This is a genomic window from Methylobacterium oryzae (assembly GCF_021398735.1).
GTDB lineage: Bacteria > Pseudomonadota > Alphaproteobacteria > Rhizobiales > Beijerinckiaceae > Methylobacterium.
Window position 1 is genome coordinate 3,973,636 of the sequence record NZ_CP090349.1, and the last position, 220,957, is coordinate 4,194,592.

Here is a 220,957-nt window from a genome sequence, read left to right on the forward strand (position 1 = left end):
GACTGGCATCGGCTACAACGTCGCCGCGGTGCGCGAGCGCCTGGGCGCCGGCGCGGCGGTCAATTCGTGGTCCGTCGTCCTCAATCCCGCTTCGGCCAACAAGCTGAAGGAGTGCGGGATCATGGTGCTCGACAGCCCCGAGGACCTGATCCCCAGCATGCTCCCGGCCTTCGGCGCCAAGGCGGATTCCAAGCGCTGGGACGACATGACCCTGGTGACCGACGCCCTCTACAAGGTGCGCGGCGCCGTGCGGAAGTTCCACTCGTCGGAATACATCCAGGCGCTGGCCAACGGTGATATCTGCCTGGCCGTCGGCTATTCGGGCGACATCATGCAGGCCAAGCGCCGCGCCGAGGAGGCCAAGAACGGGATCGACATCGCCTACGTCGTGCCGAAGGAAGGCGCGCTCATGTGGTTCGACACCTTCGCGATCCCGAAGGATGCTGCCCACCCGGCCGAGGCGCTGGCCTTCATCGACTACATGATGCGGCCCGAGGTGGCGGCGGCCAACACCAACTTCGTCTCCTACGCCAGCGGCAACCTCGCGGCGAAGAAGTTCGTGAAGCCCGAGATCCTGAGCAATCCCGGCATCTACCCGGACGAGGCGACGATGCAGCGCCTGTCCATCAACACCGCCTGGGACGACCGCACCCAGCGCTTCGTCACCCGCCTCTGGACCCGGGTCCGCACCGGGCGCTGACGCGGATCGGCGTCGGAGAGGGCCGTCAGCCTTCCGGATCCGCCGGCACGCCGCTGCGGGCGAGCCACGCGCGGACCGCAGCGCGGGTCTCGCGCCCGGAATCGTTCAGCAGGCGCTCGGGGGTGGTGAAGAAGTACGGCTGGAAGGTCTTTCGCTGCGCGTTGCGCAGGGTCGGGTCGATCCCGGCCTCGAGCAGCCTCAGCACCCAGGGATTGGCCGCGCCGACCTGTGCCGCCACGTGGAGCAGCGAGTTGCCGGTGGCGTCGACCCGGTTCGGGTCCGCACCGGCCCGCAGCAGCAGCGCGATCTGCGCCTCGCGCCGGTTCTGTACGGCGCGGAACAGCGGCGTCCACTGACCGCGCGGGCTCACCGGGTCGACCGGCGCGCCGTGGCGCAGCAGGATCTCCAGGTAGGTCGGATCCTCGACCATCGCCGCCATGTGCAGCGCGGTCTCCTGATCGAGCCCCGGCACAGACGGGTCCGCCCCCGCGTCGAGCAGGGCCGACAGCGCGCGCGGCCGCGCGTTCCAGATCGCCCATTCGAGCAGGGTGAGGTTCCGGCCGCCGCGGACGGAGAGATCCAGGCCGGGCGCCAGCGCGGCGATGCGCGCGACTTCACCGCGGGCGACCGCCGCGGCGATCGTGGCGAGAGGGGACGCCTCAAAGGCGCCGCTGTGGTCCCCGGTCGGGGTCTCCATGACCGTTCGCTCCTCGGCGCCGCCTGATTCGGCGCTGCGTGACGCGGGTCATGTGATCGATAAACACGGAGGCGCCGCAAGGCCCTCTCCGCAAGTGTCGCCGCCGGTGCGCACCGCCGGCGCACCACGTGGTCAAGAAGCGATCTCGCCGCGGCGCCGGTCGAGACCGTCCGCGGCGAGCCTCGTCGATCCCGGACTCGATGACCTAGTGCTTCAGATCGTCCGGAACCTTGCCGCCGTTCTCGGCGAGCTTCTGCATGACCTGCTTGTGCAGCCAGATGTTCATGCTGGCCGAATCGTCCTTGTCGCCGGTGTAGTGGAGCTCGTCGGCGAGCTGCTTGCGCGCGGCGAGGCCGGAATCGAGGCCCAGCAGCTTCATCAGGTCGACGATCGAGTGCCGCCAGTCGAGCGTCTGCGGGTTCTTCTCGGCGAGGCCGGTGAGCACCGCCGCGACGTCCACGGGCTCGCTGCCGCCGGCCGAGCCGGGGGCCGACGTGGAGGGCGTGCTCGTGCCGGCCGAGCCGCCGGAGCCGGCGTTGGGCGCGGGGGCGGCGTCCGCGGCGCCGCCCCCGAACGGATGGAGGATCTTGCTGACGATGCTGCCGAGGAGGCTCATGGATCCGCTCCGATAATCGAGGCCCGATCTCCGCGCCGGGCGGCCATTCAACTGGCTGTGAGCCTTGGCGTTCCGCGATCCGGCAGGCTCGGGACGGTCGGCGCGGCGCGGCCCGGAGCGATCACGACCTCGGCCAGAGGGCGAGGACGAGCGCGGCCCGCTCCTCCGCGAGCGTGCCGTCCGGGACCGGGCGGCCCGCGCGGGCGTACCAGTAGCGCGCGTTGCCGTCGTCGCCCTCGACCCGGTGGAGATGGGCGTGGACCCAGGCCGCGTCGGACCCGCCGGCGTCCTGGACGAGGCGGTGCGCCCGCTCCCAGGCGGCGGAGGCCAGGCCGGACGCATCCCGGGCGAGCCACCAGAGCGCGGCGAGCGGGGCGTCCCAGACGCTCGGCGGCTCGGACGCGGCGAGTGTCGCGGCGAAGGCGGCGGGGAGGCTCTCGGTCACGGCTGTCTCCTTCCCGGGCGTTTCAGCGGCCGGCGGCGCGCTCCGGCTGCCAGCGCCCGCGGCGCTGCCGGGCCGACCACGCGTAGCGGGCATCGCCGTCGAGGCGGTCGAGATGGTCGGAGAGGCGGTTGCGCTCGAGCCACGACAGGGCCGCCTCCAGCTCCGGGAGGGTCATGGTCGCGCGGCCCTTGCCGAGCACGCGCTTGAGAACGGCGTTGTAGCGGTGGGCGAGATTGCCGCCGCGGGGCACGCGCAGCGAGGTCTCGTCCTCGACCGCCTGGGCGGCCACCGCGGCGGCGAGCCGCTGGCGCAGGGTCCGCTCGGTGACGGAGGGCGGTTCGGGCGCGGGCGCCGCGGCGACCGGTTCGGGGAGGCGCGGGCGCAGCAGGGCGTAGCGCATCCCGATCGCGTTGCTCTCCAGGGGCGTGATCCCGCCCGGCTCGTCGTCGCGCCAGCGGGTCCGCTCGGGCACGACGGCGCTCGCCGGCCGCTCGCGGGGCGGCCGGACGCTGCTGCCCTGCTCGGTCTCGAGTTCGAGGCGGAACCGCGCGAAGAGCGGGTCGTCGGGGTGGAAGATCAGCGCCTGCTGCCCGTCGTAGGGGCCGGCATGGGGATCGACCCGGGTGGCCCGGGCGAGCATCTGCTCGAGCCAGGGCCGGGAGCGGATATGGGTCAGGGCCGCGACCACCGCGACCTCCGGGGCGTCGAGCCCCTCGTACGCCATCGCCACCGTCACCAGCACGGCCGGTTCCGGCGTGAGCCGGAACGCTGCCAGAGCCGCGTGGGCGTCGCCCTGGCCGGAGGTCGCGAGACGGACATCGCGCGCGCCCTGCCCGGCCGGCATCCAGTCCCGCAGGGTCGCGAGATAGGCCCGCGCGCTCGCCTGATCGGGCGCCACCACGAGGAGCTTGCCGAGCCCCCGGGCGGGATCGCCGGGCGGGAGATCGCGCTCGGCCCGGCGCCGGGCGCGCAGGCGCTTGGTGGCGAAGAACGCCTCGCTCAGAAGGTCGCGGGCGAAGCCGGTCCGCAGGGCGGTGAACAGCGCGGGCCGGGTGGTGATCCGGACCGAGCCCGCGCCGAGCCGGTGCGGCCCGACGCGCGGGCTGTCGCCCGCGATCCGGCCGCCCTCCAGCCAACTCGCCTCGCCGTCGATGGCGCCGAACGTCACCGGCAGCACCGCCCGCTCGGCCAGCGCCTGCGCCCGCGAGTAGCCGATGACCGCGAGGCCGGGGGCGTCGAGATCGAGTTCCGGTCCGCGGCCGGGCGCGGCGGGCTGGTAGGGCAGTCCGAGAATCCGCCGCCCGTCCGCCCGCTCCAGCGTCCCGGACAGGTACAGGCGCACGGTCGCCGCCTCCATGACGGGCAGCATCGCGCGGGACCACGCCCCCGCCTCGGCATCCTCCGCGGAGGCTTCGTCGGCGCCCGGGCGACCGGGGACCGGCAGGTGATGAACCTCGTCGACCACCAGCAGGGTGCGGTGCGCCCGCGCCTCCGCGAGGTGGAGCGCCGGGGCGGCGGCGACCGCCTGATAGGTGGTGACGTAGCCGGCCAGACCCCGCGCCGGGTCGCGCTCGTTGTCGGCGGCCCGGACGCTGAGGGCGTGCCCGAAGGCCGCGCGCCACAGCGGGTCGGCGAAGGCTTCCTCGGCCTGCAGCCGCAGGGAATCCCGCGGCACCACCCAGACCACGCGCTCGACGAGCCCCGCCTCGATCAGCCGGTGCGCGGCGATGACCGGCAGCAGCGACTTGCCCCCGCCCGGCGTGACCGCCGCCAGGATCTTCCGGACATGGGCCGCCTCCCCGCTCGCCATGGCCGCGACCAGGGCCATCAGCGTGCGCTGGTGCGACCGCAGGGACGGGGCGGGACGGGTCAAGGGCCGGCGAAGCAGGGCGACATCGCCACACCGTGGCCGATCCGGATTCCTTTGTGAATCCCCGGAGTCGCGGAACGTTCGCGTTTTCGTCCCAATGGCGGAGCCGCGGGCACCGCGAGGCCGGAAGAGGGTCGACTCTGCAAGCGCGGCCGCCCGGATCGCGGCGACGCCGAGCGAAACCGCCCCGCTCTCCACGATTGTCGCGTCCGGCGAGGCGGATCGGTCCACCATAAGCGTTGACACCCGGCCCACCCCTCACCATAAGGGCGCCGCGGGCGATGCCCGCCTTGGGGGAATGTCCCGAGCGGCAAAGGGGGCGGACTGTAAATCCGCTGCGTAAGCTTCGTAGGTTCGAGTCCTACTTCCCCCACCAAGTTCTTCCCGATCCCGTCAGCCTTGTTTCGCCAGCGCGGCCTCGATACGCGCGGCCGCGGCGGCCGAGAAGCCCTTCCCCTCGAGCCCTTGTCCCGCGGCCGCCTGACCGGTGAGCGAGCGGCGCTTGCCCCCCGGCAGATGCGCCTGCCGCAGGGCGTGGGCGTCCCGGTGACTGGCATGGGTGATCGCGATGGCCAGCGCGTCGGCGGCGTCCGCGACGCGGAACTCGGCCTTCGGCAGAAGGAAGCGGACCATCGCCTGGATCTGCACCTTCTCGGCGTGGCCGGAGCCCGCGACGGTCTTCTTGATGAGGTTGGGGGCGTACTCGAACACCGGCAGTCCGGCGAGGGCCGGCACGAGCAGCGCCATCGCCCGCGCATGGCCCAGCTTGAGCGTCGCCTGGGCGTCCTTGTTGACGAAGGTCTCCTCCACGGCGACCTCGTCGGGCCGCACGGCCTCGACGACGCGGCCGATCCCCTCGAACAGTTCCCGCAGGCGCAGGGCCAGCGGAAGCTCCCCGTCCGAGGTCACGACCCCGCAATCGCCGTAGGTGAGCTTCGTGCCCTGCGCGGTGATCAGGCCCCAGCCGGTGCGGCGGAGTCCGGGGTCGATCCCGAGAATGCGGACGGCGCTGGTCATGGGGCTCCACGGCTCGGTGAACGGCCCGAGGCTGCCGTACGTATCGTGAACGCTTGGTTTCACCAAGGTTCCGAACGCGGAAGCGGTCGGCCGTGGCCGGCCCGGCACGGTGCCGGGTCGAACTCACCCCCGGCGACCGAGGAGGATCAGCGCCGTTCCGGCGAGGCAGACCGCGCTGCCCGCGAGGTCCCACCGGTCGGGCCGCTGACCCTCCGCGAGCCACAGCCACAGGACCGAGGCCGCGACGTAGACGCCGCCGTAGGCCGCGAAGGCGCGCCCCGCCGCGGGGCTGTCCACGAGGGTCAGGAGGGCCGCGAAGGCCGCCAGCGAGGCGAGGCCCGGCAGCGCCCACCAGGCCGACCGCCCGAGCCGCAGCCAGGCCCAGAATGCGAAGCAGCCGGCGATCTCGGCGAGGGCGGCGGCCGCGTAGGCGAGGAGGGTCATTGCGTCAGCTTGGCACGGCGCGCCGCGCGGGACGAGCCCGGCGCCGGGGACGGATTGCGACCGGCATTAAGCTCCCGGCAAGGAGGATTCGGTCGAGTGTCGCCATGAGCACGCATGCGAGCACCCGCGAGACCCAGGGCGACCGGCTGCTGTTTCCGGGGGACGCCCGCCTCCGCGACGCCGTCCTCGCCTGGATCGAGGCGCTGGCGCGGGAGCGGCGGATGTCGTCCAACACCGTCGAGGCGTACGGGCGCGACCTCCGGCAGTTCCTCCACCACCTCGCGTCCCGTCAGGGGACGCCGACGATCCCGATGCTGATCGGGCTCAAGGTGCGGGACATCCGCGGCTTCATGGCCGCGCGCCGGGCCGACGAGGTCTCCGGGCGCTCGCTGATGCGCATGCTGGCGGGTCTGCGCTCCTTCGCGCGCTTCCTCGAGCGGGAGGGCTTCGGCACCGTCTCGGCCCTGGGCGGTGTGCGCTCGCCCAAGGTCCCGCGGCGGCTTCCCCGTCCCCTGCCCGTCTCCGCCGCGGTGGCGCTGACCGATACCGCGATCCGCGCCGGCGAGGAGCGGGAGCCCTGGGTCCTCGCCCGGGACGCCGCCGTGCTGGCGCTGCTCTACGGCGCGGGGCTGCGCATCTCCGAGGCCCTGGGCCTGACCCGCCGTGACGCACCCCTGCCCGGGGTCGATCAGGTCACCGTGCTCGGCAAGGGCGGCAAGCAGCGCATGGTGCCGATCCTGCCCGTCGTGGCGCAGGCCGTGGCGGACTACGTCGCCGCCTGTCCCCTGCCGCTGCCGCCGGAGGGACCGCTGTTTCTCGGTGCCCGGGGCGGCCCGCTCTCGCCGCGCATCATCCAGTACACGGTCGCGCGCGCCCGCGGCGCCCTGGGCCTGCCCGAGAGCGCCACACCGCACGCCCTGCGGCATTCCTTCGCAACCCATCTCCTGGCGCGCCAGGGCGAACTCCGGGCGATCCAGGAACTCCTGGGCCACGCCTCGCTCTCCACGACGCAGCTCTACACGCAGGTCGACGCCGCCCGCCTCATGAGTGCCTACGCGGCGGCCCATCCGCGGGCTGGCCATTGAGCAAGATTGCTAAAAACTTCGACTTCGAGAGCCTTCATCATCGTCTATAGGCGCGTCTTCCGGTTCGCCCAGTGCAGAATCCCGCTCTTTAAGAGCTTCGTCACGATCTTCAGCCAATATGGGCAACGAACGGGATGGGGTTGGGCGGGCGTCATGGATCTTCAGGATGGGAGGGCGCCGGCACGTGTCGTAATCGCGGATTGCGATCCGGGCCGCCGCGTCTCCCTGAGAGAGATCGTCCTGCGATTCGATCCCAGCGCGGTGATCGATGAGGCGACCTCGGGTCAGGCGCTCTGCGACATCCTCCTCCGCCACCGTCCCACCCTGGCCTTCGTGGGAATGCAGCTCGACGATCTCAGCGGCCCCGAAGCCGTCGCCGTCGCGCGCCGGGCGGGTGCGGAGCCCCCCTGCCTGGTGCTGGTGGCGACCCGCGTGCTGCCGCACTGGCAGGAGATCGCCACGAGCCTCGGCGCCTACGAAGTCCTGAAGACGCCCCTCGACCCGAGCCATATCGAGCCGCTGCTCCACGCGGATGCCCGCCGTCGCGCACCGACCCGGGCCCTGCTCGCCTGCTCGACTCCGGCCGGGCGGTCGGCCATCAGCCGCGTCGTGGCGCGCAGCGGGTTCGCGATCGAGCTCGACGAGACGGATGACGGCCGCCACGCCCTCAAGCAGCTGAAGCTCGCCGCCTACGACTTCGCCTTCATCGACGTGAAGCTCGGCGGCATCGACGGGCTCGAACTGGCCTGCCAGATCCAGCCCCTCGGCCTCCCGACCCGGATCACCCTGCTGACCACGTCCGAGCTGGAGCCCGTCGCACAGGCCGGCCGCTACTTCGGCGTCGACGCCGTGCTGCGGATGCCGTTCTACGCCCGCGACATCGACCTCGCCCTGCACAACGCGCTGGGCCTGCGTCGGCCGTATCTGCTGAACGCCCTGACGGCCCCGCCCGCGCCGAGCGCGCTGCTGCGGATCGCCGACCTGCCGAATTCCAGGCGCAAGATCGCCTGACCCCGCGCCGGGCCGTCGCTCTGCGGGCCAGTCAGGTTCGAGGCGCGCGGTGTGTGACGGAACGCGAAGGCCCCCTTTCCCGCATGGGAGAGGGGGCCTTCGCGCAGGCGGTCGAGCCCGCCGAGGTAGCAATCCGCGCAGCCGTGGGCCTTGGCCCGTCAGACGTGGATGGCGCGCTTGTTGACCGCCAGCGCGGCTTCCTTGACGGCCTCGGTCAGCGTCGGGTGCGCGTGGCAAGTGCGGGCGATGTCCTCCGACGAGGCGCCGAACTCCATCGCGACCGCCACCTCGGCGATCAGGTTGCCGGCATCCGCGCCCACGATGTGCACGCCGAGTACCCGGTCGGTCTGGGCGTCGGCCAGCACCTTCACGAACCCGTCGGTGGTGCCGTTCGCCTTGGCCCGGCCATTGGCCGTGAAGGGGAATTTGCCGGCGTTGTAGGCCGCGCCGTCCTTCTTCAACTCCTCCTCGGTCTTGCCGACCGAGGCGACTTCCGGGAACGTGTAGACCACGTTCGGGATCACGCCGTAATTCACGTGGCCGGACTGGCCGGCCAGCATCTCGGCGATCGCCACGCCCTCGTCCTCGGCCTTGTGGGCGAGCATCGGGCCGGCAATCACGTCGCCGATGGCGTAGATGCCGGTGACGTTGGTGGCGTAGTGGGAATCGGTGAGGATCCGGCCCTTGTCGTCCCGCTGGACACCGACCGTGTCGAGGCCGAGGCCTTCCGTGTAGGGCGTCCGGCCGATGCAGACGAGGACCACGTCAGCCTGCAGCGTCTCCGCCGCGCCGCCCGCGGCCGGCTCGACCGTGACCGTCGCGCCGCCCTTCTTGCCGACCTCGACGCCCGTCACCTTGGTGGACAGCCTGAAGGCGATGCCCTGTTTCGTCAGGATCCGCTGGAACTGCTTGCCGACCTCGCCGTCCATGCCCGGCAGCACCCGGTCGAGATACTCGACCACGGTCACCTCGGAGCCGAGCCGGCGCCAGACGGAACCCAGCTCCAGCCCGATCACGCCGGCGCCGATGACGAGGAGCTTCTTCGGCACCCGGTCGAGTTCCAGGGCGCCGGTGGAGGAGACCACGACCTTCTCGTCGATGGTGACGCCGGGCAGGCGCGCCACGTCCGAGCCGGTCGCGATGACGATGCTCTTCGTCTCGAGCATCTGGTTGCCGCCGTCCTCGGCGATGACCTCGACGCGGCCGGCGCCGGCGATCCGGCCGGTGCCGTGGAAGGTGTCGACCTTGTTCTTCTTGAGCAGGAACTCGACGCCCTTGGTGTTGCCGGCGACGCCCTCCGCCTTGAAGGCCATCATCTTCTTGAGGTCGAGCTTCGGCGTGCCGACGTCGATGCCGAGATCGGCGAAGTGCGTGTTGGCCTCCTCGAAGGCCTCGGACGCGTGCAGCAGGGCCTTGGACGGGATGCAGCCGACATTGAGGCAGGTGCCGCCGTGCGTCGCGCGCTTCTCGACCACCGCGGTCCGCAGGCCGAGCTGCGCCGCGCGGATCGCGCAGACGTAGCCGCCGGGGCCGGTGCCGATGACGACGAGATCGTAGGACATGAGGCTTCGCTTCCGCTCGGTCGTGCCGCGTGCGAGACGGGCAGGGAATGTCAGGTGGGGCTTGGCCTCAGCGGCCGCCGCCGATGTCGAGGATGGCGCCCGTGGTGTAGGAGGCCTCGTCCGAGAGGAGCCACACGATCGGTGCGGCCACCTCCTCGGCGGTGCCGGCCCGCTTCATCGGGACGCCGGGGCCGAGACGCTCGACCCGGTCCGGCTCGCCGCCGCTGGCATGGATCTCGGTGGCGATGATGCCGGGCGCCACCGCGTTGACGCGGATGCCGTCGGCGGCGACCTCGCGGGAAAGCCCGATCGTCAGCGAGTCGATGGCGCCCTTGGAGGCCGCGTAGTCCACGAACTGGCCGGGGCCGCCGAGGCGCGCCGCCACCGAGGACAGGTTGACGATCGCGCCCCCTGCCCCTCCGCGCTTGATCGACATGCGCCGCACCGCCTCCCGCGCGCACAGGAAGCTGCCGACCACGTTGGTGGTCATCATGCGCTGCAAGCGGGCGACGCTCATGTCGGCGACGTCAGACTTCACGTCGACCACGCCGGCATTGTTGACGAGCGCCGCGAGGCGGCCGAGGCCGTCGGCCGCCTTGAACAGGGCGATGACGTCGGCCTCGTTGCCGACGTCGCCCTTCACGGCGAGCGCCCGTCCGCCCTTGGCCGCGATCGCGTCCACCACGCCCTGCGCGGCGGCGGCGTCCGACACGTAGCTCAGGCAGACGGCGTAGCCGCGCTCCGCCAGGAGGAGCGCCACCGCGCGGCCAATGCCGCGGCTGCCGCCCGTGACGATCGCGACCCTGTTCTCAGCGCTCGACATGGCTGCCTCAGAGGTCCAGCACGAGGCGCGCCGGATCCTCCAGCGCCTCCTTGACCCGCACCAGGAAGGTCACGGCCTCCTTACCGTCGACGATGCGATGGTCGTACGACAGGGCGAGGTACATCATCGGCCGCGCCTCGATCTTGCCGGCGCGGACCACCGGGCGCTCCTCGATGCGGTGCATGCCGAGGATGCCCGACTGCGGCGCGTTGAGGATCGGCGTCGACATCAGCGAGCCGTAGATGCCGCCGTTGGTGATCGTGAAGGTGCCGCCCTGCATCTCCTCGATGGAGAGCTTGCCGTCGCGGGCCTTCTTGCCGAAGCCGGCGATCTTCTTCTCAATGCCGGCGATCGACAGGTCGTCGGCGTCGCGCACCACCGGCACGACGAGACCCTTATCGGTGCCGACCGCGATGCCGATGTGGTAGTAGTTCTTGTAGACGAGGTCCTGCCCGTCGATCTCGGCGTTGACCGCCGGCACGTCCTTGAGGGCGCCGATCACCGCCTTGGTGAAAAAGCCCATGAAGCCGAGCTTCGTGCCGTGCTTCTTCTCGAAGATGTCCTTGTACTGGCTGCGCATCGCCATCACGGCCGACATGTCGACGTCGTTGAACGTCGTCAGCATCGCCGCGGTGTCCTGCGCGTCCTTCAGGCGGCGCGCGATGGTCTGGCGCAGCTTCGTCATGCGCACGCGCTCCTCGCGCGCGGCGTCGTCCGGCGCCGAGGGGGCGCGCGGCAGGGTCGGACGGGCCTCCTTGGCGGGCGCCGACGGGGCCGGCCCCTTGGCGATGGCGCCGAGCATGTCCCCCTTCGTGACGCGTCCGTCCTTGCCGGACCCGCTCACCGACGACGGGTCGACACCCGATTCCCGGGCGAGCTTGGCCACCGCCGGGCCGTTGTCTCCGACCGGGCGCTGCTGGGCCGCGGGGGCGGCGGCATCGCCGTGGTTGCCGTAGCCGGCGGACGATTCCTGGGCCGGGGCCTCGGCCTTCGCGGGCGCGGCGGCCTTCGGGGCCTCGCTCCGGCTCTCGGCCTTGGTCTCGGCGCTCTCCTTCGGGGCGGCCTTCTTGGCCGTGCCGCCGCCGGCTCCGGCCTCGACGATCGAGCCGAGCAGGGCACCGGGCTCCACGGTCTCGCCGTCCTTGACCAGGATCTCGCCGAGCTCGCCGGCCGCCGGGGCGTTCACCTCCAGGGTGACCTTGTCGGTCTCGAGCTCGACGATCGGCTCGTCGGCCGCGACCGTGTCGCCGGGCTTCTTGAACCAGCGGCCGATCGTGGCCTCGCTCACGGATTCGCCGAGGGTCGGGACGAGGATGTCGGTTGCCATGCTCTCTTCTGCCCCGCGGGGGGGCCTCCTCTGGATGTCGGGCCGCGACGTCAGCGCCGCAGGATCAGGGATGGAACGGGCGAGACGGTGTACCGGAAGCCTGCCTGCGCCATCAGGACGGGATCTGCTTCGCCGAGCGCCTCGGCCCGGGCCGCGTCGTCGGCCTCGACCAGGGCGAGGCCCCAGGTGCCGCCGGACTCGAAGACGGGTCCGACCGCGATGGCGATGCCGGCGGCCGCCTGCTCCATCCAGTAGCCGGAATGCGCCGAGAACAGCGCCTTCTCGGCCTCCGTCGCGTCGAACGGGAAGCTCGGGCGGGGCGGTTCCAGGCGGAGCAGGAAGTAGGCCATGGCCGGACGATCAGACCGCCAGGGCCTCGTTGAGGAAGGCCTGGAGCTGCGCTTGGTGCTTCGACATCTGGCCGACCGCCGTGGAGGCGGAGGCCGGACGGCCGACGTAGCGGGCGCGCTTCACCGCGGAGCCGGCCTGGCCGAGCACCCACTCGAGGTAGGGCTCGACGAAGGACCAGGCGCCCATGTTCTTGGGCTCCTCCTGGCACCAGATCACGTCGGCGTTGCGGAACCGGGCCATCTCGTTGGCCAGCGCCTTCAGGGGGAACGGGTAGAGCTGCTCGACGCGCATCAGGTAGATGTCGTTGAGGCCGCGCTTCTCCCGCTCCTCCAGCAGGTCGTAGTAGACCTTGCCGGAGCACAGCACGACGCGGCGGATCTTGTCGTCGCGCACGAGCTTGTTCTGCGCGCCCTCCTCCTCGGCGTCGTCCCAGAGGACGCGGTGGAAGGTCGAGCCCTCGGCGAGCGCGTCGAGGTTCGACACGGCGCGCTTGTGGCGCAGCAGCGACTTCGGCGTCATCAGCACCAGCGGCTTGCGGAAGTCGCGCTTCAGCTGCCGGCGCAGGATGTGGAAGTAGTTCGCCGGCGTCGTGACGTTGGCGACCTGCATGTTGTCCTCGGCGCAGGCCTGGAGGTAGCGCTCCAGGCGGGCCGAGGAGTGCTCGGGCCCCTGGCCCTCGTAGCCGTGCGGCAGCAGCAGCACGAGGCCCGACATGCGCAGCCACTTGCGCTCGCCGGACGCGATGAACTGGTCGATCACCACCTGGGCGCCGTTGGCGAAGTCGCCGAACTGGGCTTCCCAGAGGACCAGGGCGTTCGGCTCGGCGAGCGAGTAGCCGTACTCGAAGCCGAGCACCGCTTCCTCGGAGAGCATCGAGTTGATGATCTCGATCGCGGCCTGCCCCTCGCGGATGGCGTTGAGCGGCGTGAAGCGCTGCTCGTTCTCCTGGTCGATCACCACCGCGTGGCGCTGCGAGAACGTGCCGCGCTCCACGTCCTGACCCGACAGGCGGACCCGGTTGCCGTCGAGGAGCGTCGCCCCGAAGGCCAGGGCCTCGGCGGTCGCCCAGTCGATGCCGACCCCCGTCTCCACCGCCTTGGCGCGGTTGTCCATGAAGCGCTGGATCGTGCGGTGCAGGTGGAAGCCGGGCGGCGCCTGCGTGATCCTGCGCCCGATCTCCTGCAGGGTCCCGGCCGGCACGGCGGTGCGGCCGCGGCGCGGGTCGTCCACGTCCTCGTGCACGGCCTTCACGCCGGACCAGCGGCCGTCGAGCCAGTCGGCCTTGTTGGCCTTGTAGTTGTTGGCGACGTCGAGCTCGCTGTCGAGCATCCCGCGGAACTCGGCCTTGCGGGCGTCGAGCGCCTCCTGGGTGACCGAGCCGTTCTCGACGAGCTTGCGGCCGTAGCTCTCCAGCACCGAGGGATGCTTGCGGATCCGCTGGTACATCTTCGGCTGTGTGAAGGCCGGCTCGTCGCCCTCGTTGTGGCCGAAGCGGCGGTAGCACAGCATGTCGATCACGACCGGCTTGCCGAACTTCTGCCGGTACTCGACCGCGACCTTGGCGGCGAAGGTGACGGCTTCCGGATCGTCGCCGTTGCAGTGGAAGATCGGCGCCTCGACCATCTTGGCGACGTCGGACGGGTAGGGCGAGGAGCGCGAGAAGCGCGGATCGGTCGTGAAGCCGATCTGGTTGTTGATGATGAAGTGCACCGAGCCGCCGGTGCGGTGGCCCTTCAGGCCCGACAGGCCGAAGCACTCCGCCACCACGCCCTGGCCCGCGAAGGCGGCGTCGCCGTGGATCAGGAGCGGCAGCACCGTGCGGCGCTCGATGTTGGGCTTGGCCCATTGGTCCTGCTTGGCGCGGACCTTGCCGAGCACCACCGGGTCGACGATCTCGAGGTGGGACGGGTTGGCGGTGAGCGACAGGTGGACGTTGTTGCCGTCGAAGGCGCGGTCCGAGGACGCGCCCAGGTGGTACTTCACGTCGCCCGAGCCCTCGACCTCGGCCGGGGAGGCCGAGCCGCCCTTGAACTCGTGGAACACCGCCCGGAAGGGCTTGGCCATCACGTTGGTGAGCACGTTGAGCCGGCCGCGATGGGCCATGCCGAGCACGATCTCGCGCACGCCCAGCGCGCCGCCGCGCTTGATGATCTGCTCCAGCGCCGGGATCATCGCCTCGCTGCCGTCGAGGCCGAAGCGCTTGGTGCCGGTGTACTTGAGGTCGAGGAACTTCTCGAAGCCCTCGGCCTCGATCAGCTTGTTGAGGATCGCGCGGCGCCCCTCGGGGGTGAAGGAGATCTCCTTGTCCTTGCCCTCGATGCGCTCCTGGATCCACGCCTTCTCGGCCGGATCCGAGATGTGCATGAACTCGACGCCGAGCGTCTGGCAGTAGGTCCGCTCCAGGATGCCGACGATCTCGCGGATCGTGCCGAACTGCAGGCCGAGGACGTTGTCGAGGAAGATCGGACGGTCCCAGTCGGCCTCCTCGGTGAAGCCGTAATGCTGCGGGTGCAGCTCCTCGTGGTCGCCCCGCGGCGCGAGCCCCAGCGGGTCCAGCTTGGCGTGCAGGTGGCCGCGCATCCGGTAGGAGCGGATCAGCATGATCGCCCGCACCGAATCCTTGGTCGCCTGCTCCACCGACACGCCGGTGGTGGCGGTGACGCTGTCCTGCGGCTTGCCGGGCTTGGGCTCCTTGGCTTCCCGCGCGACGATCTTGTCGCCGATCGCCTTCTCCAGGGCGCCCCAGTTGCCGTCGAGCGCCGAGACCAGCTCGCCGTTGAGCGGCACCGGCCAGTGCGGCTTCTCCCAGGAGGCGCCGGCGGCGTTCTTCTCGACCAGGGTCTCGTCCTCGCCGAGCCCCTTGAAGAAGGTCTGCCACTCCGGATCCACCGAGGACGGGTTACGGGCGTAGGCCGCCTGCAATTCCTCGATGTAGGCGGCGTTGGCGCCGTACAGGAACGAGGTTTCGAGGAGCGCTTCGTTCACGTCCTGGCGTGCCATGGTGCGTCCATCCTGATCGCGCGGGCAGGCTCCCCTGCCCTCCGGGCTCCCCGTCAGCGCGGCGGAGCGCCCTCGAACCGAAACGGGGCGGGTGACCGCCCCGCTGAGATCGTCTGCACGCCCGATATGGGCGTCGCGGCCCTGCGATGGCCGCGACGCAGGCGCGCGGGCCTTTAGCCCTTCAGCACCTCGACGAGCGTCGAGCCCAGCCGGGCCGGCGACGGCGACACGCGGATGCCCGCGGCCTCCATGGCGGCGATCTTGTCCTCGGCGCCGCCCTTGCCGCCCGAGATGATCGCGCCGGCATGGCCCATGCGGCGGCCCGGAGGCGCCGTGCGGCCGGCGATGAAACCGACCATCGGCTTCTTGCGCCCGCGCTTGGCCTCGTCCTTGAGGAACTGCGCCGCCTCCTCCTCGGCCGAGCCGCCGATCTCGCCGATCATCACGATCGACTCGGTCTTCGGGTCGGCGAGGAACAGCTCCAGCACGTCGATGAACTCTGTGCCCTTCACCGGGTCGCCGCCGATGCCCACCGCCGTGGTCTGGCCGAGGCCGGCATTGGAGGTCTGGAACACCGCCTCGTAGGTCAGCGTGCCCGAGCGGGACACGATGCCGACCGAGCCGGGCCGGAAGATGTTGGCCGGCATGATGCCGATCTTCGACTCGCCGGCGGTGACGATGCCGGGGCAGTTCGGCCCGACGAGGCGCGACTTCGAGCCCGTCAGCGCCCGCTTCACCCGCACCATGTCGAGCACCGGGATGCCCTCCGTGATGCAGACGATCAGCGGCACCTCGGCGCTGATCGCCTCGCAGATCGCGTCGGCAGCGCCGGGCGGCGGCACGTAGACCACCGAGGCCTCGGCGCCGGTGGCCTCGCGCGCCTCCGCGACCGTGTCGAAGACCGGCAGGCCGAGATGGCTGGAGCCGCCCTTACCGGGGCTCGTGCCGCCGACCATCTTGGTGCCGTAGGCGATGGCCTGCTCGGAGTGGAAGGTCCCGTTCTTGCCGGTGAAGCCCTGGCAGATGACCTTGGTGTTGGCGTCGATCATCACCGACATGATCAGGCTCCCTTCACGGCGGCGACGATCTTCTGGGCGGCGTCGTCGAGGTCGTCCGCCGGGATGACGTTGAGGCCGGAATTGCGGATGATGGCCTTGCCCTGCTCGACGTTGGTGCCCTCGAGGCGCACCACCAGCGGCACCTGCAGGCCCACCGCCTTCACGGCCGCGATCACGCCGTTGGCGATCACGTCGCACTTCATGATCCCGCCGAAGATGTTGACGAGGATCCCCTTCACGTTCGGGTCGGCGGTGATGATCTTGAACGCCGCCGTGACCTTCTCCTCCGAGGCGCCGCCGCCGACATCGAGGAAGTTCGCCGGCTCCTCGCCGTAGAGCTTGATGATGTCGAGTGTCGCCATGGCGAGGCCGGCGCCGTTGACCATGCAGCCGATCGTGCCGTCGAGCGCGATGTAGGCGAGGTCGTACTTGGACGCCTCGATCTCCTTGGCGTCCTCCTCGGTCTCGTCGCGAAGCGCCATGATGTCCGCGTGCCGGTAGAGGGCGTTCGAATCGAAGGCCATCTTGGCGTCGAGGCACTTGAGGTGCCCGTCGGCGGTCAGCACCAGCGGGTTGATCTCCAGGAGGCTCATGTCCTTGGCCACGAAGGCCGCGTAGAGCTTCTCGGTCAGCGCGGCCGCTTCCTTGGCCTGGGCGCCCGACAGGCCCAGCGCCTTGGCGACGGCGCGGCCGTGGTGGGGCATCACGCCGGTGGCCAGGTCGACCGCGATCGTGTGGATCTTCTCGGGCGTGTCGTGGGCGACCGCCTCGATGTCCATGCCACCCTCGGTGGAGACCACGAAGGCGACGCCGCCCGTGGCGCGGTCGACCAGCATCGAGAGGTAGAACTCCTCGGCGATCTGGGCGCCTTCCTCGATGTAGAGGCGGTTGACCTGCTTGCCGGCCGGGCCGGTCTGGATGGTCACCAGCGTCTGGCCGAGCATCTCGCCGGCGAACTGCTTGACCTCGTCGATCGACTTGGTGACGCGCACGCCGCCCTTGGCGCCCTCGGGCGCGCCCTTGAAGGTGCCCTTGCCGCGGCCGCCCGCGTGGATCTGGCTCTTCACGACCCAGACGGGGCCGCCGAGCTCCTTGGCGGCGGCCTCGGCCTCCGACGGGTTGAAGATGGCCACGCCGCGGGAGACGGGCAGGCCGAACTCCTTCAGCACGGCCTTGGCCTGATATTCGTGGATATTCATCGGAGCCTCGTAAGGAGGAGCGAATAGGTGGCAGCGGGCGGCGCGTAGAGAAATCGAGTGATCGAGATTCGAATCTCCGACCCGCTACGCGCTGCCCGGTATCCGCTTACCGGTCAGGCGAGGCTGCTGTCGACGCCCTTGCAGGCCTCGATGAGTCCCGTCACCGAGGCGACCGACTTGTCGAACATGGTCTTCTCGGCCGCGTCGAAGGTCACCTCGAGCACGCGCTCCACGCCGTTGGCACCGATCACGATCGGCACGCCGATGAACATGCCCGTCACGCCGTACTGGCCGTCGAGGTAGGCGGCGCAGGGCAGGACCCGCTTCTTGTCGCGCAGGTAGCTCTCGGCCATGGCGATGGCGGAGGCGGCGGGCGCGTAGAAGGCCGAGCCGGTCTTGAGCAGGTTGACGATCTCGCCGCCGCCCTTGCGGGTGCGGTCGACCATGGCGTCGAGCTTCTCCTGGGTGGTCCAGCCGAGCTTGACGAGGTCGGTCAGCGGCACGCCCGCCACCGTCGAGTAGCGGGTCAGCGGCACCATGTCGTCGCCGTGGCCGCCGAGCACGAAGGCCGTGACGTCCTCCACCGACACCTTGAACTCCTCGGCGAGGAAGTGGCGGAAGCGCGCCGAATCCAGCACGCCGGCCATGCCGACGATCTTGTTGGTCGGGACGCCCGAGAACTTCTGCAGCGCCCACACCATGGCGTCGAGCGGGTTGGTGATGCAGATCACGAAGGCGTCCGGCGCGTGGGTCTTGATGCCCTCGCCGACGGCCTGCATGACCTTGAGGTTGATGCCGATCAGGTCGTCGCGGCTCATGCCGGGCTTGCGCGGCACGCCGGCGGTCACGATCACCACGTCGGCGCCCTTGATGGCGGCGTAGTCGCTGGCACCCGCGTAGGTCGCGTCGAAGCCCTCGACCGGGGCGGCCTCGGCGATGTCCAGCGCCTTGCCCTGCGGCACGCCGTCGACGATGTCGAACAGCACCACGTCCCCCAGATCCTTGAGGCCGGCCAGAAGGGCCAGGGTGCCGCCGATCTGGCCGGCGCCGATGAGCGCGATCTTGTTGCGAGCCATGTCGGATGTGTCTCCGCTGCGTTCGACTTCGGTGATGCGTTGCGCGAGGCCGGAGCCGCTCGTCCGTCAGGGTCCGAGGCCGGATTCGCCACTCTGAAATCTGCGCGGCTGTGTGGCCGAAAAGCACCGTGGCTTCAACCCGATGAGGGCCGCGCGGGCGGCGCGTCCGGGCCATCGGATCGCCCTCGAGCGTCCCGACGGTGCCTCCGAAACGTCAACGTCGCGAGTGTTTTAGGTGCAGTGCACCCTGGCGCGGGACGGCCGCGAAGCCGCGATGACAGATCTGGAATCCTGTCATTTCGGGTCGCGGCGGGCGGCGTGCGGCGCGGGAGGGCGCACGAAATACGAAGGCCCGGACGGTCTGTCCGGGCCTTCGAGAGAGCCTGTGGGTACGCGTAGGATCAGAGGATGCCGGAGCGCAGGACCCGCTGGATCGCGTGGATGACGGCCCCGAACCGGGCCTCGATCAGGTCGCGCGGCACCTCGGCATCGTGCTGGATCGCCAGCGGATGCGTGAAGCGGTAGCTCGCGTCGAAGATGTAGGCGATCGCCCGTTCCCGGTCCCGGGCCGAGAAGATCCCGGAGGTGATGCCCTCCTCGACCACGCGCTCGACGAGGCTGCGCAGCCGCACGCGGTGCCGCCGGGCGATCGGCCGTGCCGAGACGGTGGCGTCGAGATGGACCGCGAACAGGTTCGGCTCGTCGAACAGGGCGTCCCGCTGGACCGTCGCGAGGGCGGTCAGGAGGCGCTCGATCTTGTCGTCGGCGGGATCGGGCGCGTCGGCGATGCCGGCGAGCCGGGCTTCGACCTCGCGCAGCCAGCGGCCCGCCACCGCGTCGAGGAGCGCGTCCTTCGACGGGAAGTAGCGGTACACGTTCGCGTGCGTCATGCCGGCCTCGGCGGCGACGGCCACGACGGTCACGCGCTTGGGCCCGAGCCGCGAGAGGTGCTCGGTGGCGATCCCGAGGAGCCGCACGTCGGCCGCGACCGGCGCCCGCGGGCGGGCGGGACTGGCCGCCTCACCGCTCTCGCGGAGTGTGCCGGATTCGGCGTCGGCGACGGTGATCTTGGCCTTGGCGCTGAGCGCCTCCTCCTTGGACCCGTCGGACTCTGGCTTGAGGAAAGGAAGCGGAAGGCGGGAAGTGGACAGGTGGTAGGGCGAGACGGACCCCCATCATACCGGCTGAAGCGTCCCGGCGCTTCGCGTTGACGTTACGGCTTCCCCCCGGGAGCCCGGTTACCTGAGCGGATTAGGACCGCTTAAACACCCCTATGTGTCAGTTTGCCTTGAGAAGGCAACAAATTTTTCTCGTTATCACCTGCGTCAGAAGCGGTTCTTCCACGCCCGTAAGGCGACGAACACCGACTCGGGATCGCTTTCCGGCGGAAGGTCGACGGATCGCGCCAGGGCCGGCTGCCCGCTGCGCAGGAACGGGTTTGTCGCCCGCTCCGCACCCATGGTCGACGGGATGAGGAACCGCCCCTCCGCCTGGGCGCGCTCGGCCTCGGCGAGGCGCTTCCTCAGCTCCGGGTTGTCCGGATCGGCCGCCTGGGCGAAGCGCGCGTTGGAGAGTACGTAGTCGTGGCCGCTGAAGACCCGCGTCGCGTCGGGCAGGTCGTCGAAGCGCCGCAGGGAGCGGTAGAGGGTCTCGGGCGGGCTCTCCATCACGCGCCCGCAGCCGAGGGTGAACAGGGTGTCGCCGGCGCAGACGAGGCCGGCTTCCGCGAACCAGTAGGTCACGTGGTCGGCGCAGTGGCCCGGCGTCTCCCAGACCTGCGCCCCGAGGCTGCCGACCGTGACCGTGTCGCCCTCCCGCACGGTCACGTCCACCTGCGGGACCGCGTCGCCGGCCCTGGCGGGGGCGACCACACGGGCACCGGTCGCCCGCTTCACCTCCGGGATACCCTCGACATGGTCGGCGTGCCGGTGGGTCACGAGGATGTCGGTCAGCCGCCAGCCGGTCTCGTCGAGGGCCCGGAGGACCGGTCCGGCCTCCGGCACGTCGATCGCCGCGCAGGCGCCGGTCTGCGGATCGCGGATCAGCACGCCGATGTTGTCGCTGCGGCAGAGGAAGGTGCGAATCTCGGTCTCGGCGGCCATCGGACGGGGTCTCCCAAGAACGCGAACGGGCGCGAAGCGGCGCGAAATCTGTTGCCGTGAACAGGTGATGGTCCGGCGAGGTTCCTCCGGCGCTTGCCGCGCGGCGCGCGGCTCACCATTGGTTACGACGACCGTTCCGTCCGCGATCTCCTGTCCCTCCATGCGCCTCGACGTCAACGGCTTGCGGGCCTTCTACGCCAGCCCTCTGGGCCGCACGACGCACCGCGTGGTCGGCCGCGCGCTCCACGACTTCCTCGGCTCGGTCTCGGGGCTGCGCGTCCTCGGGATCGGCTACGCGACGCCGTATCTCGGGCCGGTCCACTGCATCGCCGAGCGCACCCTCGCCTTCATGCCGGCCTCGCAGGGCGTGGTGAACTGGCCGGGCACCGGGCGCTCCTGCGCGGCGCTCGCCGATCCCACCATGATGCCGCTGCCGGAGGCCGCCATCGACCGGGTCATCCTGGTCCACGCCCTCGAATCGGTGGAGAGCCCGACGGAGCTGCTGCAGGAGGTCTGGCGCACCCTGACACCGGGCGGTCGCATGATCCTCGTGGTGCCGAACCGCCGGGGCGTCTGGGCCCGCCGGGAGGCGACGCCCTTCGGCCACGGCCAGCCCTACAGCCGCTCGCAGCTCGGGCGGCTCATGCGCGACACGCTGTTCTCGCCGGTGAGCTGGGCCGAGACCCTGTACATGCCGCCGGCCCGCTCGCGCCTGATGCTGCGCACCGGGCCCGCCTGGGAGTGGATCGGCACCGGCCTGTCCCTGCCCTTCGCGGGCCTGCACGTGGTCGACGCGACGAAGCAGCTGTACCGGCCGGTGGCCGTCCAGCAGGTGCGGCGCGCCCGCCGCCTCGCGCCGGCCCGGGTGCTGGTGCCGGCCCCCTCCCCGGGTTGACCCCGATGAGCCTCGACTTCACCACCCAGCAGTTCCTGCTCGCCCTGTCCGCGCTGTTCTCGATCGTGAACCCGGTCGGGGGCGCCTTCATCTTCGCGCAGGTGGCGGGCGCCTTCAGCCACGCCGAGCGCGTGCTGCTGTCGCGCCGGATCGGCGTCTACGCCGCCCTGGTGATGCTCGGCGCCCTCTGGGCGGGCACGCCGATCCTGAACTTCTTCGGCGTCACCCTGGGTGCGCTGCGCATCGCCGGCGGCCTCGTGGTCATGTCGTCGGCCTGGACCCAGCTGAACCGGCCCGAGGCCCGGGAGGCGCGCAAGCAGGCCGAGGCCTCCGGGTCGGCGGGCCGCGGCCCGGCCCCCGCGGAGCCGCCGGGCGACCCGGCGCCCGGCCCCCTCTCCGACATCGCCTTCTTCCCCCTGACGCTCCCGTTCACCACCGGGCCGGGGACGATCGCGGTCGCCATCACCCTGGGGGCCAACCGGCCGGAGGCCTACGCGGAGCGCTTCGGTTTCTACATCGGCGTCACGCTGGCAGCCCTCGCGGTCGCCGCCACGGTCGCGGTTCTCTACGCCTCCGCCGACCGGGTCGTCGCCTTCATCGGCCCGGCCCGCGCCCGGGTGATGGGCCGCCTCTTCGCCTTCCTGCTCCTATGCGTCGGGACCCAGATCCTGGTGAACGGCATCATCGACGTGTTCGCGCCCCTCGCCGCGGCGCGGTGACGACCGGGTCACCGCCGACAGGGCCGGGCAAGGCCCGCATCCCAGGTGACCCGCGCGGATTCCGGCCGGCCGAATCGATCGAATTGCGGACGATGTCCGGGATGTTGTGTGTTCATCCAGATATAATAGTCGTACTTCGCTCATAATTGTATATTTTATAAATATAAATTTTCATTAACGATCTCATTCTAGAGCATTCGTCGAGAAGAGATCCGATTTTTCGAGGCTTGCGTCCTCCATAGGTCCGAGCATGATCATGCATGGCCCTCGGCCGCGGCGAGGAAGACTTGCGGCCGGAGCCGTCGGCGAAGCGGGTCCAGCAACGGAGTGCAGATCGTGGCGACGGACGTCATCGCGGAACCCGAGCGTCGGCCGTCCGCATCCGGGCCTCGAGCACGAGGCGGCCGCGCCTCTGGCGACCCGTGCACGACCGGATCCCGCGCGTGATGCGACCGGCATCCCGGGCGCGCCGTCGAGCCGGCGCGCGCCGCGTCCCGCCCACGCGGGCCGTGCGGCCCGGCCCGAGCCCGTGAACCCCCGAGATCCCGCAGCCCGGTGCCGCGCGCGGAGCGCGCGTCCGGCGGCCACCCCGCGCGTATCAGCAAGGAGACACCGCATGACCGACACGACGCAGAGCAAGGTTCCGGCCTGGTACAGCCCGGACGAGATCCAGGACATCCAGCGCGATCTCCTGGGCGCCGCCGCGAAGGTTCTCGTGCTCTGCCTCGGCGGCAAGGGCGGCGTCGGCAAGACGACCATCGCCCTCCAGGTGGCCGATCTCTGCGCGGAGGTCGGTCCGGTGCTGGCGATCGACACCGACCCGGCCAACCGGCACTTCCACACGGCGCTCATGCAGGAGACCACGCCCGGCAGCGACAACTTCGTCCCGCGCCGTCCCGGTATCACCGCCATCCGGCAGCGGCTGCGCGCCGAGGACAGCACGGGCCGCGTCGACCCGACCCTGTGCCAGGACCTGATCGAGCGCGTGACCGAGGCGGCCGAGCGCCTCGTCGTGGTCGACTTCCCGGCCGGCGACACCGAGACGACCCGTCGGTGCACCGAGATCATCGTGGAGAGCTGCCGGGAGGCGAATGTCCGCCTCGCCGTGGTCGTCGCGGCCGGCGCGGTGGATCCCACAGCATTGGAGGTCCTGCGCGAGCTCCGGCCCATGCTGATCGAGTGCGACCGGGCGATCCTGGCGAAGAACACCGCCCAGGCGACCAATTTCGACTATCTCGAATCGTCCGACCTCGTGCGATCCCTGCGGAAGCAGTCGAACTTTCGCGTCATCGAGATCGAGCGGATCGGCGAGCGGCTGATCGAGGCCCTGCGGGTGCAGAACACGACCTGGCAGGCCTTGGCGAACAGCGCGCCGATGCGCCTGCGGGTCGAGGGCCGCCGCCTGCGGCGCAACTTTCACGCGGCGTGGCGGGATGCCCTCCGGCCGTGACCAACCTCGAGCGGTTCTACCGGTCGGTCCACGGCCGCGATCTCCAGCCCTGGGAGCGTCAGCTCGCCGTGCGGATCGCGGCCGCTCTCAACACCACGACGGACGACGACTTCGTCGTCCACCTGCTGCTGGTGTACATGTCCACCAACGCCATCACGAACATGTACAACGAGCTGGTGGCGGCGCGGAACGGTCTCGCCGAACACAACCGGGACCTCATCCAGGCGCTCACGGCCGATCTGCGGCGCAACCGGCTGATCGCCGCCGTGCTGCTCGGCGCGGCCGCGCTCGGCGTGCTCGTGAGCGTCGGGATCCTCTCCACCGTCCTCAGCCTGTCTTACGGGTCCGCGGCCAGCGCGACGCGCCTCGCCGCGGCGCTGGAATCCTGCGAGGCGCGCGGCCCGGCCGGCGCCCAGCGCGGCCTCGGGATCGGCCGCTGAGCCGAGGAAACCCGCCGTCGGCTCACTCGAGGCGGACGGACACGCTGTCGCTGGCGCCGGTCGCGTCCAGGACCGAGATCCGCGCGAAGCCCGCGCCCCCCGGGGCCCACTCGGCCTTCCGCCGCGGCGTCTGCACGACCGGCTGACCGTCGACCAGCCAGGTGAGCGGCGGCACGCCGCCCAGGGCCTTGAGGGCGAGACCCGGGCCGCCCGCCGCGGCGCCGTGCCGGTCCACCGCGAGGCCGAGATCGATCCGCGCCCCGTCCGGCGGATAGGCGATCCGCAGCGCCGGTCCCGCCGCCTCGGCCGCCTCGCGCCGCAGGTGCCGCAGCGGCGGCGGCAGGCCCGCCGTCCCGACCACCAGCGCGTCCCGCGGCTGGGGGACCGGCTCGGGCTCGATCCCGAGGCGCGCGAAGGCGTCGAACAGGATCGGCGCCGCGACGGTGCGGCCCACGAGCCCCGGCACCGCGGCGCCGTCCGGGCGCCCGGCCCAGACGACGATCGTCGCGTGGCGGTCGAAGCCGGCGGCCCAGGCGTCGCGGTACCCGTAGGAGGTGCCGGTCTTGTAGGCGATGCGGTTCGGCAGTGCGTTCTCCGGTGGCGGTGTCCCGCGCAGGATGTCGGCGACGTACCAAGACGCCACGGGCTCGGCGACGCGGTGCCGGGATTCGGCCGCGACCCCGTCGGCGCGGCGCAGCAGGTCCGGAACCGCGCCGCCGCGGGCGAGCCCCGCGTAGAGCCGGGCGAGGTCGGTGACCGTGATGCCGAGGCCGCCCAGCGCGACCGGCAGCCCCGGGGCCGCCTCCCGCGGGAGCTGGATCCCGGCCCCGGCGGCGCGCAGCCGGGCGATGAAGCGGGCGGGACCGACCGCGTCCATCAGCTCGACCGCCGGCACGTTCAGCGAGAGCTGCAGGGCCCGCCGGGCCGTGACCGTGCCCTGGAAGGTCAGGTCGAAATTCTCCGGCGCGTAGCTCGCCGAGAAGCGCGCCGGGCGATCCTCCAGCAGGGTCTCGGGATGCGCGAGACCGTCCGCGAAGGCCATGGCGTAGACGAAGGGCTTCAGCGCGGAGCCGGGCGAGCGCACCGCCAGGGTCATGTCGATGGCGCCGCGCCGGGCGGGGTCCAAGTAGCCGGCGCTGCCGACCTGAGCGAGCACCCGGCCGTCGCGGTTGTCGAGGACGAGGATCGCGGCCGAGAGGTCCGGGCCGGCGGCGGCGGCGCGCTCGGCCGCCAGGGTTTCCAGCCGCTCCTGCAGGCGCCCGTCGATCGCGAGGCGGATCGTGGCGGCACCGGGATCGGCCGCCACCGCCTCCTCGGCGGCGTGCGCCGCGAGCATCGGGAACGGCTTGCGCGTCGTCGGCACCGGCTCGGCCCGGGCGGCCTCGGCCTCCGCCGTCGTGAGGATGCCCCGCGCGACGGCCACCGCCAGGACCCGGTCGCGGGCGGCGCGGGCGCGCTCGGGGAACCTGTCCGGACGGCGGGTCTCAGGCGATTGCGGCAGGGCGACGAGCAGGGCCGCCTGCGCGGCGGTCAGCCGGACCGGCTCGCGCCCGAAATACGCGACGCTCGCCGCGCGCACGCCCTCCAGCGGGCCGCCGTAGGGGGCCAGCGCCAGGTAGAGGTCGAGCAGCCCGGCCTTGCCGAGGCGCCGCTCCAGCGCGACCGCCCGCACCATCTGGCGGAGCTTGGCCTCGAGCGACCGCTCGCGCCGCGGCTCGACGAGGCGCGCCACCTGCATCGACAGGGTGGAGGCGCCGGACACGATGCGGCCGCGCGTCAGCCACTGGCCGGCGGCGCGCAGCACCGCGGCCGGGTCGATGCCGGGATGCGCGGCGAAGCGGCGATCCTCGTAGGCGAGCAGCATCGCCCGGTAGCGCGGATCGACCGCCTCCGCGGTGACCGGCAGGCGCCAGCGCCCGTCCGCGGTCGCGAAGGGGCGCAGCAGCGTGCCGGACCGATCCAGCACCACCGTCGAGCGTGATTCGGCCGCGGCCAGGTCGAGGGGCGGTAGCGCGTCGGCGTAGCGCCAGAGCGCGGCAGTGCCGGCCCCCAGGAGGCCGAGACCGAGCGCCGTCGCCCCGAGCGCCGCGCGCAGGCCCCTCGCCCGCTTCCGGGGAGGCGCCGACGCGCGCGGATCCGACCCGTCGTGCGGCACGCATCCTCCCGGTCTCGGCTCCGACGGCGCAGGATCCCGTGTTCCCGCGCGCCCGGCAAGCCCCCGGCGGAGCCGGCCTCTAGGCCGTGCCGACGCCCCGCAGGTCCTCGAAGGCGGGTCGATCCGGCCGATTCATCCGGATCGGGAACGGCACGACGTTGGAGGGCATCGCGGCTGCCGGTGTCTCAGGGGGCTGCGCCGCCTTGCGCGCCTTGCCGGGCTTCGCCCAGCGCTCGATCCGCTTGAAGTAGGTCCGCCTCGCCAGCCAAGCCGGAACTCGCCTGCCCTTCCGCATGATCTGTCCCTCGCCGTTGCGTACCGAGTCCCCCTCAGACCCGCGCCCCGAACGCGTCAAGCGGTTCGAATCACGGCTGTATTCACGATACGAGCGGATCCCGGGGAGCACCGCATCCCCCGTTTGGGTGACGCGGGAGGCCCGGCCGCGACCGTCAGGCCGCCGCGTTCTCCTTCGCCCGCTCCAGCGCGAGCTTCGTGACGGCCACTTGGTCGACCTTGCCGGTGCCGAGCATCGGGATCGCGTCCAGCACCACCACCTCGGCGGGGATCGCGACGTCGGAGGCGCCGCGGCCCTTGGCGAAGCTCTGGTAGGCGGCCCGGGTCGCGCCCTTCTCCTGCGTGAACAGGATCAGCCGCTCGCCCTTGCGGGCGTCCGGCACCGCCGCCACCGCGCTCGGACGGTCGGGCCACAGTTCGGCGGCCAGCGTCTCGATGCCGGCGAGCGACACCATCTCGCCGGCGATCTTCGCGAAGCGCTTGGCCCGACCCTTGATGGTGACGAAGCCCATCGGGTCGATCGCCACGATGTCGCCGGTGTCGTGCCAGCCGCCCGGCGGCGGCTCCAGCACGCCGGGCTTCTCGGCGCGCAGGTAGCCCAGCATGATGTTCGGCCCGCGCAGGGACAGGCGGCCGCCCTCGTCGATCCCCGGCACCGGCTCGAGGCGGGTCTCGATGCCGGGCAGGATCCGCCCGACCGTGCCGAACCGGTTGAACATCGGCGTGTTGAGGGCGACAACCGGCCCGCACTCGGTGACGCCGTAGCCCTCCAGGATGCGCAGCCCGAACTTCTCCGCCCAGGTCTTCCGGGTGGTCTCCTTCACGGCCTCGGCGCCGGCCACGACGTAGCGCAGGGAGCGCAGGTCGTAGGAATGGGCCGACCGGGCGTAGCCCGTGAGGAACGTGTCGGTCCCGAACAGGACGGTGCTGTTCGAGCCGTAGATCAGCTCCGGCACGATCCGGTAGTGCAGCGGCGACGGATAGAGGTAGACCGGCACCCCCGAGACCAGGGGCAGGACCAGCCCGGCGGTGAGCCCGAAGGCGTGGAACACCGGCAGGACGTTGAACACCTTGTCCATCGGGCCGAAATCGATCCGGGCCGCCACCTGCGCCACGTTGGCGAGCATGCAGCGGTTGGCGAGCACCACGCCCTTCGGCGTGCCCTCGCTGCCCGAGGTGAACAGCACCGCCCCCGGATCCTCGCCGGCGCGCGCCACCAGGGGGCGGCGCGGCGCCAGGAGGCCGCGGATCTTGTCCCCCGTCGTGATGCCGGCCCGCACGTCCTCCAGGTAGATCAACTCGACCGAGCCGCGGATCGCCTCCACGAGCGACCCCAGCCGCCCCTTCTCGATGAAGGCCCGGGAGGTCAGGATCTTGCTGACCTCCGCGGCCCGGCAGGCCGAGAGCACGTTGGCGGGGCCAGCGGAGAAATTGATCATCGCCGGCACCCGGCCCGCGGAGGCGAGGGCGAACAGCGTCACCGCGGCGCCGTTGGCGTTCGGCAGCATGACGCCGATCCGGCCGCCCACGGGCGCCAGCGGCATCAGCTTGCGGCCGAGGATGTTGGCGCCCATCACGAGCCGGCTGTAGCTGAGGCGGCCGCCGACCGGATCCTCCAGGGCGTTGCGGCCCCAGCCGTGGCGCTCGCCCGCCTCGATCAGCGCCGCCATCAGGCCGCGGTCGATATCGGCGGTGCGGAACACGAGGTCCGACATGATCCCGTAGAGGGCGGCGCCCGCCGCCTGCCGCCGCGCCTTGCCCTTGAGCGCGGGGTCCACGGTCAGCCGCACCGGCGGCATCACCGTCACGGTCACCTTGGGCCACCAGCGGCGGCGCACCTGCCCGCGCGACAGCCGCGAGAAGACGGTGCGCTCCAGGCCGTCGAGCTTCACCGGGACGACCATCGCGCCCGACTTGTCGGCGATCAGCCCGGCGCCGTCGTAGACCTTCATCAGGCTGCCGGTGACCGTGAGCCGGCCCTCGGGGAAGATGATCAGGGTCTCGCCGCTCTTGACCGCGTTGATCAGCGTCCGGGTGGCGAGCGGCCGGGTCGGGTCGAGCGGCATCGCCTTGGTGATGCGCAGGAACGGGCGCACCCACCAGCGCTGCGCGATCCCGCTATCGATGGCGAAGACCGGCTCCTGCTCGAGGAGCGACAGCGCGAGCGGCGCGTCGAGGAACGAGACGTGGTTGAGGGCGATGATGGCGTTCGGGCCGGCCGCCGCGAGGTTGTCGAAGCCTCGGACCTCCAGCCGGTAGAAGGCCCGGAACAGGATCGACAGGAAATCGCGGAACGGGCTCGTCGGCAGGGTCGCGAACACGAGCGCGCCGACGATCAGGTTCAGCACCGCCACCACCGCGAGGAGGCTCGCGATCGTGAGGCCCGCGCCCTGCAGCGCCGCGAGCGCCAGGGTGCCGGCGACCATGAAGGCTGCCGTCATGACGTTGACCGCGCCGATGATCCGGGCGCGCATCGCCTTCTCGGCCCAGGCCTGCACGGCCGCGAAGGACGGGACGATGTAGAGGCCGCCGGAGATCGCGAGACCGAGGAAGTCGATCCCGGTGCGCAGGCCGTGGCCGGTCTGCAGGAAGCCGAGGGGGCCGATCGGCTCCGCGGGCGGCGCCGGCAGGTGGCCGACCGTCCAGGCGAGGTCGAGGCCGAACAGGCCCATCAGCACCGCGCCGACCGGCGTCGGCAGCAGCACGATCCGGCCGCTGGCGAGCCACGAGGCGAGGCCGGAGCCGACCGCGATGCCGATCGAGAACAGCGCCAGCAGCAGCGTGATCACCGTCTCGGTGCCGTTGAAGGCGCCGCGCACCAGTACCGGCAGCAGCGACAGCACCACCACGCCGACCAGCCAGAACCAGCTCACCGTGAGCGAGCCGCGCCACAGCCGCGTGTCGGCCCAGAGGTCGCGCAGCAGCGCGTAGGTCGAGCGGGCGACGTTCGGGTCGACGCGCAGGTCCGGGGCGCCCTCGCCGGTCGCCGGGATCATCCGGGCCGAGAGCCAGCACAGGACGGCGAAGCCCATCACCAGGACGCCGAACACGAGTCCCGAGCCGCCCATCGCCGAGGCCGCGCCGGCCGCGATCGTGCCGAGCAGGATCGCCAGGAAGGTCGCCGCCTCCACGAGGGCGTTGCCGGCGGGCAGCTCCTCGCGCCGGAGATGGTCTGGCAGGATCCCGTACTTGATCGGGCCGAACAGCGCCGCGATCGTGCCGAACAGGCCGAGCGCCACGAACAGAACCGGGATCGAGTGCAGGAGGAAGCCGAGCACGGCGGTGCCGGCCGCGAAGATCTCGGCGAACTTGAGCCGCCGCGCCATCAGCGCCTTGTCGTAGCGGTCGGCCCACTGGCCGCCGAGACCCGACAGGATGAAGAACGGCCCGATGAACACGGCGCTCGCGAGCGTCACAAGGACGCCGGCATGGGCGTCCGCCTGGCCGCCGATCCCGAACAGGATCAGGAAGGCGAGCGCGTTCTTCAGGAAATTGTCGTTGAACGCCGAGAAGAACTGGCACCAGAACAGCGGCGCGAAGCGCCGCGCAGACATCAGGGTACGGAACATGGCGATCTCTCGGTTCCGAACCTGACTGGCCCACGAGAGACCGTCAGGTCAAATCGGACCGAGGCGAACGCACAGGGATCGCGGGGGCCGCGCGGCCGGGCTGTGTGGACCGGCACGGCTCAACGCCGCCCGGCCGTGGATCCGCTCCCGCGCGTCAGGCCTTGTGGACGAGCCGGCCGCGCCGCGCGACGGCGGCCCCGGCATGCCGGGCGATGAAAGCGTGGAGGGAGGCGCCGAGATCGTAGGACCAGTACACGTGGGCCGCGAGCGTCGTGAACACGAGGAGCGCGGCCCCGACCGCGCAGGCCGGCACGAGCAGCAGGCCGGTCAGGACCATCCCGACGGCGGTCCGCTCGGCCAGGGACGCCTGCGGCCAGGGATCGATCGGGAGCGAGAAGAGGGAGAAGCGTCGTCCAGTGCGCATGGCTGCGACCCTCGATGGTTCGGCATGACGCGGTACAGGCAGTCAACAGCGGCCGCGGTCGGACGTTGCGTCCCGGTCCGCGAAATCGGCGTCGCGATCGGTATCCCCGTGACGTTCCGGCCCAATCGGGCGGCGCAACCGAGCGCGCTGCACCGTGTTGCCGGTTCGGTCTGTCGCGGATGAGGTCGGTATGGCACGGGTTGCGGTCGTTACGGGGGGCACGGCCGGAATCGGGCTCGCCACCGCGCATGAATTCGCCGCGCGCGGCTGGTCGGTCGCAGTGATCGCGCGGGATCCCGGCCGTCTCTCCGCGGCCGAGCGGGCGCTCGCCGCCTACGGCCAGCCGGTGCTGGCGATCGGCGCCGACGTCGCCGACCCGGAGGCCGTGGACGCGGCCGCCGAGCGGGTCGAGCGCGAGCTCGGCCCGATCCGCGCGTGGGTGAACAATGCCATGTCGACGGTGGTGAACCCGGCCGACCGAATCACCCCGGACGAGTACCGGCGGGTGACCGAGACCACCTATCTCAGCCAGGTCTACGGGACGCTCGCCGCCCTGCGTTACATGAAGCGGCGCGACCGCGGCGCGATCATCCAGGTCTCGTCGGGCCTCGCGATCCGGGCGGCGCCCCTGCAGGCGCCCTACTGCGCGGCCAAGTTCGCGGTCTCGGGCTTCACCGACGCCCTGCGCTGCGAGCTGCTGCACGACCGGGTCAATGTCAGCCTCAGCGTGATCTACCTGCCGGCGGTCAACACGCCGCAGTTCAACTGGGCGCGCAACCGCACCGGCCACCGCCAGTACGCGCCGGACCCGGTCTTCGACCCGCGGCTCTGCGCCGACGCGATCCTGTACGCGGTCGAGCACCCGCGCCGGGAGGTCTGGGTCGGCCGGTCCTCGGTGATGATGGCGGCCGCCCAGGCGCTGGCGCCGGCGCTCGCCGACCGCAAGGCCGCCTCCATGTGGTCGGCCCAGCTCTCCGACGAGACCATCCCCGAGATGGCGGGCAATCTCGAGGCCCCCGTGCCCGGCCCGGCCGGGATCGACGGGCGCTTCTCCGGTCGGACCAAGGCGAGCCGCGCCGAGTTCGTCACGAGCCGCACCCGCGACGTCGTGGTCGGCGGCCTCGTCGGCTTGGCCCTCGTCGGCCTCGCCGGCACCGTCCACGCCGCCCGGTCGGCGCGCCGCCTGCCCGGGCGGACCTGACGGCTGTAACCGACCGCGCCGCCTGTTACACCCGTTCCGGTTGATAGGCGTGCCGCCGTCTTTGCGAGCGGAGCGAAGCAATCCAGCCGGCGCTACGCTCCCCGGTGTCGCGCTGCCCTGTGTCGCTTCGCTGCGCTCGCGATGACGGAGAGGGCGGCTGAACCGGGGCCATCTTATAGACACTGCCCCGAGGAAGGTCCCAGACGATGCCCGGCTATCTGCCCTTCGCGGGCGCCCTGAAGCTGCCCGCCTACACCTGCGACAATTGCGGGTTCTGGCAGCGGCACTTCGAGGTGCCGGCCGCCTGCCCGATGTGCCTCGACGCCCGCCACGTCGTGCCGCAGGACGGCTGGCGCTTCCGCACCGCCCGCGAGGCGCAGGAGGCCTTTCCCTGCCACTGGCAGGAACTCGAGCCGGGCGTCTGGCGCTTCTGGAACGAGCCGGTCTCCGGCATCGGGCCGTCGGCCTATCTGATCCGGACCGAGCACGGAAACATGGGCTTCGAGGGCTGCCCGGTCTTCAGCGAGGCCGCCCTCGACCAGATCGAGCGGCTCGGCGGGATGGCTGTGCTCTCGGCCTCGCACCCGCATTCCTACGGGGCGCTGACGCAGCTCCAGGACCGGTTCGACCCGGAGCTGTGCCTGCCGGCGGCCGACTTCACGTGGAGCGCGGCGCTGCAAGTGAGCTGGCCCTACGACGATTTCCTCGAGCCGCTGCCGGGGCTGGAGCTGCACCGCACCGCCGGCCATTTCGATGGCCACGCGATCCTGTACGACCGTGGGCGAAAGATCTGCTTCTGCGGCGACGCCCTGAAGTTCGAGCTCGACCCGGCGGATTTCCGACGCGCCACCACGATCTCGGCCCACAAGGCCTTCGTGCGCGGGGTGCCGCTCACGCCGAGCGAGCTGCGCCGCTACCGCGACGTGTTCGAGCGCCTCGACTTCACCCAGACCTGGACGCCGTTCGAGCCCGCCCGCAATTGCGGGCGGGCCGAGGTTCTGGCCCTGCTCGACCAGTTGATGAGCGGCCGATCGCACGCCGCGCCGGTGCCGCTCGACAGCCTGCGGGCTCAGGGCCGGTAGAGCGGGTCGTTCTCCAGGCGGATCGGCTGGCCGTGGGGCGTGGCCTCCGCGGCCCGCAGGAAGGCCTCGGTCCGCGCCGCGACGCTCTCTGGCCCCGCCACGCCCCGCTCGGCCAGGAGCGCTTCCAGCGTCGCGAGCCACGCGCCGTAATCGGCCGCCTGCTCGGGGGCCTCGGTGGGGCGGATCTGGCGGCCGAGGCGGTCCGTCCATTCCGACCACGTGAACAGCCCGGATTCGCGCAGGGAGACCACCAGGGCGAAGACCTGCGCCTCCCAGGGCGCCGCGAAGGGGCTGGGCGACGGCGCGGTCACGCGGGGTCCAGGTACGGTTCGAAGGCCGCCACCGTGACGACTCCGCCCGGGTCGCCGCTCTCGCCCCACAGCTCCTGCGCGGTGAAGGCGACCGTGTAGAGCCAGGTCGGGTTCTCACCCGACCCGTAGGCGTTGGTGTCGGGGAAGACGTAGACCCCGTCGACGCGCACGATCCGGCCGCGCTTGCCGCGCACGTAACGGGGCAGCCGCGTGTGGCCGGTCGGGTGGCTGTTGCGCGCCAGGACGGCGTCGCCGACCGCGAAGCGCGCCGGGGCATCGGCGGCGCGGCTACTCGGGAAGCCGGCCCGGAAGCGCTGCTCCAGGCCCTCGCGGGCCAGGACCCGCGCGACGGGCTTGGCCTTCTCCGCGGATCGGCCGCTCGCCAGTTCGGCCGGCGTCACCAGCCCGGTGCCGACGACCTGCTTCTCCAGCGCCCTGAGCCAGATCTCGTAGTAGCTCGACGCGAGATATTCCGCCGGCGGCAGGGATTCGCGGTTGGCCCGGCTGCCGTCGAGGTTCCAGGCGCCCGTGTAGCCCATGGCCATGGCCAGAGCGAAGACGCGGCGCTCCCACGCGGCGTGGAAGACCGGCTCGTCCGGCTCCGGCACCACCGGCCCGAAGCCGTGCGCCCCGCCGAGATCCTGGGCTCCGTTCATACCGGCATCTCCGCGGGCGCGACCGGGATCGCCCTGGGCAGGCCCGTACCGATCATGGAATCGCGGGTGACGAGGGCGGCCAGGGCCTCCTCGGAGAAGCCCTCGGTCTCGGTCGGGCGCATCGGCAGGACCATGTAGCGGGTCTCGGCCGTCGAGTCCCAGACGGTGATGCGGGTGGTTTCCGGCAGCGTCACGCCGAACTCGGCGAGCACGCCGCGCGGGTCGATCACCGCCCGCGCCCGGTAAGGCGGCGCCTTGTACCAGACCGGGGGCAGGCCGAGCACCGGCCACGGGTAGCAGGAGCACAGGGTGCAGACGACGAGGTTGTGGATCTCCGGCGTGTTCTCGACGACCACCATGTGCTCGCCGCCGCGGCCGCCGATATCCAACTCGGCGATGGCCGGCGTGGCGTCAGCCAGGAGCCGCGCCCGGAAGGCGGGGTCGGTCCAGGCCCGGGCCACGACCCGGGCCCCCGCGTGGGGGCCGACCTTGGTCTCGTAGAGCTCGACCAGGGCATCGAGGGCCGCCGGGTCGACGTAGCCCTTCTCGGTCAGCAGCGATTCCAGGGCGCGCACCCGGGCCTCGACCGGCGACAGGTCGCTGCCGTGGTGATGATCGTGGTGGTGATCGTCGTGGCCATGCGCGTGCTGCGCGTGATCGTGGGTCATCCCGCTCTCCTGACGCTGCGCACTCTGCATCGACCGGCCCGCCGCTGCCAGCCCGGGGGCCCGGATCCGGCCGCCGTTGTCACCCCGGTCACCATGCTTAAATTCCCTGTCACAATTGGGAGCGTTTGGCATCGGTTCAGGATTCCACCGCTACCGACGTTAGAGCTATTCCAGTATACCAGCGTTGGAGGCGGAAACGTTCATGACTGAGGACGCTGCGGACCGGCCAGACGGAGGCGCGGGCACCCGGGACGGGGCCGGCTACGCCGCTTCCATCGGCCAGCACCTCGCCCTGCCGATCCGGGAGTATTTCAAGGTCGTCGAACTGGAGCCCCTGCCGGCGCAGCTCGCGGCCCTGGTGTCCCGCTTCGAGGCGGCGATCACGGCGCACGGCGAGACGGTCCCCTTCGACTTCCGCGGCGACATCATCAAGGCCCTGCCGGCCCTGCGCACCTTCGCCCTGTCGCTCGTGGGCGACGTCAGCCGCGCCGACGACCTGGTGCAGGAGACCTTCGTGAAGGCCTGGGCGAACCAGCAGCGGTTCCGGCCCGGCACCAACTTCACCGCGTGGCTGTTCACCATCCTGCGCAACCAGTTCTACACCGACCTGCGCAAGACGCGGCGGGAGGTGGAGGACGTGGACGGGACGCATGCCGGCCAGATGACCAGCCCGTCCGACCAGGAGGATGCCAGCACGCTCAAGGTCGTCTGGGAGCGTCTCGGCGACCTGCCCTCCGCGCAGCGCCAGGCGCTGCTGCTGGTGGGTGCCGAGGGCCACACCTACGAGGAGGCCGCTGTCATGCTCGGCTGCCAGGTCGGCACCGTTAAGAGCCGGGTGAGCCGTGCCCGGTCGTCGCTCCTCGACACGCTCGGCGTCGTCGTGGCCGGGCAGGTTCCGGCCGCGTGATCGATCCGTCCCCGAACGGCGCAGCCTGACGCTGCCGCGCTCCGGCACCGCCGCATGCAGGATGTGGATCCGCCGCCGGGCTCGCGCCGATCCTGTGCGCGTCCTCACGAGGACCGGACGCCGCGGCCCGTATGATCGATGTCAGTCATCGATTCGGGGGCGCACATGCAGCACGTGTCCGCAGACAACGACCAGGTGGCGCGGTGGTGCGCGGCGCATCCCGTCCTTCTCGCCTTCGGCCTGTGCGCGTTCGGCCTCGCCGTCGTCGCCGCGGTCTGGGGATTCGGGATCCTCACGCCGGCCACGGCCACGGTCATCGCCTTTATCTATGTGGCCTGCCTGGGCGGCTTCCTCATGGAGTACCTCGGGATCAATGAACTCATCAGAGGTGTGAGATTCCTCTGGTTCGTTCTGACGGGCGTCTGGTGGCTGTTGACCTTCTGGCGGGCGTGACGGGGCCGTGGATCCCGTCTCCGCGTCACTGGATCGCCCGCGGTCTTCCGCAGGCTGGGGGCGTCGGCAGGTCCGCTGCCGAACGCCGGAAGCGCCGAGACTCCGCGGGTCTCACACCGGCGGCCGGCGCAGGTGCCAGTCGGTCGCGCGCTGGTAGGCCTGTCCGATCCGCAGCGCCGTCGTCTCCTCGTAGCCGCGGCAGACGATCTGCAGCGAGAGCGGCAGCCCGGACGCGGTGAAGCCGTTCGGCAGCGCCAGGGCGCAGAGATCGAGCAGGTTGCCGAAACGGGTGAAGCGCGACGGGAGGTGCGCCTCGTCGACGGCGTCGAGCGCGACGGCCGCGCTCTCCGTGGTCGGCGTCAGGAGGGCGTCGATGCCCGCGAGAGCGGCGTCGTACTGCTGCTTCATCGTGGCCCGGCGGTGGAGCGTGCCGAGATACTCCTGGGCCGAGACGTTCGCGCCGGCCAGGATCCGGGCCCGGACGGCGTCGCCGAGCTGGGCGGACGGATCCTCCGCCAGATCCCCGTTGACGAAGTAGGCCTCCGCGTTGGTGATCTGGCTCATGGCCACGCAGTCGCTGAACCGGAACGGCAGGACGACGTCGACGATCTCGGCGCCCTGCCGGGCCAGGAGGTCGAGGGCCGCGTCGTAGGCGGCCAGCATGTCGGGGGCGACCCCGTCCCGCTCCGAGGCCGGCATCCGGCCGAGGCGCAGGCCGCGGACCCCGCGGTTCAGCGCCGGCCAGGGCGCGTCCGGCGCGACCCCGCGGGTCGTCGGATCGCGGGGATCGGGGCCGGAGATCGCCTCGTAGAGCAGCGCCGTGTCCTCCACGGTGCGGGCCAGCGGTCCGGGCGTGTCGAGGGTCATCGAGAGGGGCACGATCCCCCAGGTCGAGACGCGCCCGACCGTCACCTTGAGGCCCGTCAGCCCGCAGAAGGAGGCCGGCAGGCGCACCGAGCCGCCGGTATCGGTGCCGATGCCCCAGGGCGCCATGCGGGCCGCCACCGACACGCCGGTGCCGCTGCTCGACCCGCCGGGGGTGCGCGGCGTCTCCGGATCCCAGGGATTCCACGGCGTGCCGAGATGCTGGTTCGTGCCCCAGCCGCCGTAGGCGAACTCCACCGTGTGGGTCTTGCCGAGCACGATCATGCCCTGGCCGATGAGGCGCCGGGCGATCGTCGCGGTGCGCGCGGCCCGGCGCGCCCGGTGGGCGGCCGAGCCGCCCATGGTGATCCGGCCCTCCAGGTCGATCAGGTCCTTGAGCACGACCGGGACGCCGTGGAGCGGCCCCACGGCGTGGCCGGACCGGATCGCCCGGTCGGCCCCCTCGGCGGCGAGGCGGGCATCGGCGGTGAAGACCTCCGTGAAGGCCTGGAGCTTCGGCTCCAGCCGGTCGATCCGGCCGAGGAGAGCGTCGACGGCGTCGACCGGCGAGAGGGTCCGCGCCTGGATCGCGCGGCCGAGCTCGGCCGCGGAGGCGTGTACGGGATCGATGTCGGGCATGGGGTCACTGCACGCTGACGAGGGTGAGGTCGACGAACCAGGATTGCGGCGAGACGAAACCCTGGACCTTCTTGGACATCCCGCGGGGGTTGAGGTCGTGGACGACGAACAGCCAGGGCGGATTGTCCACGAGGCGCTCGTGAGCGACCTTGGTCTGGGCGTCGATCACCTTCGCGTCGGTGGTCTCGGCGAGCGCCTTGAGGGCGGCGTCGAACGCGTCGTCCTTCCAGGTGGGGAAGTTGAAGCCGGCCGGCGGGAACCGGTCGCCCGCGAAGTAGCGCGCCATGACGGCCGGGTCCGACGAGGGCGACGAGACGTTGAGCGCCATCGCGCCCTGGAGGGTCGGCGCGTCGGGGAGCGCGCGGCCGGCATTCAGCAGCACCTGCCACTCGACCACGTTGAAGGTCAGGTCGACGTTGCAGGCCTGCTTCAGGTTCTCCTGCAGGTACTCGTTCATCGGCATCGGCAGCATCTGCCCCGAGCCGGAGGAGGAGATCATCACCTTGAGGCTCAGCGGCTTCTTGTCGGTGTAGCCGGCCTCGGCCAGCAGCGCCTTCCCCTTCGCGGCGTCGAAGGTGTAGCGGTTCTTCGGGCTGCCGAAATTCGGATCCCGGTCGTTCAGCCACCCGCTCGCGGGCTCGGCGGTGCCGTTGAGGAGCTCCACGATCCCGGCCCGGTCGATGCAGTAGTTCAGGCCCTGCCGGACGCGGACGTCCTTCAGCGGGCTGTCCTTGGCGCCCATGTTGAAGAAGTAGGGCCAGACATGCGGGTACGAGCCCGTGGTGATGGTGAAGCCCGCCTGCTTCATCGACGGGATCGCGTCGGGCGCCGGCACCTCGATCCAGTCGACCTGGCCGGCCCGCAAAGCGGCGACGCGGGCATTGGCCTCCGGGATCGGCAGCAGCCGGACCTTGTCGACCTTGGCCATCCGGTTTGGGTCCCAGTAGCCGTCGAACTTGGCGAGATCGACCGCCTCCCGCGGGGCGACGCGGGTGATCCTGAACGGGCCGGTGCCGGCCGCCGGCAGGGCCGCGACCTTGCTCCAGTCGCGCCCGGCCTTCTCGAAGGAGGCGGGCGAGGTGAAGAGCAGGTAGACCACCATGTAGGGGAAGTACGAGGCGACCTGGGTGGTGGTGATCTGCACGGTCGAATCGTCGACCTTCCTGTAGCTCCCGACCAGCGGCGCCCGCGCCCGGGAGATGCCCGCGCCCTGCGGCTCGAATTGCGGGCTGTCGTTCTTGAAGTAGCGGTCGAGGTTCCAGATCACCGCGTCGGCGTTGAACGGCGTCCCGTCGTGGAACTTCACGCCCTGGCGCAGGTGGAAGGTCCAGACCGTCTTGTCGTTCGGGTCCTGCTCCCAGCGCTCAGCCAGCGCCGGGACGATGCCGGCGAGCTTGGTGGTGCTCTTGAGGTCCCACTGCACCAGCCCCTCGAAGATCGGGTAGCCGAGGAAGCGCATCCCCTCGAAGCCGTTGTTGGGCATGCCCGTCGTGGTGGGAATGTCGCTCGCCGTCATGGCGATGCGCAGGACGCTCTCGGCGCTGGCCGATCCCGTCAGGGCCACGGTACCCGCCAGGGCGGCGGCAATCAGGCGGCGAGATGTCATCCGGATCCCAATCGTCGAAGTTGCGGCGCGCCGGGCGCAATTCTCGCGCCACGCTCAGGCTTAGGCCCTGCGTCCGGCGAACAGAAGATGCCGGACGTCGCCCCTTGCGCGTGGCGCCCGCTGCGCCACGATAATAAAAAATGCGAGTCGCCAGCCCGGACGGCCGGCCCCCGAAGGAGACGCCCGTGACCGACGAGACGCCGCGCGCCATGAACGGGGCCGAGAGCTTGGTCCGGACCCTCGTGGAGGGCGGGGTCGAGGTCTGCTTCACCAATCCCGGCACCTCCGAGATGCACTTCGTCGCCGCCCTCGACCGGGTCGAGGGCATGCGCTGCGTCCTGTTCCTGTTCGAGGGCGGGGCGACCGGCGCCGCCGACGGGTACGCCCGTATGGCCGACAAGCCGGCCTCGACCCTGCTCCATCTCGGGCCCGGGCTCGCCAACGGGCTGGCCAACCTCCACAACGCCAAGAAGGCGCGCACCCCCGTCGTCAACATCGTCGGTGAGCACGCCACCTACCACCGCGAGTACAACGCGCCGCTCACCTCGGACATCGAGGGGCTGGCCCATCCGATGTCCTCCTGGGTGCGGACCGGCATGAGCGCGACCGAGATCGGCTCCGACGGCGCCGCCGCCATCGCGGCAGCCCGGACCGCCCCGGGACAGGTCGCGACCCTGATCCTGCCGGCCAACACCGCCTGGGATCCCGGCGCCGGCCCCGCGCCGGTGCCGCCGATCCACGAGCGGGCGCGGGCCGGCGACGACGCAATCGCGGCGGCCGTGAAGGCTCTCCAGAGCGGCGAGCCGGTGCTCCTGCATCTCGGCGACCGGGCCGTGCGGGGCGAGGGCCGGGTCATCGCCGATCGGATCGCCCGCAAGACCGGCGCCCGGCTGATGGCGATGACCTCCAACGCCCGGATCGATCGCGGCGCCGGCACCGTGCCGATCGAGCGCCTCCCCTACCCGATCGACCAGGGCATCGACGCCCTGAAGGGCTTCCGCCACATCATCCTGATCGGCGCGACGCCGCCGGTGGGCTTCTTCGCCTACCCGGGCAAGCCGAGCCTCCTGGCGCCGGAGGGCAGCACCACGATCACGCTGGCCACGCCCGAGGAGGACCAGATCGACGCCCTCGAGCGGCTCGCCGAGGCCGTCGCGGCCCCGCCGGCCGAGCCGGTCGCCGTCGGGCCGCGGCCGAAGCTCCCGACCTCCGGTCCCCTCGACCAGGACACGATCGGGCAGGTGCTCGGCGCGCTGATCCCCGAGGGCGCGGTGATCTGCGACGAGTCGATCACCACGGGCCGCAACTTCTTCGCCCTGACCCGGGATGCCGCGCCCCACACCTGGCTCCAGCTCAGCGGCGGCTCGATCGGGCTGGGCATCCCGATGGCGACCGGCGCCGCGGTGGCCTGCCCCGACCGCAAGGTCATCAACCTGCAGGCCGACGGCAGCGGGCTCTACACGGTGCAGGCGCTCTGGACCCAGGCCCGCGAGCACCTCGACGTGGTGACGCTCGTCTGGTCGAACCGCTCCTACGCGATCCTGCGGGCGGAGCTCACCAATGTCGGCGCGCTCAATCCCGGTCCGAAGGCGCTGGGCATGCTCAGCCTCGACGATCCGGCCATCGACTGGGTGAGCCTCGCCCGCGGCTTCGGCGTCGCGGGGCGGCGGGTCGAGACCCTGCCGGACTTCATCGAGGCGTTCCAGAACGCGCTGGCCAGCAAGGGGCCGCACCTCATCGAAGTGGCTCTGTGAGCGGGACGGCCTACGCCCTCCCCGGCCTCGACGGGCCGGCGGAGATCCGCGTCGACCGCTGGGGGCTGGCGCATATCCGCGCCGGCACCGCGCTCGACGCGTTCCGCGCGCAGGGGTTCAACGCCGCCCGGGACCGGCTCTGGCAGCTCGACCTCTGGCGCAAGCGCGGCCTCGGCCTGCTGGCGGCGGATTTCGGACCCGGCTACCTAGCCCAGGACCGGGCCGCCCGGCTGTTCCTCTACCGCGGCGACATGGCGGCCGAGTGGGCGGCCTACGGGCCGCAGGACACGCGGGCGATCGTCACCGCCTTCGTGGCGGGGATCAACGCCTACGTCGCCCTCACCGAGTCGCGGCCCGACCTGCGCCCGCCGGAATTCGCCGTGACGGACACGCGCCCGGCCCCGTGGCAGCCGGAAGACGTGGTGCGCATCCGCAGCCACGCGCTGATCCGCAACGTCCTCTCCGAGGTCGCCCGCGCGCGGGTGCTCGCCCGGGGCCGGAGCCCGGCGGACGGGCTCGCCGTCGACGACCTGCGCAAGCGGATCAGCCCGCCGCACGAGCCTTTCGTCCCGGACGGGCTCGACGCCGTCGACTGGCCGGACGACCTCCTCGACGCCTTCAGGCTGGCCACGGCGACGGTGGGGTTCGACCCGGACCGGATGGCGGCGACGCGCGCCGAGGCCTGGGACTGGTCGAAGGTGGACGCGCACGGAACCGTCACGCGCGGCCCCCGCGGCGCGGCGAAGGAGCCGGCCGAGGGATCGAACAACTGGGTGGTCGGGCCGTCCCGCACCGCTACCGGCCGGCCGATCCTCGCGAGCGACCCGCACCGGGTCTACCTGCAGCCCTCGCTGCGCTACGCCGTCCACCTGACCGCGCCGGGGCTCGACGTCATCGGGGCCGGCGAGCCGGCCCTGCCCGGCATCTCCATCGGTCATAACGGCCACGCCGCCTTCAGCCTCACGATCGCGCCGATCGATCAGGAGGACCTGTTCGTCTGCGCGACCGACTCGGCCGATCCCGACCGCTACCGCTCCGGCGACGGCTGGGAGCGGATCGCGCGCGTCGCCGAGCGGATCCCGGTGCGCGGCGGCCCGGACGAGACCGTGATCCTCGGCTTCACCCGGCACGGGCCGGTCCTCCGCGAGGAGAGGGGCCGCGCCTTCGCGCTGCGGACCGTCTGGTCGGAGCCCGGCGCTGCCGCCTATCTCGGCAGCCTCGCCTATCTCGGCGCCACGACGCCCGAGGGCTTCGGCGAGGCCCTGCGCCACTGGTCGGCGCCCTCGGTGAACCAGCTCTACGCCGACGCGTCGGGGCGGATCGCGTGGTTCATGGCCGGCAAGGCGCCGGTGCGGCCCGGCCACGACGGGTTGCTGCCGGCGCCGGGCGACGGCCGCTACGACTGGGCCGGCTTCCACGATCCCGCCGCCCTGCCTCGAAGCGTCGATCCGGAAGCGGGCTGGCTCGCCACCGCCAACGAGATGAACCTGCCGCCGGACTATCCCGCGGAGGACCGGAGGGTCGGGTTCGAGTGGGCCGAGCCCTGGCGCGCCCGCCGCATCCGGGCGGTCCTCGGCGGGCAGGACCGGCACAGCCTCGCGGATTCGCGGGCGCTCCAGGGCGACGTGGTCTCCGAGCCGGCCCGGCGGCTGGCCGACCTGATGCGCGCCCTGCCGGCGGCGGACGATCCCGACGCCGCCGCGGCCCAGGCCCTGCTGGCCGCGTTCGACGGCGCGCTGCACCACGGCTCCGCGGCGGCCGCCCTCATCGAGGTGGTCTGGGTGCGGCACCTCCGCCCGGCCCTGGTCGCGGCGCTCGTGCCCGATGCCGGGACACGCCGCCTCCTCCCGCCCGGCGACACGCAGAGCCTGATCGAGCGGCTGGAGACCGGTCTCGACCCGGCGACCCGCGCGTCCCTGCTCACCGACGCCCTCGGCGCCGGCCTTCGCACCTGCCGGGAGCGGATGGGCGCCGATGCGGCGGGCTGGTCCTGGGGCCGCCTGCACCACGCGCTGTTCGCGCACCCGCTGACGGCCCTGGCGCCCGGATCCGGCTGGGACGTCGGCCCGCTGCCCGTGGGCGGTGCCGCGGCATCGGTCATGCACGCGGAGTACCGGACCGACACGTTCCGGCTCACCCACGGCGCCTCGTTCCGCATGGTCGTGGACGTGGGGGACTGGGACCGCTCGGTCTTCATCAACGTGCCGGGCCAGTCGGGGGACCCGGGCAGTCCGCACTACGCCGACCTGGCCCCGGTCTGGGGGCGCCAGGACTACGTGCCGATGCTCTACGGCCGCGCGGCCGTGGACGCGGCGACCGAGACGGTCATCACGCTGACCCCGAGCCCCGCCTGACCCGGCGGCCGGGACGGATTGGGACAGGACCTTGAAGATCTTCATCGCCGGCCTCGCCACCGAGACCAACACCTTCGCGCCGCTGCCCACCGGACGGTCGGCGTTCCACGCCGACTACGCCCGCCGGGACGGCAGCCGGAACACGCCGAGCCTCAGCAATATCGGCCTCAAGGCCTGGCGCGCGCTGGCCGAGGCGGACGGGCACACCGTCGTCGAGAGCCTCTCGACCTTCGCGCAGCCCGGCGGGATCACCCTGCGCGCCGTCTACGAGGAGCTGCGCGACGCCCTGCTGGCGGATCTGGAGGCCGCGATGCCGGTCGACGCGGTGCTGCTGTTCATGCACGGGGCCATGGTGGCCGAGGGGTACGACGACTGCGAGGGCGACACCCTGGAGCGGGTCCGCGCCATCGTGGGGCCGGAGGCCACGATCGGCGTCGAGCTCGACCTCCACTGCCACCTCACCGAGACGATGCGGGCCAGCGCAGACGTCATCGTGATCTACAAGGAATACCCCCACACCGACATCGTCGACCGCGCCCGCGACCTGTACCCCCTGGTCGTCCGGACCGTGGCGAAGGAGATCCGGCCGGTGATGGCCTACGCCGACTGCCGGATCGTCAACATGTGGCGCACCAGTCGCGAGCCGGTCGCGGGCTTCGTTCGCCGCATGGAGGCGCTGGAGGGGCGCGACGGCATCCTGTCGGTCTCCTTCGGGCACGGCTTCCCCTGGGGCGACGTGGCCGACGTCGGCGCCAAGATGCTGGTCGTGGCCGACGGCGATGCCGCCAGGGCGCAGGCGCTGGCCGACGAGCTGGCCGGCGCCGTCTGGGCGATGCGCGAGGAGGCGGCGAGCCACTGCGACACGATCGACGCGGCCATCGACCGGGCGCTCGCCTCCGGCGACCCGCGCCCGATGGTGCTCGCCGACTTCGCCGACAATGCCGGCGCGGGCGCACCCTCCGACAACACCGCGATCCTCGCCCGCCTCGCCGAGCGGGGCATCGCGGACGTGGCGCTCGGCCTGATCTGGGATCCCGGCGCGGTCGGCATCTGCCACGAGGCCGGCCTCGGGGCGACCTTCACCCTCCGGATCGGCGGCAAGTGCGGCGTGACCTCCGGGAACCCGGTGGACCTGCGCGTCACGGTCCGCGGCCTGTCGGACGACCACAGCCAGACCGGCCTCAGCGGCGGCCGGGCCCAACTCGGCCCCGCGGCCTGGGTGGAGGCGGACGGGATCCACGTGGTGCTGACCCACAAGCGCCAGCAGGCCTTCGCGCCCGACGCGTTCACGGGCCTCGGCCTGAGCCTCGACGACAAGCGGATCGTCGTGGTGAAGTCGATGCAGCACTTCTACGCCGCCTTCGCGCCGATCGCGAGCGAGGTCCGCTACGTCGCGGCGCCCGGCGCCGTCCCGCCGGATTACGGCGCGATCCCCTACACCAAGCGGTCCGGCCTCTACTGGCCGCGCGTCGCCGATCCGTTCGCCGAGGAGAACGCCCGATGATCCCGGACCTGTCCTTCGACGCGCGCGAGATCCTCGCGACCCTGCAGCCCTGGGTGCTGTGCGAGAGCCCCACCCACGACGCGGCGGCGGTCAATCGCATGATGGGCGTCGCCGCCCGCGACCTCGCGCTTCTCGGGGCGACCGTCGAGACGATCCCGGGCCGCATGGGCCTGAGCGACTGCGTCCGCGCCCGGTTCCCGCACCGGGAGCGCGACGCGCCCGGCATCCTGGTGCTCGGCCACCTCGACACGGTGCATCCGGTCGGCACCCTCGGCAGCCTGCCGTGGCGGATCGAGGGCGACCGCGCCTACGGTCCCGGCATCCTCGACATGAAGGGCGGCAACGTCATCGCGCTCGCGGCGATCCGCGCCCTGGCGGCGGCCGGGATCGAGACGCCGCTGCCGGTGACCGTCCTGTTCACCGGCGACGAGGAGGTCGGCAGCCCCTCCACCCGCGACCTGATCGAGGCGGAGGCCGCCCGCCACGCCGTCGTGCTGGTGCCCGAACCCGGCCAGCCCGAGAACGGGGTCGTCACCGGCCGCTACGCCATCGCCCGCTTCGACCTCGAGGCCCTGGGCCGCCCGAGCCACGCCGGCGCCTCGCCTCACGAGGGGCGCTCGGCGATCCGCGCGATGGCGCGGAAGATCCTCGCCATCGACGCGCTGTCGGATGCCGACTGCACCGTCTCGACCGGGATCGTCTCGGGCGGGCAGTGGGTGAACTGCGTTCCCACCGTCTGCCGCGGGCAGGCGCTCAGCATGGCCAAGCGCCAGGCCGACCTCGACCGCGGCGTCGAGCGGATGCTGGCCCTGTCGGGCGAGGAGGACGGCGTCCGCTTCACCGTGACCCGCGGCGTGACCCGGCCGGTCTGGGAGCCGGATGCCGGCTGCATGGCGCTCTACGAGCAGGCGCGTGCGCTGAGCGAGGCGCTCGGCCAGCCCCTGCCCCATCGCAGCGCCGGCGGCGGCTCGGACGGCAACTTCACCGGCGCCAACGGCGTCCCGACCCTCGACGGGCTCGGACCGCTGGGCCAGGGCTACCACACCCTGGAGGAGCACGTGCTGATCGAGACCCTGCCGCAGCGGGCCCGGCTCTTCGCGGCCCTGCTCGCCAACCTCGGCGCCGCCGGCCGGCCCTGAGGCCGGCCGCACCGCGATCAGGCGCGACCCCGGCCGAGGGCCGCGACCGCCAGTGCGCCCAGCAGGCCCCCGGCCGTGCCGCCGCCGAAGAAGCCCGCCAGGGCGAGGAGCGGTCCCGACGACGCGGTCAGGAGACAGAGCAGGGTCCTTCCGAGGCACCCGCCGGTGGCGATCATCGACATGCCGCGCCTTCTGCAACCAATGGTTGCAGAAGGCGCGGCGGCGACGGTTCGGTTCCGGCGGACGCGGTTGCGCCTCAGGCCGAGTCGACCGGCATCTCCGGCACGCCGCCGGCCTCGATCGCCGCGCCGGCCGCGAGGCAGAGGTCTTCCCGGTAGCGGGCGGCGACCAGCTGCACGCCGACGGGTGTCCGCCCGACGAGGCCCGTCGTCACCGTGAGCGCCGGGACGCCGATCGGCGCCAGCCCGACCTGCAGCAGGTTCGCCTCGAAGGCCCGGGCGATCCCGGCATCGCCGGTGCGGTCGAGCCCGTCCGGGAAGGGCAACTCCCCCGAGACCGGGACCAGCAGCACGGGGTTCTCGGCCAGGAACAGCGCCCAGTCCCGCGCCAGCGTCGCGCGCCGCGTCAGCGCCCGCGCGATGGCGTCGGGCGCCATCGCCTCGGCCCGCGGCCGGAAGCTCTCCAAGAGGCCGATCGCCGCCGGATCCCCCTCCCGCTCGGCCGCGGCCCGGACCGCCGCGTAGCCGTCGCCGAGCCAGAGCTGGAGCTGCAGCTCGCACGCCTCCCGGATCGGCGGGGTGTCGGCGATCTCCGTGACCGCCCACCCGGCCTCGCTCAGGCGCCGCGCGGCCTCGCGCAGGGCGGCCTCGACCTCCGGTGCGGTGGCGAGCCCCCCGGGCCGCACGCAGAGCGCGACCTCGCGCGCGACGGGCGGTCCCTCGAGCGGTGCCGGCACCCACCACGGGTCGCGCGGGTCGGGCGCCGCCATGACCTCGAGGCCGAGGCGCACGTCGGCGATGCTGCGGGCGAGCGGGCCGGAGACCGCCATCAGCTGGGGACCGATGCCGCGCTCGGGCGAGGACGCGTTCCAGGCCGGGATCCGGCCTAGGCTCGGGCGCAGCCCGTGCACCCCGCAGGCATAGGCCGGGTAGCGCACCGAGCCGGCGATGTCGGTGCCGTGCGCGATCGCCCCGATCCCGGCCGCCACCGCGGCGCCGGCGCCCCCGGAGGAGCCGCCGGGCGTCAGCGCCGGGTCGCGGGGATTCTTGGTGTCGCCGTGGAGCTGGTTCGTGGTGAACCAGCGCAGCGAGAAGGCCGGGGTGTTGGTCCGCCCGAGCAGCACGGCGCCGGCCCGGCGCAGGTTGGCGACGACGGGATTGTCGTCCGTGGCCACGAGATCGCGCTGGAGGCGCAGGCCGTTCGTCGTCGCGAAGCCGCGCTGGTCGGCGTTGACCTTGACGGTGACCGGCACGCCCGCCAGCGGACCGGGGGCCTCGCCGCGCGCCCGGGCGGCGTCCACCGCGTCCGCCTGCGCCAGCACGTCCTCGGGCCGGTGCTCGACCACGGCGTTGATCCGCCCGTTGACCGCGTCGAGCCGGTCGAGGGCGTCCCGCGCCACCTCCCGGGCCGAGACCTGGCCGGAGCGGATCAGGGCCGCGAGGTCGGTCGCCGTCAGACGCCAGAGCTGCATGGGGTGTCCTTTCGCGCCCGGACGGGCGGGATCCATCCTACGATTCGCACCGCCCGGGCGGCTCCCGGCCAGCCCGCGCAGCATATTCAAAATGCAAGACGGCGGCCGCTTTTTTGCGCACCCGCGGATCGCGAGGCCGGCCAAGGCTTTGCCGCATTGCAGCAGAAGGACCTAAGCATTTCGACGTATACGACCCTTGCCACCTTTGGAACGACTGATAACCTCGCCCTCGTTCGCGCGTTCGACCGGCCAATCCAGCGAGAAGGGACGATTTCCTCAGACAAAAGCAGGCAACCTCCAGCATAAGGCAGGCTCCCATGGCAGAGGTGATTCGCGTCAGGCCGACTCACGACGGCACCTATACCGTGTATCGCGGGACACTCGCGTTGATATGCGGTCTCACCCGCCTCCAGGCCGAGCGCTACGAAGCAAGTCTCAGCCGACAGCAGCGCGCCGACCTCGCGGTCGCCGGCATCTGAACCGCATCGTTGCCGATCATTGGGCCGGCGCCGCCGTCACGACGGCCGTGCCGGCTCACGCCCTCAGGCTCCGCCCGGCGCGCCGAGGTCGAGCGTGCCGAGATCGCCCACGGTGCCCGACGCGTCGAGGCCCCGCCGACGGGCCGTGACCGAGAACCCCTGGTCCGCCCGGCCGATCTCGAACAGCAGGTAGGAGGCCCGGCGCGACGCGATCGCGCCATGACCGTCCGCGCGCGCCGAGGCGGAGGGAGCTCCGATGACCGGGACGGTCCGCCCGTCCGGCCCCGCGATCCGGGCGGTGCTGGTGACGTGATTGTGACCGTGCAGGATCAGGTCCGCGCCGGCTCGCCCGATCATCGCGGTGAACGCCGCCGCGTCCTTGAGCTCGCGCCCCGGTGAGGCGCCGCCGGGCTGCGGCGGATGGTGGATCATCACCACACGGAACGGCCGACCGGGCTCGGTGGCCAGGGCGCGGAGCAGGGTCTCGGCCGCGGCGAGCTGCGCCGCGCCGAGGCGGCCGGTCGCCACGAAGGGCTTCGTCGGGATCGCGCTGGACAGGCCGACCAGGGCCAGCGGGCCGCGGCGCCGCAGGTACGGGAAGTGGCCCCAGGAGCCCGAATCGTCCCCCGTGTATCGGCCGCAGGCGGCGAGCAGGCCTTCCAGGGAGCCGCGGACATAGGCGTCGTGGTTGCCCGGCACGAAGCTCACCGCTTCGGGGGATCCGAGGGCTTCCAGGAAGGTGCGGGCGGTCTCCCACTCGCTGGGCAGGCCGATGTTGCACAGGTCGCCCGTGCAGGCGACGTGCGCGGCCTCCTGCGCCTTCAGATCGGTGACCAGGGCCTCCAGCACGGTCATATCGTGGCTGCGCGAGCGCCCCCGCCGCCAGTTGGCGTAGCCGGTGGCGCGCTTGCCGAGGAGCTGGCGGAGGCGCACCGGCCCGAGGGGCCCGACATGCGGATCGCTGAGATGGGCGAGGCGGAAGGTCAACGCCGGTGGTCACCCTCGACACGGGGAAAGGCGCCCCGCATCGCGGGCGCGGCGCGTCCCGTCAAGCGCTTCCGATCAGCATCCCGACCACCAGCACCAGCGCGCCGCCGAGCATGATCTGCAGGGCCGCGCGCCAGAACGGCGTCGCCATGAAGCGCGTGCGGATCGCCGCGATGACCGCGAGTTCCACGATCACCACCAGAACCGCGAGGCTCGTGGCCAGGACGAACGGGTTCGGCCAGCCGGCCGGCAGCGTGTCGGGGATCGCGTAGGGCAGCGTGTGGCCGAGGCCGCCCAGCGTGGTCATCGCCCCGCAGACTAGGCCGCGCAGCCACGGATCGCCGCGGCCGGTGACGGCGCCGTCGTCCGACAGGGCCTCGGTGAACCCCATGCTGATGCCGGCCCCGACCGAGGCCGCGAGCCCCACCAGGAAGGTCGCGCCGTTGTGACCGGTGGCGAAGGCCGCCGCGAAGATCGGCGCGAGGGTCGAGACCGAGCCGTCGATCAGGCCGGCGAGGCCGGGCTGCACGTAGCGCAGCACGAAGGCGCGGCGCGCCTCGGCGTGCAGGTCGGCGGCGCTGTCGAGGGCGGCGGCCATGCGAATCTCCTTCTTTGGATCCATTCCAATCTATAGTCTGGAATTGATCTAAACAAGGCCCGCTGCCGTGTTTTCGCCGCGCCGCGGGAGCATCCGCGGCGTCGGAACGCCCGCCGATCCCGGCGGCCTAACCGTGTGGTTGTGGACGAGGCCGATTGTCTCGTCTCCGGAGCGGGAGCTAGACCATGCGCGGTCGAATTCGATCCGGACCTGATCGGGCGGCGGCACGCCGGCCCGCCCCAAGCGTGACATGAGCCTCGGTAAGCGTCTCCTCCGTAAGCCCCCTGTGCAGCGCCTCCTCGGCCGTCTCGCGGCGGCCTATCTGCGGCTCGTGCGCCTCACCAATCGCTTCGAGATCCACGCGGGCGAGGCGTCCGCGGGCGCGGCGGACGGGTGGATCGACGCGCGCACGCCGCTGATCCTCGGCATGTGGCACGGCCAGCACATCATGATGCCGCTCCTGCGCCGACCGGGCGACCGCGTGGCGACGATCATCTCGCGGAACCCGGACGGGAACATCAACACCATCGCGCTGGAGCGCTTCGGCGTCCGCGTGATGCGCGCCTCCGGCGCCCGCGGCCGCGGCCGCGCCACCGATCAGCGCGCCAAGGGCGGCGCGGAGGGCTTGCGGGCGATGCTGCGGGCGCTGAAGGCCGGCGAATCCGTGGCCTTCAGCGCCGACGTGCCGAAGGTTTCCCGCCGGTGCGATGCCGGAATTCTCACCCTCGCGCGCTTCTCCGGCCGGCCGATCGTCCCGGCGGCCGTGGTGACGAGCCGGCACCTGCGCTTCAATTCGTGGGACCGGGCCTGCCTCGGGCTGCCCTTCGGCCGCGGCGCGATCGTGCTGGGCGACCCGATCTACGTCCCGCGGGACTGCGAGGGCGAGGCATTCGAGACGCTCCGCCGCTTCGTCGAGGCCGAGATGAACCGGGTCCACGCCCGTGCCTACGCGCTCGTCGGGCGCTCCGACCGGGCGGCGCTCTACCGCGACCAGGTCCCCGAGATCGGCCAGGCGCCGGTGGGAGACCTCGCGTGAGGCGCCCCTCCGTGACCCTGCCGCTACAGGCCTACCGAGCCGGCCTGCGCATCGGCGAGCCGGCGCTGACGGGCCTGCTCGCGTGGCGCGCGCAGCGCGGCAAGGAGGATCCGCGCCGGCTCCCGGAGCGGCGGGGCCTGCCGGGCCGGGCCCGGCCGGTCGGGCCGCTCGCCTGGATGCACGGCGCCAGCGTCGGCGAAGCCCTGTCGCTGATCGGGCTCGTCGAGGGCATGATCGCCCGCGGCTTCTCGGTCCTCGTCACCACCGGCACGCGCGCGGCCGCCGAGCTGGTCGGCGTCCGGCTGCCTCCGGGCGCGGTGCATCAGTACATGCCCCTGGACGCGCCGCGCTGGGTCGGACGGTTCCTCGCCCACTGGCAGCCGGACCTCGCGGTGATCGCCGAGTCGGAGATCTGGCCGAACACGATCCTGGCGCTCGACGAGCGCGAGATCCCGCTGATCCTGGTCAACGGGCGCATGTCGGAGCGCTCGTTCCGGGGCTGGGAGCGCTGCCCGCGCACCGCGAAGGCGCTCCTGGCGCGGATCGCGATCTGCCTCACGCAGACCCAGGAGGACGGCGAGCGCTTCGCCAAGCTCGGCGCGCCGCGGGTGAGCATCGCCGGCAACCTGAAATTCGACGCCTCGGTGCCGCCGGCCGACGCGCAGCAGCTCGCCTATCTGGGATCCATGGTGGCCGGCCGGCCGGTCTGGGTCGCGGCAAGCACGCATTCCGGCGAGGAGGCCATGGTCGCCTACGCGCACGCGATGCTCAAGGCGCAGTTCCCCCAGCTCCTGACCATCATCGCCCCGCGTCACCCGGCCCGGGGGGGCGAGGCCGTCGCCTGCGCGAACGCCGTCGGCCTGCGCAGCGCGCTGCGGTCCACCGGCGGGCGGCCCCATCCCTCGACCGAGGTCTACGTCGCCGACACGATCGGCGAGCTGGGCTTGTTCTACCGCCTCAGCCCCCTGGTGTTCCTCGGCGGCTCCCTGGTTCCGCGGGGCGGCCAGAACCCGATCGAGCCACTGCGGCTCGACTCGGCGGTGCTTCACGGGCCGCACACCGAGAATTTCGGCGTGATCTACCACGCCCTCGACCGCGCCGGCGGCGCCATGCCGGTGCGCGACGGCGTCGAGCTGGCGGCGGTCGCCGCCGAGCTCCTCGGCGACCGGGAGCGCCTCGCCGACATGGCCCGCGCCGGGCAGCGTGCCCTGGAGCCGTTCGAGGGGGCGGTGGCGCGCACGCTCGCGGTCCTCGACCCGTTCGTGGCGCAGATGAAGCTCCAGCGCCTCGATCGCGGCAGCCCCGCGCGCCCGCTCGCGCGGGCCTGATGCGACCGCCGGCCTTCTGGGCCGCGGGGCCGGATCATCCGGCCGCGCGCGTCCTGGCGCCGGTCGGCGCGGCCTACGGGGCGCTCGTGGCGCGGCGGATGGATCGCCCCGGCGCGCGGGCCGGCTGTCCGGTCCTGTGCCTGGGCAACTTCACCCTCGGCGGTGCCGGCAAGACGCCGGCCGCCCTGGCGGTCGCGGGCCTCGTCGCCGAACTCGGCGCCGCGCCGGCCTTCCTGTCGCGCGGCTACGGCGGCCGGCTCGCGGGTCCGGTGCGGGTCGATCCCGCGCACCACGCCGCCGCCGATGTCGGCGACGAGCCGCTGCTCCTCGCCCGCCTCGCGCCCGCGATCGTCGCCCGCGACCGCCCGGCCGGGGCCGCCCTGTGCCGGAGCCTCGGCGCCGACGTCGTCGTGATGGATGACGGCTTGCAGAACCCGAGCCTCGCGAAGGACCTCAGCCTCGCGGTGGTCGACGGTCCCGCCGGTCTCGGCAACGGCTTGCCGTTCCCGGCGGGGCCGCTGCGCGCGCCGCTCGCCCGGCAATGGCCGCATGTCGGCGGCCTGATCGTGATCGGCGACGGGGCCGGGGGCGCCGCGGTCGCCCGGGCGGCCGCGCGGCGCGGCCTGCCGGTCCACAGGGCGCGCCTCGTCCCGGAGACGGACGATCTGGCCGGCCGCCGTTGCCTCGCCTTCGCGGGGATCGGCCGCCCGGAGAAGTTCTTCGCGACCCTGGCCGAGGCGGGGGCGGTGATCGTCGGGACGCGCCCCTACCCCGACCATCATCCTTACCGGGCGCGCGAGCTGGCGGCGCTTTCCGAGGCGGCCCGGCGCCTCGACGCCGCGCTCGTCACCACCGAGAAGGACGCGGTACGCCTGCCGCCGGCTTTCGCGGCAGGCGTGCGGGTGCTGCGCGTCCGCCTCGCGCTCGACGACGCGGCCGCCCTGCGCCGGCAGATCCGCGGCGCGCTCGGCGCGCCGTGACCGTCAGGGGCGGCCGGTTTCCTTGAGCCGCCTGAGGATCGCCTCGGGGGAGACGTAGGCCTCCTGGCGGGCGGCGCTCCAGTAGCGCAGGGCGTCCAGCGGGATCGGCTCGCCGGTCACCGCGCAGCGCACGAAGCTGCCGGGCTTGACCACCCGCATGGTGCCGTCGCCGTACTCGACGACCGCCTCGCCGTTGTTCGCGCGCTCGTAACGACCCAGCACGTCCGCCTCCTGCTCGATGGTGCCTTCTACACGATCCGCGCGCGCCGCGATGCCCGCGGGGCTCAGGTCAGCATCGACGGGGTCTCATCCCGCGCCAGCATGGTCCGGGCCGCGGCCGCGTCGACATGCATCCGCTCGACCAGCGCCTCGGCGCTGGCGAACCGCTCCTCGCCGCGGATGTACCCGACGAACTCCACGGCGATGTCCTGCCCGTAGAGATCGCCGGAGAAGTCGAACAGGTAGGTCTCCAGCAACGGTGCGCCGTCGTCGAAGGTCGGGCGGCGGCCGTAGCTCGCCACGCCGTCGCGGAACGCGCCCGAGGCCAGGCGGACCCGCACCGCGTAGATGCCGTGCGCGAGCCCGCAATCGGGCAGCATCACGTTGGCGGTGGGGAAACCCAGCTGGCGGCCGCGCTTGTCGCCGTGGCGGACCGCGCCGAGGACGAACCAGCGGTAGCCGAGCAGCGCGTTGGCGCGGGCGACGTCGCCGGCCGCGAGGGCCGCGCGGATCGCGCTGGAGGAGACCGGCTCGGTCTCGCCGCCGAGGGCGACCGGCGCCACGATGCGGCAGCTCATCCCCGCCTCCCGGCAGAGGTCGGCCAGGATCGCGGGCGTGCCCTCGCGGCCGCGGCCGAAGTGGAAATCGTGTCCGACGACCACGCCGGACAGGCCCAGCGACCGCTTCAGGAAGTCGAGCACGAAGGCGCGGGCGCCGGTCTCCGCCAGAGCCCCGTCGAAGCGGCGCACGATCAGCCCGTCGAGGCCGAGATGCGCGAACACGATCTCCTTGGCGGCGAGGCCGGTCAGCCGGAACATCGGCGCGTCCGGCGTGAAGTAGGCCCGCGGGTGCGGCTCGAAGGTCAGGATCGCGGACGGCCGGCCGGCCGCGCGGGCGGCGGCGCGCACGCTGTCGACGAGCATCCGGTGCCCGAGATGGACGCCGTCGAAGTTGCCGATCGCCGCCACGGCCCCGGCCAGGGCCGGCGGGACGGGGGCGTCGGCGCGGCAGATCGTGAAGGGTCGCGCGGCCGTGTCGTCGCCTGTGGCCATCGGTTCGGGTCGAGTGCTCGGAAGGGTCGGATAGGGTCGCCTGACATGTCCGCGAGGGGCCCGACGCGGCCGGACCCTGCCGAAAGGCGCCCGGAGGGTCAAGCGAGGCGACGCCGCGCGGGCGGCCATGCGCCGCCCGCGCCGATTAACGGCTTCGCAATGCGCATGCCCTATTTGAAATGCTGTGCAGCGCAGCTAAATTGCAGCGTTAGCGAAGCGTTAATCTATCCGGGAGCCGCCGCGGCTTCCCGCCGGGCAATACGGAGCAGTTGTTCGATGGCTCTCGACCTGAGCATGCCGATCCTCGTTGTCGACGATTACCAGACGATGGTCCGCATTATTCGCAATCTACTGAAGCAGCTCGGCTTCGAGGAGGTCGACGACGCTTCCGACGGGACCGAGGCGCTCGCACGACTGAAAGGTCGCAAGTACGGGCTGGTTATCTCCGACTGGAACATGGAGCCGATGACCGGCTACGAGCTGCTGCGTCACGTGCGCGCCGACGAAAATCTTCGGACGACGCCGTTCATCATGGTGACGGCCGAATCGAAGACCGAGAACGTGATCGCGGCCAAGAAGGCCGGCGTGAACAACTACATCGTCAAGCCCTTCAACGCGGCCACGCTGAAGTCGAAGATCGAGGCGGTCTGCGGCAGCTGACCGGCCTCCCGTCTTCGACCACCGCGCGTCCGGACGGATCGCTCCCGCGCCGCCGGACGCCGAGTCGTGGCGCGGCCGGCGAGGACGGCCACAGATCCGAGGAGGAGAGCATGTCGTCAGCCGCCGCACGGCAGACCGATCTGCGGCTTCGCGAGCCGCAGACCGTGATCTCCGAGCTGATCGAGATCGCGGATTACATCGCCCATCTCCGCGAGGAGATCGGGGCGCTGCGCGCGAACGAGATGAGTCGCGACCGGATCCCCATGGCGCACGAGGAGCTCGGCAGCGTCGTGGAGGCGACCGCCGGCGCCACCAACACCATCATGGAGGCCGCCGAGGCGATGCTCGGCCTGCCCGACGGGCCGGGCTACCGCGACGCGGTCGAGGAGCGCATCAACACGATCTTCGAGGCCTGCGCGTTCCAGGACATCACCGGCCAGCGGATCGCCAAGGTGGTCGAATCGCTGCGCCTGTTCGAGCAGCGCCTCGCCCGCTTCGTCGGCGCCGTGAAGGCCCGCGACGCGGCCTCCATGGATCCCGCCGAGCGTGCCCGGCGGACCCGGGCCGAGGACCTCATGCTGAACGGCCCGCAGGCCGTGGACGCCACGCCTTCCCAGGACGACATCGACGCGCTGTTCGCCTGACGCGATCCGGGCCGGCGCGGGACCGGTTGCCTGAGGAAGGATCGCCGGCGCGACGGTCGACTCGGCGCCGGCCTGCCGGCTAGATCGCCTTCCGGACCCGCCGCATGCGGGGCGGGCGGAGGCCGCGGCAGAGATGACGGCGCAGTTCTGGTCCGAGCTGACCACCGAAGACTTCACCCAACGGGACATAGGTCGCGCGATCGCCGTCCTGCCGGTGGCCGCCGTCGAGCAGCACGGTCCCCACCTCCCCCTCGCGACCGACACCGTGATCGCCGAGGGCTACCTCGCCCGGGTGCGCGACGGCGTGCCGGCGGATCTCGACGTGCTGCTGCTGCCGGTCCAGCCGGTGGGCAAGTCCGACGAGCACGACGCGTTTCCCGGCACGCTCTCCCTGGAGACCGGAACGGCGCTGTCCGCCTGGACGGGCATCGGCGCGGCCGTCCACCGCGCCGGCTGCCGCAAGCTGGTGATCGTCACGAGCCACGGCGGCAACAGCGCGCTCATCGATCTCGTGGCGGGTGAGCTGCGCGCCCGGTTCGGCATGGTCGCGGTCACGACATCCTGGGCGCGGCTCGGCTATCCCGAGGGTCTGTTCCCGGCGGACGAGATCGCCCACGGCATCCACGCCGGCGGCATCGAGACGGCGCTGATGCTGGCCCTGCGGCCGGACCTCGTCCGGACGGACCGGGTCGCGGATTTCCCGCCGCGCACGCTGTCGATGATCCGCGACTTCACCCACCTGCGCGCCGGCCGCCCCGCCGCCTTCGCGTGGAAGGCCGGCGATCTCCAGGCTTCGGGCGCCATGGGCGACGCGCGGCTCGGCACGGCCGAGGCGGGCCGCGCGGCGCTCGACCACGGCGCCCGGGCCTTCGTCGCCCTGCTGCGCGACGTCGACGCCTTCGAGCTCGCGCCGCCGGTGTAACCGCCGCCGCGCCGCCGCCGAAGGAGCCGGTACGCCGGGTCCGAACCGCCGGCGTGCGGGAGTTCCGGCCATGCGCCCTGCCCTCTTGATCGCCGCCGCCCTGCTGTGCGGCAGCCTCTACCCGGCCGACGCGGCGGAGCGCCCCGTCGTCGTCGAGCTGTTCACCTCGCAGAGCTGCTCCTCCTGCCCGCCCGCGGAGGCGCTGATCGGCCGCCTCGCCCGCGAGCCGGCGGGGGCGCAGGGCGATGTCCTGCCGCTCGCGTTCCACGTCACCTACTGGAACCATCTCGACTGGCGCGATCGCTACGCCCTGCCGGCCGCCGCCGCCCGCCAGGAGGCCTACGCGGCCCGTCTCGGCGGACCCACCTACACGCCGCAGGCGGTGATCGACGGGCAGGTCGGGCTGGTCGGCTCCGACGAGGCCGGCCTGCGCGCCGCGATCGCGCGCGCCCGGCAGGCCGGGCCCGGCATTCCCGTGACGCTGGCCCGCGACGGCGAGCAGGTCGTCGCGCAGATCGGTGCCGGGGCCGGCGGCGCCGCGGGCCGCGTCCTCCTGATCGGGTACGATCCGAGCCACACCACCCGCGTGCTGCGCGGCGAGAATGCCGGGCGCACCATCGAGCAGGCCAACATCGTCCGGTCGGTGCGCGACCTCGGGCGCTGGTCCGGCTCCGCCGCGACCTTCGCGTCGGCGCGTCCCGAGGGCGAGACGGCGGCCCTGCTGCTCCAGTCCGAGGACGGGCGGATCCTGGGCGCCGCGCGCCTCGCCGCGTCTCCCGCAACGTCGCACGCCGCGACGGTCCGGGAGGCCGTGCGATGATCTTCGCCGTCCCGGGCGGGATGCCCGCGCGCGGCTGGGTGCTGGCGTCGGGATCGGACCGTGGGGTAGACACGCCGCGTGCCGGGGGACGGAACGACGGCGGAGCCCGGATGGCGCTCGAACAGGAACTGGCGACCCTGATGGCGGCGGCCCAGGGCGGCGACGCGGCCGCCTATCGCGCGCTGCTGAAGGCCTGTCTGCCCGTGGTCTCGGCGATCGCGCGGGCGCAGGGCGTGCGCGGCGAGGCGGTGGACGACGTCGTGCAGGACGCGCTGATGACCGTCCACCGGGCTCGGGCGAGCTACGATCCGGCCCGGCCGTTCCTGCCCTGGCTGCGCGCCATCACCCAGCGGCGGGCGATCGACCGGCTGCGCCGCGCCGGGCGGCGCCCGCGGGAGGTCAACGACCCGCTGGCCTACGAGGCGGAGGTCGATCCGGGGCCGGCCCCCGGCCACGGGCTGGAGGCGCGGGACCGGGCCGCCGCCCTGGCCAGGGCGGTGGCGGCCCTGCCCGACGGCCAGCGGCAGGCGGTCGAGCACCTGGGCCTGCGCGAGCTGTCGCTCGACGAGACCGCCGCCCTCACCGGCCGCAGCAAGGGGGCCCTCAAGGTGAACCTGCACCGGGCGCTGAAGGCGCTCCGGGCCAGCCTGACGCAGGAGCGGGAGTGATGCCCGGAGAGGGGAGCAACTGGGCCGGCGGCGACCTGTCCCGCCACGAGCGGCTGGTCGAGGAACTCGCGGTCGGGCTCGAACCCGTGCGGCCGCTGCCGGCCCCGGAGGCCCGCGCGGCCCTCTGGCTCGGCGTGACGCTTCTGATCGGCGTGGTCCTCGCCGCCTGGGTCGGGACCGGCGGCTTCATGCTGCGCATGCATGTGCCGGATCTGGCCCTCGCGGCGGTGGGCGCCGTACTGACGGCGATCACGGCCGCCTACGCGGCCTTCGCCACCAGCGTGCCGGGACGGTCCGGCCGCTGGGCGCTGCTGCCGCTGCCGCCCCTCGCCCTCTGGGTCGGGGCGAGCGGCCTGGGCTGCCTGCGCGACTGGATCGCGCCGGGGGCCGACCTGCCCGGCGAGCACGCGATCACGGGCTGCTTCAGCTTCCTGATCTGCGTCTCGGTGCCGCTGTCCCTGCTGATCGTCGTGATGCTGCGGCGCGCCTGCCCGCTGCGGCCGAACCTCACGGCCGCCCTCGGGGGGCTGGCGGTGGCGGCGGCGGCGGCGGCGCTGCTGATGCCGGTCCACCCGCACGACGCCACCGCCACGGACCTGCTGTTCCACGCGGCGGCGGTCGCCCTCGTGATCGCGGCGAACGGATTGGCCGGAGGCCGGCTGCTCGGCCGGCACGCCGGGGCCGGCTAGGGCGTACCGACCGAGGCTCGCGAACTCGGCCGATCGCTCGAGGGGACGTCCGGTGCGGTCGCTTCACACCGCGCCGGGATCGAGGCCCGGCCAAGCCACGATCCGGTCCGGCAACTCGTCCTCCGAGAATTCCTCCTCGTTGCCGGCGAGCCGGCCGCGGACCGAGATGCCCGCCTCGTGCACGCTCGCGGCCCGGCCGGAGACCAGGGGGTGCCACGGGTAGAGCGGCTGCCCGTCGCGCACGAGCCGGTACGCGCAGGTCGGCGGCAGCCAGGCGATCGACCGCACCGCCTCCGGCGTCAGGCGCACGCAGTCGGGCACCCGCTTCTGCCGCCGCGCGTAGTCGCGGCACCGGCAGGTGAGGCCGTCGAGCAGGGTGCACCCGATATCGGTGTGATGGACCTCGCCGGTATCCTCGTCCTCGAGCTTCATCAGGCAGCACCGGCCGCAGCCGTCGCACAGGCTCTCCCACTCGGACGGGGTCATGGCTTCGAGCGTCTTGGTCCGCCAGAACGGCTCGACCGCCCCGCGGCGCGGCGCCTCGGGCTTGGGCATCGGGAAAGTCTCTCGGATGGGAAGCCGCCTCTCTGCCCGAGGCGCAGCACCGCTGCAAGCGTGGCAGCCGAGTGTCGCCGACGGCCGCCCTGCGATTGCCATGCGACCGGATCGCCCCGTCGTGCGTTACGGCCAAGCTCGTCCGCGGCGAATCACGAGACTGCGCAGAGCCTCGCCGCCGGTTCCGGATCCTGCTATGGACGTCGGATGCCGTGCGGTGGCGCCGGCAGGGTTCGTGTCCGCGGCGCGGGCGCCCGACCATCCGCCGCCAGGTTCCGCCGCAGAGGCGCTCGACAAGCCGGGTTCGACATCGTGCGCCTGCCGACGTTCACCGAGATCAAGGTCCGCCTCGAACGCGCCGCCCTCGCCTTCGACGCCTGGGTCAACGCGAGCCTGTACGACGGCGGCCAGTCCACGGGTCAGGCCTACGAGCGCTTCCAGCGCGTCATGAGCCGCTTCGCGGTGCGCGGCTGGAAGCGCGTCGCCCTCGACCTGACGAGCGAGGGAGTGACGATCGGGACCGGCGGCGCCATCCTGATGCTCGCGCTGGCGCAGCCCGCCTTCCAGCTCACCAGCGAGAACTGGCTGAAGCAGCAGGATCTGGCCGTCACCTTCCTCGACCGCTACGGCACCGAGGTCGGGCGGCGCGGGATCAAGCACGACGACTCGCTGAAGCTCGACGACTTTCCCGACATCATGATCAAGGCGCTGGTCTCCACCGAGGACCGGCGCTTCTACGAGCACTGGGGCATCGACCCGATCGGCACGCTGCGGGCGCTGGTGAACAATTCCCGCGGCGGCAGCGGGACGCAGGGCGGGTCCTCGATCACCCAGCAGCTCGCCAAGAACCTGTTCCTGACGAACGAGCGCTCGCTGGAGCGGAAGGTCAACGAGGCCTTCCTGGCCCTGTGGCTCGAGAGCCATCTCACCAAGAACGAGATCCTGAAGCTCTACCTCGACCGCGCCTACATGGGCGGCGGCACCTTCGGCGCGGTGGCGGCGGCGGACTACTATTTCGGCAAGCCGCTCAAGGACATCAGCCTCGCGGAGGCCGCCATGCTGGCGGGCCTGTTCAAGGCGCCGACCAAGTACGCCCCGCACGTCAACCTGCCGGCGGCCCGCGCCCGGGCGGCGGACGTGTTGCACAACATGGTGGAGGCGGGCTTCGTCACCGAGGGCCAGATCCAGACGGCGCTCCGAAACCCGGCGACGCCGGTGACCCGCACCCGCGACATCACCGCCGACTACTACCTCGACTGGGCCTTCGGCGAGATCAAGGCGATGGCCGACGCGGGCAAGCTGCGCAACGACCGCGTGCTGACCGTGAAGACGCCGCTGGACCTCGCGATCCAGAAGCGGGCCGACGAGGCGGTGGCCGACATCCTGCGCAAATCCGGCGACGCCTACGACGTGGACGAGGCCGCCATGGTGATCCTCGATCCCGACGGGGCGCTGCGCGCCATGGTGGGCGGCGCGGATTACGGCGAGAGCCAGTTCAACCGCGCCACCGACGCGCTGCGCCAGCCCGGCTCCTCGTTCAAGCCCTACGTCTACTCGGCCGCGCTCGCCTCCGGGCTGTTCAAGCCCGACACGACGGTGGTCGACAGCCCCGTCTGCATCGGCAACTGGTGCCCGCAGAATTACGGCCGCTCCTATGCCGGCCGGGTTCCGATGTGGCTCGCGGTGGCGAAGTCGATCAACACGATCCCGATCAAGATCTCCATCGCCCTCGGCAAGGCGATGGGCATCAGCCATGAGGCCAAGGCCGCCAAGGCGGGCCGCGCGAAGATCACGGAACTCGCCCACAAGATGGGCATCACCTCGAACCTGATCGACACGGTCTCGATGCCGATCGGCTCGGACGAGGTGACGGTCATCGACCAGGCGGCGGGCTACGCGGTGTTCGCCAACGGCGGCTTCCGCGCCAAGCCCTACGCGGCCATCGAGGTGAAGAACTCGTCCGGCGAGGTGATCTACCGCCACGCCGACGAGGCGCCCGAGCGGGTTCTCTCGCCCCAGGTCGTGGCGGACATGAACTTCATGCTCAACAAGGTGGTCGAGGAGGGCACCGGCAAGCGGGCCCAGCTCGAGGGCGTGAAGGTGGCGGGCAAGTCCGGCACGACGAACGCCTACCGGGACGCGTGGTTCGTCGGCTACACCGGCAATTACGTCGGCGCCGTCTGGTTCGGCAACGACGACCACACCTCGACCAACAAGCTCACCGGCGGCTCCCTCCCGGCCCAGCTCTGGCACGACGTCATGGAGCCGGCCCACCAGGGCATCGAGATCAAGGGCCTGCCCGGCCTGAAGGAGAGCCCGCGCGCCGCCCAGCAGCAGGCCTCCGGCGGCCCGACCGCGCCGACCGATCCCAATGCCAGCGCCTACGGCAAGCTCTCGCGCCGCTCCTTCGAGGTGATCAGCGGCCTGAACGGCCTGTTCCGCACCGTCGAGCGCGCGCCCGGCTCGGCCGCGGACGCGCCTGCCGGCGCCGGAAGCGCGCCGAGGACCGGCCGGAAGCCCGGCGACCGGGCGGCGGCGCCGCCGTCGGGTCAGCTGCGCGAGGTCGCCGAGGGCGCCCGCCCGGTCGGCGGCTTCACCGAGGTGCGGTGAGCGCATGAAGCTCACGATCCCCGAGGCGCTCGGTCGGACCTCCGTGTTCGCCGGCGCCCCACGCAACGGCGCTGCGCGCTTCGTCCTGCGCCTCTGGCGCAAGAGCTCGATCGCCGGCCTCGCCGCCTACACCCTGGCGCTGGGCGCCGTCCTGGGACTCGCCAGCGCCGACTGGGCCACGAGCGGCGGCTACCCGTTCGGCGGCGTGCAGGTCGGAGCCTGGACCGCGTGGCCGCGGGCCGGCGCGGCGAATGCCGATCCCTACACCCGCGCCGTCAACGCGCGCCGCGGCGAGATCCCCCTGGCGGTCGGTGAGGGCCTGCTTCTGACCGCGGCGGTCGATGATTCCGGTCAGGCGCTCGACGCGACCTGCACGTACCGGATCGGCGGCGCGACGCCGCCCGCCCGCGCCTGGACCGTCACGGTCGCCGGGCGCGGCGCGCGCGAACCCGGCCGCGCGCCGCTGCGCGAGGGCTTCACCTCCACGGAAGTGCTGCGCACGGCCGACGGGCGCTTCACGATCACGCTCGCGCCGGATGTCCAGCCGGGCAACTGGCTCCCGAGCCCGCGGGCGAGCGGGCCGGTCCGCCTCGCCCTGCGCCTGTACGATACGCCGGTCGCCGCCAGCGTCGGGTCCCTCGACCGAAGTGCCGTGCCGGCCATCACCCGCGTGGGGTGCGCCCCGTGAGCCTGCGCTTCGTCTACGCCACGCTGATCGGCCTCGTGCTCGCCGGGATCGTCCACATCGCGGCGGTCCTGGCGATCCCCGCCCTGTCGGAGGCCGACGCGGTCTCGCGCGCCCGCACCAGCGAGAACTTGGACCATCCGCAATCGATCTACGCGGTCGCGACCGGCGACGACCCCTCCCCGCCCGAGGCGTGGCTGCCGATCCCGGATCCGGCGGTCGCCGTGGGCGTCTGCGCCTACAACCTCGCGGACGGGCCCATGCGCGTCTCGGCCCGCACTGGTCCGCTGTCGCTCTCGCTCGCCGCGCATGCCCGCCGCGGGGCGTTCTACGCGGTGACCGATCAGGCCGCGGTCCGCGGGGCTCTGGATCTCGTGATCCTGACCCGGGCGCAGTACGACGAGGCGCTGGCCGACGACGATGAGAACGATCCGAGCCGCGACGTGCGCATCGTCGCGCCCGACGCGCGCGGCTTCGTGGTGGTGCGGGTGATCGCCGGTCTCCCGAGCCAGAGGCCCGCCGCCAACGCCGCCGTCCAGGCCGTCTCCTGCACCACCGACACGCCGACGGACGATGCGTCCGCGGGCAAGGACACGCCCGGCAAGGACACGCCCGGCAAGGACGCGTCGGGCAAGGATGCGTCGGGCAAGGGAGCGGGACGCTGAGCGAGGACGCCGCACGGGTCCGCGGCGCCGGTCGACCGGTGCCGAGCCCCCGCGGCCCCGCGTTCTCCCGGATGACGGCGCCGGCCCCGCCGACGCGATGACTGCAGCCGCCGCGACGATGCCGTCCTCGGCCGCCGGGATCACGCGATCCGCCCTCGATCTGATCGGTAACACGCCGCGCGTCGCCCTCGACCGCGTCCATCCCGGTCCGGGCCGCATCCTCGCGAAGGCCGAGTTCATGCAGCCCGGCGGCAGCGTCAAGGACCGCGCCGCCCGCGCCATCCTGCTGTCCGCGCGCGCGGACGGCCGCCTCGCCGCGGGGGCGCCCGTGGTGGAGATGACCAGCGGCAACATGGGGGCCGGCCTCGCGGTGGCCTGCGCGGCCCTGGGGCACCCGCTCGTGGTCACGATGTCGGCCGGGAACAGTCTCCAGCGCGTGCGGATGCTCGAGGCGCTCGGTGCCGAGGTCGTGCGGGTGCCGCAGGTGGACGGCGTCCCGGGGCAGGTCACCGGCGCCGACGTGCGGGCGGCCGCGGATGCGGCGGAGCGCGTCGCGACCGAGCGGGGCGGCTTCTACATCGACCAGTTCCATGCGCCGGAGGGCGTGCGCGCGCATCGCGACACGACCGGACCGGAGATCTGGGCGCAATCGTCCGGCCGGGTCGATGCCTGGGTGGCGGCCGTGGGCACGGGCGCGACCTTCCTCGGCGTGGCCGCGGCCCTGCGCGCGCGCAACCCGTCCCTGATCTGCGCCGCGGTCGAGCCGGCGGGCTGTCAGCCCCTCGGCGGATTGCCGGTCACGAAGCACCGGCACCTGATCCAGGGCACCGGCTATGGCAGCGTCCCGCCGCACTGGACGGCCGGCCTGATGGACCTGTCCATCCCGGTGACCGACGCGGCGACCGAGGAGTGGCGGCGGGCCCTGGCGACGCGGGAGGGCCTGCACGTCGGCTACTCGGCGGCGGCCAACGTCGCGGCGACGGTCGCGCTGCTGTCGTCCGGGCGCCTCCCCAGCGACGCGACCGCCGTGACCGTCCTCTGCGACACCGGACTGAAGTACTAGGGCCGGCGGAGTCCGGCCTCCGGCCATCCGCGCGGCACGACCCTCATCCTCGGGCGGCCTCGAGCGCTCAGTATTTGACCACCAGCGGTTCCGCCTGCGCGACCGGTGGGGGCGGCAGCGGAAGCGGCCCGAGGCCGCACCGGGCCGCGGCGTCCGGCGGCAGGAGCGGGTCGAGCAGGTTGCGGCGCGCGGCCAGCATCAGGATGGACCGCTCGGCCGAGACCGATTCCGGCACCGGCGCGGCCGCGAACAGGTGCTCCAGCGCGAACCGGTAGCGGGCGAGCCGCAGGCCGGCCTCGAAGCGCACCCAGGCGATCAGGCAGCGGTTCTCGGCGACCCGCTGGACGGCATCCCGCACGGCGGCGTCGTCGAGGGTCTTGGCGAAGGGCAGGCTGCGCAGGCGAGCGGCATCCGCGTCGATGACGCGGGCGGCCAGCGCTACGAAGAGCGGGATCAGCCGCGCGTCGGCGGTCACGTCGTCGCTGAGCTTCCGGTAGCGGGAGACTGGGGAGCGGGACGGCTCCTCCGTCAGGGCCTCGTAATAGGCGCCGACTTCCTCGTAGCGCCACGTCGGCGGGAGCGCGTGGGCGCTGGCGAGGCCGAACACCGTGTCCTGGAAGGCCGTGAAGTTGCTGGCCGGCGCGACGAACCGCCACGCGCGGTCGCGCAGGGTCAGTTCGTCGTCGGTGAGGCCGGAATCGAGCAGGACGCGCCCGCGATCCCGGGTGCTGAAGCTGCCCGTCGTGTCGATGAGCCCGTTCCAGACCCCCGTGCGCGGCCGGCCGAAATCGCCGCTCTGGGTGCAGGCCGCGAGCAGGGCGAGCGCGGCGCCGGCGGGGGCGAGGCGCAGCGCGGTGCGCGCGCGGTCGGGCTGCCGGCGATCCGGGGCTGACATGGGAGAACCGTCGGTGGTGTCGCGCGGCCGGGGGGACATGCGCGGGGACGTCCTCAGGACGCGAGGCGCTCGTAGCGCACGCCGAGGAACAGGAGGATCTCGCCGCGCCGCTCGCCGGAGCGCGGGATCCGGCAGGTCCGCCGCACCTCCGCGCCCGGGAACGGGATCAGGGTGGCGGACGGGGCCTGCGCGGCTCTGCGCGCCGGATCGGCGACGGGCTTCGACGAACGGGCTTCGCCGGTCTCCAGCGGCTTGATGACGGTCATGGTCTCCGGCTCCTGTCGGCGGTCCGAGCATCTGGCCCGGGCCCTTCGGAGGGCGTCGGCAAGGGCTACCGAAACAATCCAGCACGACGTGGTTAACGGAGTCTTTCCGGGCCCCCGCCGGGAATCTCGGTGCTGGCAGGAGTTGGCGCGTGAATTGCGTGGGTGTTCGCGCCCATGGCGGGCGTTTCCTCCCTTCGACTTGAGGCCCTGTCCGATCCGGACGGGGCCTTCTTATGTGCGGACGGCCCGCCGGGCGGCGGCGCTGTGCGACCCGCGCGCCACACCGCGGCGAAGCGTGGCCGCGACGTTGCCGCGCGGAACCCGTCGGGACCCTCGGCGCTTGCCTACCGCCCGGCCCGACCGATATGCCGGGCACGGGCGATGGCGGGACCGCCGTGTCGGCTCTCCGCCCGATCGAGATTGAGGACACCGCTGAATGCGACTGGTTCCGGAACGATCCCTGCGCGCCTTCCGCCGCCGCGGCTTGGCTACTGCGGCGCTGGCGCTGTTCGCGCTGACCGCCGGCCCCGCCTACGCCCAGCGGGAGGATCAGGGCCTGCAGCTCGGCTGCGCGAACGACTATTTCCGCCTCTGCGCGGGCGTCGATCCGAACAGCCAGGACGCGGATCGCTGCATGATGCGCAACCGCAAGCGCCTGTCCCCGGAATGCCGGGCGGCGATCGGCGACTACGACAAGCGCACGGGCAGCAAGTCCCTGTCCGACGATTGAGACGGGACCCGGTCGAGTTGCCCGCCGTTGGCGAGAGGCGTTTGGTATGAGCCTGACCGTCGCGGTCCAGATGGACCCGATCCAGAATATCCGGATCGCGGGTGACACCACCTTCGCCCTGCTGCTGGAGGCCCAGCGGCGGGGGCACGCGCTCGTCTACTACACGCCCGACCGGCTCTCGATGCAGGGCCGGCGCGTGACGGCCCGCGTCGAGCGGCTGAGAGTGCAGGACGTCGAGGGCGCGCACTTCACCCTGGCGCCGCCGGAGCGGATCGACCTCGCCGAGGCGGACGTGGTGCTGATGCGCCAGGACCCGCCCTTCGACATGGCCTACATCACGGCCACCCACATGCTCGAGCGGATCCATCCGGAGACCCTTGTGGTCAACGATCCCTTCGAGGTGCGCAACGCGCCCGAGAAGCTGTTCGTCCTCGACTTCCCCGAGCTGATGCCGCCGACGCTGATCAGCCGCGACAAGGCGGAGATCGAGGCCTTCCGGCTGGAGCACGGGACCGTGGCGATGAAGCCGCTGCACGGGCACGGCGGCGCGGCCGTGTTCAAGGTCACCGAGAAGGACCCGAATTTCGGCTCGATGTTCGACCTGTTCGCCACGACCTTCCGGGAGGCCTGGGTCGTGCAGCGCTACCTCGACCGGGTCACCGAGGGCGACAAGCGCATCATCCTGGTCGACGGCGTCCCGATGGGGGCGGTCAACCGCGTCCCGGCCGCGAACGACATCCGCTCCAACATGGTCCGCGGTGGCGCCGCCTCCGCCTCCGAGCTCACCGACCGCGAGCGCGAGATCTGCGCCACGATCGGCCCGGAACTGGCGCGGCGGGGCCTGATCCTGGTGGGCATCGACGTGATCGACGGGCACCTCACCGAGATCAACGTCACCTCCCCCACCGGCATCCGGGCGATCCAGCGACTCGGGGGCCCCGACCTGTCGGTCGCGGTCTGGGACGCGATCGAGGCCCGGATCGCGGCGCGCAAGGGCGTCTGACGGGGCGCGCTCAGGTCTCCGCGCGCGGGGTCGCGCTGAGCTCGGCCCAATCGAATTCCTCCTCCAGCAGGTAGTAGGCGTCGTCGCCGATCCGCCCCTGGCGGCGCAGGGCGAGCACCGCGTCGCGGGCGGCCTCGACGGCGCGCCGCCGCGCGGCATCCGCCGGCAGGCTCTCCGGCGCCAAGCCCTCGTCGTGCGCCTCGGCCTCCGCGAGGGCCGCGCGGAACTCGGCGCGCAGGGCGTCGGTCGCCGGCTCGTTCTCGGCGTCGGCGAGGCTCTCAAGGGCGGCCTCGTAGGCCGCCGCGCGGGCCCGACCGGTCTCCCGGCCCACCGGATCATCGTCCTCCAGCCGCAGACGGGCGAGCAGCGGCCGCAGGGTCAGGCCCTGGATAATCAGGGTGCCGAGCACCGTGACGAAGGCGGTCACCACCACGAGATCCCGGTGCGGGAACTCGGCAGGCAGCGCCAGGGCGGCCGCCACGGTGACGATCCCGCGCATGCCAGCCCACGACAGGGCGATCCCCGGGCCCAGCCGCGCCGGGGCGCCGGCCTGCCGGAGGCCGAACCCGCGGATCCCTGTGGTCGGCATCACCCAGGCGAGGCGGGTCAGGACCACGGTGGCGAAGGTCGCGCCCGCGAGGATCAGCGCCTGCCACGCGTCCGCGCCGCTCAACCGATCCCGGATCGGGTCGATCTGGATGCCGATCAGCACGAAGGCCAGGACGTTGAGCACGAACACCGCCGTGTCCCAGACCGCGTAGGAGATCACCCGGGCGCGGGGCGCGGTGACGCCGGGTGCCCGGCGGGCGACCGTCACCGCGAAGGTCACGATGGTCAGGACCCCCGACAGCTCCAGCCGCTCCGCGGCGAGCCAGATCCCGAAGGCGGCGACGAACTGGAGCACGATCGCGCTCGCCGGATCGGTCACGCGCCGGGTCACGGCCACGAACAGCAGGCCGAGGCAGGGGCCGACGACGAGGCTCGCGACCACACCCAGGAGGAAGGCCGGCGCCACCTCCGCCGGGTGGAAGGTGCCGGCCATCGCGGCCGTCACGCCGAGCCTGTAGATCAGCAGCGAGGCCGCGTCGTTGAGCAGGCTCTCGCCGCGCAGGATCGTGGCGAGCCGGTGCGGCATCGGCGCGTGCTTGAGCACCGCCAGCGCCGCCACGGCGTCGGGCGGCGCGACCACGGCGCCGAGCACGATGCAGGCGGAGAGCGGCATGTCCGGCACGACGAGCCGCGCCACGACCGCGACCGCGACGGTCGTCACCGCCACGGCCCCGACCGCGAGCCCGAGCACCGCGCGCCAGTTCTCCTTCAGGTCCCGCACCGAGGCATCGAACCCGGCATCGAGCAGGACCGGGGCCAGGAACAGGGCGAGCGCCAGTTCGGGATCGAGCCGCAGGTTCGGGACGCCGGGCACGAAGGCGAGGCCGACGCCGCCCAGCGCCAGGAAGGCGGGATACGGCGCACCGAGCCGGCGCGCGACGCCGGCCAGGAGGACGGCGCCGAACAGGACGCCGACGACCCACTCGAAAATCAACATGCTGCTGAAAGAGGTGGAGGCCCGGGAGCGTTCCGGGTGCCGCGGTCGCAGGCCGGCTCAGTACTGCACGGTCGCGCGCAGGCCGAGCACCGCCGCGTTGCGCAGCCGGCGCCCGTCCGGACCTGCGACGCCGGCACCGGGCCGGATGACGTACTGCGCGTCGGGCTGCACCGTGAAGCCCGGCACGACCACCGCCTGATAGGTCGCCTCGATCACCGCCTCGGCGCGGCGGCGCGGCATCGGCATCCCGGTGTAGAGGATCGTGTCCCGGTCGGCCCGCTGGGCGTCGTCGCCGATGCGGGCGTAGGCGAAGCTGAGTCCGATCGTGTCGTCGTCGCGCCCCTCGAACAGGCCCTTGTAGGCGAGGCCGGTATCCACGTAGGCGTCGATCAGGCTTGAACGCGTGGGCGACCACGCCGCGCGCACGAAGAAGCCCAGGCCCTCGTCGTCCTTGCCGGATTCCCGGTAGAGGGTCTGGTCGTAGATCGCGTAGAGGCCGGCATTGCCGCGCACCGGCCGTCCGATCCCGGTGGCGTTCGGGTCGGCCAGCGGCACGCCGGTGATGTCGAAGCGCAGGCTGTCGAACCGGCCGAAATGCTGCCAGCCGCCGAGGGTGATGTCCCCGGGCAATCCCCGGGCGCCGGGCGCGATGTTGTACGCGTAGGTGGCCTCGGCGATGACCAGGGCCGGATCGCGCAGGCGGAAATTCGTGCCCGTCCGGTCGAGGCGCTGCGCCTCCGGATCCCGACCGGGGCGGTTCGCGCCGGCCGGATCGCCGTCGTAGAGGCCGACCTGCAGGGAGAAGCCGTTGCCCGGCACGTACTTGGCCCGGATCGCCGGCGCCGCGAGCGGGTAGGCCGGGCCGCCGCTCGGCAGGTCGAGCCCGGTGATGGCCGGCCAGCCGAAGGTCGAGTTCACGAACAGGGTCGCGGTCTGGCTGACGAAGAACTCGGTATCGGCGGCCTGCTGGCCGATCCGGATCCCGAGCTTTCCGTCCATCAGGCTCTGGTCGAGCCAGAGAACGTAGAGCCGCGTCGACGGCAGCGCCTCGATGACACTCGTCGTGAGCAGGTTGCCGACATAGTAGCGCGACAGGCCGGTGCCGTGGATGAAGTAGGTGTTGGCGTGGACCGTCGCGCCCTGCCAGCCCGCGAGCTTGTCGAGGTCAAGGTTGAGGCGCAGGTTGAGGCGGTCCTCGACGATCGCGCCCTGCCGCAGGCCGCCGACCGGGTTGCCGAGCACGTCGAGGATGTAGGTCAGGCTGTACTCGATGCCCCGCTCCTTCAGGACCGGGCGGATCCCCAGCGGATCGCCGAGCGGGCCGAGCGAGGGTTCGACCGAGCGGACGTAGCCGCCGGAGGCTTGGCTGGTGGTCTCCGGCTGGGAGACCGAGACGCGCGGATCGGCGCCCGCGCCCTCGAAGACCGAGGGCACGTGCTGCTGGGCCGCGGCGGGCACGGCCGACAGGGCCAGGGCAAACAGGGCTATGAGCTTCCGGACCATGGGCCGCTTGTCGGCGACAGTGCGGGCCGCAGGATAGCACGGCGTGCTGGTCGAGCACGCTCGACCTTTGCAGGAGCCGCGCGCTCGCCTAACCCTGCGGCCGGTACACCACAGGACCGTCGATGCCCGAGACCCCCGTCTTCACGTCCGCCGCCGTCGCCGCGCCCCACAGCCTCGCCGCCCAGGCGGGGCAGACCGTCCTGGCGCAGGGCGGCAACGCCATCGAGGCGATGGTGGCGATGGCCGCCTCCATCGCGGTGGTCTACCCGCACATGAACGGCATCGGCGGCGACGGCTTCTGGCTGGTGCGCGAGCGCGGCGGGCGGGTGCGCGGCATCGAGGCCTGCGGTCCGGCCGGGCGCCTCGCCACGATCCCGCGCTACCGCGAGAAGGGCTACGACGCGATCCCCGCCCGCGGCCCCGACGCGATGGTGACGGTCGCCGGCGCGGTGGGCGGCTGGCGCCTCGCCCTGGAGCTGGCGCGGGCGCTGGGCGGCCGCCTCCCGCTGGAGACCCTGCTGGCCGACGCGATCGCGCAGGCGCGGGCCGGCGTGCCCGTCTCCCCGTCGGAGGCGCGCTACGTGCCCCAGGAACTCGACACGCTCCACAACGCCCCGAACTTCGCGCGGACGTTCCTGAAGGATGGCAAGCCGTTCCCGGCCGGCGAGACCCGGAGCCTCCCGCTGCTCGCCGCCACCCTGGAGCAGCTCGCCCATGCGGGCCTCGGCGACTTCTACCGTGGCGATATCGGCCGGGAGATCGCCGCCGACCTGGAGCGCCTCGGCGCGCCGGTCACCCGGGCGGATCTGGAATCCTTCGCGGCGGTCGAGCGGGCGCCCCTGTCGATCCGCCGCCGCGACGCGACGCTCTACAACTTCCCGCCGCCGACCCAGGGGCTCGCGGCGCTCCTGATCCTCGGGATCTTCGACCGTCTCAACATCGCCGAGCCCGAGACCACGGCCCATTACCACGGGCTGATCGAGGCGACGAAGCGGGCCTTCGCGATCCGCGACCGGGTGGTCACCGATTTCGCCCGCCTGCGGCACGATCCCGCCACCTTCCTGACCCCGGACCGGCTCGCCCGCGAGGCCGCGCTCGTCGACATGGGCCGCGCCGCCGGGGTGCCCCTGCCCGATCCCGGTCACGGCGACACGGTCTGGATGGGCGCCATCGACAAGGACGGCCGCGCCGTCTCCTACATCCAGTCGGTCTACTGGGAGTACGGCTCCGGCACGGTCCTGCCCGCCACCGGCATCTGCTGGCAGAACCGGGGCATGTCGTTCTCCCTCGACCCGAAGGCCGTGAATCCCCTGGAGCCGGGCCGGCGCCCGTTCCACACGCTGATCCCGGCGCTCGCCGCCTTCGACGACGGGCGGGTGATGAGCTACGGCAGCATGGGCGGCGACGGGCAGCCGCAGTTCCAGGCCCAGATCTTCACCCGCTACGCCGATTACGGGATGTCGGTGGCGGACGCGGTCGACGCGCCGCGCCTGCTCTACGGGCGCACCTGGGGCGCGCCCTCCCTCAGCGTGAAGGTGGAGGATCGGTTCGATCCGGCCTGCATCGCGGCCCTCGGCCGACTCGGCCACGAGATCGAGGAACTCGGCGGCTCCTACATCGACTCGCTCGGCCATGCCGGCATGCTGGTCCGCCATCCCCGGAACGGGCGGATCGAGGCGACCCACGACCCGCGCTCGGACGGCGGCGCGCTGGGTCTCTGATACCGTTTCTGATCGACCCTTCGGCGGCCGTCGCGCCCTTCGTCATCACGCGCGCAGCGCAGTGACCCAGGGCAGCGGGACGCCCCGGATCGTCGCGCGGGCTGGATCGCTTCGCTCCGCTCGCGAAGACGGTGAGAGCGAGCAGCGGCGCGGAACCTATCCCGCCTGGACGAGCCAGCAGGCGGCGCGCAGGCGCACGGCGCCCCCCGCCGCGTGCCGCCGGAGGGCCTCCGCCACGGCTGCCTCGGCGCGCGCCCGGAGATCCGGCGCGGCCTCGCGGACGAGATGGGAGCTCGGCCCGAGGTTCAGGGCGACGTGGGTGGCCGCCGCGACCGCCGCCGCGTCGGTCTCGCCCTGCCCGAGGACGATGTCCCGGTCGAGGGCATCGCAGGTGACGGCGTCGAACCCGGTGCTGCGCAGGAGCGCGACGAGCGGGTCGGCGTCGGCGAAGCGGAACGGACCCGGCGTGTCGGGCTGCGGCGGCGGCGGCACCTCCGGCAGGAGCGGCAGCACCGCGTCACGCGGCACGCCGACCCACAGGTTCTCGGCGAGGGGTCGCCAGCACAGGAAGGTCATCCGGCCGCCCGGCCGAAGCATCCGGCGCACGTTGGCGAAGGCGCGGGCGGAATCCGCGAAGAACATCACGCCGAACCGCGACACGACGTGGTCGAACCGGCCGAGATCGGCCGTCTCGACATCGGCCTCGACGAACCGGAGCGACGCGCTCCCGGGGGCCTCCGCCTCGGCGCGCTCCCGCCCCACGGCGAGGAGCGGCGCCGAGATGTCGGCGCCCGTCACGCTCCCGGCGGGCCCGACCCGGCGCGCGGCCTCCAGGGTCGTGGCGCCCGCGCCGCAGCCGATGTCGAGTACCGTCTCGCCCGGGGCGAGCCCCGCGCGAGCGAAGAGCGCCTCCGTCAGCGGGACGAACATCGCGTCGAGGACGGCCTGATTGCGCGCCCAGCGCGTCCCGACCTCGCCGTTCCAGTACTCGGCCTGGGTGATGCCGCCCGCCATGGTGCGCCCCGTCAGGCCGTCGTCGCGGCGACCGACAGTTCCGGCTTGTGGTTGAGGGTCTGGAACACGACGCAGTAGCGCTCGGTCAGCTTCAGGAGCTGCGCGAGCTTGTCCTCCGGCGCGTCGGTGTCGAGCTCGAAGAACAGGCGGATGTTGCGGAAGCCCACCGGCGCCTCCTTGTCGACCCCGAGGGTGCCGCGGAAATCGAGGTCGCCCTCGGCGCTGACCGTGCCGGCGCGCAGCGGGATCTCCAGGGCGGTCGCCACCGCCTTGAGCGTCACGCCCGCGCAGGCGACCAGCGCCTCCAGCAGCATGTCGCCCGAGCACAGCTCCGCGCCCGAGCCGCCCGTGGCCGGATGCAGCCCGGCCTCCGCGATGGCGCGGCCCGTCTCGACCTTGCAGGCGATCTTGGTGTCGTCCAGCGTGCCCCTGGCCTTCAAGGTGATGACCGCCGCGTCCGGCGCGGTGCGGTACTTGTCCTTGATCGGAGCCTGGAGGGCTCGCAGCGCGGTGGCGTCCATGGCGTCGTCCTCTCGATGATGTCGCCCGACCTCGGGCAGCCGGATCGGGTTCTCGATGCGCGAAACGCCTTAGCAGGTTGTCGCGACGCCCTCACCGTCTTTGCGAGCGCAGCGAAGCAATCCAGTGTGGCGCCACGATCTCAGAAGTCGCGCTGCCCTGGCCAGCTTCGCTGCGCTCGCAGAGACGAACGGTGTCCGCAGCCGCGTGTTCGGCCCGCAGATATGAGAATCGGCGCGATCACCGAGAAGCGCCCGCGCTCAACCGATCAGGGCGGCCACGGCCTCCGCGAGGGCGTCGACCTGGGCCTCGTCGTGGGCGGCCGAGAAGGCAACCCGCAGCCGCGCGGTGCCGGCCGGCACGGTCGGCGGGCGGATTGCCACCACGAGGTAGCCCTGCGCCTCCAACGCCGCCGAGATGTCGAGCGCCGCCTGCGCCTCGCCGACCAGGACCGGCACGACCGCGCTCTCGGCCTCCGGCAGGCCCAGGCGGGCGGTGAAGCGCCGGGCGAGGGCGAGGGGACGGGCCCGGCGCTCGGGCTCCGCCTCCAGGATCGCCAGCGCCTCCAGGGCCGCGGCGGCCGAGGCCGGTGGCAAGCCGGTGGTGTAGACGAAGCTGCGGGCGCGGCTCGTCATCAGGTCGATGACCGGGCGCGAGGCGCAGAGATAGCCGCCGTACGAGCCGAGCGCCTTCGACAGGGTGCCCATCTCCAGGGGCGCCCGCGGTCCGTCCTCGACCACGCCGATGCCGTGGGCGTCGTCCACCAGCGTCCAGGCGCCGAAGGATTCGGCGATGCCCAGGATGTCGCCGAGGGGCGCCCGGTCGCCGTCCATGCTGAACACGCGCTCGGTCAGCACGAGGGCGCGCCCGTGGTGCGGCCGGTGCTCGGCGAGCCGCGCCGCGAGGTCGCCGGGATCGTTGTGGCGGAAGGTCAGGACCCGCGCGCCCGAGAGCCGCGCGCCCGCCCACATGCAGGCATGGGACAGCTCGTCGAGCAGGACGAGGTCGCCCCGCCCGGCGAGCGCCGGGGTGATGCCGAGATTGGCGAGGTAGCCGCTGCCGAAGACCAGGGCGGCCTCCGTGCCCTTGTGGCGCGCGAGGCCGGCTTCCAGGGCGCCGAGATAGGGGTGGTCGCCGGTCACGAGCCGCGACCCGCCCGCCCCCGCGCCGTGGCTCGCGACCGCGGCCTGGGCCGCCGCGATCACCCGCGGGTGATGCGAGAGGCCGAGATAGTCGTTGCACGAGAAGGAGACGAGCGCCCGTCCCCGCCGCGCCGCCGCGGCGCCGGCGCCGCGCTCCGTCGGCACCAGCTTGCGGCGCAGGCTGCCGGCCTCGAGGGCGTCGAGTTTCCCGGTGGCGAAAGCGTCGAGGCTGTCCATGGGGACGGGGATGGGCGGTGCCGCGCGGACAATGTCAAGCGGCGGGTGCCGGTCCTTGACCCCCGTCCGAGGCCACATCATGCCAGGCGCATGACCCTCGCAACGCCCGCAGGCCATCTCTGGCGGCCCTACACGCAGATGCGCCGCGCGGCGCCGCCCCTGGAGGCGGTCGCGACCCAGGGCACCCGCATCCGCCTCGCCGACGGGCGCGAGCTCGTGGACGGCATCGCCTCCTGGTGGACCGCGGTGCACGGCTACAATCACCCACACATAGCGGGCGCGGTGGCCGACCAGCTCGCGCGCATGCCCCACGTGATGTTCGGCGGCCTCACCCACGCGCCGGCGGAGGCCCTGGCCCGGCGGCTCGCCGCCCTGCTGCCGGGCGATCTCGACCACGTCTTCCTCAGCGATTCGGGCTCGGTCGCCGTGGAGGTCGCGCTCAAGATGGCGGCGCAGATGTGGATCAACCGCGGCGTGAGCGGGCGGACGAAGGTCCTCGCGTTCCGCGGCGGCTACCACGGCGACACGATGGGGGCGATGTCGGTCTGCGACCCCGAGGAGGGCATGCATCGCCGCTTCGGTGCCTACCTGCCGAGCCAGATCTTCTGCGACCTGCCGCGCAGCGCGGCCGAGACCGCGGCGCTCGACGCGGCCCTGGCGGCCCATCGCGACACCCTGGCGGCGGTGATCGTCGAGCCGCTGGTCCAGGGTGCCGGCGGGATGCGGACGCACCCGCCGGAGGTGCTGGCGACGGTCGCCGGGCTGGCGCGCCGCCACGGGCTGCCGCTCATCGCCGACGAGATCTTCACCGGCTTCGGGCGCACCGGCAGCCTGTTCGCCTGCGAGCAGGCGGGGCTCGTGCCCGACATCCTGTGCCTGTCGAAGGCGCTCACGGGCGGCACGATGGCGCTCGCCGCCACGGTCGCCCGCACGGAGGTGTTCGCGGCGTTCTGGTCCGAGGATCCGGCGGCGGCGCTGATGCACGGCCCGACCTTCATGGCCAACCCCCTCGCCTGCGCGGCGGCCAATGCCAGCCTCGACCTGTTCGAGACCGAGCCGCGCCTGAGCCAGGCCCGCGCCATCGCGGAGCGCCTCGCCGCGGGGCTGGAGCCGCTGCGGCGTGTGCCCGGCGTGGCCGATGTCCGGGTCCTCGGGGCCATCGGCGCGGTCCAGTTCGCGCGGGCGCCCGATCTGACCGTCCTGAAGGCGGAACTGCTCGCCCGCGGCGTCTGGGTGCGGCCCTTCGGCGACATCGTCTACCTCACCCCCGCGCTCACGATCGGTGCGGCCGATCTCGACCGGCTCGTCGAGGCCGTCGCCGGGGTGGTGACCGAGCTGGCGCCGGCATCGACATGAGGGCCGCGCGTTCCACTTTCCCGTGACGAGCCCCCGTGCCGGCCTGCAACCCGGGACCGTTTCTGCCGTTGGGCCTACGGCTGGAGATGCGTGCGGCGGCCCGCGCGGCCGGGTGCTGCCGAAGGGAGTACACAGTGGCGAGCGAGCAGACGGGTTCGAGCGGCGATCGGCCGGTAATCCTCCTCGTCGAGGACGAGGCGCTGACGATCATGGACCTCGGGGACGTGCTGGAGGAAGGCGGCTACGACACCGTCCAGTGTGCCTCGGCCGAGCGGGCGCTCAGCATCCTGCAGGCGCGCCCGGACATCTGCGGGCTGGTCACGGACGTGCAGCTCTCGGGCAAGACCGACGGCTTCGACCTCGCGAGCTCCGTGGCCGAGGCGCGGCCGCAACTGCCGATCCTGATCGTGTCCGGGCGCGCGGCCCCGGACCCGGCCCGCATGCCCGAGCATGCCGAGTTCATCGCCCGTCCCTGCACCGGCGAGGACATCCTGGACCGTCTCCAGCGTCTCATGCACTGCTGAGCGGGCCTCCGCGCCAGCCCCGTCATCGCACCGTCACCGGTCGGCGCCACAGGGACCTGGGCGGCCGCTTGATGGGGGTGGACGGTGCAGATTCAGGATCGTCCGGCGGCCGCCGGCTCTAATTCGGGCGCTCCGGTGGGCGACAAGCAGAAGCGCGATCATCAGGACGAGGCCGCGGTGCTCGGACTCCCGTCCAAGAAGCTGAGGCCGCCCGGCGTGCGCAGCGTCGGCTGGGCGCTGGTGCAGGCGGCGCGCCTGCACCGGGCACGGACCGGCGATCGTCTGGCGAAGCTCGGCCTGTTCGCCGGCCAGGAGCAGGTGGTGCAGGCGCTCGCAGCGGCCGGCACGATGACGATGGGCGATCTCGCCGCCCTGCTGCGTGTCCGGCCGCCCACCGCCTCCAAGACCGTCACGCGGCTCGCGGCCCTCGGCATCGTCGAGCGCCGGGCCGAATCGGGCGACGGCCGTGTGGTGCGGGTCCAGCTCACGGAGACCGGGAGGGCCAAGGCCGAGGCCATCGAGCGGATCCAGGAGGAGGTCGAGGCCGAGTTGCTCGACCACCTCGACAAGACCGACCGCCGCCGCCTCCGGAAGCTCCTGCGCAAGGCGGCCCGCGGCCTCGCGGAGGCGGCCGGCGCATCCGGTCAGACGACCGAGGCGGATGCCGAGATCGAGGCCGAGGACGAGGCAGAGGCGCTGGCCACCTGACCGTCGCCCTCAGGCCGCGCGGCGCCAGGCCGGGAACGGGTCCGGCAGGCCGCGATAGGGCGCGGGATCGAACGGCGCCCGGTCCGCGCCGGTCTCGATCAGGCAGGCGTCCAGCGCTGCCGTGAGCGCCGCGGCGTCCATGCCGGTGCCGATGAAGACCAGCTCCTGGCGCCGGTCGCCCCAGACCTCGCTCCAGACGTCCTGAAGGCGCGCCCGGAACTCGGGCGCCTCCGGCCAGCGCCGCCGCGGCACGGCCGACCACCAGAACCCCATCGCCGAGACCCGGGCCACGGCGCCCGCCAGGGAGAACTCGCCGACCCAGTCCGGCCGCGTCGCGAGCCAGAAGTGGCCCTTCGCGCGGATCAGGCCCGGCCACGTGGCGTTGACGAAGGCGTTGAAGCGCTCCGGGTCGAAGGGTCGCCGGGCCCGGTAGACGAAGGAGGCGATGCCGTACTCCTCGGTCTCCGGCACGTGCGCGTGGGCGCCGTAGAGTTCCTTGAACCAGAGCGGGTGTTGCTGGGCCTTCTCCTCGTCGAACAGGCCGGTATCGAGGATCGCGGCGAGCGGCGCGCGCCCGTGATCGGTCTCGAGGATGCGGGCGTCGGCGTTCAGGCCGCGCACGACGGAGCGGACCAGCGCGAGATGCTCGGCGGAGACGTCGTGCGCCTTGTTGATCACCACCACGTCGGCGAACTCGATCTGCTCCACGAGCAGGTCCACGAGCGTGCGCGTGTCCTCGGCGCCGGCGGTCTCGCCGCGCTCGCGCAGGAAGGCGGCCGAGCCGTAATCCTTCAGCAGGTTCACCGCGTCGACCACCGTGACCATCGTGTCGAGCCGGGCGAGATCCGACAGGGAGCGGCCGGCCTCGTCGCGGAACGAGAAGGTCGAGGCGACCGGCAGCGGCTCGGCGATGCCGGTCCCCTCGATCAGCAGGTAGTCGAACCGCCCCGTCTCCGACAGCCGCCGCACCTCCGCGAGCAGGTCGTCGCGCAGGGTGCAGCAGATGCAGCCGTTGGTCATCTCGACGAGCGTCTCGTCGGTCCGGGACAGGTCGGCGCCTCCGGCGCGGACCAGATCCGCGTCGATGTTCACCTCGCTCATGTCGTTGACGATCACCGCGACGCGGCGGCCGTCGCGATTGGTGAGCACGTGATTGAGAAGTGTCGTCTTCCCGGCCCCGAGGAAGCCGGACAGGACGGTGACGGGAAGGCGGGTGTCGCGCTGAGTCATGACGCGATCAAAATGTTATAACGTTTCAAAGTCAACCGGCGTCTTGAGCTTGGGCGGGCGCGCCGCCCGGATCGCTGTTGCAACGATGTAACGTTTCTCGGCCGTGTCCGACACCGGAGGGATTAACGCTTGCACCAGACCGAGGCACCGCAACAATGAAACGATATAACACTGTGTGAGTCTCGATGCTTCCCTCGCGCCGCTTCGGCTTCCTCACCAGCACGGTCCTGTCCTCGACCGTCTGCGCCGGCCTCCTCACGCCCTCCGCCGCGCGGGCGCAGCAGGCCGTCGCCCTCGACGAGATCAGCGTCACCAGCCCGAGCCCGATCCAGCCGTCGCGCGGCGCGGTCGCGGCGGATGCGGCGGTGCCGATCGGCGTCCTGCCGGTGGCGACCAACACGTTCTCGCCGGTCACCGTGGTGACCCAGGACCAGATCGCGCGCGACCAGCCGCGGACCCTGGGTGACGCCCTGTTCGACCGGCCGGGCATCTCGGGCACGACCTACGCGCCGGGCGCGGCGTCCCGGCCGATCATCCGCGGCCTCGACAATGCGCGGGTGCGGATCCAGGAGAACGGCATCGTCAACGGCGGCGTGTCCGACCTCGGCGAGGACCACGCCGTGCCGGTCAACCCGCTGGTCTCCGACCGGATCGAGGTGATCCGCGGTCCCGCGACCCTGCGCTACGGCTCGGGGGCCATCGGCGGCGTCGTCTCGGCCGACAACAACCGGGTGCCGACCTTCATCCCGGCGAACGGGGTGCAGGGCCAGGTCACCAGCGGCTTCTCCAGCGTGGATAACGGCCGGCTCGGGGCCGCCACGGTGGATGCCGGCGGCGACGGCATCGCGGTCCACGCCGACGGCTTCAAGACTGCCAACGACAGCTACGCGATCCCCGGCGGGATCCAGCGCAACTCCTACAACGAGTCGCAGGGCGGCGCGGTCGGCATCTCGGCGATCGGCGACCGCGGCTTCGTGGGCGTCTCCTTCAGCCACTACGACGCGGTCTACGCGATCCCCGGCGGCGTCGCCGAGCAGGACCGGACCCGCCTGACCCCGAACCAGGACCGGGTCCTGTCGCGGGGCGAGTACCGTCCGCTCGACGGGCCCTTCGAGGTGATCCGCTACTGGGCGGGCTACTCGGTCTACCGCCACAACGAGGTCGGGATCGGCGACGACGGGATCGAGGGCGTCCAGGCGATCTTCAAGAACCGCGAGGCCGAGGGACGCCTGGAACTCCAGCACGTCCCGGTCATCACGGAGTTCGGCAGGCTCACCGGCGCTCTGGGCTTCCAGTCGGACCGGCGTGTGATCAACACGCAACTCGAATCGTTCCTGCCGAAGACGGAGTCGCGCGCGAACGCGGTCTACCTCTTCGAGGAGCTGGAACTGCGCCCGGGCACGCGGCTGCAGGCGGCCGGGCGCTACGAGGTCGACCGGCTCTCGAGCACGGCGGCGCAGTTCCCCGCCGACTACGTGCCGGTCGACGGACAGGAGCCGTTCCAGTACGCGCGCACCCGGCGCTTCGCCCCGAAGAGCGCCAGCATCGGCGCCCTGCAGGACCTGCCCTACGGCTTCGTGGCGAGCCTCACCGGCTCCTACGTCGAGCGCGGGCCCACGGGCTATGAGCTGTTCTCGCAGGGCCCGCACGACGCCACCGCGACCTTCGAGATCGGCAACCCGAACCTCAAGAAGGAGCGCGCCCGGACCGTCGAGGCCAGCATCCGGCGGGCCGAGGGACCGTTCCGCCTGGACGCCACCGGCTACTTCACCCGCTACACCGGCTTCATCTACCGGAACTACACGGGTCTGACCTGCGACGACGACTTCGCTTCCTGCGGCGTCGGCACCGACAACCGGCAGATCGTCTACCAGCAGCAGAACGCGACCTTCTACGGCGCCGAGATCATCGGCCAGTACGACCTCGTGCCGGTGGGCAACGGCTTCGCCGGCGTCGAGGCGCAGTTCGACTTCGTCCGCGCCCAGTTCGACAACGGCGCGAACGTGCCGCGCATCCCGCCCTACCGGCTCGGCGGCGGCGTCTACCTGCGGGCCGACGGGTGGTTCGCGCGGGTGAACCTGCTCCATGCCTTCAGCCACGACGCCACGGCCGTGTACGAGACGCCGACCCCCGGCTACGACGACCTGCGCGCCGAACTGAGCTACACCAAGGCCGTCGATCCTGCGGTCTACGGGGCGAGCGCGATCACCCTCGGCCTCCAGGGCCGCAACCTCCTGAACGACGATATCCGCAACTCGACCTCGTTCAAGAAGGACGAGATCCTTCTGCCGGGGCGGAACGTGCGGCTGTTCCTGACGGCGCGGTTCTAGGGTCGGACATCAGGCCGCGTGATCGTGATGATGCTCGAGAGGGATGGATCATCGCCGGTCCGCTTCCGGACGGCGCTGTTTGGCCGGGCGCCGCTGCTCCGCCCCTTGTCCCCCGTCTCCCTGTTGTGAAGGTAGATTATATACAATAAACGCCGGGGTTTCCGATCTTCGCCACCGGGTGGCGACAGGGGTGCCCAGGCGGCGGATGCAACCGTTTTTCTCGACAGATGGGATTCATCCCAGAAACGCGGTCCGCCAATGGCGGGAACTGGTCTGCGAGCGGCTCGTGCCTGCCGAGATCGAGACGCCGGACGGTCTCCCGTTCCAGGGACGGCTGAACGTGACGTGTATCGGCGCGATGCCGATCTCGCATTTCTGGCACACAACCGTGCGGACCAGAATCACGGACGCCGAAGCGCGACGCCGCGGGAACCCCGATCGGGTTTTCGTGCTCCTGAAGCTGTCCGGACGGGATACAATCCAGCAGCTTGACCGGGAGGCGAAGACCAAGCCGGGCGACCTCATCTTGCTCGACTCGAGTTCATCCGTGATGGAGGCGGAGACCGGCGACTCCTTGGTCATCGATCTGCCGCGCCAGCGTTTCGAGACCGTTCTGGGCCCGTCCCGGCTCTACACCGCGCTCACGGCCGCAGCGGACCTCGCCTCGACGACCCTGACGGGCTCTTACCTTCAGGAACTCGTCCGGGTCAGCGATCGCCTCACCCCTGACGCGGCCGAGCGCATGGCATCGATCGGCGTCGACCTGATCGTGGCGAGCCTCGCCGAACGGATGGCGCAGGAGGTACCCCGTTCCGTCCACGGCAACGTCACGGTTCAGCGCGCCAAGGCCTATGTCGAGGCGAACCTGAGCGATCCGAACCTGGACGCGCCCCGGCTCGCCGCCGCGATGGGCGTGTCGTTGCGGCGGCTGCAGGAGCTGTTTCATGAGCGCGGCCGGCACATCTCCGACTACATCTGGGGACGCCGACTGGAGGTGGCCGCCAAACGCCTGACCGACCCGGCCTGCGCCGCCCTGTCGATCGGCCTGTTGGCTTATGGCTGCGGCTTCAGCAGCCAGGCGCATTTCGCGCGCCGCTTCAAGGATCGCTACGACGTGAGCCCCCGTGAATACCGACAGGCGCACAGGCCGGACGTGGAGGTATTTGCGTCCGCCTCCGGTCTGTCGTCCTGACGCGCAGCACGACCGGATCGGAAGTCACCGCCGGGCCGATCTCGACCGCTCGACAGCACACGCTGAAACCGACCTCAGGCGGACAGCGTCCGACGCAGCCTGCGCCAGCCCGCCACGATCCCGGTGACCGCGATGCCCGCCGCCAGGAGATTCAGGACCCACTGGGCCGTATCGTGCAGGGGGCGGTTGCCGGTGAGCCCCGGCAGGTCGAGCCGGTGCGCGGCGTTGAACAGCCAGCGGTTGATCCGGCCCGAGCGGTCCAGGCGCTGGAGGATCGTGCCGTCCCGGGGATCGACGTGGAGCCACGTGGCGGCCGCGTCGCCGAAGCGCAGGCGCAGCACCGGAAGCGGCCGTGGGTTGGCCCCGTGGGGATACCAGTAGGCGTCGTAGGCGTATAACGGGCGGATCGACCGGAGGGGACCGTCCGCGAGACCGTCTGCCGCGGCCGTCGCGATGCTGCGCGCGTCGAGGGCGGTCGCGCCGTCCGCTGCGACCGTCCGGAGGCCGTCCGCCGTCTCGGCGACGATCCACCAGCGTCCGCCGATGGCGGCGAAGCGCAGGGTGCGCGTATCCGGCACGGCGCCATCGCGGAGCCGGTGCGGATCGAGGCCGAGCGCCGGCGGGATTCCGGCATAGGCGGCGCGCAACGCTACCGGCGGGCTGGTCGCGCTGAACCAGCGGTTCGGGTTCATGGAGATCCAGCCGCTGACGATGAACGTGCTCAAGCCGAGGCCCCCCGCGAGGCCGAGCAGGTGGTGCCAGCGCGCCAGCCCGCGATAGGGCGTGACCGCCCCGGCCGCGTAGCGCCGCCGAAGGCGCAGGCGCCAGATCCCGATCGCGCCTCCACTCAGCGCGCCGAGGGCGGCGAAACCGGAGAGCCACAACAGGATCGTCCGCCACAGCTCCGGCCGGGCCCGCAGCGGCGTGAGGTAGATCCAGTGCGCCACCGAACCCACCCAGTTCCAGCCCCGCTCGAAGCGTGTCGTGTCGAGGGCGATCTCGCCGGTCACCGCAGACACGTAGAGCTCGGTCCCCGCGGCGTCGCCGAGGGCCACCTTCAGGAAGGGCCGGAGCGGGTCGTAGCGGGCCGTGACGGTCCACTGGTCGCGCGCGACCAGCTCGGCCTGCGCAGCCGGAGCACCACCGGCCGCGACACGCAGCGCGTCTGCGGGTGTCAGCGGGCCGAGCCGCGCGCCGGTCCGTGCCGAGACCGTCACCCGGGCGCCGTCGTGGCCGGCGATCCGGTAGACCGGCTCGTCGCCCCGCATCTCCAGGCCGAAGGCGGCCAGCACGCCGGCGAGCCCGCCGGCGCGGAGCGCGTCGTCCGGCGCGACCGCGACCTGATCCCAGACGATCGGGGTGAGCCGCGACAGCCGCTCGGCCTCGGTGAGCGCCGGGAACGGCACGTAGAGCATCACCAGCCCGGAGCCGATCCACAGCGCGAAGAACAGCCCCGCGGCGATCCCGGCCCAGCGGTGGAACAGGAGCAGCCAGCGCCGTCCCGCCTTGCCGAGCCGGCGCGGCAGGCTCACCACGTCACCGTGTAGGCGACCTCGACCGAGCGCGGGCGCCCGAGCAGCCAGTTGGTCCCGACCCCGTTCACGGCGTTGCCCGAGATCGCGTAGACCTTGTCGAACAGGTTGTAGACCCGCACGGACAGGCGCGAATCCGCCGTCACCTGATGGTCCAGGACCGCGTTGACGAGGTTGTAGGCGGGGCGCCGCGCTGTGTTGCCGAAGTCGCTGTAGACCTGCCCGACGTTCTGCAGTCCGACCCGCGCGGTCCAGTCGCGGGTGACGTCCCAGGTCAGCCAGAGATTGGCCACGCGCTCGGGCACGTCGATCGGCTGGTTGCCGGCATACGAGACGGTGGCGCCGTTCACCGTCTGGTCGAACCGGTCGTACTGCGCGTGGAGGAGCGCGAGGTTGCCGTCGAGCCGCCAGCCCGGCGCGAAGCGCCAGCCGAGCGCCAGCTCGAAGCCCTGCGAGGACTGGCTCCCCACCTGCGTGGACAGCGTCGGCTGGCCGGGGATCGCCGAGATCAGGTTGTCCTTGACGATCCGGTAGCCCGCGACGGTCCATTCGAGGGCGCCGTCGAAGGCCAGACCCTTGGCGCCGATCTCGACCTGATCGCCGGTCGCGAGCTTGAAGCCCGCCAGCGACTGCGACAGCGTGATCAGGCTGTTCACCGGGTCGGTGGCGAAGCTGTACTGGGCGTAGAGCGCGCTGTCCGGCGTCGGGTTGTAGACGAGGCCGAACCGGTAGCCGAGCGCCCGATAGGTCTTCTCGAACCGCGATCCCGTCTGCAGGTCCTCGCGGTTCAGCGTCGGCACGTCGAGGCGCACGCCGGTGAGGAACGACAGCTTGTCCGACAGGATCAGCCGGTCCTCGGCGAAGACCGAGGCCTGGCTCGTCTGTGTCGCGTAGGCCGGGCGCGCCCGGCCGTTCTGCGGGAAGAGGCTCGGATCGTAGCCGGTGAGCGGCACGCTCGTCGTCTGGTCGAAATAGAAGTTGTTGGTGTGGCGGAAGTCGATGTGATTCACGTCGAAGCCGGCCACGAACTGGTTCGGCAGCCCGAACAGGCTGCCCCGGAACGTCGCGTCGAGGCGGTCTCCGACCTGCTCCTGACTGTGGTAGATCTCCAGGTATTCGCCCCGGTCCACGAGCCCGGTGCCGCGGTTGTAGCTGTACTGCTCGACGTCGAGCCAGTGGCGCCGGCTGGTCAGCCGGTAGGCGGTGTTGCGGATCGTGATGTCGGCCGAGGGGGACCACTCGGTCTTGAGCTGGGTCCAGTTGTCGGCCCAGGTGATCTTCGCGTCGCGGACGTTGTAGTTGTTGAACCGGATGAGATCCGGGATCCGTCCCTCGACCAACGGGGTGCCCCAGTAGCGGGCGGGCTCCTGGTAGCCGAGATCGTGGCTCAGGGTGAAGGCGAGGTCGGCGCTCGGCCGGAACAGCAGGGCGGCGGAGACCGCGAGGTTGCGGAAATCGCCCTCCGGCCGCATCCAGCCGTCGGCGCGATTGCCGCTGACGTTGAGGCGGTACGCGAAGGTGTCGCCGTACTCCGCCTGCCCCAGCGGGCCACCGGAATCGAGGGCGAGCCGCGCGACCCCGTCGGTGCCGATCACCGCGCGGGCGGCGTTGATCGGCACGAAGACCGGCTTCTTGGGCACCACGTTGATGACGCCGCCGATGGCGCCGTCGCCGTAGAGCACCGAGGACGGCCCGCGCAGCACCTCGATCCGCTCGACGTTCCACGTGTCGAACGGGAAGGTCACGGTGTTGGCGCCGACGTAGAAGCGCGTGCCGTCGTAGAGCTGCTGGATCGAGTTCGGGCCGGCGAAGCCGCGGGACGTGAACGCGCCGTTGCCGTTGCCGGGCGCCGCGATGGTGGTGATGCCGGTCGCGTCCTGGGTCACGGCCTCGGCGATCGTGTCCTGGCCGCGCAGCCGCGCGGTCTCGCCCGACACGATGTCGAGGCTGGCCGGCGTCTCCAGCGGCGTCAGGCCGAGGCGGCTCGCGGTCCGGTCGGGGGTGCGCAGGTTGAGGCCATTCGGCGGCAGGCGGCCCGGGTCGCCGCCCGCGCCCGCGACCGACAGCTCATCCAGCGTGACCGCCTCCTGTGCGGCGGCCGGACTGGCGAGGAGCGCGAGGAGAACGCCGCAGAGCGGGGCCCGCCCGCCGAGGCAGGAGCGATGGGTCGATGAAGACATGGGGAAAGCGGTCCGTGCACGGCGCGCGCCGGCCCCCGCGTCCTACAGGCATTGTAATAACATTACAATGCGCGCGCTGTCCGGTAGCCTCTGCCCGTGCGGGCGCGCGACGGCGTCCTGCGACAGGGCTCGAGGGGTTCGGGACGGCGGAGACGGGCATGGGGAACGGCGTCGCGGGCGCGCTTGCTGTGGCACGTCACCGCGAACGAGGCCTCGGCGGCCGCCTCCCCTCGGGACTGGCGGCGCCTCGACACCCGCCAGGACACCCCGCCCGGCGCGTTTCGCGTGTGACCACGGCTGACGGCAGGTCTCCTGGCTCGCGGGTCGCCGCCCTCGCACCGTCTTCCCGGGGTGACCCAGTGACGTGGTGGTGAAGGGCTCGCCGCTTACAGTTGCGGGGGCAGCCGCGGCTTCGGGGCGAACCCCTCACCGCGTTCCCTTTTGATCCCCAAGGGGAACCGTCGAACACAGCTTGGCCGTAGCGGGGGCGGGCGTCAACCGTGTGTCCGGTTGTTGCCGTGGATCGGCGCGCTGTGCGCCGGTCCGTTGCGGCCTCGCCGACGACGGGCTAGCCCCTGCGGGATGACGGTCTGGCGGCCCCCTGCGGAGATTCGCGTGAAGGCACTGGGTCTGCCCCGGCGCGGCAACAGCCTGCTCGTGGCCGAGGTCCGCGCGGATGACGGGCGGCTGAAAGGCGTCCGGCCGCTCGGCGGCAGCGTCGCGTTCGGCGAGCGGGTCGAGGACGCCCTGATCCGGGAGTTCCGGGAGGAGCTCGGCGTCACCGTCTCGGTGCTCGGCGGCCCCCGCGTCATGGAGAACATCTTCACGCACGAGGGGCAGGTCGGGCACGAGGTGCTGTTCCTGTTCCCCGTCGCCCTGCCGCCGGGGCGGTTCGACGGGCAGGAGCGCTTCGTGTTCCACGAGGATTCCGGCACCGCCTGCGTGGCGCGGTGGTGCGATCTGGACGGGCTCGACGTGCCGGGCGGTCCCGACCTCTTCCCCGCCGGCCTGAAGGCCCGCCTCCGCGACGCGTGGCGCGCGGAGCCCTGACGGACCGGGCCGGCCCACCGCCTTTGCCGCTCGGCGCGGGCGATGCTACAGCCGGGCAATCCCATCGGTCCGGACGTCCGCGACGCCGCGGCCCATGCGCCCGGACGCTCCGTCCGACGCGGAGACGGGTGCCGGCGGAAGCATGACGATACGACCTCCCAGAAGCGGCGGGCCGACGGGGCGCAAGCCTCAGGCCGGCAAGTCCAGCGCCAGCAAGTTCAGGGGCGGCAAGGCCCAGGCCGACGGCCGCGCCCGCACGGGCCCGCGCACCAGCGCCCGCGACGCCGCCGAGCGCGCGGCCCGCAACCGCGGCGAGGATGCCGGCACCCGCGATCCCTGGGGCGCGCAGGCCGCTGCGGCCCCGACGCCGGCCCGGCCGCCGAAGCCGCGCCGCGACGCCGCCGCACCGCGCGACGCCGCGGCGGGCAAGCCCGGCGGCCAGCCGCCGGCCAGGCGCTCGGCGGCCCCCTCCCCGGCCCTCGCCTCTGCCCCCGCGCCCGGTCCGACCCGGCGCGAGCAGCGCGCCGCCGCCTCCGCGACCCTCGCCTCCGGCGTGCAGACCCTGACCGTCGAGCCGGACGAGGCCGGGATGCGGATCGACCGCTTCCTCACCGCCCGCTTCCCGCTGCTGCCCTTCACCCGCGTGCAGACCATCGTCCGCAAGGGCGAGTTGCGGGTCGACGGCAAGCGCGCCAAGCCGAACGACCGGCTGGAGCCGGGCATGAGCGTGCGCGTGCCGCCGCTGCGCCTCGACCAGCCCACCGAGCGGCCGCGCAGCGCCGCCCGCGAGCAGGACGACGCCGCCTTCATCCGGTCGCTGATCCTCTACGAGGATGCCGACATGATGATCCTCAACAAGCCCTTCGGCCTCGCGGTCCAGGGCGGTTCGGGGACGGTCCGGCACGTGGACGGCCTGCTCGCCGCCCTCACGGGTCCGGACGGCCAGAAGCCGCGCCTCGTCCACCGGCTGGACAAGGACACGGCCGGGTGCCTGATCATCGCCAAGACCCGGCTCGCCGCCGCGACGCTGGCCAAGAGCTTCCGGTCCCGGGCGGCGCGGAAGATCTACTGGGCGCTCACCGCGGGCGTGCCGCGGGTCCGGCAGGGGCGCGTCTCGACCTACCTCGCCAAGGAGGAGCCCACCGACGCCGATGCGCGGATGCGGGTCGCCAAGCACGGCGACGAGGGCGCGAGCCACGCGCTGACCTACTACGCGATGGTCGATCAGGCGGCCCAGAAGCTGTCCTGGCTGTCGTTCAAGCCGGTCACCGGCCGCACGCACCAGCTGCGCGCCCACGCGGCCCATATCGGCCACCCGATCGTGGGCGACCCGAAATACTTCTCCGTCGAGAACTGGGAGCTGCCGGGCGGCATCCAGAACCGCCTCCACCTGCTCGCCCGGCGGATCGTCATCCCGCACCCGCGGACCGGCAAGCCGGTCGACGTGAGCGCGCCGCTCCCGCCCCACATGGCGCAGAGCTGGAACCTCCTGGGCTTCGACGCCGCCCGCTACGACCCGATCGTCGAGGCTCCGGAGGCCTGAGCCCGCAGCCAGGGCACGATCGCGTCCGCCAGCGCGTCCGGGGCCTCGAGCGGCAGCATGTGGCCCGACCCGTCGATCACCCTCAGCGTCGCGCCCGGGATGCCGTCGCGGAGCTCCCGCGCCTCGTCGAGGCTGCGCAGGGCGTCCTGGGCCGCCGCCACGACCAGGGTCGGGCAGCCGATCGCGCCGAGGCGGTCGCCATCGGATTCGCGCGCCTGCCCGGCCTGGCGCAGGAAGACCTCTCCGCCGAGCCGGTCGCCCATCTGCCGGATCCGGCTCAGGAGGGCGCCGTCGCCGGCGCGGTCCGGGTGCACCGACTGGAGGATCGCCGACCGGCTGAGGCCCCGGTAGCCCTGCTGGCGGACATGGGCGACCGCGGCGGCCTTCCGGCGCGCCTGGGCCGGCATGTCGGCCCGCGACGAGGTGGCGACGAGGACCAGCGCCTCCACCTGGTCCGGCACGAGCCGGGCGACCGCGCGGGCGACGTAGCCGCCCATGGAGAAGCCCACGAGCCCGAAGCGCGGCGGCGCCTCCGCGGCGACGCGGCGCGCCATGTCGGCGATGGCGGCGTCCCGCGCGAGGTCGCCGTGCGTGATCGGACCCACCTCGGCGAGGCGCGCGACCACGTCCGACCAGAGGTCGGCATCGGTCATGAAGCCGGGCAGCAGCACGAGGTTCATCGCCGGATCACCCTTCCCGTCCCCCAGATAACCGTCACGCGAGCGCCCGTCAGCGCCCCGGCATCTCCGGTGAAAGTCGGGTGCGGTCCGGGCGTCCCGCGCGGCGCATGCCTTGGCAACCGGCCGCGCCGCCTCATATGCTGCCCCGCGCCCCGCCGATCCGCCGCGGGGCCTGTTCCCGGCGGTTCGAGACCCTGACACATGAAGCTCGCGATGCTGGCCTGCCTCGCCGCCCTGTGCCTCACCGGGCCGATCGCGCATGCCGCGCCGGGCGAGACGACCAGGGCGGCGCCGACGGCGAACGGCACCCACCCCCCCGAGACGGCGACCCCGCATCCGGCCCCGGCGCCCGCCCCGGGCGCGGCACCCGCGCAGGCCGCCCCGCGCACCGCCAACAGTGCCCGCGCGGAGCGCCGGCGGCGCTCCTACGCGGCCTGCAACCGCGCCTCACATCAGCGCGGGTTGCGCGGCGGCAAGCGCCGGCGCTTCCTGATCCGGTGCCGGCTCGGCTACGAGCGGACCCGGATCCCCGGCGGCCAGCCCGCCGCGGCCGCGCCGGCCCAGCCGGGCCGGAAGCCGTGACGGGGACACGCCTCCTTTCACCCGCGCCGGCGGGGCGGCTCGCGGCGCGACTTCCGGCGCGTCGGTCGCGATGAGGCTCGTCGTCTTCGACGTCGACGGCACCCTCGTCGACAGCCAGCACCTGATCGTGGCGGCCCAGGAGGTGGCGTTCGCGGAGAACGGCCTGCCGGCGCCCGGACGGCGGGAGGCCCTGTCGGTGGTCGGCCTGTCGCTGCCGCAGGCCTTCCGGCGCCTCGTCGGCGAGGACGGCCCGGTCGCGGAACTCTCGGAGAGCTACAAGCAGGCCTACAACCGCCTGCGGCTCGACCCCGCCCACGAGGAGCCCCTGTTCCCCGGCATGGCCGACCTGCTGACCCGGCTGCACGGGCGCTCCGACGTGCTGATCGGCCTCGCCACCGGGAAGTCGCGGCGCGGTGTCGACCGGCTGATCGCGCATTACGGCTGGGCGGACTGGTTCGCCACGACCCAGAGCGCCGACGACGCGCCGTCGAAGCCGGATCCGACCATGCTGCAGCAGGCGATCCGCGAGGCCGGCTGCGAGCCCGAGGCCACCGTGATGGTCGGCGACACCACCTTCGACATCGCCATGGGCGTGGCGGCCGGTGCGACGGCCGTCGGGGTCGCCTGGGGCTACCATCCGCCGGACGCGCTCTACGGGGCCGGGGCCGTGACAGTGGTCCCGAGTGCCGCCGCGCTGGAGGCGCTGCTCCTCGAGGGGCTCGCGACCGGCTCCTGATCGCGGGAGGCTCGCGCGCGGGGCCGGAAGCGCCTATCTCGCCTCCATGAGCGATCAGACGACAGACTGGCTCGGGCAACCGAGCGACGGTGACAGGCCCGACCCGGTCCGGGCCGCCCGCGGCCACGCCAAGCCGGCCCTGCCCCACCGCTTCTACAAGGAAGCCGGCTTCTCCGAGGATGACGACGGGTTCCGGCTGACCCTGGACGGACGTCCGGCCAACACGCCGGCCCGCAACCCGCTGCGTCTCCCCAGCCGGACCCTGGCCGAGCGCGTCGCGGCGGAGTGGCAGGCCCAGGACACGGCGATCGACCCCGCGCGGATGCCCCTGACCCGGCTGGCCAACACGGCGATCGACGGCGTCACGCCCCGCCTCGCCGAGGTCGCGGCGGATCTCTGCGCCTACGCGGGCACCGATCTCGTGGCCTACCGCGCCGGGGATCCGGAGCGCCTCGTGGCGGCCCAGGCGGAGGCCTGGGATCCGATCCTCGCCTGGGCCCGGGACGCGTTCGGTGCGCGGGTGATCCTGAGCGAGGGCGTCATGCACGTCGCGCAGCCGGCCGACACGATCCAGGCGCTCTCCGCGGCGGTGAACGCGGTGACCGACCCGTTCCGGCTGGCGGGCCTGCACACCCTGACGACGCTGACCGGCTCCCTGCTGATCGCCCTGGCTGTTCTCGAGGGCCGGCTGACACCGGCCGAGGCCTGGGCCGCGGCCCACGTGGACGAGACCTATCAGGCCGCCGTCTGGGGGCGCGACGCCGAGGCGGAGGCCCGCCTCGAGGCGCGCCGGACGGAGTTCGAGGCGGCCGCCGCGTTCGTCGCGGCCGGCGGCTGAGCCCGGGCCGCGGTCCGGCGCGGTCGCGCAGATGCAATTGCGCAACAATCCCGCATTCGCGGCGCCCGCCCCGCGTCGGCGGCTGACAAAGCGCGAACACTGTTTTAGGGTTCGACGCACATTGTGTTCGAGTCGACGATGCGTTCCGATCAGCCTGTCCGTTGCAGTTTTGAAGGCGAACTGGCCAATCTGATTGCGTCGAAACAGTTTTCCCGCGATCTCGACGGGCGCTACGCGCTGTTCGACGCCCTCTCGGACCTCGAGCGCCGAGCACAGGGCGCCGGAGCGCCCGATCTGACCTTGCGCAAGATTGCCGAGATCCGGTTCCTGGCGGGGATCCTGCGCGAGTCGGTGCGCCCGTTCCCGATCGCGCCCCTGCGGACGGTGCTGCGCGTGCGCGAACGGATCGACGCGCGCCGCGCGGTCTCCGCCGAGGCCGCGGATCTCGACGCGGTCTGACGCGGGCGCGGCTCAGGCTGGCTCGGCCAGGGCAGCCTGGATCTTAGCCTCCAGGGCCGCGGGCTTCGTCCCTGGGGCGAACCGGGCGATGACCCGGCCGTCGCGTCCGACCAGGAACTTGGTGAAGTTCCACTTGACCGCCCGCGTGCCGAACAGCCCTGTCCGGGCCCGGGTGAGATGGGCGTAGAGCGGATCGGCGCCCGACCCGTTCACCGCGACCTTGGCGAGCACCGGGAAGCTCACGTCGTAGCGCAGCGCGCAGAAGCTCGCGATCTCGGCGGCGTCGCCCGGCTCCTGCGCGCCGAACTGGTTGCAGGGGAATCCCAGGATCGTCAGGCCCGCATCCCGGTGCCGGCGCCAGAGCGCCTCGAGCCCCTCGTATTGCGGGGTGAAGCCGCAGCGGGAGGCCGTGTTCACGATGAGCAGCACCTGACCGCGGTGCTGCGCGAGCGGGTACGGCGTTCCGTCGGCCGCGGAGACGCTGAAATCGTGAACGGTCGTCATGGCCGATCACTCGGGCAAACCGGCCGGATCCGCAAGGCTCGCGCGTCGCGACATGGCGTCGGCGCCGCGACGCGGTCCCGAGATCCCGGCCGCGACTCTAACCCCGTATATGGCCGAGCCCGCGCGCGTGGGGTAACGGGTCCGTCAATCGCGGCGACGGGACTCGGCACGGCCGCGAGTGAGGGGTACCCGCATCCCCCGCCTGGACCCGACCGGGACGTGTGGATGCCGCGATATCACTTCAACATCCACGACGGATCCACGATCTTGGACGGCGCGGGAACGGAGCTGCCGGACTGGCAATCCGCCCGGCTCGAAGCCGTCCGGCGCGCCGGCGACATCCTGAGGCAGGACGCCCAGCGCATCGCCCTCGGCGAGGATTGGCGGATCGAGGTGACGGACCAGACGGGGCTGATCCTGTTCCAGATGACGTTCCTGGTGGTCGAATCCCCGGTCATGCGGCGGCATTCCGGCACCGAGCGCTGAGCCGGCCCCGGGTCCGGCCGGTCGCCCGGTTCAGGCCGGCACTTTCCGGACGTCGAAGCTCGGGCCCTGGGGCGTCATCCGGTCGGTGGTGACGATGCGCTCGCCGGCGCCGACGATCCCGAGGCTGACGTCGCGGTCCGGCAGGATGACGGTGGTGCTCTTGTCGACGTGGACCAGCACGTGCCGGCGCAGGGGCACCGAGGCCACGGCCCAGCGCCTGAGCTGCCCGTAATAGGGCTCGCGCCGCCAAGCGTTCGCCTGTCCGGGATCGACCTGCACGTTCATGTTGCGGGTGAGCGGATCGAGGCTCAGCACCATCTTGGCGCGGTCCGGCTTCCATTCCGGGCCGAGCCATCCCTCCGTCATCCAGAGGCAGTGGAAGGCCCGGCAATGGTCCGGGCGGGTGGCGTGGATGGCGCAGCCCTGGCCGGCCTTCGTATGGCGGCACCACTGGCCCGCGACGCTCTCGACCGCGGGCACGTCGTAGACCTTGCAGCACAACGTGCAGGCGCCGCAGGCGCGGCCGGGGGCGGGTTGGGCGACGTAGGCTTCTGGGTTGAGCATCGGTCGGGCGCGGCGAGGGGCGGAGCTGGAGTAGCGCTGGCGGCATGCGTCCGGCAACGGCCGGACGCGGATCCTCCGGGCTACCTGACGGGGCATCGGGTCGGTAGTGTGGCGGCGGTCACCCGCGCACGAGGACCTTGCGAACCATGCTCTCGAACCTCGCGACCCGCGACGTCGAAACCCTCCTCCATCCCTACACCAACCTGTCGACGCACCGACAGACCGGCCCGCTGGTGCTGGAACGGGGCGAGGGCGTGCATGTCTACGACACCGAGGGACGCTCCTACATCGAGGGCATGTCCGGCCTGTGGTGCACGGCGCTGGGCTACTCCAACGCGGAGCTCGTGGAGGCGGCCCGGGCGCAGATGGCGCGCATGCCCTTCACGCACCTGTTCTCCGGCCGCAGCCACGATCCGGGCATCGAGCTCGCCGAGACGCTGAAGGAGCTGATGCCGGTCCCGACCTCGAAGATCTTCTTCACCTCCTCGGGGTCGGAGGCCAACGACACGCAGGTCAAGCTGACTTGGTACTACAACAACGCCATGGGGCGGCCGCAGAAGAAGAAGATCATCGCCCGCCAGAAGGGCTACCACGGCGTCACGGTCGCGAGCGCCTCGATGACCGGGCTCGCCGCGAACCACGCCGACTGGGACCTGCCGCTGCCGGGCTTCCTGCACGTCTCGCCCGCGCACCACTACCGGGGCGCCGAGCCGGGCGAGACCGAGGAGGCCTACTCGGCGCGCCTTGCCGCCGAGCTGGAGGAGACGATCCTGCGCGAGGGGCCGGAGACGGTCGCGGCCTTCATCGCCGAGCCGGTGATGGGCGCGGGTGGCGCGATCGTGCCGCCGCGGGGGTACTTCGCGGCGATCCAGGCGGTGCTGGCCAAGTACGACGTCCGCTTCATCGCCGACGAGGTGATCTGCGGCTTCGGCCGGCTCGGCACGTGGTTCGGCAGCGAGGCGCTGGGGGCCCGGCCCGATTCGATCTCCTTCGCCAAGGCCCTGACCTCGGCCTACATGCCGCTCGGCGGCGTGAGCATCGACGAACCGCTCTACGAGGCGCTGATCGGCCAGAGCGAGAAGATCGGCACCTTCGGCCACGGCACCACCTATTCCGGGCACCCGGTGGCCGCCGCGGTGGCCCTGAAGGCGATCGAGATCTACCGCCGCGACCGGGTGATCGAGGGCGCGGCCGAGAAGGCGCCGCAGTTCCAGCGCCGCCTGGCGGCGCTCGCCGGGCACGACATCGTGGGCGAGGCCGGCGGCCTCGGGCTGATCGGCGGCCTGGAGATCGTCGCCGACAAGGCCAGCAAGCGGCAGTACGACCCGAAGAAGGGCGTGGCCGCCCGCTGCGTCGCCTTCGCGCAGGGCGAGGGGCTGATCGTGCGGGCGCTCGCCGGGGACCGCGTCGCCGTCTGCCCGCCGCTGATCATCGCGCCGGACGAGATCGACGCCCTGTTCGACCGGCTCGGGCGGGCCCTGGACCGGACCCGCGACTGGATCCGCGCCGAGGGGCTGGAGGCGATGCCGGGCTGAGGACCACTCCGCGCGCGTCGCGGCGCGGGCGCGGACCCTGGCCGCGGCGGTCGCCGTCACACCGCGTCGCGCGACGCGTCCGGCAGCGCGGCCGCCTGGAGCCCCGCCGCGGTCAGCGGCGTGATGCGGAGCGTGGTGATCCGGTTCTTGGCCTTCCGCAGCACCTGGAAGCGGAAGCCGTGGAAGTTGAAGGCGGTGCCCTGGTCCGGGATGGTCCGCGCCTCGTGGATGACGAGGCCGGCGATGGTGGTCGCCTCCTCGTCGGGCAGGTCCCAGTCCATGGCCCGGTTCAGGTCGCGGATCGGCACGCCGCCGTCCACGTTCACCGACCCGTCCCCCTGCGGGCGCACGCCCGAGACGGTGACGTCGTGCTCGTCGGCGATGTCGCCGACGATCTCCTCCAGGATGTCCTCCAGGGTCACGAGCCCCATCACCTCGCCGTACTCGTCGACCACGAGGGCGAAGTGGGTCTTCTTGGTCAGGAAGGCCTTGAGCTGGGCGCGCAGCGACGTCGTACCCGGCACGAACCACGTCTCCAGGGCCAGCGCCTCGACCTTGAGGCCGGAGGCGTCGCCGCCCGCGGCGTCGAGCGCCCGTAGCAGGTCCTTGGCGTGGAGGACGCCGACGATGTTCTCGGGCGTGCCGCGCCACAGCGGCATGCGGGTGTAGGGCGAGGCCAGCACCGCCCGGACGATGTCCTCGGAGGGCTGGTCGGCGTCGATCGCCCGCATCTTCGTGCGGTGGACCATCACGTCGGAGACCGACAGGTCCGACAGGTCGAGGAGGCCGCCCAGCATGTCGCGCTCGGCCTTGGCGACGCCGCCCTCCCGGTGCATCAGCGCCACCTGCCCGCGCAGCTCCTCGGCGGCGGTGAGGATCGACTGGTGCTCGCCGATGGTGACGCCGAACGGTTTTAGCATCACCCGCACGACGTGCTCGATGGCGATGGCCAGCGGGCCCATCAGCGCCACCGCGAAGGCCACCGGGCGGGCGGTGAGCAGGGCGGCCTTGTCAGGTTTGGAGATCGCCAGCGTCTTCGGCAGCACCTCGGCGAAGACGATGACCAGCACCGACATGCCGACCGTCGCGTAGATGACGCCGCTCTTGCCGAACAGCGCCGTGAGCACGCTGGTGGTGAAGGCCGAGGCGCCGATCGCCACGATGTTGTAGCCGATCAGCATCGCGCCGATGAAGCGCTCGCGGATCGCCAGGATGCGGTTGACGATCGCGGCGCGCGGGTCGCCCGCCTGCTCCAGGGCGTGCATTCGGGCTCGCGAGGCGGCCGTGAAGGCCGTCTCCGCGCCCGCGAAGAAGGCCGAGAGCAGCAGCGAGATCGCCACGATGCTCGCGGCGAACCACAGGTCGATATGGGTTTCCATCGGGTCCGTCAGGCACGCCTCGCGCGGCTTGTCGGCCGCCCATATAGCGCCTCCTGCGACTTATTGCGCGCCGATCGGGCGCACCGTCCACGTCCCCCAGTAGACGGGCCGCCCGTAGAGGCTCGACGCGTCGCGCCCGGAGGCGGTCGGGGCGAGCCGGTCGAGCCAGGTCAGGAAGCCCGCCTTGTTCGGGTAGATCGCCGGCGTGTCGAGGTTGCCCTCCGCGTCGGTCATCCAGAAATGCGCGCTCCGGTCGTACCGGCCGCTGCCGTCGCCCCCCGAGCGCAGCCCGAGATAGGCGGCGGAGCGGCCCGCCTCCACCGGATCGGCGTAGAGCTTGAGGGCGCCGATCCCGTCGAGGTTCATGTCGGCCGTGTATTGCAGGCAGATATCCGCCACCGGACCGCCCGGGGCGTTGGCGGGCCGCTGGCACGTGTAGGAGACCGCCCAGCGCGGCATGCCCTTGGCGCGGGCCACCCGCACGAGGGTTCCGGGCGGCAGCGGCCCGGCGAGCTTGCGCGCCGTCGACCAGACCTTCGGCCCCGACAGGTCCTGCGCGGTGCGCAGGAACAGCCCGGTGCGGCGCTTCTCGGGGGCGAGGCCGCAATCCTCGGGCAGCACGTCGGTGTAGACGTAGTGATAGGTGCGGTCGACGACGCTGATCGAGCCGGCGAGCCCGTGGGTCTCGAAGGCCGGCGCCGTGCAGGCCGACGTGACCGGCTTGCCCGCCTCGTCGACCACCGCAGCGGGGACGGGCGGGTCGGCGCGCCGGCCGCGGCCGGCGCCCGCCTCGAACGGCGTCCAGGCCAGCCCGTAGCCGTCGGCGGTGCGGGTCCGGATCTCGAAGGTCTGGAAGTCGAGGGTGCGCGCCTCGATCTGGACGCGGCGCCGGACGTCGGCCGGGCCCGTCGCCGGCGCGTCCGGTTCCGCCCGCCGGCGCCAACGCCGGCCGCGGCGCTCGGGCTCGGCCGCGTCGCCGCCGGTGACGCCCACGCGCTCCTGCCCGAGCAGGAAGACGTAGCTGTAGGCCTCGCCGGCCCAGGTCCGGCCCGTCACGGCGATGGGGTCGCGCGGGCCGATGCCCTCCGCGGACGGCGTCGGCTCGGACCAGCCGCGCGTCCGCGCGCGCTCCTCCGGCAGGTCGACCCAGAACCGGTCGGCCGAGGGCGGCAGCGTCGTGACCAGGGCCTCGAAGGTGCGGCCGGTGCGCAGGGCGCCGCCGTCGCGGCTGTCGGTGGCGCGCCGCTCCGGGCACGGCTCGTCCCGGCGGGACGCCACCGGTGTCTGGCCCTGGAACACGGCCTGGAGCGGGCCGGGCGCCTCGGAGCGGGCGAGCCGCAGGATCTGCACGCCGCGCACGAAGGCGCAGGGCGCCGGCGCGATGAGGACGCCCTCGGCCTCCGAGCCCTCGCGGCAGATCTCCAGCGCGCCGCCCCCGGTCAGGAAGCAGCTCGGCGCGCTGCCCTCGTAGCCCGCGGACCGGGCCTCGGCGGACCGCGTCCCGACCAGCGCCGATCCGGCCAGGGCCGACAGGCCCGCCAGGGCGACGAGGCGCCAGCGGCGCCCGCCCGGGCCGCGGGAGGCGCCGTCGCGTGCACAGGGAATGACGGTATCGGCAGGCGATGTCCGGGCAGTCTTTGTAGAAACCACGTCTATCGCCAATGTCGATCCAGATGTCGGAACAGTCTCGCAGCCTCTATCTCACGGTCGCGGAGCCGGAAAGTGGCGCGGACCACGCAACCCGCCTTCGATGGGGATGGGGCGAACCCGGCGCCCGCTCGCCCGTTGTCGCGGCTTGAGGGCCCCGCTTGCCCGACCCCGTCAGCGTCCGGAGATCAGCGCATGGATATCGCCGTCGAGACCGTCACCGACATCGTCATGCGGCTGCGCGCCATCGAGGTGAAAGAGGGCAACACCGACCCGGATTCGGGCTCGAACCCGATCGACGACGGCGCCACCGACGTCCTGGTCTCCGGCACCGACGACGCGACGGAATCCGAGGTCCGGGGCCTGATCGCCGGGCTCGACGACGATTCCCGGGCCGAGCTGCTCGCCCTCCTCTACGTCGGTCGCGGCGACATGGAGCCGGAGGAGTGGAGCGAGGCGGTGCGCTTCGCCCGCGAGCGCGAGGCCGCCGGCGAAGGGGCCGTGCGGGAGCTGCTCGGCAGCCCCGACGCCGGCGATCTCCTGGAGGAGGGCCTCGACGCGATGGGGCTCAGCCCCGAACTGCCGCAGGCCTGAGCGCCCGGACGGCGGCCGTTCGCCATGTCCTCGCGCGCGCGCAGGGGTGCCACGAAGGCGCTGCGGGTCCTCACCCGGCCGGTCCGCCGCGCGCAGGGGCGTGGCGGCAAGGGCCGGGGCGGGCTCGTGGTCGAGCCCTACCGTGGCTACGGGTCACGGGACGAGGTGTTCCTCATCGGCCGCGTCTTCCGGCAGTCGCCGGGGATTCCCGGCGAGGATCCCGAATCCCTTCGAGCGCAGTGGCGCGACCTGCGCCGCCGCATCGCCCGGCGGACGATCGCCGGCGCGGGCATCACCGCCCGGTTCGGCGACGATGCCGTGCGGGTCGAGACCGACCGGGACGGCTATTTCCGCGTGCACCTGCACCCGCGCTCGCCTCCGGCCGAGACGGGTGACTGGCACGCGGTCGAACTCCGCCTCGAGGCCGATCCGCCGATCCCCGCCGAGGGCGCGGTGTTCATCCCGCCCGACCGCTGCCGCTGCGTCGTGGTCAGCGACATCGACGACACGGTCATGCGCACCGGCGTCGCCAACAAGCTCAAGATGCTCTGGCGCCTGTTCGTGGAGGATGCCGAGAGCCGCGTCGCCTTCCCGGGCGTCGCCGCCCTCTACCGCGCCCTCCACGCGGGCGCCGGCGGCGATGAGGGCAACCCGATGCTCTACGTGTCCCGCGCGCCCTGGGGCCTCTACGAGATGCTCTCGGAGTTCTTCCAGCGCCACGGCATCCCGGCGGGGCCCGTGCTCTTCCTGCGGGAATGGGGCCTCTCCTGGACCCACCCGTTGCCGCGCCGGGCCACCGACCACAAGCACGCGCTGATCCGCCACATGCTCGCCCTCTACCGCGACCTGCCCTTCGTGCTGATCGGCGACAGCGGCCAGCATGACCCGGAGGTCTACGCGCAGATCGTCGAGGAGAATCCCGGGCGGGTGCTGGCGGTCTACATCCGCAACGTGTCCCGAGGCTCCGCACGGGTGGAGGAGATCGTCCGGCTCGCCGGCGCCGTCGCCCGGGCCGGATCGAGCCTCGTGCTCGCCGCCGACAGCGTCGCCATGGCCGAGCACGCGGCCGCCATCGGGCTGATCGCGCCCGGGGCGGTGACCGGCGTCGCCGACGAGCACGCGGCGGCGGCCGAGACCGGGCCGCGCCGGGAGACCGCCCGGATCACGCCGGAACCGTCGGGCGCCGCCGGCGCGGCCGAGGACCCGATCGGGCCGGAGGCGATCGCCGAGGCCCTCGCCGGCGACGGCGCCGTGCCGGCGACCCTGGTGGTCGAGCCGGAGACGCCGGCCGCGCTCCCGCGGCTCGGTGCGTGACCGCGCGGCCGCGATCGTCACCCGGGCGGCTGTCGCGGGCCGCCCGCTCCGATAGGTATCGGCCGAGCGCGGCCGGCACCCGCCGAGTCGGGTCGCGGAACGGGCTGCCGCGGGAGGAACCGCGATGCGCCTGAGCCTGTCCGCGCTGCTGATGATCGCCTGCGGCACCCAGGCCGCCTTCGGGCAGGCCGCGCCCGCGGAGCGGGCCGTGCCGCACTTCGCCCAGCTGGAGGCCGAGATGGGCGCGGCCAACGCCGCCCCGGGGCCGCGGACGGTGCCGGCCAAGGTCGTGCCGGTCCCCGACACGACGAGCCCGCAATTCCGCACCGCGGTGGCGGCGCCCTACCGGGTGCCGGCCTGGAACGCGAACCCGCCGGACGCCGCGGCCTGGAAGGCGCTGGTCGACAAGCTCGCTGCCGCCGGAGCCGCCACCCTGCCGGCGCTCCGCGAGAAGCTGGGCGTCACCAGCGAGGCCGCGGTGATCGGCGGCGTGAAGGCCTTCGTGATCCAGCCCCGGCAGATCCCCGAGGCCAACCGCGACCGGCTCCTCCTGCACATCCACGGGGGCGGCTACGTCTACAATCCCGGCGAGGCCGGAACGCTGGAGGCGATCCTGATGGCCGGCCTCGGCGGCTACAAGGTCATCTCGGTGGATTACCGCATGCCGCCGGACGCGCCCTACCCGGCCGCCATGGACGACGCGACCGCCGTGTGGCGGGCCATGCTGTCCATGCAGAAGCCGCGGAACATGGCGGTGTTCGGCACCTCAACGGGCGGCGGCATGACTCTGGCCCTGATGCTCCGCGCCAAGGCCGAGGGGCTCGCGCTGCCCGCGGCGATCGGTCTCGGAACGCCCTGGTCGGACATGACCGAGACCGGCGACAGCTACCGGACCAACGAGTGGCTCGACAACGTGCTCGTCAGCTATTCCGGCTACCTGACGCCGGCCGCCAAGCTCTACGCCGCCGGCCGCGACCTGAAGGACCCGCAGCTCTCGCCGATCTACGGCGACTTCGCCGGCCTCCCGCCCGCGATCCTGGTCACCGGCACCCGCGACCTGTTCCTGTCGAACACGGTGCGCACCCACCGGAAGCTGCGCGCCGCCGGGATCGAGGCGTCGCTGCAGGTGTTCGAGGGCATGTCCCACGCGCAGTACCTGTTCACGCCGGACGCGCCCGAAACCAGGGAGGTCTTCGGAGAAATGGCTCACTTCTTCGACGATCATCTGGGTCGCTGAGGCGCGGCGGCGCGGGCACGCGCGGAGCTCGTGCTCACGAAATGGTGCAATGCAGCATCTCGGTGGAGAGGGTTCACATCCCGGCCGCGATGCCTAGGTTCGGCCCCTCGCAGCCGGTCCACGCTCCTCGAGCCTCCTGGAGGCCATCCGTGCAAACCTACACCCTCGCCATCGCCGACGGCGTCCTGTTCGCCTGCCTGCCCGACGAGGCCGACATCTCGGCCGCGATCACCGACGCGACCGCGACCAATTACGGGTTCGGCCTCAGCCTCGACATCGTCCGTGGGGCGACCCTGACCGACGCGGCCCGTCCCGAGGACGAGGTCGTGTGGCAGGAAGGGCCGGACAGCGAGCTGCTCGACGCGCAGGGGCGGCGCTACCGCTACGCCGTCCGCCGACCCTGCTGACGAAAGCCCGGCGCGGACCTGACACCGGGACGCGCGCCGGTGCTACGCTCCGCCGATGGAGCGGCAGGCGACAGGGGCGGGACGGTGGGGCGGGCTCGCCCGATTCCTCGTCCTCTACGCGGCGCTCTACGGCGCCTACGGGGTGCTGTCGCCGGTCCTGCCGGGCTTCCTCGCCGCGCGCGGCCTGACGCCCGGCGAGATCGGCCTCCTCCTCGCCGCCGCCGGTGCCCTGCGCCTCGCGGTCGGTCCCCTGGCCGGCGCCTTCGCCGACCGCCACCGGGCCGGCCGATCCGTCCTGGCGGCGAGCCTCGCGCTGGCCGGGCTCAGCGCCCTGGCGCACCTGCCCGGCGCCGGGCTGGCGCAGCTGATCGGGCCGGCGCTCCTCTACGCGGCGGGCACCGCGGCCCCGGCGCCCCTCGCCGACGCGCTGGCCCTGGCCGCCGCGCGCGGCGGCGCGGCGTTCCAGTACGGCTGGGTCCGCGGCGCGGGCTCGGCCGCGTTCATCGTCGGCACCGCCGCGGCCGGCTGGCTGATCGGCCTCCACGGCCTCGCCGCCGCCCTCGTGGCGAGCGGCGGCCTGTTCCTGGCCGCCGGCGCGGCCGCCCTGGCCCTGCCCGCCGCTCCTCCGTGCGGCGCGGCCGAGGCCGGGGCGCGGTGGCGGGGCTTCGCCACCCTGGTGGCCCTGCCGCGCTTCCGCCGCACGGTGCTGGTCGCCGCCCTGGTGATCGGCGCGCACGCGATGCACGACGGCTTCGCCATGATCCTGTGGCGGTCCGCCGGGATCGCGGCGACCACCGCCGGCCTGCTCTGGTCGGTCTCGGTGGCCGCCGAGGTCCTGGTCTTCCTGCTGGTCGGACCGCCCCTGCTGGCGCGGATCGGCCCGGCGACCGGCGTCGCGGTTGCGGCCTGCGCGGGGGGCCTGCGCTGGGCGATGCTGGCATCCACGACCGCGCTTCCCTGGCTCGCCGCCGCCGAATCCCTGCACGGGCTGAGCTTCGCCCTCCTGCACCTCGCCTGCCTCAGCCTCATCGAGGCGTCGACGCCGGCCGATCTCCGGACGACCGCGCTGGCGCTCTACGGCACGCTGGGCCTCGGCCTGTCGGGCGTCGCCGCGACCCTCGCCTCCGGGGCGCTCTACGGGGCGCTCGGCGCTTCGGCCTTCTGGGCCATGGCGGCGCTGAGCCTAGCGGCCCTGCCGCTCGTGCCGGCGCTGCGGGATCGCTGAAGCGGCGGGTTCTTTTCCCGCGCCTATGGTACGGACCCGGAACGGACCCGCCCGAAAAGCCCCGCATGCCCGCCGTCGCCGAGATCCTGATCCCGCTCGCCCTCGATACGCCCTACAGCTACGTGGCGCCGGCCGGGCTCGACCTCGCCCCGGGCGACGTGGTGCAGGTGCCCCTCGGCCCGCGCGAGATCGTCGGGGTGGTCTGGGGCGTCGCCGAGACGCCCGGCGGCTCGAACCTGCGGCCCGTGACCGGCCGCCTCCCCTACCCGCCCCTGTCGGAGCCGCTGCGCAGCCTCGTCGACTGGATCGCCCGCTACACGCTGGCGCCGAAGGGCTCGGCGCTCGCCATGGTCCTGCGGCTGCCCGACGAGGCGGCCGCCGGCGAGACCGCCCGCGTCGCCGTGCGCCTCACCGACAAGCCCCCGTCCCGGCCGACCCCGGCCCGCACCAAGGTGCTCGCCGCGGCGGCCGACGGCGCCCTGCGCGGCAAGAGCGCGCTCGCCAAGGAGGCCGGCGTCTCGCTCTCGGTGGTCGACGGGCTGATCGACGACGGCGTCCTCGAGACCGTCGCGGTCGAGCCGGAGGCGGTCGCGCCGCGGCCCGACCCGGACTTCCCGCGGGCGCCGCTCTCGCCCGCGCAGGCCGAGGCGGTGGCGGCCCTCGTCGCCCCCTTCCCGTGGGACCGGCCGCAGCCGCGGGAATCCGACGATCTCCGCCCGGTCCTTCTGGAGGGCGTCACCGGCTCCGGCAAGACCGAGGTCTATTTCGAGGCGGTGGCCGCCTGCGTCCGGGCCGGGCGGCAGGCCCTGATCCTGATGCCCGAGATCGCCCTGACGGCGCAGTTCCTCGACCGGTTCGCCGCCCGGTTCGGGGTCCGGCCGGCGGCGTGGCATTCCGGGATCGGCGGCAAGCGGCGCGAGCGCCTGCGCGCCGCCGTAGCCGAGGGCGAGGCGCTCGTGGTGGTCGGCGCGCGCTCGGCCCTGTTCCTGCCCTTCGCGCGGCTCGGCCTGATCGTGGTCGATGAGGAGCACGAGACCGCCTACAAGCAGGAGGACGGCGTCCATTACCACGCCCGCGACATGGCGGTGGTGCGCGGGCGCCTCGAGGGCTGCCCGGTCGTCCTGACCTCGGCGACGCCCGCGATCGAGACCCGCGTCAACGCCGCGCGGGGGCGCTACCGGCACGTCCTGCTCCCCGAGCGCTTCGGCGGCCGGCGCCTGCCCGACATCGCCGCGATCGACATGCGCCTCGACCAGCCCGAGCGCGGCCGCTTCCTCAGCCCGCCGCTGGTCAACGCGGTGAAGGGCACCCTGGAGCGCGGCGAGCAGGCGCTGCTGTTCCTCAACCGCCGGGGCTACGCGCCGCTGACCCTCTGCCGCGCCTGCGGCCACCGCTACCAGTGCAAGAACTGCTCGACCTGGCTCGTGGAGCACCGGTTCCGCCGGGCGCTGGTCTGCCACCAGTGCGGCTACGCGGAGCGCCGGCCGGAGGCCTGCACCGAGTGCGGGACCTTCGACAATCTCACCGCCTGCGGGCCCGGCGTCGAGCGGATCGCCGAGGAGGCGGCCGAGATGTTCCCGGACCGGCGCATCGTCGTCCTGTCGAGCGACTTTCCCGGCGGCGCCGAGCGTCTGCGCCAGGAACTCGAGGCGGTGGCGGCCGGCGCGTGCGACGTCGTGATCGGCACACAGCTCGTGGCCAAGGGCCACAACTTCCCGTTCCTGACGCTGGTCGGCGTGCTCGACGCCGATATCGGCCTGACCTCGGGCGACCCGCGGGCGGCGGAGCGCACCTTCCAGTTGCTCCAGCAGGTCACCGGGCGCGCCGGACGCGGCGAGAAGCCCGGGCGCGCCCTGGTCCAGACCTACCAGCCAGACCACCCGGTGATCGCCGCCCTGCTGTCGGGCGACGCGGAGCGCTTCTACGCGGAGGAGATCCAGGCCCGCGAGGCGGCCGGCCTGCCGCCGTTCGGGCGGCTCGCGGCCCTGATCGTCTCGGCGAGCGAGCGCGAGGTCGCGGAGGCGCACGGGCAGGCGCTCGCCCGCGCCGCCGAGCCGCCGGAGGGCGTGATGGTCCTGGGCCCCGCCGAGGCGCCCCTCGCCCTGGTGCGCGGCCGCTACCGGTTCCGGCTGCTCGTGAAGACCGAGCGCAACGTCGATCTCCAGGCCTACCTGCGCGCCTGGATCGCCCGGGGACCGAAGGTGCGGGGCAACGTCCGGGTCGCCATCGATGTCGACCCGCAGAGCTTTTTGTAGGAGACTTCGCGGGCCTCCCGGTCTCGTGAACGCCGGTTCGCCGTCGGGAGGCACGTCAGAGCGAGGGTCCGGAGCCATACCGGTTCGTCCCGCGATCGGGTATGGCTCAGGTCACGGGCGGCGGACCCTGGTCGGAGACCGGCTACGGGACGCATGCGGTTCCCGGAGGAGCGATCAGTGCTGACCTACACCAAGACGCCGGATTCGAATGTCGCCGAGATCGTGGTCGACGGGAAGATCACCGACGAGGAGATGAACGCGGCGATGACCGCGATGAAGGCCGACCTCGACAAGGGCGGCAAGATCAAGCTGCTCGAGGATATCCGCGCCTTCGAGGGCATGGAGCCCGCGGCCTTCTTCAAGGACCCGCGCTTCGGCATCTCGATGATGAAGAGCATCAGCCACGTCGCCCTGGTGACGGACGCGCCCTGGCTGAAGGCGCTGGCCGAGACCTTCAACTTCGTGTCGCCGACCCAGATCAAGGTGTTCGAGCGCGCCCGCATCGACGAGGCGCGGAGCTGGCTCGCCGCGGCCGCCTGAGCGACCTCAGTCGGCCTGCGCGGTGCGGGTGTCGCTGCGCCGCGCGGTCCAGTGGCCCGAGCACAGGGACGAGACCTTCCAGGTGCCGGCGCCGCTGCCGGCCTGGAGTCGGCCGGTGCCGGTGCCGCTCGCCGTCCCGTTGCTGACCGTGATGCCGACGCTGCCGTCGGGCCGCACGTGGCCGTTGACCTGCGCCCCGGCGCTGCCGGAAATGAGCTGCACCTGCCCCTCGCGGATCGCGAGCGCGTAGGTGTAGCGGGCGCTGCACAGGCCGCTCTCCGTCACCAGCTCCACCGACCACCGCCCGTTATGCGCGCTCGGCCCCGCGCTGGCGGGCAGGCACGTCGGGAGGAGAAGGCCGGCGGCGAGGGCCGCGACCGCGGTCAGCTTGGTCATGCGATGCAATCTTTCAGCGAAGCGGACACCGCCGGAAGCGGCGTGCACGGTCAAAATCATCGATCGAGGATGACTCGACGCTGAACGATGGAAGCGGCAAGAGTATGGCTGCCTCCCGCTTGTTCAAGATAGATTACGGCCGACAGTCCCCCGGCCAATAGTCAAGCTCGTTGCGGACGATGCTGTGGACTGATCTGCCGACCGGAGCGTCCAAGTCTCCGCTCATCACGGAGGAGACGGAGGCGGCCAAGGTCCTGCTCGCGCATGTCGAGGATCGCCGGGCCCGCGGGAAAGCGCCCGCGAGACCGCGGCCGAACCTGCCCGCGCGGGAGAGCCTCGGGCGCCTCGGGGCGGGCCGGCGATTGAGCAACCGGCCTCGATCGGGCCGGGCGGGATCCATGATCGGATCCGTCGGCGGGCGCGGGCAGCCGACCAGCGCGCCGCGCCGCCCTCTCGGGTTGTGACGGGCCGCGCGGGACGGCCGGAGCGACTCGCGGTGCTCAGTCGGTGAGCGGCCGGGCTTCCTCGGGCAGCATGATCGGGATCCCGTCGCGGATCGGGTAGGCGAGCTTCGCCGAGCGGCTGATCAGCTCCTGCCGGGCCGAATCGTATTCCAGGGTGCCCTTGGTCAGCGGGCAGACCAGGATCTCCAGGAGCTTCGGGTCGACGCGGGTCGCCTCGACGGGGGCGGTGAGATCGTTGGACATCGGTGGGGCAACCTATTGCATCGGCGACTCGGGACCCGAGCCGCGAACCAGTTCCATCTGCGTGACCGCGATCAGGATCTCGGCCCGGGTCTTCAGGTCGGGAGCCTCCAGCATCGCCTGCTTCTCGCGCACGCCGAACGGGCTCATCATGCACAGGGCGTTGACCAGCGCCTCGTCGGGCGCCTCGTCGATCCCGGCCCAGTCCACCTTGAGGTCGTTCGACTCCACGAAATCGCGCAGCGCCTTGAGGACGCCCTCGCGGTCGACCTGCTCCTCGCCCGCCCGCGGCTCGAAGTCCACCGCGAACTCGTCGTAGGAGACGTGGCAGCGGCGATAGGGGCCGATCGAGGCCAGCTCGCTCTCGACCCGGAACCGGGTGACGCCGGTGAGCGAGATCAGGTACCGGCCGTCGCCGGTCTCGGCGTACTGGGTGACGCGGCCCGCGCAGCCGACGCGGTAGAGCTTCGGATTCGATCCGCCCGACCCTTCCGGGTCGGGCTGGATCATCCCGATGATCCGGTCCGTCCGCATGGCATCGTCGACCATCGCTAGATAGCGCGGCTCGAAGATGTTGAGCGGCATCTGTCCCCGCGGCAGCAGCAGCGCGCCGGACAGCGGGAAGACCGGGATCACGGCCGGGCAATCCGCGGGGCCCTTGTAGCTCGCATGGGTGCTCATGGCGCCTCCCAGAGGGGCCGATCGGTGGGCCGGCGCGCGAGCCGGTGCCTCACGAGAACAGAAGTGCCGAGAGCTTGCGCCGGCCGCGGATCGTGTCGGGGTCCATCACGCCCCAGGCCTCGAAGAATTGCAGCAGCTGCTTGCGCGCACCGTCCTCGTTCCAGTCCTTGTCGCGCTTGCGCAGCTCGATCAGGTGATCGACCGCCTGGCCGCGCTCGCCCCGGGCGGCGAGCCCGAGCGCGAGGTCGAACCGCGCCTGATGGGCGTCCGGGTTGGCCTCGACCTCGCGCTGCAGGCCCGCGAGGTCGCCCAGCGACGCCGCCTGCTCGGCGAGTTCCAGGGCGGCGCGGATGCCGACGAGCGCCGGGTCGCCGGCCTTCGCCTCCGGAACCATCGCCAGCACGCGCTTGGCGTTCTCGATCTCGCCCGCGTCGAGCTGCATCTTGGCGAGGCCGGCCAGAGCGGTGACGTTGTCGGGCTGCTGCTCCAGCACGGCCGCGTAGATCTCGGCGGCGCCGGCGAGGTCGCCTTCCTGGATCAGGGCCGCCGCGTCGGCGAGGGCCGCCTCCAGCGGGTCCTGCTGCGGACCGGCCACGCGCGCGATCAGCTCCTTGATCTGGCTCTCCGGGACCGCGCCCATGAAGCCGTCGACCGGCTGACCCTTTTGGAAGACGATGACCGCCGGGATCGACTGGATGCCGAGCTGACCGGCGATCGAGGGATGCTCGTCGATGTTCATCTTCGCCAGGACGACCGCGCCCGCGGCTTCCCGGACGACCTTCTCCAAGACCGGCGTGAGCTGCTTGCAGGGCCCGCACCAGGGTGCCCAGAAATCGACCAGGACCGGCCGGTTCATCGACTCGGCGATGACATCCTGACGGAAGCTCGCGGTGGTCGTGTCCTTGATGAGGGAGCCGGTGTCGCCGGCCGGGGTACCGCCCGCGGCGAGGGTGTCGTTGAGCATCGGTCTGGCTTCGGAACCTTTTTCGTGGAGCGCCTTAAATGGGGCTTCCGCCCCGGTCTGACCAGCCCGGAGGGACGGATCCTCAGCGCGGCGGCGCGGCGGCCGGCGCGCCCGCCGCCGCCTTGGCGGCGGTCACGAACGTGCCGGCGAAGGGACGCCCGTCGGCGGTGCTGGCCTCGCAGGTGATCGCGGTGCGCCCGGCTTCCGGGGTCGAGAAGCGGCAGGCGCCGATCGCGAGGATCGGGGCGCCGTCCTTGCCCGTGGTGACGACGTTGATCGGCTGCAGCGGATCGGTCTCCTCGGTGGCCTCCTGCTGGGCGCCGTTGCCGCTGAAGCTGAGGGTCTGGCCGTCGGAGGTCGTGAAGTCGAAGCTCGTGCGGTTCCGGCTCACCGCGTTCGTCAGGACGTTGCTGCAGGCCGCGCTCAGGTCCTGCGTGCCGATGACGAGCTTCTCGCAGGTCCCTTCCAGCCGCAACGCCGCCTGGGCGCGGGCCGCGGAGGGCAGACTGACGAGGGCGCAGAGCAGCGCGAGGCGCAGGCTGTTGGTCATGGCGTGTCGGGCATCCTCCGGTTGAGAGCCGAACTAGGCGCGCCGCGCACGCCGTCGAGGGGCACGGCCCCCGGACCGGCGCGACGGGAGGTGTGTCGCGGACGCGCCGAACGCCCTCAACCCAGCCGCACGGGCGCGGAAGGGACGCCGGGCGGGGCGGCCCGCTAGCCCGCGAACCGCAGGGCCCGGTCGTTCGGCGCGGCGAGGTCGAGGTCCGGCCCGAGGGGCACGATCCCCGTCGGATTGATGGTCGGATGGCTCTCGTAATAGTGCCGCTTGATGTGGGTGAGGTTCACGGTCGGCGCGACGCCCGGCAGCGCGTAGAGGTCGCGGAGGTAGTTCGACAGGTTCGCGTAGTCGGCGATCCGGCGCCTGTTGCACTTGAAGTGCCCGACATAGACCGCGTCGAACCGCACCAGCGTCGTGAACAGCCGGATGTCGGCCTCGGTCAGCCGGTCCCCGCAGAGGTAGCGGCTCCGGTCGAGGCGCGCCTCGAGCGCGTCGAGTTCCGCGAACAGGGCCTCGAAGGCCTGGGCGTAGGCCTCCTGCGTGGTCGCGAAGCCCGCCTTGTAGACGCCGTTGTTCACGCGGTCGTAGACGCGGCCGTTCACGGCGTCGATCTCGGCGCGCAGGTCCGGGGGATAGAGGTCGGGGCCGGTGCCCCCGAAGGCGTCGTTCAGCATCCGCAGGATCTCGGCGGATTCGTTCGACACGATGGTGGCGCGCTCCCGGTCCCAGAGGGTCGGCACGGTGACCCGGCCGCTGTAGGACGGGTCCGCCGCCAGGTAGACCTCGTAGAGGCGCCGGGCGCCGTGGATCGGGTCCGGCGTCGCGCCCGGCGTGTCGCCGAAGACCCAGCCCTCGGCGCCCATGTGCGGGTCGACCACCGAGACGGAGATCGCGTCCTCCAGCCCCTTGAGCGTCCGGCCGATGAGCGTGCGGTGCGCCCACGGACAGGCCAGGGACACGTAGAGATGGTAGCGCCCCGGCTCGCCGCGGAAGCCGCCCGCGCCGGAGGGGCCTGCCGACCCGTCGGCGGTGACCCAGTTGCGGAAGGCCGAGGCCTTGCGCTCGAAGCGGCCGCCCGTCGCGGCGGTGTCGTACCACTGGTCGCGCCAGATGCCGTCTACGAGGAGGCCCATCGTCGTCTCCGCCTGTCCGAGAGGTCCGACCGAGATGGGCCTCGCGCGGTCGGTGTGAAGGGACGCGTCCGCCCGCGAACGCCACGCAAGGCAGGCCTGCGCCCGCCTGTCTGTTGCGGTGCAGCAAAGTCCGCCATGTCTCGCGGCACCCACCCGTCGCCGTGCGCGTGCCGCAGCTGCCCGACCCGGTGGGGGATCGATGGAGGTGAAGTGATGTCGTTCGCGCTGGTGCCCGTCGCCGAGGCGGCCCTGTTCACGTTCGGGTGCCTGGTGATCCACGCCCTGCGGCGCCACGCCGACGTGGTCACCGCGACGCTCGCGTGCCTCGCGACGCTCCTCGTCCTGATGATCGGCATCGCCTACGCGCCGGAATCCTTCGCGAAGTATCAGGCGGCGAGCGTCGCCGACTTCGCCCGCCTGGATCAGGCCATCTACTGAGGCTTCGCCCCGCGGCCGACGGCGTCGAGGCCGCCGGTCCGGAGCTTCGCGAGGCGGCCGCCGGTCCCGCGCTGGCCGGCGACGGCCACGTCGAAATCGTCCTTCGGGAGTTTGGCGAGGAAGCGCTCGGCGATTTCGAACAGAAGGATGTCGGCGCGGACCCGCTCGATATAGGCCCAGTCGAGGCTCGACGACCAGACGAAGTGCACCTCGCTGAAGCTCTCGGCGAGTAGCCCGGTCAGCAGGAACGGGTCGAAATGGGCGCAGGAATCGCCGAACAGGACGAGCCGGCGCGGATCGGCCGCCGGTGACGCGTTCCGGTAGACGACATGCGCGCCGACATGCACCTCCCGGTCGCGCCCTTCCGCCTCGTAGGCGGCGAGCAGCGGCCCGGTCTCGACCCGCGACGCGTCGCGCTGCAGCATGAACCGTTCCAGGCGCTCGCGCGGCCGCTCCGGCAGCTTCTCGCCGAGATCCATGAGCTGGTCCGAGACGATGCCCGGACGCGCGCCGATGTCGGCCGGCGGGATCGCCCCGAGCGCCCGCATGATCGCGCGGTAGGCCAGCAGGCAGCCCTGCGCGGTCCAGTGCGTGTCGGTGCGCAGGTAGAGCGGCACCGGCCCGTTCCGGGCGGCGCGGAGCGGGGCGAGAAGGTCGAGATAGGCCGGATGCCGGGCGAGGCTGCGGGCCAGCCGCCGGGTCGAGGCCTTGCCGGGGGCGTAGCGCAGGCCGTCGGTCTTGTCGTCGTAGACCGACAGCTTCTCCGGCACGATCACGTGCAGGCAGCGGATGCCGAGGCTCTCGGCCCGCCGCGCGCGGGCCTTGATCAGCCGTGTCCAGCCGCGCAGCAGCAGCCAGTGCCGCAGGCCGCCGCGATACCGGTCCATGACCCGGTTGGTCCCCCCCGTGAGGAATAACCAGCCGTCGCGGCCGACATGTACGCTCTCCCTGCCTGCAGACATGACGGTGCTTTAGCCGCACCGCGAGCGGGCGACTAGGCCGGACCCGGCACCGGGACCGCGCGTTCGTCAGGCATGACGCCCTCGCCCGCACCGGCCGTCCAGACCCGCGATCGCCCGGAGCATGCCGGGGGCCCGGAGCCCATCCGCCCGGAGCCCGCCCGCCCGGCGCGGCTGTGGCGCCCGCGCCGCGTGCTGGTCATGCCCGCCGCCCTGGAGCACGCCCACGGGCGGGCCATGCTGGCCCGCGCCGAGGCGCTGGGCCTGCCGGTGGAGCGGCTGGCGTCCAACCGCCTGCCGAGCCCGCGCGAGCCGGATCCGCGCCGCGCCTACGCGGCCGCCAAGGCGACCCTCGCGCTGACGGTCGCCCCGCCGACCAAGCTGCGACTGCAGCCGATCCCGCCCTCGGCCGACTGGCGCTTCGACCTCGCCGAGGGCTGCCCGGCCCATTGCCAGTACTGCTACCTCGCGGGCTCTCTGTCCGGGCCGCCGGTGACCCGCGCCTACGCCAATCTGGCGGCGATCCTCGACAACCTCGCGGACTATGCGGGGCGCGGCGCGGTGACGTCGGCCTCCGCCGAGCGGGCGCGGGAGGGGACCACCTTCGAGGCGTCCTGCTACACCGATCCCCTCGGCATCGAGCACCTGACCGGCTCGCTCTCGGCGGCGATCCGACATTTCGGCGCCTGGGACGCGCCGGTGCAGCTGCGCTTCACCACCAAGTTCGCCGCGGTCGAGCCGCTCCTCGACCTGCCGCACAACCGGCGCACGCGCATCCGCTTCTCGGTCAATCCGCGGGCGGCCGCGCATTACGAGGGCGGCACCGATCCCCTCGACGCGCGGCTCGCCGCCCTGGCGGCGGCGGCGCGGGCCGGCTACCCGGTCGGCCTGACCGTCGCGCCGATCCTGCCGGTCCCGGACTGGGAGGACGCCTATGCCGGGCTGGTCCGCGCCGCCGCCGACGCGCTGGCCGGCGTGCCCGATCTCGACCTCACCGCCGAACTCATCACCCACCGGTTCACGCCGGGCTCGAAGGCGGTGCTGCGCGGCTGGTATCCCGGCTCGGACCTGCCGCTGGACGAGGCGGAGCGCGTCGAGAAGCGCACCAAGTTCGGCTCGGTGAAGCACGTCTTCCCGAAGCCCCTGATGCAGGCGATGCGCGCCCATCTCACCGCCTGCCTCGCCCGCGACCTGCCGGCCGCGCGGATCCTGTACTGGACCTGAGCGCCCGCGGGCGCCATCTGGCCCCGATGACCGACGCGGACCCCCTGATCCTGACGCTCGCCTTCGACGAACCGACTTTCGCGCGGTTCGACGGCGAGCGGCGCCGCCACTTCCCGGAAGCCCTGAACCGCATCCCGGCGCACGCGACCCTGTTCCACCACCTGCCGGGCGACCGGGAGCGGGGCGTGATCGAGGCGATCACCGCCCTCGCCCGCACGGTGCCGCCGCCGGAGGTCGCGGTGACCGGCCTGCGCTTCACCGGCCGCGGCGTCGCCTACGCGCTCGACTCCGACGCGCTGGCGCGCTTCCGGGGCCGCCTCGCGCAGGAATTCGCGGCCCACCTCACCGCCCAGGACCGGCAGGGCTGGCGCCCGCACGTCACGGTGCAGAACAAGGTGTCGCCGGACACGGCCCGGGCGCTGCAAGCCGACCTGTCGGCGGGGTTCGTGCCGTTCCGGTTCACCGCCCCCGGCACCCTGCTCTGGCGCTACCGCGGCGGCCCCTGGGACGCCGTCGCCCGCCTGCCCTTCGGAGAGAATGCCTGATGGATGTCGACGCGCACCGGGAGACCGCGCCATGAGGGCGCCGGGCAACCTGCGGCAGAACCGGCTGATCGAGCCCGCGATGGCGGTCTGGCTGCGGTTGCGCCTGAACGAGGTCGGTCCCCTCGTCGCCCTGCTCTGCCTGAGCATCCTCGGCTACGGATTCTTCTACCTCGCCCACGAGGTCGGCGAGGGCTCCACCGCGGCCCTCGACCGGCGGATCCTGCTCGCCCTGCGCAACCCCGCCGATCTCGCCGACCCGATCGGGCCGCCCTGGCTCGAGGAGGCGATGCGCGACATCACCGGGCTCGGCAGCGTCTTCACCGTGCTGTTCCTGACCTGCGCGGTGGCGGCCTATCTCGGCGTGTCCGGGCGCCGACGCATCGGTCTCTACGTCCTCGCCGCGGTGGGGAGCGGCGAGCTGGTCTCGACGGTGCTGAAGATCTTCTACCATCGGCCCCGGCCGGACCTCGTGCCCCACGGCATGGAGGTGTTCACGGCGAGCTTCCCGAGCGGCCACGCCACCATGTCGGCGATCGCCTACCTGACCCTGGCGACCCTGATCGCCCGGATCGAGCGCAACCGCCGCGCCAAGGCGCTGGTCCTGGCGCTCGGGGTGAGCGTGACGCTGCTCGTCGGCATCAGCCGCATCTATCTCGGCGTGCACTGGCCGAGCGACGTCCTGGCCGGCTGGTGCATCGGCGCCGCCTGGGCGTCCCTGTGCTGGTTCGTCGCCCTGCAGCTGCAGCGCCGCGGCGAGGTCGAGGCGCCCGACCCGCCGCCGCCCGCCTGAACCTGCTGTTAAGGTAAATAGACGGTTAAAGTGGACGGGCGGGGGCCGTTTGGGCTGGATGGCGGTTGTCCCCGCAACCGAAACCGTCAGGGTCAGACGATCGTGGTCGAGCGCCGCCGCACTGCCCGACGCCGCGTCTGCCTGGGCGGGCGGCTGCGCGTCGCGGCCTTCCTCCCGGAGATCGACTGCACGGTCCGCGACGTGTCCCTCGACGGGGCGCGGGTCCGGCTGCCGGCGGAGGCCGTGCTCCCCGACTGCGTCGAGCTGTTCATCCCCTGTCGCGGTGAGGCCAGGCGCGCCTTCGTGGCCTGGCGCGCGGGCGAGTCGGTCGGCCTCGGCTTCGCCGAGACCCGCGCGGCGACGGAGCCCGAGGCGGTCGCGCGCCGGCTCGCCGCCAGCGAGGCGGAGGTGGCGCGTCTGCGCGCCGCGCTCCTCGACGGAAACAGCCACGAGCCGGGTCGCGTTCACTGAGGGCGCGGTCCCGCCATCCGGCGGCTCCCGGCGCGGGCGGCGCCCCAGGCGCGGCCCTCCCGATCCGGCGACACGGCGAGGCACATGGCGGACGACACCCGGCTCTCACGACGCACTCTCCTCGCGGCCGGGGGCGCCCTGGCCGGCGCCGCGGCCGGCGGCGGCGCGCAGGCCGCGGCGCCGGCCGCCCCGCCGGCCCCTTCGGTCCCGGCCGATACCGGCGCCGTGCAGGGCGGAAAGGTGATGTTCCCGAACTGGCGCGGGCCGGGCGACCGGCCGCCCGCCCCGAGCCCGGCGCCGCAGCCGCCGGGCCAGCGCGTCGGCTACTGCGTGGTGGGTCTCGGGCGCCTGAGCCTCGACGAGATCCTGCCGGCGTTCGGCGAGAGCAAGCGCGCCCGTCTCGCGGCGGTGATGTCGGGCTCGCCCGACAAGGCGAAGCTCGTGGCGCGGCAGTACGGGCTGCCGGACGACGCCGTCTACGGCTACGACGCGTGGGATCGGCTGAAGGCCAACCCCGACGTCCAGGCGGTCTACATCGTCACGCCGAACGGCGTGCACCGGGACAACGTCGTGGCGGCCGCCGCGGCCGGCAAGCAGGTGCTCTGCGAGAAGCCGATGGCGGTGACCTCGGACGAGTGCCGGGAGATGATCGCGGCCTGCGCGAAGGCCGGCGTCAAGCTGATGATCGCCTACCGGTGCCAGTACGAGCCCCACAACCGGGCCGTGATCAAGCTCGCCCGCTCGGGCGAGTTCGGCCGGCCGCGGCTGATCCAGGCCTTCAACGGCCAGACCACGGGTCTTCCGGAGCAGTGGCGCCTGCGCAAGGCGCTGGCGGGCGGCGGCTCGCTGCCGGATATCGGGCTCTACTGCCTGAACACCGCCCGCGCGGTTCTCGGCGAGGAGCCGAACCTGATCCAGGCCCAGATCTACGCGCCGCCGGACGATCCCAAGTACCGCGAGGTCGAGGAGACGGCGAGCTTCACCCTCCACTTCCCGTCCGGCGTGATCGCCCAGTGCCTGACGAGTTACGGGGTCTACGAGGCGCGGAGCCTGACCCTGCACACCGGGACCGCCTCCGTCGATCTCCAGAACGCCTTCGCCTACCAGGGCCAGCGTCTCTACATCGGCCACCGCGACGGCAGGAACGCCGCCCGGGACGAGAAGGTCCTGAGCCCGAAGAACCAGTTCGCCCTGGAGCTGGACCACTTCGCGCGGTGCATCCAGGAGAACCTGCGGCCCCGCACCCCCGGCGAGGAGGGTCTGCAGGACCAGGTCCTGATGGAGGCGATCTACGAGGCCGCCCGCACCGGCGCGCCGGTCAAGGTCGGCCCGCCCCCCGGCGCGGGCTCCGGCCTCGACGTGACGCGCGGGCCGGAGCCGGAGGAGCCGTCCTGAGGTGCCTCAGAACGGCAGCAGGATGTCGACGAGCTGCTGGCCGTAGCGCGGCTGCTGCACGTCGGTGATCTGGCCCCGGCCGCCGTAGGCGATGCGCGCCTGGGCGATCTTGGCCGAGTCGATGGTGTTGTCGGACTCGATGTCCTCCGGCCGCACCACGCCGGCGACGATCATCTCGCGCACCTCGAAATTGACCCGGATCTCCTGCTTGCCCTCGACCACGAGGTTGCCGTTGGGCAGGACCTGGGTCACCACCGCGGCGACGTTCGTCAGGACGGACTCGGTGCGCTGGACGGAGCCGGCCCCGTCATTGGCCATGGCCGAGGTGGCGGAGAGCAGCGCGGTGCTTCCGACGCCGAAGGACTTGCCGACCGCGTTGTTCTCCAGGCCCAGGGCGTTGGGCAGGCCGAAGCTCTCGGTGTTGGCCCGGGAGCGCTTGGTCTCGTTGCTGATGTTGGCCTGGTCGGTGACCTTGACCTTCACGGTCAGGATGTCGCCGAGCTTGGCGGCGCGCTGGTCCTTGAAGAAGGCGCGGGAGCCAGTGCGCCACAGCGAGTTCGGCGCGTACGAGACCGGCTGCACGTCCGGCATTGGCATCCGCACCGGCTTGTAGCCCGGCTGCGCGGTCGGGTCCTCGATCGCCGACAGCGCCGGAGTCAGGCCGACCTGCGAGAGGCGGTCGGCGGTGTTGCAGGCGCCGAGCGCGCCGGCGATCAGGGCGGCGGCGAGCGGGTTCAGGACGGTGCGACGGGCCATCGGGCTATCACTCTTCGACGCGTGCAGGGCGGGCGGTCAGCGCAGGGAGGCGGTCGCCTGGACGGGGGCGGCGCCGGCGGCCTGCCGGGCCGCGGGGCTGGGGCTCACCGAGACCCGGCCGGGGCCGATCACGGTGGCCTGCAGGACCTTCTTGGAGGCAACGTTGACGACGTTGACGACGGCGCCCATGCGGCCGGAATCGTTCGACAGGCCGCGCATCGACAGGCTGATGCTCGGCGTCTCGTACACGATGGTCACGTTCTCGCCGCGGGCGACCAGGTCGGGCGGGGCCGTGTCGGTGACCCGCAGCACGGTGCCGGCCGTGAGGGTGTTCTGCGCGACCTCGCCGAGGATGGTCGTGGCGCTGCCCTGCGCGTCGGGGGCGACGGATTCGCGCGGGCGCCGCTCCAGGGCGACGTCGCCCTCTCTCACCGGCTCGCCGCGGTTGAGGTTCCGGGTGAGCACCGCCACCTCGCGCAGCTCCACGACCACGCCGGAGACGCGCAGCGAGACCTGCCGCTCGCCGAGGGTGACGAGGCCCGCGACGCGGCGCGACCGCGGATCGTAGGTCAGGTCCAGGGCCGCGGCCTGCCCTTCGAGGTCCAGCGGCGCCAGCAGGGTCGGCCCGTCGCCGTCGAGGCGGACCGCGATGTTCTGGGCGTTGAGCCCGTAGCCGGTCTCGAGGCCGCGCTTGAGCGCCGCCTCGATCTCCGGCGGCCCGAGGCGGCGGGCGGCGCGCTGCACGGCGATCTGCAGCCGGCCGCCGGTCTCCAGGCCGCTGAGGCCCAGGGCGGAGGCCGCGTCGAGGATGCGGCGGGTCTGGATCGTCCCGGTGGCGCCGAGGCTGGGCGCGCGGAACAGCGGGCGCGTGGCCAGGCGCTCGGGCGCGCCCTCGACGAGATCGGCGAGCGTCAGGACGTCGCCGCGGGCGGTGACGTCGCCGCGCAGCCGCAGGCCCTCCGCCCGCGCCATGGCGGGGATCGCCAGGGCGCCGAGGGCCGCGAAGGTGAGGAAGGCCAGCAGCGCGCGCAGGATGACGGCGGCGCCGAGAGGCATCACCCGCCGCGGGACGCGCCGCACGATCGGGCTGATGTCGTCCCCGGCCCCCGCGGCGATGCGGGGCAGGTCGAGGGTCCCGAAGTCGGGATCGAGCGGGTCGGGATGCATGCCGGCATACATGTTCAGGGACCTGAAGCGGGGTGCGGGTCGCGCGGTTAGCTGCGGAACATCTGCGTGGTGGTGGAGAGCATCTGGTCGGCGGCGGTGACGACCTTCGAGTTCATCTCGTAGGCGCGCTGCGCGGCGATCAGGGACGAGATCTCCGTGACGGCGTTCACGTTCGCCTCCTCCAGGTAGCTCTGCTGGAGGTTGCCGAAGCCGTCGGCGCCCGGCAGGCCGCTGATCGCCTGCCCGGAGGCTGCGGTCTCGACGAACAGGTTGTCGCCGATCGACTCGAGGCCGACCTTGTTGACGAAGCGCGAGAGCTGGAACTGGCCCAGCGCCTGCGGCGCCGTCTGGCCCGGGATGTTCGCCTGCACGACGCCCGTGGCGCTGATCGTCACGGACGTCGCGTTCTGCGGCACGGTGATCGCCGGATCGAGCAGGTAGCCGTCGCGGGTGACGAGCTGGCCCTGGGCCGAGAGGTCGAAGGAGCCGTCGCGGGAATAGGCGGTGCGGCCGTCCGGCAGCGTCACCCGGAAGAACCCGTCGCCGCGGATCGCGACGTCGTAATCCTTCTCGGTCGAGGACAGCGTCCCCTGCGACATCACCCGGGCCGTCGAGGTGGTCTTCACGCCCGAGCCGAGGCTGAGGCCCGCCGGGAGCTGGGTGTTCTGCTGCGAGGTCGAGGCGCCGGCCCGGCGCATGTTCTGGTAGAGCAGATCCTGGAAGTGCACCTGCTGGCGCTTGTAGCCGGTGGTGCGCAGGTTCGCGATGTTGTTGGAGATGACCTGGACGTTGAGTTCCTGGGCCGCCATGCCGGTGGCGGCGGAGTAGAGGGCGCGCATCGGTCAGGCCTCCTCAGGCGACGTCGGCGAGGCGGCGGATCGCCGTGCCCCGCAGGTCGTCGAGGCGCGAGATCATGCTCGACACCATGGCGTAGGTCCGGTTCACGTCCATGAGCCGGGTCATCTCGATCACCGGGCGGACGTTGGAGCGCTCCAGCGACTCGGGTTCCAGGCGCCCGTCGATCCCGGCGGGGCGGGCGGGCTCCGGCGAGGCGTAGAGGTTGGTCCCCTCGTTGGTCAGCCGCTGCGGGTTGGCGAAGGTGACGAGCTTGATCCGCCCGCGGATGCCGAGGTTGGTCGACACGGTGCCGTCGGGGCCGATGGCGAGGCCGGTCTCCTGCGGGTTGATGCTGATCGGGCCGCCCTCGCCCACGACCTTGTAGCCGTCGCTGGTGACGAGCGTGCCCTGCGCGTCGAGCTCGAAGGCGCCGTTCCGGGTGTAGCGCTCGCCCTGGGGCGACTGCACGGCGATGAAGGCCGAGCCCTTGACCGCCACGTTGAGCGGGTTGCCGGTCTGCTCGATCGGGCCCTGCCCGAGGTCGAGGCTGGTGCCCTGGTCGATGACGTAGGACAGGCGCCGGTCGGGCCGGGCGAACGAATCGGCGCTCGCCACCGGCATCAGGTATTCCTCGAAGCGTGTGTTCCGCGCCTTGAAGCCCGTGGTCGAGACGTTCGCCATGTTGTTGGCGATCACGTCCAGCTCCCGCTGGAGCGCCATCTGGCTCGACACGCCGACGAAGAGGGCATTCTGCATCGTGGACTCTGGGACTCGCGGGCCGCGGAGGCGGCAACGATCCATTCAGCATCCGCTGTGCCAAACCCGTCTGCGGCAAATTTTAGCGTTGTGACAGGGACTTGGTTAGCGACGCTCGCGTGTCGCGGCGGCGCGGGGGCTGCGCCGCGGCAAACCTGACCCGGCAGGAATTGCCTCCTTAACGGCGCGTTAACCGTGATGCTCCGATATCCAGGTGTACCTGGCGCGCGGTCTCCCGCGAGAGAGCATTATTCCATGGCCAAGACGCCGAAAAAGGCCTCCGCCGAGGACGGCGAGGCCAAAGCCGAGGGCGCCCCGAAGGGCAAGAAGAAGCTCATGATCATGGTGGCCCTCGCGGTCCTGATCGCGGGCGGCGGCGCGGGCGCCTTCCTGATGATGCGCGGCGGCGGCCAGGGCGACGGCAAGGAAGCCGCGCAGGGCGGCGGCCATGGCGGCGGGCACGGCGACGCCAAGGGCGCCGGCCCGGACGCCAAGAAGGCCGTGGTCTTCGTCGACGTGCGCGAGATGCTCCTCAACCTCTCTCCCGAGCTGCCCCAGGACAAGGCCAAGTACGCGAAGGTCCGGATCTCGCTGGAGCTGAAGGACGCCAAGGTCGAGGAGGAGGTGAAGCCCCTGATGCCGCGGGTGGAGGACGCGCTGCAGGTCTACATGCGCGAGCTGCGCGCCAGCGACATCACCAACTCGATGGGCCTGTTCCGGCTGCGCGAGGAGCTTCTGCGCCGGATCAACATCGCCCTGTACCCCGCCAAGGTCGACGCGGTGCTGTTCAAGGACGTGATCGTCCAGTGAGCGCGCCCGCGACCCTGCCCCGTCCTTCGCGCGCCGCGCCGCGCCGGGCCCCGATCGAGCACGCCTGATGGAACCCGAGGACGAACTCCCCGAGGACGACTGGTCGGCAGCCCTCCTGGAGCAGGGGGCCGAGGGCGGCGACACGTCGCTGGCCGAGGAGTGGGGCGCGGCGCTCGCCGAGCAGGGCACCACGCGCAACGCGGGCGACGTCGCCGCCGAATGGGCGACGATGATCGAGGACGGGGAGAGCGACAACCTCCCCGAGCTCGCCGGCAACGACCGGGTGCTCAACCAGGACGAGATCGACGGCGTCCTCGGCTTCTCCATGCGCGAGCTCTCGGCCTCCGGGGCCGGGGGCGTGCAGGCCATCGTCGATTCGGGCGTCGTCCAGTACGAACGCCTGCCGATGCTGGAGATCGTCTTCGACCGGATGATCCGGTTGCTGTCGACCTCCCTGCGCAACCTGTTCCAGGACAACGTCGAGGTGACCCTCGACAACATCACCTCGGTGCGCTTCGGCGACTACCTGAACGCGATCCCGCTGCCGACGCTGCTGGGCGTGTTCCGGGCCGAGCAGTGGGAGAATTCCGGCCTCGTCACGGTCGACTCGAACCTCGCCTACGCGACCTTCGACCTGCTGCTCGGCGGCAAGCGCGGCGGCTCGTCGAGCCGCCTCGACGGCCGGCCGTTCACCGCCATCGAGATGACGCTGGTGCGACGCCTCGTCGAGATCGTGCTGGGCGACCTCGAGATGTCGTTCCAGCCGCTCTCGCCCGTGAGCTTCGGCATCGACCGGATCGAGACCAACCCCCGCTTCGCCACCATCACGCGGCCCGGCAACGCCGCGATCCTGATCAGCCTGCGCCTCGATGTCGACGGGCGCGGCGGCATGCTGCAGATCCTGTTCCCCTACGCGACGATCGAGCCGATCCGGGAGCTGCTGACCCAGAGCTTCATGGGCGAGAAGCTCGGCCGCGACCACGTCTGGGAGGGCCATCTCGCCACCGAGATCTGGCAGGCCGACGTGACCATGGACGCGGTGCTGCACGAGATGATGCTGCCGCTGAAGCAGGTCATGAGCCTGAAGGTCGGCGAGACGCTGATGTTCGAGGCCAAGCCCTCGGACCTCATCACCGTGCGCTGCGGCGACTGGGCGCTGACGCAGGGGCGGATCGGCCGGGTCGACGGCCACATCGCCGTCCAGGTCACCCGGCCGCTGCGCCGCTCGCGCACGACGATCCAGGCCTACGAGGCCTCGATGAACAACCGCTCGGACAACTAGTGCCGATGAGGGTCCGGTCATGAGTCTCTTCGTCACCCTCGCGGCCGACATCCTGGTCGCCGTCCTCCTGGCGGCGACCATCGTCACGTCCCTCCGGCTCTCGCGCCGCATCGGCCAGATGAAGGGCGACGAGGCCGCCCTCCGCCAGACCATCGGCGACCTGATGGTGGCGACCGGCACGGCCGAGCGGGCCATCGCGGGCCTGCGGGCGGCGATCGACGAGGGCGACCGCACCCTGAACGCGAGCCTGGAGACCGCCACGATCCGCGCCGGCGAGCTGCGGCTGCAGGTCGAGGCCGGCGAGGGCGTGATCACCCGCATCGGGGCCATCGTGGCGCAGATGCGCGCCGTGCCGGTCCGTCCCGAGCCCGCGCCCGAACCGAGGCCCGCGCCGCAGGCGGTCCCCGAGCCGACGCGCGCGCCGGAGATCCCGGCCGAGCGCCGGCCGGAGCACGCCAGTCCGAACGGGGAGCGCCTCGGCGTGGCGGCCGCGGCGGCGCTGGCCATGAGCGAGCGCGCCCTCGCCCGCGTCCGGGCGCGCGCCGCGTGACCGGGGTCAAGGCCCCGAAGATCCCGCCGCCGAAGCCGGATCCCGAGGAGCGGATACGCCGCGCCGCGACGCCCGAGCGGCGCGCGCGCCGGAAGCCCGTCCGGCAGTTTCGGCTCCGCCTCATCGACGCCGTGGCGCTCGCGGCCGGTGGGCTGCTCGTGCTCAAGCTGCTCAGCCTGCTGCAGGCCGGCCTGCCGGAGAGCGCGGCGCTGCCGGATTACGGGCGCGCGGTCGCCCGGGCGCGCACCGGCTTCGAGCCCTTCGATCCGGTGACGACCGGTTCGGTGGGCGCCAAGGAGGCGCCGGCAGCCGCGCCCGAGCAGCCGTCGGCCCCTCCCCTGGCCCCGGCCCAGTCCGCACCGCCCGCGGCCGGGAGCTCAGCCTCGCCCACCGAGCGCCTGCTCCTGGAGAAGCTCGGTGCCCGGCGCGATGCCCTGCGTCAGAAGAGCGACGAGCTCGAGCTGCGCGAGAAGATGCTGGGCGAGGCCGAGCGCAAGCTCGAGACCGGGCTCGGCGACCTCAAGAAGGCCGAGGACAAGGTCGACGCCGTCGCGAAGGCGAAGGAGGACGCCGAGAAGCAGGCCCTGAAGAACATCGTCACGATGTACGAGGCGATGAAGCCCAAGGACGCCGCCCGGGTCTTCGACCGGCTCGGGCTCGACGTGCTGGTCCCGATCGTGCTGGCCATGAACCCCCGCAAGATGTCCGAGGTCCTGGCGGTGATGCAGCCCGAGACCGCCGAGCGCCTGACCGTCGCCCTCGCCAACCGCGCCCGCGGCGCCGCCGGACCGCAGGCCCAGGCGGGAACGGGGCTCCCGGCGAACGAGCTGCCGGCGATCGATCCCGGGGCGCCCCTGCGCTAGGTCCGGGCTCCGCAGGACGCGGGGCCGACCTCCCGGGACCGCGCGCCCGCCCGTCCGGCCGCGTCGTGCCGGCCCGCCCCGTGCGGCGTCCGCGCGGGCTAGGGTCCGGGGCCGGGCGCGCTATAAGGGGCTCATGTCAGAGGCCGATCCCCAGCCGCTCCTCGCCGTCGAGGACCTCTCCGTGGCGTTCCGCGCGCGGGAGGGCGAGACCGTGGCGGTCGACGGCGTCTCCTTCACCATCCGCCGCGGCGAGACCGTCGCGCTCGTGGGCGAATCGGGGTCCGGCAAGTCGGTGACCGCGCTGGCGATCCTGCGCCTCCTCGACCCCGCGGCCCGCCAGGACGGGCGGATCCTGTTCGCGGGCCGCGACCTCGCGCGGCTGCCCGAGCGGGCGATGCGGGACGTGCGCGGCGCCGACATCACCATGGTGTTCCAGGAGCCGATGACCTCGTTGAACCCGCTCCACACGATCGAGCGGCAGATCGGCGAGGTGCTCGGCCTGCACCGCGGCCTCGCCGGCAAGGCGGCCCGCCGCCGGATCCTGGAGCTTCTGGAACTCGTGGGCCTGCGCGACGCCGAGCGGCGCATGGGCGCCTACCCGCACGAGCTCTCCGGAGGCCAGCGCCAGCGCGTGATGATCGCCATGGCGCTCGCCTGCGAGCCGGACCTCCTGGTCGCCGACGAGCCGACCACGGCCCTCGACGTGACCGTGCAGGCGCAGATCCTGGCGCTGCTCGCCGACCTGCAGAAGCGCCTCGGCATGGCGATGCTGTTCATCACCCACGATCTCGGCATCGTCGAGCGGATCGCCGACCGCGTCTGCGTGATGCTGAAGGGCAAGATCGTGGAGGCCGGCGCCACCAAGGCCGTCTTCGCGGATCCGCAGCACGCCTACACGCGCCGCCTGATCGCCTCCGAGCCGAAGGGCCGGGCCAACCCCGTCCCGGCCGACGCCGCCCCGCTCCTGGAGGCCGGCCCCCTGAAGGTCTGGTTCCCGCTGAAGTCGGGCCTGCTCCGGCGCGTCACCGGCCACGTCAGGGCCGTGGACGGCGTCTCCCTGCGGGTCCGGACCGGCGAAACCATCGGCGTCGTGGGCGAGTCCGGGTCGGGCAAGACCACCCTCGGCCTCGCCCTCCTGCGGCTCACGGGCTCGGAGGGCCCGATCGTCTTCCTCGGCAAGGCGATCGACGGCTACGGCGCGGCGCAGATGCGCCCGCTGCGGAAGGACATGCAGGTCGTCTTCCAGGATCCCTACGGCTCCCTGTCGCCGCGCATGTCGGTGGCCGACATCGTCGCCGAGGGACTGGTGGTCCAGGGCACGGCGCGCTCCCGAGCGGAGCGCCGGGCCGTGGTCGCCAAGGCGCTCACCGATGTCGGGCTCGATCCGGCCGCCATGGACCGCTACCCGCACGAGTTCTCCGGCGGCCAGCGCCAGCGCATCGCCATCGCGCGGGCGATGGTGCTCAATCCCCGCTTCGTCGTCCTCGACGAGCCGACCTCGGCCCTCGACCGCTCAGTCCAGGCGCAGATCGTGACCCTGCTGCGCGACCTCCAGCGCGAGCGCGGCCTCGCCTACCTGTTCATCAGCCACGACCTGAAGGTGGTGCGGGCGCTCGCCAACTACGTGATCGTCATGCAGAACGGCCGCGTGGTCGAGGAGGGCGCCGCGGAGACGATCTTCGCGAACCCACAGACCCCCTACACCCGCGCCCTGTTCAAGGCCGCCTTCGCCCTCGAGAGCGACGCCCCCGCCGAGCTGGAGCCCGCCTGACCGTGGCGCGCGCGCTCATCATCGTCCTCGATTCCGTGGGCATCGGCGGGGCCCCGGACGCGGACACGTATGGCGATGCCGGGTCCGACACGCTGGGGCACATCGCCGAGCGCTGCACGGAGGGCCGCGGCGACCGGGCGGGGCTGCGCGCGGGCCCCCTGCGCCTGCCCCACCTCGCCGAACTCGGGCTCGGCCTGGCGGCCGCCGGGGCCTCGGGCCGGATCCCGCCGCACCTCGCCCCGGCCGGCCCGCCGCGCGGCGCCTACGGCCACGCGGTGGAGACGGCCGCCGGCAAGGACACGCCCTCCGGCCACTGGGAGATCGCCGGCCTGCCCCTGACCGAGCCCTGGGGGCATTTCCCCGAGACCCGGCCGGCCTTCCCGGCGGAGCTGATCCGCGCGCTCGTCGCCGAGGGCGGCCTCCCGGGCATCCTGGGCGACTGCCACGCGCCCGGGGTCGCGATCATCGACGCGCTGGGCGCCGAGCATCTCCGGACCGGCCGGCCGATCTGCTACACCTCGGCCGACAGCGTGTTCCAGATCGCCGCCCACGAGGAGGCGTTCGGGCTGGAGCGGCTCTACGACCTGTGCCGGGTGGCGCGCCGCCTGTGCGACCCCTACCGCGTCTGCCGGGTGATCGCCCGGCCGTTCGTGGGCTCGCCGGAGGCGGGCTTCCGCCGGACCGGCAACCGCAAGGATCTCGCCGTCGCCCCGCCCGGGCGCACGCTGCTCGACCGCGCCGAGGCGGCCGGCCGCGCGGTCGTGAGCGTCGGCAAAATCGGCGACATCTTCGCCCACCGCGCCACCGGGCGCGAGATCAGGCCGGGCCCGAACGCGGCCTGCGTGACGGCGGGGCTCGACGCGCTGGCGACGCTGCCGGAGGGCGGCCTGATCTTCGTCAACCTCGTCGATTTCGACACGGAGCACGGCCACCGCCGCGACGTGCCGGGCTACGCCGCGGAGCTGGAGGCGTTCGACGCGCGGATCCCCGAGATCCTGGCGGCGCTGGCGCCGGGCGACCTCGCGGTGATCACGGCCGACCACGGCAACGATCCGACCTGGACCGGGACCGACCACACCCGCGAGCAGGTCCCAGTGCTGGCCTTCGGCCCCGGCGTGGCCGGCCGGCCGATCGGCCGGCGGGAGACCTTCGCGGATATCGGCGCCACCGTGGCGGCCCATCTCGGCCTCGCCTGGGACGGGGCCGGAACACCGTTCCTGTAGGGAGGACACGACGTGCGGGACGACGACGACCGGCCGCGCAAGGCCGTGGCCCACGAGATCGGGCAGCCCCTCGACACGCTCTCGCTCGGGGATCTCGACGAGCGCGTCGCGCTCCTGCGCGCCGAGATCGCCCGGCTCGAGGCGGCGCGGGCCGCCAAGCAGGCGGCGCAGGGCGCGGCCGACGCGTTCTTCAAGCGGGGCTGAGGCTTGGACCGGCGCGAAACCCTCGCTGCCCTGCGGCGCGGCGATCTCGGCGGCGCGCGCGAGCTGCGGCTGCCCGACGGCCTGACGGAGGTGCCGCGCGAGGTCTTCGCCCTCGCCGACACCCTCGAGGTGCTCGATCTCGGCCGGGGCAGCCTCACCGACCTGCCGGACGATCTCGGCCGCCTGCACCGTCTGCGCGTGCTGTTCTGCTCCGGCAACCCGTTCGCGCGCCTGCCGCCGGTGCTCGGCGCCTGCCCGGCGCTGAGCCAGCTGGGCTTCCGCGGCTGCGGCATCCGCGAGGTACCGGGGGAGTCGCTGCCGCGCGACCTGCGCTGGCTGACCCTGACCGACAACGCGATCGCGGAGCTGCCCGCCGCCCTCGGCGAGCGGCCGCGCCTGCAGAAGCTGATGCTGGCGGGCAACCGGCTCTCCGCGCTGCCCGACAGCCTGTCGGGGGCGGGCAACCTCGAGCTGATCCGGCTCGCCTGCAATCGCCTCGCGGCGCTCCCGCCCTGGCTCGCGCGCCTGCCCCGCCTCGCCTGGATCGCCTATGCCGGCAACCCCGCCGAGCCGGCGACGGCGCCGGTCGCGGCCCCCGCGGTGCCGTGGGCCGACCTCGCCGTCGGCGACCTGCTCGGCGAGGGCGCCTCGGGGCGGGTCCACCGGGCGCGGTGGCGGGGGCCGGCCGGCGGGGAGGACGTGGCCCTGAAGCTGTTCAAGGGCGCGATGACCAGCGACGGCCTGCCCGAGCGGGAGATGGAGGCCTGCCTCGCCGCCGGGACGCACCCGGCCCTCACGGGCGCGCTCGGCCGGCTCGAGGGCCATCCCGACGGTGTCCGCGGCCTGCTGCTCCGGCTCCTGCCGGCGCACTGGCGCGCGCTCGCCGGGCCACCGAGCCTCGCGAGCTGCAGCCGCGACGTCTACGACCCGGACCTGCGCCTCGGCGCCGACACGGTCCTGCGGATCGCCCGCGCCGTGGCCGAGGCGGTGGCGCACCTGCACGGGCGGGGCCTGCTGCACGGCGACGTCTACGCCCACAACACGCTCTGGGATGCCGGGACCGGCGCGGCCGTGCTCAGCGACTTCGGCGCCGCCTCGGCCCTGCCGGACGGGCCGCTCGGCGCGGCCCTGGCGCGGGTCGAGGTCCGCGCCGTCGGCATCCTGATCGGCGAGCTGCTCGACCGATGCGCGGCGCTGCCGGACTCCCTGTGCGCCCTGGCGCAGGCCTGCACCGGGCCGGATCCCGACGGGCGGCCGGGCCTCGGGGCGGTGATCGCCGAGATCGGGCGGCTCCAGGCCTGATCGCGCGGCCTCGACCGGTGCCGGGAGCGGTCCGCCGTCTCAGTCGGGGATATCGCCCTGCCCGCGCGCGACCACGGCGAACAGGTCGCCGAGGGCCGCGAGGCTCGCGGCCTGGAGCTGGGCCGCCGGCACCACGGCGCCGTCCGGCCCGGGCAGGTCCCGCGTCGCCGTGGCGGCCGCCACGACGGTGGGGCGGAATCCGAGGTTGAAGGCGCTCCGGGCGGTGGAGTTGACGCACATATGCGTCATGAAGCCCGCCAGGACGACGTCCTTCACGCCGATCTGCTCGAGCCGCGCCTGGAGGTCGGTGCCCACGAAGGAACTCGGATAGGCCTTGGTGATCACCGGCTCGTCGCCCTGCGGCGCCACTTCCGGGCTGATCTGGCCGATCGGGGCGGTCACGTCGTAGGGCGAGCCCGGCCCGGCATCGTGGCGGACATGGATCACCGGGATGCCGGCGTCGCGCGCCCGTCGCAGGAGCGCCGCCGCCTCCCGGAGCGCGGGCTCGACGCCGTCGAGCCGCATCACGCCCTCCCGGTAGGTCTGCTGCAGGTCGATCATCACGAGCGCCGAGCCCCTGAGCGGGGCCGGCGCGGGGCTCAGGCCGGACAGGCCGCGCAGGGTTGCCGGATCGGACATCGGCGGTTCCTCCCGTGGGGCCGCGTCGGAGGCGGCTCTCTGAGCCCGGGACGCTACGACGGCGCGGCCCGGTCGCGCCAGTGTGCAAAGGTGCAACGCTCGTGCGCCGGGGCCGGATGTTCCCCCAGGAAGGTTGGCCGCGCGGATTGATCCTACCTCGCGCGTCGCTACATGCGCGGCGTGACCGCCCCGCCCCTGCGCCTCGGCGCGCTGCTCATCGCCCTCGCCTGCGCGCAGCCGGCCGCGGCCGCCCCGTCCGAGGGGGCGACCGAGACCGTCGAGCAGGCCCTGTGCCGCCTCATCGACGACTCGGCTAAGGCCCGCGGCCTGCCGGTACCGTTCCTGACGCGCCTGATCTGGCGCGAGAGCAGTTTTCGCGTCGGGGTGGTGAGTCCGGCCGGCGCGCAGGGCGTCGCGCAGTTCATGCCCGGGACCGCCCGGGAGCGCGGCCTCCTCGACCCGTTCGATCCCGAGCAGGCGATCCCGCACGCGGCCCACCTGCTCGCCGACCTGAGGACCCAGTTCGGCAATCTGGGCCTCGCCGCCGCGGCCTATAACGGCGGCGCCGCGCGGGTGAGCAAGTGGCTCGCCGGCGACGGCGGCCTGCCCGCCGAGACGCGGGCCTACGTGGCCAACATCACCGGCCAGCCGGTGGACGACTGGCGGACCGGCCCCGGCAAGGCGATCGAGTTCCCGGAGGGCGGCGCGCCCGCCAAGTCCGACGGCAGGTCCGACAACAAGTCCGAGGCGAAGGGTGAGAAGGACGCGACGGACCAGAAGGAGGCCAAGGGGGAGGCCAAGAGGGAGACCAAGCCGGAAGCGCCGCAGACCTGCCTGCAGGTCACCGCCAGCCTGCGCGTCCCGTCGCGCGGCGACCGCTTCGCCCTCGGCCTCAACGAGGGGCCGGCCGCCCCCTGGGGCATCCAGCTCGCCGGCAACTTCTCCAAGGCTCTGGCGCTGCAGAGCTTCAACCGCGCGCGGAGCGCCTACGCGGGGGTGATCGGCGAGGTGCGGCCGATGATCATCGGCACGCGCCTGCGCAACCGCGGGACCCGCGCCTTCTACCGGATCCGCATCCCGGCTCAGAGCCGGCAGGCGGCCGACGACCTGTGCGGCCGCATCCGCAAGGTCGGCGGCGCCTGCTTCGTGCTGCGGACCTGATTTTTCGTGATCCGCCCCGAGAGCGTCATCAATCCGCCCCGAGGGCGGTGCGGTATGGCCCGGTCGGGACAACCGGATGGGATATGACACGTCTCCTCACCGCGCTCGCTAGCCTCCTCTGCCTCGGGCTCGCCGCGTTCGGCTTCACCGCTGCCTCGCCGCTCGCGCTGTTCGACGCGATCGGCCCGCGCGATCCGGGGGGTCGGCTCGCCGCGAAGGACCAGCCCTTCGGCGAGGGTCCGCGGCGGCGGCTCGACGTCTACGTTCCCACCGCGGGCGCCGAGAACGCGCCGGTCCTGGTGTTCTTCTACGGCGGCTCCTGGCAGAGCGGCGCCAAGGACGACTACGCCTTCGTCGGGCACGCCCTCGCGGCGCAGGGTTTCGTCACGGTGCTGCCCGATTACCGGCTCTACCCGGAGGCGCCGTTCCCCGGCTTCCTCGAGGACGGCGCCGAGGCCATCGCGTGGGTGCGCGACAACATCGCCGGATACGGCGGCGACCCGCGCCGCATCGTGCTCGCCGGCCACTCGGCGGGCGCCTACAACGCCGTGATGCTCGGCCTCGACCCGCGCTACGTGATCGCCGCCGGGGTCGATCCCAAGGTGATCAAGGCCGTCGCCGGCCTGTCCGGCCCCTACGACTTCCTGCCGTTCGACCAGGACACCACCGTCAAGGTGTTCGGCAAGGCGCCCGATTCGGAGGCCACGCAGCCCGTCGCCTTCGTGGGCCCGCTCTCGCCCCCCGCCTTCCTGGCGACCGGCGACGCCGACACCGTGGTGAAGCCGCGGCACACGGTCAGCCTCGCCGCCAAGCTGCGGGCCGAGCACGTCCCGGTCCAGGAGCGGCTCTACCCGGGCCTCGACCACAAGGACACGCTGCTGGCGCTGTCCGTCACCTTCCGCTCGAAGGCGCCGGAACTGGCCGAGATGGCGTCCTTCCTGATGCGGCAATCCGCCGGCCGCTCGCAGTACACGATGCGGCGCTGACCCCGCCGGCATCGCGTCAAGGTTATCGCGCGATCGCGGGGTGCAACATCTGATTTTCCATCGCCCCGCACCTGCGGGCCGCTAGAATGGTCCTGGCCGCGCGGCGCGGCCTCGCGGTGGGACGGCATGGCTTCTGCGGACGCGGCGATCGGGATCCCGGCCGACGGGCGGCAGCGCGGCGTCGCGGGCCGCGACGTGCCGGACGTTCTGCGCGTGCTCCTGAACGGGGCCGTCTTCGTCCTGCTCTGGAACCACGTCTGGCTGAAGGACCTGTCCGACCGGTCGATGCTCGCGGCCTCCGAGGACGGCAGCCTGCTGACGCAGATCCTGTTCCTCAGCGCCGGCGCCGCCATGGCGGCGGCGATCCACCGGATCGGCGTGCGCCACCTCCGCCCCCTGGTGACCCGCCCCCTCGTGCTCTGCGCCCTCTGGCTCGGGGCGACGGCGCTGCTCTCCGTCGAGCCGAGCCTGTCGCTGCGGCGGCTCGCGCTCTTCGCCATCGCGGCGATGCTCTCGGCGGGCGTGCTGATCGTGGCCCGCTCGCCCCGCCAGCTGGCGCTGACCATGGCCGGGTCCGCCCTGGTCATCGTGCTCGCCTCCTACCTCGCGGTCGCCTTCGTGCCGAACCTCGCGATCCACTCGGCCTTCGACGTCAATTCCGATCCGAGCCACCCGGGCCTCTGGCGCGGGATCTTCCCGCAGAAGAACGAGGCCGGCGCCGCCATGGTGATCCTGGTGATCGTGGGCCTCTACGTCGCCAGGGTGGCGAGCCGCGTCCTCGGCTGGGCGATCGTGCTCCTGGCGGCCGGGTTCCTGGTGGCGAGCGGCTCCAAGACCGCGATCCTGCTCCTGCCGGTGATCCTCGCCGTGACCGGCCTGTGCCAGGTCCTGACCGGCGGGTTCCTGCGCCGCCTGCTGCTCCTCGGCCCGGTGATCGGGTTCTCGCTGATCTCGATCGGCTCGGTGCTGGCGCCGCCGATCCAGGAGGCGGTGGGGTCGCTGCTCACCGACGCGACCTTCACGGGCCGCAGCGAGATCTGGCAGTTCGCCATCGACAACATCATGATCCGGCCCTGGCGCGGCTGGGGGATCGGCGCCTTCTGGATGACTGAGCGGACCATGTATGCCGGCTCCGAGGCGCTGACCTGGGTCAACACCGTCGACCACGCCCACAACGCCTATCTCGACACCGCGCTGATCGGCGGACTGCCGTTCCTCGCCCTGACCGTGGTGGCCTTCGTGCTCGCCCCGGTGCGCGACCTGCAGCGCGTGGCCGGCGGGACGCGCCTCGACGCGGAGACCCTGCTGTTCCTGAGGCTGTGGTTCCTCGGGCTGGTCTCGGCCTCCTTCGAGACGGTGCTCTACAACGGCAACAACGCCACCTGCTGCATGTTCATGATGGCGGTGTTCGGCCTGCGCCTGCGCACCCGCTACGCCGTCGTGGCGGGCTGAGGCGGTCCGGGCGCCCGGACATCACGCGCCAGCCGCGTAAGGCCGCGCGTCGTGAGCGTACCCGTCCCGGCCTGCCTCCTCGAACGTCTCCGGCCACCGTCCGCGAGGCTTCTGTCCGGTAGCGGACGGCAACAACTTGTCCGGGAATTTGTTGGTCTGTATTCGCGCGGAGATTCTGCATGCCTGGCAGGGCTCGTTTCGCTTGGACCGACGTGACGTTCGCACTGGGCGCGAGTGCCCTGTGCGCGCTGTCCCTCTTCGTGGCCCACTAGCCAAGGGGCCGCGCCGGGGCGTCCCGTCCCGCCGCAGCGTCGAGAGTCCCGCGCGCCGCGACATTCGTCCGCGCTGTGGGCCGGTCGCGGTCAATCGGGCAGTGCGAAGACCAGCAGCGCGTCGCCGGTGCCGAAGCCCGACGCCCTGGTGAATGAGGCGCCGCCCGCCGCCACCGCGACGTACTGCTTGCCGTCCAGTGCGTAGGTCATCGCCGGCCCGCTGATGCCGGCCCCGCACTGGAAGCGCCAGAGAATCCGGCCATCCCGCGCGTCGTGGGCGTCGAGATGGCCGTCCTCCTCGCCCGAGAAGACGAGCCCGCCGGCGGTCGCCAGGGTGCCCCCGGAGAGGCGGCTCGCGCCGCGCACCGACCACGCGATCCGGCCGCCGTCCGCGAGATCGACGGCCGTGAGCGTGCTGAAGGACGGCTCGCCCCTGGCCTCCCCGGTCTCCGTGTAGCGGATCTCCGGACGCCCCGCGGCGGCCGGCACGGTCTTCACCGTGTAGGTCGTCGCCCCGTGGCGGACCTGCACGTAGGCGCGCGTCCCGTCATAGGCGGTGGGCGGCCACGAGACCGCGCCGAGCGGGCCGGGCGCCACCACTGTGCCCTGCGGGGTCGGCGGCGCGAACAGGTTCTTCTGCTCGATCAGCGGGGCCGAGCGCGCGAGCAGCTTCCCCGTGGCGCGGTCGTGGACGTAGATCCAGCCGGTCTTGCTCGCCGAGGCCACCGCCCTGGCGCCGCCCGGCATGTCCAGCAGGAAGGGCGGCGCGGCGACGTCGTAGCCCCACTCGTCGTGCGGCACCTGCTGGTAGTACCAGCGCAGCTTCCCGGTCTTCACGTCGAGGGCGACGAGGCACATCGTGTAGAGATTGTCCCCCGGGCGCGACAGGCCGAAATTCTGCGGCGCCGGGTTGCCGGTGCCGAGGAAGATCAGGCCGAGATCGGGGTCGTAGGCGGGCGTCATCCAGAGGGAGCCGCCGCCCACCCGCCAGGCGTCGCGGTTGGCGGGCGCCGCCGCCTTCTCGGCGGCGATGTCGCGGTGGAGCGGCGTGCCGTCGGCGGTCTTCTCCACGAAGCCGCCCTCCCAGCCCTCCGAGGGCGTGACGTACCAGCGCCATCGTTCCTCGCCGGTCCTCGCGTCGTAGGCCGCGAGCCAGCCGCGCCGCCCGTATCCGCCCTCGATGCCGACCACCGAGCCGCCGTCGAGGCCGCCCGCCTCGTCCTCGATGTGGAGGCCGTAGCCGGCGCCGGTGACGCCGACGATGACGAGCCCGTCGGCGACGAGCGGCGGCATCTTGAAGCCGAGGCGGCTCGAACCCTGGACGGGCTTGCCGCCGAGGGTCGCGGCCAGGCCCGAGGCGGTCTCGGTCTCACCCTCCTCCGGGCGCACCGCCTCCTTCTCCCAGACGATCCGGCCGGTCCTGGCGTCCAGGGCGATGAGCTGCCCGTCCATGGTCGCCTCGAAGACGAGGCCCCCCGACACCGCGACCCCGCGGTTGGAGGGCGGGCCGAAGATCTTCTCGGTGCGCGGCTTGTGGGTGTAGGTCCAGAGCGGCTTGCCGGTCTTCGCGTCGAGGGCGGCGACGTTGTTCTGCGTCGTGGAGACGTAGAGGGTGCCGTCCACCATCACCGGCTGGGCCTGGAAGTAGCCGGTGATCCCGGTCTGGAAGATCCAGGCGGGGCGCAGCCGGCCGACCGTGTCGCGGTTGATCTGGGTCAGCTCGGAGAAGTTGCGGTTGCTCGGGTCGTGCCCGAAGGCCGGCCAGGGCGTCTCGGCGGCGGAGGCCGTACTCAGGGCGGCGGTTCCGGCAAGGCAGGCCAGCAGGGCGGCCCCGATCCATCGCGACAAGGTTGTGCTCCCGTGTGCGGCGCCTGTCGCGCCCGAACAGGTCTTCTCGCGACGCGGCCTCACGCCTGCCGCCGGGGCGCCCCGTCGAGCTGCGCCGGCGTCGCCTGGGCGCCCATCGCCCGGGCCATGTCGGCGGCGCTCTGGCCGGAGGCGTCGCGGCGATCCGGGTCGGCGCCGTGCTGGAGGAGCAGGTCGACCATCTCGGTGCGGTCGAACATGGCGGCGGTCATCAGCGCCGTGCGGGTGCCGTCGCCGGTCCCGTCCACCGCGGCCCCGTGCCGGAGCAGGAGCTGCGCGACGGCGAGGTCGTTCTTGAAGGCCGCCCCGGCGAGCGGTGTCTGGCCGCGGTCGTTGGCGAGTTCCGGGTCGCCGCCGGCCTCCAGGATCACCCGGGCGGCCTCCGCCTGTCCGTTATACGCAGCGAGCATCAGCAGGCTGTCGCCCTTGTCGTTGCGCAGGTTCGCCGGCAGCCCCTGCCCGAACAGGTCGGCGAGCTCCTCGGCGTGACCCATCCGCGCGTACTGGAAGACCCGGCCCGCGAAGGCCAGGGTCTCGTCGTCGAGGGTCGGGGGCGGGTTCGTCTCTGAGGCCATCGCGTGCTCGTCACTCATCGCGGCTGATCTGGGCCGCTGCGGCATCGACGTCCAGCGGCCGGGGGAACAGTTTCGTCGCCCGGCTCGTTCCAGCCGCCTATCCGGGCCAGGCCCGGCGTCTCCGGAGCGCGACGATGCCCCGACCGTTTGAGCCCTACGCCGACGCGCTGCGCACCGCCCGCGAGATCGTGCGCGAGCAGGCGGGGACCGTCGTTGAGGCGGCGGTCCGCGCGGATTCCCACGCCTACGACGAGGCCTGCCACGTCCTCGTGGTCCGGATCGCGCAGGCCATCGTCGATGCCGGCGAGGCCGGGTCGGGACAAGGCCTCGGCCGCGGCAGCGAGGCCGCCTGAGGTCCCGGCGGCCGGGTCAGCCCCGCCGTCGCCCACCGCCGCCCTTGTACTTGGGCTTCTGACCGCCGAGCCCCTGCGTCGAGCGCGGCTTCGGCCGCTCCTGCCAGACCGGCGCCGCGCCGCCCACCGGCAGCTCCCGGTCCGTCCCCGGGCCCATATTGTCGAGGTCGGGCCTGGCGATGCGGCTGCCCCCGCGCGGCGGCTTCCGGCCGAACTTCCCCGCCTCGCGCTCCACGTCGCCCTGCCGGGCCATCGGGTCGTCGGAGACCAGCAGCTCGGTCGCCTGGAGACGCTTCAGCTCGTCGCGCAGCCGCGCCGCCTCCTCGAAGTCGAGGTCGGCGGCGGCCGCCCGCATGCGCTTCTCGAGGTCCGCCATCACGGCCTTGAGATTGTGGCCGACCGTGATGGCGTCCTTGGCGAGCCCGGTATCGACCTGCACGTGGTCGCGCTCGAACACGCTGCTCAGGATGTCGGCGATGCCGCGCTTCACGCTCTGCGGCGTGATCCCGTGCTCGGCGTTGTAGGCGAGCTGCTTGGCGCGGCGGCGCTCGGTTTCGGCCATCGCCCGCTCCATCGAGCCGGTGATGTTGTCCGCGTAGAGGATGCAGCGCGCGTCGGCGTTGCGGGCGGCGCGGCCGATGGTCTGGATCAGCGAGGTCTCCGAGCGGAGGAAACCTTCCTTGTCGGCGTCGAGGATCGCCACCAGGGCGCATTCCGGGATGTCGAGGCCCTCGCGCAGCAGGTTGATGCCGATCAGGACGTCGAAGGCCCCGAGCCGCAGGTCGCGGATGATCTCGATCCGCTCCAGCGTGTCGATGTCGGAGTGCATGTAGCGCACCCGCACGCTGTTCTCGTGCAGGTACTCGGTGAGGTCCTCGGCCATGCGCTTGGTGAGCGTGGTGACGAGGGTCCGGTAGCCGGCCTGCGCCACCTCCCGGACCTCGCCCAGCAGGTCGTCCACCTGGCTGCGGGCCGGGCGCACCTCGATCACCGGGTCGACGAGGCCGGTCGGGCGGATGACCTGCTCGGCGAAGACGCCGCCGGTCTGCTCCATCTCCCACTTGCCGGGCGTCGCCGAGACGTGGACCGTCATCGGCCGCATCGCGTCCCACTCCTCGAAGCGCAGCGGGCGGTTGTCGAGGCAGGACGGCAGCCGGAAGCCGTACTCGGCCAGCGTCGCCTTCCGGCGGAAGTCGCCCCGGTACATGCCGCCGATCTGCGGCACGGTGACGTGGCTCTCGTCGGTGAAGACCAGGGCGTTGTCGGGCAGGTACTCGAACAGGGTCGGCGGCGGCTCGCCCGGCTTCCGGCCGGTGAGGTAGCGCGAGTAGTTCTCGATGCCGTTGCAGGCGCCGGTCGCCTCGATCATCTCGATGTCGAAGGTGCAGCGCTGGTCGATGCGCTGCGCCTCGATCAGGCGGCCCATCTTGGTCAGCTCCTCGATCCGGCCCTTCAGCTCGTGCTTGATGCCCTTGATCGCCTGCTGCAGCGTCGGGCGCGGCGTGACGTAGTGCGAGTTGGCGTAGACCTTCACGAATTTCAGCTCGGAGATCGTCTTGCCGGTGAGCGGGTCGAACTCGACGATGCTCTCGACCTCGTCGCCGAACAGGCCGATCCGCCAGCCGCGATCCTCCAGGTGGGCCGGCCACAGCTCGATCGAATCGCCGCGCACCCGGAAGGTGCCGCGGGCGAAGTCGGACTGGATCCGCTTGTACTGCAGGGCCACGAGGTCGGCGATGAGCTGGCGCTGCTCGATCCGCTCCCCGAGCGAGACCGTGAACGACATCGCCGTGTAGGTCTCGACCGAGCCGATGCCGTAGATGCACGAGACCGAGGCGACGATGATCACGTCGTCCCGCTCCAGCAGGGCGCGGGTGGCAGCGTGGCGCATCCGGTCGATCTGCTCGTTGATCGAGGATTCCTTCTCGATGAACGTGTCGGAGCGCGGGACGTAGGCCTCGGGCTGGTAGTAGTCGTAGTAGGAGACGAAGTACTCGACCGCGTTGTCGGGGAAGAAAGCCTTGAACTCCCCGTAGAGCTGCGCGGCCAGCGTCTTGTTGGGCGCGAGGATCAGCGCCGGGCGCTGCGTCTCCTCGATGATCTTGGCCATCGTGAAGGTCTTGCCCGAGCCGGTGACGCCGAGCAGCACCTGGTCGCGCTCCAGCGCCTGCACGCCGCCGACGAGCTCGGCGATCGCCCGGGGCTGGTCGCCGGCCGGCGTGAATTCCGACTTGAGCGTGAACCGGACGCCGCCCTCGGATTTCTGCGGCCGCTCCGGCCGGTGGGGCGTCCAGGTCTTGCCGTCCTTGAACAGCGGGTTGCCCTCGGTGAGCAGCCGCTCGAGCGCGCTCACCGTCGCCGAGGCGCCGCCGTCGCCGCCGGGATCCGGCAGATCGGCGCCCTCCGGCGCGGGGCCGTCCTCGGGCGGCGTCAGGCCGAGCGCCTGCGCCAGACGGGGGTCGACATCGGCCGCGTCGCCGAGCGCGTAGCCGGCCTGGGGGGCCTCCGCGAAGCCGTCGCGGGCGATCTCGGCCCGCCGGGTCGCGGCCGCGGGCACCCCGTCCTTCGGGTTGCCCTTCCTGCCCCCCGCCTTGCGGCCCGGCCGTGCCGGCGCCTCGGGGGGCGGCTCGACGGTGGCCGGACGGTTCCGGTTGAGCGCCGGGTTCAGAAGCTCCGCCAGATAGGTGTCCAGGGGCTTCAGCTCGGGCTTCGACGCCTTGGCGGACGTGGCCGTCACGGAGGCGGCGCGCGGTTTCTTCGGTGCGGGCATGAGAACAATATGGGCCCGGATCGCGCTCCGAGAAACCCTGCGCGGGTGCGGTTTGACGGCTTTCGTCCGCCGCCGGCCATGCCGAGGACCTGCCGCGGAGCGCCGTGGCGTTCCACTAAAGACGGTGTGGCGAATACAACCGATAGGTAGAATTCACCCGGGGGCGAACTCGACCGCGGTCCCGGATGCTGAGAAGATCGGCATGCGCGCGCGGAAATCGGCTTGCGGTGGGCCGACCCCGTCGATACTTTGCGGTGCAAAGTGGGGAGTGCGGCATGCTGCGGCCGGGGGCTTGAGGCACATGCAGGACCTGGACAAGGCGCTGGCCGACATCGTGGCCATCCGCTCGCAGATCGCCCGCGATACGGCGTTCCGCGGCTTGGGCGCGGCGACGGTCGCCGGCACCGGCGGCCTCGCGCTCGCCTGCGCGGCGGGGCAGGCCCTGTGGCTCGGCGATCCCGCGGCGCGGCCGGGCCTGTTCTTCGGCCTCTGGATCGCGGCGGCCCTCGCGGCCTTCGCGATGATCGGCGTCGAGGCGGTCCGGCGCAGCCGGCGCCTGCATTCCGGCCTCGCCGACGCGATGGTGTGGAACGCCATCGAGGTGTTCCTGCCGGCCGCGGGCGCGGGGGCCTGCCTCGCCCTGGTCATCGCCCGCTTCGCGCCCGGCGAGGTCTGGATGCTGCCGGGTCTCTGGCAGGTGCTGGTCGGCCTCGGCCTCTTCGCCTCGGCCCGGATCCTGCCCCGGGCGGTCCAGGGCGTCGGGGCCTGGTACCTGCTCGCCGGCCTCGCCGTCCTGGCGGTCTCGGCCGAGACGCGGGCCCTGTCGCCCTGGACGATGGGCCTGCCCTTCCTGTTTGGCCAGGCGTGGCTGGCCGGGATCATCCATCACGGGGCCCGGGCCTTCGATGACGACCGCTGACCGTTCCGAGGGGCGCTTCTCCTACGAGGGGCTCGACAGGATCATCCACGAGCGGGCGCGCCTGAGCGTGCTGACCTCCCTGGTGGCGCACCCGAAGGGGCTGCCCTTCCCGGATCTCAAGCGGCTGTGCGGGCTCACCGACGGCAATCTCAGCCGCCACCTGGCCGTTCTGAGCGAGGCGGATCTGGTGAGCCTCGAGAAGCGCTTCGCGCAGAACCGGTCGCAGACGATCTGCCGCCTCACGGCGGTCGGGCGTCGGCGCTTCATCGGCTATCTCGGCGTGCTGGAGCAGGTGGTGCGCGACGCCGCGGAGGCGGCCGAGCGCGGCCCCGAATCCGGTGTCCGCGGCCTCGATCCGGCCACGAAAACGGCGTGAGACCGCCCGTCCCGCCGGGAATGTTAGTCCCGTTTCGATAGACCTCTACGCCACGCCCATGCCGGGAGACTTTACGATGCAAAGCGAAGCGGTGCCGGGAGCCCTGCACGCCGCGATCATCATGGACGGCAACGGGCGCTGGGCGACGCAGCGCGGCCTGCCGCGGCTGGCCGGCCACCACCGGGGCGTCGAGGCGATCCGCCGCACCGCCGAGGCGTGCCCGGATCACGGCATCGGCACGCTCACGCTGTACGCCTTCTCGGCGGACAACTGGCAGCGGCCGGCCGAGGAAGTCGGCGGCCTGATGCGGCTCCTGCGCTCGTACCTGCGCAACGAGACCCAGCGCCTCGCCCGCACCGGCACCCGTCTCAGCGTCGTCGGTCGGCGCGACCGTCTGCCCGACGGCATCCCACAGGCGATCGCGGCCGCCGAGGCCGCCACGGCGGCGGGGACCCGGCTGCATCTGCGGATCTGCGTCGACTACTCGGCCCGCGACGCGATCATCGCGGCGGCGCAGCGCCTCGCCGGCGAGGAGCCGACGCGCGAGAGCTTCGGCAAGCTGGTGGCCGGCCCGATGCACGGCTCCCCGGTGGATGTCGACCTGCTGATCCGCACCGGCGGCGAGCGCCGCCTCTCCGACTTCATGCTGTGGGAGGCGGCCTACGCCGAGCTGCTGTTCACCGAGCGGATGTGGCCCGATTTCGGGCCCGACGACCTCGCCGAGGCCGTGGCCGAGTTCGGTCGCCGCGAGCGCCGGTTCGGCGGCCTGAAGGCGCCGGCCGTCCCGGCCGCCGCCTGAGGCCGCTTGACGCGCGCGCACCGGCGCGCAGAGGGTCGGCGGCATGACCGAGACCCTCGCCCATCGCCGCGTCCTCCTCGTCATCGGCGGCGGCATCGCGGCCTACAAGGCCCTCGACCTGATCCGGCGGCTGCGCGAGCGGGGCGCCAGCGTCTGCCCGGTCCTGACCGCGGGGGCGCAGGAATTCGTGACGCCGCTGGCGGCGGCCGCGCTCGCCGGTGAGCGGGCGCATACCGACCTGTTCGACCGCGCCTCCGAGGCCGAGATCGGTCACATCAAGCTCGCCCGTCAGGCGGATGCCGTGGTGGTGGCGCCCGCGACCGCCAACCTGATGGCCCGCATGGCCGGCGGTCACGCGGCCGACCTCGCGACCACGGTCCTGCTGGCCACGACCCTGCCGATCCTGATCGCGCCGGCCATGAACGTCCAGATGTGGGCGCATCCCGCCACCCGCCGGAACCGCGCGGTCTTGGAGGGCGACGGCGTCCGGATCGTCGGGCCGAATGCCGGCCGGATGGCCGAGCCCGAATCCGGACCCGGCCGGATGGCCGAGCCCAACGAGATCGCCGACGCGCTGGAGCGGATGCTCGGCGCCCCGAGCGGGGACAGGCCCCTGGCCGGCCGGCGCGTGCTCGTGACCTCGGGCCCCACCCACGAGCCGATCGACCCCGTCCGCTACATCGCTAATCGCTCCTCGGGCCGCCAGGGCCACGCCATCGCGGCCGCCGCCGCCGCGGCCGGCGCCGCCGTGACCCTGGTCTCCGGGCCGGTGTCGCTGCCCGACCCGCCGGGCGTCGCCGTCGTGCGGGTCGAGACCGCCCGGCAGATGCTGGCCGCCGTCGAGGAAGCGCTGCCGGCCGACATCGCGGTCTTCGCCGCCGCGGTCGCCGACTGGCGCCCGGAGCAGGAGGCGGGCAGCAAGAAGATCAAGAAGGACGGAACCGGGCCGGCGCCGATGCCGCTGGTCGAGAACCCCGATATCCTCGCCACGATCGCGCGCCGGCCGGCCGGGCGCCCGCCCCTCGTGGTCGGGTTCGCGGCCGAGACCGACACGGTGGTCGAGCACGCCCGGGCGAAGATCGCCCGGAAGGGCTGCGACCTCATCGTGGCCAACGACGTGTCGGCCGAGGGCGGCGTCATGGGCGGCCTCGACAACACGGTGCACCTGATCCGGCGGGACGGCGCCGTGGAGACTTGGCCGCGCCTCGGCAAGGACGAGGTCGCCCGGCGGCTCGTCGCCCATTTCGCCGCGCTTCTGGCCGGCTGACGCGGCGCCCCCCGAGAGGGACGCGGGACCCCTCGGACGGCGCGCTGTTCCGAGCGTGAGTGTCGTTGCGCACAGGTAAATGGAAGTTTTTTTGCACCCTATCCGCGTCTGATCAAGTGGTGACCAAAAATATCCGCGCGGATGTCCGGTCATTATCGGGACGTATTACGGCATGATAGTGCGCAAGGTAGCGGTTGAAGGCAGGCGGGTGCCTGTGCCCGCTCTCGTTGTCACGGTTGTGCGGGGAAAAACTTGCTATGCTCCGGCATGCCCGATCGAACGGGCGACCGGAGCCGAGGCACGATGCGCGTAGGGGACCTGTCCATCCGGACGACCATGAGCCTCGTCCTCGTCGTCATGGCCACGATCATGCTCGGCTTCGCGACGGGCACCGTGCGGGAGGCGCGGCAGCACGCCGCCGAGGCCGAGCGGGTCATCGCGCTGGTGCGGGCGAGCCGCGCCCTCCTCCAGACGCTGAACGTGACCCGGTTCGAGCGGGGCGCGACGCTGCAGTTCCTCGCCGCCGCCGAGCCCGTCGAGGCCGAGACCCGCGCGTCGCTCTACGCCGACCGGCAGCGGGCCATCGCGGGGCTCGCCGCGGCCCGGCCGCTCCTCGACGGTCTGGAAATGCCCGCCGTGGCGGCGACCCTCGGCCGGCTGCACGAGGCGAGCGGCCGCCTCGATCGCCTCCGGCCGCGGGTCGACGCCGCCCTGGACGTGCCGGGCGCGCGTCGCGACGGCGCGGTGACGGCGGAGGCCAGGGCCGCCCTCCAGGCCATGCTCGATGCCCTGATCGCCACGAGCGACGCCGTGGACGCCGCGATCCCGCTGTCCGACGGGCTCCTCCGGCGCGACCTCGCCCTGAAGCGGGCGGCGTGGGCGACGCGCATGGCCAACGGCGCCGTCGCGCTGCGCGTGCAGACATCCCTGGCGGCCGGGGCGTCCTGGTCGCTGGACGAGACCGTCGCGGCCGCCGAGGAGCGGGGACGGCTCGACGCGGCCTGGAACGCGGCGATCGAGGCCGCGGCCGAGGCGTCCGGGACGGTCCAGGCCGCGTTCCGGCGAGCCCGGGAGAACAATTTCGAGGGCGCCCCCCTCGCCCGCCGGCGCGCCGTGGCGCAGGCCCTGGCTCGCGGCGCGCCGCCGGGCCTGACGCTCGCCCAGGCGCGCAAGCTCGACACGCCCGAGCAGGTGACCCTCGTCGACCTCGCCTTCGTCTGCCTCGACGAGATGGTTGCGCGGGCCGAGGCCCTGTCGGGGGCGGCGCGGAGCACCCTGTGGCGCGACGGGGCGGCCCTGGTCGCGACCCTGCTGCTCGTCGCCCTCGGGCTGCTCGCCCTGTTCCGCGGCGTGCTCCGGCCGATCCGGCGGATCACCGCGGCCATGGAGGCCCTCGCGGCCGGGGATTCCGCCGTTGCCGTCCCGGGCCTCCGGCGGCGCAACGAGATCGGCGCCATGGCCCGCGCCGTGCAGGTGTTCAAGGACAACCTGATCCGCACTCGGCAGCTCGAGGCCGAGGCCGAGGCGGCCCGGCAGGACGCGGCGCGTCAGCGCGGCCTCGCGATGCGGCAGGTCGCCGACCGCTTCGCCGACGCCGTCGGCGGGATCGTCGCGCAGGTCTCGACCGCGGCGGCCGGCCTGCAGGCCACGGCCCGCGGCATGACGGAGACCGCGGCCGAGACCGCGGGGCAGTCGACCACCGTCGCGGCCGCGGCCGAGGAGGCGGCCAGCAACGTCGGCACCGTGGCGGCGGCGGCCGAGGAACTCGGCGCCTCCGTGCAGGAGATCGGCCGGCAGGTCGACGGCTCGGCCGGCCTCGCGCGGGCGGCGGTCGCGGAGGCCGACCGGACCGGCGCGCTGGTCCGGGACCTGAGCGAGGCCGTGGCGCGGATCGGCGACGTGGTCGGGCTGATCTCGACCATCGCGGGCCAGACCAACCTGCTGGCGCTCAACGCCACGATCGAGGCGGCGCGCGCGGGCGCGGCCGGGCGCGGCTTCGCGGTGGTGGCCACGGAGGTGAAGGCGCTGGCCGAGCAGACCGCCCGGGCCACGGAAGAGATCGCGGGCCAGATCGGGCGGGTGCAGGCCTCGACCGGGCAGGCCGTCGCGGCGATCGGGACGATCACGGCCCGGATCCGGGACATCGACGGCGTGGCGACGACGATCGCGGCGGCGGTGGAGCAGCAGGGCGCGGCGACCCGCGAGATCGTCCGCAACGTCGGCCAGGCGGCGCAGGGCGCGGCTGCGGTCACCGGCCACGTCGCCGGCGTCGCCGCGGCCTCCGGCGCGACCGAGGCGGCGGCGGGCGAGGTTCTGGGTGCCGCCGCCGCCCTGTCGGCCCAGGCCGCGCACCTGACCGAAGAGGTCGGCCGCTTCCTCGACGGCGTCCGGGCCGCCTGAGCGCGCCCCCAAGCGCGCCTCCAAACGCGCCGTGGGGCGCCCTTTGGGGGGGCCGCCGGCCGCCTCCCTGGCCTGGACGGGTCCGAGGCGATAGAAGGCCTCCCGACGGCCGGCGCGCACGGCGCCGGCTCCAGGGAGAAACCATGCCTCGCCTGTCCCCCCTCTTCGGAGCCGCGTTGATCGCCATGACCACAGCCGCCAATGCCGAGACCGTGACCACCCCGTCGGGCCTCAAGTATCAGGACGAGGTCGTCGGCACCGGGCCCGAGCCGAAGGCCGGCCAGACGGTCACCGTCCAGTACACCGGCTGGCTCGACGAGGGCGGCAAGAAGGGCAAGAAGTTCGACTCGTCCCGCGACCGCAACCAGCCCTTCAGCTTCCCCCTCGGCGCCGGCCAGGTGATCAAGGGCTGGGACGAGGGCGTCGCCACCATGAAGACCGGCGGCAAGCGCACCCTGATCATCCCGCCGCAGCTCGGCTACGGCGCCCGCGGCGCCGGCGGCGTGATCCCGCCGAACGCCACGCTGATCTTCGACGTCGAGCTCCTCGGCGCGAAGTAAGCGGCACGGCTGCGCGACGGCAGGAATTTCGACACGATGCTGTTCGCGCAGCTGTCCGACGAGCTGTTCAAGCCGCTGGCCTCGCCGAGCCGCGGCTTCAACGCGGCCCTGCTCCTGCACCTGCACCGGCGCGTCCTCGGGGCCGAGCCGGTGCGCAAGGCCGAGCTCCTGGCCGAGATCGGCGACTTCGCCGCCGGCTGGAGCGACCCCGAGGTCAGCGGCGACGAGCCGATCTCGGCCGACCCGGCCGAGCGCCGCACGGCGCTCTACCGGCGCCTCCTCGACACCGGCTGGCTGATCGAGCGCCGCGAGCGCTACGTCCCGGTCGCGGAGTTCGACCCCGAGGCCCGCCTCCTCCTGGAGGAGCTGTCGCGGCTGGAACGGGGCGAGACCCGCTCCTACGGGGGCGCCGTCCTGGAGGTGCTGGGCGGGCTCGAGAGCGCCCTGTCGGACCCGGCGAACCGATCCGAGGCGCTGTCCAACGCCGCGCGGGGCGCGGCCGCCTTCCTGTCCCACGTGCGCGGCCTCGCGGCCGGCATGCGCAAGGTCGAGGAGCGCATCCTGCGCGAGCCCGACCGCGCCAAGACCTTCCGGCTGTTCTTCGAGGATTTCGTCGAGCGCCACCTGATCAGCGACTACCGGACGCTGCACACCCGCTTCAACCCGTTCCGCTTCCGCGCCAGCGTGGTGCGCGAGGCCGGCCGGGCGCTGCGCGACGCCCTCACGGTCCGGGCCCTGGCCGAGGGCCTGATCCGCGAGGGGCGGAGCGCCGATCTCGACACGGCGCAGCGGGCCGTCCGGGCGGATCTCGCCCAGATCCTCGCGGTCTTCGAGGGCCTCGACAACCACCTCGACGCCGTCGACGCCGTGGTGGCGCGCCTGGAGCGCCGGATCGCCTCCGCGCTGCACGTGATGGACCGCCCGGACCCGAGCGGCGTCGAGCGCGTCGCCGCGATGCTGCGCGCCGTCGGGGAAGCGGAGATCGCCCCCGAGGTGCCGGGCGACGTCTCGCTGCTGCGGCCGCCGATCGGGCACGCGCATCTCCAGGCGCCGCGCGCCCGCAAGTCGGCCATCGACATGGAGCCGCTGCCCGACATCGAGGACGACCCCGTGGTCGACGCCTTCGCGGCCGCCAAGGCGGAGTTCCGGCGCCGCACCACCGTGACGCCCGAGAGCATGAGCGCCTTCGTGGAGGCCCGGCTCGGCAAGGCGGTGCGGCTGCGCGGGTCGCAGATCGCCATCGCGGGCGTCGACGACTTCATCGTGTTCCAGCGCCTGCGCGAGATCGACGTGCTGTTCGACGCCAAGCTCGGCGCGCGCTACGCCCTGACCCGGCTGCCCGAGCGCGTGGTCAACGGCTGGCTGGACTGCCCGGATTTCCTGCTGGAGCGCCGTCCCCGTGCTTGAGGGCTTCCGCGCGATCATCGACGGCGACGAGCCGCCGCCGCCCGGCGCCCGGGCGCCGGACGCCGAGGAGCTGTGCCGCGCCCTCCAGGTGCTGCTGAAGGGGCAGGTGATCTACGCCGAGACGCAGGGCATCGGCCGCTCCTACGAGCTCGCCCGGCACTACGCGCCGTTCTTCACCGACTACTTCGCCTGCCTCGGCTACGCGCTGACCGTGTCGCACCGCGACCAGATGGTCTCGCTGAGCCCGGCCGCCGACGCCCCGCGCCACGACATCGTCTCGGAGCGCCTGCGCAAGGACGAGACCCTGGTGCTGCTGGCGCTCCGGCTCCTCTACGAGGAGGGCCTGCGCGACCACCGGGCCGGAACGGACGGGATCGTCGACTGCACCACCGACGAGATCGTCGAGAAGATCCGCGCCGTGGCGCGCAACGAGCCCCCCGAGGAGGGCCGGCTCGCCGACATCCTGCGCCTCTACGCCAAGCGCGGCGGCCTGCGCCTCGGCGAGCGCGACCGGGTCGAGCGGGTCACGCCGCTGTCGCTCCTGCCGGGGCTGACGGTGCTGGCCTCCGACGCCTGGATGGAGCGCCTGCGGGCGTGGTCCGAGGCCGGCGAGGCCTGATTCCGTCGTTCGGTCGACCAGTTCGGCGCCGTCTTTGCGAGCGGAGCGAAGCAATCCAGCCGGCGCCACGATTGCCGGCGTCGTGCTGCCCTGGGTCACTTCGCTGCGCTCGCGATGACGGGGTGAGATACGTCAACCGCGACGTGCGGCCGAACCCACGTGACCGCGCTCAGGCCGCCCGGACCGTCGCCAGGAAGTGCTCGACCTCGCTGCCGAGATGGGCCGCCTGGCGGGCCATCTCGGAGGCCGAGGCCAGGACCTGCGCGGCGGCCGCGCCGGTCTCCTCGGCGGCGCCGGCGACGCCGCTGACATTGACGGTCACCGACTCGGTCCCGGTCGCGGCCTCGGCGACGTTGCGGACGATCTCCTGCGTGGCCGCGCCCTGCTCCTCCACCGCCGCCGCGATGGAGTTGGCCATGCCGCTGATCTCGCGGATGCGGCCGGCGATGCCGTCGATGGCCTGGACGGCCTGGCCGGTCGAGCCCTGGATCTGCGCGATCTGGGCCGAGATCTCGGCCGTCGCCTTGGCGGTCTGGTCGGCCAGCGCCTTCACCTCGGTGGCGACGACCGCGAAGCCGCGGCCGGCGACGCCAGCCCGGGCCGCCTCGATCGTGGCGTTCAGCGCCAGCAGGTTGGTCTGGCTGGCGATCGCCGAGATGAGGTCGACCACCTCGCCGACCCGGCGCGCGCCGGTGCTCAGGGCCTGGACGAGGTCGGCCGTGGCGGCGGCCTCGCGGACGGCGGCCTGCGCCAGGTCCGCCGAGGAGCCGACCTGGCGGCCGATCTCGTTGACCGAGGAGCCGAGCTCCTCGGCCGCCGCCGCGACCGTGGTGACGTTGGAGGAGGCCTCCTCGGCCGCCGCCGCCGCGCTGGTGGACTGGCCGGCCGTCTGCGTCGCCGTCGCGGTGAGGCTCTGGGCCGTGGACTGGAGCTGCGTCGCCGCCGACGTCACCGAGCCGACGATGCCGCCGATGGCGGATTCGAACCGGTCGGCGAGTTCGCGCGTCGCCTGCCGGCGCTGCGCCTCGGCGCCGGCACGGGCCTGCGCGGTCTCGGCCTCGAGGGCGCGGGCGTGCAGCAGGTTCTCCCGGAACACCGCGACGGTCGCCGACATGGCGCCGATCTCGTCCCGCCGCGCCGCGTAGGGGATCTCGGCCTGGGTGTCGCCGTCGGCGAGCCGCCGCATGGACAGCGTCATCCCGGAAAGCGGCCGCGACACGCCCGTGAAGGCGTACAGCATGGCGCCGAGCGCGATGACGAGGCTGACGAGCAGGCTCACGACGGTCGTCCGGACCGCGTCGGCCTGGCTGTCGCGGGCCGCGCGTCCGGCCGCCTCGCCGTTCCGGATGTTCAGGTCGGCGAGGGCGCGGGTCGCGCTGGATGCCGCGAGGTAGTTGGCGTTCATCGGCCCGCGGAAATAGGCGAGCGCCTGATCGTGCTGGTCGGCCGGGAAGGCGCGCAGACGCGTCCAGTCGGCCTGCTGCACCGCCAGCTTGGCGAGCAGGTCGTCGTAGATCCCCTGCTCCTCCTTCGACGCCACCAGGCTGCGGTACGCCTCGGCCTTCGCCTGGCGGTTCCGCATCATCTCGTCGGCGTTCTTCAGGCTGGTCTCGCGCTCGGCGTCGGTATCCGCCGTCACGTAGCGGAACTGCCACAGTCGCGAGCGCATCACGAGGGCGTTGATCGCCTGGGCCTCGTTGATCGACGGCACGGCGTTGTCGATCAGCTCCGCGAGCCGCTGGTCGACCGCCTGCATCTTGTAGAGGGTCACGCCGCCCTGAACGATCGCCGCCAGGAGCAGGAGGGCGAAGAGGCCGCTGAGTTTTGCTTTGAGACTGAGACGCATCGGTCGGTTCCGGTCGTGCGGGCGAGACCCGCAGGACATGAACAGTTTGTGCTAACAGGGTTATAACCTGAGGTAGGATCAGGCTTCACGGGTTCGCGTGTGTCGGCTTGCATACGCGGCCGAGTCCGGCCAACTGGGCCGCTCATTCCTCGCCACCGACCCGACCCACCGACACCGTGTACGTCCTCACCGACATCGCCATCTCGAACTGGTACCTGATCCGCCGCGAGCAGATCCGCCTGCGCGGCGCCGCGGCGCTGGTCGGGCCGACCGGCGCCGGGAAGTCGACGATCTTCGACGCGGTCGGCACGGTGCTGGCCGGCAACAACGCCAGCCGCCTCGCCCTCAACGCCTCGGCCTCCGGCCGCAGCGCCCGCACCGTGCGCGACTACTGCCTGGGCTGGATCAGCGACCCGGCGGAGGGCGGCCGCCCGACGCGGGAATCCTGCGAGACCGTGCTGGTGCTGGTCTTCGAGAACCCCGATTCCGGCCGCGTGGTCTCGGTCGGCCTCGCCCTGGCGGCCCGGGCCGCCGAGCCGAAGGAGACCGTGCTGTCGCGCTTCATCGCGGTCGGGCACAGGTTCGAGGTCTCCGACTACGCCCGCACCGCCCCCGGCGGCACCTACACGGCGCCCTGGAGCGAGATCGCCGCGGAGCTGCGCGCCCGCGCGTCGAGCTTCACCGAGTACCGCACCTCCGGCGAGCGCTTCACGGCCGACGTGCTGGCGACCCTGCGCGAGGGCGCGCCGGCGCCGGAGCCGCGCCACTTCCTGCGCAGCTTCGCCAACGCGGTGGCGTTCAAGCCGATCTTCGACACCAGCGCCTTCGTGCGCGCCTTCGTGCTCGAGCCGGAGCCCCTCGACGTCGAGCGCGTGCGCCACTCCATCGCCAACTGGCGGCGCCTCCGGGAGACCATCGCCGAGCTGGAGACCCGGCTCGGGCGCCTGCGGCGCCTGCGCGACCGCTACGAGGCCTGGGGCGAGGCGGTCCTCGCCGCCGCGACGCACGAGCTGCGGGCGGCCAGCGCCGATCTGCGCCGCCGCAGCCTCGACCTCATCGCCGTCCGGGGCCGCCTCCGCGAGGGCGCCGACACCCTGCGCATCGCCCGCGAGCGCGTCGCGGCGAGCCGCGGCTACGTCCGCGAGATCGACGGCGAGATCGCCGAGAAGAAGGCGCTGGCCGCCGCGGGCGCCGCCGAGGGCCGGCTCGCGGCCTCGACGCTCGGCCTGTCCATGCTGGAGCGCGACCGCAAGGAGCTGATCGGCCGGATCGGCGACCTCGTCGCCCTCGTCGGGCAGATGGCCAAGCTCCAGCCGGTCACCCCGATCCTGCGGCAGAGCTGCCCGCAGGCGGCCCGCCTCGCCGAGGCCTGCGCCCGGGCTGGCCTGCGCCGGGACGCCTCGCCCGAGGAGATCCTGCGCCCCGACGGCCCGCTGGCCGAGCTGGCCGACGGGCTGGCGCGCCTGCCCGACTTCGACGAGGCCCTGGAGCGGGCCGCCGAGGACGCGGCGCTCAAGGCCCGCGCGCAGGAGAGCGAGGCCGAGCGCACGGCGCCGCGCACCGGCGGCGGCCCGGCGGCGCGGCTGTCCTCCGATACGGTGGCGTTCCGCGGCGAGCTGGAGCGACGCGGGATCGACGCGCTGCCGATCTGCGAATTGGCCGAGATCGTCGACCCGACCTGGGGGCCGGCCCTCGAAGGGCTGCTCGGGCGCGCCCGCGAGGCCCTGGTGGTCGCACCGGACCGGCTGAGCGAGGCGCTCGGCGTGCTGCAATCCGGCCGCGACCGCTACAGCCGCTGCATCCTGGTCAAGACCACCGACACCGCCAAGCAGCGCGCCCGCCGCTACGACGACGGTCCGCTCACCGTGATCGAGACCAGCGACCCCCACGCCGAGGCGTTCCTCGGCGTGCGGCTCGGCGGCTACGACCTCGCCCGGGACGATGCCGAACTGGCGCGCCTGTCCCGGGCCGTGGCGCCCAGCGGCCGGACCACGGCCGGCATGGCCTACACCGTCACCCGCAGCGTCGACCTGCTGATGACCCGCGGCCATCGCGGGCCGACCGCCGACAGCCGCCGCGCCCACGAGATCGCCGTCGCGGAGGCGCGGCGCCTGCGCGGCGAGGCCGCGGTCCTGCGCGAGGCCGCCCGGACGGCCGCCGCGATCCGGGCCCGCGTCGCCCGGGGCCTCGACGCGGTGGAGGCCCTGCGGGCCGAGCTCGACGGGCTGGAGGGGCGGCGGCGCACGCTCCAGACCGAGCGGGAAGGCATCGAGAAGCGCGACACGGCCGGGCTCGCCGCCGAGATCGCCGCGCTGACCACCGAGCGGGTCGGCTACCTGCGGGAATTGTCGGAGGAGCTGGAGCCGAAGCTCGACCGCCTGCTCGCCGACGAGGCGGCCCTGCGCGCCCGTCTGGGGCCGGTGCGCGAGGCCGTCCGCGCCGCCCTGTCGGCCCGCCGCGCGGCCCTGCGCCAGCTGAGCGCGGGCGACGCGGCGCGGGTGCGCCTCGCCCGCGCCGAGCCCTTCGACCTCGGCGCGGTCGCCGAGGCGCGGCGGGCGCTCGCCGGCCTCGACGCCAAGGCGGCCGGGGCGCGGGTGAGCGCCGAGCGCGGTCTCGCGCGGGATTCCGCTGAGGCCGCCCGCTCGCACGGGCGCATCGCCGAGCGCGAGCTGGCGGAGGCCTGCGCCGCCTGGCGGGTCGAGAACCCCCTCGCCTCGGGCGACGCCCCGGCGATCGACGGCTTCGCCTGGGTGCGCCGGGAATACGAGGCGGTCGAGGGGCACGAGCTGCGCCGCTACCGGGCGCAGGCCGAGCGGGCCGAGTCCGAGATGCGCCGCCTCATGACCGAGGACCTGCTGACGCGCCTCGCCGACCGGTTCGAGCGGGTCCATGCCCGGCTCGCGGCCCTGAACGAGCGGCTCTCGGCGCGCAGCTTCACCGGCCAGACCTACGCGTTCGAGGCGGCGGTGGACCGCCGCTACGCTGCCGTCCACGCGCTGGCCACCGAGACCGCTCGCTCGCCCGAGGCCGCGCAGGCGCTGCTCGCCGGCGAGGCGGAGGGGCCGATGGCGGCCGCGCTCGAGGAGATCACCGCGCTGATCGCCGGCGCGGACGACGCGGCGCGGCTCGCCGATTACCGCAACTACTTCGTCTACGAGATCGGCATGCGCGACCGGGCGGGCAACCGCACCACGATGTCGGCCCGGGCGCTGCGCGGCTCCGGCGGCGAGGCGCAGGCGCCGTTCTACGTGGCGATCGCCGCGTCGCTCGCCAGCGCCTACTACCCGGGCGACCGGCCGGGCGACGAGAATCCGGGGCTGGGCCTGTGCCTGCTCGACGAGGCGTTCTCGAAGCTCGACGTGCGCAATAGCCAGGCGCTGGTCGATCTCTACCGCGCCTGGGGGCTGCAGCTGCTGATCGCCGCCCCCGAGGACAAGCGCACGACGCTGACCGAGGTGATGGACACGATCGTGACGGTCTACAAGAGCCCGGATCTGACCTCGGTCCGGATCGAGGCCGAGCACCCGCTCGAGGCGGCCCGGCGGGCGCTGCACGCGATCAACCCCGATCAGGTCGGGATCGAGGGCTTCCGCCAGTCGGACGCCGCGGAGTGAGCCCGCGGGGCACCGGGGCGGGGCTTCGCGCCGCCGTCCCCGGTATCCCCGTTCTCCGGGAGATCGATCGTCAGTTCAGGTAGGTGCGGATCCAGTTCGGCGAGAGGATCTCGCCCTCTTCGGTGATGATCCAGGGCTGCTTGGCCGGGTCGGCCAGGGCGCCGGCCGCGGCGGCGATCGCCTCCCGCAGGGTCCGGTAGCGCTCGGGCTGCGCCAGCGGGGCGGTCGCCGGGGCGGTGCGCCAGATCGTCAGATCCGCGGGCCGTTCCAGAGCTTCGGTTTCCATGGGTACTCGTCCTTCCGAACCGTTTTGGACCGTTCAGATCGCCGCCGCCGGGCTCTGCCGAGGGGCTGCGGCGATCGATGGTCTGGGCGTCAATGCAAGCATCTCTGCGGCAGCTTTGCGATCAATTCGGGCGGTTCTCGAAACCAGCATCCGGTGCCGAGGCACGAGTTCGGGCGCGGTTCGGTGTTCCATGTCCGTATTGAGCGCGACTGAGCTGCCCTGGACTTGCGAGAATTGTGGCTCCTGAATGATGACCATTCCGTTAGCCAGTCTGCGCCGGTCGCCGACGTGCGCCAGAACACGTCAGGGGCCTGTCGGCGGCGGCGCCTCTCTGTGTTGACGCCCCGATCCTGAACGCGCACTTAAGGCTCGGCCTGTCGGGGCCTGCCTACGCTTCTCTCGGAGTCACCCGTGCCGGATCGTACCGTGCGCATCGTCCTCGCCGCGGTCCTGGTCCTGCTGGCGCTCTACGTCGCCCAGCCCTACCTGCAGCCGCTGCTCTACGCGGCCGACACGCCCCGGGCGATCACGGCCCGCGGCGATCTGGCGCCGGCCGAGTCCTCGACGGTCGCGCTGTTCGAGCGCGCGAGCCCGTCCGTCGTTCACGTTTTCGCGCAGGGCGCCGCGCAGAACCGCGACCTGCTCGACCTCGACGACCAGGGCGGCGAGCAGGGCGGGACGCAGACCGGCACCGGCTTCGTGTGGGACGGCGCCGGTCACATCGTCACCAACACCCACGTCGTGCAGAACGCCGCGCGGAGCGGCGGCTCGGTCTCGGTCCGGATGAGCGACGGCGAGGTCGTGCCCGCCACCCTCGTCGGGATGGCGCCGTCCTACGACCTCGCGGTCCTGCAATTGGGGCGGGTGCGGACCATGCCGCCGCCGCTGGCGATCGGCACCTCGGCCGATCTCAAGGTCGGGCAGTCGGCCTTCGCCATCGGCAACCCGTTCGGCCTCGACCACACGCTGACCACCGGGGTCATCAGCGCCGTGCGCCGCCGCATGCCGACGAGCGAGGGCCGCGAAGTGTCCGGCGTCATCCAGACGGACGCGGCGATCAACCCGGGCAATTCCGGCGGCCCGCTCCTCGATTCCGCCGGCCGGCTGATCGGCGTCAACACCGCCATCGTGTCACCGTCCGGCGCCAGCGCCGGCATCGGCTTCGCGATCCCCGTCGACGTGGTGAACCGGATCGTGCCGGAGCTGATCAAGGCCGGCCGCGTGCGCAATCCCGGCATCGGCATCATCGCCGCCCAGGAGGCGGCCACCGCGCGGCTCGGCATCGACGGCGTGGTCATCGTGCGGGTGCTGCCCGGCTCCCCGGCCGCGCAGGCCGGTCTGCGCGGCGTCGACCCGCAGACCGGCGACCTCGGCGACGTGATCGTCGAGGCCAACGATCGCCCGGTCCACCGCCTCGCGGACCTGACCGCGGCCATCGAGGAGGCCGGCCTCGGCGCCGGCGTGACCCTCAAGGTGGAGCGCGACGGCCGGATCCGGCAGGTCCGCGTCACCACCGCCGAGGTCGCGGAGAACCGGCGATGACGCGCGCGGCCCTCCTCCTGACCCTGATCCTCCTCGCCGCCGCCGCGCGGGCCGGCGAGGCGCCGACGCGCGCGCGCCTCTGCCCGGAGAACCTGCCCGAGGGCGTGCGTCTCCCGCCGCAGCCCGGCTGCGACGCGAGCGTGCGCCCGCCGACGCCGCGCCGGCCGGGCCACTTCGATCTCGGGGACGGGACGAGCATCCAGATCGGCGGGAGCGCGTCCGCCCTCTACGGCGTGCGGCGCTGAGCGATGGTGCTGTTCGCCGGCCTGCTCGCCTGCCTGACCCTGTGGTGGCTGTCGAAGAACTCGGGCGGCCTCGGCCGGAGGCTCCGCGGCGGTCTCCGGGCTGGCCTCGGTGCCGCCCTCGGGCGGGCGCGTCTGCCGACCTTCGGCGCCTTCGCGCTGCTCGCGGCCGGGTTCCTGCTCCTGCGCGGGAACTTCGTCCTCGCGGCACTGCTCGGGCTGAGCGGCGTCTGGATGATCGAGGGCCAGGCCGCCATGACCGCGCGGCTGCGCCGGCTGATCCGGCCGGGATCCGGCGAGCGCCCGCGCGACCCGGAGGACCGCCGCTTCCGCACGGTCCTGATCGACGCCCTCGTGCGCCCGGACGGCAGCCTGCGCACGGGCCGCGTCATCGCGGGGCCGGGCGCCGGCGCGTGGCTCGACAGCATGCCCACCGGGGCCGTGGTCGAGCTGCTGCGGCTCTGCCGGATCCGCGACGCCGCCGGCGCCGCCCTGCTAGAGCCGTATCTCGACCGCCGGTCGCCCGGATGGCGTGTAGACGCTGAGGGCGATCGCGACCCGCGGCCGCGCCGTCCGCCGCATCCAGGGGCGATGACGCAGGAGCAGGCGTACGAGATCCTGGGGCTTCAGCGCGGGGCGACCGCTGAGGAGATCCGGTCGGCCCACCGGTCTCTCATGAAGCGCGCCCACCCCGACCAGGGGGGCAGCGCCGAGGGCGCGGCGCGCGTCAACGCGGCCCGGGACAGGCTTCTGAACCGACATCGCTGAACTCCACGCGCGTTGTCAGAGAGTTACCGATCGTCGGCCGCGGACGAACTCGGTCGCGGCCGTTCCGTAACCGGCGCGCGGGCGCGCCGGTGGCTCGCGAAACGCGGCGCGCGGGCGCGCCGGCGGGTCTCGCGGGTCTCAGCTCCGGGTGGCGAAGCAGCTGAAGCCGCTTCGCTTCAGGGCCGAGCAGGCCTCCTGGGCGGAATCCTGCTCGGAGAAGCCCGAGAAGCGGGCGCGGAACAGCGTGGTGCCGCCGTGCTCGACCTTGACCGTGTAGGGCGCGGCCTTCGACAGGCTGCCGCCGACCTTGGCGCGCGCTTCCGAGAGCATCGTCCGGGCCTTGGACTCGTCGTCCATGGCGCCGAGCTGGATCACCCAGGCGGTCGGGACGACGCGGGCGCCGGAGACCGCCTTCGGCGGCTCGTCGCGCTCGAGGGAGGCCACCCGGGCCGTGGACTTGGACGCGCCCGGGAAGGGCGGCTGGGCGTTGCCGCCGCCGGCATAGGCCTGGGCCGCCTTCGGGATCCCCTGCGGGCCGGGCTTCCAGGTGCCGCCCGGCGTCGTCGTCTTGGCGGGGGACAGGTCGAGGGGCTCGCCGGTGGTGCCGGTTGTCTCGACGTCCTCGTCGTCCGCCGAGGCGACCTGCGTGCGGGTCCGCGAGACCGCGTCGGCGACGACCGCCGGGCGGGCGCGCTCGGCGACCTCGGTGACCGGCGCCGAGATCCGGGCGCCGGCATAGGCGCGCGGCAGGCTGGCGCGGACGAGGTCGGCCATGATCCGGTCGCGGCTCGCGCCGGACTTGCCGCCCAGCACGATCGCCACGATCTGGCGCCCCTCGGACTTCGCCGCGGTCATCAGGTTGAAGCCGGAATCCCGCGTGTAGCCGGTCTTGATCCCGTCGACGCCCTGGACGTTGCCCAGGAGGCGGTTGTGGTTGCCGATCACCCGGCCGCGGAACGCGAAGGACCGGGTCTGGAAGTAGCGGTAGTAGTGCGGGAACCGGTCCTGGATCGCCCGGGCCAGCACGGTCAGGTCACGCGCGGTGGTCAGCTGGTCCGGATCGGGCAGGCCCGAGGCGTTGGCGTAGTGCGTGCGGCTCATGCCGAGGGCGTGGGCCTTCGCGGTCATCATCTGGGCGAAGCGCTCCTCGGAGCCAGCGATGTTCTCGCCGATGGCGCAGGCCACGTCGTTCGCCGACTTCGTCACGATCGCCTTGATGGCGTCCTCGACCGAGATGGTCTGGCCGGGGCGCAGGCCGAGCTTGGACGGCGCCTGGGCGGCGGCGTGGGCCGAGATGGTCAGGTCGGAATCGAGGGCGAACTTGCCCCGCTCCATCTGCTCGAACAGCATGTAGAGCGTCATCACCTTGGTGATCGAGGCCGGGTGCCGCAGGGCGTCCTCGTTCACCGCGTGCAAGGTCTTGCCGCTCTTCACGTCCACGACCATCGCCGCGTAGGGCGGGTTGTAGCCGCCGCCGGCGCGGGCGTGGTGGTGCCGACCGCGCCGGGCGTCGGCCGGTGAGGCCATGGCCGTCAGGACGGCGGCGGCCAGGATCGCGGCCGGGAGCGCTGGAATCGTCCGGGAGCGGCCTACTACGCTACGCATCACGCCTGATTGCCTCGCGAGACCGGATCTGGCCGGTCGTATCCCCTGCAGAGCCTTCCGCCGATCACGTGGCCCCGCTGCATCAGTGGAGAGTTAGGCAAGTGCAGTTACAGGCCCGTTAATGCGATCGCGGCGAGTGCCGGATCGTGCCGGTCCGGCATCCGCTTACCGGCCGTTCCCGACCCGCTGTTGCCGGTCGGCCATGCCGTGCCGGTTGCGGCCGGCCGCTCTTACAGGCCCGAGCTTGACGCTGGCTGTCGTGCCGCACACTCTCCCGGCGATCCGAAACTGTCGGTCGCGGATGGCGGGCCGGCTCGGCGGCGGACCGGAGATCGGCGATGCAGAAACCCCCTGCCCTCCCCCTGAGCCCGGTCGCCTCCGGCTTCGGGACGCCCCTGCGGCGGTTCGGGATCGCGAGCCGCGCGGCCCAGACCCTCGGCATCGAGTATCTCGACTCGGTCAAGAAGGCCCTCGACGACCTCGGGGCGACCTGGGGGGCGCTGGCGGTGGCGCGCAGCCCGACCGAGATCCTGGCGGTGCAGGCCGCGTACCTGCAGCGGGCCGGGGAGCGCGCCGCGGCTCGCTCGGCCGCCGCCGGCGACGCGATGCTGGGCCTGACCGGCGCGTTCCTGCGGCCGAAGGCGCTGGCACCGGCCGCGGCCCGTCCCGGCCCGGCGCGCTAGCGGGTCGGCCATCATGCGCCGGGGACACGCGGTGCAGGGCGGACAAGTGCGCACAGGCGTCTGGCGAAGTCGGCTCACCGTCTGTAGATTAAACGGCGTGGAGCTGAGCGCTGCTCCCGGCAGGCCAGGATCAGGATCGGCCGTGAGGGCCGGCGGCGCCCGCTCCGAGCAAGGGATCGGTTCGACGCACATGAGACAGGTCCCCATGCAGGGCACCGCGAGTTCGACCAGGGAGCACCGGCCGGCGCGTATCGCGGTCACGGCATCCGGTTCGCGCACGCCCGGGGGCGACGACCGGTCCAACACCGCGATCATCACGCGCACGAAGCCGCGGACCAAGCGGCCGAGTCTGTACCGGGTACTCCTTCTGAACGACGACTATACGCCGATGGAGTTCGTGGTCCTGGTGGTCGAGCGGTTCTTCAACAAGAGCCACGAGGACGCCTACCAGATCATGATGCACGTGCATCAGAACGGGGTCGGCGAGTGCGGGGTCTTCACCTACGAGGTGGCGGAGACCAAGGTGACGCAGGTCATGGACTTCGCACGCAAACACCAACATCCTCTCCAGTGCGTTATGGAAAAGAAATAGGCGCCGCTCGCGGTAGGCACGAAGGACAGAGGCCAGCTTTGCCAAGCTTCTCACGCAGCCTAGAACAAGCCCTCCACCGCGCCCTGGCGCTCGCCGGGGAGCGCCGGCACGAATACGCGACGCTGGAGCATCTCCTGCTCGCCCTGGTGGATGACCAAGATGCGGCCGCGGTCATGCGCGCCTGCAACGTCGAGATCGACACGCTCAAGCGCAGCTTGGTCGACTACGTCGACACCGAGCTCTCCAACCTCACCGGCGATGGCCGGCAGGACGCCAAGCCCACGGCCGGGTTCCAGCGCGTGATCCAGCGCGCCGTGATCCACGTCCAGTCGTCGGGCCGCGAGGAGGTGACCGGCGCCAACGTGCTGGTGGCGATCTTCGCCGAGCGCGAGAGCCACGCCGCCTACTTCCTGCAGGAGCAGGACATGACCCGCTACGACGCGGTCAACTACATCAGCCACGGCATCGCCAAGCGGCCCGGCGCCTCCGAGGCGAAGCCCGTGCGCGGCGCCGACGAGGAGGGCGCGTCCGAGCGTCCGAGCGACGAGGGCGATCCCCGCGGCGCCAAGAAGAAGGGCGACGCGCTCGACGCCTACTGCGTCAACCTCAACAAGAAGGCCCGCGACGGCAAGATCGACCCGCTGATCGGCCGCGAGAGCGAGGTCCAGCGGACGATCCAGGTCCTCTGCCGCCGGCAGAAGAACAACCCGCTGCTGGTCGGCGATCCCGGCGTCGGCAAGACCGCGATCGCCGAAGGTCTGGCGCGCAAGATCATCCAGCACGAGGTGCCGGAGGTGCTCGCCGACGCGACCGTCTTCTCCCTCGACATGGGCACGCTGCTCGCCGGCACCCGCTACCGGGGCGACTTCGAGGAGCGCCTCAAGCAGGTCATGAAGGAGATCGAGGCGCACCCGAACGCGATCATGTTCATCGACGAGATCCACACGGTGATCGGCGCCGGCGCGACCTCGGGCGGGGCCATGGACGCGTCGAACCTGCTCAAGCCGGCGCTCGCCTCCGGCACGCTGCGCTGCATCGGCTCGACCACCTACAAGGAGTACCGCCAGTACTTCGAGAAGGACCGCGCCCTGGTGCGGCGCTTCCAGAAGATCGACGTCAACGAGCCGTCGATCCCCGACACGATCGAGATCGTGAAGGGCCTGCGGCCGTACTTCGAGGAGTTCCACAAGCTCAAGTACACGACCGAGGCCGTGAAGGCCGCGGTGGAGCTGTCGGCCCGCTACATCAACGACCGCAAGCTGCCCGACAAGGCGATCGACGTGATCGACGAGACCGGCGCCTCGCAGATGCTGGTGCCGGAGGCGCGCCGCAAGCGCACCATCGGCATCAAGGAGATAGAGGCGACCATCGCCACGATGGCCCGGATCCCGCCGAAGACGGTCTCCAAGGACGACGCGGTGGTGCTCCAGCACCTGACCGAGAACCTGAAGCGCGTGGTCTACGGACAGCCGAACGCCATCGAGGCCCTAACCTCGGCGATCAAGCTGGCCCGGGCCGGCCTGCGCGACCCGGACAAGCCGATCGGCTCGTACCTGTTCGCGGGCCCGACCGGCGTCGGCAAGACCGAGGCCGCCAAGCAGCTCGCCGCCTCGCTCGGCGTCGAGATGCTGCGCTTCGACATGTCGGAGTACATGGAGCGCCACACGGTGAGCCGCCTGATCGGCGCGCCCCCCGGCTACGTGGGCTTCGACCAGGGCGGCCTGCTCACCGACGGGATCGACCAGCACCCGCACTGCGTGCTCCTCCTCGACGAGATCGAGAAGGCGCATCCGGACCTGTTCAACATCCTGCTGCAGGTGATGGATCACGGGAAGCTGACCGACCACAACGGCAAGCAGGTCGATTTCCGCAACGTCATCATCATCATGACGTCGAACGCGGGCGCCTCGGACCTGGCCAAGGCGGCCTACGGCTTCACCCAGTCGAAGCGCTCCGGCGACGACGTCGAGGCGATCAACCGGCTGTTCGCGCCGGAATTCCGCAACCGGCTCGACGCGATCATCTCGTTCGGCCACCTGCCGAAGGACGTGGTGGCGAAGGTGGTGGACAAGTTCGTCCTCCAGCTCGAGGCGCAGCTCGCCGACCGCAACGTCACGATCGAGCTCTCCGACGAGGCCCGGGACTGGCTGGTGGAGCACGGCTACGACGACGCGATGGGCGCGCGCCCGATGGCCCGGCTGATCCAGTCGACCATCAAGACGCCGCTCGCCGACGAGGTCCTGTTCGGCAAGCTCAAGGACGGCGGCGCGGTCCGCGTGGTCGTCCGCAAGCCGGAGGACGGCGAGGCCAAGGCCGGCGCCAAGGACAGCCTGGGCTTCGACTTCCCGGCGGGTCCCGTGACGCCCAAGCCCGAGAAGGACGTGACCAACGCCGCCAAGCGCCACAAGCGCGCCAAGCCCCGCACCGCGGCCCGGAAGAAGACGCCGAAGGACAACAAGGGCGGCGGCGGCAGCTCGGGCGGCGGCGTCCGGACCGTGCCGAAGGTGCCACTCGTGCGCGCCTAATGGTGTGCAGGCCGGCTGGCGGCCTTCCGGACTCGGGGGCCGCCGGTCTATGACCGCCGCGACGCGCATGCGCCGCGGCGAGGAGGCGCCCGATGACTGACAACCTGCACGAGGGACCTCTGTCCCCCGTCGCGCAGCCGGCGCCCCCCAAGAAGCTCACCCGGCGCGAGGAGCGGCGCCGGCGTCGCCAGCGGCGCCGCCGCGGCGAGGAGGTGCTGGCCTGGGTGCTCGTGCCGTTCATCTGCTTCGGCATCTACTGGGGCATCGCCGCCGGCTTCGACTTCTTCGGCACCTCGCCGGGCCAGGTCTGGGACCAGCTGATGCAGGTCAAGGCCATGATGGAGAAGCGTTCGGGTCCCCAGGGCGCGCGCGGCTAGCGCGCCGCCGCGGGTCCCGGCGCGGGGGAGGCGACGCCTCCGGACGGTTCCGAGCGGGCGCGCCCATGACACCGACCCGTCGATCGCTGCTCGCCGCCCCCCTCCTGGCGATGCCGGCCCTCCGGGCCCGCGCCGGCGGCGGATCCGTGGTCGTCGTCGGCGCCGGGGCCGCGGGGCTCGCGGCCGCCGCCCTCCTGCGGGCGGCAGGGCAGAGTTTCACCCTCGTCGAGGCCCGGGACCGGATCGGCGGCCGCGCCTTCACCGACCGGGCGCTCGGCGACGCGTGCCGGTTCGACGCCGGCGCCGAGTACATCCACTGGGCCGAACGCAATCCCTGGGCGCCCATCGCCCGGGCGGCCGGGGCGCACGTCGCCCGCGAGGACGGCTGGGCGCGCCGGCTCGTCGTCGACGGCCGTCCCGCCACCGTCGCCGAGGCGGCGCGGCGGCGTGCCGGCTTCTCCGGCCTCGACGCGCTGCTCGCCCCGAAGGGCGGCGACCCGTCCCTGGCGGAGGCGGCCGGGGCCGGCGGCCCCGACGCCGCCCTGGCGGCGGCCGGCCTGAGCCGGCTCTCCCTCGGCGAGGATCCCGAGCGGGTCTCGGCCGTGGACTACGACCGGCTCTGGTCCGGCTCCGACCTCTGGATCGACGGCTACGGCGACCTCGTGGCGCGGCACTTCGCCGACCTGCCGGTCAGCCTCGGCTGCCCCGTGCGGGCGATCGACTGGTCGGGCCGCGGGGTCCGGGTCGAGACGGCGCGGGGCACGATCGCGGCCGCCGCCGCCATCGTCACGGTGCCGGTCGGCGTGCTGAAGGCCGGGGCCGTGGCGTTCGCGCCGGACCTGCCGGACGCCGCCCGGACGGCGCTCGACGGCCTGTCGATGGGCGCCTACACCAAGATCGGCCTGCGCCTCGACCCCGCGCGCCTCGACGGTGCCGACCTCGGCGACGCGGTCTCGGTGGCGACGGGCGGCCCGACGATCTACTTCGAGATGCAGCCCTTCGGCAGGTCCCTGGCGGTGGCCAATCTCGGCGGCGACCTCGCGCGCGACCTGTGCCGGGCCGGTGAGGCGGAGGCGGTGGCGCTCGCCACCGAGCGCCTGGTCGCGGTCCTCGGCGGCGGCGCCCGCAGCGCCGTCCAGGCCGGGCGCCTCGCCGGCTGGTGGACGGACCCGCACGCCCGGGGCTCCTACTCGATCGCCGCCCCCGGCCACGCGGAGGCCCGCGACCGCCTGCGCGCGCCGGTCGGCGGGCGCGTGTTCTTCGCCGGGGAGGCGCTGGCGGGCGGCGGCGCCATGACGGTGGGCGGGGCGACCCTCGACGGCGAGCGCGCCGCCCGGGCGGTGCTGAAGGCGCTCGGCGCCTGACGGGCTCGTCGCCGCGGCGGTTCACGCGGTCGCGGCGCGGCTCGGCAGCGGTCGCGCGGGTGCCGCGACGGCGGTCCGGCGCCGGATCGCCGCCACCGCCAGGGGCTCGGCGCGGCCGCGCAGGGCGTGGGCTCCGAGATCCTCCGCCACGAGGTCGTCCGGCAGCGGGCCGAGCCGGGCGAGGAGGTCGGCCGAGACGAGGACGTCGACGCCCAAGGTCTTCGACAGGGCCTCCAGCCGGGCCGTCGTGTTCACGACGTCGCCGAAATACGCGATCTTGTGCCGCTCCAGCCCGATCTCGGCGGTCACGACCGGGCCGCAATGCAGCGCGGCGCGGAACTGCGGCACCTGCCCGAAGCGATCCCGCCAGCTCTCCGCCTCGGCGGCGAGCCGCTCCTGGAACGCGAAGACGCAGCGCAGGCAGGCGGCGTCGCGCAGGCCCCGCTCCATCGTCCAGGTCACCAGCGCGAGGTCGCCGACGTAGTCGTCGATCGAGCCGCGGGCGCGCGCCACCGGCAGCGCCAGGGCGTTGAAGACCTGCCCGAGATAGGCCTGCGCCGCCCGGTCGCCGTGGCGGTCGGCGAAGCGCGTCGACCCGGTCACGTCGAGGAAGAGGAAGATCCGCTCCTCGCTGATCGGCCGGTGGTAGCGCCCGATCAGCAGGTTCGCGAAGACGCCAGGGCCGATCAGGTCGCGGACCCGGAACACGAACACCACCAGGGCCGAGATGCCGAGCGCGTAGAGCAGGCCGGACTGCGACATCAGCATCGCGTTCCGCTCGCTGTACATGAAGCGGAACAGCTGGTTCAGCACCGTGCTGGCGACCGCGTTCCCGACCACGATCAGCGCGATGTAGAGCGCCACGGTGGCGAGCAGGAACAGCGGCGTCGCGAGGCCGCGGATGCGGTCGCGCAGCCGCGGCGCCAGCAACTGCCGCTCGTAGAGCAGGATCGGCGTGCCGATGATCGCGCCGCGGATCGCCGTCCCGGTCAGCGGGGCGATCCCGAAGATCACCCCGTAGAGGAGCCCCGCCAGGGCCCCCAGGGCGGGCGCCACCAGCAGGAACCAGCGCGGGCCGAAGCGCATGGATCCGCGTGCCCCGCCCGGCCCCGCTCAGTCCAGCCGGAGCGCGTGGACCGAGAACAGCTGGTCCGGGTCGGTCCAGACCGTCAGCCACGTCCAGCCCGCCCGCTCGGTCAGCGCGCGGAACGTGGCCGGCGTGTACTTGTAGCTGCTCTCGGTGTGGATCGTCTCGCCCGCCGCGAACGCGAAGGTGTCGGCGCCGACCCGCACCGCCTGGGCGTCGCGGGCGACGAGATGCATCTCGATCCGCGAGGCGTCGGTGTTGAACACCGCCCGGTGGCCGAAGGCGTCGGGCTCGAAGCGCCCGGCGAGTTCCCGGTTGATCCGGGTCAGGAGGTTGAGGTTGAAGGCGGCGGTGACGCCCTGCGCGTCGTCGTAGGCGGCCTCCAGCACCGCCGCGTCCTTCACGAGGTCGACGCCGACGATCATGTGGGCGCCCGGCCCCAGGATCCGGCCGAACCGGCGCAGCAGATCCTCGGCCTCGTGCGGGTCGAAGTTGCCGATGGTCGAGCCCGGGAAGAACCCGGCGCGCGGCAGGCCGTTCAGGCTCTCCGGCAGGTCGAAGTCGCGGGTGAAGTCGGCCACGACCGGCTCGACCCGCAGGTCCGGGAAATCGCCCCGCAGGACCTCCGCCTGCCCGCGCAGGAACTCGCCGGAGACGTCCACCGGCACGTAGGCCGCGAGGGTGTCGAGGTGGCGCAGGAGTCGGCGCAGCTTCACGGTCGAGCCGCTGCCGAACTCCACCAGCGCCGCGTGGGCCGGCAGCAGCGCGGCGATCTCGGGCCCGCAGGCGTCGAGGATGCCGATCTCGGTCCGGGTCGGGTAGTATTCCGGGAGCCGGGTGATCGCCTCGAACAGCGCGGACCCGGCCTCGTCGTAGAAGTATTTCGGCGACAGGGCCTTCTGGGGCTTGGACAGGCCCGCGCGGACGTCGTCGAGGAAGCTCAGCGGCGGCGCGTCCAGCGTGACCGGCGTCGCGTCGGCGAAGGTGGGCTTGATGGTCAAGGGCGGCTCCGGGGCGCGTCAGGCGGCGTCGGCGAGGCGCAGGCCGGTGAACTGCCAGCGCTGGTGCGGATAGAAGAAGTTGCGGTACGGCAGCCGGGCATGGCCCTCGGGGGTCGCCACCGACGAGCCCCGCAGCACGAACTGGTTGGCCATGAACTTGCCGTTGTACTCGCCGAGAGCCCCCGGGAGCGGCCGGTACCCCGGGTAGGGGACGTAGGCGCTGCGGGTCCATTGCCAGACGAGGCCGAAGGCGTCCGGCAGGCCGCCGTCGCGGGCCGCGACCTCCCACTCGAACTCGGTCGGCAGGAAGCGGCCGGCCCAGCGGGCGTAGGCGTCGGCCTCGTAATAGCTGACGTGGGTGACGGGGGCGTCGAGGTCCACCGGGCGCTCGCTGCCCAGCGTCATGGTCGCCCACCCCTCCCCGTCCCGGCGCCAGTAGCCGGGGGCCTCCCAGCCCTCCGCCGGTCCGGCATACCAGCCGTCCGAGAGCCACAGCTCCGGCTTGGCGTAGCCGCCATCCTCCATGAAGGCGAGCCACTGGCGGTTCGTCACCAGCGCCCGGTCGAGGCGGCCGGCCGGGATCAGCGTCTCGTGCCGGGGCGACTCGTTGTCGAACGAGAACCCCTCGCCCGCATGCCCGATCCACGCGATCGCGCGGTCGAGGGTGACCTGGCCGGCCTGCGCCGCCGCCTTCGGGAAGCGCCAGTCCGGGTCGTAGGCCGGGTTCAGCGGGTTCTGCGCGAAGGCGTGCAGGATGTCGGTGAGGAGGAGCTCCTGGTGCTGCTGCTCGTGGTAGAGGCCGATTTCCAGGATCGGCAGCACCGCCTCGAGCGCGCGCTCGGAGGCCTGGCCCAGCAGAGCCTCGACCGCCCGGTCGATATGGGCGCGGTAGGCCGCGACCTCCGCCATGGTCGGGCGGGTGATCATGCCGCGCTGGATGCGCGGCTGACGGGGACCGGCCGCCACGTAGTACGAGTTGAACAGGTAGTGCAGCCGCGCGTCGTAGATCGCGTAGCCCGGCAGGTGCTCCCGTAGCAGGAACTGCTCGAAGAACCACGTGACGTGCGCCCGGTGCCACTTGGTCGGGCTGGCATCGGCCATCGACTGGACCTGCTGGTCTTCCGGCGAGAGCGGCGCGGCGCGGCGCTCGGTCTCGCTCCGGACCTGCCGGTAGGCGGCGATCCAGGCGGCCCGGTCGATCGGCCGGGCCGTGACGTGCGGCGGCGGGAAGGCCGGTGTCGCGGGGTCGCGTCTCTCGTCCGGGCGCAGTGCGGCTGTCGCTGCCATGACGATGATCCCTTTTTTCGGGCCTGACCGAGAACCGTCTTCTCGACCCCGGCCGGCGCGCAGAAGATATGTTCCGGCCGTGTTCCGACAACCTCTGCAAGAGCGGACGCGGCGGCTTCGCGTGCGCCTGGTCGGCGCGCGGTCGCCGCTCGGCCCACCGGGCCTCTTCGCCGCGTCGGCGCGCCGGTTAACGGAACGGGTTGGGGATCACGGGTCTTTCTCTCGCCGCAGTGACACCGCCTTAACCCTCGCTGCCGAGATTTTGGGACGCTCTTCGAGGAGTCCGGGGTTCTCATGCGGATCGATCTGATGGCCGGGGCCAGCCTGTCCGCCGCCGCTCTGCGCTGCGCCGCAGAGCCGACCATCCTGGTGTTCGATTCCGGCCTCGGCGGCCTGACCGTCCTCGACGCTGTGCGGCGCGCCCGCCCGGATGCCCGCTACGTCTATGTCGGCGACGACGCCGCCTTCCCGTACGGCCGGCTCTCGGAGGCGACCCTCGTCGCCCGCGTCCTCACCGTGATGGAGCGGCTGGTCGCGACCCACCGGCCCGACCTCGTGGTCATCGCCTGCAACACCGCCTCGACGCTGGTGCTCCCGGCGCTGCGCCAGCGCTTCACGACGCCCTTCGTGGGGGTGGTCCCACCGATCAAGCCCGCCGCCGAGGCGACGCGCTCGCGGCTCGTGACCCTGCTGGCGACGCCCGGCACGGTGGCGCGCTCCTACACCCACGACCTGATCGCGACCTACGCGGGCTCCTGCGCGGTGACGCTGGTCGGCTCGCAGAACCTCGCCGGCTTCGCGGAGACCGAGCTCGCGGGCGCGCCGGTGGACGACGCCACCCTCGCCGCCGAGATCGCCCCCTGCTTCGTCACCGAGGCGGACGGGCGGCGCACCGACGTGGTCTGCCTCGCCTGCACCCACTATCCGCTGCTGCTGCCGCGCCTCCAGGCGGTCGCGCCCTGGCCGGTGACCTGGATCGACCCGGCGCCCGCCATCGCCCGGCGCGTCGTGCAGCTGATCGGCCCCCTCCCCCGCGAGGCGGACCGGCACGGCTCGGCGCTCGGCGCCTTCACGGCCGGCACCTGCCTGACCGACGCCCTGCGCGCGGCCCTCGCCGCCCGGGGCATCGGCGACGTCGCCGTGGAGGCGGTGCCGCTGCCGATGCAGTGAGGCAGTGCGGCGTCTCTCGCCCTGTCATCCCTTGTTCGGGTGATGACCGGTTCAGGCTGACAGGTCTCTCATTCCACCGGTTCGACACGTCATGTTGAAAGCGGGAGAGGCCGATGGCGTCCAGGGCTTCGAGACTGGCGATCCTCGCGCTGCTCGGACTGGGACCGGTCGCGCCGGCCCGGGCCTGCGGTGACGGTGAGGCTCCGGTATCCTGCGACGATCCGAGCCCGAATGGCTTCGCCTCCTGGATGCTCGGCCGCGTCGATCGGGCCCTGAAAGCCGACCGGACCCGGGCGCTCCAGGACTTCACCGACGGCACGCGCGGGTTCCGCACCACCGACACCTACGTGTTCTGTATCGATGCGGACGGCGTCATGACCGCCCACCCGAACCCGATCTTGAAGGGGCACGACGTCCGCGACCTGCACGACCGGACCGGCCACCACTTCATCCGCACGATGCTGGACACGGCCAGGCCCGGCCAGATCTCGGTGATCCGCTACCTGTTCCCCAAGCCGGGCAGCACCGTCGAGGAGCCCAAGACCACCTACTACACCCGGGCCGGGGACCAGACCTGCGCGGTCGGCGTGTACGACGCCGACGTCGCGGCCCCGACGGTCGCGACGCCCGAGGGCCGCGTCGCCCTGCTGCGCCAGAAGCTCGACGGCCAGATCCCGAGCAGTGCCCGCGCGGACTGGACCGCCTTCCTGGAGGCCCTGAACGCGCAGGGCGACGAGAAGGCGACGGCGATCGCCGAAGCCCGGCGCGAGCTGAGGGCGGCCGCGAGTGCGCTGGATCAGGCCGGGCTCGGCGCGGCGCGCGGCGAGTAGGCGGGGCGGCCGGGGGCGGCTCGGGCGCCGCGTCGGGGTCGCCTTTCAGGCCGTGCCCGTCACCGCAGGATCTGGGCGCCCGCGATCTGCGCCGTGGCGACCGGGGCCGCGTCGGCCTCGGCGGGCACGACCAGATGGACGAACAGCATGCCGGCCGCGACGATGAGCGCCAGGGCGAGGATGCGCCACAGTTCCAGGATCGGCTCCTGCGCCGGGGCATCCTGAATCGCTCGGTTCGTCTCGCTCGGCATCGCTTCCGCTTTCCCGCCTGTGACCCTCCGGATCGGACACCCGGAGGATGAACGCTTGGTAAAATCCGCCCCGATCGGCCCGGCCCGCCGAGGCGGGCTCGGCGGGGAGCGGGGGGCCGGCGTCGGGATCGTCGCCGCCACCGCGAGGCAGAGGGAGCGGGCGCTGGCGATCGCCTCGCCGACCGGGGCCGTGTCGCAGCGGAATGGGGCCGCAGCGGGACGGGCCCGGTCCCGCGGCGTGCGGTGCCGCACCCGCTGACGTTGCGGCCGGGGCGCGGTCCCGGTCACGAGGCCGAGCGCGGAGGCCGCACCCCGTCGTCTCGGATTCACCCGCACGTCCCGGAAGCGAGAGGGACGGGCTCGGGTGAGACGTCGATGGCCGGCGCGGATCCGGGCCGGTCCCGGCGCCGGCAGGTCCGGTCGACCTACGCGGCGGCCGGCAGGGCGGCGACCTCGCAGCTGTCGGCGCGCAGGCGCCAGTCGACCACCCGGGCCCCCGCGCAGAGCAGCGCCTTGGCCTGCCAGACGGCCGACACCTCCGATGGCGCCCGGACCAGGATCGCGCGCTGCCGCACCCGGTGCTCGTGGCCGGTATCGTCCGCGACGGTCTTGTAGAAGGTGACGCGATAGAGGCGCATGGTCCGGGCTCCGGTTGGGCGCGGGGATCGTGGGAGACCGGGGCGGCGCGCGCATTGATCCCGCGCAAGGACGGGACGCCCGCCACGCGCGCGGGCGTCGCGGGTGGGCGCAATCAGTTGTCGACAGTTGAATACGGGGCGATACAGGGCGTTGATTACATTCGCGGGAATGGTCTAGCTTCATCAGCAATCGTCCGCAGTCCGGAACGGTCCGCGGCGGGGCTCCAGACCGGGAGTGCCTGATGTTCGAGAGCGTGTTCTGGGGTGCGGTACTCGTCGCGCTGATCGGTTCGGCCGCGCTGGTGGCGATCGGCGCCAGCGTCCAGCCGCGGTTGGGTCGCAAGATGGAGATGGACGCGCGCCTCGCCGATCCGCGCCGCACCTTCGGGCGCAAGCGGCGCTGGGCGCGTCCGCCGCGGACGATGCGGCGCCCCGGCCTGCTCCCCATGCGGTGACGGCCGCTGCACCAAAGACGTACATCTCCCGCCGCCGGCTCGCGTGATAGCTACCTGTTCACTGCGGGAATGCAGTGTTCACGCCGGGCTGGAGGGATCGGTACTGATGAGCGTGCGTCAGATTTGTGATCAGGTTCGGATCGCCGAGCAGGCCTTCACCGCCGCGCTCGGCAACATGAAGGCCGCAGGCCTGCGCGAGTCGCTGACCCGCGAGCTCCAGGAGATGGAGAGCGCCGAGATCGACGCCGGGCAGGACGCGGCCGCGGCGCGGTCGGCCTCCTGGAAGCGGGTCAAGATGCTGCACGGGCTCGGCTACCCGGTGGATTTCGGCTGGCTCCACGCCGCCGCCATCCCGGTCCGCTGAGCGGCGCCGGCCGGCGCCGCCCCGCTGGCAGATTGTTTGCCGGCTCCCGGATCGGGTCGGCGCTCTCGCCCGTTGTGCCTGCCGGGTGCCGTCGCACCCGGCCGCCGCGCCGACCTCTCGATCCGGACACGCCATGCTGGCTTGGTTTCGCGCCCTGATGCCGCGGGAGGACCGGTTCTTCGATCTCTTCGAGCGTCACGCGCGGACGCTCGAGGACGGCGCGGCCGCCCTGCGAGGACTTCTCGACGGGACTCAGGCCGTCCCGTCGGCCTACGCGGCGATCGCGGCCCACGAGGACGCGGCCGACGGGATCACCCGCGAGGCGCTGCTGGCGGTCCGCCGGACCTTCATCACGCCGTTCGACCGCGGCGACATCCAGGCCCTGGTCGGCTCCCTCGACGACGCCATCGACCAGATGCTCAAGACCGCCAAGGCGGTCCAGCTCTTCGAGGTGACCACCTTCGAGCCGGCGATGCGCGAGATGGGCGCGGTCATCCAGGAGGCCGCGCAGGTCACCGCCGAGGCGCTGCCGAAGCTGCGGGCCCTCGGCGAGAACGCCGCCGCGCTGAACAGCCTGACCGAGCGCGTCATCGAGCTGGAGGGGCGGGCCGACGACCTGCACAATGACGGGCTGAAAGCCCTGTTCAAGGCCTCGGGGCGGGACCCCATGGCCTTCCTCGTCGGGTCCGAGCTGTACGGCCACCTGGAGAAGGTCATGGACCGGTTCGAGGACGTGGCGAACCAGATCAGCAGCATCGTCGTCGAACATGTCTGAGCCGCAGGTCGCCGCGTGACGCTCCTCGTCGTCCTCATCGTCCTCGCCCTGGTCTTCGACTTCCTGAACGGGCTGCACGACGCCGCGAACTCCATCGCCACGATCGTGTCGACGCGGGTGCTGGCGCCCCGCTACGCCGTGTTCTGGGCGGCGTTCTTCAACTTCGTGGCCTTCCTGGTCTTCGGCCTGCACGTCGCCGGCACGGTCGGCTCGGGCATTATCGACGTCGCGACGGTGGACGACCGGGTCATCATGGGCGCGCTCGGCGGCGCTATCACGTGGAATCTGGTCACGTGGTACGCCGGCATCCCGTCCTCCAGCTCCCACGCCCTGATCGGGGGCCTGCTCGGCGCCGGCATCGCCAAGGCGGGGGTCGGCGTGATCGTCTGGCCTGGCGTCATCGCCACCAGCGCCGCCATCGTCCTCTCGCCCGCCCTGGGCTTCGCCCTCGGGCTGCTGCTGATGCTGGCCGTCTCGTGGATCTTCGTCCGCTCGACGCCGCACGCCGTGGACCGCGTGTTCCGGGGCCTCCAGTTCGTCTCGGCCTCGCTCTACTCCCTCGGCCACGGCGGCAACGACGCCCAGAAGACCATGGGCATCATCGCGGCCCTGCTCTACGCCCACGGCGAGAGCGGGGCTTTCCACGTGCCCCTCTGGGTGGTGCTGTCCTGCCAGACCGCCATGGCCCTCGGCACCCTGATGGGCGGCTGGCGCATCGTCCACACGATGGGGTCGAAGATCACGCGGCTGTCGCCCATGCAGGGGTTCTGCGCCGAGACCGGCGGCGCCGCGACGCTGTTCGCCGCGACGGCCTTCGGCATCCCGGTCTCGACCACCCACACGATCACGGGCGCCATCGTCGGCGTCGGCGCCGCCCGCCGGGTCTCGGCGGTCCGCTGGAACGTCGCGCAGGGCATCGTGATCGCCTGGGTGATCACGATGCCGGCCGCGGCCCTGGTCGCGGCCCTGACCTACGCGGCGTCGGGCCTCGTCCTGCCGTAGCGGACGGGCGCGGCCGGATCCGGCACGGGGTCACCAGCGATGGTGCCAGCCGCCGTGGTGCCAGCCACCGTGCCAGCCCCGATGCCAGCCGCCGCGCCATCCCGCATGCCATCCCCCATGCCAGCCGGCATGGCGGAAGCCGCCCCAGCGATAGCCGCCGCCCCACGCGAAGCGTCGGTGCCAGCGGTAGCCGTAGTGCCACCGGTCGCCGACGCGCGGATAGACCGGAACGTAGACGAACGGCCTGTAGCCCAGATTCGGCCGGCACCAGCCGTAGACGTTGCGGTGGAAGCCGGGCCCGCAGCCGTCGCGCGCCTCGGCGCTCGAGCCGGCCAACAGAACCCCCGCGGCGAGCGCCACGGGCAGGACGAGAGTGCGGATCATGATTCAACTCCGGGAGTGTCTCCACGGGAACCCGGCCGCGGGGCCGGACGCGGAACGGGGGACGCGATCGAGCGTCCCGGCGTCTCAGTTCGGCCAGCAGCGGCGGCCGTAGGGGCCGATGTGGAAGCCCGCCGGGCACGAGCGGCCGCGGATGTAGCCGCCCCACTGGCCGCCGGTGCGGCAGCCGCCGTACGGGCCGCGATGGCCGTAGGGACCGCAGCCGCCGTAGACCTGGATGATCCGGGCGCCGTCGGCGCCGTCGGAGACGGCGTCCTGCACCAGCGGCAGCGCCGAGGCGGGCACCGCGAGGCTCACGACGAGGGCGGCGGGAGCGAGAACCTTCAACATCGGTGATCTCCTTCTGCTCGATCGGTCAGCGCGGCCCGGGGCCGGCTGCCGCCGCCGGGACGGAGGATCCGCCGCGGCGTGTGAGCGAAGGTTCGTCCGCGCGCGCTGCCCGGATGTGACCGGGGAGCGCCGTCCTGTAACGATGTGTAACGGCCGGTTGCGGGCCCGTTGCGGCCCGCCGTCAGGACAGGCTCGGCAGGGTCACGACGAGCCGCGCGCCGCCGTCCGCGCCGGCCTCCGCCACCACCGTGCCGCCGTGGGCCTCGGCGATCTGCCGGCTGATGGCGAGGCCCAGGCCTGTCCCGCCGGTCTGTCGGCTGCGCGAGCGCTCGACCCGGTAGTACGGGCTGAACACCGCCGTCCGCTCCGCCTCGGGAATGCCCGGCCCGTCATCCTCGACGACGATCCGGCACACCGTCCCGGCCCGGCTCACCCCCACCGCCACCGAGGAGCGTCCGAACTTGACGGCGTTCCCGATCAGGTTGGCCACGACCCGGCGCAGGGCGACCGCGTCACCGGCCACGGTGGCGTCCCGCACCTCCTCGCCGGTCAGGCTGATCGTGGCGCCCTGGGCGGCGTGCTCGGCCACCTCGACGGCGACGAGATCGGCGAGATCCACCGGCGCCCGGGTCGCCTCGACGGCGGTGCCGCGGGCGAACCCCAGGGACGCCTCGATCAGCTCGGTCATGGCGTCGAGATCCGCCACGAGCTTGTCCCGGAGCATCGGCTCCGCCACCACTTCGGCGCGGAGGCGCAGCCGCGTCAGGTAGGTCTTGAGGTCGTGCGAGATGGCGCCGATCAGCAGCGAGCGCTCGGCCATGAGGCCGGCGATCCGCTCCTGCATGCCCTGCACTGCCTGGGCGAGACGCCGGATCTCGGGCGCCCCCCGGGGCGCGCTCACCCGCTCCGGGGCGCGGCCGTCGAACCGGGAGACCGCGTCGGTGAGGCGGCGCAGCGGTGCGAGTTCGTGGCGCGTGCCGACCAGGACGAGACCGGCCGCCGCGGCGCCGAGCACCGCCACCCAGAGGCTCAGCGGCTGGCCGAACAGCCACGGCATGAGCGAGCGATGATGCTCGGCCGCGCTGATCACGGCGTACCGGCCGTCGGGCAGCCGGTAGGTCGCCAGCGCGAGGCGTCCGATCGGCCCGGCGCGCTCGGCCTGCGCGATGTTGGCCGGATCGACGCCGCGGCGCAGCAGGGCGGCGTCGGTGTAGGCCTGGACGCGGTCGGCCGGCTCGGCCGTCATCCGCCGGATCCGGGTTTCCAGGCGGGGCTCGCGGATCAGGTCGACGGTGTCGGGCGGCGCGTCGACGATCTCGGCCCGCAGCACCTCGCCGCTGACCGCCTTCAGGATGGCCGGCCTCTGGGCGGGATCCGCGTCGCGCAGCAGCGTCATGATGCCGGCGGCCTGGTCGACCCGCGGGAAGCGCGAGCCCGAGGGCAGCCGCTCCTCCCGGCGCTGCCAGTGATCCAGGGCCACGGTGGCGAGGACGAGCAGGGAGAGGGCGCCGAGCAGGAGCAGCATGATGCGCCCGAGGAGCCCGACGCGGCCCATCACGGCGTTCCGGAGCGGACCGGAGCGGCCAGGATGTAGCCGGCATTGCGCACGGTCTTGAGCAGGGACGCGGCCTGACTGCCCGAGGCGTCGAGCTTGTGCCGCAGGCGGCTGACCTGGACGTCGATGGTGCGGTCGAAGGCGTCAGCGGTCCGGCCCCGGGTCCAGTCGAGGAGCTGGTCGCGCGAGAGCACCCGCTGCGGCCGAGTGACGAAGCAGTGGAGCAGGTCGTACTCGGCGCTGGTCAGCGGGATCTCGGCGGCGGGATCGCCGGTGATCACGGTGCGGGCCGCGAGATCGACGACGAGGTCGGCGACACTGAGACGCTCGGAGGCGGCCGCGGCGGGATGGCCGCCGGCGCCATGGGCCCGTCGCAGGACCGCGCGGATCCGGGCCAGCAGGACCCGCGGGTTGAACGGCTTCGAGACGTAGTCGTCGGCGCCCATCTCCAGGCCGAGGACCCGGTCGATGTCCTCGTCCTTGGCGGTCAGCATCACGACGGGCGGCCCACCGGCGTCGCGGAGGCGGCGGCAGATGGAGAGGCCGTCCTCGCCGGGCAGCATCCAGTCGAGGACGACGAGGTCGGGCGCGGGGCCCGCCGCGATCAGGCGGTCGAGGGCCGCGCCGCCGTCGAGGGCGACGGCGCGGAACCCCTCGCCCTCCAGGTAGCCGGCGAGAAGGGCGCGGATGTCGGGATCGTCCTCGACGATGGCGATGGTGGTGCCCTCGTGCATGCGGCGAGCATAGGGGCGGCCGGTGGCACGGCAACGCGAAACTGCACAGTGTCACAAAACGTTACACGTCCCGATCCGGACACCGAGCCCGCGCCCACCGTCACGCGCTCGCTTTCTCGTCTCGCCCCCGAAGACACACGAGAAGACACCCATGACGAAGACCTACACCATCGCGGCCATCCCCGCGGACGGCATCGGCGTCGAGGTCATCGCCGCCGGCATCGAGGTGCTCGACGCGCTGGCCGAGAAGACCGGCTCCTTCGCCTTCCAGTTCGACCATTTCGATTGGGGATCGGACTACTACAAGAGGCACGGCGCGATGATGCCGGCCGACGGCCGTGACCAGATCCGGAACCACGACGCGATCTTCTTCGGCGCGGTCGGGGCGCCGGACGTGCCCGACCACATCACCCTCTGGGGCCTGCGGCTCGCGATCTGCCAGCCCTTCGACCAGTACGCCAACGTCCGCCCGACCCGGATCCTGCCGGGCATTACCAGCCCGCTGCGCCACGTCTCGGGTCCGGAGCTCGACTGGGTGATCGTGCGGGAGAACTCGGAGGGCGAGTACGCCGGCGTCGGCGGACGGGTCCACCAGGGCCATCCCAACGAGGTCGCCACCGACGTCTCGATGATGACCCGCTCGGGGGTCGACCGGATCATCCGCTACGCGTTCGAGCTCGCCCGCTCCCGCCCGCGCAAGCTCCTGACCGTCGTCACCAAGTCGAACGCCCAGCGCCACGCAATGGTGATGTGGGACGAGATCGCCGCCGCGGTCGCGAAGGACTTCCCGGACGTGACCTGGGACAAGATGCTGGTCGACGCCATGACGATGCGCATGGTGACGAAGCCCGAGACCCTCGACACGATCGTGGCGACGAACCTGCACGCGGACATCCTGTCGGACCTCGCGGCGGCGCTCGCCGGGTCGCTCGGCATCGCGCCGACCGCCAACATCAACCCGGAGCGGACCTACCCGTCGATGTTCGAGCCGATCCACGGCTCGGCCTTCGACATCGCCGGCAAGGGCATCGCCAACCCGGTCGCGACCTTCTGGACGGCGTGCCAGATGCTGGAGCACCTCGGAGAGAAGCCGGCGGCCGACAGGCTGATGCGCGCGGTCGAGCGGGTCACCGCGGATCCGAACCTGCACACGCCGGACCTCGGTGGCACGGCGACGACCCGTCAGGTCACCGACGCGGTCATCGCGGCGATCCGGGGCGACAACGCCTGAGGCGTGCCCGGGTGCCCGGGCGGCGTCAGGGCGCCTCGCTCGCGAGATCCGGGCTCCGGGTGCCGCAGGCCCGGCAGAAGCGCTCGAAGGTGCTCTTGCGCTGCGCGCAGGACGGGCAGTGCGCGAAGATGCCGAGCCCGCAATGGGGGCAGAAATTCGTGCTCGCGTCGTCGAGGGCGATCGGCCGCTCGCAGCCCGGGCACGCCTTCTTGGCGAGGCGCGCCAGGGCCTGGTCGGTGGCGATCTCGGTCCGCCGCTCGGCGTCCGGGCGCGCCTCCACCACGGCCTGCCGGGCGCGGTGAGCGTGCAGCGCGTTGATCGCCGCCCGGCCCGCGACCAGGGTGACGATCACGCCGACGCCGTACTGCACGTAGCCGCCGTAGCTCGGCATGTAGGGCACGAGCTCGACGAAGAACGCGAAGGCCGCCGCGAAGGCGAAGCCCCACACGAAGGGCCAGTTGCGGGTGCGGCGGCGCTTGAGCAGGAGCCATCCGGCGAGGGCCAGCAGCGGCAGCGTCAGGGCGAGGCGATAGCCGAAGACGCGCAGCTCCTGGCCGCGCTCGGCCGCGTCGAGGCGCGTCTGCGCGGCGGCCCGCAGATCGGTGTCCACGCGCAGCTGCGCCGCCTCGCTCTCCGACAGGTCGAGCCCCGTCCGCGCCAGGGCCGCGAGCCGCTCCTCGATGGTGCGCTCGGCGGCCTTCAGCGCGTCGAGCTGCTGCGTGCGCGCGATGAGCCCGGGATCCTGGTCGACCCGCTGCGTGGCGTCGCGGGTCTTCAGCCAGTTGGCGAAGGTCTCGCGCGCGCCCTCGGAGGCGGCCTGCGCAGCCTCGAGGGCGAGCTGGTCCTGCTCGACCGTCCGGCGGTTGTCGTCCTGCTCCCGGCGGATCTGCTTGAGGGCCTCGGCCGACGCCGTGCCCTGGTCGGTGTCGAGGAACTGGTCGAGGGTGTAGCGGTGCTCCACCTGCGGCAGATCGCCGACGACCAGCGATCCGAGTCCGATCAGGAACCACGCGAAGACCAGCGCGACGAGCCAGAGCGCCAGCGTGAACCAGCGCTCGGAGAGCCTTGAACCGGACCGCACGCGAATCGACCTCACTCAAAACCGAAGCGGGTCCTTATACCGCGTGACGCCCCCGGGATATGCCGGCTGATCCGGCGGCGGGACCCGCGGGCGCGATCGCTGGCATCCGCCCGGGTGCGGCGTTGCGCCCGGGAACGTCGCTGACCGCGCCGCCTTTCCCGGCGGTGTGCTCGGCGGAGCGCGCTGCCCCTCCAATCCGGACGTATCGACATGCTGACACTCGCGCGCGGATCGGCGACGCTCCTGGCACTCTCTGCTGTCCTGGCCGCAGGGCCGGCCCTGGCTCAGGGCAAGCCCCTGCCGCCGCCCGCCACTGACGCGATGCCGCCCGTGGAGCTGACGATCAGCCTGAAGGACGGCAAGCCGGTCTGCGACCCGGCCGAGCTCAAGCTTCCGGCCGACACCAACGTCGCGCTGAAGATCGTGAGCAGCGCCGACGCGCCGGTGACGATCACCGCGCCCGGGCAGTTCGAGAACGGCCTCGTGCTGCACGCCGACGGAGACCTCGTGCATGTCGCCAGCGAGAAGGGCTACACGGTCAAGCAGAACGGCAAGGGCACGCTGCGCCTGCGGACGATGAAGGCCGGGCAGGAGGAGTACGCCTGCACCAGCACGCGCAACGCCGACGCGCCCTTCAAGGGCAAGCTCGTCCTGAGCCCGCCCGCGAACTGAGCCCCTGAGCACCGGCGCGGCCATGGCCGAGGATCGCTCCGACGGGCGGCTCAGCATCTACTACGACGGCGGCTGCCCACTGTGCCGGGCCGAGATCGACCAGTATCGCCGGTGCGCCGGCGCGGACCGGCTCGCCTTCGTCGATGTCGGCTCCGGGGCGCCCGAGCCGGCGCTCGGCGCGGATCTCGACCGAGCCCGGGCCCTGCGCCGTTTCCATGTCCGGACCGCGGACGGGCAGCTGATCTCCGGCGCCGCCGCGTTCGTGCGCCTCTGGCAGACAATGCCCGGCTGGCGCTGGCTCGGCCGCCTGGTTGACCTGCGCGTCCTCGGTGTCCGGCCGATTCTGCCGGTCGCCGAGCTGGCCTACCGGCTGTCGCTGCCGCTGCGGCCGCGCCTGGCCCGGCTGATGGCCCGCCGCCGGTGAGCCGATGGCGACCCGCTGCGTCCACTATGTCGGCTTCCGGGACGACCGGTACTGGAACGCCTACCGGATCTTCGGCGGCCCGCGCGTGATCCACCGGCGCTGGGATTTCTACGCGACCCGCGACGTCGGGCCGGACGACGTGGTGGTGTTCGCCGAGGGTGACGAGACGCAGCCCGTCGCGGACAGGAACGCCACGGACCTCGACGAGCGCTGGCTGTAGCGGTCACGCGGGGCGTGCCCCTGCCGGGAAATGGGCTCCCGCGGATGCCGCCGCGTCTCCGTGCCGGAGGAAACCCCAGCACCTTAAGAGGTATTGCGTCCCCACAACAATTCGCGAGAGTAGCGGTGAGCTTCCACTCGCAATCGAGGAGGTCCGCGGTGGTCGAGATCCGTATATCGGAGGACAACGACGGCCGCTGGACGGTCTACGCGCCGGGGCTGGTGGTCACCGATCTAACGCACGAGGAAGCCCAGGCGTTCGCGGCGAGCTACCGGCGCGTCACCGCAGCGTGATCGGGAGAAGCCGGCGCGGCCGTGCCGGCGGGTTTGCGTGGATCCCCGGAGGGATGTCACGCCGCCGCGAGCACGGCGCTGTCGCAGCGCGGGGCACGAAAAAACCGCCACGGCCGGAGCCGGGCGGTTCGAGGTGATCTCGCTGGGGGAATGTCGAGACCTCGTCTACGCGCGGGATGGCAGCGCGGTTCCGGTCTCCAGGTCGAACGGTGCCCCCTGAGGCCCGGACGACCACTCCTACCGCCGTGCCTCCTCGCCGCTCCGTGATCGCATGGCTCGCCACAGCCGAGGAAACGGCGGCACAGCGCCGGGGCCGGTCGGTCGAACGGGGCGACCGATACGCGGACAGTGGGTCGGGCTTTGACGGCCCGAGAGGCGGGACGGGCGCCCGCATCCTCGGTCCGCAGATCCCGCACCCCAGAAACAACAAAGCCCGCCAATGCGTTGGCGGGCTGCTGTCAGGCATTTGGTGCCCAGGAAAGGACTCGAACCTTCACCTCTCGCGAGACTGGTACCTGAAACCAGCGCGTCTACCAATTCCGCCACCTGGGCTCGCCGTCGGCCATCGGCCGGCGACGGCTCCGTTTAGGCAACGGAGCCGCCGGCGTCAATCGCGATTTCAGCCCTGCGGCCACTCCCGGATGTCGACGAAGTGTCCGGTGACCGCCGCGGCCGCCGCCATGGCTGGGGACACGAGGTGCGTGCGTCCGCGGGGACCCTGGCGGCCCTCGAAGTTGCGGTTCGACGTCGAGGCGCAGCGCTCGCCCGGACGCAGCTTGTCCGGGTTCATGCCGAGACACATCGAGCAGCCCGGCTCGCGCCAGTCGAAGCCCGCCGCCTTCAGGATCTTGTCGAGACCCTCGGCCTCGGCCTGCGCCTTCACGAGGCCGGAGCCCGGCACGATCATCGCCGAGACGCCCTCGTGCACCTTCCGGTCGCCGACGACCCGCGCGACCTCGCGCAGATCCTCGATGCGGCCGTTGGTGCAGGAGCCGATGAAGATCCGGTCCAGGGTGATGTCGGTGATCCGGGTGCCCGGCGTCAGGCCCATGTAGGCGAGCGCCTTCTCCTTCGACTGCCGCTTGTTCTCGTCGGCGATCTCGGACGGGTCCGGGATGCGGCCCTGGATCGAGATCACGTCCTCGGGGCTCGTGCCCCAGCTGACGATCGGCGGCAGGTTGGCCGCGTCGAGACGCACCTCGCGGTCGAAATGCGCGCCGGCGTCGGTGACGAGGCTCTCCCAGTAGCGGCGGGCCGCGTCGAAGGCCGCGCCCTTCGGCGCCTTCGGGCGGTCCTTCACGTAGGCGAAGGTCGTCGCGTCGGGGGCGACCATGCCGGCGCGGGCACCGCCCTCGATCGACATGTTGCAGATCGTCATCCGGCCCTCCATCGAGAGCGCGCGGATCGCCTCGCCGGCATACTCGATGACGTGGCCGGTGCCGCCGGCGGTCCCGATCTCGCCGATGATCGCCAGGATGATGTCCTTCGCGGTCACGCCGGGCGGCAGCGTGCCATCGACGGAGACGCGCATGTTCCGGGCCTTGCGCTGCACCAGGGTCTGAGTGGCGAGCACGTGCTCGACCTCCGAGGTGCCGATGCCGTGGGCCAGCGCGCCGAAGGCGCCGTGCGTCGAGGTGTGCGAATCGCCGCACACGATCGTCTGGCCGGGCAGCGTGAAGCCCTGCTCCGGGCCGATGATGTGGACGATGCCCTGGCGGCGGTCGAGGGCGTCGTAGAACTCGATGCCGAAGTCTCGCACGTTCTCGGCGAGCGCCTCGAGCTGCGTGCGGCTCTCGGGATCCTCGATGCCCTGCGAGCGGTCCGAGGTCTGGACGTTGTGGTCCACGACGGCCAGCGTCTTCTCCGGATGGCGCACCTTGCGGCCGGCCACGCGAAGACCCTCGAAGGCCTGCGGGCTCGTCACTTCGTGGACGAGGTGCCGGTCGATGTAGAGGAGGCTGGAGCCGTCCGGCTGGACATCGACGACGTGGTCGTCCCAGATCTTGTCGTAGAGGGTGCGCGGGCTGGTCATCGGTCTTCGTCTTCGGCGATTGGGGTCGGTGCAGAACTCTCGCGATGATGCGTGGTCCTTAGTAGGCATCGCGCGCGGTTTTCGAAAGAGGCGAGCCCTGTGCCGGCCGAACGGCCGCCCGGCTGATCGGCGCGGTTGTCACCGCCGGCCGCTCCTGCGCGCTGGCGCCCCACCCCGCACAGGCTCTATGGCGGGACGGGGGAGGCGGCCGACACCGACGCGCGGCCGAACGAGGGAGTGAACGATGGCTGAGGCCCCGGTCGAGATCCTGTTGCTCCGGAAGATGCACCCGTTGGTGGAGAAGGCCTTCGCGGGGCGGTACGGGGTCCACCGGCTGGCGGAGGCCGCGAACCCGGAGGCCCTGCTCGCCGAGATCGGCCCGCGGATCCGGGCGCTCTGCGTCGGCGGCGGGGTGGACGGGGCGCTGATGGACCGGCTGCCGAACCTCGAGCTGATCGCGAATTTCGGCGTGGGCTACGACGCCGTCGACGCCGCTGGGGCGCAGCGGCGCGGCATCGTCGTCACCAACACGCCGGACGTCCTCACCGACGAGGTCGCCGACCTCGCCCTCGGCCTCACCCTCGCCACCCTGCGGCGGATCCCCCAGGCCGACCGCTACCTGCGAGACGGCCACTGGCCCAAGGCGCCCTTCCCGCTCACGGCATCGCTGCGCGGGCGGCGGGTCGGCATCCTCGGTCTCGGCCGGATCGGGCGGGCGATCGCCCACCGCCTGGAGAGCTTCGGCGTCGCGATCGACTATCACGGCCGCAGCCGGCAGGCCGACATACCCTACACATATCACGATACGCTGATCGGCCTCGCCCGTGCGGTCCACATCCTGATCATGGTGGCGCCCGGCGGTGCCGACACGCGCAACCTCGTGGACGCGGCCGTGCTGGAGGCGCTCGGTCCCGAGGGCATCCTGATCAACGTCGCCCGGGGCACCCTCGTCGACGAGGCGGCGCTGACCGCGGCGCTGAAGGCGGGCACGATCCTCGGCGCCGGCCTCGACGTCTTCGAGAACGAGCCGCACGTGCCCGCGGACCTCGCCGCCCTCGACAACACGGTGCTGCTGCCGCATGTCGGGTCGGCCTCCGAGCACACCCGCGCGGCGATGGCCCAGCTCGTCGTCGACAACGTCGTCTCGTGGTTCGAGGGACGGGGTCCGCTGACGCCCGTCGCCGAGACACCCTGGAGACCGACCGCGTGAGACAGGCTAAGGCCGCCCTGCTGGCCGCATCGGCGCTGATCGCGACCGCCGCGATCGTCCGGCCGGCCGCCGCCCAGGACGTGCCCGCCGCCACCGAGGAGGCCGCACCGCCGTCCCCTCCTCCGGCCGCGGAGACGCTCGCGGCGCCCCCGGCTCCGACCGCGCCGCCGAGCCTCCCCGAGAAGCTCGGGCAGGTGCCTGGAACCTGGGACCTGTCGCGGGACGGCACCAACCGCCGCTGCGTCATGACGCTGGTGCTCGACAGCGGCGAGGCGGGGCAGCGGCTGCGCTTCCCGGCCGGATGCCGACGGGCCCTGCCGGTCCTGAACGGGGTCGCCGGCTGGCTCTTCGTCGACGGGGCCGTCCGCCTCGTCGACCGCAACGTCCGCCCGGTCCTCGATTTCGCCAAGCGGCCGGACCAGCGCAGCCTCGTCGCCCAGGCCGAGGGCGGCGAGCGCTACAGTCTCGTTCCCCTCGACATCGTCGCGATGCGGCCGGCCGACGCGGCGGCGGCGCCCGAGACCGCGCCGACGGATCCGGCGAGCCCGGCACCCTCCCCGCTCCAGACCGCGGCCCCGGTGCCGGCCGAGCTGCAGCCGCCGCCGACCGCCTCGACCGCCTCGGCGGGGCCGGCGCCGGGGCTCTACGCCCTCGACCGCTTCCAGCAGCGCGATACCTGCCGGATCAACCTCGACGGGGTCGGCGGCGGCGTGCACATCGTCCCCGGCTGCCACGACAGCGGCCTGGAGGTGTTCGATCCGGTGCGCTGGCGCTACGCGAAGGGCCGGATGACGCTGACCGCCAAGCGGGGCCACAGCATCGACCTCGTGCCGAGCGGCGACGGCCGGTGGCGGCGCGATCCCGAGGTCGGCACCACCTTCGTCCTGCGCCGCGTCGATTGAGCGCACCGCGCGACGGCGGCCGCGCGCTCGATGACGGGCGCGTCAGCGCGACGAGCCGCGCCCGTCCTGGACCGGCAGCATCCGCTCCAGCAGACCGTCGCGGCGGATCACCAAGTGCCACGCCGTGCCGGCGATGTGCAGCAGGACCAGGGCGTAGACGAGCCACTGGCCGAACACGTGGATCGACTCGAAGATCTTCTGCGTCGCGTCGTCCTTCGGCAGTCCCGGGATCGTGAACAGCCAGAAGTACGGCGTGTCGCGCCCGGACAGCGCGCTCAGCAGGTAGCCGCTGATCGGCATGATTAGGAAGATCGCGTAGAGCAGGAAGTGGTTGACGCGCCCGATCAGCGTCAGGAGCCGGGGCGCATGCGGGTCCGGCGGCGCCGGCCGGATCATCCGCCAGAGGATCCGCACAACCACGATCGCGAGGATCGTCAGGCCGACCGACTTGTGCAGCACGAACATGCTGCCCTTGGCGGGTGTCGGCGGCAGGCTGATCGCGACCCAGGCGAGCGGCAGCACCGCCAGGACGAGGGCGGCGTTCAGCCAGTGCAGCGCCTGCGAGACCGGATGGTAGCGTGGCAGTCCGGATGCCGTGACGTAGGTGGCGGGCAGCGCGGTCGGCGCCTTGCCGGCCGTGAGCGGAGAGCCTGACATGATCCCTCGCGGAAGAGCGTGGTCCCCCTCCGATCTAGGGCCCGCCTCAGGCCGGGGGAGTCTTCCGTCAGCCGGATGCGCCGGACGAGGCCGTCCGCGACACGTCGAGCAGGGCTGCGAGTTCCGCGGCCGCGGCGCGCAGCCGGATCGCCACGGTCTCGTCGACGATGCGGCCGTCCACCAAGTCGTCCGACCCGGCATAGACCGAGGTCGGCGCGACGTGGGCCGCGAAGAAGCCGAACAGGGGTCGGAGCCCGTGCTCGACCACCAGGGCGTGGCGCAGGCCCCCGCCCGTCGCGGTCAGCGCCACCGGCATGCCGATCATCCGGGCCGGGTCGACGAAGTCGAAGACGTGTTTGAACAGCCCGGCATAGCCGCCCTGGTAGACAGGCGTCCCGACGATCAGCGCGTCCGCCGCCTCGATCGCCTCGACGAGGCGCGCGGCGGGCGCCGAGAGATCGTCGCGCTGCGTCGCGCCGAGGCCCGGGCCGGCATCCATCAGGTCGTACACGGCGAGGTCGATCCCGCGCAGGCGACCGAGTTCGGCGCCGAGGGCCTCGACCAGGATGCGGGTGCGCGAGGGTCGCTTGGCGCTGCCCGAGAAGGCGACGACGCGGGCACGGCTGGGCTTCACACTCGACTCGACACTCACCACGAAACCTTCCGCCGCAGCACGCCCTGATCCGGGACTCCGAACACCCTGGCGCATGCGCGGCACGCGACGCGGGTCGATTCGACGGTAACGCATTCCCGCGCCGGATAAAGCCTCGGCGCGGCCGCGCGGGCGGCGGTTCGGCGGGACCATCTCGGCGGATCCGTCATCCGCGGAGCCGCCAGACGTGGCTGCGCTTGATCTCGGAATCCTCCAGCGCGCGCGAGACCGGAACCTCGTAGGTCGCGAGGCAGTCGAGGCGGTCCCGCGGAAGGTAGGTGCGGCCCGGATCGCCGATCAGCACGGTGACGCCGCGCGCCTGCAGGCGAACGAGCCAGGCGGTCACGGCCTCGGCGAGGTCGCGCTCGTAGAACACGTCGGCCGCCAGTACGAGGTCGGCCCGGGGATCCGTGGCGAGGAGATCGTCGGCGATCGCGGCGACGCGGTCGCCGACGCCGTTGGCCGCGGCGTTGAGCCCGATCGCCGCGACGGCGAAGGGGTCGAGGTCGCTGGCGACGACGTGGCGCGCCCCGGCGCGGGCCGCCGCGATCGCGACGAGGCCGGACCCCGAGGCGAAATCCACCGCGCGCGCGCCGTCCGCGACGTCCGGGTTGTCGAGGACGTAGCGGGCGAGCGCCTGGCCGCCCGCCCAGGCGAACGCCCAGAACGGCGGCGGCAGCCCGATCGCCTGCAACTCCTCCTCGGTCCGCTGCCAGAGATCGGTCGCCTCGTCGGCGACGTGCAGGCGGATCTCGGGCGCGTGGGGGACGGGCAGCAGGCGGGTGTTGGCGCGGATGAAGCCGGCGGGATCGTCCGGTGCGCGCACGGTCAGGCCTCCAGCAGGTCGCGCCACACGGCGCGGACCTGGTCGGTCACCGCGGTCTCGGTGAAGCCCCCGGTCTCGATCCGCGCTCGCGCGGCCGCGCCCAGGCCGGCGACGAGACCGGCATCGCCGCTCAGGCGCGCCAGGGCGGCGGCCAGAGCCGGCGCGTCGTCCGGGGGAACGAGCAGGCCCTCGACGCCGTCGCGCACGAGGCTGCGGCAGCCCGGGACGTCGGACGCGACCAGCGTCCGGCCGCAGGCGGCGGCCTCCAGCAGCGTCCGCGGCAGGCCCTCCCCCCCGCGCGAGGGCAGGCAGGCGACGTGGTGGCCGGCCCAGACCCCCGCGACGTCGGTCGTCGGCCCGTGCCAGACGATGCCGTCGCGGCTCCAGGCGCGCAGGGTGTCGGCGCCGATCGCCCGCCGGTTCGACGGGTCCGGCGCGCCGTACAGCGCCAGCTCCACCGGCGCGCCCTGGCTCCGAGCGAGGCGGACGGCCTCGACGGCGACGTCGATCCCCTTCGACCACAGCATCCGGGCGACGACGGCCACCCGCAGCGGCGGCATCGGCGGCAGCGGCTGCGGGACGAGGATTGCGGGATCGACGCCGGCGCCGCCCACCACGGTCACCGACCGGTCGAGCGGGTCCAGGCCCAGGGCCAGGGCGTCGTCGGGGTTCTCGAAGAGGAAGCGCGTCCGCGACGAGGCCAGCGGCCCCCGGATCAGCGCCCGCAGGGCGAGGCGCGCCGCCCGGCCGAGGCGGTCGCTCCGGGCGCCGACGAGGCCGAGGCCGGTCAGGGCGAAGACGCGGGACGGGATGCCCGCCATGGCGGCGGCCGTGCCGCCGACCAGGATGCCGCGCAGGGCGATGCAGTGGACGATGTCGGTCTTCAGCGCCTTCAGGATCGCGGCGAGCTGCCCGGCCGCGTAGCCCGCGGCCATCGGGTTGAGGCTCGCCCGCTCGGCCTCCAGGTTGACGACCTGCGCGCCGGTCGCCTCGATGGCGGCCCGGTGGAGGCGGACCCGCGTCACCACCGCGACCGAGAGACCCATGCCGACGGCGGCGCGGGCCATCGGAAGGAAATGCGAGGCGAAGAACCAGTCCTCGGTCACCACGAAGACCAGGCGGCGCATCGGAACGGGCAGGTTCCCGGGTTCGGCATCGGACTGCATCCGTCCCCTCTAGCACGGCGGCGGGGCCCGTCCTGCGACGGATGTGCAGGCCCGGAACGGCGATCCCGTGCCGCCGGTTGTCCAAGGCCTTCTCGCCGGGCGAGGCAGCCCGGCGGCGTCGATGGGAGGGGCTGTTCATGGCGTGCGTCGAGACGGCGGAGAGCGGCGGAGACCTCCGCGCCGCGGCCGAGGAGGCCGGGCTCGTCTACGTCGATGACGGCCGGCCCGGGCTGACCCGCCGCCGCAGCGGCACCGGCTTCCGCTACTGCGACGCGAAGGGCGCGCCGGTGCGCGACAGGGCCGTGCTGGCCCGCATCCGCGGCCTCGCGATCCCGCCGGCCTACACGGATGTCTGGATCTGCCCCCGCCGCAACGGCCACATCCAGGCGACGGGCCGCGACGCCAAGGGGCGCAAGCAGTACCGCTACCACCCGGACTTCCGGCAGGCGCGGGAGGCCAACAAGTTCTCGCGGATCATGGCCTTCGCGGACGCGTTGCCGGGCATCCGCCGGCGCGTCGACGCCGACATGAGGCGGCCGGGCCTGCCCCGCGACAAGGTGCTGGCCACCGTGGTCCACCTGCTGGAGACCACGCTGATCCGCGTCGGCAACGACGATTACGCGCGGACCAACAAGAGCTACGGCCTGACGACCCTGCGCGACCCCCACGTCCGGATCGAGGGTTCGGCCCTGTCGTTCCGCTTCAAGGGCAAGAGCGGCAAGACCTGGGACGTGTCGCTGAAGGACCGGCGGGTCGCCCGGATCGTCAAGGCGTGCCAGGACCTGCCGGGCCAGGAGCTGTTCCAGTATCTCGACCCGGACGGCACCCAGCGCGACGTCACCTCCTCGGACGTGAACGCGTACCTGCGCGAGATCACCGGCGAGGATTTCACCGCCAAGGATTTTCGGACCTGGGCCGGCACGGTGCTGGCGGCGCTGGCGCTGCGGGAGTTCGAGAGCTTCGACAGCGAGGCCGGAGCCAAGCGCAACATCCGCGCGGCCATCGAGAACGTCGCGGGCCGCCTCGGCAACACGCCGACGATCTGCCGCAAGTGCTACATCCACCCGCAGATCCTCGACTGCTACCTGGAGGGCGGCCTGCTCCTGCAGGTGAAGGACGCGGTCGAATCGGAGCTGAGCGAGGACCTGTCGAGCCTGCGGCCCGAGGAGGCGGCGGTGCTGGGACTCCTGCAGGCGCGCCTCTCTGCCGCCGAGGACGCCGTCAAGGCCGGAGGTCGGGTCAAGCCGGCGGGCGCGCGGAAACGCGGGGCGAAGACGCCAGAGCGGTCCAAGAGCGGGACGGCGGCCAAGCGCGCGTCCGGAGCCCGGAAGGCGGCCGCGGCCGCTTAGGGGGGCGGTCTCGCCGAGATCGCCCGATCCCCCTCTCAGTGCCGGGACTGGTTGTCGTTGCCCGAGGACCGGTTGTCGGTGCCGCGCCGAACCTGATCGCTGGAATCGACCACGGGGGCCAGGCCGAGCTGGCGGGCCAGCGAGACGAGGTCCTTGAGCCGGCCGGTCTGGGTCTTGCGCCGCAGGTTGAGCCGGTGGGTCTCCACCGTGCGCACGCTGAGCGCCAGCCGCCGCGCGACCTCCTTGTTGCTGAACCCGGAACTCAGAAAGCGCAGCACCTCGGCCTCGCGGGGCGTCAGCCCGAGGCTCTCGCCGGCCTCCGGCGGCATCGCCACCGGCTGCTCCGGCGGGACCAGCACGTCCGAGCCCTCCGCCAGCGCCAGCAGCGCCGCGCCGAGGTCCCGCGGCGACTTGGAGCGCGCCACGAAAGCGTCGGCGCCGGCGGCCAGCAGGGCGCGCAGGTCGTCCGCCGTCAGCGCGCCGAAGGCGACCAGCGTGCGCAGCGCCGGCTGGCGCTCCTTCAAGGCGACGATGCGGGCGATCCCGTCGGCCAGCCGGATCTCGTCGAGGAAGACCAGGGCGACGCTGCTGCCGGCGTCGGCGCGATCGAGATCGGCCTCGCCGATGGTGTGGAATTCGGGCATGTGCTCGAGGGTGGCGCGAACCGTCGCGCTCAGGTCCTCCGGCTCATCCAGGATCAGGACGCCAACGGCCGTACTCATGACCTCGCACCTCTCTCTCCCGGCTTGATACAGGCGGCCGGGATCGAAGGCGAAGTTCCAAGATCCGTTCCAGCAACAACTCGCGAATATTAAGCTTTATATTGGCCGAATCGCTCCCCAGAAACGGATACTCGGCGAATCAATGCGCCGATCTGGGACGACGGTGGGACACCGCTCGACGGACTGTGCCGATCCGGGACGGGCGGTCCGGCTCAGCCCGCGACGGCGCGGATACCCTCGCTGTGATCCGGCACCACCCGGTTCCGGCCGCCGCCCTTCGCCGCGTAGAGCGCGACATCGGCCCGCTTGACCAGGGCCTCGACGCTGTCGCCGTCGCGCCACGTGCTGACGCCGAAGCTGCAGCTCAGCGCGATCGGACCCCGCGTCCCGCTGATCCGCAGGGCCTGGACGTCGGCGCGCAGGCGCTCGGCCTGCGCCACGGCCTCCGCGAGCCCGCGGCCGGGCAGGATGACCGCGAATTCCTCGCCGCCGAGGCGTCCCGCGATCCCCGCACCGGCGATCAGCTCGGCCACGGCCTTGATCGCCACGTCGCCGACATCGTGCCCGTGCTCGTCGTTGATGCGCTTGAAGTGATCGATGTCGAGGAGGATCGCCGAGACGGCGCCCGGCCTCGGGTCCCGTGCCGCGGCGGCCCGCGCGCGCTTGAAGAAGGCGCGCCGGTTGTAGGAGCCGGTCAGCGGGTCCGTCTCGGCGAGGCGGATCAGCTCCTCCTGCATGGTGGTCAGGCGCTCGGCCGCGCGCAGGCGCGCGTTCAGCTCCTCGGCGCTCGGCGGCTTCTCGATGAAGTCGTCGGCGCCGCTGTCGAGGGCCTCGGCCAGGCTGCGGACGTTGCGGGCCGACGACATGGTGATGACGTGCAGCGGCCCGCGGGATTCGGCGAGGAGCCGGGCCGACCAGCAGAGTTCGAGCCCGCAGAGCGGCCGCACCTCCAGGCTGGTGATGAGGACCCGGACCGCGGGCGTCGCCGCCAGGAACTCCAGCGCCCGCTCCGAATCCGTGAACGGGTGCACCGCGTGGCCGCGCGGCTCGATCAGGGACGCGATGATCTGCAGCACGACGCGGCTCGAGTCGACGATGACGATCTGCATGGCCTGACCCGCACCCGATATCCGCGGTGTAAGCTGGAAGGCTTAACCGCCCCCCAACGGAGCTGAACCCCGGTATGAGCGTGGCCATTACCACTCCGGATCGGCGCTATATCGTTGTCCGGGCGCGTCTGTGGCGCCGCGCGAATCCCGACCTGTCGGAAACTTGTCGGGCCGCGCTGGTGCAGCGCCTGATGGCGGCGCGCCGGGGCGTGAAGGAGGCCAAGCGGGCCGAGCGCGCGGGCGAGCCGGGCGCCGCGGAGGCGCTCGCCGCCGCCAGGGCCGAGGTCGATGCGGCGAAGGTCGGACTCGGCGAGCGCGGGCCGGTCTGGTGGACGGACGGCGCGCCCGACCTCAACCGGCACCTCGTCCGCAACACGCCCTACGCGGCGTGGTTCGCGACGCTCAGCGCCGGGGAACCTGAACCGCGATGACCCGGGCCCCGGCGACCGGGTCGGCCCCGACGGCGCGCGCGCCGCGGCGGCCGTAGGGGGCAGCGTTGATCACCGTCAGGGTCGGCTCGGCCGCCGGAGCGGCCTGGATGCCGGTCACCGTCGGGACGCCGTAGGTGCCGTAGCTCCAGGGCGTAGGCACGATCTGGGTCGGGCGCGGCACGCGGGTCAGCGGGGCGCCGATATAGGTGCCCCGCACGAACTCGCCGGCAAAGCCCGGATCGGCGGCGTAACCGGGCGCGTAGGCGACCGGAGCGTAGGGATCGGCGCTCCGGAAGGTCTGCGCCGACGCGGGCGCCGCCGCCGCCAGAGCGAGCAGGGTCACGATCGTCCGGTTGGCCATGGGTCCGGCTCCGAGGGGTGTCGGCGGGCGCGGTGCGCGCCGGGTGCGGGGCCAACAGACCGGATCACCGGCCGTTCCGCGTCTCCAGTCGCGCAGAGTGCGTAACGGTCCCGTCATGCCCAGCAGATCGGCCCCCGGGTGCGCACCGGTCAGCGGCAGGTGGTGATCCGCCGGACCACCCAGCCCTCGCCCTCGATCCACAGACGGCGGCGGGCCCGGCTGCAGGTGACGTCGTCCTCCCGCTCCGCCGATACGGGATGAACCTGCGGGTTGGCCTCGGCGACTTTGGTCTCGGCCGGGCCGTTAGCGGCCTGGGCCGCGAGCGGAACGGCGAGCATGACGGTGCCGGCTGCGGCGGCAGCGATCGTACGGAGTTTCATCGGGGAGAAGCGCCCTGCGGCCATGCTTGGAGGTTTGGTCCAGGAATGCGCGGGCCGGCGGTTCGGTTGCATCCCGGTTGTGTCGATCGCGACGGCCCGTGCGCTCGCTCACATCGCCGGTGGCGCCACACGGGCTGACGCCCGGCCACGACACCTGGCCACGACACTTGGCCACCTTGCCCGGCCGCGGCGCTTAGACTTCCCGGCTTTCACGGGTAAGGAAGAACAAAACCGGACGCGCCGGTGCCCAGCCGTCCTGCGATACCGCCCATCGCGGGCCGCGGCACGGTCCACGAAGCAGGGTTCATGAGCAAGTCGAAGCCTCCGACCAACGCGCTCCTGACACCGGAGAAGCGCACCGAGGACGTCGATCAGACGATCCGCCCCCTGAGCCTGTCCGAGTTCATCGGTCAGCGCGCGGCGCGGGCGAACATGCAGGTGTTCATCGAGGCGGCGAGGAAGACCGGGCAGGCGCTCGACCACGTGCTGTTCGTCGGGCCGCCGGGCCTGGGCAAGACCACGCTGGCGCAGATCGTGGCGCGCGAGCTCGGCGTGAACTTCCGCTCGACCTCCGGGCCGGTGATCGCCAAGGCCGGGGATCTGGCCGCCCAGCTCACCAACCTGGAGGAGCGCGACGTCCTGTTCATCGACGAGATCCACCGGCTCAACCCGGCGGTCGAGGAGATCCTCTACCCGGCCATGGAGGATTACCAGCTCGACCTGATCATCGGCGAGGGCCCGGCGGCGCGCTCGGTCAAGATCGAGCTGCCGAAGTTCACGCTCGTTGGCGCCACGACGCGGGCGGGGCTGCTGACGACGCCGCTGCGCGACCGGTTCGGCATCCCGATCCGCCTGGAGTTCTACGAGATCGACGAGCTGGAGCAGATCGTGGCGCGCGGCGCGCGGGTGCTGGGTCTGGGCATGTCGGCGGAGGGCGCCAACGAGATCGCCCGTCGGGCGCGGGGCACGCCGCGGATCGCGGGGCGGCTCTTGCGGCGGGTGCGGGACTTCGCGGTGGTGGCGGAGGCCGAGACGGTGACGCGGGCGATCGCCGACCGGGCGCTGCAGCTCTTGGACGTGGACGGGGCGGGTCTCGACGTGATGGACCGCAAGTACCTGAGCCTGATCGCGCGCTCGTTCGGGGGCGGGCCCGTGGGGATCGAGACGATCGGGGCGGCGCTGTCGGAGCCGCGGGACGCGATCGAGGACATCATCGAGCCCTACCTGATCCAGCGCGGCTTCGTGCAGCGCACACCCCGCGGACGCGTCCTCACCCGACACGCCTACCGGCACATGCAGATGCCGGAACCGAAGCGCGAGACGCCCGGGCAGTTCGGCTTCTTCGGTGACGGAGAGCCCTGAGGACCGATCAACGCGTCTCCATGCATTGAATTCGGACCAGCATTTCACCGGGCACATGCGCGGGACGCACAGTGCTGCGCGCGGCAGCCGGGTGAGTTCCGCGTCGCGATCTCGGCAAGTCGCTGCGGTAACAGCCGTTTTGTCGATCGTCTCGGAACAATATTGCCAAGCTTAGGCGGGGATCTTGTCGATCACGTAAGTGTAAAAACTGCCGGATCGCGTGGAACAGCGCCGAAACGCGACAGTTGGGGAGGCGACCGCGCCGGGTCCGCTCGGCGCCGGCAAGGCTGTCCCGATCAGGGTCCTGCCCTCCGATCGCGGCAGATCTTCGCGATCTCAAGAACAACGTCAGGGATAAACTTCCGCCATGAAGAAACTCACGCTCGCCGTGCTCGGCCTGTCCGTCGCCGCCATCTCGGCGCCCGCCTTCGCGCAGGACGCCCTGCCGATCCGCGTGCTGCCCTTCGCCAATCAGGACGGCGTCGGCGTCGCCGCGACCGAGACGCCCGCTTTCCGGGCCGAGGCGCTGCGTTCGGACGCCGCCAGCATCGAGGCGAGCCGGATCGCCCTCCAGCGGTCGCGCAACCCCCGGGTCCGCAACTACGCCAACCGCGTCCTCGTCGAGCGCAAGGCGACCACCGACGCGCTGCTGCCGCCGAACACCTCCCTCACCCGCAACGGCTCGGTGGTCTCCGACAACCAGGGCATCCGCACCGACCTGAGCAACCCGGTCGGCCTGGTGCTCGCGCCGGTGACGGTGGCCGCCAACATCGGCACCGGCATCGTCGGCGGCGCCCTCGGCGCGGTCGGCATCGTCGACAACAGCCCGGCCGAGCCGGGCCGCCGCGTGGCCCTCGGCGAGCGCGGCCAGGCGCGTCTGGCGCAGCTCCAGGCGGCCCCGAACGGCCGGGCCTTCGACCGGACCTACATCGACCAGCAGGCCCGCTCGGACGCCCGCACCCTGGCGCTCTACGACGCCTACGCCAAGCAGGGCGACAACGCCCAGGGCCGCAAGTTCGCCACCGAGGCCCTGCCCTACATCGCCGACGAGCACGCCCACTCGGCGAGCCTCGCGGCCCGCATCGGCGGCTGAGCGCCGCGCATGGCGTGATCTGCACGAGGGCCGCCCCAGGGCGGCCCTCGTCGTGTTGCGCCGTCGCACCGCCCGTCGCTAAAGGGGCGCATGAGCGCGATCGAGCCCGCCAGTGACGGACCCGCGGAGGACGGTGCCCCGCCCCACCGGATGGGCGTGCGCGTCTACTACGAGGACACAGATTTCTCCGGCTTCGTCTACCACGCCAGCTACCTGCGCTTCCTCGAGCGCGGCCGCACCGAATTGCTGCGGGAACTCGCCGGCGACCAGTCGGACCTGCACCGCGATGCACGCGGCCTCGTCTTCGTGGTGCGGCGCATGAGCCTCGATTTCCTCCGGCCGGCCCGGATGGACGACCTGCTCACCGTCGTGACCCGCACGCGCGCCCTGCGCGGCGCGTCGATGCAGCTCGCCCAGGACGTCCGACGGGGCGACGAAGTGCTGGTCTCCGCGGAGGTCACGGTCGCCTGCGTGCGGGACGGCCGCGCCGTCCGCCTCCCGGACGCGCTGCGGCGGCGGCTCGCGCCCGGCGAGACCGCCTAGACCTCAGCCGGCCCGCGCCGGGTCGGCCTCGCAGAGCACCCGCGCGAAGGCGTTGACGATGGTCAGCGCGTCGTACTCGACCGAGACCAGCTGGTAGCCCATCCCGACCATCTCCCGGGCGCGCGCCGGCGACGGCGCGAAGGCGCAGGGAATCTTGCCCGCCGCCCGGGTCTTGCGCGCGATCTCCCCGAGGGCCGCCGTGACCGCCGATCCCAGCGGGTCGATGGCCGCCCCCTTGGACAGGGCGATCGACAGGTCGGCGGGGCCGACAAGGACGCCGTCGATGCCCGGCACGGCGAGGATCGCCTCCAGGTCGGCGATCCCCGCCTCGGTCTCGCACATGGCGATCGTGAGCGCCCGATCGTTGGCGCCCGCGAGGTAGTCCGCGCCGTTCCGGAGCCCCGAGAGCCACATGGCCCGGTCCGGTCCCCAGCTCCGCTGGCCGACCGGCGGGAATTTCGCGGCCGCCGCCAGGGCCTCGGCATCCGCGACGGTGTTGATCATCGGCGCCACGACGCCGGCGGCGCCCGCGTCGAGCATCCGCGAGACCATGGCGAAGTCGCCCACCGGCACGCGCACCAGGGTCGATTTGCCGGCCAGGGCGACCTCGGTGATGGCCGCACACGACGTCTTGTAGTCGTAGGTGCCGTGCTGCTGATCCAGCAGGACGGCGTCGAATCCGGCGCGCGCCAGGAAGCCGGCCAGCATCGGGTCGGCGATCATGGACCAGCCCAGGAACCGGGCCGGGCCGGTGGGCAGCAGATCGGGCAGGCTGGGAACGGGGAGGGTCATGCGCGTCCTGCGTATCTCAGGGCTGTCGACTCGGCGCCGTGGGCCGCGACCATACGGGAGGCGCTTTCGGCAGGTCCAGCCCGGACGGCCCGTCGGACGGCGGCACATGCCTCAGGATCGCCCGGATCGAAACCGATCCTTAACCCTGCCGCGCCCTTAACGGAGGCGATGCCACGGCGGGGCGCGGGGGCCGTCGACGGCCCTTACTTTCGACAGATTCGCGGGCGACAGCGTTGATATCGCTCACGGATCCGGCGGACGCGGGCCTCGCCCGGCGCATCGCGATCCGGAGCAGGAGACCTCGACGGATGAACCCAGCCGACGCGATGCAGGCCGCGCCTGTCGCCGACATGACGCTGCTCGGCCTGTTCCTGCAGGCCCACTTCGTCGTGAAGATCGTGATGATCGGGCTGCTCAGCGCCTCGATCTGGTGCTGGTCGATCATCGTCGACAAGACGCTGCTGTTCCGCCGGACCAAGGCCGAGATGGACGCGTTCGAGGACGCCTTCTGGTCCGGCCGCTCCCTGGAGGAGCTGTTCCGCTCGTTCAACGACCGGCCGGCCACGGGCCTCGCCGCCGTCTTCGTCGCCGCCATGCGCGAGTGGAAGCGCTCGTTCGAGGGCTCCGGCCGGCAGATCCAGTCGCTGTCGCAGCGCATCGAGAAGCAGCTCGACGTCACCATCCACCGCGAGGTCGAGCGGCTGGAGTCGCGCCTGCTGTTCCTCGCCTCGATCGGCTCGGCCGGCCCGTATATCGGCCTGTTCGGCACCGTCTGGGGCATCATGACCGCGTTCACCTCGATCGCGGCCTCGAAGAACACCTCGCTCGCGGTCGTCGCCCCCGGCATCGCCGAGGCGCTGTTCGCCACCGCCATCGGCCTGTTCGCCGCGATCCCGGCGGTGCTCGCCTACAACAAGCTCCAGGCCGAGGTCTCCAAGGCGCAGTCGCGGCTGGAGAGCTTCGCCGACGAGTTCTCCGCCATCCTCTCCCGCCAGATCGACGAGCGCCTGCCGCTCGCCGCCTGAACCGGCTGATCCAGAGGAGACCGATCCATGGGCATGGCAGCGGGCGCATCGCAGGGCGGCAAGCGCCGCCGGCGCCGGGGCCGCCGCGGCGGACCCATCAACGAGATCAACATGACGCCGTTCATCGACGTCGTGCTCGTGCTCCTGATCATCTTCATGGTCGCGGCGCCGATGATGACCGTTGGCGTCCCCCTCGACCTGCCGCAATCCAAGGCCTCGCCGCTCAATTCCGACGTGAAGCCGATCACCCTGTCGATCCGCCAGACCGGCCAGGTCTTCCTCGGCGAGGACGAGCTCACCGACGACTCGATCGTGCCGAAGCTCATGGAGACCGCCAAGACCGGGACCGAGGAGCGCGTCTTCGTGCGCGGCGACAAGCGGGTCGATTACGGCCGCGTGGCGCAGGTGATGGCGATCGTGACCGGCGGCGGCTTCAAGAAGGTCGCCCTCGTCACCGAGCCTGAGCATCAGTAGGGCCGTCCCGTGGAGTTCCGCTTCGACCGCAAGGAACCGGGTGTCTGGATCTCCGCCGGCACCCACGTCGCGCTCCTCGCGCTGGCGCTGGTCAGCGTCGCGGCCCCGGCCCTGCCGGAGGCCCAGGAGGGCGTGCCCGTCGAGGTGATCACCGAGAACCAGTTCTCCGAGATCACCAAGGGCGAGCGGCAGGCCGACAAGCCGATGCCGAACGCCACGTCGCGGGCCGACCGCAAGGCCGAGAAGTTCGAGGACCGCGAGCCCGAGAATTCCAAGCAGGACGCGCCCACCGCGCCGACGCGCACGGCCGAGATGAAGCTCGCCAACGCGGACGAGATGCCGCTGCGCGGCGAGCCCGACCCGCAGGAGGCCGCCCAGGCAGCCAAGGCGGCGGAGAAGGCCGCGCAGGAGAAGCGCGACGCCGAGAAGGCGGCCGAGAAGGCAGCAGAGAAGGCGGCCGAGAAGGCCGCCGCGGAGAAGGCTGCCGCCAAGGCCGAGGCGAAGGCCAAGGCCGAGGCGGTCGCGAAGGCCGAGGCCGAGAAGCGCGAGCAGCTCGAGAAGCTGATCGAGAAGCAGGAAGCCGAGGCCGCGGCGGCCGCCCAGAAGGCCGCCGCGAAGAAGGCCGAAGCCGCCAAGGAGGCGGCCAAGGAAGCGGCCAAGAAGGCCGCCGACGCGAAGGCCAAGGCCGAGGCCGAAGCCGAGCGTCAGAAGGAGATCGCCGAGGCCAAGGCCGAAGCCGAGCGCGAGAAGGCGGAGGCCGCCGCCAAGGCGAAAGCCGAGGCCGCGAAGGCCGAGGCGGCCGCCAAAGCCGAGGCCGCCGCCAAGGCGAAGGCGAAGGCCATGGCGGACGCGAAGGCCAAGGCCGATGCCGAGGCCAAGGCGCGCAAGCAGGCCGAGCTCGCCGACAAGTTCAACGCCGGCGACATCCGCTCGATGCTCGCCTCGAAGGCGCCGTCGCAGTCGACCGGCGCCACAGGCCACGCGGTGCAGAAGGTGGCGGCGCTCGGCGCCGCGACCGGCAACGCGCAGCGCCTCTCGCCGTCGCTGCGCGACGCCCTGGTCGGCCTGCTCCAGCAGCAGATCGAGCGGTGCTACTCGGCGCCGCCCGGCGCGGCCCAGGGCGTGGTCCTGCCGGTGCTCGACATCCGCCTGAACCCGAACGGCTCGCTCAGCACGGAGCCGCGGATCATGCGCGGCGGGGCTAGCGCGGTCGACCAGTCGATCGCGCAGGCCGCGCTCCGGGCGGTCCGCCGCTGCGCGCCGTACAACATTCCGGCCACCTACGCGCCGTACTACAACGACTGGAAGGCCATCAACGCGGAGTTCGAGTTCACGGCGACCTGAGGTCTTCCAGCCAGTGTCCCGCCGTCCCCGCGTTCCCGTCTGATCGTCACTCGGATCCGACCCACCATGCTGCACCTCCCCTCCGTCGGGCGCCTCCCGACGTCCTATGCCGCGCGCCTGCTCGCGCTCCTCGTGATGCTGACGGGCTTCCTGGCGGGGCCGGCCCAGGCGCAGCTGCAGCTGCGCATCGGCGGCGGCAACTTCCAGCCGATGCCCATCGCCATCGCGGATTTCGGCGGCGACCCGAGCCTCGCGGGCCTCGTCTCCGGCGTGGTCACCAACGACCTGCGTCGCTCCGGCTACTTCACGCCGCTCGACCACGCCCGCTTCCCCGAGCAGCCGAACTTCGACGCCGCGCCGAACTTCGAGAAGTGGCGCGCCACCGGCGTGCAGGGCCTCGTCACCGGCCGAGTCGTCCGCGAGGGCGGCCGGGTCAAGGTCGAGTTCCGGCTCTGGGACGTGACCAACGGCCAGCAGATGACCGGCCAGCAATACGGCACCGACGCCGCCAACGTCCGGCGCACCGGCCACCTGATCGCCGACGGGGTCTACACCAAGATCACCGGCCTCGGACCCTGGTTCGATAGCCGCATCGCCTTCGTGGACGAGACCGGCCCCAAGGAGAACCGCCGCAAGCGCCTGATGGTCATGGACCAGGACGGCGCCAATGTCCGGGCGATCACCACCGGCGAGATGTCGATCGTGGCGCCGCGCTACTCGCCGGCCACGCAGGACATCGCCTTCATGGCCCAGGCCACCGGCCACCAGCCGCGGGTGCAGATGATCAACCTGGAGACCGGATCCCGCCAAGCGCTCGGCAACGTCGATTCGATGAGCGCGAGCCCGCGCTTCTCGCCGGACGGCCGGAAGATCGTGATGAGCGTCCAGCAGGGCGGCAACGCCGACATCGTCACGATGGACCTCGCCTCGAAGGCCCAGCGCTCGATCACCAACGGCATGGCGATCGACACCTCGCCGACCTACTCGCCGGACGGATCACAGATCGCCTTCGAGTCCGACCGCGGCGGCTCCCAGCAGGTCTACGTGATGGGGGCGGACGGCTCGAACCCGCACCGGATCACCTTCGGCCCTGGCTCGGCCTCGCAGCCGGCCTTCTCGCCCCGAGGCGACCTGATCGCCTACACCCGCCAGCGCAACGGCGGCTTCGCCATCTGCGTCTCGAAGCCCGATGGCTCCGGCGAGCGCGTGCTCACCGAGGGCTTCCACAACGAGGGCCCGACCTTCGCGCCGAACGGCCAGTACGTGCTGTTCTTCCGCGATCCGGGCGGCCAGGGCGGCGGCAAGCTGTTCATGGTCGACATCACCGGCAAGGTGGAGCAGCCGGTCCCGACGCCCGCCTACGCGTCCGACCCGACCTGGTCTCCGCTGCTGTCGGGCCGCTGAGCGCGTCGCGGAGCCCGGCTCACGGGGCGGGCTCCGGGGCCGTTCCCGATTCTGGTGCAACGGTTCGGCAGGACGGCAGCTCCGGTCGAGAGAGCTGCGCCTTACCCCTCTCCCCCACACGGGAGAGGGCACCCGCGTTTCGTGCGGCGCCGGCTCGCGGGGCCACGATCGCCACGGCCGTCATCCGGGACGCGTCGCGTCCCGAGCCGCGCGATGGCGCGCTATCCCTGCACCATCAGCCGGTCGCGGGCCCTCAGCGCCGGGAAGAGCCTGCCCCAGAGCAGTGCGACCCCGACCGTCGCGGCGCCGCCGACCACCACCGCCGGGACCGCGCCGATCGCGGCGGCGAGCAGCCCCGATTCGAACTCGCCGAGCTCGTTCGAGGCGCCGATGAACACCGTGTTCACCGCCGAGACGCGGCCGCGCATCGCGTCCGGCGTCTCGCCCTGCACGAAGGTCTGGCGCACGTAGACCGAGATCATGTCGGCGGCGCCCGTGACGAACAGGCAGGCCATCGATAGCGGCAGCGACGTCGACAGCCCGAACGCGACCGTGGCGGCACCGAACACCGCGGCGGCGCGGAGCATGCGAACGCCCGCGTGGCGCCGCAGGGGGTAGTTCGCCAGCAGCACCGCCATGGCGACAGCTCCGAAGGCCGGCATGCTCCGGAGCGCGCCGAGGCCGAGCGGGCCGACGTGCAAGACCTCCGCGGCGTAGATCGGCAGCAGCGCCGTGGCGCCGCCGAGCAGCACCGTGAACAGGTCGAGGCTGATCGCCCCGAGCACCACCGGCTGGGAGCGGATGTAGTCGATCCCGGCCGAGAGCGCCGCCCAGGTGATCGGCGGCCGCTCGCTCACCGCCGCCGGCCGGTAGCGGATCAGCAGGGTCAGGGCGCTGGCCAGGGCGAAGCTGCCCCCTGCCCCGCCGAACACGACGGCGGGTCCGAGGGCGTAGAGGAAGCCGCCGAGCGCCGGCCCCATCACCGACGCGCTCTGCCAGAGGGACGCGTTCCACGCGATCGCCGAGCCGAAGAGCGGCCCGGGCACCAGGGTCGGGAGCAGCGCCTGCAGGGCCGGGTTGGCGAAGGCCCGGGCCGTGCCGACGACGATGACCAGGGCGTAGATCGGCCAGACGGAGTGCACGCCCGCGAGGGCGCAGGCGAGGAGGCCGAGGCTCGCCGCGCTCTGGAGCGCGAAGGCGGCGGCGCCGACGAGGCGCCGGTCGTAGGCGTCGGCGACGTGGCCGGTGATCAGCGCGCACAGCACCGCCGGCAGGAAGCCCGCGAGGCCCACGAGGCCCAGTGCCAGGGCGGAATGGGTCAGGTCGTAGACGTACCAGCCGATCGCCACCGCCTGCATCTGGTAGGCGAGGCCCGTGAGGAACCGGGCCGAGCCGAACAGGCGGAAGTCGCCGATGCCGAAGACGGCCCAGCCGGAACGATCATGCGCGGACATGCCTCCTGCTGCGCGGGACCGGCCGCGGAATCAAGCGCTACGGTGACGTTCGCCGGTCGGATGTCGGCGGCTCCGGCCTGCTCGACTGCAGTGTCAGGGTCGGCTTGCGCGGCGGCGGCGGCGGCGGAGGAGGAGGCGGCGACAGGACGGGCGGCTCGGGTTCGAGCGGCGGCGCGCGCCGGCCCTCGCCCGCGAGGTCGGTGGGAAACGTGCAGGTGACGCGGGTGCCGCTGCCCGGCGCGGTCTCCAGCTGCACCCGTCCCCCGTGCAGCTCGACGAAGGAGCGCACGATCGACAGGCCGAGGCCGACGCCCCGGTGGCGGGTTCCGAGGGTGTGGCTCTCGAAGCGGTTGAACACCGAATCGGCGATCTCGGGGGGCATGCCCCGGCCGTGGTCGCGCACGCTGAGGAGAAGCTCCTGCGCGGTCCGGCGGGCATGGACCTCCACGCGCTGGCCGGCATCCGAGAAGCCGACGGCGTTCGAGAGCAGGTTGAACAGGATCTGGCGCACCCGCTTCCCGTCGGCGTGGACGCTGCCGATATCCTCCGGCACGTCGAGGGCGAGGGTGATGTGCGATTCGGCGAGCCGGTCCTCGATGCCGCGGACGGCGGCCTCGATGGTGGCCTGGACGTCAACCTCCTCCCGCTGCAGCTCCAGCGAGCCGGCGTCGATCGAGGCAAGGTCGAGGATGTCATTGATGATGACGAGCAGCGCCGCCGAGGAGCGCATGATGTGGTCGGAATACTCGCGCTGGCGCTCGTTGAGCGCGCCGACGGTCTCGTCGCCGAGAAGCTGGGTGAAGCCGATGATGTTGGTGAGCGGGGAGCGCAGCTCGTAGGAGACGTGGTGCACGAAGGTGTCGCGCAGCTGCGCGGCCTTCTCCAGGGCATCATTCTTCTCGGTGAGCGCCCGCTCGACGTTCACACTCGCCGTGACGTCGATCAGGGTCAGGAGCGTCGCGCCCTCCGGGAGCGGCTGCGCGGCGCAGTCGAGCACGGTGCCGTCGACCACCTCGAGACGGCACGTCCGGGCCGTGCGCGATTCGAGGCCGACCACCGCGTCGCGGATGTCGAGCCACGGCTCCTCGACGGGGGCGAGCGCCCGGCAGGCGGCGATCACCGCGTCCACGTGCGGGCGCTCCTCGATCATCTCCGGGTCGAGCCGCCACACGGTGAAGAAGGCGCGGTTGGCGAGGGACAGGCGCCCGTCCGCGCCGAACACGGCCACCGGCTCGGCCAGCGTGTCCAGGGTCTCGGCCTGCAGGCGGCGCAGGGCGTTGTAGCGGGACTCGGCGTTCAGGCGGTCGGAGACGTCGTCGAACAGGTAGGTCAGGCCGCCCTGCGGGTTCGGGTCCGCGACCACGCGCAGGGTCCGGCCGTCGGGCAGGTACCACCAGGTCTGGTTCGCCTCCGCGGCCCGGTAGGCGGACAGCACGCCCTGCTTCCAGCCGCGGAAATCCGCGTGCTCCTCGAGCTTCCGCTCCGCCCGCAGGTGGTCGAGGATCTCGCCGTCGGAGGGCCGGCCGTCGAGGAAGGCCTGATCGAGGTCCCAGAGCTGCCGGTAGGCGGCGTTGTGGAAGATCAGCCGCTGCGACACGTCGAACATCGCGACCGCGGTCGGCAGCTGGTCCAGGGTCCGCACGTTGGCGTTCATCTGCCGCTGCAGGTCGGCGCGGACGCTCTCGAGTTCCGACACGTCGATGGCGATGCCGACGCGGCCGGTCTCCAGCCCGGTCTCGAACACGTCGAGCATCCGCCGGTTCCCGGCCACGATGGCGGAGAGGCGCGGGACGCTCCGGGTCAGGCCGGCGAACCGGGCCGCCTCCTCGCGGGCGATCGTCTCGCGGGCCGGCCGGTCGAACAGCTCCAGGCCGGCATCGAGGGCGGCCTCGCGGCTCTCCGCCTCGACCGCCGCCACGTAGGCGGCGTTGATCCAGCTCAGGCCACCGTCGCGGTTGCGCCGCCAGACCGGCTGGGGGATCGCGTCGAGGAGCCCCGACAGGGCCGAGAGTCCCCGGCGGGTCTCGTCCAGGGTCGCGCGCAGGTCGGCGATCTCGCAGCGCTCCTGGCTGGTCTCGCGCAGGCGCAGGAGCGCCCGCCCCGCCACGGCCTGCCCGTGGGCCTCGATGTTGCGGCCGGTCTGGGTCCGCAGGCTCAGCGCGAAGCTGGTGCCGCGCGCCCGCAGGGTCTCCACGGCGGTCTCGACGGCGGCCGCGTCCGCGGCGACGAGCCACGTGCCGAAGGCCAAGACGCGGCGGGCATAGCCGGAGGTCGGCCGCTCGCCGTGGATCGCGAGGCTGATGTCGCCCTCGACCACCGGCTCGCTGCGATGATCCCAGGTGACGATGATCTGCCGCTCGGCGTTGAGGAGCATCTCGGCCCGGTCATGGGCGCCGCGCAGGACGTCGAGGGTCGCGGCGAGCTCGCGCTCGCGGCGGGTCCACCGGCCGCGCTCGTAGAGGTGCAGGAGCGACAGGATCACCGCGAAGGCGACGAGGCCGCCGAAGATCGCCAGGGCGGCCACGCTGTGGATCTCCCGCGCGGGATGCGCGGCGGCAGCCTCCGGCAGCTCGGCGAAGGCCGCGCTCGCCGTCGTCAGCGCGAGCGCGCCCACGCCGATCCGAACGTGTGTCGCACGACCGACACCCATGGTTTGCCCCGCCCCCGTACCCGATGGCTGTCCGACCGGCGCGCGTCGCCGCGCGGCGCAGAAGGCACCGTTCCCGCGGCGATTCTCCCGAACCGCCGCAGCCCCATCGATCTAAGATTCGCCCGCACTCTAGGTGCGGCGGAATCGCCCCGGAAGGGGAACGAAGCGTGGCTTTGGGCAAAGTCGGCATAATCAGCCGTTAACGACACACAGAAGACACAGTTCGATTCGGCCGTCTGCGCTTGACAAACGAGAAGGCCCGGCGCAGCGCGCCGGGCCTCCAAATCTCTCCACCGGGCCGCGTCGCCGGATCGCGGCGGCGCGGTGCCGGCCCCGGGAACGAGGCCGTCCGCGCCAGCGATGATGCAGGCTCAGTAGCGGTAGTGCTCGGGCTTGAACGGGCCGCTCTCGGAGACGCCGATATAGGCGGCCTGATCGGGGCGGAGCTTCGAGAGCTTCACGCCGATCTTCTCCAGATGCAGGGCGGCGACCTTCTCGTCGAGGGTCTTCGGCAGGGTGTAGACCTGCTTCTGGTACTTGCCCGGGTTGGACCAGAGCTCGATCTGGGCCAGCGTCTGGTTGGTGAACGAGGCCGACATCACGAAGGACGGGTGACCGGTGGCGTTGCCGAGGTTCACCAGGCGGCCCTCCGACAGGAGGATGATGCGGTGGCCGTCCGCGAAGGTGATCTCGTCCACCTGCGGCTTGATGTTCGACCACTTGAGGTTCTTCAGGCCGGCGACCTGGATCTCATTGTCGAAGTGGCCGATGTTGCAGACGATCGCCCGGTCCTTCATCGCCCGCATGTGGTCGATGGTGATGATGTCCTTGTTGCCCGTGGCGGTGACGAAGATGTCGGCGCGCGGGGCCGCATCCTCCATGGTCACGACCTCGTAGCCCTCCATCGCGGCCTGGAGCGCGCAGATCGGGTCGATCTCCGACACGAGCACGCGGCAGCCGGCGTTGCGCAGAGACGCGGCCGAACCCTTGCCCACGTCGCCGAAGCCCGCGACCATCGCGACCTTGCCGGCCATCATCACGTCGGTGCCGCGGCGGATGCCGTCGACCAGCGACTCCTTGCAGCCGTACAGGTTGTCGAACTTCGACTTGGTGACCGAGTCGTTCACGTTGATCGCCGGGAAGAGCAGCTTGCCCTCCTTGGCCAGCACGTAGAGGCGGTGGACGCCCGTGGTGGTCTCCTCGGAGACGCCCTTGATGCTGTCGGCGAGGCCGGCGAACCATCCCTTCGGCTTCTCGGCGAGCTTGCGCTTGAGGAGCGCGAAGAAGACTTCCTCCTCCTCGCTGGCCGGCTTGTCGAGGAACGCGGTGTCGCCGTTCTCGGCGCGCAGGCCGAGATGGACGAACATGGTCGCGTCGCCGCCGTCGTCGAGGATCATGTTCGGCATGCCGCCGTCGTGCCAGTCGAACAGGCGCGAGGTGTAGTCCCAGTACTCCTCCAGGGTCTCGCCCTTCACGGCGAAGACCGGGATGCCGGCAGCCGCGATGGCGGCGGCGGCGTGGTCCTGGGTCGAGTAGATGTTGCACGAGACCCAGCGGATGTCGGCGCCGAGCGCCTTCAGGGTCTCGATCAGCACGGCGGTCTGGATCGTCATGTGGAGCGAGCCGGCGATCTTCGCGCCCTTCAGGGGCTGCGCCGCGCCGTACTCCTCGCGGACCGCCATCAGGCCCGGCATCTCCGTCTCGGCGATCGAGATCTCCTTCCGGCCGTAATCGGCCAGCCCGATATCCTTGACGATGTAATCCTTGGCCATGAGTCGATGGCTCCGTGTTCGCGTTGCGGGTCGGGGCAACCCCCTACCACCGCGCGGCCTACGAAGCAATCAAGACATAAAGATGTCTTTATGCGTTCTGATCGGCGGGGCGGCCGCGCGAACGCCCGCCCCGCTCCGGATCAGGTCCCGCCCGCCGCTCAGCGGGTCGGCCGCGCCAGCCACCCGAGGCCGAACGCGACGGCGGCCACCAGGGCGAGGGTCGTGCCGCGGTTCTCGTCCGCGCGCGCCGCGAGGGTGCGCCCGTGGCGCACGGCGCGGTCGCGGTAGTGCTGGCCGCGCTCGAGCGCCTCGTCCGCCAGGGCGTGCCCGCGCTCGCTGGCGTCGCGGAACCGGGCGCGCCCCTCCTCGACGAGGTGCTCGCCGCCGTGGCGCAGGTCGCGGACCGTATCCCGGGCCTCGCCGTAGGCGTACTGGGCAGCGCCGGCGGCCTGATCGTAGGCGCCGTCGAGCTGGTCGACGGCCCGGCCGCGCACCGCGCCCGCCGCCGTCTTGATCCGGCCGCGCAGATGGCGGACGCCGCCCTCGAGATGATCCCTGTTCATGCTGTCTCTCCATTCCGGCGCGCGCCCCGGGGGCCACGACGCCTGCGTCGGGGCGGAACGACGGCGGAAGGCTACGGTTCCCTGAGGGGCGGCGGAACGGCCTCAAGTTTCCGTGCATCGGCGAGCCGGCGCTGGAAACAGGTCCGGACCGGCGCAGCGTCCAGGGGCGCCGCGGCGCCAATCGCCGGGACCAGATCGAGGCACATCGCGGCCGGGCGGGTGCTCCGATCTCTGCGCACGACTCGGCCTGTTCTGGACCGCGCCGCCGCGGTGACTTGCCGGGCGGCGGGAATGTCTCGGGCCGAGGCCTAGATCTCGATCTCGGTGCCGACCTCGACGACCTGCCGCGTCGGTACCCCGAAGAAGGCGCCGGTGCGCTCGGCGTTGCGCTGCATGAAGGCGAACAGGTTCTCCCGCCAGGGGGCCATGCCGCGCTTGTCCCGTCGCGGGATGATCGTCTCGTGCCCGACGAAGACGGTCATGTCGTCGAGGACGTGCGGCGGCAGGTGGCGCGATTCCACCGCGCAGGCCAGCCCCTCGGGGATCGAGGCCTCCTCCATGAAGCCGTAGCGGAGGATCACCCGGTAGAAATCCGGCGCCAGGATCGTCACGTGGGCGCGCCGGTCCCGCGGGACGTTGGGTGTCTCCTCGTAGAGCGCCGTGATGATCAGGATCCGCTCCATCAGGGCGTGGTTGCGCTCCACGAAGCGCGAGAGATGCAGCGGGATGCCGTGCTCGGCCGCCGAGAGGAACGCGGCCGTGCCCGGCAGCCGCAGCAGGTCACGGTGCTGGAGACCGCCGAGGAAGACGTCCTCCGGCAGGCGCAGGGCGGCCCTCGCCTCCTCGACCAGCTCGTTTCCCTTCTTCCAGGTCAGCATCATCGCGGCGACGAGCCCGGCGAGCACCAGGGGAAACCAGCCGCCCTCGAGGATCTTCACGCTGTTGGCGGCGAAGAACACGAGGTCGATGGCGAGGAAGAAGCCGTTGACCGCGAAGACCAGGATCGGGTTGTAGCCCCAGCGGAGCGCGATCAGCGCGGCGAGCAGCGTGGTGATGCCCATCAGCATCGAGACCGCGATGCCGTAGGCGCCGGCCAGGGCGTCGGAGGAGCCGAACACCACCACGGCCGTCAGGGTCGCCACGGCGAGCAGCCAGTTCACCGCCGGCACGTAGATCTGGCCGCGCTCCTCGTGCGCCGTCTGGACGATGCGCATGGCCGGCAGGAAGCCGAGCTGGACCGATTGCTGGGTCAGGGAGAACACGCCCGAGATGATCGCCTGCGAGGCGATGATGGTCGCCATCGTGGCGAGCGCGACCAGGGGCAGATGGCCCCAGTCGGGGCTGAGGCGGAAGAACGGGTTCTCCAGGGCGTCGGGCGCGGCGATCAGCAGGGCGCCCTGGCCGAAATAGTTGAGCACCAGCGCCGGCAGGACCAGCGCGAACCACGCGATGCGGATCGGCAGGGCGCCGAAATGGCCGAGATCGGCGTACATCGCCTCGCCGCCGGTCACCGCCAGGAAGGCCGCGCCGAGCATCGCGAAGCTGACGTGCCAGCCGGCATGGAGCATGAAATCGACGGCCCGGAACGGGTTGGCCGCCGCCAGGATCTCGGGCTTGGCGACGATCCCGGCGATCCCGAGGAGCCCGAGGACGACGAACCAGACGAGCATGACCGGTCCGAACACCCGGCCGATGGCGGCGACGCCCTTGTGCTGGACCAGGAACAGACCGACCAGGATCACCAGCGTGATCGGCACGACGTACGGCCCGAGTGACGGCGCGTCGACCTTCAGGCCCTCGATCGCCGACAGCACCGAGATCGCCGGCGTGATCGCGCCGTCACCGTAGAGCAGCGCCGCGCCCACCAGCCCGACCACCAGGAGCAGCGCCTTCCACGTGCCAGGCCGGGCCTGACGGGCGCCGAGCAGCGCCAGCATGGCGACGATGCCGCCCTCACCCCGGTTGTCGGCGCGCAGGATCAGCACCGCGTATTTCAGCGACACGATCAGGATCAGCGACCACAGGATCAGCGACACCGCGCCGGTGGCCGCCGCAGCAACCGAGGCGCCGCCGGCGGTCGCGGCCTTCACCGCCTCCTTGAACGCGTAGAGCGGGCTCGTGCCGATGTCGCCGTACACGACGCCCAGCGCGCCGAACACGAGGGCCGGCCGGAGCCTGTCGCGCGCCGCTTCCGCGTCGACCGCGCCGGTCTCGGATCGGGGACTCGCCGCCGGGGCAAGGGTCTGGCTCACCGCAGGATTCCCCCACGGCGCCACCCGGCCTCGACCATCCGGGCGCCGGGCGCGACGCCGTGGCGGTAAAGCTAGGGGCCACGGCCGCGCCGTCCAGCGACGCTGTCGCGGCGCTCAGATCGAGCCGGTCAGCTCCTCCGGGCAGGCGTCGCCACGGCGCAGACAGAATACGGGCGCGCCGGCATGACGGGCGATGGCCGCGGCCACGGTCGCGGCGGGCGCCGGCGCGCCCAGGCTCTCGCTGATTACCACCGCGCGCAGCGGCACATCGTGGAGCCGCAGGGTCTCGCAGGCCGTGAGCGCGTGGCTGATCGCCCCGAGATAGCTCCCCGAGACGAGGAGCGCCGGGACGCCGAGCGCGCGGAGCCAGTCCAGGCCGGTGGCGGCCTCCGTGACCGGGCTCATGAGCCCGCCGACACCCTCGATCAGCAGCGTGTCCTGGGTGCAGGCGATCTCAGCCCGGCACCAGCCGACAAGGTCGGCGAGGTCCAGGGTGCGCCCCTCCAGCACGGCGGCCTGATCCGGCGAGAGCGGTGCCGAGAACCGCCAGGGCGAGCAGGCCTCCACGGCCTCCTCGTCCAGGGCGAGCCCCTGCGCGTCCAGCAGCCGGGCGGTGTCGCTCTCGACGAAGCCGGGATCGCTCAGCGGCGGGACGCCGCTCGCGAGCGGCTTCACCGTCCGCACCGTCCGGCCCTGAGCCCGCAGGCGGCGCGTCAGGGCGGCGGTGACGTAGGTCTTGCCGATCTCGGTCCCGGCCCCGGCGATGAACAGCGCCCGCGCGGGCATCCCCGCCTCAGGCCTGGAGGCTGCCGTGGCAGTGCTTGTACTTCTTGCCCGAGCCGCACGGGCACGGCTCGTTGCGGCCGACGCGGCCCCAGGTGGCGGCGTCGGTCGGGTCGCGCTCCAGCACGGCGCCGTCCGCCGCGAGGCCCTGCGCCGCGAAGCCGTAGGCCGGTCCCCCGCCGCCGTCGCTGCCAGAGCCGAGACCGGCGTAGTCCATCTCGTTCTCGCCGGTGACCGGGTCGAGATGCTGGGCGAACATCGGCGGCAGCGCCGGACCGCCGGGCGGGTACTCCTCCTGCGGCTCCTGCATCATGATCTCGACCCGCGAGAGCTGCGCGGTCACCTGCTCGCGCAGGGCGGTCACGAGACCGTTGAACAGGTCGAAGGCCTCGGACTTGTACTCGTTCAGCGGGTCTCGCTGGGCGAAGCCGCGCCAGCCGATCACCTGCCGGAGGTGGTCCAGCGTCACGAGGTGCTCGCGCCAGAGATGGTCGAGCGTCTGCAGGAGGACCTGCTTCTCGATATAGGCCGTGACCTCGGCGCCGTTCTTCTCGGTCCGCTCGGCGTAGGCGGTCTCGGCCGCCTTGAGCAGGCGCTCGCGCATCTCCTCGTCGGCGATGCCCTCTTCCTTGGCCCAGTCCTCGACCGGCACGTCGAGGTTGAGGATCTCCTTCACCTGCTCGCGCAGACCGGCGACGTCCCACTGCTCGGCGTAGGCGTTTTCCGGGATGTGGCGGGCGACGAGGTCGTCGATCACGCCCTCGCGCATCTCGTCCACGGTCTCGCGGACGCTGTCCTGGCCCATGAAGTCGCGGCGCTGCTCGAACACGACCTTGCGCTGGTCGTTCATGACGTTGTCGTACTTGAGCACGTTCTTGCGCATGTCGAAGTTGCGCGCCTCGACCTTCTGCTGCGCCTTCTCGATCGCCTTGTTGATCCAGGGGTGGATGATCGCCTCGCCCTGCTCCAGGCCGAGCTTCTGCAGCATCCCGTCCATGCGGTCGGAGCCGAAGATGCGCATCAGGTCGTCCTGAAGCGACAGGTAGAACTTCGAGCGGCCGGGATCGCCCTGGCGGCCGGAGCGGCCGCGGAGCTGGTTGTCGATGCGCCGCGATTCGTGGCGCTCGGTGCCGATGATGTAGAGGCCGCCGGGCAGCGCCTTCTTGCGGCCCGCCTCCGGATCGGCCGGCTCGCCCGAGGCCAGCACCTTGGTGCGGTTCTCGGCGATCTCCGCCTTGATCGCCGCGATGGCGGCGTCGCGCTCCGGACCGTCGGCGAGGTGGCCCAGCTCCTTCTCGATCCGCATCTCGAGGTTGCCGCCGAGTTTGATGTCGGTGCCGCGGCCGGCCATGTTGGTGGCGATGGTGATCGCGCCCGGCACGCCGGCCTCGGCCACGATGTAGGCCTCCTGCTCGTGGAAGCGGGCGTTGAGCACGGCGAAGCGCTTGGTCACCCGGCCCTCGCGGGCGGCGGCGTAGACGTCGGTCAGCGCGTTCGGGTCGGAGTAGTCGAGCAGGCTGTAGCCGGCCTTCTTGAGCATCTCGGCGAGGTGCTCCGACTTCTCGATCGAGCCGGTGCCGACCAGGATCGGCTGGTGGCGCGCATGCGCCTTGTCGATCTCGGCGATGATGCCCTCGTACTTCTCGCCGACGGTCCGGTAGACCTCGTCGTCCTCGTCGACGCGCTCGACCTCCTTGTTGGTCGGGATGTCGACCACGTCGAGTTTGTAGATCTCGGCGAACTCGTCGGCCTCGGTCGAGGCGGTTCCGGTCATGCCGGCGAGCTTCTTGTAGAGGCGGAAGTAGTTCTGGAAGGTGATCGAGGCGAGCGTCTGGTTCTCGGGCTGGATCGTGACCCGCTCCTTGGCCTCGAGCGCCTGGTGCAGGCCTTCCGAGTAGCGCCGGCCCTGCATCATGCGGCCGGTGAACTCGTCGATGATCACCACCTCGTCGTTCTTGACGATGTAGTCCTTGTCGCGGGTGAACAGCGTGTGGGCGCGCAGGGCCTGGTTCACGTGGTGGACCAGCGTGACGTTGTGGGCGTCGTAGAGGTCGCCCTCCTTCAGGAGGCCCGCCTCGCGCATCGCCTCCTCGATGAATTCGTTGCCCTCCTCGGTCAGCGAGACGGTGCGCTGCTTCTCGTCGAGGTCGTAGAACTCCTTGCGCAGGCGCGGCATCAGCGCGTCGACCGCCACGTAGAGTTCCGACCGGTCATCCACCGGCCCTGAGATGATCAGCGGCGTGCGCGCCTCGTCGATCAGGATCGAATCGACCTCGTCGACGATCGCGAAGTTGTGCCCGCGCTGTGCCAGCTGGGACAGCTCGTACTTCATGTTGTCGCGCAGGTAGTCGAAGCCGTACTCGTTGTTGGTGCCGTAGGTGATGTCGCAGGCGTAGGCCTCCTTGCGCTGCGCGTCGTCGAGCCCGTGCACGATCGTGCCGACGGAGAGGCCCAGGAACCGGTAGACCTGACCCATCCACTCGGCGTCGCGCGAGGCGAGGTAGTCGTTCACGGTGACGACGTGGACGCCCTTGCCCTCCAGGGCGTTGAGGTAGACCGGCAGCGTCGCCACCAGGGTCTTGCCCTCGCCGGTCTTCATCTCGGCGATGCCGCCCTCGTGGAGCACCATGCCGCCGATGAGCTGCACGTCGAAGTGGCGCTGGCCGAAGACGCGCTTGGCCGCCTCGCGCACCGTAGCGAAGGCCGGCACGAGGATGTCGTCGAGGCTCTTGCCGTTGGCGAGTTCGGCCTTCAGCATGTCGGTGCGGGCGCGCAGGGCCTCGTCCGAGAGGGCCTGGATCTCCGGTTCCAGCGCGTTGATCTGCGCGACGCGCGGGCGGTAGCCCTTGACGCGGCGGTCGTTCGAGGAGCCGAAAATCTTCTTGGCGATGGAGCCGAGCATCATAGACCTGCGGACGCGCGAGCCCGCCCACGGGTGAGCGTGGCGGGCCGGCCTGGACGGAGTTGGCCGGGCTTATAGAGGTAAACATCGCCCGGCGCACCTGGAAGGGGCAGCCCTCAACGCATGCCGGTACGGTCACGGTTCCGGCACCGGTGAAATGGCCGCGCTTGCCTTCTCGCCCGACGCGGGCCACCTGTGCCGCGGCGCGACGCCCGGCCGATCCGGCGCGGCGCCGAGACGTGAGCCGAGGACTTCGCCCGTATGCCGAACACCGCCCTTCTCCGGCGCGTCAGCGCGCTCGCCGTCATGGTCGCGATGCCGGGACTGGCGCTGGCCCAGGCACCCCAGAAGGCCCCCACGCCGGCCGCCAACACGCCGGCCGCCGCCTCGCCCGCCGCGCCGGCCGCGGCGCCGAGCGCCGACGCGGTCGTGGCGAGCGTGAACGGCAAGCCGATCACGCAGGGCGACCTCGCCATCGCGGCCGATGACCCGGCCCTGTCACTGCCCGGCGTCGACGAGGCCCAGAAGAAGAGCCTGCTCGTCGACTACATGGTCGACCTCCGCGTCGGCGCGCAGGCCGCCGAGGCCGCCAAGGTCGGCGACACGCCCGAGTTCAAGCGCAAGCTCGCCTACTTCCGCGACAAGCTCCTGCTCGACGACTACCTGGAGCAGGAGGCCAAGCGCGCGGTCACGCCCGAGGCGGAGCACGCGATCTACGATCAGACCGTCAAGCTGATGAAGCCCGAGGAGGAGGTGCACGCGCGCCACATCCTGGTCGACAACGAGGCCGAGGCGAAGAAGATCGCCGCGCGCATCAAGGGCGGCGAGGACTTCGCCAAGGTCGCCGCCGAGGCGTCCAAGGACCCGGGCTCGAAGGCCGAGGGCGGCGATCTCGGCTGGTTCACCAAGGAGCGGATGGTGCCCGACTTCGCCAACGCCGCCTTCGCGATGAAGCCCGGCCAGGTCTCCGACCCGATCAAGACCCAGTTCGGCTGGCACGTGATCAAGGTCGAGGAGAAGCGGACCAAGCCGCAGCCGACCTTCGACGAGCTCAAGGAGCAGATCGACCAGCACCTGATCCGCAAGGCGCAGCAGGACATGATCCTGAAGCTCCGCTCGGAGGCCAAGATCGACCGCGCCGACGCGCCGCCGGCGGCTCAGACCGCGCCCGAACCGAAGAAGTGACGGTTCAAGGCTGACAGGCGCGGCCCCGCGGGGCCGCGCCCCGTCGTCAGTACGGCCGATCCGGGACGAGGTAGCTGGATCGCGCCGGGGCCGGCTGGGGCGTGATGCCGAGGGCCGAGAGTTCGGCGCCGCGGCGCCCCTCGGCGATCCTGTCGAGCACCGCGATCAGCAGCCACGGACACGCGATGCCGATGAAGAACGCCATGTGATCCTCCCGCGCCGAACCGATGGGCCCGTTCGGCTTAGGAAAATAATAGGCGGGCCGGGCCGCGCCGCAAGCGGCATCCCGGCCGGGATCTCAGATCCAGCCCTGGAGCTCGCGGCGCACGACGTGCTCGATCACCCGCATGCCGAGGTCGCTGTCGTTCAGGCAGGGGATGTAGGCGAAGCGCTCGCCGCCGTTCTCCTCGAAATAGTGCCGGTTCTCGCCGTCGAGCTCCTCGAGGGTTTCCAGGCAGTCCGCCGTGAAGCCCGGGGCGACGATCGCCATCCGCTTCACGCCCGACTTCGCGAGTTCCATCACCGTCTCGTCGGTGTAGGGCTTCAGCCACTCCTCGTTGCCGAAGCGCGACTGGAAGGTGACCCGCATCTTCTCCGGAGACAGGCCGAGCGCCTCGCGGATCAGGCGCCCGGTCTTGTGGCACTGACAATGGTACGGGTCGCCCTTGAGCAGGTAGCTCCGCGGCACGCCGTGGAACGAGGTGAGGATCACCTCCGGCTCGAAGTCGAGCTTGGCCAGGCCCTCGCGGATCGAATCGGCCATGGCGGCGATGTAGACCGGGTCGTCGTGATAGGGCGGCGAGACCCGCACCGTGGGCTGCCAGCGCATGTCCATCAGCGCCCGGAAGGCCTGATCGCAGGCCGTGGCCGAGGTCGCGGCGGCGTATTGCGGGTAGAGCGGCACCAGCAGGATCCGGTCGCAGCCCTGGTCGAGCAGCGCCTGGATCCGGCCGGCGACCTCGGGCTTGCCGTAGCGCATCGCCCAGTCGACGACCACCGACTCGCCCATGGCCGCCTGGAGGCGCTCGCTCTGGCCGCGCGTGATCGTCTTCAGCGGCCCCTCGTTGAGCGCGTTGTTCCAGACGCTGGCGTAGTCGCGGCCCTTCGGCCCGGGGCGCTTCGTCAGGATGATCAGGTTGAGGAGCGGCCACCAGATCAGCCGCGGCACCTCGATCACCCGGCGGTCCGACAGGAACTCCTTGAGATACCGGCGCATCGGCCAGTAGGACGTGCCCTCGGGTGTCCCGAGATTCATCAGGAGCACGCCGACGCGGCCCCAGGCCACCTTCGGGTGGTCGGCCGGAAGGGTGTTCGCCGCGGGCTGCAGCGGTGCGAGGGGCCGGCCATTCGCCAGCGCGGCGGGTTCGACGCGTTCGTTCATGGCAGCGTTCCGGCGCCGCGCGCCGAGATCCTTCCTCTGGCTTCCGATATCCGGCGGCCGGCGCGTACGCCCTGGTACGCCTCGGCTTGGCCGGCGCTTAAACCCCGTCGGGTGCGCTTCCATGTAGGGTGCGAAGCCGCCCGGCGAAGGGCGGACGCGACATGCCGCACCGCGACAGGCCGCGCGCTCGACCCCCGTCCCTAAACACGGGCGGCTCCCGGCCGCAACCGCCGCGCCGATGACGGTGCGCGTCCGCCTCCTATCTCGGCGTGGAAACCGATCGCGAGAGACCATGGCCACCACACCCGTCGCCGACGCCCTCACGGCCTTCCGCGCCTCCGGTTCGCCCTGGCTGAGCCTGCCGTTCTTCGCCGGCGGGGAGGCCGACGCCGTGGCGGCGCGGGTCGATGCCCGAATCGCCGCGGGCGCCCGCGTCCTGCCGGCACCGGACCGGATCTTCCGCGCCTTGGCCGAGACCCCGCTGCAGGACGTGCGGGCCGTGATTCTCGGGCAGGACCCCTACCCGACACCGGGCGACGCCAACGGCCTCGCCTTCTCGTTCGTCGGCTCCGGTCGCCTGCCCGCCTCGCTGAAGGTGATCCTGGCGGAGGCGGGATCCGACCGCGCCGCCGGCGGCGACCTGACGCCCTGGGCGCGGCAGGGCGTGCTCCTGCTCAATAGCGCGCTCACCGTCGAGTCCGGCAAGGCCGGGGCGCACCTGCGCTACGGCTGGGCCGCGCTGACCGATCAGGCCGTGAGCGCCGTCTCAGCCCGCGCGGAGCCCGCCGTGTTCCTGCTCTGGGGCGCCCAGGCGCGGGCCAGGGCCGCGCTCATCGACGCGACCCGCCACGGCGTGTTCGAGAGCGGACACCCGTCGCCGCTCAACCGGGCGCGAGATTTCCCCGGCTCCGACCCGTTCGGCCGGGCCAACCGGTGGCTCGCCGCGCACGGGCGCCCGCCGATCGACTGGCGCCTCGGCTGAGGCCGGCGGCGATCCCGCGAATGGGCTATTGCGGCTTGGCGGGCTCGGCGGGCTTCGCCGGCGCGGCGGGGTCCTGGCCGGCGGGCAGGAGCACGTTCTTGGCCACCGTGCCCTCGGGCCCGTACTCGCCGGCCACCGCGAGGCAGGCCTGGTCGCGGTTCTGCGCCATCTGGTTCGACATCAGCGTGAACATGGTCTGCACCCGGTTGCCGAACGGTCCGCGCGGCTGGACGTCGCCGATCTGCACGTTCTGCTTCGCCAGCAGGGCCTCGAACTGGTCGCTGCCGATCCGGTAGCCGCAGACGTTCGAGGCCGCGAAGATGTAGGCGGCGAATTCCAGGGCCCGCGGCGACGGGGCGTTCCGGATCTGCGCCTGCGCCGGCAGGGCCGCGAGCGTGACGGCGGCGAGGAGTGTGATCCGGGTCGTAGTGGGGCGCATGCGCGGCGGTTCCTCGATCGGGGGCGGCCTCTCGCGGGCCGCCTCTGGCGGGCGGGACATAGGCCGGATCCGCGCGCGCGCCAATGCGACCGAAGATGCGACCCGAGATGTCGGCAATTCACCCGTCCCGGTTCACGGCCCGTTCGCCATAGGTCCAGTCGCCGGCCCGCGCGCCGACGAAAAGACGGTCGTTTTTCGACGGAACGCCCGGGTGAGAGAGAGTGTTAACCTGCTCGCGTCACGCCAGGACCTGCAGTGTGTCCAGATTCAGGCGGTCCGCATCGCATGTACGGCGTCCATCACCCGGCGGCCTCCATCCCACTCCCGGCTCGCGACGCCGACCGGCGCGCCCGGCCGGGTGCGCAAGGAGCCGCCAGCGCGGAGCGGCGCGGCGCGCCGGCGATGCCGGTCGCGGCGGTCTGTCCGCACCGCGTCTCGCGCTGGGCCTGGGGCGAGGGGCTGCGGGCCGGGCAGGCCGTGGCGCTCCTGGTGCAGGATCTCGGGCAGGTCGAGGCCATGCGCCTCGGCCTCACCCGCCTCGGCCTGCGCGTCGTCTGCCTCGACTGCGCCGGCCGCGACGCGGCGCTGGCGGAAAGCCTCGCGCAGTCGGGCGCCGTGCTGGTCGTCGTCGATACCGCGCTCGCCGACGCCTATGCCGGCGTGATGGGCCGGCTCACCGCCTATCCGGCGGTGTGGTGGAACGGTCCGGGCGCCGACTACGCGAGCCTCGACCTCGCCCTGGCCGAGCACGCCTGACAACCGCCGCATCGCGGATCGCGAGTCGCGGCACCGTCGCGGACCTGAACCCTGCGTGCTACCGTCCGGCGACGCGACCGGCCCCGTGCCAGGGAGGCCGGCGCCGGGAGACGCCGCCATGACCGCAGCCCTTGCCACGGCCCACGCCGCCAGCCCGGAGGCGCCGGTGCTGTTGCGCAGCGATGCCGACGGGGTCGCGACGCTGACGCTGAACCGGCCGCAGGCCCGCAACGCCCTGTCGATGGCCCTGATGGGCGCGCTCCAGGAGCAGCTCGACGCGATCCGCGCGGATCCGTCCGTGCGGGTGGTGATCCTGGAGGGGGCCGGCCCCGCCTTCTGCGCCGGGCACGATCTCAAGGAGATGCGCGCCGATCCGTCCCGCGAGGCGACCGAGGCGGTGTTCCGCACCTGCGCCCGGCTGATGCTGAGCCTCACGCGCCTGCCGCAGCCGGTGATCGCTCGCGTCCACGGGATCGCCACCGCCGCCGGCTGCCAGCTCGTGGCCACATGCGATCTCGCCGTGTGCGCCGAGACCGCCCGCTTCGCCACGCCGGGGGTGCAGATCGGCCTGTTCTGCTCGACCCCGATGGTCGCCCTGTCGCGCGCCGTATCGCGCAAGGCCGCCCTGGAGATGCTGCTGGTCGGTGAGCCGATCGACGCCGCGGAGGCCCTGCGGATCGGGCTGGTCAACCGCGTGGTGCCGGAGGCGGAGCTCGACGCGGCGGCGGGCGCCCTGGCGGCCCGGATCGCCGGGAAGGCCCGGCGCGTCCTGGCGATCGGCAAGGAGGCGTTCGGCCGGCAGATCGAGATGGGCCTGGAGGACGCCTACGGCTACACCGCCGAGGTCATGACCCGGAACATGATGATGGCCGACGCGCAGGAGGGGATCGACGCGTTCCTGGGCAAGCGGCCGCCCCGCTGGGAGCCGTGAGCCGGCGTCCCGGTCCGCGCACTGGCGCGATACGACGCAGGCCCTCCGGCGCGACGCGCATAGGTGATGGCGCCGCCCTGCCCTAGGATGAGGGGCCTGTCCGACCCTGCCGGACTCGGCGCCGCCACGCGGAACGGCTGATGAGCACCCTCGACCTGCTCGGTCTGACGCTGTCCTTCTACGGCACGATGCCGCCGCCGCGGCCCCCGCGGCCCAATCGCAACGGCGCGACCTGGGCGGCCGCCGTGATTTTCGGCGGCGTCTGCCTCGCGACGATCGGGCCGATGATCACCATCTGGAGCTTCCACCGGCCCTATGCCGAGGCCAAGGCGCGCTGCATCGCCTCCGGCGGCCGGGTCCTGTACGGGGCCCTCGACGGCAGCGGACCCTATCGCTGCGAGCGGCCCGCGGCCGCCGCGGCCGCCGCGCCCATTGCGCATCCGGCCAAGCCGGCGGATTAATCCGCCCGCCGCATGCGCTTCAGGTCGATCCGGCGCCTCCCGACGCGAACCCGGATAGCCTCACCTTGGAAAACGCGATCACCCGCTGGGTCCAGTCGACCGCCCTGATGCGGTCGGATGTCGAGGCCCTGATCGGCTTCGCGCTGGCGATCGGCGTCACCCTGCACGCCCTGCTGCGCAAGCGCCGGGTCAGCGTGGCGGTGGGCTGGATCGGGCTCGCGTGGCTGTCGCCGATCTTCGGCACCGCCCTGTACCTGACCTTCGGCATCAACCGGGTCTCGCGCCGCGCGCGGCGGCTGCGGACCAAGCCGTCCGACGCGACGCAGCTGCCCGACACCGACGACGCCGTGGTGCCGGAGGCGCTCTGGCCCCTCGACCGGGCGATCCGGCGGATCACGAGCCTGCCGGCCTTCGCGGGCAACACCGTGCAGATGTTCCGCAACGGCGACGCCGGCTATCCGCAGATGCTGGCGGCGATTCGCGAGGCGCGGTCCAGCATCGGCCTGTCGAGCTACATCTTCCGGGACGACGCCACCGGCCGCGAATTCTGCGACGCCCTCGTGGAGGCGAAGGCCCGGGGCGTGCAGGTCCGCGTCATCATCGACGGGATCGGCGGCGGCTATTTCCGCGCGCCGGTCTACCACCGCCTGACGGCCGCCGGGGTGCCGGCCGCCCTGTTCATGCACTCCGCCCTCCCCTGGCGGATGCCGTTCCTCAATCTGCGCTCGCACAAGAAGCTGCTGATCGTCGACGGGCGGATCGCCTTCACGGGCGGTCTCAACATCTCGCACCCGAACCGCGTCGCCCTGAAGCCCGAGCACCCGATCCGGGACACACATTTCCGCCTGACCGGCCCCGTGGTCGAGCAGCTCGCCGCCGCGTTCGCGGCCGACTGGGCCTTCGTGGACGGCGAGATCCTCGACGGCCCCCCGTGGTTCGTCGACCTCGAGCCCTGCGGACCGAGCGTCGCCCGGGCGGTGACCTCCGGCCCGGACGCGGACGTCGAGAAGATCGAGCAGGTCATCCTCCAGGCGCTCGCCTGCGCGCGCCGGTCGGTGCGCTTCGTGACGCCCTACTTCCTTCCCGACGAGCTGGTGACCGGCGCGCTCGCCCAGGCCGCGACCCGGGGCATCACCGTCGACGTGATCATCCCGCGGGTCAGCGACCATCCCTACATCGACTGGGCGACCCGGGCGCATCTCGACCCGCTGCTGCGGGCCGGCGTGAACGTCTGGCTCGACGAGCCGCCCTTCGACCATTCCAAGGCGATGGTGGTCGACGACATCTGGTGCTTCGTCGGCAGCGCCAACTGGGACATGCGCAGCTTCCGACTCAATTTCGAGCTGAACGTCGAGATCATCGACGCCGACCTCGCCGCCGACCTCGACCGGTTCATGCGCGGCAAGATGGAGGCGCGGCTCAGCCGGGAGGATCTCGCCGCGCGCGGCCTGCCGATCCGTCTGCGCGACGCAGGCGTGCGACTGCTGCTGCCATACCTTTGAACCGGGCGGGGGCGTGCGCCTCCGGCGCCGGGCCGAGATGGACGACGATCGGCCGGTGATCGGAGCGTCCCCGCGGCAGCACCGCGTGCGCGTGGCAGACGAGCCCGCGGGCGAGGCAGCGGTCGAGCCGCAGCGGCAGCACCTCGACCATCGCGTGGGTCGATTGCCGCGGTCCGACGTCGCGGAAGCCCGGGATCAGCGCCGGGCCGACGATATTGTAGTCGCCGAGCACGGCCGCCCGCGGCGGCAGCTCGCTGACGATGCGCCGCAGCTGGCGCCGGTTCAGCATCTGTCCGTGCGACAGGTGGACGTTGGCCACGCCGAACTCGCCGAGATCGAGGATCTGGCAGACCCGGTGCACGAGGGCGCCGGAGGGGAGCGCGATGACCCGGGGCGGCGCCGCCCAGGGCTTCGGGCTCCACATGGCGAGCCCGTGGATCCGGCCCGGCAGGGGCGCCCAGGCGTAGTGGCCGCCGATCCGGTCCAGCAGGAAGCCGATGGCGCGGGTCGCCTCCTGCATCAGCAGCAGGTCGGGCTTCTCCTGCGCGACGAGGGCGGCGACGTCGTCCACCGCCGCGCCGGTGCGCCGCAGCAGGTTCCAGCTCACGATCTTGAAGGGCTGGTGCGGCCGCTCGGCGGGGCGGATCGGCGTGACGGGCAACGGTGCGGGGGTGGAGCGGGCCGGGCGTGCAGCAGGATTCATCGGGCCGGTCTCGTACCTCAACGCGCGGCGCTCCCGCCACCGCCACGCTCTAACGCGCCCGGAGCCGGGACGTTCGACCGCTTTCGCGCCGGGCCCGGGCGCGGTCCGACCTGGGCGCCCCACAGCCCATCGCCGGGCGCCGCTTGAGGCGGACCCGGTCGGCGGCCTAAGAGCCGGCATGGCGACGCCGGCCGCTCCGCGGATCGCCGCGCACCGCCATCCCACCGATCCCGTCCGGAGGCCATGACGGCGTTCAGCTTCATCCATGCCGCCGACCTGCATCTCGGCAGCCCGTTGTCGGGCCTCGCCGCGCGCGACGCGGAACTGGCCCGGCGCCTCGCCGCGGCGAGCCGGCAGGCCTTCGAGGATCTGGTGAGCCAGGCGATCGAGCGGTCGGTCGCCTTCGTCGTTGTCGCGGGCGACGTCTACGACGGCGACTGGGCCGACACCACGATCGGCCTGTTCTTCGCCCGGCAGGTCGCGCGCCTCGACCGCGCCGGCATCCGGACGATCCTCGTGCGCGGCAACCACGACGCCGAGAGCGTCATCACGCGCTCGATCACGCTGCCGGCCTCCGTCCACGTCTTCCCGACCGCCCGCGCCGGCACCCTGCGCCTCGACGCGCTCCGCGTCGCGGTCCACGGCCGCAGCTTCCAGGGCCGGGCGGTGGAGGAGAACCTCTCGCTCACTTACCCGGCCGCCGTGCCGGGCTGGTTCAACCTCGGGGTCCTACACACCTCCTGCACCGGCCACGCTGCCCACGAGACCTACGCCCCCTGCTCGGTCGCCGACCTCGCGGCCCGGGGCTACGAGTACTGGGCGCTGGGCCACATCCACGAGTACGCGGAGCTGTCCCGGGATCCCTGGATCGTGTTCCCCGGCAATCTCCAGGGCCGGAGCGTGCGCGAGTGCGGCGAGAAGGGCGCCGTCGTGGTCGACGTCTCCGACGGTCGGGTGACCGGCGTCAGCCGCCTGCCCCTCGACCGGGCGCGATTCGAGCAGATCACGGTCGACCTCGCGGCGGTGGCCGACGCGCGCGGCGCCGTCGAGGCCGTCGAGGCGGCGCTGAGGCCCCTGGCCGGGATCGCGGCGCGCCGGCTGCTCTTGGTCCGCGTCCACCTCGCCGGGACGACCCGGGCCCACGACGCCCTCGCGGCCGATCGCGAGTCCCTGACGGCCGAGATCCAGGCGGCCGCGCACCGGCTGCACGAGGACATCTGGCTGGAGCGCCTGAAGATCGAGACCCGCCGCCCGCGCGCCGCGGCGGAGCCGACCGGCGCCGCCATCGACCCCGCGGCCCTGCTCGCCGACCTCGACCGCGACCCCGAGTTCCGCGCCCGGGCGAAGGCGGCGCTGGCCGAGATCGGCGGCCGGATGCCGGGGACGGCCGCCGCCGAGGCCGACCTCGACGCGGAGTTCGACGCGCTCTGCGCCGAGGCCGAGGCCCTCGTCCTCGGACGCCTCGGCGGCCGGCACTGCTGAGGCGCGCGCCCATGGACCCCCGATGCGCCTGATCCGCCTCGCCTTGGAGCGCTACGGCGCCTTCACGGACCGCACCGTCGCGTTCCGGCCAGACGCGCGCCTGCACGTCGTGCTGGGCGCCAACGAGGCCGGCAAGAGCACCGCGCTGGCGGCGGTCACCGACCTGTTGTTCGGCTTCGGGAAGACGACGCCCTACGCCTTCCTGCACGACATGCCGCAGCTGCGCCTCGGCGCGGAGATCGCCGCCGCCGACGGCCGCCGGCTGTCCTTCCGCCGCCGGAAGGGCAACAGCCGCACCCTCATCGACGCCGACGACGCGCCGCTCGCCGACGACGCGCTAGCCCCGTTCCTCGGCGGCCTGTCCCGGACGGTGTTCTGCCGGGCCTTCGGACTCGACGCGGCGAGCCTCCGGGCCGGGGGCCGCGAGATGGTCGACGTGGAGGGCGAGGTCGGCGCGAGCCTGTTCGCGGCGGGCTCGGGCCTGCGCGGCCTCACGGAGCTGCAGACGACGCTCGACGCGGAGGCCGACGCCATCTTCGCCCCGCGCCAGGCCAAGCACCGGACCTTCTACCAGGCGCTGGAGCGCCACGAGACGGCCCGGCGGGCGATCCGCGAGCGGGGCCTGCGCGCCGGCGACTGGCGCGCCCTGAACGACGAGATCGCCGCGGCGGCCGCGCAGCTCGAGGCGCTCCGGTCCGAGCAGAAGGCCGGGGCGGTCGCGCGCGCCCGGCTGGAACGGTTCAAGCGCGTCCGCCCGATCATCGCCGAGATCGACGCGCTGGAGCGGCGCATCGCCGCCGAGACCGACCTCGTCGACGCGGATCCCGCCTGGATCGCCCGCCTCGGGGCGGCCCTGGACGCGTGCCGCGCCGCGGACGCCGAGGCGGAGCGGGCCGAAACCGCGCGCGACCGGGCCCGCGGCGAGGCCGAATCGGTGCCGGTCGAGCCGGGGCTGACCCATCGGGCGGACGAGATCCTGGCGGCGTTCAGCGGCACAAGGGAGTTCGAGAAGGGCGGCACCGACCTGCCCCGCATCGAGGGCGACGCCCACAAGGTCGGGCTGGATCTGGAGCGGCTGCGCGCCCGGATCGGCGTGCCCGACCTCGCCGCGCTCGAGGCCCGACAGCCCCCGGACGCCGCGCGGGCGCGGACCGAGCGGCTGATCCGCGACGGTCGGACCCTGGCGGCCGCCGAGGAGCAGATCGCCCGCGAACTCGCCGCCGCCCGCGCCGAGCGGGAACGCCTCGCCCGCGAGGTGGAGGCGGCCGACGCGGCCCGGGACCCGACCCCGCTCCGGGAGGCGCTGAAGCCCCTCGCCCGACTGCACGAGTGGATCGCCGCCCGCGACACCCTCGACGGCGCGATCCGCCGGGAGGCGGCGCTGCTGCGCAACCAGGCCGAGCGGCTGTCGCCGCCGGTGCCCGACCTCGCCGCCCTCGTGCGGACGCCCCTGCCCGCCCCCGACACGGTGGCGCGCTACCGTCAGGGCCTCGAGGCGAAGACCCGCGAGCACGAACGGGCCGCCGACCGGTGCGACGCGGCCCGCCGGCAGGTCGCGGTCACCCGGGCACGGCTGCGCGAGCGCGAGGCCGGCCGGCCCGTCGCCACCCGGGAGCGGCTCGACGCCCTGCGGTCAACCCGCGACGCGGCGTTCGCGCCGCTGCGCGACGCCCTCGCGGCCGGCCGGGCGGCCGCCGTCGCCGAGGTCGCGGCCTTCGAGCGCGCGCTCCTCGAGGCCGACCGCGTCGCGGACGAGCGCGCCTCCGACGCCGCCCGGGTCGCCGCCCACGCGGCCGACCTGGAACGGCTCGCCGCCGAGGAGGCGGAGGCCGCGCGAGCCGACGACGTCCTCGCCGGTCTCGCCGCGGAGATCGCGGCGGGCGAGGCGGCGTGGCGCGAGGCGTGGCGGCCCGCCGGGCTCGTGCCCGGTCCTCCGGCCGAGATGGCGGCCTGGCTCGCCGAGGTGGAGAGCCTGATCGAGGCCGAGCAGCGCCTCGCCGCGCAGCGGATCGAGGCCGACCGGCTCCTGGCACGGATCGAGGCCGCGCGGGGGCCCATGGCCGACCTGCGCAGCCGCGCCGGCCTCGACGCCGCGCCGGACCTCGAGATCGCCGCCGCGCTGGACGGTCTCGAAGTGCGGATCGCCGCCCTGGCGAGCCGCTGGGAGGCCAACCTGCAGACCGCCGGCCTGCTGCGCGCGGCCGGACTGTCCGTCGCGCGGCTGGAGGCGAGCCTCGCGGAGACCGCCGCCCGCCGGGCCGCCTGGCGGGCCGACTGGGAGGCGGCGCTGCTGCCCCTCGGCCTCGACGGCACGGCCGGTCCGGAGGAGGCCGAGGGCGCGCTGGAGGCGTGGCGCAGCGTGCCCGACCGGCTGGCGGAGCGGGCCGCCCTACAGCGCCGCTCGGCGGGGATCCGCCGGGACATGGATGCGTTCCGAGCCAACGCCGCCGCCCTGGTCGAGGCCCTGGCGCCCGACCTCGCGGAGGTGTCGCCCGCC

General features: G+C 72.6%; 212 protein-coding genes, 2 tRNA genes, 1 pseudogene and 1 riboswitch (2 of these 216 running past the window's edge). Of the genes and pseudogenes, 118 read left to right on the forward strand and 97 right to left on the reverse strand.

Annotated features, from left to right (window positions below):
• On the forward strand, positions 1-700 hold the 3' portion of the coding sequence (locus tag LXM90_RS18930; RefSeq protein WP_020093740.1) for a polyamine ABC transporter substrate-binding protein. Its footprint begins 428 nt before the window's first position; 700 of the gene's 1,128 nt are visible here — the last part of the coding sequence; the start codon falls outside the window, past its left edge; it ends in the stop codon at positions 698-700.
• Positions 701-725: 25 nt separating this feature from the next.
• On the opposite strand, the gene LXM90_RS18935 is transcribed toward LXM90_RS18930, so the two are convergent.
• From LXM90_RS18935 to LXM90_RS18950, 4 genes are all read right to left on the reverse strand, one after another.
• A complete protein-coding gene (locus LXM90_RS18935; protein ID WP_020093739.1) occupies positions 726-1,397 on the reverse strand; it encodes an ankyrin repeat domain-containing protein in 672 nt (223 codons plus the stop codon).
• A gap of 205 nt (positions 1,398-1,602) precedes the next feature.
• Positions 1,603-2,013: a DUF3597 domain-containing protein gene (locus tag LXM90_RS18940; RefSeq protein ID WP_020093738.1), complete on the reverse strand. Its 411-nt coding sequence runs from the start codon at positions 2,011-2,013 to the stop codon at positions 1,603-1,605.
• 121 nt (positions 2,014-2,134) lie between these two features.
• A complete protein-coding gene (locus LXM90_RS18945; protein ID WP_020093737.1) occupies positions 2,135-2,458 on the reverse strand; it encodes a hypothetical protein in 324 nt (107 codons plus the stop codon).
• Positions 2,459-2,480: 22 nt separating this feature from the next.
• Complete coding sequence (locus LXM90_RS18950) at positions 2,481-4,331, reverse strand: DEAD/DEAH box helicase (protein WP_205833395.1); 1,851 nt, start codon at positions 4,329-4,331, stop codon at positions 2,481-2,483.
• Between the two features lie 289 nt (positions 4,332-4,620).
• Here LXM90_RS18950 and LXM90_RS18955 point away from each other — a divergent pair.
• Positions 4,621-4,704, forward strand: a tRNA-Tyr gene (locus tag LXM90_RS18955).
• Between the two features lie 17 nt (positions 4,705-4,721).
• On the opposite strand, the gene ruvC is transcribed toward LXM90_RS18955, so the two are convergent.
• Positions 4,722-5,345 carry a crossover junction endodeoxyribonuclease RuvC gene (gene ruvC / locus LXM90_RS18960; protein ID WP_020093735.1) on the reverse strand — a complete coding sequence of 208 codons (624 nt, stop codon included), beginning with the start codon at positions 5,343-5,345 and terminating at the stop codon, positions 4,722-4,724.
• Positions 5,346-5,468: 123 nt separating this feature from the next.
• Positions 5,469-5,789, reverse strand: coding sequence for a YnfA family protein (locus tag LXM90_RS18965; protein WP_020093734.1), 321 nt, complete (start codon positions 5,787-5,789; stop codon positions 5,469-5,471).
• Between the two features lie 104 nt (positions 5,790-5,893).
• Here LXM90_RS18965 and LXM90_RS18970 point away from each other — a divergent pair, with 104 nt between their 5' ends.
• Together LXM90_RS18970 and LXM90_RS18975 are read left to right on the forward strand one after the other, a co-directional pair.
• The gene (locus LXM90_RS18970; RefSeq protein ID WP_020093733.1) at positions 5,894-6,874 is read left to right on the forward strand and encodes a tyrosine recombinase XerC; all 981 of its coding nucleotides are present in this window, start codon (positions 5,894-5,896) and stop codon (positions 6,872-6,874) included.
• A gap of 261 nt (positions 6,875-7,135) precedes the next feature.
• A complete protein-coding gene (locus LXM90_RS18975; RefSeq protein ID WP_020093732.1) occupies positions 7,136-7,885 on the forward strand; it encodes a response regulator in 750 nt (249 codons plus the stop codon).
• Between the two features lie 158 nt (positions 7,886-8,043).
• Here LXM90_RS18975 and lpdA read toward each other — a convergent pair whose 3' ends face one another.
• The 10 genes from lpdA to gloB form a co-directional block, all read right to left on the reverse strand.
• The gene (gene lpdA / locus LXM90_RS18980) at positions 8,044-9,447 is read right to left on the reverse strand and encodes a dihydrolipoyl dehydrogenase (RefSeq protein ID WP_234081003.1); all 1,404 of its coding nucleotides are present in this window, start codon (positions 9,445-9,447) and stop codon (positions 8,044-8,046) included.
• A 67-nt stretch (positions 9,448-9,514) separates the two neighbouring features.
• Positions 9,515-10,270 carry an SDR family oxidoreductase gene (locus LXM90_RS18985; RefSeq protein ID WP_020093730.1) on the reverse strand — a complete coding sequence of 252 codons (756 nt, stop codon included), beginning with the start codon at positions 10,268-10,270 and terminating at the stop codon, positions 9,515-9,517.
• Between the two features lie 7 nt (positions 10,271-10,277).
• Positions 10,278-11,597 (reverse strand): 2-oxoglutarate dehydrogenase complex dihydrolipoyllysine-residue succinyltransferase, encoded by a 1,320-nt coding sequence (odhB, locus tag LXM90_RS18990; protein ID WP_020093729.1) that lies wholly within the window; start codon positions 11,595-11,597, stop codon positions 10,278-10,280.
• A 50-nt stretch (positions 11,598-11,647) separates the two neighbouring features.
• A complete protein-coding gene (locus LXM90_RS18995; RefSeq protein WP_100252715.1) occupies positions 11,648-11,947 on the reverse strand; it encodes a YciI family protein in 300 nt (99 codons plus the stop codon).
• Between the two features lie 10 nt (positions 11,948-11,957).
• The gene (locus LXM90_RS19000; RefSeq protein ID WP_020093727.1) at positions 11,958-14,948 is read right to left on the reverse strand and encodes a 2-oxoglutarate dehydrogenase E1 component; all 2,991 of its coding nucleotides are present in this window, start codon (positions 14,946-14,948) and stop codon (positions 11,958-11,960) included.
• A gap of 173 nt (positions 14,949-15,121) precedes the next feature.
• Positions 15,122-16,006, reverse strand: a complete 885-nt coding sequence (gene sucD / locus LXM90_RS19005) for a succinate--CoA ligase subunit alpha (RefSeq protein ID WP_010685286.1) — start codon at positions 16,004-16,006, stop codon at positions 15,122-15,124.
• 2 nt (positions 16,007-16,008) lie between these two features.
• Complete coding sequence (gene sucC, locus LXM90_RS19010; RefSeq protein ID WP_234081004.1) at positions 16,009-17,205, reverse strand: ADP-forming succinate--CoA ligase subunit beta; 1,197 nt, start codon at positions 17,203-17,205, stop codon at positions 16,009-16,011.
• Positions 17,206-17,318: 113 nt separating this feature from the next.
• Positions 17,319-18,281 carry a malate dehydrogenase gene (gene mdh, locus LXM90_RS19015; RefSeq protein WP_020093725.1) on the reverse strand — a complete coding sequence of 321 codons (963 nt, stop codon included), beginning with the start codon at positions 18,279-18,281 and terminating at the stop codon, positions 17,319-17,321.
• 401 nt (positions 18,282-18,682) lie between these two features.
• Positions 18,683-19,258, reverse strand: coding sequence for a TetR family transcriptional regulator (locus tag LXM90_RS19020; RefSeq protein ID WP_012317921.1), 576 nt, complete (start codon positions 19,256-19,258; stop codon positions 18,683-18,685).
• A gap of 348 nt (positions 19,259-19,606) precedes the next feature.
• Positions 19,607-20,383: a hydroxyacylglutathione hydrolase gene (gene gloB / locus LXM90_RS19025; protein WP_020093724.1), complete on the reverse strand. Its 777-nt coding sequence runs from the start codon at positions 20,381-20,383 to the stop codon at positions 19,607-19,609.
• A 160-nt stretch (positions 20,384-20,543) separates the two neighbouring features.
• Between gloB and LXM90_RS19030 the strand changes: the two genes are divergently transcribed.
• From LXM90_RS19030 to LXM90_RS19045, 4 genes are all read left to right on the forward strand, one after another.
• Positions 20,544-21,278, forward strand: coding sequence for a class I SAM-dependent methyltransferase (locus LXM90_RS19030; RefSeq protein WP_020093723.1), 735 nt, complete (start codon positions 20,544-20,546; stop codon positions 21,276-21,278).
• Between the two features lie 5 nt (positions 21,279-21,283).
• On the forward strand, positions 21,284-21,997 hold the full coding sequence (locus LXM90_RS19035) for a MarC family protein (protein ID WP_020093722.1): 714 nt from the start codon (positions 21,284-21,286) through the stop codon (positions 21,995-21,997).
• A 616-nt stretch (positions 21,998-22,613) separates the two neighbouring features.
• Positions 22,614-23,447 (forward strand): ArsA-related P-loop ATPase, encoded by an 834-nt coding sequence (locus LXM90_RS19040; RefSeq protein ID WP_020093721.1) that lies wholly within the window; start codon positions 22,614-22,616, stop codon positions 23,445-23,447.
• Positions 23,444-23,887: a hypothetical protein gene (locus LXM90_RS19045; protein ID WP_020093720.1), complete on the forward strand. Its 444-nt coding sequence runs from the start codon at positions 23,444-23,446 to the stop codon at positions 23,885-23,887. Before LXM90_RS19040 ends, LXM90_RS19045 begins: the two co-directional genes overlap by 4 nt.
• Before the next feature lie 22 nt (positions 23,888-23,909).
• On the opposite strand, the gene pbpC is transcribed toward LXM90_RS19045, so the two are convergent.
• The 4 genes from pbpC to LXM90_RS19065 all read right to left on the reverse strand — a co-directional run bounded on the left by pbpC (position 23,910) and on the right by LXM90_RS19065 (position 30,329).
• Positions 23,910-26,042, reverse strand: coding sequence for a penicillin-binding protein 1C (gene pbpC, locus LXM90_RS19050; RefSeq protein WP_020093719.1), 2,133 nt, complete (start codon positions 26,040-26,042; stop codon positions 23,910-23,912).
• 79 nt (positions 26,043-26,121) lie between these two features.
• Positions 26,122-26,337 (reverse strand): hypothetical protein, encoded by a 216-nt coding sequence (locus LXM90_RS19055; RefSeq protein ID WP_020093718.1) that lies wholly within the window; start codon positions 26,335-26,337, stop codon positions 26,122-26,124.
• Positions 26,338-26,491: 154 nt separating this feature from the next.
• A complete protein-coding gene (locus LXM90_RS19060) occupies positions 26,492-29,905 on the reverse strand; it encodes an acyl-[ACP]--phospholipid O-acyltransferase (RefSeq protein WP_020093717.1) in 3,414 nt (1,137 codons plus the stop codon).
• A 154-nt stretch (positions 29,906-30,059) separates the two neighbouring features.
• Entirely contained in the window at positions 30,060-30,329 is a 270-nt protein-coding gene (locus tag LXM90_RS19065; RefSeq protein WP_020093716.1) for a hypothetical protein, read from the reverse strand.
• 190 nt (positions 30,330-30,519) lie between these two features.
• Between LXM90_RS19065 and LXM90_RS19070 the strand changes: the two genes are divergently transcribed.
• Together LXM90_RS19070 and LXM90_RS19075 are read left to right on the forward strand one after the other, a co-directional pair.
• Positions 30,520-31,530, forward strand: coding sequence for an SDR family oxidoreductase (locus LXM90_RS19070; RefSeq protein ID WP_020093715.1), 1,011 nt, complete (start codon positions 30,520-30,522; stop codon positions 31,528-31,530).
• A gap of 206 nt (positions 31,531-31,736) precedes the next feature.
• On the forward strand, positions 31,737-32,612 hold the full coding sequence (locus tag LXM90_RS19075; RefSeq protein WP_020093714.1) for an MBL fold metallo-hydrolase: 876 nt from the start codon (positions 31,737-31,739) through the stop codon (positions 32,610-32,612).
• Here LXM90_RS19075 and LXM90_RS19080 read toward each other — a convergent pair.
• Genes LXM90_RS19080 through nthA form a run of 3 tightly spaced genes read right to left on the reverse strand, consistent with a single transcriptional unit; the run spans position 32,600 to position 34,247 of the window.
• A complete protein-coding gene (locus LXM90_RS19080; RefSeq protein ID WP_020093713.1) occupies positions 32,600-32,923 on the reverse strand; it encodes a nitrile hydratase accessory protein in 324 nt (107 codons plus the stop codon). The two genes, LXM90_RS19075 and LXM90_RS19080, sit on opposite strands and share 13 nt — an antisense overlap.
• A complete protein-coding gene (nthB, locus tag LXM90_RS19085; RefSeq protein ID WP_020093712.1) occupies positions 32,920-33,579 on the reverse strand; it encodes a nitrile hydratase subunit beta in 660 nt (219 codons plus the stop codon). Before nthB ends, LXM90_RS19080 begins: the two co-directional genes overlap by 4 nt.
• Positions 33,576-34,247: a nitrile hydratase subunit alpha gene (gene nthA, locus LXM90_RS19090; protein WP_020093711.1), complete on the reverse strand. Its 672-nt coding sequence runs from the start codon at positions 34,245-34,247 to the stop codon at positions 33,576-33,578. Before nthA ends, nthB begins: the two co-directional genes overlap by 4 nt.
• Positions 34,248-34,449: 202 nt before the next feature.
• On the opposite strand from nthA, the gene LXM90_RS19095 reads away from it, so the two are divergent.
• Together LXM90_RS19095 and LXM90_RS19100 are read left to right on the forward strand one after the other, a co-directional pair.
• A complete protein-coding gene (locus LXM90_RS19095) occupies positions 34,450-35,154 on the forward strand; it encodes a sigma-70 family RNA polymerase sigma factor (protein WP_020093710.1) in 705 nt (234 codons plus the stop codon).
• 165 nt (positions 35,155-35,319) lie between these two features.
• Positions 35,320-35,607 (forward strand): hypothetical protein, encoded by a 288-nt coding sequence (locus tag LXM90_RS19100; RefSeq protein ID WP_106735923.1) that lies wholly within the window; start codon positions 35,320-35,322, stop codon positions 35,605-35,607.
• A gap of 111 nt (positions 35,608-35,718) precedes the next feature.
• Here LXM90_RS19100 and LXM90_RS19105 read toward each other — a convergent pair whose 3' ends face one another.
• Together LXM90_RS19105 and LXM90_RS19110 are read right to left on the reverse strand one after the other, a co-directional pair.
• Positions 35,719-37,110, reverse strand: a complete 1,392-nt coding sequence (locus LXM90_RS19105; RefSeq protein WP_020093708.1) for an amidase — start codon at positions 37,108-37,110, stop codon at positions 35,719-35,721.
• A gap of 4 nt (positions 37,111-37,114) precedes the next feature.
• Entirely contained in the window at positions 37,115-38,716 is a 1,602-nt protein-coding gene (locus LXM90_RS19110; RefSeq protein WP_020093707.1) for an ABC transporter substrate-binding protein, read from the reverse strand.
• Positions 38,717-38,925: 209 nt separating this feature from the next.
• Here LXM90_RS19110 and LXM90_RS19115 point away from each other — a divergent pair, with 209 nt between their 5' ends.
• The 4 genes from LXM90_RS19115 to LXM90_RS19130 are packed head-to-tail and all read left to right on the forward strand — an operon-like array spanning position 38,926 to position 45,467.
• Positions 38,926-40,470, forward strand: coding sequence for an acetolactate synthase large subunit (locus LXM90_RS19115; RefSeq protein WP_026605014.1), 1,545 nt, complete (start codon positions 38,926-38,928; stop codon positions 40,468-40,470).
• Positions 40,467-42,824 (forward strand): penicillin acylase family protein, encoded by a 2,358-nt coding sequence (locus LXM90_RS19120; RefSeq protein WP_020093705.1) that lies wholly within the window; start codon positions 40,467-40,469, stop codon positions 42,822-42,824. The genes LXM90_RS19115 and LXM90_RS19120 overlap by 4 nt, the downstream gene beginning before the upstream one ends.
• Before the next feature lie 31 nt (positions 42,825-42,855).
• Positions 42,856-44,328, forward strand: coding sequence for a M81 family metallopeptidase (locus LXM90_RS19125; RefSeq protein WP_020093704.1), 1,473 nt, complete (start codon positions 42,856-42,858; stop codon positions 44,326-44,328).
• The gene (locus LXM90_RS19130) at positions 44,325-45,467 is read left to right on the forward strand and encodes a M20/M25/M40 family metallo-hydrolase (RefSeq protein ID WP_020093703.1); all 1,143 of its coding nucleotides are present in this window, start codon (positions 44,325-44,327) and stop codon (positions 45,465-45,467) included. The genes LXM90_RS19125 and LXM90_RS19130 overlap by 4 nt, the downstream gene beginning before the upstream one ends.
• 17 nt (positions 45,468-45,484) lie before the next feature.
• Here the strand turns inward: LXM90_RS19130 and LXM90_RS19135 are convergent, their stop codons facing one another.
• Together LXM90_RS19135 and LXM90_RS19140 are read right to left on the reverse strand one after the other, a co-directional pair.
• Positions 45,485-45,649: a hypothetical protein gene (locus LXM90_RS19135; RefSeq protein ID WP_020093702.1), complete on the reverse strand. Its 165-nt coding sequence runs from the start codon at positions 45,647-45,649 to the stop codon at positions 45,485-45,487.
• A 74-nt stretch (positions 45,650-45,723) separates the two neighbouring features.
• Complete coding sequence (locus LXM90_RS19140; protein WP_020093701.1) at positions 45,724-47,118, reverse strand: amidase family protein; 1,395 nt, start codon at positions 47,116-47,118, stop codon at positions 45,724-45,726.
• A gap of 317 nt (positions 47,119-47,435) precedes the next feature.
• Between LXM90_RS19140 and LXM90_RS19145 the strand changes: the two genes are divergently transcribed.
• Positions 47,436-47,597, forward strand: a complete 162-nt coding sequence (locus tag LXM90_RS19145) for a hypothetical protein (RefSeq protein ID WP_012317896.1) — start codon at positions 47,436-47,438, stop codon at positions 47,595-47,597.
• Between the two features lie 63 nt (positions 47,598-47,660).
• Here the strand turns inward: LXM90_RS19145 and LXM90_RS19150 are convergent, their stop codons facing one another.
• Both LXM90_RS19150 and LXM90_RS19155 read right to left on the reverse strand, forming a co-directional pair.
• Positions 47,661-48,584, reverse strand: a complete 924-nt coding sequence (locus tag LXM90_RS19150) for a metallophosphoesterase family protein (protein WP_020093700.1) — start codon at positions 48,582-48,584, stop codon at positions 47,661-47,663.
• Positions 48,585-48,645: 61 nt separating this feature from the next.
• Positions 48,646-49,161 (reverse strand): annotated as a pseudogene (locus LXM90_RS19155) (VIT family protein); the annotation flags it as partial.
• A gap of 271 nt (positions 49,162-49,432) precedes the next feature.
• Here LXM90_RS19155 and LXM90_RS19160 point away from each other — a divergent pair.
• The 3 genes from LXM90_RS19160 to lpxK are packed head-to-tail and all read left to right on the forward strand — an operon-like array spanning position 49,433 to position 52,526.
• Positions 49,433-50,218, forward strand: a complete 786-nt coding sequence (locus tag LXM90_RS19160) for a lysophospholipid acyltransferase family protein (RefSeq protein ID WP_026605013.1) — start codon at positions 49,433-49,435, stop codon at positions 50,216-50,218.
• Positions 50,215-51,546 carry a 3-deoxy-D-manno-octulosonic acid transferase gene (locus LXM90_RS19165; RefSeq protein WP_026605012.1) on the forward strand — a complete coding sequence of 444 codons (1,332 nt, stop codon included), beginning with the start codon at positions 50,215-50,217 and terminating at the stop codon, positions 51,544-51,546. Before LXM90_RS19160 ends, LXM90_RS19165 begins: the two co-directional genes overlap by 4 nt.
• On the forward strand, positions 51,546-52,526 hold the full coding sequence (gene lpxK / locus LXM90_RS19170) for a tetraacyldisaccharide 4'-kinase (protein WP_020093696.1): 981 nt from the start codon (positions 51,546-51,548) through the stop codon (positions 52,524-52,526). The genes LXM90_RS19165 and lpxK overlap by 1 nt, the downstream gene beginning before the upstream one ends.
• A 3-nt stretch (positions 52,527-52,529) precedes the next feature.
• Here the strand turns inward: lpxK and LXM90_RS19175 are convergent, their stop codons facing one another.
• Positions 52,530-52,748: a DUF2093 domain-containing protein gene (locus LXM90_RS19175; RefSeq protein ID WP_020093695.1), complete on the reverse strand. Its 219-nt coding sequence runs from the start codon at positions 52,746-52,748 to the stop codon at positions 52,530-52,532.
• A 62-nt stretch (positions 52,749-52,810) separates the two neighbouring features.
• A complete protein-coding gene (locus LXM90_RS19180; RefSeq protein WP_020093694.1) occupies positions 52,811-53,797 on the reverse strand; it encodes a bifunctional riboflavin kinase/FAD synthetase in 987 nt (328 codons plus the stop codon).
• Between the two features lie 276 nt (positions 53,798-54,073).
• On the opposite strand from LXM90_RS19180, the gene LXM90_RS19185 reads away from it, so the two are divergent.
• The 6 genes from LXM90_RS19185 to LXM90_RS19210 all read left to right on the forward strand — a co-directional run bounded on the left by LXM90_RS19185 (position 54,074) and on the right by LXM90_RS19210 (position 58,200).
• Positions 54,074-54,457: a response regulator gene (locus LXM90_RS19185; RefSeq protein WP_012317888.1), complete on the forward strand. Its 384-nt coding sequence runs from the start codon at positions 54,074-54,076 to the stop codon at positions 54,455-54,457.
• Between the two features lie 110 nt (positions 54,458-54,567).
• A complete protein-coding gene (locus tag LXM90_RS19190; RefSeq protein ID WP_020093693.1) occupies positions 54,568-55,101 on the forward strand; it encodes a protein phosphatase CheZ in 534 nt (177 codons plus the stop codon).
• 133 nt (positions 55,102-55,234) lie between these two features.
• Entirely contained in the window at positions 55,235-56,023 is a 789-nt protein-coding gene (locus LXM90_RS19195; RefSeq protein WP_020093692.1) for a creatininase family protein, read from the forward strand.
• A 70-nt stretch (positions 56,024-56,093) separates the two neighbouring features.
• Positions 56,094-56,843 (forward strand): DUF1223 domain-containing protein, encoded by a 750-nt coding sequence (locus LXM90_RS19200; RefSeq protein WP_020093691.1) that lies wholly within the window; start codon positions 56,094-56,096, stop codon positions 56,841-56,843.
• A 110-nt stretch (positions 56,844-56,953) separates the two neighbouring features.
• Positions 56,954-57,511, forward strand: coding sequence for a sigma-70 family RNA polymerase sigma factor (locus LXM90_RS19205; RefSeq protein ID WP_020093690.1), 558 nt, complete (start codon positions 56,954-56,956; stop codon positions 57,509-57,511).
• Complete coding sequence (locus tag LXM90_RS19210; RefSeq protein ID WP_020093689.1) at positions 57,511-58,200, forward strand: NrsF family protein; 690 nt, start codon at positions 57,511-57,513, stop codon at positions 58,198-58,200. The genes LXM90_RS19205 and LXM90_RS19210 overlap by 1 nt, the downstream gene beginning before the upstream one ends.
• A 63-nt stretch (positions 58,201-58,263) precedes the next feature.
• Here the strand turns inward: LXM90_RS19210 and LXM90_RS19215 are convergent, their stop codons facing one another.
• Positions 58,264-58,755 (reverse strand): YcgN family cysteine cluster protein, encoded by a 492-nt coding sequence (locus LXM90_RS19215; protein WP_020093688.1) that lies wholly within the window; start codon positions 58,753-58,755, stop codon positions 58,264-58,266.
• Positions 58,756-59,067: 312 nt separating this feature from the next.
• Between LXM90_RS19215 and LXM90_RS19220 the strand changes: the two genes are divergently transcribed.
• The 4 genes from LXM90_RS19220 to LXM90_RS19235 all read left to right on the forward strand — a co-directional run bounded on the left by LXM90_RS19220 (position 59,068) and on the right by LXM90_RS19235 (position 63,778).
• Positions 59,068-61,365 carry a transglycosylase domain-containing protein gene (locus tag LXM90_RS19220; protein WP_020093687.1) on the forward strand — a complete coding sequence of 766 codons (2,298 nt, stop codon included), beginning with the start codon at positions 59,068-59,070 and terminating at the stop codon, positions 61,363-61,365.
• A 4-nt stretch (positions 61,366-61,369) separates the two neighbouring features.
• A complete protein-coding gene (locus tag LXM90_RS19225; RefSeq protein WP_020093686.1) occupies positions 61,370-62,053 on the forward strand; it encodes a DUF1214 domain-containing protein in 684 nt (227 codons plus the stop codon).
• Positions 62,041-62,715 (forward strand): hypothetical protein, encoded by a 675-nt coding sequence (locus tag LXM90_RS19230; RefSeq protein WP_020093685.1) that lies wholly within the window; start codon positions 62,041-62,043, stop codon positions 62,713-62,715. The genes LXM90_RS19225 and LXM90_RS19230 overlap by 13 nt, the downstream gene beginning before the upstream one ends.
• Before the next feature lie 97 nt (positions 62,716-62,812).
• A complete protein-coding gene (locus tag LXM90_RS19235; RefSeq protein ID WP_020093684.1) occupies positions 62,813-63,778 on the forward strand; it encodes a PLP-dependent cysteine synthase family protein in 966 nt (321 codons plus the stop codon).
• Positions 63,779-63,845: 67 nt separating this feature from the next.
• On the opposite strand, the gene LXM90_RS19240 is transcribed toward LXM90_RS19235, so the two are convergent.
• Positions 63,846-64,673: a hypothetical protein gene (locus LXM90_RS19240; protein ID WP_020093683.1), complete on the reverse strand. Its 828-nt coding sequence runs from the start codon at positions 64,671-64,673 to the stop codon at positions 63,846-63,848.
• A gap of 53 nt (positions 64,674-64,726) precedes the next feature.
• A complete protein-coding gene (locus LXM90_RS19245; protein WP_020093682.1) occupies positions 64,727-64,939 on the reverse strand; it encodes a hypothetical protein in 213 nt (70 codons plus the stop codon).
• A 436-nt stretch (positions 64,940-65,375) separates the two neighbouring features.
• Between LXM90_RS19245 and LXM90_RS19250 the strand changes: the two genes are divergently transcribed.
• The gene (locus LXM90_RS19250; protein WP_020093681.1) at positions 65,376-65,669 is read left to right on the forward strand and encodes a hypothetical protein; all 294 of its coding nucleotides are present in this window, start codon (positions 65,376-65,378) and stop codon (positions 65,667-65,669) included.
• 46 nt (positions 65,670-65,715) lie between these two features.
• The gene (gene gshB / locus LXM90_RS19255; protein WP_020093680.1) at positions 65,716-66,672 is read left to right on the forward strand and encodes a glutathione synthase; all 957 of its coding nucleotides are present in this window, start codon (positions 65,716-65,718) and stop codon (positions 66,670-66,672) included.
• A gap of 10 nt (positions 66,673-66,682) precedes the next feature.
• Here gshB and LXM90_RS19260 read toward each other — a convergent pair whose 3' ends face one another.
• Entirely contained in the window at positions 66,683-68,218 is a 1,536-nt protein-coding gene (locus LXM90_RS19260; protein ID WP_020093679.1) for a cation:proton antiporter, read from the reverse strand.
• 57 nt (positions 68,219-68,275) lie between these two features.
• Positions 68,276-69,721, reverse strand: coding sequence for a carbohydrate porin (locus tag LXM90_RS19265; protein WP_020093678.1), 1,446 nt, complete (start codon positions 69,719-69,721; stop codon positions 68,276-68,278).
• Positions 69,722-69,843: 122 nt separating this feature from the next.
• Here LXM90_RS19265 and LXM90_RS19270 point away from each other — a divergent pair, with 122 nt between their 5' ends.
• Positions 69,844-71,442, forward strand: a complete 1,599-nt coding sequence (locus LXM90_RS19270; protein ID WP_020093677.1) for a gamma-glutamyltransferase family protein — start codon at positions 69,844-69,846, stop codon at positions 71,440-71,442.
• Between the two features lie 156 nt (positions 71,443-71,598).
• Here the strand turns inward: LXM90_RS19270 and LXM90_RS19275 are convergent, their stop codons facing one another.
• From LXM90_RS19275 to LXM90_RS19285, 3 genes are all read right to left on the reverse strand, one after another.
• On the reverse strand, positions 71,599-72,456 hold the full coding sequence (locus LXM90_RS19275; protein ID WP_020093676.1) for a class I SAM-dependent methyltransferase: 858 nt from the start codon (positions 72,454-72,456) through the stop codon (positions 71,599-71,601).
• An 11-nt stretch (positions 72,457-72,467) separates the two neighbouring features.
• Positions 72,468-72,977, reverse strand: a complete 510-nt coding sequence (locus LXM90_RS19280; protein ID WP_020093675.1) for an OsmC family protein — start codon at positions 72,975-72,977, stop codon at positions 72,468-72,470.
• Positions 72,978-73,235: 258 nt separating this feature from the next.
• Positions 73,236-74,354: an aminotransferase class I/II-fold pyridoxal phosphate-dependent enzyme gene (locus tag LXM90_RS19285; RefSeq protein WP_020093674.1), complete on the reverse strand. Its 1,119-nt coding sequence runs from the start codon at positions 74,352-74,354 to the stop codon at positions 73,236-73,238.
• A gap of 90 nt (positions 74,355-74,444) precedes the next feature.
• Between LXM90_RS19285 and LXM90_RS19290 the strand changes: the two genes are divergently transcribed.
• From LXM90_RS19290 to LXM90_RS19300, 3 genes are all read left to right on the forward strand, one after another.
• The gene (locus LXM90_RS19290) at positions 74,445-75,710 is read left to right on the forward strand and encodes an adenosylmethionine--8-amino-7-oxononanoate transaminase (RefSeq protein ID WP_020093673.1); all 1,266 of its coding nucleotides are present in this window, start codon (positions 74,445-74,447) and stop codon (positions 75,708-75,710) included.
• A 134-nt stretch (positions 75,711-75,844) separates the two neighbouring features.
• Complete coding sequence (locus LXM90_RS19295) at positions 75,845-76,234, forward strand: response regulator (RefSeq protein WP_020093672.1); 390 nt, start codon at positions 75,845-75,847, stop codon at positions 76,232-76,234.
• 135 nt (positions 76,235-76,369) lie between these two features.
• The gene (locus tag LXM90_RS19300) at positions 76,370-76,942 is read left to right on the forward strand and encodes a MarR family winged helix-turn-helix transcriptional regulator (RefSeq protein WP_020093671.1); all 573 of its coding nucleotides are present in this window, start codon (positions 76,370-76,372) and stop codon (positions 76,940-76,942) included.
• Positions 76,943-76,951: 9 nt separating this feature from the next.
• Here LXM90_RS19300 and zigA read toward each other — a convergent pair whose 3' ends face one another.
• Complete coding sequence (gene zigA, locus LXM90_RS19305; RefSeq protein ID WP_205833391.1) at positions 76,952-78,172, reverse strand: zinc metallochaperone GTPase ZigA; 1,221 nt, start codon at positions 78,170-78,172, stop codon at positions 76,952-76,954.
• A 185-nt stretch (positions 78,173-78,357) separates the two neighbouring features.
• On the opposite strand from zigA, the gene LXM90_RS19310 reads away from it, so the two are divergent.
• On the forward strand, positions 78,358-80,502 hold the full coding sequence (locus LXM90_RS19310) for a TonB-dependent receptor (protein ID WP_234081005.1): 2,145 nt from the start codon (positions 78,358-78,360) through the stop codon (positions 80,500-80,502).
• A gap of 205 nt (positions 80,503-80,707) precedes the next feature.
• The gene (locus LXM90_RS19315; RefSeq protein WP_267965747.1) at positions 80,708-81,694 is read left to right on the forward strand and encodes a helix-turn-helix domain-containing protein; all 987 of its coding nucleotides are present in this window, start codon (positions 80,708-80,710) and stop codon (positions 81,692-81,694) included.
• Positions 81,695-81,768: 74 nt separating this feature from the next.
• Here LXM90_RS19315 and LXM90_RS19320 read toward each other — a convergent pair whose 3' ends face one another.
• Positions 81,769-83,229, reverse strand: coding sequence for a PepSY domain-containing protein (locus LXM90_RS19320; protein ID WP_234081007.1), 1,461 nt, complete (start codon positions 83,227-83,229; stop codon positions 81,769-81,771).
• Positions 83,223-85,406, reverse strand: coding sequence for a TonB-dependent receptor (locus tag LXM90_RS19325; RefSeq protein WP_234081008.1), 2,184 nt, complete (start codon positions 85,404-85,406; stop codon positions 83,223-83,225). Before LXM90_RS19325 ends, LXM90_RS19320 begins: the two co-directional genes overlap by 7 nt.
• A gap of 284 nt (positions 85,407-85,690) precedes the next feature.
• Positions 85,691-85,884, reverse strand: a riboswitch (cobalamin riboswitch).
• A gap of 137 nt (positions 85,885-86,021) precedes the next feature.
• Between LXM90_RS19325 and LXM90_RS19330 the strand changes: the two genes are divergently transcribed.
• Complete coding sequence (locus LXM90_RS19330) at positions 86,022-86,456, forward strand: NUDIX hydrolase (RefSeq protein ID WP_419149836.1); 435 nt, start codon at positions 86,022-86,024, stop codon at positions 86,454-86,456.
• Between the two features lie 142 nt (positions 86,457-86,598).
• Positions 86,599-87,999 (forward strand): RluA family pseudouridine synthase, encoded by a 1,401-nt coding sequence (locus LXM90_RS19335; protein WP_234081009.1) that lies wholly within the window; start codon positions 86,599-86,601, stop codon positions 87,997-87,999.
• On the opposite strand, the gene LXM90_RS19340 is transcribed toward LXM90_RS19335, so the two are convergent.
• Positions 87,966-88,679: an alpha/beta fold hydrolase gene (locus tag LXM90_RS19340; protein ID WP_234081010.1), complete on the reverse strand. Its 714-nt coding sequence runs from the start codon at positions 88,677-88,679 to the stop codon at positions 87,966-87,968. The genes LXM90_RS19335 and LXM90_RS19340 overlap by 34 nt on opposite strands.
• Before the next feature lie 201 nt (positions 88,680-88,880).
• Between LXM90_RS19340 and LXM90_RS19345 the strand changes: the two genes are divergently transcribed.
• The 4 genes from LXM90_RS19345 to LXM90_RS19360 all read left to right on the forward strand — a co-directional run bounded on the left by LXM90_RS19345 (position 88,881) and on the right by LXM90_RS19360 (position 91,294).
• Entirely contained in the window at positions 88,881-89,261 is a 381-nt protein-coding gene (locus LXM90_RS19345; RefSeq protein WP_020093661.1) for a hypothetical protein, read from the forward strand.
• Positions 89,262-89,331: 70 nt separating this feature from the next.
• On the forward strand, positions 89,332-89,997 hold the full coding sequence (locus LXM90_RS19350; protein WP_020093660.1) for an HAD-IA family hydrolase: 666 nt from the start codon (positions 89,332-89,334) through the stop codon (positions 89,995-89,997).
• A 46-nt stretch (positions 89,998-90,043) separates the two neighbouring features.
• Positions 90,044-90,835, forward strand: a complete 792-nt coding sequence (locus LXM90_RS19355) for an ATP12 family chaperone protein (protein ID WP_020093659.1) — start codon at positions 90,044-90,046, stop codon at positions 90,833-90,835.
• A gap of 138 nt (positions 90,836-90,973) precedes the next feature.
• Positions 90,974-91,294 carry a hypothetical protein gene (locus tag LXM90_RS19360; RefSeq protein WP_132366861.1) on the forward strand — a complete coding sequence of 107 codons (321 nt, stop codon included), beginning with the start codon at positions 90,974-90,976 and terminating at the stop codon, positions 91,292-91,294.
• 12 nt (positions 91,295-91,306) lie between these two features.
• Here LXM90_RS19360 and LXM90_RS19365 read toward each other — a convergent pair whose 3' ends face one another.
• Positions 91,307-91,798, reverse strand: coding sequence for a glutathione peroxidase (locus LXM90_RS19365; RefSeq protein ID WP_091681331.1), 492 nt, complete (start codon positions 91,796-91,798; stop codon positions 91,307-91,309).
• 225 nt (positions 91,799-92,023) lie between these two features.
• Between LXM90_RS19365 and LXM90_RS19370 the strand changes: the two genes are divergently transcribed.
• Positions 92,024-92,284 (forward strand): DUF6894 family protein, encoded by a 261-nt coding sequence (locus LXM90_RS19370; protein ID WP_020093656.1) that lies wholly within the window; start codon positions 92,024-92,026, stop codon positions 92,282-92,284.
• A gap of 30 nt (positions 92,285-92,314) precedes the next feature.
• On the opposite strand, the gene LXM90_RS19375 is transcribed toward LXM90_RS19370, so the two are convergent.
• Positions 92,315-92,848 (reverse strand): hypothetical protein, encoded by a 534-nt coding sequence (locus LXM90_RS19375; protein ID WP_020093655.1) that lies wholly within the window; start codon positions 92,846-92,848, stop codon positions 92,315-92,317.
• Positions 92,849-92,994: 146 nt separating this feature from the next.
• On the opposite strand from LXM90_RS19375, the gene LXM90_RS19380 reads away from it, so the two are divergent.
• Positions 92,995-94,383, forward strand: coding sequence for an aminotransferase (locus tag LXM90_RS19380; RefSeq protein ID WP_234081011.1), 1,389 nt, complete (start codon positions 92,995-92,997; stop codon positions 94,381-94,383).
• Between the two features lie 56 nt (positions 94,384-94,439).
• On the opposite strand, the gene LXM90_RS19385 is transcribed toward LXM90_RS19380, so the two are convergent.
• Positions 94,440-95,762 (reverse strand): HlyC/CorC family transporter, encoded by a 1,323-nt coding sequence (locus LXM90_RS19385; RefSeq protein ID WP_020093653.1) that lies wholly within the window; start codon positions 95,760-95,762, stop codon positions 94,440-94,442.
• A 60-nt stretch (positions 95,763-95,822) separates the two neighbouring features.
• Positions 95,823-97,412, reverse strand: coding sequence for a hypothetical protein (locus LXM90_RS19390; protein WP_234081012.1), 1,590 nt, complete (start codon positions 97,410-97,412; stop codon positions 95,823-95,825).
• A gap of 192 nt (positions 97,413-97,604) precedes the next feature.
• Here LXM90_RS19390 and LXM90_RS19395 point away from each other — a divergent pair, with 192 nt between their 5' ends.
• The 7 genes from LXM90_RS19395 (at position 97,605) to LXM90_RS19425 (ending at position 104,981) form a co-directional block, all read left to right on the forward strand.
• Complete coding sequence (locus LXM90_RS19395) at positions 97,605-98,003, forward strand: DUF3775 domain-containing protein (RefSeq protein WP_091979449.1); 399 nt, start codon at positions 97,605-97,607, stop codon at positions 98,001-98,003.
• Between the two features lie 24 nt (positions 98,004-98,027).
• Complete coding sequence (locus LXM90_RS19400) at positions 98,028-99,317, forward strand: App1 family protein (RefSeq protein WP_020093650.1); 1,290 nt, start codon at positions 98,028-98,030, stop codon at positions 99,315-99,317.
• Positions 99,318-99,441: 124 nt separating this feature from the next.
• A complete protein-coding gene (locus LXM90_RS19405) occupies positions 99,442-100,554 on the forward strand; it encodes an alpha/beta hydrolase (RefSeq protein ID WP_020093649.1) in 1,113 nt (370 codons plus the stop codon).
• Positions 100,555-100,703: 149 nt separating this feature from the next.
• Entirely contained in the window at positions 100,704-100,961 is a 258-nt protein-coding gene (locus LXM90_RS19410) for a hypothetical protein (protein ID WP_020093648.1), read from the forward strand.
• 55 nt (positions 100,962-101,016) lie between these two features.
• A complete protein-coding gene (locus tag LXM90_RS19415) occupies positions 101,017-102,186 on the forward strand; it encodes an MFS transporter (protein ID WP_020093647.1) in 1,170 nt (389 codons plus the stop codon).
• A 65-nt stretch (positions 102,187-102,251) separates the two neighbouring features.
• On the forward strand, positions 102,252-104,441 hold the full coding sequence (locus tag LXM90_RS19420; RefSeq protein WP_020093646.1) for a primosomal protein N': 2,190 nt from the start codon (positions 102,252-102,254) through the stop codon (positions 104,439-104,441).
• A 177-nt stretch (positions 104,442-104,618) separates the two neighbouring features.
• Positions 104,619-104,981, forward strand: a complete 363-nt coding sequence (locus LXM90_RS19425) for an STAS/SEC14 domain-containing protein (protein ID WP_020093645.1) — start codon at positions 104,619-104,621, stop codon at positions 104,979-104,981.
• A gap of 6 nt (positions 104,982-104,987) precedes the next feature.
• On the opposite strand, the gene LXM90_RS19430 is transcribed toward LXM90_RS19425, so the two are convergent.
• The 6 genes from LXM90_RS19430 to LXM90_RS19455 form a co-directional block, all read right to left on the reverse strand.
• The gene (locus tag LXM90_RS19430; RefSeq protein ID WP_020093644.1) at positions 104,988-105,377 is read right to left on the reverse strand and encodes a hypothetical protein; all 390 of its coding nucleotides are present in this window, start codon (positions 105,375-105,377) and stop codon (positions 104,988-104,990) included.
• A gap of 500 nt (positions 105,378-105,877) precedes the next feature.
• On the reverse strand, positions 105,878-106,084 hold the full coding sequence (locus LXM90_RS19435) for a Trm112 family protein (RefSeq protein ID WP_020093643.1): 207 nt from the start codon (positions 106,082-106,084) through the stop codon (positions 105,878-105,880).
• Between the two features lie 12 nt (positions 106,085-106,096).
• A complete protein-coding gene (locus LXM90_RS19440) occupies positions 106,097-106,762 on the reverse strand; it encodes an LON peptidase substrate-binding domain-containing protein (RefSeq protein WP_020093642.1) in 666 nt (221 codons plus the stop codon).
• A gap of 49 nt (positions 106,763-106,811) precedes the next feature.
• Complete coding sequence (gene trxA / locus LXM90_RS19445) at positions 106,812-107,726, reverse strand: thioredoxin (protein WP_020093641.1); 915 nt, start codon at positions 107,724-107,726, stop codon at positions 106,812-106,814.
• Between the two features lie 82 nt (positions 107,727-107,808).
• A complete protein-coding gene (locus tag LXM90_RS19450) occupies positions 107,809-108,276 on the reverse strand; it encodes a hypothetical protein (RefSeq protein WP_020093640.1) in 468 nt (155 codons plus the stop codon).
• Positions 108,277-108,440: 164 nt separating this feature from the next.
• On the reverse strand, positions 108,441-109,418 hold the full coding sequence (locus tag LXM90_RS19455) for a glutathione S-transferase family protein (RefSeq protein ID WP_020093639.1): 978 nt from the start codon (positions 109,416-109,418) through the stop codon (positions 108,441-108,443).
• 213 nt (positions 109,419-109,631) lie between these two features.
• On the opposite strand from LXM90_RS19455, the gene LXM90_RS19460 reads away from it, so the two are divergent.
• Positions 109,632-109,856, forward strand: a complete 225-nt coding sequence (locus LXM90_RS19460; protein WP_020093638.1) for a hypothetical protein — start codon at positions 109,632-109,634, stop codon at positions 109,854-109,856.
• Here LXM90_RS19460 and LXM90_RS19465 read toward each other — a convergent pair.
• On the reverse strand, positions 109,850-110,818 hold the full coding sequence (locus LXM90_RS19465; RefSeq protein WP_026605004.1) for an alginate O-acetyltransferase AlgX-related protein: 969 nt from the start codon (positions 110,816-110,818) through the stop codon (positions 109,850-109,852). The genes LXM90_RS19460 and LXM90_RS19465 overlap by 7 nt on opposite strands.
• 198 nt (positions 110,819-111,016) lie before the next feature.
• Here LXM90_RS19465 and LXM90_RS19470 point away from each other — a divergent pair, with 198 nt between their 5' ends.
• The 5 genes from LXM90_RS19470 to LXM90_RS19490 all read left to right on the forward strand — a co-directional run bounded on the left by LXM90_RS19470 (position 111,017) and on the right by LXM90_RS19490 (position 115,240).
• A complete protein-coding gene (locus tag LXM90_RS19470; protein WP_234083027.1) occupies positions 111,017-112,039 on the forward strand; it encodes an SPL family radical SAM protein in 1,023 nt (340 codons plus the stop codon).
• 26 nt (positions 112,040-112,065) lie between these two features.
• A complete protein-coding gene (locus tag LXM90_RS19475; protein ID WP_020093635.1) occupies positions 112,066-112,584 on the forward strand; it encodes a 2'-5' RNA ligase family protein in 519 nt (172 codons plus the stop codon).
• Positions 112,585-112,615: 31 nt separating this feature from the next.
• A complete protein-coding gene (locus tag LXM90_RS19480; RefSeq protein WP_020093634.1) occupies positions 112,616-113,374 on the forward strand; it encodes a phosphatase PAP2 family protein in 759 nt (252 codons plus the stop codon).
• 102 nt (positions 113,375-113,476) lie between these two features.
• Positions 113,477-113,845 (forward strand): PilZ domain-containing protein, encoded by a 369-nt coding sequence (locus tag LXM90_RS19485; protein WP_205833389.1) that lies wholly within the window; start codon positions 113,477-113,479, stop codon positions 113,843-113,845.
• A gap of 84 nt (positions 113,846-113,929) precedes the next feature.
• The gene (locus LXM90_RS19490) at positions 113,930-115,240 is read left to right on the forward strand and encodes a Gfo/Idh/MocA family protein (RefSeq protein ID WP_020093632.1); all 1,311 of its coding nucleotides are present in this window, start codon (positions 113,930-113,932) and stop codon (positions 115,238-115,240) included.
• A 6-nt stretch (positions 115,241-115,246) separates the two neighbouring features.
• Here LXM90_RS19490 and flgH read toward each other — a convergent pair whose 3' ends face one another.
• From flgH to flgF, 4 genes are read right to left on the reverse strand one after another with little or no spacing between them, the layout of a single operon-like run.
• On the reverse strand, positions 115,247-115,996 hold the full coding sequence (flgH, locus tag LXM90_RS19495; protein ID WP_020093631.1) for a flagellar basal body L-ring protein FlgH: 750 nt from the start codon (positions 115,994-115,996) through the stop codon (positions 115,247-115,249).
• A gap of 36 nt (positions 115,997-116,032) precedes the next feature.
• The gene (gene flgA / locus LXM90_RS19500) at positions 116,033-117,175 is read right to left on the reverse strand and encodes a flagellar basal body P-ring formation chaperone FlgA (protein ID WP_026605003.1); all 1,143 of its coding nucleotides are present in this window, start codon (positions 117,173-117,175) and stop codon (positions 116,033-116,035) included.
• A 35-nt stretch (positions 117,176-117,210) separates the two neighbouring features.
• Positions 117,211-118,002, reverse strand: a complete 792-nt coding sequence (gene flgG, locus LXM90_RS19505; RefSeq protein WP_020093629.1) for a flagellar basal-body rod protein FlgG — start codon at positions 118,000-118,002, stop codon at positions 117,211-117,213.
• Between the two features lie 13 nt (positions 118,003-118,015).
• A complete protein-coding gene (flgF, locus tag LXM90_RS19510; protein ID WP_020093628.1) occupies positions 118,016-118,756 on the reverse strand; it encodes a flagellar basal-body rod protein FlgF in 741 nt (246 codons plus the stop codon).
• 255 nt (positions 118,757-119,011) lie between these two features.
• On the opposite strand from flgF, the gene fliL reads away from it, so the two are divergent.
• From fliL to LXM90_RS19550, 8 genes are all read left to right on the forward strand, one after another.
• A complete protein-coding gene (gene fliL, locus LXM90_RS19515) occupies positions 119,012-119,566 on the forward strand; it encodes a flagellar basal body-associated protein FliL (protein WP_020093627.1) in 555 nt (184 codons plus the stop codon).
• Between the two features lie 64 nt (positions 119,567-119,630).
• Positions 119,631-120,848, forward strand: a complete 1,218-nt coding sequence (fliM, locus tag LXM90_RS19520) for a flagellar motor switch protein FliM (protein WP_091681367.1) — start codon at positions 119,631-119,633, stop codon at positions 120,846-120,848.
• Between the two features lie 19 nt (positions 120,849-120,867).
• Positions 120,868-121,398 carry a DUF6468 domain-containing protein gene (locus LXM90_RS19525; RefSeq protein ID WP_020093625.1) on the forward strand — a complete coding sequence of 177 codons (531 nt, stop codon included), beginning with the start codon at positions 120,868-120,870 and terminating at the stop codon, positions 121,396-121,398.
• Positions 121,395-122,261 carry a hypothetical protein gene (locus LXM90_RS19530; RefSeq protein ID WP_020093624.1) on the forward strand — a complete coding sequence of 289 codons (867 nt, stop codon included), beginning with the start codon at positions 121,395-121,397 and terminating at the stop codon, positions 122,259-122,261. The genes LXM90_RS19525 and LXM90_RS19530 overlap by 4 nt, the downstream gene beginning before the upstream one ends.
• A 133-nt stretch (positions 122,262-122,394) precedes the next feature.
• The gene (locus tag LXM90_RS19535) at positions 122,395-124,032 is read left to right on the forward strand and encodes an ABC transporter ATP-binding protein (protein ID WP_020093623.1); all 1,638 of its coding nucleotides are present in this window, start codon (positions 122,395-122,397) and stop codon (positions 124,030-124,032) included.
• Between the two features lie 2 nt (positions 124,033-124,034).
• Complete coding sequence (locus LXM90_RS19540; RefSeq protein ID WP_234081013.1) at positions 124,035-125,255, forward strand: phosphopentomutase; 1,221 nt, start codon at positions 124,035-124,037, stop codon at positions 125,253-125,255.
• Between the two features lie 12 nt (positions 125,256-125,267).
• Positions 125,268-125,459, forward strand: coding sequence for a DUF1192 domain-containing protein (locus LXM90_RS19545; RefSeq protein WP_012317818.1), 192 nt, complete (start codon positions 125,268-125,270; stop codon positions 125,457-125,459).
• Between the two features lie 3 nt (positions 125,460-125,462).
• Positions 125,463-126,761 (forward strand): leucine-rich repeat-containing protein kinase family protein, encoded by a 1,299-nt coding sequence (locus tag LXM90_RS19550; protein WP_234081014.1) that lies wholly within the window; start codon positions 125,463-125,465, stop codon positions 126,759-126,761.
• A 39-nt stretch (positions 126,762-126,800) separates the two neighbouring features.
• Here the strand turns inward: LXM90_RS19550 and LXM90_RS19555 are convergent, their stop codons facing one another.
• A complete protein-coding gene (locus tag LXM90_RS19555; protein ID WP_020093620.1) occupies positions 126,801-127,400 on the reverse strand; it encodes a cysteine hydrolase family protein in 600 nt (199 codons plus the stop codon).
• 171 nt (positions 127,401-127,571) lie between these two features.
• On the opposite strand from LXM90_RS19555, the gene LXM90_RS19560 reads away from it, so the two are divergent.
• The 3 genes from LXM90_RS19560 to LXM90_RS19570 all read left to right on the forward strand — a co-directional run bounded on the left by LXM90_RS19560 (position 127,572) and on the right by LXM90_RS19570 (position 130,999).
• Entirely contained in the window at positions 127,572-128,561 is a 990-nt protein-coding gene (locus LXM90_RS19560; RefSeq protein ID WP_020093619.1) for a lytic transglycosylase domain-containing protein, read from the forward strand.
• Between the two features lie 83 nt (positions 128,562-128,644).
• Positions 128,645-129,547 carry an alpha/beta hydrolase gene (locus tag LXM90_RS19565; protein ID WP_020093618.1) on the forward strand — a complete coding sequence of 301 codons (903 nt, stop codon included), beginning with the start codon at positions 128,645-128,647 and terminating at the stop codon, positions 129,545-129,547.
• Between the two features lie 126 nt (positions 129,548-129,673).
• Positions 129,674-130,999, forward strand: a complete 1,326-nt coding sequence (locus tag LXM90_RS19570; RefSeq protein ID WP_020093617.1) for an O-antigen ligase family protein — start codon at positions 129,674-129,676, stop codon at positions 130,997-130,999.
• Positions 131,000-131,361: 362 nt separating this feature from the next.
• Here LXM90_RS19570 and LXM90_RS19575 read toward each other — a convergent pair whose 3' ends face one another.
• Both LXM90_RS19575 and LXM90_RS19580 read right to left on the reverse strand, forming a co-directional pair.
• Positions 131,362-133,119 (reverse strand): PQQ-binding-like beta-propeller repeat protein, encoded by a 1,758-nt coding sequence (locus LXM90_RS19575; protein ID WP_020093616.1) that lies wholly within the window; start codon positions 133,117-133,119, stop codon positions 131,362-131,364.
• A gap of 59 nt (positions 133,120-133,178) precedes the next feature.
• Positions 133,179-133,712 carry an ankyrin repeat domain-containing protein gene (locus tag LXM90_RS19580; RefSeq protein WP_020093615.1) on the reverse strand — a complete coding sequence of 178 codons (534 nt, stop codon included), beginning with the start codon at positions 133,710-133,712 and terminating at the stop codon, positions 133,179-133,181.
• A gap of 134 nt (positions 133,713-133,846) precedes the next feature.
• On the opposite strand from LXM90_RS19580, the gene LXM90_RS19585 reads away from it, so the two are divergent.
• On the forward strand, positions 133,847-134,065 hold the full coding sequence (locus LXM90_RS19585) for a hypothetical protein (RefSeq protein ID WP_020093614.1): 219 nt from the start codon (positions 133,847-133,849) through the stop codon (positions 134,063-134,065).
• Between the two features lie 16 nt (positions 134,066-134,081).
• Here the strand turns inward: LXM90_RS19585 and uvrB are convergent, their stop codons facing one another.
• Positions 134,082-136,835 carry an excinuclease ABC subunit UvrB gene (gene uvrB / locus LXM90_RS19590; protein ID WP_020093613.1) on the reverse strand — a complete coding sequence of 918 codons (2,754 nt, stop codon included), beginning with the start codon at positions 136,833-136,835 and terminating at the stop codon, positions 134,082-134,084.
• Positions 136,836-137,136: 301 nt separating this feature from the next.
• On the opposite strand from uvrB, the gene LXM90_RS19595 reads away from it, so the two are divergent.
• The 8 genes from LXM90_RS19595 (at position 137,137) to LXM90_RS19630 (ending at position 145,182) form a co-directional block, all read left to right on the forward strand.
• The gene (locus tag LXM90_RS19595) at positions 137,137-137,754 is read left to right on the forward strand and encodes a hypothetical protein (RefSeq protein ID WP_020093612.1); all 618 of its coding nucleotides are present in this window, start codon (positions 137,137-137,139) and stop codon (positions 137,752-137,754) included.
• Entirely contained in the window at positions 137,741-138,130 is a 390-nt protein-coding gene (locus tag LXM90_RS19600) for a transcriptional regulator (RefSeq protein ID WP_020093611.1), read from the forward strand. The genes LXM90_RS19595 and LXM90_RS19600 overlap by 14 nt, the downstream gene beginning before the upstream one ends.
• A 76-nt stretch (positions 138,131-138,206) precedes the next feature.
• Complete coding sequence (locus LXM90_RS19605) at positions 138,207-138,929, forward strand: di-trans,poly-cis-decaprenylcistransferase (protein ID WP_020093610.1); 723 nt, start codon at positions 138,207-138,209, stop codon at positions 138,927-138,929.
• A 43-nt stretch (positions 138,930-138,972) separates the two neighbouring features.
• Positions 138,973-140,196, forward strand: a complete 1,224-nt coding sequence (gene coaBC / locus LXM90_RS19610; protein WP_020093609.1) for a bifunctional phosphopantothenoylcysteine decarboxylase/phosphopantothenate--cysteine ligase CoaBC — start codon at positions 138,973-138,975, stop codon at positions 140,194-140,196.
• Between the two features lie 303 nt (positions 140,197-140,499).
• The gene (locus LXM90_RS19615) at positions 140,500-142,596 is read left to right on the forward strand and encodes a methyl-accepting chemotaxis protein (protein WP_205833388.1); all 2,097 of its coding nucleotides are present in this window, start codon (positions 140,500-140,502) and stop codon (positions 142,594-142,596) included.
• A gap of 143 nt (positions 142,597-142,739) precedes the next feature.
• Complete coding sequence (locus LXM90_RS19620) at positions 142,740-143,156, forward strand: FKBP-type peptidyl-prolyl cis-trans isomerase (protein ID WP_026605341.1); 417 nt, start codon at positions 142,740-142,742, stop codon at positions 143,154-143,156.
• Positions 143,157-143,192: 36 nt separating this feature from the next.
• Complete coding sequence (locus LXM90_RS19625) at positions 143,193-144,563, forward strand: Wadjet anti-phage system protein JetA family protein (protein ID WP_091976913.1); 1,371 nt, start codon at positions 143,193-143,195, stop codon at positions 144,561-144,563.
• Positions 144,556-145,182 carry a DUF4194 domain-containing protein gene (locus tag LXM90_RS19630; protein ID WP_020095807.1) on the forward strand — a complete coding sequence of 209 codons (627 nt, stop codon included), beginning with the start codon at positions 144,556-144,558 and terminating at the stop codon, positions 145,180-145,182. The genes LXM90_RS19625 and LXM90_RS19630 overlap by 8 nt, the downstream gene beginning before the upstream one ends.
• 169 nt (positions 145,183-145,351) lie before the next feature.
• On the opposite strand, the gene LXM90_RS19635 is transcribed toward LXM90_RS19630, so the two are convergent.
• Positions 145,352-147,028 (reverse strand): methyl-accepting chemotaxis protein, encoded by a 1,677-nt coding sequence (locus LXM90_RS19635; protein WP_020095808.1) that lies wholly within the window; start codon positions 147,026-147,028, stop codon positions 145,352-145,354.
• A 176-nt stretch (positions 147,029-147,204) separates the two neighbouring features.
• Here LXM90_RS19635 and LXM90_RS19640 point away from each other — a divergent pair, with 176 nt between their 5' ends.
• Positions 147,205-150,642, forward strand: a complete 3,438-nt coding sequence (locus LXM90_RS19640) for an SbcC/MukB-like Walker B domain-containing protein (RefSeq protein WP_020095809.1) — start codon at positions 147,205-147,207, stop codon at positions 150,640-150,642.
• 70 nt (positions 150,643-150,712) lie between these two features.
• On the opposite strand, the gene LXM90_RS19645 is transcribed toward LXM90_RS19640, so the two are convergent.
• Complete coding sequence (locus LXM90_RS19645; RefSeq protein ID WP_020095810.1) at positions 150,713-150,928, reverse strand: hypothetical protein; 216 nt, start codon at positions 150,926-150,928, stop codon at positions 150,713-150,715.
• Between the two features lie 411 nt (positions 150,929-151,339).
• Here LXM90_RS19645 and LXM90_RS19650 point away from each other — a divergent pair, with 411 nt between their 5' ends.
• Genes LXM90_RS19650 through LXM90_RS19660 form a run of 3 tightly spaced genes read left to right on the forward strand, consistent with a single transcriptional unit; the run spans position 151,340 to position 153,480 of the window.
• Complete coding sequence (locus LXM90_RS19650) at positions 151,340-152,470, forward strand: S1C family serine protease (RefSeq protein WP_026605342.1); 1,131 nt, start codon at positions 151,340-151,342, stop codon at positions 152,468-152,470.
• On the forward strand, positions 152,467-152,715 hold the full coding sequence (locus tag LXM90_RS19655; protein ID WP_020095812.1) for a hypothetical protein: 249 nt from the start codon (positions 152,467-152,469) through the stop codon (positions 152,713-152,715). The genes LXM90_RS19650 and LXM90_RS19655 overlap by 4 nt, the downstream gene beginning before the upstream one ends.
• Positions 152,716-152,718: 3 nt before the next feature.
• A complete protein-coding gene (locus tag LXM90_RS19660) occupies positions 152,719-153,480 on the forward strand; it encodes a J domain-containing protein (RefSeq protein ID WP_020095813.1) in 762 nt (253 codons plus the stop codon).
• A 138-nt stretch (positions 153,481-153,618) separates the two neighbouring features.
• Here LXM90_RS19660 and LXM90_RS19665 read toward each other — a convergent pair whose 3' ends face one another.
• Entirely contained in the window at positions 153,619-155,085 is a 1,467-nt protein-coding gene (locus tag LXM90_RS19665; RefSeq protein WP_091976918.1) for a D-alanyl-D-alanine carboxypeptidase, read from the reverse strand.
• A 338-nt stretch (positions 155,086-155,423) separates the two neighbouring features.
• Here LXM90_RS19665 and LXM90_RS19670 point away from each other — a divergent pair, with 338 nt between their 5' ends.
• The 5 genes from LXM90_RS19670 to LXM90_RS19690 all read left to right on the forward strand — a co-directional run bounded on the left by LXM90_RS19670 (position 155,424) and on the right by LXM90_RS19690 (position 160,626).
• Positions 155,424-155,768, forward strand: a complete 345-nt coding sequence (locus tag LXM90_RS19670) for a phasin family protein (RefSeq protein ID WP_020095815.1) — start codon at positions 155,424-155,426, stop codon at positions 155,766-155,768.
• Between the two features lie 205 nt (positions 155,769-155,973).
• Positions 155,974-156,360, forward strand: coding sequence for an ATP-dependent Clp protease adapter ClpS (clpS, locus tag LXM90_RS19675; RefSeq protein WP_026605344.1), 387 nt, complete (start codon positions 155,974-155,976; stop codon positions 156,358-156,360).
• A gap of 38 nt (positions 156,361-156,398) precedes the next feature.
• Positions 156,399-158,885 (forward strand): ATP-dependent Clp protease ATP-binding subunit ClpA, encoded by a 2,487-nt coding sequence (gene clpA / locus LXM90_RS19680; RefSeq protein ID WP_026605345.1) that lies wholly within the window; start codon positions 156,399-156,401, stop codon positions 158,883-158,885.
• A 92-nt stretch (positions 158,886-158,977) separates the two neighbouring features.
• The gene (locus LXM90_RS19685; protein WP_020095819.1) at positions 158,978-159,262 is read left to right on the forward strand and encodes a hypothetical protein; all 285 of its coding nucleotides are present in this window, start codon (positions 158,978-158,980) and stop codon (positions 159,260-159,262) included.
• Positions 159,263-159,327: 65 nt separating this feature from the next.
• On the forward strand, positions 159,328-160,626 hold the full coding sequence (locus LXM90_RS19690) for a flavin monoamine oxidase family protein (protein ID WP_020095820.1): 1,299 nt from the start codon (positions 159,328-159,330) through the stop codon (positions 160,624-160,626).
• Positions 160,627-160,647: 21 nt separating this feature from the next.
• On the opposite strand, the gene LXM90_RS19695 is transcribed toward LXM90_RS19690, so the two are convergent.
• Genes LXM90_RS19695 through egtB form a run of 3 tightly spaced genes read right to left on the reverse strand, consistent with a single transcriptional unit; the run spans position 160,648 to position 164,001 of the window.
• Positions 160,648-161,712 (reverse strand): adenylate/guanylate cyclase domain-containing protein, encoded by a 1,065-nt coding sequence (locus LXM90_RS19695; RefSeq protein WP_020095821.1) that lies wholly within the window; start codon positions 161,710-161,712, stop codon positions 160,648-160,650.
• A gap of 27 nt (positions 161,713-161,739) precedes the next feature.
• Entirely contained in the window at positions 161,740-162,714 is a 975-nt protein-coding gene (gene egtD / locus LXM90_RS19700) for an L-histidine N(alpha)-methyltransferase (protein ID WP_020095822.1), read from the reverse strand.
• Positions 162,715-162,732: 18 nt separating this feature from the next.
• Positions 162,733-164,001, reverse strand: coding sequence for an ergothioneine biosynthesis protein EgtB (gene egtB / locus LXM90_RS19705; protein ID WP_020095823.1), 1,269 nt, complete (start codon positions 163,999-164,001; stop codon positions 162,733-162,735).
• 294 nt (positions 164,002-164,295) lie between these two features.
• Here egtB and murI point away from each other — a divergent pair, with 294 nt between their 5' ends.
• Both murI and LXM90_RS19715 read left to right on the forward strand, forming a co-directional pair.
• Complete coding sequence (gene murI, locus LXM90_RS19710) at positions 164,296-165,171, forward strand: glutamate racemase (RefSeq protein ID WP_205833387.1); 876 nt, start codon at positions 164,296-164,298, stop codon at positions 165,169-165,171.
• 113 nt (positions 165,172-165,284) lie between these two features.
• Positions 165,285-166,001: a cache domain-containing protein gene (locus LXM90_RS19715; RefSeq protein ID WP_020095825.1), complete on the forward strand. Its 717-nt coding sequence runs from the start codon at positions 165,285-165,287 to the stop codon at positions 165,999-166,001.
• A 59-nt stretch (positions 166,002-166,060) separates the two neighbouring features.
• On the opposite strand, the gene LXM90_RS19720 is transcribed toward LXM90_RS19715, so the two are convergent.
• Both LXM90_RS19720 and LXM90_RS19725 read right to left on the reverse strand, forming a co-directional pair.
• On the reverse strand, positions 166,061-166,252 hold the full coding sequence (locus tag LXM90_RS19720) for a hypothetical protein (RefSeq protein ID WP_020095826.1): 192 nt from the start codon (positions 166,250-166,252) through the stop codon (positions 166,061-166,063).
• 425 nt (positions 166,253-166,677) lie between these two features.
• On the reverse strand, positions 166,678-166,890 hold the full coding sequence (locus LXM90_RS19725; RefSeq protein WP_020095827.1) for a hypothetical protein: 213 nt from the start codon (positions 166,888-166,890) through the stop codon (positions 166,678-166,680).
• A 242-nt stretch (positions 166,891-167,132) separates the two neighbouring features.
• Here LXM90_RS19725 and LXM90_RS19730 point away from each other — a divergent pair, with 242 nt between their 5' ends.
• From LXM90_RS19730 to LXM90_RS19745, 4 genes are all read left to right on the forward strand, one after another.
• A complete protein-coding gene (locus LXM90_RS19730; protein WP_020095828.1) occupies positions 167,133-167,345 on the forward strand; it encodes a hypothetical protein in 213 nt (70 codons plus the stop codon).
• 106 nt (positions 167,346-167,451) lie between these two features.
• Positions 167,452-167,709, forward strand: a complete 258-nt coding sequence (locus LXM90_RS19735; RefSeq protein WP_020095829.1) for a hypothetical protein — start codon at positions 167,452-167,454, stop codon at positions 167,707-167,709.
• A gap of 133 nt (positions 167,710-167,842) precedes the next feature.
• Entirely contained in the window at positions 167,843-168,484 is a 642-nt protein-coding gene (locus tag LXM90_RS19740) for a DUF47 domain-containing protein (RefSeq protein ID WP_020095830.1), read from the forward strand.
• Between the two features lie 15 nt (positions 168,485-168,499).
• Positions 168,500-169,486, forward strand: coding sequence for an inorganic phosphate transporter (locus tag LXM90_RS19745; RefSeq protein WP_020095831.1), 987 nt, complete (start codon positions 168,500-168,502; stop codon positions 169,484-169,486).
• 30 nt (positions 169,487-169,516) lie between these two features.
• Here LXM90_RS19745 and LXM90_RS19750 read toward each other — a convergent pair whose 3' ends face one another.
• The 4 genes from LXM90_RS19750 to LXM90_RS19765 all read right to left on the reverse strand — a co-directional run bounded on the left by LXM90_RS19750 (position 169,517) and on the right by LXM90_RS19765 (position 172,507).
• Positions 169,517-169,870, reverse strand: a complete 354-nt coding sequence (locus LXM90_RS19750) for a GCG_CRPN prefix-to-repeats domain-containing protein (RefSeq protein WP_020095832.1) — start codon at positions 169,868-169,870, stop codon at positions 169,517-169,519.
• Positions 169,871-169,954: 84 nt separating this feature from the next.
• A complete protein-coding gene (locus LXM90_RS19755; protein WP_020095833.1) occupies positions 169,955-170,218 on the reverse strand; it encodes a GCG_CRPN prefix-to-repeats domain-containing protein in 264 nt (87 codons plus the stop codon).
• Positions 170,219-170,399: 181 nt separating this feature from the next.
• The gene (locus LXM90_RS19760; protein WP_020095834.1) at positions 170,400-171,773 is read right to left on the reverse strand and encodes a sensor histidine kinase; all 1,374 of its coding nucleotides are present in this window, start codon (positions 171,771-171,773) and stop codon (positions 170,400-170,402) included.
• On the reverse strand, positions 171,773-172,507 hold the full coding sequence (locus LXM90_RS19765) for a response regulator (protein ID WP_020095835.1): 735 nt from the start codon (positions 172,505-172,507) through the stop codon (positions 171,773-171,775). The genes LXM90_RS19760 and LXM90_RS19765 overlap by 1 nt, the downstream gene beginning before the upstream one ends.
• A 151-nt stretch (positions 172,508-172,658) precedes the next feature.
• On the opposite strand from LXM90_RS19765, the gene LXM90_RS19770 reads away from it, so the two are divergent.
• Positions 172,659-173,738 carry a tartrate dehydrogenase gene (locus LXM90_RS19770; RefSeq protein ID WP_020095836.1) on the forward strand — a complete coding sequence of 360 codons (1,080 nt, stop codon included), beginning with the start codon at positions 172,659-172,661 and terminating at the stop codon, positions 173,736-173,738.
• Positions 173,739-173,763: 25 nt separating this feature from the next.
• On the opposite strand, the gene LXM90_RS19775 is transcribed toward LXM90_RS19770, so the two are convergent.
• The gene (locus LXM90_RS19775; protein ID WP_234081015.1) at positions 173,764-174,819 is read right to left on the reverse strand and encodes a zinc ribbon domain-containing protein; all 1,056 of its coding nucleotides are present in this window, start codon (positions 174,817-174,819) and stop codon (positions 173,764-173,766) included.
• A gap of 210 nt (positions 174,820-175,029) precedes the next feature.
• On the opposite strand from LXM90_RS19775, the gene LXM90_RS19780 reads away from it, so the two are divergent.
• The 4 genes from LXM90_RS19780 to LXM90_RS31930 all read left to right on the forward strand — a co-directional run bounded on the left by LXM90_RS19780 (position 175,030) and on the right by LXM90_RS31930 (position 176,428).
• The gene (locus LXM90_RS19780) at positions 175,030-175,491 is read left to right on the forward strand and encodes an anaerobic typically selenocysteine-containing protein (protein ID WP_020095838.1); all 462 of its coding nucleotides are present in this window, start codon (positions 175,030-175,032) and stop codon (positions 175,489-175,491) included.
• A gap of 22 nt (positions 175,492-175,513) precedes the next feature.
• Positions 175,514-175,915 (forward strand): thiol-disulfide oxidoreductase DCC family protein, encoded by a 402-nt coding sequence (locus LXM90_RS19785; protein WP_020095839.1) that lies wholly within the window; start codon positions 175,514-175,516, stop codon positions 175,913-175,915.
• A gap of 4 nt (positions 175,916-175,919) precedes the next feature.
• Entirely contained in the window at positions 175,920-176,135 is a 216-nt protein-coding gene (locus LXM90_RS19790) for a hypothetical protein (protein WP_012317770.1), read from the forward strand.
• 158 nt (positions 176,136-176,293) lie between these two features.
• Positions 176,294-176,428 (forward strand): hypothetical protein, encoded by a 135-nt coding sequence (locus LXM90_RS31930; protein ID WP_267965754.1) that lies wholly within the window; start codon positions 176,294-176,296, stop codon positions 176,426-176,428.
• Between the two features lie 467 nt (positions 176,429-176,895).
• On the opposite strand, the gene LXM90_RS19795 is transcribed toward LXM90_RS31930, so the two are convergent.
• Both LXM90_RS19795 and leuC read right to left on the reverse strand, forming a co-directional pair.
• Positions 176,896-176,980, reverse strand: a tRNA-Leu gene (locus LXM90_RS19795).
• A gap of 67 nt (positions 176,981-177,047) precedes the next feature.
• On the reverse strand, positions 177,048-178,460 hold the full coding sequence (leuC, locus tag LXM90_RS19800) for a 3-isopropylmalate dehydratase large subunit (RefSeq protein WP_020095841.1): 1,413 nt from the start codon (positions 178,458-178,460) through the stop codon (positions 177,048-177,050).
• A 244-nt stretch (positions 178,461-178,704) separates the two neighbouring features.
• On the opposite strand from leuC, the gene LXM90_RS19805 reads away from it, so the two are divergent.
• Together LXM90_RS19805 and LXM90_RS19810 are read left to right on the forward strand one after the other, a co-directional pair.
• Entirely contained in the window at positions 178,705-179,670 is a 966-nt protein-coding gene (locus LXM90_RS19805; protein ID WP_020095842.1) for a 2-hydroxyacid dehydrogenase, read from the forward strand.
• Positions 179,667-180,572 carry an AprI/Inh family metalloprotease inhibitor gene (locus LXM90_RS19810; protein WP_020095843.1) on the forward strand — a complete coding sequence of 302 codons (906 nt, stop codon included), beginning with the start codon at positions 179,667-179,669 and terminating at the stop codon, positions 180,570-180,572. Before LXM90_RS19805 ends, LXM90_RS19810 begins: the two co-directional genes overlap by 4 nt.
• A gap of 42 nt (positions 180,573-180,614) precedes the next feature.
• Here LXM90_RS19810 and LXM90_RS19815 read toward each other — a convergent pair whose 3' ends face one another.
• The 4 genes from LXM90_RS19815 to LXM90_RS19830 form a co-directional block, all read right to left on the reverse strand.
• Positions 180,615-181,229 (reverse strand): cytochrome b, encoded by a 615-nt coding sequence (locus tag LXM90_RS19815; RefSeq protein ID WP_020095844.1) that lies wholly within the window; start codon positions 181,227-181,229, stop codon positions 180,615-180,617.
• Between the two features lie 67 nt (positions 181,230-181,296).
• Complete coding sequence (locus LXM90_RS19820; protein WP_020095845.1) at positions 181,297-181,863, reverse strand: NAD(P)H-dependent oxidoreductase; 567 nt, start codon at positions 181,861-181,863, stop codon at positions 181,297-181,299.
• A gap of 184 nt (positions 181,864-182,047) precedes the next feature.
• Positions 182,048-182,707: a class I SAM-dependent methyltransferase gene (locus tag LXM90_RS19825; RefSeq protein WP_020095846.1), complete on the reverse strand. Its 660-nt coding sequence runs from the start codon at positions 182,705-182,707 to the stop codon at positions 182,048-182,050.
• A gap of 2 nt (positions 182,708-182,709) precedes the next feature.
• Positions 182,710-183,873: a glycosyltransferase gene (locus LXM90_RS19830; RefSeq protein ID WP_020095847.1), complete on the reverse strand. Its 1,164-nt coding sequence runs from the start codon at positions 183,871-183,873 to the stop codon at positions 182,710-182,712.
• Positions 183,874-184,010: 137 nt separating this feature from the next.
• On the opposite strand from LXM90_RS19830, the gene LXM90_RS19835 reads away from it, so the two are divergent.
• Positions 184,011-185,222: a DNA topoisomerase IB gene (locus tag LXM90_RS19835; RefSeq protein WP_043713252.1), complete on the forward strand. Its 1,212-nt coding sequence runs from the start codon at positions 184,011-184,013 to the stop codon at positions 185,220-185,222.
• A 35-nt stretch (positions 185,223-185,257) separates the two neighbouring features.
• Here LXM90_RS19835 and LXM90_RS19840 read toward each other — a convergent pair whose 3' ends face one another.
• A complete protein-coding gene (locus LXM90_RS19840; protein WP_020095849.1) occupies positions 185,258-185,944 on the reverse strand; it encodes a LuxR C-terminal-related transcriptional regulator in 687 nt (228 codons plus the stop codon).
• A gap of 212 nt (positions 185,945-186,156) precedes the next feature.
• Positions 186,157-187,053: a GGDEF domain-containing protein gene (locus LXM90_RS19845; protein WP_020095850.1), complete on the reverse strand. Its 897-nt coding sequence runs from the start codon at positions 187,051-187,053 to the stop codon at positions 186,157-186,159.
• Positions 187,054-187,127: 74 nt separating this feature from the next.
• Between LXM90_RS19845 and LXM90_RS19850 the strand changes: the two genes are divergently transcribed.
• Positions 187,128-187,484, forward strand: a complete 357-nt coding sequence (locus tag LXM90_RS19850; protein WP_026605347.1) for a hypothetical protein — start codon at positions 187,128-187,130, stop codon at positions 187,482-187,484.
• Here the strand turns inward: LXM90_RS19850 and LXM90_RS19855 are convergent.
• Together LXM90_RS19855 and LXM90_RS19860 are read right to left on the reverse strand one after the other, a co-directional pair.
• The gene (locus tag LXM90_RS19855; RefSeq protein ID WP_020095852.1) at positions 187,456-187,845 is read right to left on the reverse strand and encodes a hypothetical protein; all 390 of its coding nucleotides are present in this window, start codon (positions 187,843-187,845) and stop codon (positions 187,456-187,458) included. The genes LXM90_RS19850 and LXM90_RS19855 overlap by 29 nt on opposite strands.
• Before the next feature lie 149 nt (positions 187,846-187,994).
• Positions 187,995-188,225 carry a hypothetical protein gene (locus LXM90_RS19860; protein ID WP_026605348.1) on the reverse strand — a complete coding sequence of 77 codons (231 nt, stop codon included), beginning with the start codon at positions 188,223-188,225 and terminating at the stop codon, positions 187,995-187,997.
• 306 nt (positions 188,226-188,531) lie between these two features.
• Here LXM90_RS19860 and ruvB point away from each other — a divergent pair, with 306 nt between their 5' ends.
• The 3 genes from ruvB (at position 188,532) to ybgC (ending at position 191,223) form a co-directional block, all read left to right on the forward strand.
• The gene (ruvB, locus tag LXM90_RS19865) at positions 188,532-189,587 is read left to right on the forward strand and encodes a Holliday junction branch migration DNA helicase RuvB (RefSeq protein WP_042669274.1); all 1,056 of its coding nucleotides are present in this window, start codon (positions 188,532-188,534) and stop codon (positions 189,585-189,587) included.
• A gap of 367 nt (positions 189,588-189,954) precedes the next feature.
• Positions 189,955-190,680: a DUF4142 domain-containing protein gene (locus tag LXM90_RS19870; RefSeq protein WP_205833385.1), complete on the forward strand. Its 726-nt coding sequence runs from the start codon at positions 189,955-189,957 to the stop codon at positions 190,678-190,680.
• A 90-nt stretch (positions 190,681-190,770) separates the two neighbouring features.
• A complete protein-coding gene (ybgC, locus tag LXM90_RS19875) occupies positions 190,771-191,223 on the forward strand; it encodes a tol-pal system-associated acyl-CoA thioesterase (protein ID WP_051123752.1) in 453 nt (150 codons plus the stop codon).
• 3 nt (positions 191,224-191,226) lie between these two features.
• Here the strand turns inward: ybgC and LXM90_RS19880 are convergent, their stop codons facing one another.
• On the reverse strand, positions 191,227-192,015 hold the full coding sequence (locus LXM90_RS19880) for an HpcH/HpaI aldolase family protein (RefSeq protein ID WP_020093362.1): 789 nt from the start codon (positions 192,013-192,015) through the stop codon (positions 191,227-191,229).
• A 308-nt stretch (positions 192,016-192,323) separates the two neighbouring features.
• Here LXM90_RS19880 and tolQ point away from each other — a divergent pair, with 308 nt between their 5' ends.
• From tolQ to tolB, 4 genes are all read left to right on the forward strand, one after another.
• Complete coding sequence (gene tolQ, locus LXM90_RS19885; protein ID WP_012317751.1) at positions 192,324-193,040, forward strand: protein TolQ; 717 nt, start codon at positions 192,324-192,326, stop codon at positions 193,038-193,040.
• Between the two features lie 27 nt (positions 193,041-193,067).
• Entirely contained in the window at positions 193,068-193,514 is a 447-nt protein-coding gene (locus LXM90_RS19890) for an ExbD/TolR family protein (RefSeq protein ID WP_020093363.1), read from the forward strand.
• Positions 193,515-193,523: 9 nt separating this feature from the next.
• Complete coding sequence (gene tolA / locus LXM90_RS19895; RefSeq protein WP_020093364.1) at positions 193,524-194,858, forward strand: cell envelope integrity protein TolA; 1,335 nt, start codon at positions 193,524-193,526, stop codon at positions 194,856-194,858.
• A 66-nt stretch (positions 194,859-194,924) separates the two neighbouring features.
• Entirely contained in the window at positions 194,925-196,262 is a 1,338-nt protein-coding gene (tolB, locus tag LXM90_RS19900) for a Tol-Pal system beta propeller repeat protein TolB (RefSeq protein ID WP_020093365.1), read from the forward strand.
• A gap of 221 nt (positions 196,263-196,483) precedes the next feature.
• On the opposite strand, the gene LXM90_RS19905 is transcribed toward tolB, so the two are convergent.
• The 7 genes from LXM90_RS19905 to secA all read right to left on the reverse strand — a co-directional run bounded on the left by LXM90_RS19905 (position 196,484) and on the right by secA (position 208,638).
• The gene (locus LXM90_RS19905; RefSeq protein WP_020093366.1) at positions 196,484-197,716 is read right to left on the reverse strand and encodes an MFS transporter; all 1,233 of its coding nucleotides are present in this window, start codon (positions 197,714-197,716) and stop codon (positions 196,484-196,486) included.
• A gap of 37 nt (positions 197,717-197,753) precedes the next feature.
• Complete coding sequence (locus LXM90_RS19910) at positions 197,754-200,366, reverse strand: sensor histidine kinase (RefSeq protein WP_234081016.1); 2,613 nt, start codon at positions 200,364-200,366, stop codon at positions 197,754-197,756.
• Positions 200,367-200,737: 371 nt separating this feature from the next.
• Positions 200,738-202,138: an adenosylhomocysteinase gene (gene ahcY, locus LXM90_RS19915; protein ID WP_012317745.1), complete on the reverse strand. Its 1,401-nt coding sequence runs from the start codon at positions 202,136-202,138 to the stop codon at positions 200,738-200,740.
• Between the two features lie 158 nt (positions 202,139-202,296).
• Positions 202,297-202,701, reverse strand: coding sequence for a hypothetical protein (locus LXM90_RS19920; protein ID WP_020093368.1), 405 nt, complete (start codon positions 202,699-202,701; stop codon positions 202,297-202,299).
• A 308-nt stretch (positions 202,702-203,009) separates the two neighbouring features.
• Entirely contained in the window at positions 203,010-204,953 is a 1,944-nt protein-coding gene (locus tag LXM90_RS19925; RefSeq protein ID WP_020093369.1) for a potassium transporter Kup, read from the reverse strand.
• Between the two features lie 114 nt (positions 204,954-205,067).
• Positions 205,068-205,739 (reverse strand): dethiobiotin synthase, encoded by a 672-nt coding sequence (gene bioD, locus LXM90_RS19930; RefSeq protein ID WP_234081017.1) that lies wholly within the window; start codon positions 205,737-205,739, stop codon positions 205,068-205,070.
• Between the two features lie 7 nt (positions 205,740-205,746).
• A complete protein-coding gene (gene secA / locus LXM90_RS19935; protein WP_026604963.1) occupies positions 205,747-208,638 on the reverse strand; it encodes a preprotein translocase subunit SecA in 2,892 nt (963 codons plus the stop codon).
• Positions 208,639-208,899: 261 nt separating this feature from the next.
• Between secA and LXM90_RS19940 the strand changes: the two genes are divergently transcribed.
• Entirely contained in the window at positions 208,900-209,823 is a 924-nt protein-coding gene (locus tag LXM90_RS19940; protein WP_020093372.1) for a peptidylprolyl isomerase, read from the forward strand.
• Between the two features lie 46 nt (positions 209,824-209,869).
• Here LXM90_RS19940 and LXM90_RS19945 read toward each other — a convergent pair whose 3' ends face one another.
• Together LXM90_RS19945 and hemH are read right to left on the reverse strand one after the other, a co-directional pair.
• The gene (locus LXM90_RS19945) at positions 209,870-210,028 is read right to left on the reverse strand and encodes a hypothetical protein (protein WP_020093373.1); all 159 of its coding nucleotides are present in this window, start codon (positions 210,026-210,028) and stop codon (positions 209,870-209,872) included.
• Between the two features lie 93 nt (positions 210,029-210,121).
• A complete protein-coding gene (gene hemH, locus LXM90_RS19950) occupies positions 210,122-211,204 on the reverse strand; it encodes a ferrochelatase (protein WP_020093374.1) in 1,083 nt (360 codons plus the stop codon).
• Positions 211,205-211,496: 292 nt separating this feature from the next.
• Between hemH and LXM90_RS19955 the strand changes: the two genes are divergently transcribed.
• Positions 211,497-212,186: a uracil-DNA glycosylase gene (locus LXM90_RS19955; RefSeq protein ID WP_020093375.1), complete on the forward strand. Its 690-nt coding sequence runs from the start codon at positions 211,497-211,499 to the stop codon at positions 212,184-212,186.
• A gap of 25 nt (positions 212,187-212,211) precedes the next feature.
• Here the strand turns inward: LXM90_RS19955 and LXM90_RS19960 are convergent, their stop codons facing one another.
• Positions 212,212-212,625, reverse strand: coding sequence for a hypothetical protein (locus LXM90_RS19960; protein ID WP_020093376.1), 414 nt, complete (start codon positions 212,623-212,625; stop codon positions 212,212-212,214).
• Between the two features lie 285 nt (positions 212,626-212,910).
• On the opposite strand from LXM90_RS19960, the gene LXM90_RS19965 reads away from it, so the two are divergent.
• The 4 genes from LXM90_RS19965 (at position 212,911) to LXM90_RS19980 (ending at position 216,275) form a co-directional block, all read left to right on the forward strand.
• Positions 212,911-213,381, forward strand: a complete 471-nt coding sequence (locus tag LXM90_RS19965; protein ID WP_020093377.1) for an AMP-dependent synthetase and ligase — start codon at positions 212,911-212,913, stop codon at positions 213,379-213,381.
• Between the two features lie 118 nt (positions 213,382-213,499).
• Entirely contained in the window at positions 213,500-214,312 is an 813-nt protein-coding gene (locus tag LXM90_RS19970) for an enoyl-CoA hydratase (RefSeq protein ID WP_020093378.1), read from the forward strand.
• 140 nt (positions 214,313-214,452) lie between these two features.
• On the forward strand, positions 214,453-214,773 hold the full coding sequence (locus LXM90_RS19975; protein ID WP_020093379.1) for a hypothetical protein: 321 nt from the start codon (positions 214,453-214,455) through the stop codon (positions 214,771-214,773).
• A gap of 65 nt (positions 214,774-214,838) precedes the next feature.
• The gene (locus LXM90_RS19980; RefSeq protein WP_020093380.1) at positions 214,839-216,275 is read left to right on the forward strand and encodes a phospholipase D-like domain-containing protein; all 1,437 of its coding nucleotides are present in this window, start codon (positions 214,839-214,841) and stop codon (positions 216,273-216,275) included.
• On the opposite strand, the gene LXM90_RS19985 is transcribed toward LXM90_RS19980, so the two are convergent.
• Positions 216,193-216,978, reverse strand: coding sequence for an endonuclease/exonuclease/phosphatase family protein (locus tag LXM90_RS19985; protein WP_026604964.1), 786 nt, complete (start codon positions 216,976-216,978; stop codon positions 216,193-216,195). The two genes, LXM90_RS19980 and LXM90_RS19985, sit on opposite strands and share 83 nt — an antisense overlap.
• A gap of 243 nt (positions 216,979-217,221) precedes the next feature.
• On the opposite strand from LXM90_RS19985, the gene LXM90_RS19990 reads away from it, so the two are divergent.
• The gene (locus LXM90_RS19990; RefSeq protein ID WP_020093382.1) at positions 217,222-218,460 is read left to right on the forward strand and encodes a metallophosphoesterase family protein; all 1,239 of its coding nucleotides are present in this window, start codon (positions 217,222-217,224) and stop codon (positions 218,458-218,460) included.
• A 22-nt stretch (positions 218,461-218,482) separates the two neighbouring features.
• A protein-coding gene (locus tag LXM90_RS19995; RefSeq protein WP_234081018.1) for an ATP-binding protein crosses the window boundary here: on the forward strand, positions 218,483-220,957 show its 5' portion. The gene runs 1,002 nt beyond the window's last position; only the first 2,475 of its 3,477 coding nucleotides appear in the window; the start codon lies at positions 218,483-218,485; its stop codon lies off the right edge, out of view.

Bases quoted from the DNA above. Each gene is read 5' to 3' on its own strand.
- LXM90_RS19350 (WP_020093660.1), top strand. From the start codon at position 89,332: ATGAGGCTCGTCGTCTTCGACGTCGACGGCACCCTCGTCGACAGCCAG.
- LXM90_RS19605 (WP_020093610.1), top strand. From the start codon at position 138,207: ATGCAAAGCGAAGCGGTGCCGGGAGCCCTGCACGCCGCGATCATCATG.
- LXM90_RS18970 (WP_020093733.1), top strand. From the start codon at position 5,894: ATGAGCACGCATGCGAGCACCCGCGAGACCCAGGGCGACCGGCTGCTG.
- uvrB (WP_020093613.1), bottom strand. From the start codon at position 136,835: ATGCCCGCACCGAAGAAACCGCGCGCCGCCTCCGTGACGGCCACGTCC.
- flgH (WP_020093631.1), bottom strand. From the start codon at position 115,996: ATGGCCCGTCGCACCGTCCTGAACCCGCTCGCCGCCGCCCTGATCGCC.
- LXM90_RS19760 (WP_020095834.1), bottom strand. From the start codon at position 171,773: ATGGGCCGCGTCGGGCTCCTCGGGCGCATCATGCTGCTCCTGCTCGGC.
- odhB (WP_020093729.1), bottom strand. From the start codon at position 11,597: ATGGCAACCGACATCCTCGTCCCGACCCTCGGCGAATCCGTGAGCGAG.
- LXM90_RS19290 (WP_020093673.1), top strand. From the start codon at position 74,445: ATGACCCTCGCAACGCCCGCAGGCCATCTCTGGCGGCCCTACACGCAG.
- LXM90_RS19215 (WP_020093688.1), bottom strand. From the start codon at position 58,755: ATGCCCAAGCCCGAGGCGCCGCGCCGCGGGGCGGTCGAGCCGTTCTGG.
- LXM90_RS19035 (WP_020093722.1), top strand. From the start codon at position 21,284: ATGAGCCTCGACTTCACCACCCAGCAGTTCCTGCTCGCCCTGTCCGCG.
- LXM90_RS19115 (WP_026605014.1), top strand. From the start codon at position 38,926: ATGAACGGGGCCGAGAGCTTGGTCCGGACCCTCGTGGAGGGCGGGGTC.
- LXM90_RS19960 (WP_020093376.1), bottom strand. From the start codon at position 212,625: ATGCGCCCCACTACGACCCGGATCACACTCCTCGCCGCCGTCACGCTC.
- LXM90_RS19160 (WP_026605013.1), top strand. From the start codon at position 49,433: ATGAGCCTCGGTAAGCGTCTCCTCCGTAAGCCCCCTGTGCAGCGCCTC.
- LXM90_RS19690 (WP_020095820.1), top strand. From the start codon at position 159,328: ATGACACCGACCCGTCGATCGCTGCTCGCCGCCCCCCTCCTGGCGATG.
- LXM90_RS19835 (WP_043713252.1), top strand. From the start codon at position 184,011: ATGGCGTGCGTCGAGACGGCGGAGAGCGGCGGAGACCTCCGCGCCGCG.
- ybgC (WP_051123752.1), top strand. From the start codon at position 190,771: ATGAGCGCGATCGAGCCCGCCAGTGACGGACCCGCGGAGGACGGTGCC.
- LXM90_RS19870 (WP_205833385.1), top strand. From the start codon at position 189,955: ATGAAGAAACTCACGCTCGCCGTGCTCGGCCTGTCCGTCGCCGCCATC.
- LXM90_RS19845 (WP_020095850.1), bottom strand. From the start codon at position 187,053: ATGCAGATCGTCATCGTCGACTCGAGCCGCGTCGTGCTGCAGATCATC.
- LXM90_RS19880 (WP_020093362.1), bottom strand. From the start codon at position 192,015: ATGACCCTCCCCGTTCCCAGCCTGCCCGATCTGCTGCCCACCGGCCCG.
- LXM90_RS19740 (WP_020095830.1), top strand. From the start codon at position 167,843: ATGCTGGCTTGGTTTCGCGCCCTGATGCCGCGGGAGGACCGGTTCTTC.
- LXM90_RS19830 (WP_020095847.1), bottom strand. From the start codon at position 183,873: ATGCAGTCCGATGCCGAACCCGGGAACCTGCCCGTTCCGATGCGCCGC.
- coaBC (WP_020093609.1), top strand. From the start codon at position 138,973: ATGACCGAGACCCTCGCCCATCGCCGCGTCCTCCTCGTCATCGGCGGC.
- LXM90_RS19340 (WP_234081010.1), bottom strand. From the start codon at position 88,679: ATGAACCTCGTGCTGCTGCCCGGCTTCATGACCGATGCCGACCTCTGG.
- LXM90_RS18965 (WP_020093734.1), bottom strand. From the start codon at position 5,789: ATGACCCTCCTCGCCTACGCGGCCGCCGCCCTCGCCGAGATCGCCGGC.
- LXM90_RS19225 (WP_020093686.1), top strand. From the start codon at position 61,370: ATGAAGCTCACGATCCCCGAGGCGCTCGGTCGGACCTCCGTGTTCGCC.
- LXM90_RS19195 (WP_020093692.1), top strand. From the start codon at position 55,235: ATGACGGCGCAGTTCTGGTCCGAGCTGACCACCGAAGACTTCACCCAA.
- LXM90_RS19325 (WP_234081008.1), bottom strand. From the start codon at position 85,406: ATGTCTTCATCGACCCATCGCTCCTGCCTCGGCGGGCGGGCCCCGCTC.
- LXM90_RS19780 (WP_020095838.1), top strand. From the start codon at position 175,030: ATGCTGACACTCGCGCGCGGATCGGCGACGCTCCTGGCACTCTCTGCT.
- LXM90_RS19190 (WP_020093693.1), top strand. From the start codon at position 54,568: ATGTCGTCAGCCGCCGCACGGCAGACCGATCTGCGGCTTCGCGAGCCG.
- LXM90_RS19940 (WP_020093372.1), top strand. From the start codon at position 208,900: ATGCCGAACACCGCCCTTCTCCGGCGCGTCAGCGCGCTCGCCGTCATG.
- gloB (WP_020093724.1), bottom strand. From the start codon at position 20,383: ATGGCCGCCGAGACCGAGATTCGCACCTTCCTCTGCCGCAGCGACAAC.
- LXM90_RS19140 (WP_020093701.1), bottom strand. From the start codon at position 47,118: ATGCAGCTCTGGCGTCTGACGGCGACCGACCTCGCGGCCCTGATCCGC.
- LXM90_RS19455 (WP_020093639.1), bottom strand. From the start codon at position 109,418: ATGGGCCTCCTCGTAGACGGCATCTGGCGCGACCAGTGGTACGACACC.
- LXM90_RS19285 (WP_020093674.1), bottom strand. From the start codon at position 74,354: ATGGACAGCCTCGACGCTTTCGCCACCGGGAAACTCGACGCCCTCGAG.
- LXM90_RS19235 (WP_020093684.1), top strand. From the start codon at position 62,813: ATGACTGCAGCCGCCGCGACGATGCCGTCCTCGGCCGCCGGGATCACG.
- LXM90_RS19240 (WP_020093683.1), bottom strand. From the start codon at position 64,673: ATGTCAGCCCCGGATCGCCGGCAGCCCGACCGCGCGCGCACCGCGCTG.
- gshB (WP_020093680.1), top strand. From the start codon at position 65,716: ATGAGCCTGACCGTCGCGGTCCAGATGGACCCGATCCAGAATATCCGG.
- LXM90_RS19345 (WP_020093661.1), top strand. From the start codon at position 88,881: ATGAAGCTCGCGATGCTGGCCTGCCTCGCCGCCCTGTGCCTCACCGGG.
- LXM90_RS19000 (WP_020093727.1), bottom strand. From the start codon at position 14,948: ATGGCACGCCAGGACGTGAACGAAGCGCTCCTCGAAACCTCGTTCCTG.
- LXM90_RS19100 (WP_106735923.1), top strand. From the start codon at position 35,320: ATGCAGCACGTGTCCGCAGACAACGACCAGGTGGCGCGGTGGTGCGCG.
- LXM90_RS19070 (WP_020093715.1), top strand. From the start codon at position 30,520: ATGGCACGGGTTGCGGTCGTTACGGGGGGCACGGCCGGAATCGGGCTC.
- LXM90_RS19265 (WP_020093678.1), bottom strand. From the start codon at position 69,721: ATGGTCCGGAAGCTCATAGCCCTGTTTGCCCTGGCCCTGTCGGCCGTG.
- flgG (WP_020093629.1), bottom strand. From the start codon at position 118,002: ATGCGCGCCCTCTACTCCGCCGCCACCGGCATGGCGGCCCAGGAACTC.
- LXM90_RS19435 (WP_020093643.1), bottom strand. From the start codon at position 106,084: ATGTCCAACGATCTCACCGCCCCCGTCGAGGCGACCCGCGTCGACCCG.
- LXM90_RS19270 (WP_020093677.1), top strand. From the start codon at position 69,844: ATGCCCGAGACCCCCGTCTTCACGTCCGCCGCCGTCGCCGCGCCCCAC.
- LXM90_RS19205 (WP_020093690.1), top strand. From the start codon at position 56,954: ATGGCGCTCGAACAGGAACTGGCGACCCTGATGGCGGCGGCCCAGGGC.
- LXM90_RS19110 (WP_020093707.1), bottom strand. From the start codon at position 38,716: ATGACATCTCGCCGCCTGATTGCCGCCGCCCTGGCGGGTACCGTGGCC.
- LXM90_RS19275 (WP_020093676.1), bottom strand. From the start codon at position 72,456: ATGGCGGGCGGCATCACCCAGGCCGAGTACTGGAACGGCGAGGTCGGG.
- LXM90_RS19850 (WP_026605347.1), top strand. From the start codon at position 187,128: ATGAGCGTGGCCATTACCACTCCGGATCGGCGCTATATCGTTGTCCGG.
- LXM90_RS19920 (WP_020093368.1), bottom strand. From the start codon at position 202,701: ATGAACAGGGATCATCTCGAGGGCGGCGTCCGCCATCTGCGCGGCCGG.
- LXM90_RS19525 (WP_020093625.1), top strand. From the start codon at position 120,868: ATGAGTCTCTTCGTCACCCTCGCGGCCGACATCCTGGTCGCCGTCCTC.
- LXM90_RS19135 (WP_020093702.1), bottom strand. From the start codon at position 45,649: ATGTCGATGATCGCCACCGGCGGGTGCCTCGGAAGGACCCTGCTCTGT.
- LXM90_RS19460 (WP_020093638.1), top strand. From the start codon at position 109,632: ATGTCGTTCGCGCTGGTGCCCGTCGCCGAGGCGGCCCTGTTCACGTTC.
- tolQ (WP_012317751.1), top strand. From the start codon at position 192,324: ATGAACCCAGCCGACGCGATGCAGGCCGCGCCTGTCGCCGACATGACG.
- LXM90_RS19840 (WP_020095849.1), bottom strand. From the start codon at position 185,944: ATGAGTACGGCCGTTGGCGTCCTGATCCTGGATGAGCCGGAGGACCTG.
- LXM90_RS19415 (WP_020093647.1), top strand. From the start codon at position 101,017: ATGGAGCGGCAGGCGACAGGGGCGGGACGGTGGGGCGGGCTCGCCCGA.
- LXM90_RS19645 (WP_020095810.1), bottom strand. From the start codon at position 150,928: ATGGAAACCGAAGCTCTGGAACGGCCCGCGGATCTGACGATCTGGCGC.
- sucC (WP_234081004.1), bottom strand. From the start codon at position 17,205: ATGAATATCCACGAATATCAGGCCAAGGCCGTGCTGAAGGAGTTCGGC.
- LXM90_RS19735 (WP_020095829.1), top strand. From the start codon at position 167,452: ATGAGCGTGCGTCAGATTTGTGATCAGGTTCGGATCGCCGAGCAGGCC.
- LXM90_RS19815 (WP_020095844.1), bottom strand. From the start codon at position 181,229: ATGTCAGGCTCTCCGCTCACGGCCGGCAAGGCGCCGACCGCGCTGCCC.
- LXM90_RS19555 (WP_020093620.1), bottom strand. From the start codon at position 127,400: ATGTCCGATCCGGCAACCCTGCGCGGCCTGTCCGGCCTGAGCCCCGCG.
- LXM90_RS19380 (WP_234081011.1), top strand. From the start codon at position 92,995: ATGCTCTCGAACCTCGCGACCCGCGACGTCGAAACCCTCCTCCATCCC.
- LXM90_RS19360 (WP_132366861.1), top strand. From the start codon at position 90,974: ATGCGTTCCGATCAGCCTGTCCGTTGCAGTTTTGAAGGCGAACTGGCC.
- trxA (WP_020093641.1), bottom strand. From the start codon at position 107,726: ATGCTCAACGACACCCTCGCCGCGGGCGGTACCCCGGCCGGCGACACC.
- LXM90_RS19355 (WP_020093659.1), top strand. From the start codon at position 90,044: ATGAGCGATCAGACGACAGACTGGCTCGGGCAACCGAGCGACGGTGAC.
- LXM90_RS19450 (WP_020093640.1), bottom strand. From the start codon at position 108,276: ATGACCAACAGCCTGCGCCTCGCGCTGCTCTGCGCCCTCGTCAGTCTG.
- LXM90_RS19860 (WP_026605348.1), bottom strand. From the start codon at position 188,225: ATGAAACTCCGTACGATCGCTGCCGCCGCAGCCGGCACCGTCATGCTC.
- ahcY (WP_012317745.1), bottom strand. From the start codon at position 202,138: ATGGCCAAGGATTACATCGTCAAGGATATCGGGCTGGCCGATTACGGC.
- LXM90_RS19990 (WP_020093382.1), top strand. From the start codon at position 217,222: ATGACGGCGTTCAGCTTCATCCATGCCGCCGACCTGCATCTCGGCAGC.
- nthA (WP_020093711.1), bottom strand. From the start codon at position 34,247: ATGACCCACGATCACGCGCAGCACGCGCATGGCCACGACGATCACCAC.
- lpdA (WP_234081003.1), bottom strand. From the start codon at position 9,447: ATGTCCTACGATCTCGTCGTCATCGGCACCGGCCCCGGCGGCTACGTC.
- hemH (WP_020093374.1), bottom strand. From the start codon at position 211,204: ATGAACGAACGCGTCGAACCCGCCGCGCTGGCGAATGGCCGGCCCCTC.
- fliL (WP_020093627.1), top strand. From the start codon at position 119,012: ATGGCCAAGACGCCGAAAAAGGCCTCCGCCGAGGACGGCGAGGCCAAA.
- LXM90_RS18940 (WP_020093738.1), bottom strand. From the start codon at position 2,013: ATGAGCCTCCTCGGCAGCATCGTCAGCAAGATCCTCCATCCGTTCGGG.
- LXM90_RS19670 (WP_020095815.1), top strand. From the start codon at position 155,424: ATGCAGAAACCCCCTGCCCTCCCCCTGAGCCCGGTCGCCTCCGGCTTC.
- LXM90_RS19600 (WP_020093611.1), top strand. From the start codon at position 137,741: ATGACGACCGCTGACCGTTCCGAGGGGCGCTTCTCCTACGAGGGGCTC.
- LXM90_RS19105 (WP_020093708.1), bottom strand. From the start codon at position 37,110: ATGCCCGACATCGATCCCGTACACGCCTCCGCGGCCGAGCTCGGCCGC.
- LXM90_RS19395 (WP_091979449.1), top strand. From the start codon at position 97,605: ATGGATATCGCCGTCGAGACCGTCACCGACATCGTCATGCGGCTGCGC.
- LXM90_RS19890 (WP_020093363.1), top strand. From the start codon at position 193,068: ATGGGCATGGCAGCGGGCGCATCGCAGGGCGGCAAGCGCCGCCGGCGC.
- LXM90_RS19065 (WP_020093716.1), bottom strand. From the start codon at position 30,329: ATGCGCACTGGACGACGCTTCTCCCTCTTCTCGCTCCCGATCGATCCC.
- ruvB (WP_042669274.1), top strand. From the start codon at position 188,532: ATGAGCAAGTCGAAGCCTCCGACCAACGCGCTCCTGACACCGGAGAAG.
- LXM90_RS19535 (WP_020093623.1), top strand. From the start codon at position 122,395: ATGTCAGAGGCCGATCCCCAGCCGCTCCTCGCCGTCGAGGACCTCTCC.
- LXM90_RS19730 (WP_020095828.1), top strand. From the start codon at position 167,133: ATGTTCGAGAGCGTGTTCTGGGGTGCGGTACTCGTCGCGCTGATCGGT.
- lpxK (WP_020093696.1), top strand. From the start codon at position 51,546: ATGCGACCGCCGGCCTTCTGGGCCGCGGGGCCGGATCATCCGGCCGCG.
- LXM90_RS19905 (WP_020093366.1), bottom strand. From the start codon at position 197,716: ATGTCCGCGCATGATCGTTCCGGCTGGGCCGTCTTCGGCATCGGCGAC.
- LXM90_RS19405 (WP_020093649.1), top strand. From the start codon at position 99,442: ATGCGCCTGAGCCTGTCCGCGCTGCTGATGATCGCCTGCGGCACCCAG.
- LXM90_RS19040 (WP_020093721.1), top strand. From the start codon at position 22,614: ATGACCGACACGACGCAGAGCAAGGTTCCGGCCTGGTACAGCCCGGAC.
- LXM90_RS19755 (WP_020095833.1), bottom strand. From the start codon at position 170,218: ATGTTGAAGGTTCTCGCTCCCGCCGCCCTCGTCGTGAGCCTCGCGGTG.
- flgF (WP_020093628.1), bottom strand. From the start codon at position 118,756: ATGCAGAATGCCCTCTTCGTCGGCGTGTCGAGCCAGATGGCGCTCCAG.
- LXM90_RS19385 (WP_020093653.1), bottom strand. From the start codon at position 95,762: ATGGAAACCCATATCGACCTGTGGTTCGCCGCGAGCATCGTGGCGATC.
- LXM90_RS19075 (WP_020093714.1), top strand. From the start codon at position 31,737: ATGCCCGGCTATCTGCCCTTCGCGGGCGCCCTGAAGCTGCCCGCCTAC.
- flgA (WP_026605003.1), bottom strand. From the start codon at position 117,175: ATGTATGCCGGCATGCATCCCGACCCGCTCGATCCCGACTTCGGGACC.
- LXM90_RS19440 (WP_020093642.1), bottom strand. From the start codon at position 106,762: ATGAGCACCCATGCGAGCTACAAGGGCCCCGCGGATTGCCCGGCCGTG.
- LXM90_RS19430 (WP_020093644.1), bottom strand. From the start codon at position 105,377: ATGACCAAGCTGACCGCGGTCGCGGCCCTCGCCGCCGGCCTTCTCCTC.
- LXM90_RS19055 (WP_020093718.1), bottom strand. From the start codon at position 26,337: ATGCGGAAGGGCAGGCGAGTTCCGGCTTGGCTGGCGAGGCGGACCTAC.
- LXM90_RS19200 (WP_020093691.1), top strand. From the start codon at position 56,094: ATGCGCCCTGCCCTCTTGATCGCCGCCGCCCTGCTGTGCGGCAGCCTC.
- LXM90_RS19260 (WP_020093679.1), bottom strand. From the start codon at position 68,218: ATGTTGATTTTCGAGTGGGTCGTCGGCGTCCTGTTCGGCGCCGTCCTC.
- LXM90_RS18995 (WP_100252715.1), bottom strand. From the start codon at position 11,947: ATGGCCTACTTCCTGCTCCGCCTGGAACCGCCCCGCCCGAGCTTCCCG.
- LXM90_RS19565 (WP_020093618.1), top strand. From the start codon at position 128,645: ATGACACGTCTCCTCACCGCGCTCGCTAGCCTCCTCTGCCTCGGGCTC.
- LXM90_RS19635 (WP_020095808.1), bottom strand. From the start codon at position 147,028: ATGCGTCTCAGTCTCAAAGCAAAACTCAGCGGCCTCTTCGCCCTCCTG.
- LXM90_RS19855 (WP_020095852.1), bottom strand. From the start codon at position 187,845: ATGGCCAACCGGACGATCGTGACCCTGCTCGCTCTGGCGGCGGCGGCG.
- LXM90_RS19335 (WP_234081009.1), top strand. From the start codon at position 86,599: ATGACGATACGACCTCCCAGAAGCGGCGGGCCGACGGGGCGCAAGCCT.
- murI (WP_205833387.1), top strand. From the start codon at position 164,296: ATGCGGATCGATCTGATGGCCGGGGCCAGCCTGTCCGCCGCCGCTCTG.
- LXM90_RS19750 (WP_020095832.1), bottom strand. From the start codon at position 169,870: ATGATCCGCACTCTCGTCCTGCCCGTGGCGCTCGCCGCGGGGGTTCTG.
- zigA (WP_205833391.1), bottom strand. From the start codon at position 78,172: ATGACTCAGCGCGACACCCGCCTTCCCGTCACCGTCCTGTCCGGCTTC.
- LXM90_RS19655 (WP_020095812.1), top strand. From the start codon at position 152,467: ATGACGCGCGCGGCCCTCCTCCTGACCCTGATCCTCCTCGCCGCCGCC.
- mdh (WP_020093725.1), bottom strand. From the start codon at position 18,281: ATGGCTCGCAACAAGATCGCGCTCATCGGCGCCGGCCAGATCGGCGGC.
- LXM90_RS19375 (WP_020093655.1), bottom strand. From the start codon at position 92,848: ATGCTCAACCCAGAAGCCTACGTCGCCCAACCCGCCCCCGGCCGCGCC.
- LXM90_RS19910 (WP_234081016.1), bottom strand. From the start codon at position 200,366: ATGGGTGTCGGTCGTGCGACACACGTTCGGATCGGCGTGGGCGCGCTC.
- LXM90_RS19180 (WP_020093694.1), bottom strand. From the start codon at position 53,797: ATGGCCACAGGCGACGACACGGCCGCGCGACCCTTCACGATCTGCCGC.
- LXM90_RS19770 (WP_020095836.1), top strand. From the start codon at position 172,659: ATGACGAAGACCTACACCATCGCGGCCATCCCCGCGGACGGCATCGGC.
- secA (WP_026604963.1), bottom strand. From the start codon at position 208,638: ATGCTCGGCTCCATCGCCAAGAAGATTTTCGGCTCCTCGAACGACCGC.
- LXM90_RS19595 (WP_020093612.1), top strand. From the start codon at position 137,137: ATGCAGGACCTGGACAAGGCGCTGGCCGACATCGTGGCCATCCGCTCG.
- LXM90_RS19095 (WP_020093710.1), top strand. From the start codon at position 34,450: ATGACTGAGGACGCTGCGGACCGGCCAGACGGAGGCGCGGGCACCCGG.
- LXM90_RS19480 (WP_020093634.1), top strand. From the start codon at position 112,616: ATGAGGGCGCCGGGCAACCTGCGGCAGAACCGGCTGATCGAGCCCGCG.
- nthB (WP_020093712.1), bottom strand. From the start codon at position 33,579: ATGAACGGAGCCCAGGATCTCGGCGGGGCGCACGGCTTCGGGCCGGTG.
- LXM90_RS19765 (WP_020095835.1), bottom strand. From the start codon at position 172,507: ATGCACGAGGGCACCACCATCGCCATCGTCGAGGACGATCCCGACATC.
- LXM90_RS19475 (WP_020093635.1), top strand. From the start codon at position 112,066: ATGACCGACGCGGACCCCCTGATCCTGACGCTCGCCTTCGACGAACCG.
- LXM90_RS19210 (WP_020093689.1), top strand. From the start codon at position 57,511: ATGCCCGGAGAGGGGAGCAACTGGGCCGGCGGCGACCTGTCCCGCCAC.
- egtB (WP_020095823.1), bottom strand. From the start codon at position 164,001: ATGGCAGCGACAGCCGCACTGCGCCCGGACGAGAGACGCGACCCCGCG.
- LXM90_RS19130 (WP_020093703.1), top strand. From the start codon at position 44,325: ATGATCCCGGACCTGTCCTTCGACGCGCGCGAGATCCTCGCGACCCTG.
- LXM90_RS19955 (WP_020093375.1), top strand. From the start codon at position 211,497: ATGGCCACCACACCCGTCGCCGACGCCCTCACGGCCTTCCGCGCCTCC.
- LXM90_RS19695 (WP_020095821.1), bottom strand. From the start codon at position 161,712: ATGCGCTTCGGCCCGCGCTGGTTCCTGCTGGTGGCGCCCGCCCTGGGG.
- LXM90_RS19685 (WP_020095819.1), top strand. From the start codon at position 158,978: ATGACTGACAACCTGCACGAGGGACCTCTGTCCCCCGTCGCGCAGCCG.
- bioD (WP_234081017.1), bottom strand. From the start codon at position 205,739: ATGCCCGCGCGGGCGCTGTTCATCGCCGGGGCCGGGACCGAGATCGGC.
- LXM90_RS19370 (WP_020093656.1), top strand. From the start codon at position 92,024: ATGCCGCGATATCACTTCAACATCCACGACGGATCCACGATCTTGGAC.
- LXM90_RS19365 (WP_091681331.1), bottom strand. From the start codon at position 91,798: ATGACGACCGTTCACGATTTCAGCGTCTCCGCGGCCGACGGAACGCCG.
- LXM90_RS19185 (WP_012317888.1), top strand. From the start codon at position 54,074: ATGGCTCTCGACCTGAGCATGCCGATCCTCGTTGTCGACGATTACCAG.
- LXM90_RS19465 (WP_026605004.1), bottom strand. From the start codon at position 110,818: ATGTCTGCAGGCAGGGAGAGCGTACATGTCGGCCGCGACGGCTGGTTA.
- LXM90_RS19570 (WP_020093617.1), top strand. From the start codon at position 129,674: ATGGCTTCTGCGGACGCGGCGATCGGGATCCCGGCCGACGGGCGGCAG.
- sucD (WP_010685286.1), bottom strand. From the start codon at position 16,006: ATGTCGGTGATGATCGACGCCAACACCAAGGTCATCTGCCAGGGCTTC.
- LXM90_RS19400 (WP_020093650.1), top strand. From the start codon at position 98,028: ATGTCCTCGCGCGCGCGCAGGGGTGCCACGAAGGCGCTGCGGGTCCTC.
- LXM90_RS19720 (WP_020095826.1), bottom strand. From the start codon at position 166,252: ATGCCGAGCGAGACGAACCGAGCGATTCAGGATGCCCCGGCGCAGGAG.
- LXM90_RS19245 (WP_020093682.1), bottom strand. From the start codon at position 64,939: ATGACCGTCATCAAGCCGCTGGAGACCGGCGAAGCCCGTTCGTCGAAG.
- LXM90_RS19660 (WP_020095813.1), top strand. From the start codon at position 152,719: ATGGTGCTGTTCGCCGGCCTGCTCGCCTGCCTGACCCTGTGGTGGCTG.
- LXM90_RS19975 (WP_020093379.1), top strand. From the start codon at position 214,453: ATGAGCACCCTCGACCTGCTCGGTCTGACGCTGTCCTTCTACGGCACG.
- LXM90_RS19725 (WP_020095827.1), bottom strand. From the start codon at position 166,890: ATGCGCCTCTATCGCGTCACCTTCTACAAGACCGTCGCGGACGATACC.
- LXM90_RS19625 (WP_091976913.1), top strand. From the start codon at position 143,193: ATGCTGTTCGCGCAGCTGTCCGACGAGCTGTTCAAGCCGCTGGCCTCG.
- LXM90_RS19580 (WP_020093615.1), bottom strand. From the start codon at position 133,712: ATGGCCTCAGAGACGAACCCGCCCCCGACCCTCGACGACGAGACCCTG.
- LXM90_RS18985 (WP_020093730.1), bottom strand. From the start codon at position 10,270: ATGTCGAGCGCTGAGAACAGGGTCGCGATCGTCACGGGCGGCAGCCGC.
- LXM90_RS19715 (WP_020095825.1), top strand. From the start codon at position 165,285: ATGGCGTCCAGGGCTTCGAGACTGGCGATCCTCGCGCTGCTCGGACTG.
- LXM90_RS19620 (WP_026605341.1), top strand. From the start codon at position 142,740: ATGCCTCGCCTGTCCCCCCTCTTCGGAGCCGCGTTGATCGCCATGACC.
- LXM90_RS19615 (WP_205833388.1), top strand. From the start codon at position 140,500: ATGCGCGTAGGGGACCTGTCCATCCGGACGACCATGAGCCTCGTCCTC.
- LXM90_RS19310 (WP_234081005.1), top strand. From the start codon at position 78,358: ATGCTTCCCTCGCGCCGCTTCGGCTTCCTCACCAGCACGGTCCTGTCC.
- LXM90_RS19665 (WP_091976918.1), bottom strand. From the start codon at position 155,085: ATGCGTAGCGTAGTAGGCCGCTCCCGGACGATTCCAGCGCTCCCGGCC.
- LXM90_RS19250 (WP_020093681.1), top strand. From the start codon at position 65,376: ATGCGACTGGTTCCGGAACGATCCCTGCGCGCCTTCCGCCGCCGCGGC.
- LXM90_RS19585 (WP_020093614.1), top strand. From the start codon at position 133,847: ATGCCCCGACCGTTTGAGCCCTACGCCGACGCGCTGCGCACCGCCCGC.
- LXM90_RS19965 (WP_020093377.1), top strand. From the start codon at position 212,911: ATGTACGGCGTCCATCACCCGGCGGCCTCCATCCCACTCCCGGCTCGC.
- LXM90_RS19970 (WP_020093378.1), top strand. From the start codon at position 213,500: ATGACCGCAGCCCTTGCCACGGCCCACGCCGCCAGCCCGGAGGCGCCG.
- tolB (WP_020093365.1), top strand. From the start codon at position 194,925: ATGCTGCACCTCCCCTCCGTCGGGCGCCTCCCGACGTCCTATGCCGCG.
- LXM90_RS18935 (WP_020093739.1), bottom strand. From the start codon at position 1,397: ATGGAGACCCCGACCGGGGACCACAGCGGCGCCTTTGAGGCGTCCCCT.
- LXM90_RS19030 (WP_020093723.1), top strand. From the start codon at position 20,544: ATGCGCCTCGACGTCAACGGCTTGCGGGCCTTCTACGCCAGCCCTCTG.
- LXM90_RS19560 (WP_020093619.1), top strand. From the start codon at position 127,572: ATGCGCGGCGTGACCGCCCCGCCCCTGCGCCTCGGCGCGCTGCTCATC.
- ruvC (WP_020093735.1), bottom strand. From the start codon at position 5,345: ATGACCAGCGCCGTCCGCATTCTCGGGATCGACCCCGGACTCCGCCGC.
- clpS (WP_026605344.1), top strand. From the start codon at position 155,974: ATGCAGGGCACCGCGAGTTCGACCAGGGAGCACCGGCCGGCGCGTATC.
- LXM90_RS19060 (WP_020093717.1), bottom strand. From the start codon at position 29,905: ATGTTCCGTACCCTGATGTCTGCGCGGCGCTTCGCGCCGCTGTTCTGG.
- LXM90_RS19945 (WP_020093373.1), bottom strand. From the start codon at position 210,028: ATGGCGTTCTTCATCGGCATCGCGTGTCCGTGGCTGCTGATCGCGGTG.
- LXM90_RS19470 (WP_234083027.1), top strand. From the start codon at position 111,017: ATGCCCGCCGCCCTGGAGCACGCCCACGGGCGGGCCATGCTGGCCCGC.
- LXM90_RS19985 (WP_026604964.1), bottom strand. From the start codon at position 216,978: ATGAATCCTGCTGCACGCCCGGCCCGCTCCACCCCCGCACCGTTGCCC.
- LXM90_RS19315 (WP_267965747.1), top strand. From the start codon at position 80,708: ATGCAACCGTTTTTCTCGACAGATGGGATTCATCCCAGAAACGCGGTC.
- LXM90_RS19805 (WP_020095842.1), top strand. From the start codon at position 178,705: ATGGCTGAGGCCCCGGTCGAGATCCTGTTGCTCCGGAAGATGCACCCG.
- LXM90_RS19420 (WP_020093646.1), top strand. From the start codon at position 102,252: ATGCCCGCCGTCGCCGAGATCCTGATCCCGCTCGCCCTCGATACGCCC.
- leuC (WP_020095841.1), bottom strand. From the start codon at position 178,460: ATGACCAGCCCGCGCACCCTCTACGACAAGATCTGGGACGACCACGTC.
- LXM90_RS19145 (WP_012317896.1), top strand. From the start codon at position 47,436: ATGGCAGAGGTGATTCGCGTCAGGCCGACTCACGACGGCACCTATACC.
- LXM90_RS19490 (WP_020093632.1), top strand. From the start codon at position 113,930: ATGGCGGACGACACCCGGCTCTCACGACGCACTCTCCTCGCGGCCGGG.
- LXM90_RS19280 (WP_020093675.1), bottom strand. From the start codon at position 72,977: ATGGACGCCACCGCGCTGCGAGCCCTCCAGGCTCCGATCAAGGACAAG.
- LXM90_RS19790 (WP_012317770.1), top strand. From the start codon at position 175,920: ATGGCGACCCGCTGCGTCCACTATGTCGGCTTCCGGGACGACCGGTAC.
- LXM90_RS19785 (WP_020095839.1), top strand. From the start codon at position 175,514: ATGGCCGAGGATCGCTCCGACGGGCGGCTCAGCATCTACTACGACGGC.